Here is a 230,686-nt window from a genome sequence, read left to right on the forward strand (position 1 = left end):
TGATGTGACGCCGGATGCGACCCTCGCAGTTGCCGATCGCCAGATGCCTGGTTTTGGCGAACAGATGCGGCAGATTAGCCTGCACTTTGTACCGACGGCGATCCTGTCGCGCCAGGTCGGGGTGATTCGCAAGCAGGCGTTAATCCTCAATTTACCGGGCCAGCCGAAATCCATTAAAGAGACTCTGGAAGGCGTGAAGGATGCCGAAGGGAATGTCGTTGTGGCGGGTATCTTCGCAAGTGTACCGTATTGTATACAGCTTCTCGAAGGGCCGTATGTGGAAACCGCGCCGGAAATCGTAGCATCTTTTCGCCCGAAAAGCGCAAGACGTGAAATAAACGCCTGAAATTAGTCTTTTCGTAAGATAAGCGGCGGTGAAAGTGGCGTGTTGATTTGTTTACGATATAGTAAGTTTTACTTTACATGTGTCGTTCATAACAATGCTCCACTGACTTATGGTTCGCTATGTCACAACATACACGCCCCCTGAATCGCCAGGATTACAAAACGCTGACGCTGGCCGCCCTTGGCGGCGCGCTTGAGTTTTATGATTTTATTATCTTTGTCTTTTTCGCTGCAGTGGTAGGGGAGTTGTTTTTCCCCGCTGATATTCCCGAATGGCTACGTCAGGTTCAAACCTTTGGCATCTTCGCTGCCGGATATCTGGCGCGTCCGTTAGGCGGCATCATCATGGCGCACTTTGGCGATCTGGTCGGGCGCAAAAAGATGTTCACCCTGAGCATTTTGTTGATGGCGGTTCCCACGCTGGCGATTGGTCTGCTGCCAACGTACGCCTCTATGGGAATTATTGCGCCGCTATTGTTGCTGCTGATGCGTATTTTGCAGGGGGCGGCGATTGGCGGTGAAGTTCCGGGTGCATGGGTGTTTGTGGCCGAGCACGTTCCCGAACGTCGTATCGGCATTGCCTGCGGAACGCTAACGGCGGGTCTGACGGTGGGGATCCTGCTGGGTTCCGTAGTAGCCACTCAGGTGAATACCCTTTTAACGCAACAGGCCGTGCATGACTATGGCTGGCGAATTCCGTTCTTGTTGGGTGGGATTTTTGGGCTGGTGGCGATGTATTTACGCCGTTGGTTACAGGAAACGCCGATCTTTCTGGAGATGCAGCAGCGTAAGACGCTGGCGCAGGAACTGCCGGTGAAGTCGGTCATCGTGAAACATCAGAAGGCAGTGGTGATCTCCATGCTTCTGACCTGGCTGCTCTCCGCAGGGATCGTGGTGGTGATTTTAATGTCGCCAGTCTGGCTGCAAAAGCAGTACGGACTAGCCCCAGCCCTGACGTTGCAGGCAAACAGCGTGGCGACCATTATGCTTTGCATGGGTTGCCTGTTGGCGGGCTTTATTGTCGACCGCGTTGGCGCCAGCAAAACCTTTATTGTTGGCAGCCTGTTATTGGCTTGTTCGAGCGGGTTGTTCTACCACCTGGCGGGCACACATCCGCAATATCTGTTCCTGCTTTATGGGCTGGTGGGTCTGTGTGTGGGAGTGGTGGGCGCAGTGCCATACGTGATGGTGCGCGCGTTTCCTGCGGAAGTCCGCTTTACCGGCATTTCATTTTCCTACAATGTTTCTTATGCCATTTTCGGTGGGCTGACGCCGATTGTCGTCACATTGCTGATGAGCGTCTCGCCGATGGCTCCAGGCTGGTATGTGCTGGCGTTGTCGCTGGTGGGATTGGGACTGGGAATTTGGTTGCGACAGGACATGTATTATCGCGATACGGAAATGCAGGCTGAGCTACAACAGCCGTAATAATGATCCCCCCTTAGCGGGGGGATACTGATGAATCAGTGTTTTTCACCAATCGGCAGAATGGTACGGCCAAACTGTTCGTTCAGCACTTCGCCCATCGCCAGGTAAATGGCGCTGGCGCCACACACTAAGCCAACCCAGCCGGCAAAGTGGATCACGGCTTCGTTACCCGCGATGTTACCCACAGCCAACAGAGCGAACAGAACCGTCAGGCTCAGGAACACGAACTGCAGCATGCGTGCGCCCGTCAGCGTACCGAAGAACATAAACAGTGTGAATACGCCCCACAGGCCCAGGTAGGCGCCAAGGAACTGGGCATTCGGCGCTTCTGTCAGACCCATTTTCGGCATCAGCAGGATCGCGACCAGCGTCAGCCAGAACGAGCCGTAAGAGGTGAAAGCGGTCAAACCGAAGGTATTCCCTTTTTTGTATTCCAGCAGGCCGGCAAAAATTTGCGCGATACCGCCGTAGAAAATTCCCATCGCGAGAATAATACCGTCAAGAGCGAAGAAACCCGCGTTATGCAGGTTAAGCAGAATGGTGGTCATGCCGAAGCCCATCAGGCCCAGCGGTGCCGGGTTAGCCAACTTAGTGTTGCCCATAAATCCTCAAGATCATCATTAATTGAATGGTGAAATAGTTATCCCCGCTAAAACATGACGCCGTTCGGGGCGCGGCATAATAATCAGGAGAGAAGGGGCTGTCTATGATCTCATCGGGGGAAAAGAGTGAATTTCTGCCGTGATCGCCATCACACATCATCCAGGCGATTTATTTCAACAAAAGCAAAAATTTTTTTCATTCCCCCCTTGATGAAGTGGGTTACGACCCCACTTAGTAGTCAACCGCAGTGGTGAGTCTGAAAAAAAACGAATCAGGGTAGTTGAAACCGCACGTTTCGCCCTTATTACAGACTCACAACCACATGTTGACCGAATTTTTAGTGGAGACGTTTAGATGGGTAAAATTATTGGTATCGACCTGGGTACTACCAACTCTTGTGTAGCGATTATGGACGGCACTACTGCACGTGTGCTGGAGAACGCCGAGGGCGATCGCACCACGCCTTCTATCATTGCTTATACCCAGGATGGTGAAACTCTGGTTGGTCAGCCGGCTAAACGTCAGGCAGTGACAAACCCGCAAAACACCCTGTTTGCGATTAAACGCCTGATTGGCCGCCGCTTCCAGGACGAAGAAGTTCAACGTGATGTTTCCATCATGCCGTACAAAATCATTGGCGCCGACAACGGCGACGCATGGCTGGATGTGAAAGGTCAGAAAATGGCACCGCCGCAGATCTCGGCTGAAGTGCTGAAGAAAATGAAGAAAACGGCTGAAGATTACCTGGGTGAACCGGTAACGGAAGCGGTTATCACTGTACCTGCTTACTTTAACGATGCTCAGCGTCAGGCAACCAAAGACGCCGGTCGTATCGCAGGTCTGGAAGTGAAACGTATCATCAACGAACCGACTGCCGCTGCGCTGGCATACGGTCTGGATAAAGAAGTCGGTAACCGTACTATCGCGGTTTACGACCTCGGTGGTGGTACTTTCGATATCTCTATTATCGAAATCGACGAAGTTGATGGCGAAAAAACCTTCGAAGTTCTGGCAACCAACGGTGATACCCACCTGGGTGGTGAAGACTTCGACAGCCGTATGATCAACTATCTGGTTGAAGAATTTAAGAAAGATCAGGGCATTGACCTGCGTAACGATCCGCTGGCTATGCAGCGCCTGAAAGAAGCGGCAGAAAAAGCGAAAATCGAGCTTTCTTCTGCGCAGCAGACCGACGTGAACCTGCCGTACATCACTGCAGATGCCACCGGTCCGAAACACATGAATATCAAAGTGACTCGCGCGAAACTGGAAAGCCTGGTCGAAGATCTGGTGAACCGTTCCATCGAGCCGCTGAAAGTCGCTCTGCAGGACGCTGGCCTGTCCGTATCTGATATCAACGACGTTATCCTCGTGGGTGGTCAGACGCGTATGCCAATGGTGCAGAAGAAAGTAGCTGAGTTCTTTGGTAAAGAACCGCGTAAAGACGTGAACCCGGACGAAGCCGTGGCGATCGGTGCTGCCGTTCAGGGTGGTGTATTGACCGGTGATGTGAAAGACGTACTGCTGCTGGACGTTACCCCGCTGTCTCTGGGTATCGAAACCATGGGTGGTGTGATGACGGCGCTGATCTCCAAAAACACCACTATCCCGACCAAGCACAGCCAGGTGTTCTCTACTGCGGAAGACAACCAGTCTGCGGTAACCATCCATGTGCTGCAGGGTGAACGTAAACGTGCGTCTGATAACAAATCTCTGGGTCAGTTCAACCTGGATGGAATCAACCCGGCACCGCGCGGCATGCCGCAGATCGAAGTGACCTTCGATATCGATGCTGACGGTATCCTGCACGTTTCCGCGAAAGACAAAAACAGCGGTAAAGAGCAGAAGATCACCATCAAGGCGTCTTCTGGTCTGAATGAAGAAGAAATTCAGAAAATGGTTCGCGAAGCGGAAGCGAACGCCGAGTCTGACCGTAAGTTCGAAGAGCTGGTTCAGACCCGCAACCAGGGTGACCATCTGTTGCACAGCACTCGCAAGCAGGTTGAGGAAGCCGGCGAACAACTGCCAGCTGACGACAAAACCGCTATCGAGTCTGCACTGAGCGCACTGGAAACGGCGCTGAAAGGTGAAGACAAAGCGGCTATCGAAGCGAAGATGCAGGAGCTGGCGCAGGTTTCCCAGAAACTGATGGAAATCGCTCAGCAGCAGCACGCGCAGCAGCAGGCAGGTTCCGCTGACGCTTCCACAAACAACGCGAAAGATGATGATGTTGTCGACGCTGAGTTTGAAGAAGTGAAAGACAAAAAATAATCGCCCTTTGAACGGGTAATTACTGGCACGGGCGAAGAGGTTTCCTCTCCGCCCGTGCATGCATGTTAAGGGCAGATAAAAAGAGATGGCTAAGCAAGACTATTACGAGATTTTAGGCGTTTCCAAATCAGCGGAAGAGCGTGAAATCAAAAAGGCCTACAAGCGCCTGGCCATGAAATTTCACCCAGACCGTAATCAGGGTGATAAAGAGGCCGAAGCCAAGTTTAAAGAGATCAAAGAAGCGTATGAAGTCCTGACCGACTCGCAAAAACGCGCCGCTTACGACCAGTACGGACATGCTGCGTTTGAGCAAGGCGGTATGGGTGGCGGCGGCGGTTTTGGCGGCGGCGCTGACTTCAGCGATATCTTTGGTGACGTTTTTGGCGATATCTTTGGCGGTGGTCGGGGTCGTCAACGTGCTGCGCGTGGGGCCGATTTACGTTACAACATGGATCTCACCCTGGAAGAAGCCGTACGTGGCGTGACCAAAGAGATCCGCATTCCGACGCTGGAAGAGTGTGATGTTTGCCACGGCAGTGGCGCGAAAGCGGGGACTCAGCCGCAGACCTGTCCGACCTGTCATGGTTCCGGTCAGGTGCAGATGCGCCAGGGGTTCTTCGCGGTTCAGCAAACCTGTCCGCACTGTCAGGGACGCGGTACGCTGATCAAAGATCCGTGCAACAAGTGCCACGGCCATGGTCGCGTCGAGAAGAGCAAAACGCTGTCGGTTAAAATCCCGGCTGGCGTGGATACCGGCGACCGCATTCGTCTTTCAGGCGAAGGTGAAGCTGGCGAGCACGGCGCACCGGCAGGGGACCTGTACGTTCAGGTTCAGGTGAAACAGCACCCGATCTTCGAACGTGAAGGTAACAACCTGTACTGTGAAGTGCCGATTAACTTTGCGATGGCTGCACTTGGCGGTGAGATTGAAGTTCCGACGCTGGATGGCCGCGTGAAGTTGAAAGTGCCCAGCGAAACGCAGACCGGAAAACTGTTCCGCATGCGTGGCAAAGGCGTGAAGTCAGTCCGTGGTGGCGCGCAGGGCGATTTGTTGTGCCGCGTCGTGGTCGAAACACCGGTCGGTCTGAACGAGAAGCAGAAACAACTGCTGAAAGACCTGCAGGAAAGCTTTGGCGGCCCAACCGGCGAAAATAACAGCCCGCGCTCCAAGAGTTTCTTTGACGGTGTGAAAAAGTTCTTTGACGATTTGACCCGCTAATCACTGGCTAACGACGTTCTCATTGAGTAAAAACCGGTATTCCCTGTGAGGGGATACCGGTTTTTTATTATCTGGACCCCACTGTTTGTTTATAAAAATGAATGTGATTTTTATAACAAGCTGAATAAACAGGTATACGGCACCAGAATAAAATAATAAATGAGTCTTTATTAAAAGTGATGGACTTAGCATCTCTAAAACAACATTTTTTGACACCTTGTTTTTGGCAGGCTTTAACTCTTCTGATGTGAGATTTACATCACTCTTCTTCGATTCTGTTCAGTTAGTATTTGTCGCCGTGGTAAAGGGGTTTTACTGCGGAATAAAATATAGCTATGAGGAATAGATTAAATGCCTCGGATAAAAAACGTATTATTAACCAGTCTGGTGCTGGCTGCGCCTTCTCTTTTTAGCCACTCCGCACAGGCGCTGGAATATAAAAATGCGTTCGGTTCAATTAATGCGGGTTATGCTGACTGGAATAGCGGGTTTGTCAATGTTCATCGTGGCGAAGTCTGGAAAGCGACAGCAGATTTCGGTATCAATTTTAAAGAGGCTGAGTTTTATTCATTTTATGAAAGCAATGTCTTAAATCACTCTGTTGCCGGGCGTAACCATACGGTATCAGCCATGACCCATGTCCGCCTGTTTGATTCCAACTATACCTTCTTCGGCAAACTTTATGGTCAGTGGGAAAACACCTGGGGCGATGACCTTGATATGTTTTATGGCCTGGGCTATCTCGGCTGGACAGGTAATTGGGGGTTCTTTAAACCGTATATTGGATTACATAATCAATCTGGCGATTATGTTTCGCAGAAATACGGGCAAACCAGTGGCTGGAACGGTTATGTGCTGGGATGGACTGCGGCCTATAATTTTACGCTTCTTGAGGAGAAATTCGTTCTCTCAAACTGGAATGAAATTGAATTCGATCGCAATAACGCTTACGCGGAACAGCAATATGGTAACTATGGCATTAATGGCGGTCTGACGCTGGCATGGAAATTCTATCCCTGCTGGAAGGCGACGGTCACCTGGCGTTATTTCGAAAATAAATTAGGTTACGACGGTTTCGGTGACCAGATGATTTATATGGTCGGATATGAATTTTAATAAAAGGCAAAGGAGTTGAAATGAAAAGAACAATCGTTGCCAGTATGATTGGTCTGGCGTTATGTGCCGGAAGCACATTGCAAACCGTGCAGGCGGCGTTGGATAAACGGCCTAATCTGGTCATTATTATGGCTGATGATCTGGGCTATGGTGATTTGGCCACTTATGGACATCAAATCGTAAAAACTCCTAATATCGACAAACTGGCGCAGGACGGGGTGAAATTCACCGACTACTATGCGCCCGCTCCGTTGTGTTCTCCTTCTCGGGCCGGGTTATTAACCGGACGAATGCCATTTCGCACCGGGATCCGCTCCTGGATCCCGGAAGGAAAAAATGTCGCACTGGGCCGTAACGAACTGACGATTGCCAACCTGTTAAAGCAGCAGGGTTATGACACGGCGATGATGGGGAAATTACACCTCAATGCGGGAGGTGAGCGTACCGATCAGCCGCAGGCAAAAGATATGGGCTTTGACTACAGTCTGGTGAATGCGGTGGGGTTCGTGACAGATTCCACGTTAGATAATGCAAAAGAACGACCGCGTAACGGCATGGTGTATCCGACCGGATTTTTGCGTAATGGCAAACCCATTGGTCGAGCGGAAACTTACAGCGGTGAACTGGTCAGTTCAGAAGCGGTTAACTGGCTGGATAACAAAAAAGATGATAATCCGTTTTTCTTGTATGTCGCCTTTACGGAGGTACACAGCCCGTTGGCTTCTCCGAAAAAATACCTCGATATGTATTCGCAGTATATGAGCGCTTATCAGAAACAGCATCCGGAGGAGTTCTACGGTGACTGGGCGGATAAACCCTGGCGCGGCACGGGAGAATATTACGCGAACATCAGTTACCTGGATGCCCAGGTCGGTAAAGTGCTGGATAAGATAAAAGCAATGGGTGAAGAAGAGAACACCATTGTGATTTTTACCAGCGATAACGGCCCGGTGACGCGTGAGGCGCGTAAAATATATGAACTGAATCTCGCGGGTGAGACGGATGGGTTACGTGGCCGTAAAGATAACCTGTGGGAAGGTGGGATTCGTGTTCCGGCAATCATTAAGTATGGCAATCATCTTCCACAGGGAATGGTCACGGATACACCGGCTTACGGTCTTGACTGGCTGCCGACGCTGGCAAGCATGATGAATTTTAAACTGCCAACCGATCGTACTTATGACGGGCAATCCCTGGCTCCCGTACTGGCGCATAAAACCTTAAAACGCGAAAAACCGATGATCTTTGGTATTGATATGCCTTTACAGGATGATCCGACCGATGAATGGGCGATTCGGGATGGCGACTGGAAAATGATCATCGATCGTGAAAATAAACCCAAGTATCTTTATAACCTGAAAAAGTATCGTTCCGAGACGCTTAATCAGTTGGGTAAACAGCCTGAAATCGAAAAAAGAATGTATGGCGAATTCCTGAAATATAAACAGAACATTGATAACGATTCTTTAATGAAGGCTCGCGGTGATAAACCGACACCGGTTACCTGGAGTTAATGGACGAATAATAAGAACAGTAAGTATGCCACTTAGGGCGCTGCCCGCCTGATTCAGTACATCGTGCTGAATCAGGTCATTTTATTAATGGGTCTGGTGATGCAAAGAAAAAGCTGTCAGGTCATGGTGAAACCAACAGGATCGGTCTGCAATCTGGACTGTAAATACTGTTTTTATCTGGAGAAAGAGAAGCTCTATCCCGATAGAAAAAGTCATTACAGAATGTCAGATGAGATACTTGAATTATTCGTCAAACAGCATATCGCCGCACAGGATGTGGATGACGTTATTTTTGCGTGGCAGGGAGGAGAGCCTACGCTGATGGGGATTGCGTTTTATCGACGGGCCGTTGAACTCCAGCAGCGTTATGCGGCCGGAAAAACAATCATTAATACCTTTCAGACGAACGGCATTTTGATCGACGATGCATGGGCGCGTTTTTTCAGGCAACAGGATTTTCTGGTCGGCATCTCTATTGATGGTGATGCTGCATTGCATGATGAATGGCGGGTGACGCGTGCCGGCAAATCGACGCATGCTAACGTTGTCCGGGCGCTTCAATGTCTGGTGCGCCATGATGTTGAATTTAATACGCTCACGGTGGTGAACGGCACGAATATGCACCATCCACTCCTGGTCTATCAGTTTCTGAAAAGTATCGGGAGTCGCTATATGCAGTTTATTCCACTGGTCGAACGAAGGTCTGCCAGTAATAATTCGATGCTGGCGACGCCTGCGGATAAGCAAGCCGCAGTGATGCCATGGTTTGTTGAATCCCTGGCATTTGGCCAGTTTCTTAATGCCATTTTTGATGTCTGGCTCCGTCAGGATATTGGCGATATCGGTATACAGTTATTTGAGCAGACGCTGGCGGCCTGGTGTGGGTTGCCGCCGCAGGTATGCGTATTTTCTCCAACGTGTGGCAGTGCTTTTGCAATGGAAATGAACGGTGATGTCTATAACTGCGATCACTTTGTTTATCCGCAGTACGCGTTGGGAAATATTAAGAACACGACACTGCGTGCGATGAATAACAGTGAGCAAAATATGCGGTTTGGCGATGAGAAGCGTCGAACCATGGCGCAGGAGTGCCATTCCTGTCCGTGGCAGTTTGCCTGTCACGGCGGCTGTCCTAAGCACCGCTTTTTGCCGACCGACTTCGGCTCTTTTGCACAAAACTACCTGTGCGCGGGCTACCAGGCCTTTTTTGCCCACACCGCACCCGCAATGAAATCAATGAAAGCGCTCTATGAAAAAGGTATTTCACCTTCAGAGATAAAATCGTTATTCGCTTGAAGGCGATATTCGCAGGGAGTGAATATGTTTTCACGTATTAATGTCGATGCATGCAAAACGTCAGGCTGTAAAAACCTCGGCGTGTTGAATAGCCCTGACTATTCGGTGCAGGGGAAATATGTCCTGTGTCGTGCGTGTGGATTTTTGTTCCCTCTGATTTCTGAACGTTCACTGAACCTTTTTCGCCAATCGGCTAATCAGCTATGGTCAGGTCTGATTAAAGTTTGCCCGGGCTGTGGAGGGGCCACATTAAAGAAATATGGCTTTTCCACACAGGGAGCGCCGCGGCTCTATTGTCTCCAGTGCCATAAAACTTTTATTTCTCCCGTTGGGGATAAAACCGATCCTCGCCAGGAAGCGCTCGCCAGGCTTATTCAAGAAGGACACTCGCTGGCAGATATTCGTACCTCGTTAACGCTCGATAGCACGGGCCTGAACCGGCTATTACAAAAATTATCCCGCCAGTCGAATCAGGTGGAACGTGCGTATATTTTCCAAAAATTGGATTTAATCATGAGTACCCGTGCTTTTCGGGTAAAGTTTAACGGCGGCGACGGCTGTTTGTATGTTCTGGTCACGGCAGAGGAGAACAGTGGCAGGGTGATTGCCGTCACCACGAATTATTCAACGCTGCCTGTAGAAGACGAATACCGGTACACATCTTATTATGAAGAGCGCCTCGCACCCGGCACATTAACGCATCTCGTCCAGCGTAAAGAGCTGATCATCATGCGCCGCAATATCTTATTCGATGTGGACTATGGCCCCGCGTCGCTGCATAAAAACGATCCAGGGATGTTGGTCAAACCGGTTCTGCCTGCTTACCGACATTTTGAGTTAGTGAAAGCGTTGACGGATGAACGTTCCCTCAACGTTCAACATTACATAGAACAGGAATGTTTTATCTTTGGTGGATGCCTGATGGCGAATTTGCAGCATGTTCAGCAAGGCCGTTGCCATATTTCCTTTGTGAGAGAAAGAGGGTGTTCAGCGCGGCAAAACGACATTCCGTACCGAATGTTTCAGAGTGGCGGTATTCGTAACAATGTCTGGCGCACCTTTTCTACCCGGGATTATGCACTGGCGATATGTAATCTCACCGGTACTAAAAAAACGAGCATGTTGCGCTATGCCACGCTTGCTGGCGCAACGGCGTTCATTCAATACATCAATAATCATCCGTTTCTACCGCAGCTTAATCGTATGTCCCCAGCCAATGTCACCGCCACGCTGGACTACCTCCGCTACACCTTCAATCGTCTGTGCAACGAACAGTACGATCGCTGATTCCGTCATACTTCATGACACAATTCACTCGAAAAAACCGATCGTTTAACCATATATAATCTAATTTTAACGATGAGTTGTGAGGAGTATGATAGTAATTACGAAGTATTCACCTTATAGAGAGAATAAAAAGTGAAACATCTGCATCGTTTCTTCAGCAGTGATGCCTCTGGGGGCATCATTCTTATCATCGCCGCCGCACTGGCCATGCTGATGGCCAACATGGGTGTAACCAGTGGATGGTACCACGCCTTTCTCGAGACGCCTGTCCAACTGCGCGTTGGTGCGCTTGAGATCAATAAAAACATGCTGTTATGGATCAATGACGCCCTGATGGCAGTGTTTTTCCTGTTGATTGGCCTTGAGGTTAAGCGTGAGCTGATGCAGGGCTCACTGGCGAGTCTGCGTCAGGCGGCTTTCCCGGTGATTGCTGCCATCGGCGGAATGATTGTCCCGGCGCTGCTGTACCTGGCCTTCAACTATGCCGATCCGATCACTCGCGAAGGCTGGGCGATCCCGGCCGCCACGGATATTGCGTTTGCACTGGGCGTTCTGGCGCTGCTCGGCAGTCGGGTGCCGTTGGCGTTGAAAATTTTCCTGATGGCGCTGGCGATAATCGACGATCTCGGCGCGATAGTCATTATTGCTCTGTTTTATACCAACGATCTGTCGATGGTTTCGCTGGGCGTTGCGGCGTTCGCCATAGCATTGCTGGCGATTCTGAATCTGTGCGGCGTCCGGCGCACGGGGGTGTACATCCTCATTGGCGCAATACTGTGGACCGCGGTGCTGAAATCCGGCGTCCATGCGACGCTGGCAGGGGTGATCGTCGGCTTTTTCATTCCATTGAAAGAGAAACACGGGCGTTCCCCGGCAAAGCGTCTGGAACATGTTCTGCATCCGTGGGTGGCGTATCTGATCCTGCCGCTGTTTGCTTTTGCCAATGCGGGCGTTTCATTGCAGGGCGTGACGATGGACGGACTGACGTCCATTCTGCCGCTCGGCATTATTGCGGGCCTGCTGGTAGGTAAGCCGCTGGGGATCAGCCTGTTCTGTTGGTTGGCGCTGCGTCTGAAGCTGGCGCAACTGCCGGAAGGAACCTCATTCCCGCAAATCATGGCGGTCGGCATCCTGTGCGGCATTGGTTTTACGATGTCGATCTTTATCGCCAGCCTGGCCTTTGGCAGCGTGGATCCGGAGCTGATTAACTGGGCGAAGCTGGGGATCCTGATTGGCTCCTTGCTGTCAGCGGTGATTGGCTACAGCTTGCTGCGCGCACGTTTACGCCCGTCAGTCTGATTGGGTGAGTTAGCAGGGGAGCCTCGTTCGGCTCCCCCTTTGTGATATTTATCAGAGAGAGTGTATGTCCCACATTAATTACAACCATCTCTATTACTTTTGGCACGTCTATAAGGAGGGGTCCGTGGTCGGTGCGGCGGAAGCGCTTTATTTAACGCCGCAAACTATCACCGGACAGATTAAAGCGCTTGAGGAACGCCTGCAGGGCAAACTCTTCAAGCGTAAGGGGCGAGGTCTGGAGCCCAGCGAGCTCGGTGAGCTGGTTTTTCGCTATGCGGATAAAATGTTTACTCTCAGCCAGGAGATGCTGGATATCGTGAACTACCGCAAAGAGTCCAATCTGTTATTTGATGTGGGGGTGGCGGATGCGCTGTCGAAGCGACTGGTCAGCAACGTACTGGATGCCGCCGTCGTTGAAGGGGAACAGATCCACCTGCGCTGTTTTGAATCAACCCACGAAATGCTGCTGGAACAGCTCAGCCAGCATAAGCTGGATATGATTATCTCGGATTGCCCGATTGACTCGACGCAACAGGAAGGGCTGTTTTCGGTGAAGATTGGCGAGTGTAGCGTGAGCTTCTGGTGTACCCAGCCGTTACCGGAAAAATCCTTCCCGGCCTGTCTGGAAGAGCGACGTTTGCTGATCCCCGGCCGGCGTTCGATGTTAGGACGCAAGTTGCTGAACTGGATTAATTCCCAGGGGCTGAAGGTCGAGATTCTGGGAGAGTTCGATGACGCCGCATTGATGAAAGCCTTTGGCGCAACGCACAACGCGATTTTCGTGGCCCCGACGCTCTATGCGCATGACTTTTACGCAGACGATTCGGTGGTCGAAATTGGTCGCGTGGAGAATGTGATGGAGGAATACCATGCCATCTTTGCTGAGAGGATGATTCAGCATCCGGCGGTACAGCGTATCTGTAATACGAACTATTCGGCGTTATTTACGCCCCAGAACAAATAGTCCAGACATAAAAAAACCCGCTTGCGCGGGTTTTTTCACAAAGCAACAATCAACAGGCGATTAAGCCAGTTTGTTGATCTGTGCAGTCAGGTTAGCTTTATGACGTGCAGCTTTGTTTTTGTGGATCAGACCTTTAGCAGCCTGACGGTCCACGATTGGTTGCATTTCGTTAAATGCTTTCAGTGCAGTAGCTTTGTCGCCAGCTTCGATAGCTGCGTATACTTTCTTGATGAAAGTACGCATCATAGAGCGACGGCTTGCGTTGTGCTTACGAGCCTTTTCAGACTGAACGGCGCGCTTCTTAGCTGATTTGATATTAGCCAAGGTCCAACTCCCAAATGTGTTCTATATGGACAATTCAAAGGCCGAGGAATATGCCCTTTTAGCCTTCTTTTGTCAATGGATTTGTGCAAATAAGCGCCGTTAATCTAGCGGCACTCGTTACGTAGTGATGGCGCAGGATTCTACCAGCTTGCGGTCTGTGAATACAGCTTTTCAGCGATAAAAATTGAATTGCTTTGTCAGTTTGTGGTCGGTATTTGCCTCAGGGTAATGAAATCCATCTGCTTTCTGTTTCGCCACATCAATCGCCGGTTAACCTTGACCGCCGTACAAGGTATACTTTGGCGATTTTCACTGTTTTGAGCCAGACATGAAGCTGATACGCGGCATACATAATCTCAGTCAGGCCCCACACGGGTGTGTGCTGACTATTGGTAATTTCGACGGCGTGCATCGTGGTCATCGTGCGCTGCTGCAAGGTTTGCAGGAAGAAGGGCGCAGGCGTGGCTTACCGGTGATGGTGATGATTTTTGAGCCGCAGCCGCTCGAACTGTTTGCGACAGACAAAGCCCCTGCGCGGCTGACCCGCCTGCGTGAAAAATTGCGTTATCTCGCGCAATGCGGCGTCGATTACGTGCTGTGCGTGCGCTTTGACCGCCGTTTCGCCGCCCTGACGGCACAGACCTTTATCAGCGAACTGCTGGTGAATCGTCTTGGGGTGCAATTTCTCGCGGTGGGGGATGATTTCCGCTTTGGCGCTGGTCGCGAAGGCGATTTCTTGTTATTACAGAAGGCGGGTGTGGAATATGGTTTCGATATTACCAGCACCCAAACCTTCTGCGACGGCGGCGTGCGTATCAGCAGTACCGCCGTGCGTCAGGCGCTGGCACAGGACAACCTGGCCCTCGCCGAAAGCCTGTTGGGCCATCCGTTTACCATTTCAGGCCGTGTTGTACACGGTGATGAACTCGGGCGCACCATTGGTTTCCCGACGGCAAACTTACCGCTGCGTCGTCAGGTTTCCCCGGTAAAAGGGGTCTATGCGGTAGAAGTGATGGGGCTTGGCGAGAAGCCATTGCCCGGCGTGGCGAACATCGGGACCCGTCCGACGGTTTCGGGCGTGCGCCAGCAACTGGAAGTGCATCTGCTGGATGTTGCAATGGACCTCTATGGTCGCCATATAGATGTAGTGCTGCGTAAAAAAATACGCAATGAACAGCGATTTGCTTCGCTGGATGAACTCAAAGCGCAGATTGCGCGAGATGAATTAACTGCCCGTGATTTTTTTGGGCTATCAAAACCGGCTTAAAGGCCTGGGTAATCAATACGGAACCGAGAATCTGATGAGTGACTATAAATCAACCCTGAATTTGCCGGAAACAGGGTTCCCGATGCGCGGCGATCTCGCCAAGCGTGAACCGGGAATGCTGGCGCGTTGGACTGATGATGACCTGTACGGCATCATTCGTGCGACCAAAAAAGGCAAAAAAACCTTCATTCTGCATGATGGCCCTCCTTATGCGAATGGCAGCATTCATATTGGTCACTCGGTTAACAAGATTCTGAAAGACATTATCGTGAAGTCCAAAGGACTCGCGGGATATGACTCGCCTTACGTTCCGGGTTGGGACTGTCACGGTCTGCCGATCGAACTGAAAGTGGAGCAGGAATTCGGCAAGCCGGGCGAAAAATTCACCGCGGCGGAGTTCCGTGCGAAGTGCCGTGAGTACGCTGCAACTCAGGTTGACGGGCAACGTAAAGACTTTATCCGTCTGGGCGTGCTCGGCGACTGGTCGCATCCGTATCTGACGATGGACTTCAAAACGGAAGCCAACATCATCCGCGCGCTGGGCAAAATCATCGGCAATGGTCATCTGCATAAAGGCGCGAAACCGGTGCACTGGTGCGTAGACTGCCGTTCTGCGCTGGCAGAAGCGGAAGTGGAATACTACGACAAAACCTCTCCGTCGATCGACGTGGCCTTTGTTGCAGCGGATCAGGACGCGGTGAAGGCAAAATTTGGCGTGGCGAATGTCAACGGGCCAATCTCGTTGGTCATCTGGACCACCACACCGTGGACGCTGCCGGCAAACCGCGCGATTTCCGTGGCGCCGGACTTTGACTACGCGCTGGTACAAATCGACGGTCAGGCGGTGATCCTGGCAAAAGATCTGGTTGAAAGCGTGATGCAGCGCATTGGCGCGACAGACTATACCGTTCTCGCCACCGTAAAAGGGGCGGAGCTTGAACTGCTGCGCTTTACCCATCCGTTTATGGGCTTCGACGTTCCGGCGATTCTCGGCGATCACGTGACGCTGGATGCCGGTACTGGCGCGGTACATACCGCGCCAGGCCATGGTCCGGATGACTATGTCATCGGCCAGAAATACGGTCTGGAAGTTGCTAACCCGGTAGGTCCGGACGGCGCTTATCTGCCGGGTACTTATCCGACACTGGACGGTGTGAACGTCTTTAAAGCGAACGATATTGTGGTTGCGCTGCTGACCGAAAAAGGTGCGCTGCTGCACGTTGAGAAAATGCAGCACAGCTATCCGTGCTGCTGGCGTCACAAATCACCTATCATCTTCCGTGCAACCCCGCAGTGGTTCATCAGCATGGATCAGAAAGGTCTGCGCGAGCAGTCTCTGAAAGAGATCAAAGGCGTGCAGTGGATCCCGGACTGGGGTCAGGCGCGTATCGAATCGATGGTAGCGAACCGTCCTGACTGGTGTATTTCTCGTCAGCGTACCTGGGGCGTGCCGATGTCTCTGTTCGTTCACAAGGACACTGAAGAGCTGCACCCGCGCGCCATCGAACTGATGGAAGAAGTGGCAAAACGCGTTGAAGTTGACGGTATTCAGGCCTGGTGGGATCTCGACCCGAAAGACATTCTGGGTGACGAAGCCGATCAGTACGTGAAAGTGCCGGATACCCTGGACGTCTGGTTTGACTCTGGTTCAACGCACTCCTCCGTCGTGGATGTCCGCCCGGAGTTCGCCGGTCATGCTGCGGATATGTATCTGGAAGGCTCCGACCAGCATCGTGGCTGGTTCATGTCGTCTCTGATGATCTCTACCGCGATGAAAGGCAAAGCGCCGTATCGCCAGGTACTGACGCACGGTTTTACCGTCGATGGTCAGGGCCGCAAGATGTCCAAGTCTATCGGTAACACCGTTTCGCCGCAGGATGTGATGAACAAACTGGGCGCTGACATTCTGCGTCTGTGGGTGGCATCAACCGACTACACTGGTGAAATGGCGGTATCGGATGAGATCCTCAAACGTGCTGCCGACAGCTATCGTCGTATCCGTAACACCGCGCGCTTCCTGCTGGCGAACCTGAACGGGTTTGATCCGGCGAAAGACATGGTGAAACCGGAAGAGATGGTGGTACTGGACAGATGGGCGGTGGGCTGCGCGAAAGCGGCGCAGGAAGACATTCTGAAAGCGTACGAAGCCTACGATTTCCACGAAGTGGTACAGCGCCTGATGCGTTTCTGCTCCGTCGAAATGGGGTCGTTCTATCTCGACATCATCAAAGACCGTCAGTACACCGCGAAAGCGGAAAGCCGGGCGCGTCGCAGCTGTCAGACCGCGCTGTACCATATCGCGGAAGCGCTGGTACGCTGGATGGCGCCGATCATGTCCTTCACCGCAGATGAAATCTGGGGCTACCTGCCGGGTTCTCGTGAGCAGTATGTCTTCACCGGTGAGTGGTACGAAGGCTTGTTTGGTCTGGCGGACAGCGAAGCGATGAACGATAGCTTCTGGGACGAGCTGCTGAAAGTGCGTGGCGAAGTGAACAAAGTGATCGAACAGGCGCGTGCGGATAAGAAAGTGGGCGGTTCTCTGGAAGCGGCAGTCACCCTGTACGCCGAACCTGAACTGGCTGCGAAGCTGACCGCACTGGGCGATGAATTACGATTTGTCCTGTTGACCTCCGGGGCGAAAGTCGCTGACTATGCCGGGGCTCCTGCAGATGCGCAGCAGAGCGAACTGCTCAAAGGGCTGAAAATCGCCCTGAGTAAAGCCGAAGGTGATAAGTGCCCGCGTTGCTGGCATTACACGACGGATGTCGGCAAGGTAGCGGAACACGCAGAAATTTGCGGACGCTGTGTCAGCAACATCGCCGGTGATGGCGAAAAACGTAAGTTTGCCTGATGAGTAAGCCTCTTTGTTCAACAGGGCTACGCTGGCTGTGGCTGGTGGTAGTCGTGCTGATTATCGATTTGGGCAGCAAGTACCTGATCCTCCAGAATTTTGCTCTGGGGGATACGGTGCCGCTGTTCCCGTCGCTTAATCTGCATTATGCGCGTAACTATGGTGCGGCATTTAGCTTCCTCGCCGATAGCGGCGGCTGGCAGCGCTGGTTCTTTGCCGGTATCGCGATCGGTATCTGTGTCATTCTGGCGGTGATGATGTATCGCTCCAGCGCGACGCAAAAGCTGAATAATATCGCGTATGCGCTAATCATTGGCGGCGCGCTGGGGAACCTGTTCGACCGCCTGTGGCATGGTTTCGTGGTCGATATGATCGATTTCTACGTCGGGGACTGGCATTTTGCTACGTTTAACCTCGCCGATAGTGCGATCTGTATCGGCGCTGCAATGATTGTCCTGGAAGGATTCCTGCCGAAAAAGCAGGCGTAATACAGTGCCGGATGGTGGCGTAATCGCCTTATCCGGCCTATAAAATAGCGCGATCCTTGTAGGCCCGATAAGTGCAAGTGCCATCGGGCTAACTGGTGAGTCACAACAAGTGAGCAACCTGCATGTCTAAATCAGTACAGAGTAACAGTGCGGTGCTGGTGCACTTCACCTTAAAACTCGACGATGGCTCCACCGCAGAGTCAACCCGTAATAACGGCAAGCCCGCGCTTTTTCGCCTGGGGGATGGTTCTCTGTCTGAAGGACTGGAGCAACATCTTCTCGGACTGAAAGACGGCGATAAAACCACTTTTTCCCTGGAGCCGGATGCCGCGTTTGGCATCACGACGCCTGACCTGATTCAGTATTTCTCGCGCCGCGAATTTATGGACGCCGGCGAACCTGAAATCGGGGCTATTATGCTCTTTACCGCAATGGACGGCAGTGAGATGCCTGGTGTGATCCGTGAAATCAACGGTGACTCGATCACCGTCGATTTTAACCATCCGCTGGCCGGGCATACCGTTCATTTTGATATTGAAGTGCTGGAAGTCGATCCGGCACTGGAGGCGTAAAATGCAGATCCTGTTGGCCAACCCGCGCGGTTTTTGCGCTGGTGTAGACCGCGCTATCAGCATTGTTGAAAACGCGCTGGCCATCTACGGCGCGCCGATTTACGTTCGTCATGAAGTGGTACATAACCGCTACGTGGTCGACAGCCTGCGCGAACGCGGGGCGATTTTCATCGAGCAGATCAGCGAAGTGCCAGACGGCGCGATCCTGATCTTTTCCGCGCACGGCGTCTCTCAGGCGGTGCGCAACGAAGCGAAAGGCCGTGACCTTACCGTCTTTGATGCGACCTGTCCGCTAGTAACCAAAGTGCATATGGAAGTGGCGCGCGCCAGTCGTCGTGGCGAAGAGTCGATCCTGATTGGTCACGCCGGACACCCTGAAGTGGAAGGCACAATGGGGCAGTACAGCAACCCGGCAGGGGGCATGTACCTGGTTGAATCGCCGGAAGATGTTTTTTCGCTCAAGGTGAAAAACGAAGGCAAGCTCTCCTTTATGACCCAGACCACGCTCTCCGTGGACGATACCTCAGACGTGATTGACGCACTGCGTCAGCGCTTCCCGAAAATCGTCGGACCGCGTAAAGATGACATTTGCTACGCCACTACCAACCGTCAGGAAGCGGTGCGCGCGCTGGCGGAGCAGGCGGATGTTGTGCTGGTGGTGGGCTCAAAAAACTCATCGAACTCCAACCGTCTGGCTGAACTGGCGCAGCGGATGGGGAAAGCGGCATTTCTGATTGACGATGCGACCGATATCCAGGAAGCCTGGGTGAAAGAGGCGAAATGCGTGGGCGTGACTGCAGGCGCGTCAGCGCCGGATATTCTGGTGCAAAACGTCATCGCTCGCCTACAGGAACTCGGCGGCGGCGAAGCGGTTCCGCTGGAAGGCCGCGAAGAGAATATTGTCTTCGAAGTGCCAAAAGAGCTGCGACTCGACATTCAGCAGGTTGATTAAAATGCGGGGAGCCTGGCTCCCCGTTTTGCTATTCGTCGTCTTCATCCTGCATGATGGCGCTACGTCCCCCGTCCATCACGATAGTAGTGCCCGCAATAAATCCGGCTTTTTCGCTGCTTAAAAACAGACACAGTTCACCCACTTCTTCCGGCCTGCCGATGCGTCCAACCGGATGCTTCTTCACCGTTTTTTCCCGGGCAATTCGGGCATCTGGGTGCCCGTCAAACCACGCCTGATTGCCAGCGGTATCAATAAAGCCCGGCGCGATACCGACGGTGCGGATCGCCGGTCCCCATTCGATAGTCAGACTTTGCACTAACGATAGCAGTGCACGCTTGGTAATGTTGTACGGCGCACAGCCGGGCATGGTGGAAAATGCGTGATTGGAGGTGATCACCAGAATCACACCGCGGCTTTTTTGCAGCGCCGGGCGGGCGCATTTCGCCAGATACCAGTGCGAACGCAGATTCAAATCCAGATTATGCGACCAGTCGCTCTCTTCACAGTCGATACCTTTGAACACGTTTTTCCCGGCATTGGAAACCACGATATCAATGCGTCCAAACAGCTTCTCCGCATCGATGACGAACTGTTTGATTGCCGCCGTTTGCGTCACATCGACGGAAAAGTAGTGATAGCGGCCAGCAAATTCCTCCAGCATCTGACGGGCGGCGGGGGCTTTCTCCAAAGAGGAAAATGCGCAGCCAATCACGATATCACCGTGTTGCAAAAAGGTACGAGCGATGGCTTCGCCGATGCCCTGGCTGGTGCCGGTTACCAGCACGACGCGGGGCGTATGTTGCGTGGTCATGTTTATCCCTTACGCTAAGTTAAAATCATGGATCAGTTGGGTAATCGCCTGTCGATCGACTGTGTTAAGCACCCAGCCAGGACGGCGACAGTAGTCGCTGGCGATAATACCGCGCTGCATCAGCAGCGTTTTTTCCGCCTGAATGATGTATTCGCAATGGCTCATCCAGCGCTGAATAAACGGCAACAGTTGCTGGTGCAAAGCCTGCGCCTGCTCAACTTCGCCTGCTTGCCAGTGGCGATAAATCTGCACATACACCTCGGTAAACGAACAGCCGGGCATCACACCTTTGCCGCCCGCGTCCAGCATTTGCAACATATACAAACCAGCATAGCCGTTCAGAACGCAGGCTTGTGGCGCATGACGCAGGAATTCGCGGGTGTATTCCACAGGTGGGTTGCACTCGATTTTAAATACCGCATGTGGATAACGTTCCGCCACGGCGGCGAGCTGTTCCGGCGTAATCGGCAACCCGGTTTCGCCTGGCGCATATTGCACTATCACCGGAATATCAACGGCTTCCAGTACCGTGTAGATATGTGCCTGAATCGCCTGAGGGCTGGGCGAGAGAAAAAACGGTGGCAGCAGCATCAGTGCATCGGCACCCAGCGCCTGATAGCGCTTTGCCCGCTTGATAGCAATTTCTGTACTGTGATCCGTCACGGAAAAGGCGCGATACAGCGAACTACCCGCCAGGGTGCCGACCATCAGTTGCGCCAGACGATCACGCTCGCTGTCATCCAGCTTGGGAAATTCACTGGCGATGCCAAACAGCGTTGCCCCATTCGCGCCGCTGGTGGCGAGATGTTCCAGCAGGCGAACAAAGCTGCGTTCGTCGATCTCGCCCTGCGGTGTAAACGGCATGGCGACAATAGGATTCACGCCGATGATGTCTGCGGCGGTGTATTGCGTACTCATTCCATCTCCTCCCTGTCGGCCAGTACCGCGCCCTGTGCAGCGGGCAGCGCCCAGCGGCGATAAAGGCGTAGAAAACCGCGTGGCACTTCTTTATAGACCGGCTTCCAGTTTTCACGGCGTTGGGTGAGAGTCTTTTCATCAACATGCAGAGTGAGCAAACGTGTTGGGATGTCGATGGAGATTTCATCGCCATCCGCTACCAACCCCAGTGCACCGCCTTCCGTGGCTTCCGGGGAAATATGGCCGACGAACAGACCACGGTTAGAACCCGAGAAACGTCCATCGGTGATCAGCGCGCACGTATCTGAGAGTCCCATTCCTTCGAGGCACTTCATCGGTTTATACATTTCCGGCATGCCAGGCCCGCCTTTGGGGCCTTCGTAGCGGAGCACCAGCACGCTGCCCGGCTGAATATTTCCTGACATGATGGCGTCGACCGATTCCTGTTCGCTGTTGAATACTACCGCCGGGCCACGGAAGGTCATCAAATTTTCAGGGACGGCGGCGGGTTTCACTACGCAGCCCAGTGGTGACAGATTGCCATGCAGAACGGCTACGCCTGCTTCACTGCGTACCGGGATTGCCAGCGAACGAATGACTTCCGGACGCGTGGTTTTGTGTCCTTCCGCCAACAGTTCTGCTTTGGTTTTTCCGACCACGGTCAGCGCATCGCGGTTCATCAGCGCAGCAATTTCATGCTCAACGGCGCGAACGCCATCCGCTTCCCAGAAATCGATCATGTCATGTTCCGAAGCCGGATAGAGCGACGCGACCAGCGGCACCTGATGGCTAAGTTTGTCAAAAGCGGAGAGAGGCAAGTGCCCCAACTCTGCTTCGTAATGAATAGCCTGAAGATGGAGAATTGCGTTGGTGGAGCCGCCGGTCGCCAGCAGATAGACCATGGCGTTATGAATGGATTCTGGCGTGATTATCTGGCGCGCGTTAATTCCTTCGCGCACCAGTGTCACGGCCTGCTTTCCGGTTTCTACTGCACAGTCGCGTCGTTCCTGCGAAATGGCGGGCAACGTGCTGCTGCCCGGCAGGCTCATACCCAGCACTTCCGCGATACAGCACATGGTGTTCGCTGTGCCGTACATGGTGCAGGAACCCGGGCCAGGCTCGGCGATATTTTCGATGTGGGCAAACTCTTCTTCGGTGATTTCGCCGCGTTTTTTCCAGCCGATGGCTTCCGTGACGATATTGCCGTCCCAGTGCTTGCCCTTGTATTCTGCAGGGTACATTGGGCCACCGTTAACCATAATGGCCGGAATATCCAGACGCGCGGCGGCCATCAGCATGGCAGGCACGATTTTGTCACACGAACCAAGTAACACCATGCCATCAAAGCGGTGAGCGCGCATCATGCTCTCAATCGACATAGCGATCACTTCACGGGCAGCGAGAATATAGCGCATCCCCAGATGCCCTTCGGCAATACCGTCGCAGGGGGCAATAGTGCCGAAGACCATCCCTACGCCACCTGCTTCGTCGATGCCTTTCAGCACGTTTGCCGTCAGTTCATTGAGATTGGCATGTCCGGCGGTGGCATTGGTGTAGCTGTTCACCACGGCAATCACCGGACGACGCAGTTGTTCGTCCGTATGGCCCATGGATTTGTAGAGTGCGCGCTTTAACGCGCCGTCATCACCCTCGAGGATGGAGCTGAAATGCGTGCCGCAACTGGCACATCCTCCACATTCACTCTTCATAGCACTCTCTTTCATCATGATTAATTGGTGTGTTGGGAAACGTCGCACCGCCCATTGAATTGTTCAGGGCGCGGCTGACGTTTTGGGTTGGCAAGCCGGGCGGGTAACAGCAGGATCAGCGGCACGACGAGTAGCAGGAAACCGGCAAGAATGTACAGCCCGCCATCGGTGCTGCCGGTAGTGTCTTTCAGCCAGCCCAGCACTGTAGGACCAAAGAATCCGGCGAGGTTACCGACAGAGTTCACCAGTGCAATCCCTGCGGCGGCGGCCGTTCCGGAAAGCATCGCGCCCGGCAGGCTGATATAGGTTGGGATAAGCGCAAGCGTCCCGGACATGGCAAGACAGATCCACGCCATCATCCAGAAGGTGGAACCGCTGCAATAGGCGCTGAGCGCCAGACCCACGCAGCCGATCAATGCTGGAATGGCGATGTGCCAGCGGCGTTCCTGTTTAAGATCGGAGTGGCGGCTGTTCCACACCATAAATGCCGCGCCAAATACGTAGGGCAGCGCCGCCAACAGCCCAATGTGCAGGTCATCGCTGATGCCGGAACTTTTGATGATCGACGGCAGCCAGAAGTTGATGCCGTAATAGCCAATGTTGAAGCTGAAGAAAATCAGCGCCAGCAGCCAGACATAGCCGTTGCGGAACATGGCGCTTAACGTACTGTTGGCTTTACCCGCGCTGGCCTGCTCCCGATTGTTGGCATCGCGCGCCAGGTCGGTGAGAATGACCTGCTTTTCAGCATGGCTCAGCCATTTGGCGGACTTCACATCGTTGTCGAGATAGCGCAGCACCACGAAGGCCAGCACAAATGAAGGGATGGCTTCGACCAGGAACAGCCACTGCCAGTTATGCAGGCCGTCCACACCTTCAAACAGTTTCAGGATAAGGCCGGAAAGCGGACTGCCAATAATCGTCGACAGCGGTGTAACCAGAATAAACAGCCCCAGCGTGCGTGCCGAGCGCCATGACGGGAACCACAGCGTCAAATAGAACACGATCCCCGGGAAGAAGCCCGCTTCCGCCACACCGAGCAGGAAACGCAGCACGTAAAACTGTGTTGGCGTGGTGACGAAGATCATCCCGGCGGAAAGGATAGCCCACGTGGCCATAATACGGGCTATCCAGAAGCGCGGGCCAAAGCGCTGCATCAGGAGGTTGCTGGGTAACTCAAACAGAAAGTAGCCGATAAAGAAGATACCCGCGCCAAGTCCATACACCGTATCGCTGAAATTCAGCGCATCCTGCATGTGCAGTTTGGCGAACCCAACGTTGACGCGGTCGAGATAGGCAAAGAAATAGCAGAGGATCAAAAACGGGATCAGTCTGCGCGTAACTTTGCGGTAAACGCTGTCTTCAGTAGTCGTTGTCATTTTTGTGCTCTCGCTTAGTTAACCGCCGGGCGGTTTTCAGGCTGAGGGATGTCACGCTGTCCGATATCGCGAAGTGCAGCGCCGCTCATCAGATTGCGTTCGATATGTTCCAGAGAGATATTTTTGGTTTCAGGGACAAACAGAATGGTCAGGCCGATACAGATAACGTTGAGCACGCCATACAGCCAGAAGGTATTTGGGCTGCCGATAGTGTCGATAAGCGTCAGGAACGTTGCGCCGATGATCATGTTGGCGATCCAGTTCGCCATGGTGGAACAGGTGACGCCGAAATCACGTCCGGCAAGCGGTTGGATCTCCGAGCACAACACCCAGATCAGCGGGCCTGCGCTCATCGCAAAACCGGTGATAAAGATCAGCAGTACGGCAACGGCGACATATTGTTCAGTCAGGCCAGCGATCCCGCTGTAGAACATATAACCGAGGATCCCCATGCATATCGCCATCACGGCATAACCCAGTTTCAGTATTGGCTTGCGACCCCAGCGATCCACCAGACCAATGGCGATAAACGTGGCTAAAACGTTGGTCAATCCGGCGATCACCGTGCCCCACATTTGCTCATGAACGGTAGCGAAACCGGCAATCTCAAAAATCTTTGGCGCGTAGTACATGATGACGGTCATGCCGGTGAACTGCTGCATAAACTGCAGCAGAATTCCCAGGCCGGTTGAGCGACGGAAATGGCGGTTATTGCGAAATAACTGCCAGCCGCGCTGTTTCATCTTCACGCTTTCCCGAATCTGATCCAGTTCATCTCTGGCCTCGCGTTGGCTGTTACGCAGCAGACATAGCACTTTTTCCGCCAGCGCGTGCTTGTCTTTCATCGCCAGCCAGCGAGGACTTTCCGGTAACGTCAGCACGCCAATAAACAAAATGATCGCCGGGAAGGTGATCACGCCAAGCATCCAGCGCCAGTGACCGCCTCCACTTAACAGAGTGTCGGAAATAAAGGCGGCCAGAATGCCGATGGTGATCATCAGTTGATAAAGAGAAATCATGCTGCCGCGGATGTTTTCCGCTGCGATTTCAGACAGGTACAGCGGCGCGGTGAAAGAGGCAACGCCCACCGCCAGCCCAAGAATAAAGCGAGAAATGGCAAGCACTTCCATGCTGGCTGAAAACGCGCAGCCGACGGAGCCGATAATAAACAGCAATGCGCCGAGCAGCAGGCTTTTACGACGACCGAGCGCAGAGGACATCGGGCCGCTGCCCAGCGCGCCGAGTGCCGCACCGAACATCATGATGCTGACCACGATTTCCTGTTGGTGGCTGCTGAGCTGAAATTCCTGGGCGAGAAACGGCAGCGCGCCCGCGATAACGCCCATATCCAGACCAAACAGCAGTCCTGCCAGGGCCGCCAGGAAGCAGACGATAAGTGCCTGCCGGTTGAGAGAAGAAGATGTCGTCATAACATTACCTTTCTTATTACCCGGTCAGAGCCTGAAGCGGCGCTCAGGCATGCCTGTGTAGGGGGTTTTTATACGGATAACTGCACCGTCGAAACGACCAGGATTGGGCATTCCGTCGCGTGCGGATGTAATAAAAAGATCGGAAAGTTCAGGACCGCCAAACGTACAACTGCTGGGTTGGCAAACGGGTAGCGGCAGGTCATAGAGCGGCGTCATGGTGGTTTGCTTCAACGCAGCAACGGCCAGCAAAGACGATCCCCAGCGAGCGTTTATCAACAGGCCATCGGTGGTTAACGCCGAACCGTCCGGAATGCCGGGAACGCAGTAGGTCTGCTGGATGGTCAGTGCATTGGCCGTTTCTTTTGCACAATGAATTTGATGACGAAGAGAATCAGCAAACCAGACATAGTCGTCATACCATCGAAGCGTGTTGGGCACCTGCTGTGCGCCCAGCATCTTTTTCGCTTCACCACCCGCGGCATCCAGCCGATACCACGTGCCAGAGGTCTCTATCGCCTTTGGATCCATCGTGCTGAACCACAGCGATCCGTCTGGCGCTATCGTCGCTTCATTGGGACGCTTCCCTTTTTCCGTTTCTGGCCATGGGGAAAGTAATGTTTTAGCGAGGTTTACGTAGTCATAACACCAGATCCCGCTTTGACTTACCGCAATGAACACGTCCTGAAGCGTGGTTAACAGCACGGCGCTGGTAAACACGGGCATCTCGTGTATTTCAGTACGTTGAGCCTGCGGCCAGTAGCGCAGCAGTTTTCCCGCCAGAATGTCGACCCACAACAGAGAAGCGCTGCGATCGCACCAGATCGGCGTTTCGCCAAGCTGTGCCCGGTAGTCGCTAACACAACGCAGGTTGTCTGCCAGCAAGCGGTTCATCGTTATTGCACCTGCTCCCATGCCTGGCGGTATGCGCCGGCGCGTTTCGTCAGCTCATCCATCGGCATTCCAGCCTGATAAAGTGCACCACCCAGCCCGAAACCGTTGGCTCCGGCCTGCACGTAGCGCTGCATTTGCTCCGTATCCGGACGGATCCCGCCCACGGGCAGGCAGGCCAGGTTACGGGGCAGAACGGCGCGAAAGGCTTTCAGTAATTCAGGCGAAAACTGCTCTGCGGGGAAAAACTTCAGCGCGCTGGCACCTGCATGCAGTGCGGCAAAGGCCTCTGTCGGCGTTATGACACCTGGCAAACTCACCATGTTGTGATGACGAGTACGCTGGATGACGGCGGCATCGGCATTCGGAGAGACGATAAGCTCGCCGCCTGCCGCCGCCACCTCATCCACTTGTTGCACGGTCAGTACGGTGCCTGCGCCCACTCTGGCGCGGTCACCCGCAACCTGGCGCATCAATTGGATGGACTCCAGTGCCGATGGGCTGTTCAGCGGGACTTCCAGCCAGCGGAATCCCGCTTCAATCAGAATTTCTGCGGCGCTTACCGCATCCTTTGGCGTGATGCCGCGAAGAATCGCGATCAGCGGCAGCGGTTCTTCTCGCCAGTGTTCAAAAAAAATCTCAGGGGTCATGCGTGTGTCTCCGGAAGCTGTGCATAAAAGGCGGCCATTCCCCGCAGGAAGCAGGTATCGCCATCGGCAGTGCGTAAAGGGATGTCCAGGGCCTGTGCGGCGAGCAGATAGCGCTCGCAAAGGGAAGGTGAGCCAACAACCCAGCTCTCTTTTTCTGCTGACATCGTGGAAAGCTCATAGCCAATCAACAACCCTGAGAGATAGCTGTGAACCGCACTGAGTGCGATTTCGCCATTCAGACGACGGGTACGGGCAGAAAAAATGAGATGGTTGAAGGGGATGCCCGCGTTGGCGGTCAACACGCCTTCCACAAATGCGGTGCTGTTATCCTGCTGTTCAGGTAACGCGCGACCCAGCAATGAATGCTGGCTGAGCAGTGAAAAGAGTTCGCCCGTCATCAGCGTGGAGAAGTGAGTAATTTCACCTTTCCGCAACAGCGCGTGCTTGCTGTGAGTCCCCGGCAAAATAGCGTGATGCTCATGAGCCGGGTGAAGGGCATTGAGCCCCAGCAGCTGGACTTCTTCACCGCGCATAACATCGGGAAGGCCATAGGCACTGGCCGAGCTAACGCCGGGCACAATCCACGCTGGGCTTCCCCATGGCGTAGAAAGGGGAAGCGCGTTTTTCCGCAGCTTAACGGCATTCGCCGGAGCGGCGACATACGGTACTTCCTGCCACCCTTGCTGTGAACCGACCATGCCCGCCATAACGATGGGTAACGCACCCAGCTCAGTCAGCCAGGGAGCCAGATGCTGGTGAAGCGTAGCGGCAAACGCGTCTTTAGACAGGGTAAGCAGACCGCAAGGCTGTGCCACAGATGCGATAACCTGCTGTTCATTGAGCAAAAATGCACGAAAGTTGGTCGTGCCCCAGTCGACGGCGATCCAGTGTTTTTTCATTTCATGTAATACAAATATGTTAATCTTGTAATACAAGAATGCTAGAGCAAAAAAACACCACGTTCTGTGAGAGAGATCGAAATTATGTCAGTGAAGGATCAAAGAAGGTGATCAACGCAGGCTGGACGATCCTGCCAGATACTTTTTCCGGCGGCATGCAGCAGAATACTGCGCATAAATGCCCTTGCGTCATCTGCCTGGCGCAGGCGAATGGCTTCAAACAATTGAAAATGCTCATCCACCGCCGTTTTAGTTTCATGCAGGTCTTCTTCCAGCGTCTGACGGAATGAGAGTACCATCGCGGCGCTAAGCGCATTGCCCAGCGCCAGCAGGAAAGGATTGTGTGTGGCCCGGAGTAGCGCCTGGTGAAAGGCCACATCGCCGGCTTCAAATTTGGCTTTTTCAGCTTCTAACTGACCGCTTCGCATCAGTGTGAGCGCATCTTCCATCGCGGCCAGATCGTGACCATTGGCATTCAGCGCCGCAAGCGTGGCGACATTGGGTTCAAACATCAGACGCGTGACCATCAGTTGTTCCACCAGTTCGGCATCGACTTTACCTGTCGCCAGCCAGTTCAGGACATCGATATCCAGTAAACTCCACTGATCGCGGGCATTGACGGTACTGCGCTTTTTCGCCTGAATGGAGATAAGCCCTTTGGCGGCGAGTGTCGCCAGGGCATTGCGCAGCGAGGTACGCGAGACGTTGTACTCTGTCGCCAGTTCATTTTCGCCAGGTAGCGCGCTGCCTGCTGCCAGTTCGCCGCGCAGAATGCGCCCGGCAAGATGCTGAGTAACAGATTCGGAGAGACTGGTCTGCACGACTTTCATTGCATTTCCTGGCTAAATACCTTCACAGTGATGGGCTATATAGTAAGCTAAATAACAGCAAAATGGCTAATAAACGCATAAGGGAGAATCACTTATGGAACGTCTGCCCATTATTCTCGACACCGATCCGGGCATTGATGATGCTGCGGCGATTGCTGCTGCGCTGTTTGCCCCTCATCTCGATCTGCAACTGATGACCACGGTCGCCGGTAATGTTTCCGTGGAAAAGACCACCCGCAACGCCCTGCAACTGCTGCATTTCTGGAATGCCGACATTCCCCTCGCCCAGGGGGCCGCCACGCCGCTGTTACGTCCGCTACGCGATGCCGCCTATGTTCACGGCGAATCCGGCATGGAAGGCTATGATTTTGTCGAGCATGACCGACAACCGCTGGCGAAACCGGCGTTTATCGCCCTTCGTGACGCGCTGATCAGCGCCCCGGAGCCGATCACGCTGGTGGCGATTGGTCCGCTGACGAATATTGCGCTGCTGCTGATGCACTATCCGGAGTGCACCTTCAACATCCGCCGTCTGGTGATCATGGGCGGTTCTGCCGGACGGGGAAATTTCACCCCTAACGCTGAATTCAATATCGCCGTCGATCCGGAAGCCGCAGCGCGCGTATTCGAAAGTGGCATTGAGATTGTGATGTGTGGGCTGGATGTCACAAACCAGGCGATGTTGACGCCGGATTATCTGGCCTCGCTGCCCACCCTCAATCGCACTGGAAAGATGTTACATGCCTTGTTCAGCCACTATCGCAGCGGGACAATGCGCACCGGCGTGCGAATGCACGATCTCTGCGCGATTGCCTGGCTGGTGCGTCCGGATCTGTTTACCGTCAAGCCGTGCTTTGTCGCGGTTGAAGCCCGGGGGGACTATACCGCCGGGATGACCGTGGTGGATATTGAAGGGCGGATGAACAGACCAGCAAACGTGCAGGTCGCTCTGGAAATTAATGTTGCAGGGTTCCAGAAATGGGTGGCAGAAGTTCTGGCACTGGCACCGTAAGAAGTGTGATGCGCACCGCACTCTGTGGACGGAACTGGTAGGTTAATCGATTAATCTGCTAATCTGATTCTGTTGTTCTCCTCGGGCCGGAGACACATATGAATCTTACTTTTATCCAGCCACCGCAGGTGGAATGGGCGAGTGGCGCGTTGTCAAAAGGACCGCTGTTACGTAAATCAACCCGCATTCAGGATCTCATTGAGGTTTTTGCCGATGAGCCTGCCCGGCAACAGTTGGCGGGCGAACACGTGGTGTATGACGTTGAGATGCTGGCGACCTCTTCGGCGGAAGGCGAACTCTATACGGGCGTGACGCATCTTTATCCCGGACATGTCGGCGGTGAATACTTTATGACCCGCGGGCATTTCCATGCGCGCCGTGAACAGGGCGAAGTCTATTTTGGCCTGCGCGGAAAGGGACTTTTGCTGCTGCAAAATGAGCACGGGCAGGCGCGACTGGAAAACGTTTTCGCCGGATCCATTCATATCATCCCAGGTTTTACCGCACACCGCTTAATCAACACCGGAAATGAGGTGCTCTCCGCGCTTGCAGTCTGGCCTGCTATCGCCGGACATGATTATGCGGCGCTGGCGAAGGGGTTCACCCTCAGGGTCTTTGAGGAAAATCAGCAGATTCAAGTAAGGGAGGTGCAGAATGGTTGACTCTGCCTCTCTTTATGGTCTGGATATGACCGTGCATCGTCATCCGCTTGGGTTCAGTTATGGGGATGACGTGACCGGGCCTATGCCGGAAATTCGCCGACTCGATCAGATTCGTGCTTCGCTGCGTGATCCGCAGTGTGAGGGACCGGAAGAGGTATACGCTATCGCGATGGACGTGGCGCGTCTGCAGGATCGCGAGGAGCTAAAAAAACGCATGCTGTTGTTCGGTGTGGTGACCTATGCCGCGGGTCGGTTGGGTGAAGAACCGATTCGTAGTCAGGGACATGTGCATCGTGTGAGTCAGCACAGCGGGTGGTCTCCGCCAGAGTTGTATGAGATCTGGCAGGGGAAAGCGATCATCTACATGCAGGAATATGTTGGGGACGATCCTGGTCGCTGCTTTGCGGTGATCGCAGGACCCGGTGAAAAAGTGCTGGTGCCGCCCGGTTGGGGACATGCGACGATATCCGCCGATCCGAATGAGCCGTTAACCTTTGGCGCGTGGTGCGATCGGGAATATGGTTTTGAATATGAGGCTGTGCGGGCGCATAAAGGGCTGGCGTGGTATCCGTTATTACAGGGTGACCACGTCATCTGGCAGCACAACCCGCGCTATATTGCCGGGCGATTGCAGGCCGTCACGCCTCGTCAGTATACGGAGTTTTCACTGACTTCAGCGCCAATCTATCAGCAATTTATATCCGACCCGGGGCGCTTTCAGTTTATCTCTCGCCCGGATAAATGCGCAGGGCTGTGGCAGAACTTCCATCCATGAAAAACCGGGGCATTGCCCCGGTAGTTCCGTCTTTTCGCGATTAACCTGCAAACAGACCTGTTGCGACGCCAAGCGCGGCCAGTATCAGCAGTAAAACCATCGCTTTTACCGGTGAGACACCGCGTTTTGCCATCAGATACCAGGTACCGAGAACGACGACCAGCGGCAGCAATTGCGGGAAAATGCCATCCAGCATCTGCTGAACATGGATATTCACACCATCTTTGGTAATAAACTCCATCCCGGTTCCAAGCTTCACGTAGCTGGCTGCGACGCCCCCCATAACGAAAACACCTAACAGCGATAAGGCTTCGCGCAGACGAGTGGACTTGCTGCTCACCAGTATTTCTACCGAGCCGGAGCCCATTTTGTAGCCTTTCAGAAACAAGAACCATGAGCCGGGAATGATGATCGCAAGCCAGGCGACGGTATAAAACAAGGGACCGAGGATATTGCCGCCTGCCGCCAGCGCCATGCCGATACTGAGCAGGATGGGGATCAACATCCCAGGGATCATGGAATCACCGATCCCGGCAATGGGACCCATTAAACCCACCTTAAGGGTGTTGATCGTCTCTCCGTCGATCGGCTCCCCGTTCGCTTTTTTCTCTTCCAGCCCCAGCGCCATTCCATTCACAATGGCGCCAATCTGGGGTTCGGTATTGTAGAACGAGGCGTGTCGACGCAACATTTCGGTTCGTTGTGCGGCATCGGGATAGAGCTTTTTCGCCACCGGCAACATGCTCAGACAAAATCCAAAAGATTCCAGACGTTCAAAACTCATCGACGATAAGTTATGCATCATCCAGGCCCGCCAGCAGCGGCGAAGATCTTTACGGGTCAGCGTACGTTCTTCCATCAGAATTCATCCTCATCATCGCGGGTAACCGACGTCGCGTTTGCAGCCTGCGGCGGTTCCGGCTTGTAGTTATAGTGGATCAGCGCCAACAGTGAACCGACGATCACCAGCGCGACCATGTTGAGTTTTAAAAAGACGATGCAGACGAAACCGACGAGGAAGTAGATCAACATGGTGTAATTTTTGATGATCTGCTTGAGCAGAATTGCAATCCCGACGGCGGGCAGAATGCCGCCCAGTACGTTCATTGTCGACAACACCATCTTCGGCAGGCTGTCCATAAAACCGCTGATGTACTGTGCGCCAAAGTAAACCGCAATAAAGGTGGGCACAAAACGCAGGACAAAGTTTGTCACCTGAGGCCAGATGGCGCTGTTCAGGTAAATTCCCCGCTCATCGCCCCGATCCAGTGCCGCATCGGCACGATGGTTCCAGAAAGAGTTCAGTACCATCATCGCATTAAATAAGATGGTCCCGGCAATCCCGATGGTAGCGGCTAAGGCGACCGCGACCTCCGGGCCTTTGCCTGAGAGGATCCCCAATGCAATGGCCGGGTAAGCCACAAAGTTGAGATCGGCAGGCATTGAGCCGCCGGGCGTGACCATCGCGATATATACTGCCTGAACCGCAACGCCAATCATGATCCCGGTTTTCATGTCACCGAGAATAATCCCGACCAACGTGCCGGAAATCAGCGGTCGAGTGATTAAATACCAGCCGCCCGTCAGTCCCAACAGCCAGGGGCTGCTGAGGGCGCCGAGATAACACAGAATGCCAATCAACATCGCTTCGATAATCATCGTCCGCTCCTTATTTCAGCTTCTGGCGCGCATCCTGCCAGCTGTAACAACTGGCATCCGGCACCAGCCGGAATTCAACCTGATGCCCGCGCTGCGTCAGCCAGTCAAAGGCGGCGATCTCCTGTGCATTGACTGATTGATTAGGGCCAATTGTCGTGGTGTCGGCGCGCGCACTCATTGGACCGACGTTAATTTTGCCGTTGGCGTTGTGCAGACTGATACCCGCTTCTTCGATGCGCATCAGCGTGACCGGCGATTTGCCAATCACGAAATAACGTTTCTCACTGGCGATGACTTTGGGCAGTTTCTCAATCGCGGTGGCGGTATCAAACAACCAGACTTTGGTGTCCTGCACGGCGCCTTTCATCACCGAGGAGAGCAGGGGATCGGCCGCGACGGCATCGTCAATGGCGACAATGCCATCGCAGGGCAGCTCTTTGGCCCAACGTGTGACGAGCTGCCCATGAATAACGCGGTCATCGATACGGACAAAAGAAATACTCATAGCGGTTTCCTTTAAAAATCATCTGACTGCACGGAAAAAACCGGGGCAGCCTTCGTCAACGTGGGGGCAGTTAACGCCAGCAGGGTATCGGCTGCGGCATGGACATCCATGAATGGAAGCACTTCCTCGCTTAACAGCAGCATCGGCAGATTCACTCCTGCCACAACGGCGATGGGAGGCAACGTTTGTGGTGAAAAAGCATGCTGGCAGGCGACGTTCCACGGCGTGCCACTTTGCATATCGCAGAGCACCAGTACTCCGTCAGCGTGTTGTCCCGCCTGTGCCAGTACTTCGCTAAAGCGCGTTTTAAACCCTTCGATACCGGCCTGTTCGCTTAGTGTCACGGCGTAAACATGCGGTAATTCGCCGTAAACCATGCGTCCGCTGGTAAGAAGCGCTTCCGCCAGAGGACCGTGACTGGCAACAATAATGTGGATCATCGGCTTATCCTCTTACCCAGGCTTTGATCGTCGCCAGAGGCTGGTCAACGCTGTCGCCTGAAGGTGAAATTCGGTATTCCCCAACGGCTGCCGGGATGATAAAGGTCTCTGCATAGTGAACGATGAAGGGAGCAAATGCGCCGCTCGGACTATCGACCACGGCTTGCGCACCTTCGACCAGGTTCAGAACGTTCACACCACCCTGAGTATGGTGTGTCACTGGGGCAGTAAACCAGTGACGGCGGGTTTCGATAAACTCACGTTCGTGCATCCCGGTTCTTTCTTCCCGCCAGCCGTCCCCTTCAGCAATGGGCTCAATACGGTTGATCAGATTGTCTTGAACCCATTGTGTATCGCGCTGCCAGTCAATGACTTGTTGACCGTGGTCAAGATGGACAGGACGCGGCAATCCGTCCAGACCCAGACGCCCCCAGTCCCACAGTTTGAAGGTGAAAATATACGGCGTGGCACTGATCTCCAGGACCATTGTCCCGGCGCCTGAGCAATGGACGGTTCCGGCAGGGATGAGAAAATGATCGTGCTTACGGGCAGGGAATTGATTGACAAACCGCTCGTCATCAAATGCTTTCTCGCCTCGTCCCGCCGCGCGTAAATCGTCCAGCATCTCGCCTGGTACGATCCCGGTTTTTGTGCCCAGGTAGACCACCGCATCTGGCTCTGCTTCAAGGATGTAGTAACTCTCATCCTGGGTATAGTGCATACCAAATTGCTGTTGGATGTATTCAGTAACCGGATGAACCTGGAAGCTCAGGTTCTGACCGCCAATGGTATCGAGAAAGTCAAAACGAATCGGAAATTCCGCGCCAAAACGAGCATGAACTTTCTCGCCAAGCAGGGCGCGGGGATACGTCAGCACCAGGTCCTGAGAGGGGATCTCGATCCGCACATGACCAAAACGCAGTAACAGGCTGTTTTCCTCGGGCACGCAATCAAAACACCACGCGTAGTTGGGCGCTGAGGGATCGAGATCGAATTGTTGTTTCATCCACTGCCCGCCCCAGACGCCAGGGTCAAAGAAGGGGGCGACGCGAAACGGTTGCGTGGTGGTTTGTTGCAACCCGGCGCGTAGCGCTTCGCCGCTGACCATTGCGGGCGCGCCTGCGACCGTCGTATCCAGCAAATAATCAGCGCGTTTGAGCAGCGGCGTTTTGTGCCGGTCAAAGACTCGCCATTCAATAAAAAAGGCGCGTTTATAGCGACGAAGAATATCTTCATTCTGGTTTTTTGCGCCCCAGTTACCGAGACCGTCATGACGCATACGCTGTTGAATTTCCCAGCGCGGCAGATCGGCATACACCAACACATCGCCGGGATGCGCCAGCGCCGCGCCTGGCCCATATACCACCACGAGACCTTCGGGGATGGCTTCAATCTGTTGACGCATCCGGTTGAGCTTGTCGGGATCAAAAAACTCATCAAGATGGTGACAGGAGAGAACGCCAAAGACGCGGTCATCGGTCAGATTACGCGCCAACAACTCATGCAGCGCCTGCTCATCCCGTCGCGCGGATTCAACATTAATCACTACGGTGGCGTTTAGCGCGGCGAAGAGGTGTTGCTCCAGCTCATCCAGTCGCACGCCCGGATAACAATCGATAATCAGTACGGTTTTAGGCGATTCAGAAACCCGGCTGCGAAGTACCGAATGGACCGACGCCCAGCCTTGCCAGGCCTCGTCGTCATAGCCCTGAACATAAACCTCAGGGAATTTATTATAGGTTGTACGCATTTTCTCTCTCCGTGTTGGCTAATTAAAGATTAATCGATTAACCTTATTTTCATAGGGTGGTTAACGCGATTAACCCGCCATAATCAGAAACCAGGGCGGTAAAAAGCTCATCAGCGTGATGAGAATCACACGTACTGGCACATTAGTGAGGTTATTCGATTAACCTTTGCGAGAAACAGGAGAAGTCATGACAACCATTACCCTGGCGCAGGTTGCGGAACGCGCTGGCGTCTCCACGGCGACCGTGTCGATGGTACTGCGTAATCGGGGGCGTATTTCACAGGCAACGCGTGAACGCGTACTTAAAGCGCTGGATGATTCTGGCTATGTCTATAACCAGACCGCAGCGAATTTGCGTAATCGCAGCAGCAATCAGGTCGGGCTCTTGTTGCATGATATTACTAACCCATTTTATGGCGAGATGACGGCGGGGCTCAGTCATGAAATGGAGCGGCACGATCTGCTGTTGTTTCTGGCGAACAGCGAAGAGTCCGGCGAGCGCCAGCAAAAGTTTGTTGATTCCCTGATGCGCAATAACGCCTGCGGTATGGTGCTCTGCGCGGCGCGGGAAACACCGACCTCGTTCTTTGAAGCGCTTAAACGGCGTAATATTCCCGCTATCATGGTGGTTCGCCCGCTTAGCGATCCGGACTTTGATTTTGTCGGCACCGATAATTTTCTCGGGACGCAAATGGCAACGACCCATTTAGTTAAACTGGGGCACAAAAATATCGCCTTCATCGGCGGCAGCCCGAATTCAGGGAGCCGGGCGCAGCGCATTGGCGGATTTACCAGCACACTACTGGAATATGGCATTTCACCGAATCCGCAGTGGATCGTTGCCACTCAGGCCAGCCAGATTGATGGCGCGAAAGTGGCGGAGTCTCTGCTGATGCAACATCCACAAATTACTGCCGCGGTGTGTTATCAGGATATTGTGGCATTGGGGGTAATGCAGGCGCTACGTAAAATGGGGCGTGAACCCGGGCGCGACTTTGCATTAGTCGGGTTCGATGATATTACCGAAGCGGCGTTGGTTCAGCCTGCGCTGACCACCGTGTCGGTCGCGGCAAAAGAGATTGGTCGTAAGGCGGGAGAGTTACTTTACAGTCGTATTCAGGGGAACGATGAGCCGGCGAAACGCATTATTCTGCCTCCGGCACTGGTGGTCAGAGAATCATGTGGTTTTCGCTGATCGTCATGTCTTTTACTGATATCTCTCGCTGTTTATCATTAAATTCTAATTATCGACGTTTTTGGCTAGCGGCATGACGACGTGCTGGTTAATCTGAAAACGATTTACATCATTTTAACGTAAGAGAATAACTATGCATGATGCACAGGTCCGTGTCGCGATAGCGGGCGCGGGTGGCCGTATGGGCCGCCAGTTAATTCAGGCAGCGCTGCAGATGGATGGCGTTGCGCTTGGTGCGGCGCTTGAGCGCGAGGGATCGTCACTGCTGGGCAGCGATGCCGGAGAACTGGCGGGTGTCGGGAAAACCGGCGTTACCGTGCAAAGTCGCCTTGAGGCAGTAAAAGATGATTTCGATGTGTTCATCGATTTTACCCGTCCGGAAGGCACGCTGAATCATCTGGCGTTTTGTCGTCAGCATGGCAAAGGGATGGTCATTGGCACCACCGGTTTTGACGATGCGGGAAAACAGGCGATTCGCGATGCCGCGCAGGACATTGGCATTGTCTTCGCGGCGAACTTTAGCGTCGGTGTCAACGTGATGCTTAAGCTGCTGGAAAAGGCGGCGAAGGTGATGGGCGACTATACCGACATTGAAATCATTGAAGCTCACCACCGCCATAAAGTTGACGCGCCGTCAGGCACCGCGCTGGCGATGGGGGAGGCGATTGCCCATGCGCTGGATAAAGATCTAAAAGAATGCGCCGTCTACAGTCGCGAAGGCTACACCGGCGAACGCGTGCCGGGAACAATTGGCTTTGCCACCGTCCGCGCCGGGGACATTGTGGGCGAACATACCGCCATGTTTGCCGATATCGGCGAACGTGTCGAAATCACCCACAAAGCGTCCAGCCGTATGACTTTTGCCAATGGTGCGGTGAGATCGGCACTTTGGGTTAGTGCAAAGAAAAATGGTCTTTTTGATATGCGAGATGTCCTTGAACTCAACAATTTATAGTTAATTATTACCTTTCGTGATGTGGTTATTGTAATCTCAATGCATTGATTACATGGGGCAATATTTTTATTGCCCTTTTATTTTACCTGTTACAGATTGCTTTCATTACAAATGGCGTAAAAATCTATCTTTTCTCTCTTTTTTACGTTGCCTGAATGTAAATTTTGACCAAGTGGTCCACTTTTTCGAAGCATGAGACTATTTTCTACGCATAATTGTTCACGCAAGCGTTTTCCTGCCAGGGTTAGCTGATCTTTTTGCCTGTTAAATCCGTTGATTTCATCCTGGGTCGCAAAAGAATATAAAAAATACCGCCTTTAAGTTGACTTTTGCCTGCCTTATCTCCAGAATGCCGCCGTTTGCCAGAAATCCACGGGTAAGCAAATTTGCATTGATTCATGCTATGCGAATGCATTAATATGCAAATAAAGTGAGTGAATATTCTCTGGAGGGTGTTTTGATTAAGTCAGCGCTATTGGTTCTGGAAGACGGAACCCAGTTTCACGGTCGGGCCATAGGGGCAACAGGTTCGGCGGTAGGGGAAGTCGTTTTCAATACTTCAATGACCGGTTATCAAGAAATCCTCACTGATCCTTCCTATTCCCGCCAAATCGTTACTCTTACTTATCCCCATATCGGTAATGTCGGCACCAATGCCGCCGATGAAGAATCCTCCCAGGTCCATGCGCAAGGCCTTGTCATTCGTGACCTGCCGCTGATTGCGAGCAACTTCCGCAATACCGAAGACCTCTCTTCTTACCTGAAACGCCATAACATTGTGGCGATTGCCGATATCGATACCCGTAAGCTGACACGTCTGCTGCGCGAGAAAGGGGCGCAAAACGGTTGCATTATCGCGGGCGATAACCCGGATGCGGCGCTGGCGCTGGAAAAAGCGAAAGCCTTCCCGGGCCTGAACGGCATGGATCTTGCCAAAGAAGTGACCACCACGGAATCTTACAGCTGGACCCAGGGGAGCTGGACGCTGGCGGGCGACCTGCCGGAAGCAAAGAAAGAAGACGAACTGCCGTTCCATGTTGTCGCCTATGACTTTGGCGCCAAGCGCAACATTCTGCGCATGCTGGTGGACAGAGGCTGTCGCCTGACGGTTGTCCCGGCAAAAACGTCGGCAGAAGATGTGCTGAAGATGAATCCGGACGGGATCTTCCTGTCGAACGGCCCTGGTGACCCGGCGCCATGCGATTACGCTATCGACGCAATTCAGAAATTCCTCGAGACCGATATTCCGGTGTTTGGCATCTGCTTAGGCCATCAGCTTCTGGCGCTGGCGAGTGGGGCAAAAACCGTGAAGATGAAATTCGGTCACCACGGTGGTAACCATCCGGTCAAAGATATCGACAACAATACGGTGATGATTACGGCCCAGAACCACGGCTTTGCGGTGGATGAAGCGTCCATGCCGGCCAATCTGCGCGTGACCCACAAATCGCTGTTCGATGGCACCCTGCAAGGGATTCATCGCACCGACAAACCGGCATTCAGCTTCCAGGGCCACCCGGAAGCGAGCCCGGGTCCTCACGATGCCGCGCCATTGTTCGACCACTTTATCGAGTTAATTGAGCTTTACCGTCAGTCCGCGAAATAATCAGGAGTTAAGAGAGCCATGCCAAAACGTACAGACATAAAAAGTATCCTGATTCTGGGCGCGGGTCCGATTGTTATTGGTCAGGCGTGTGAGTTTGACTACTCCGGCGCGCAGGCGTGTAAAGCGCTGCGTGAAGAGGGGTACCGCGTCATTCTGGTGAACTCCAACCCCGCGACCATCATGACCGACCCGGAAATGGCCGATGCGACCTACATCGAGCCGATTCACTGGGAAGTCGTGCGCAAGATTATTGAGAAAGAGCGCCCGGACGCGGTGCTGCCGACTATGGGCGGTCAGACGGCGCTGAACTGTGCGCTGGAACTGGAGCGCCAGGGCGTGCTGGCCGAATTCGGTGTGACCATGATTGGTGCGACCGCCGATGCGATTGATAAAGCCGAAGACCGTCGTCGCTTCGATATCGCGATGAAGAAAATCGGTCTCGACACCGCGCGTTCGGGCATTGCCCATACGATGGAAGAGGCGCTGGCGGTAGCGGCTGACGTCGGCTATCCGTGCATCATCCGCCCGTCCTTTACCATGGGCGGCACCGGCGGCGGTATCGCCTACAACCGCGAAGAGTTTGAAGAAATTTGTACTCGCGGTCTGGATCTCTCCCCAACCAACGAGCTGCTGATTGATGAATCGCTGATTGGCTGGAAAGAGTACGAGATGGAAGTGGTGCGTGATAAAAACGACAACTGCATCATCGTCTGCTCTATTGAGAACTTCGACGCCATGGGCATTCACACCGGTGACTCCATCACTGTGGCTCCGGCCCAGACGCTGACCGACAAAGAATATCAAATCATGCGTAACGCCTCGATGGCGGTACTGCGTGAAATCGGCGTAGAAACCGGCGGTTCAAACGTGCAGTTCGCGGTGAACCCGAAAAACGGTCGCCTGATTGTGATCGAAATGAACCCGCGCGTATCCCGTTCCTCCGCGCTGGCGTCAAAAGCCACCGGCTTCCCGATTGCGAAAGTGGCGGCGAAACTGGCGGTGGGTTACACCCTTGATGAGCTGATGAATGACATCACTGGCGGTCGTACCCCGGCATCGTTCGAACCGTCCATCGACTACGTGGTCACTAAAATCCCACGCTTCAACTTCGAAAAATTCGTTGGTGCTAACGACCGTCTGACAACCCAGATGAAATCGGTCGGCGAAGTGATGGCGATTGGCCGCAGCCAGCAGGAATCTCTGCAAAAAGCGCTGCGCGGTCTGGAAGTGGGTGCCACCGGCTTCGATCCGAAAGTGAGCCTGGATGACCCGGAAGCGCTGACGAAAATCCGCCGCGAACTGAAAGACGCGGGCGCTGAGCGTATCTGGTATATCGCCGATGCCTTCCGTGCGGGCCTCTCCGTTGACGGCGTGTTTAACCTGACCAACATTGACCGCTGGTTCCTGGTTCAAATTGAAGAGCTGGTGCGTCTGGAAGAGAAAGTGGCAGAGCTGGGCATTAACGGCCTGACCCCTGACTTCCTGCGCCAGCTGAAACGCAAAGGCTTCGCCGATGCGCGTCTGGCTAAACTGGCCGGTGTCCGTGAAGCGGAAGTTCGCAAACTGCGCGACCAGTACAATCTGCACCCGGTCTACAAGCGTGTGGACACCTGCGCGGCAGAATTCGCCACCGATACCGCCTACATGTACTCCACGTATGAAGATGAGTGCGAGGCGAACCCGTCCGTTGACCGCGACAAAATCATGGTGCTTGGCGGCGGTCCAAACCGTATCGGCCAGGGGATCGAATTTGACTACTGCTGCGTACATGCCTCTCTGGCGCTGCGTGAAGACGGTTACGAAACCATCATGGTCAACTGTAACCCGGAAACGGTCTCTACTGACTATGACACTTCCGACCGCCTCTACTTTGAGCCGGTCACGCTGGAAGATGTGCTGGAAATCGTGCGCATTGAGAAGCCGAAGGGCGTGATCGTGCAGTACGGCGGCCAGACTCCGCTGAAACTGGCGCGTGCGCTGGAAGCAGCAGGCGTACCGGTTATTGGTACCAGCCCGGACGCAATTGACCGCGCAGAAGACCGTGAGCGTTTCCAGCATGCGGTGGACCGTCTGAAGCTGAAACAACCGGCCAACGCCACCGTGACGGCTATCGAACAGGCTGTCGAAAAAGCGAAAGAGATTGGTTACCCGCTGGTGGTGCGTCCGTCCTACGTGCTGGGCGGCCGGGCGATGGAAATTGTCTACGACGAAGCTGATCTGCGCCGCTACTTCCAGACCGCCGTTAGCGTTTCCAACGACGCACCGGTTCTGCTCGACCGCTTCCTGGATGACGCGGTTGAAGTGGACGTTGACGCCATCTGCGACGGTGAAATGGTGCTGATTGGCGGCATCATGGAACACATCGAACAAGCGGGCGTCCATTCGGGTGACTCTGCCTGTTCTCTGCCGGCCTACACGCTGAGCCAGGAAATTCAGGATGTGATGCGCCAGCAGGTACAGAAACTGGCCTTCGAACTGCAGGTTCGCGGTCTGATGAACGTCCAGTTTGCAGTGAAAGATAACGAAGTCTACCTGATTGAAGTGAATCCACGTGCGGCGCGTACCGTACCGTTCGTCTCTAAAGCGACCGGCGTACCGCTGGCGAAAGTGGCGGCGCGTGTGATGGCCGGTAAATCGCTGACCGAACAGGGCGTGACCAAAGAAATTATCCCGCCGTACTACTCGGTGAAAGAAGTGGTGCTGCCGTTCAACAAATTCCCGGGCGTCGACCCGCTGTTAGGGCCAGAAATGCGCTCCACCGGGGAAGTGATGGGCGTGGGGCGTACCTTTGCGGAAGCGTTCGCCAAGGCGCAACTGGGCAGCAGTTCTACCATGAAAAAACAGGGCCGAGCGCTGCTCTCCGTACGTGAAGGCGACAAAGAGCGCGTGGTTGACCTGGCGGCGAAACTGCTGAAGCAGGGCTTTGAACTGGACGCCACCCACGGTACCGCGATTGTGCTGGGTGAAGCAGGTATCAACCCACGTCTGGTGAACAAGGTGCATGAAGGTCGTCCGCACATTCAGGACCGTATCAAGAATGGCGAATACACCTACATCATCAACACCACCGCAGGGCGTCGCGCCATTGAAGACTCCAGGGTGATTCGCCGTAGCGCACTACAGTACAAAGTGCACTACGACACCACGCTGAACGGCGGCTTTGCCACCGCGATGGCGCTGAATGCCGATGCAACAGAGAAAGTCATCTCCGTTCAGGAAATGCACGCGCAAATTAAAAAATAAGCGGCGGCATCATTTGCCCCGGTTTTAAAAACGGCTCCGGAAACGGAGCCGTTTTTTTATGCACTCAGTTCATTCCTGGAGATATATTGCGCAACAGGACAATTTTCATTGTAACAAGCAAGATTTGGCTCACACTAATGCGCCGCTAAGTTGCTTACTATCATTGAATCCCACAATTTAAATAGGGTCTTGTTTTGTATTTTTACGGACAGGGCATAACAAGATTTTTAATTTGTGAAATGGTGTGCTTATGTGTGAAAAATATGTTGAAAAGCCGCTTTATCTGTTAATTGCCGATTGGGTGATGGCAGAAAAGCGTTGGGTAAGTGCGAAAGAGATCGCGAAGCACTTTAATATGGATCACTGCAAAGCGATCAATACCGTCTCTTATATTCTCGCTGAGGTCGGGGAGATTAATTGCGAGACTAAGACTATCCCTAATCAACTGGAAGGTCGTGGATGTCAGTGTCAGCGCCTGGTCAGAGTGACGCATATTGATCCACAGCTGTATGCCCGCCTTGGGCATAGCGCGCAGGTGAAGATGGTCAGCAAATCGCCGCGGATGTCGGCGGTGCCGCCATCAGAACTAAACCGCGAGCAAAAATGGCAGATGATGTTGTCAAAAAGTATGCGTCGATAAGTTCGGTTTTGCCGGATGGTGCCTTGCGCCGCCATCCGGCATGATTACATGGCCGATTTAGGCTTCACCTCCGTTGTGCCCTTCAGGCGCGGCCGGTTTGCTTCAACCGCCGTTAATGGCAACGTTTCCCGTAGCGATGCCCGACAGCGTACGGCGAGATCCTGATATTCCTGAGTATTCAGCCGCTTCCAATGCAGTTCCTGTTCGCTGACCTCACGCATGACGCGGGCTGGCGTGCCGACCAGCAACTGTCGTGTGGCGCCAGTAAATCCGGCTTTGACGAAACTCATGGCGGCGACAATGCTTTCGTCGCCGATCACCGCACCGTCCATGATCACGCAGTTCATGCCGACCAGTGCGTCCCGGCCTATCACGCAACCGTGCAGGATAGCACCGTGTCCGATGTGTCCATTCTCGCGTACCACCGTGTCTGTATCGCAGTAGCCATGCATAATGCAGCCATCCTGAAGGTTGGATCCCGCTTCAAGGATTAAGCGGCCATAGTCCCCGCGCAGTGAGGCGAGCGGGCCGACGTATACGCCAGCCCCTACGATGACATCGCCAATCAGTACTGCGCTGGGATGCACATACGCCTCGGGATGAACCACGGGAATTAAGCCTTCAAAGGCGTAAAAACTCATCGGCATTCCTCAATTGTTTTTTGCCGGATAAGCGCAGCACCATAAGGCATTAGCGTCTTTTCCAGACCGGATCGCGTTTTTCAGCAAACGCCTGCGGCCCTTCGAGCGCATCTTCGGAGTGCAGTACGGACGGATAGTGTTTCAGCACGCCGCTACGGATGAAACGATAAGCCTCTTCCACCGGCATTTCACTGGTTGTGCGGTAAATCTCTTTCAGCGCGGCGATGGCCAGTGGTGCGCTGTTCACCAGCTGTTGTGCCAGTTCACGCGCGCTGTCCATCAGTTCCTGCTGGCTGACCACGCGATTGACGATCCCCCAGCGCTGCGCTTCATCTGCATCCATGCGTCTGCCGGTCATGATCATTTCATTGACGATGGCCGGGGGCAGTATTTTCGGCAGACGCAGGACGCCGCCGCTGTCCGGTACGATGCCGAGTTTGGCTTCAGGGAGGGCAAAGCTGGCGTTATCGGCACAGACAATAAAGTCTGCGGCCAGCGCCAGTTCAAAGCCACCGCCGAATGCATAGCCATTGACGGCAGCGATCACCGGTTTGTCGAGATTGAAGATTTCAGTCAGGCCAGCGAATCCGCCAGGGCCAAAATCGGCGTCTGGTGCTTCACCTTCCGCCGCGGCTTTTAAATCCCAACCGGCGGAAAAAAACTTCTCGCCTGCGCCGGTGACAATCGCCACGCGCAGTTCGGGATCGTCACGAAAATTAAGAAAAACCTCACCCATCTGGAAACTGGTTTTGGCATCGATCGCATTTGCTTTTGGTCGATCCAATATAATTTCCAGAATCGATCCGTTGCGGGTTAAATGTAAAGATTCACTCATGGTTCATCTCCAAAAATAGGATGTCTGGCAGGGGTTATTCCTGCCTGTAGGGTTATTTCAGGTTTTTTTTGATTATTTTTCCTGAACAATTTCGCGGCAGGTCGGTTCTAATCTCCATAATTGAAGGGACTTTAAATTTCGCCATATTTTTTTCGCAGAAGCTGAAAAACTCTTCTTCACTGAGCGTTTCACCCTCGTTGAGAACTACAAAGGCTTTTATCGCTTCGTCACGAATTGAATCGTTAATTCCAATAACGACGATGTCCTGAATTTTGGGGTGTGCCGAAATAATATTTTCCAGCTCCACGCAGGAGACGTTTTCTCCCCCTCGTTTAATCATGTTGCAGCGGCGATCGACAAAATAGAAAAAACCGTCTTCGTCGCGATAGCCGGAATCACCGGTATGCAGCCAGCCGTTCGGCTCGAGCGCTTTGGCGGTGGCATCCGGCCTGCCGTAGTACTCTTTGAAAATCGTTTTACCCGGCACGCCCTTAATACAGATTTCCCCAATTTCACCGGCGGGCAGCGCACGGTTTTGCTCATCGCGAATTTCTGCTTCGTAACAAAAACCGGGGCGTCCAATAGAGGGCCAGCGTCGCTTATCACCGGGGCGATCGCCGATGATGCCGACAATGGTTTCCGTCATGCCGTAAGAGGTCAGCAGACGCACACCGAAGCGTTCAACAAATGCATCTTTTTCCTGCACTGACAGGTTGAGGTAATACATCACTTCCCGTAAACAGTGCTCTCTGTCCAGCGGTGATACGGGTTGAACCATCAGCGTTCTGATCATCATCGGGATGCATTCCGTGACGGTCGCGCGGTATTTACGCACTTGTCCCCAGAAAGCGCGGGCGCTGTATTTCTCTATCAGCACAAAGGTTGCGCCCACCGAGAAGGCGGCCATGGCGGCAGTGCACTGACAGTCGATATGAAACGCAGGCATGACCGTCAGGTAAACATCGTCATCACGCAGGGCGCATTGCCACGACGAGTAGTAGCCGGCAAAACGCAGGTTGTAATGGGTGATCACCACGCCTTTAGGGCGGGAAGTGGTGCCGGAGGTAAACAGGATCTCGGCCATGTCGTCCGTGGACAACGGTGGGGTATAGCGCAATGTCGTCGGCTGCTGATCCTTCAGCGTCGTGAAATGGCTTACGCCATCAGCGATCGGCAACGCCTCACCAATCAGGCAGATATGGCTAAGCGGCGTCGTCTTTGCCTGTTGGATCTGCCGATACATCGGATAAAAAGCGGCGCTGGTTACCAGCAACTGAACGTCACTGTTTTGCAGGATCCACGCGCTTTCTTCACGCAGCAGACGGGCATTGATCGGCACCATGACCGCGCCAATTTTCGCCAGCCCGAACCAGCAAAAGAAAAACTCCGGGCAGTTATCCAGATGCAGGGCGACCTTATCACCTTTGCGAATGCCCAACGAGTGGAAAAGGTTTGCCGTCCGATTGATCTCCTCGTTAAGCGAGGCGTAGCTGTACTGGCGCACGTCCCCTTCGCTGGATTCGCAAATCAGCGCTGTTTTACTGCCATAAACTTCGGCCAGATCGTCCCACATCTGGCGTAAGTGTTGTCCGCCAACGATATCCATTGCACTCCTGTCCATTTTCACAGGCGTTGTGCTAACCGGGCGAGCCGGTCAGCATTTCGCATTTAGTTCTCAACTTTGGCCAGACCCTTACTGACCAGTTCCTTAATGTCTGCGTCGTTGTAACCGATATTTTTCAGAATGGCGGCAGTGTCCATGCCGTGCGACGGCATGCCGCGCCAGATTTTCCCGGGATTGTTTTTGAATTTCGGCATGACGTTTGGCCCTTTGCAGGTGCGGCCATCCATCGTTTGCCACTGGGTAATGGATTCGCGGGCAACGTACTGCGGATTGCCTTCCAGCTCCGGAATGGTCAGCACTTTGGCGCAGGCGATATTCAGCTCGGCGAAACGCGCCTGCACTTCCTCGATGGTGTGTGCGGCCAGCCACGCATCCAGTTTTTCTTCGACCAGCGGTCCGTACGGGCACTCGACGCGGTGAATCAGTTGTGTTCCTTCCGGCACTTCCGGCGTACCGAGAATGTGCGCCAGACCGATGTCTTTAAAGCATTCGGTGACCTGGGTAATCCCGACCAGCTCCATCACGATGTAACCGTCGGCGCATTTATACAGCCCACAACCGGCGTAATAGGGGTCTTTACCTTTGGTCATGCGCGGGCAAATTTCACCGCCGTTGAAGTAATCCATCATGAAATACTGACCCATGCGCAGCATCACTTCGTACATCGCCACATCGATACTTTCGCCTTTGCCGGTTTCCCGCACCTTATGCAGTGCCGCCAGCGCGGCTGTGGTGGCCGTCATGCCGGAGAAGTAGTCGGCGGTGTACGGGAAGGCTGGCATCGGCTGATCAACGTCGCCGTTTTGGATCAGGTAACCGCTGAAGGCCTGAGCGATGGTGTTATAGGCCGGAAGGTTGGTGTACTCCTCGGTACCGTACTGGCCGAAGCCGGACAGGTGAGCGATAACCAGTTTCGGGTTATGTTGCCACAGGACCTCATCGGTAATTCCACGACGGGCAAACGCCGGACCTTTACTGGCTTCAATGAAGATATCGGTGGTTTCCATCAGTTTCAGAAACGCTTCCCGACCTTCATCTTTAAAAATATTCAGCGAGAGCGCGTGCAAATTACGCCGCGACAGCTGCGGATAGTTTGGCTGAACACGGATGGTATCGGCCCAGGCGACGTTCTCAATCCAGATAACTTCAGCGCCCCACTCGGCAAACATCTGACCGGCGAACGGCCCGGCGATTTCGATCCCGGAGAAGACAACCCGCAGCCCGGCAAGCGGCCCAAAAGCAGGCATTGGTAGACGATCCATAAAATGCTCCTGATAAATTTGTAGGCCTGATAAGACGCAAAGCATTGGCCCGGTAAGCACAGCGCCACCGGGCATGTCGCTGTCTTAACGGTATTGTTTCAGCACGGCACGACCGAGCGTCAGGATCTGCATTTCGTCAGAGCCGCCGGATACGCGGTCAACGCGCAGGTCACGCCAGAAGCGGGTGATGCGGTGGTTACCCGCAATCCCAACACCACCGAGAACCTGCATGGAGGTGTCCACGACTTCAAACGCCGCGTTGGCGCAGAAGTATTTACACATCGCCGCATCACCCGAGGTGATGGTACCGTTGTCGGCTTTCCATGCCGCTTCTAACAGCATGTTTTTCATGGAGTTTAATTTGATCGCCATATGGGCGAACTTCTCCTGGATCAACTGGAAACGACCGATCGTTTCGCCAAACTGCACGCGCTGGTTGGCGTAGCGCGCCGCATCTTCAAAGGCGCACATTGCTGTACCGTAGTTGGTGAGGGCTACCAGGAAACGTTCGTGGTCGAACTCTTCTTTTACGCGGTTAAAGCCGTTACCTTCCCGACCGAACATGTCTTTTTCGTCCAGCTCGACATCGTCAAAGTTGATTTCACAGCAGCTGTCCATGCGCAGACCCAACTTCTCAAGTTTGTTGACCTTGATGCCGGGTTTACTCATGTCGACAAACCATTCGGTATAGACAGGTTTATCCGGGGAAGCGCCGTCTCTTGCCATCACCACGATATAAGGGGTGTAGGCGCTACTGGTGATAAAACACTTACTACCATTAAGATAAACCTTACCATTTTTGCGGGTATAAGTGGTTTTCAGACTACCAACATCCGATCCCGCTCCCGGTTCGGTGATGGCGGAGTTCCACATTTGTTTCCCGGTTCCCTGGAACGCCATGATTTTATCGATCTGCTCCTGGGTGCCTTCGCGCAGGAAGGTATTAAACCCGCCCGGCAGCTGATACAGCACGTACGTAGGCGCACCGAGGCGTCCCAGTTCCATCCAGACGGCAGCCACGGTGACGAATCCGGCTTCCAGGCCGCCATGTTCTTCCGGGATCAGCAGGCTATCGATGCCCATGTCCGCCAGCGCTTTCACGAAACGCTCCGGATACACGCTGTCGCGATCGCATTCGGCAAAATAGGCTTCCCAGTTCTCACTGGCCATCAGTTCACGAATACCGGCGACAAACAGTTCCTGCTCATCATTGAAATTGAAATCCATCTTCTAACCTCTATGTCATGGGGTAATTAGGTTTATTTATCTTTCCAGTGCACTTTGGCGTCTTTGATAAAGGAGAGCGTCACCATAATGTTGACGAAGAACAGCGGGCAGCCCCCGGCGATAATCGCGGTTTGTATTGGCTTCAGGCCGCCGAGTGCCAGCAGCACGATGCCAATCACGCCGACCAATATCGACCAGCCGATACGCACCAGTAACGGCGGCTCTTCGCCATCGCGCACTTCACGACAGGTCGACATTGCCAGGGTGTAAGAGCAGGCGTTGATCAGCGTAACGGTGGCAATAAAGCAGAGAATAAAGAATCCCCACATCGTGGCGGTGCTGAGCGGCAGGGCGGCCCAGGTTTCGATAATCGCGCGCGGCACGCCGTGATCGGCAATCAGTTGCGGGATGTTGATGATGTTTTTATCCATCAACAGCAGAGTGTTACTGCCCAGTACCGTCCACAGGATCCAGGTGGAGGCCGTCAGGCCCAGCACCATGCCAAAGCACAGTTCACGCACGGTACGACCGCGAGAGATACGCGCCAGGAAGATGCTCATCTGAATGGCGTAAATCACCCACCACGCCCAGTAGAAGACCGTCCAGCCCTGTGGGAAACCGCCTTTGGCGATCGGGTCGGTGTAGAACAGCATGCGCGGCAGATACATCAGCAGCGTCCCGACGGAGTCGGTGAAGTAGTTCATAATGAAGCTGGCGCCGCTGACGATGAACACCCAGCCGAGCATCAGGAAGCTCAGATAGCTGCGCACGTCACTGGCGATCCTGACCCCTTTTTGCAGGCCGCAGGCCACGCAAATGGCGTTAAGAATGATCCAGCAGGTAATGATGATCGCATCCAGTTGCAGCGTGTGCGGGATACCAAACAGGTACTGCATACATTCGGTGACCAGCGGCGTCGCCAGCCCAAGGCTGGTGCCCATCGCGAAGATCAGTGCGACCAGATAGAAGTTATCAATGATGGTACCTAACAGACCTTTGGCGTGTTTTTCGCCGACCAGCGGCACCAGCGTTGAGCTGGGACGAATGACGTCCATCTTGCGCACAAAGAAGAAGTAGGCGAAGGCCACGGAGAGGAAGCTATAAGTCGCCCACGGCAGCGGTCCCCAGTGAAACAGGCTGTAAGCGAGGCCAATCTCTTTCGCTCCGGTGGAGTTAGGTTCCAGGCCAAACGGCGGCGTGGAGATGTAGTAGTAAATCTCTATCGATCCCCAGAACAGCACGGCGGCAGAGGTACAGGAGGCGAACATCATGAAGATCCAGCTGGCGGTGCTGAACTCCGGTTTCTCGTCACCTAATTTCTTTTTCGCGTAGGGACCAAACACCAGCCAGAACCAGCCGATGAGCATAATGACCATATACCACTCAAATGCCCATCCCCAGACATTGGTGACATAACTAAAGACGGCATTAATAACGACATTTGCGGCATCGAGATCGCGTACCGTTAGCCAGCAAAGTATTCCGACGATTATTAGCGGCGGGAAAAAAACCTTTGGCTCAATTCCAGACTTTCTCTTTTCATTTTTCATGAGTGAATTCCAGGTTGAAAACGAAATTTATTTAGCGTTCCCGTTTGTTTTATTTTTGTTTATTTTTATTAAATATTTGTTGATACCCGTTTAACCTCAGGACGCGTTGGCGAGTAACTCATAATGGGTATTCGTTTTGCGGCATTCTGTAATCTTCGTCACACTTTTTGTTTGGGGTGTTTTGGTGCGGACAGCTCTTAAAAATGTATATTTATCATTTGGTTAAATTCTAATTTGTTGGGTTTTTCACCGTTTGGCGTTCAATATTGGTGATCTGCCAGACAATATTGAAAATATTTCTTTTGGACGTCGGGTTTCAATATTGGTGAGGTGCTTAACAATATTGAAAGTTGCGAATATCAGTGTGTGACATTTTCAATATTGGTGATTATGGTTTTATTTCCGAATTAAAGAGCGTGATATCTGTATTTAACACCGCCGATATATATACGTTTCCTTCATGATTTCTGGAGATGCAATGAAGATAATTACTTGCTACAAGTGCGTACCTGATGAACAGGATATTGTCGTCAATCACGCAGATGGTTCATTAGATTTCAGCAAAGCAGATGGCAAAATCAGCCAGTACGACCTGAATGCGATTGAAGCGGCCTGCCAACTGAAACAGCAGACCAGCGACGCGCAGGTGATCGCCCTGAGCGTGGGCGGCAAGGCGTTAACCAACGCGAAAGGGCGTAAGGATGTCCTCTCCCGCGGCCCGGACGAACTGGTGGTCGTCATTGACGATCGGTTCGAGCAGGCATTGCCACAGCAAACCGCCGCAGCGCTGGCTGCTGCCGCGCAAAAGTCGGGTTTTGATCTGATTCTCTGCGGCGATGGTTCCTCCGATCTCTACGCCCAGCAGGTCAGCCTGCTGGTAGGCGAAACGCTGAACATTCCCGCCATCAACGGCGTGAGCAAGATCCTCTCACTGACGGAAAGTACGCTGACCGTTGAACGTGAACTGGAAGATGAAATTGAAACGCTGAGCATTCCGCTGCCGGCGGTCGTGGCCGTTTCCACCGATATTAACTCTCCACAAATACCATCGATGAAAGCCATTCTGGGGGCGGCGAAAAAACCGGTTCAGGTCTGGTCAGCGGCGGACATTGGCTTTAGCGCCGGGGATGCCTGGTCCACGCAAACGGTGGCCGCACCGAAACAACGTGAGCGCCAGCGCATTGTGATTGAAGGCGATGGTGAAGAACAGATCGCTGCGTTTGCCGATAGTCTGCGCAAAATCATTAATTAAGAAGGGGATGTTATGAGCAAGTTTTCCAGCGTCTGGGTATTCAGCGATACCGTGTCTCGCCTGCCGGAACTGATGAGCGGCGCGCAGATTTTAGGTGAACAGATTAACGCATTTGTGCAAAGCGCCGATGAGGCGACCACGGCCATTCAGTTGGGCGCACATCACGTCTGGCAACTGAGCGGCAAGCCGGACGATCGTATGGTGGAAGATTATGCGGACGTGATGGCACAGACCGTTCGTCATCAGGGTGATTCTGGCCTGTTGCTGCTGCCCAACACCCGTCGCGGCAAACTGCTGGCGGCAAAACTGGGCTATCGCCTTGCCGCAGCGGTTTCTAATGATGCCAGCACCGTGACGCAGCAGGATGGCCGGGCGACGGTCAAACACATGGTGTATGGCGGCCTGGCGATGGGCGAAGAGACGCTCTCCACGCCGTTTGCGGTACTGACGCTCAGCAGCGGCACTTTTGAGGCGCAACAGCCTGATGCGACCCGCAGCGGCGAGACGCACAGCGTAGCCTGGCAGGCGCCGGAAATTACCGTCACGCGCACTGCCACGCAGCCACGTCAGAGTAACAGCGTTGATCTCGATAAAGCCCGGCTGGTGGTCAGCGTGGGACGCGGTATCGGCAGCAAAGAGAATATCTCACTGGCGCAAGCGCTGTGTCAGGCCATTGGCGCGGAGCTGGCCTGCTCGCGTCCGGTCGCCGAAAACGAGAAGTGGATGGAGCATGAGCGCTATGTCGGGATCTCGAATCTGATGCTCAAGCCGGAATTGTACCTGGCGGTGGGGATCTCCGGGCAGATCCAGCACATGGTGGGGGCAAACGGCGCGCAGACTATTTTTGCCATCAACAAAGACAAAAATGCGCCGATATTTCAGTACGCGGATTACGGCATTGTCGGCGATGCGCTGAAAATCCTGCCCGCGCTGACGACCGCACTGGCACGCTAAACCATTCAGGCAGGGAGTACGTATGTCCGAAGATATCTTTGATGCCATCATCGTGGGCGCGGGGCTTGCCGGTTCCGTCGCCGCCCTGGTGCTCGCCCGCGAAGGGGCCCAGGTGTTGGTTATCGAGCGCGGAAATTCCGCTGGCGCGAAGAATGTCACCGGTGGGCGCATCTATGCTCACAGTCTGGAGCGCATTCTTCCAGGCTTTGCTCAGCAGGCCCCTGTTGAACGGGTCATTACCCATGAAAAACTCGCCTTTATGACCGATAACGGGGCGATGACCGTGGACTATCTCAACGGTGAAAAGGCTGGCCCGTCGCAGGTCTCTTATTCGGTGTTGCGCAGTAAATTTGACGCCTGGCTGATGGAGCAGGCGGAAGAGGCGGGCGCGCAGTTGATCACCGGGATCCGCGTGGATAACGTCGTGCAGCGCGATGGCAAAGTCGTTGGTGTAGAAGCGGACGGCGACATCATCGAATCGAAAGTGGTGATCCTCGCCGATGGCGTTAACTCCCTGCTGGCGGAAAAACTGGGAATGGCAAAACGCGTTGAGGCCTCGCACGTGGCGGTCGGCGTGAAAGAGCTGATCGAACTGCCGAAATCGGTGATTGAAGATCGCTTCCAGTTGCAGGGTAACGAAGGGGCGGCCTGTCTGTTCGCGGGATCGCCCACGGATGGCCTGATGGGCGGTGGCTTCCTGTATACCAACGAAAACACCCTGTCACTGGGGCTGGTATGCGGGCTTCATCATCTGAAAGAGGCGAAAAAATCGGTCCCGCAAATGCTGGAAGATTTTAAACAGCATCCGGCCGTTGCCCCGCTGATCGCGGGTGGCAAGCTGGTGGAGTACGCGGCACACGTGGTGCCGGAAGCAGGGATGAACATGCAGCCTGAGCTGGTGGGCGACGGCGTGCTGATTGCGGGCGACGCGGCGGGTATGTGTATGAATCTCGGCTTCACGATTCGCGGGATGGATCTCGCGGTGGCAGCAGGTGAAGCGGCGGCGAAAACGGTGCTTTCCGCCATGCAAAGCAACGACTTTAGCCGTCAGGGGCTGGCGGAATATCGCCAGCATCTCGACAACGGTCCGATGCGCGATATGCGTATGTACCAGCGGTTGCCGGCGTTCCTCGATAACCCGCGCATGTTCACCCGCTACCCGGAAATGGTTGTTGGTATCGCCCGTGACCTCTTTACCGTCGATGGTAGTGCGCCGGTGCCGATGCGTAAGACGATCCTGCGCCATGCGAAGAAAGTGGGCTTCATCAACCTGATGAAGGATGGCATTAAAGGAGTGACCGTATTATGACTTCTCCCGTCAACGTAGACGTCAAGCTGGGCGTCAACAAATTCAATGTCGATGAAGAGCATCCGCACATCATCATGAAAACCGCGCCGGATAAGCAGGTGCTGGAAGTGTTGATCAAAGCCTGTCCGGCCGGGTTATACAAAAAGCAGGATGACGGCAGCGTGCGCTTTGATTATGCCGGATGCCTGGAGTGCGGAACGTGTCGAATTCTCGGACTTGATACGGCGCTGGAAAAATGGGAGTACCCACGCGGTACCTTTGGCGTGGAGTTTCGTTACGGTTAATGAGTACAGGTATACGCTCCACTGCCGGATGGCGGCGAAAACGCCTTATCCGGCCTACGGGGATAAGTAGGCCTGATAAGCGCAGCGCCATCAGGCAGTTAAGCACTAATGCCGAATGTCGGCAAACAGGACATTGCCATGCAACAGCCCAGGAACTTTGATGACATCCAGTTCTCCTCTATTCACCGCAGAATCATGCTGTGGGGAAGCGGTGGACCGTTTCTGGACGGTTATGTGCTGGTGATGATTGGCGTCGCGCTGGAACAGCTCACGCCTGCGCTGAAGCTGGATGCTGAGTGGATTGGCCTGTTGGGCGCGGGGACGCTGGCCGGGCTGTTTGTCGGCACCTCTTTGTTTGGTTATATCTCGGACAAAGTGGGGCGGCGCAAAATGTTTCTTATCGATATCATCGCTATTGGGGTGATATCGGTGGCCACTATGTTTGTCTCATCTCCGGTTGAACTGTTGGTGATGCGGGTGCTGATTGGCGTGGTGATTGGTGCGGATTATCCCATTGCCACCTCGATGATCACCGAATTTTCCAGTACCCGCCAACGTGCCTTCTCTATAAGCTTTATTGCGGCGATGTGGTACGTCGGCGCGACCTGCGCCGATCTGGTTGGTTACTGGCTCTATGACGTCGAGGGCGGCTGGCGCTGGATGCTGGGCAGCGCGGCGATCCCTTGCCTGTTGATCCTGATTGGTCGCTTCGATCTGCCCGAGTCTCCGCGCTGGCTGTTGCGTAAAGGCCGGGTCAAAGAGTGTGAAGCGATGATGATCAAGCTGTTCGGCGAGCCGGTTGCGTTCGATGAAGACACAGCGCAGGAGACGCGCTTTTTACAATTGTTTAATCGTCGCCACTTCCCGTTTGTGCTGTTTGTCGCCGCGATCTGGACCTGTCAGGTGATCCCGATGTTTGCCATTTACACCTTTGGTCCGCAGATCGTCGGCCTGTTGGGACTGGGGGCCGGGAAGAGCGCAGCGCTGGGGAATGTGGTGATCAGCCTGTTCTTTATGCTGGGCTGTATTCCGCCAATGTTCTGGCTGAACAGCGCGGGGCGGAGGCCGCTGCTGATTGGCAGCTTCGTGATGATGACGCTGGCGTTGGCGGTGCTGGGGCTGATCCCGGAAATGGGGATCTGGCTGGTGGTGACGGCATTCGCGGTGTACGCCTTTTTCTCTGGCGGACCGGGGAATTTGCAATGGCTCTATCCCAATGAACTGTTCCCGACCGACATCCGCGCCTCCGCAGTGGGGGTTATCATGTCGTTGAGTCGTATCGGTACCATCCTCTCGACCTGGGCGCTGCCTATTTTCATTACTAAATATGGTATTAGTCAGGTGATGCTGATGGGGGCGGGGATCTCGTTGGTCGGGTTGCTGGTCTCCATTGCCTTCGCGCCAGAAACGCGCGGTCTGACGCTTGCCCAGACCAGTACGATGACGATTCGCAGGAAACCGTTGTGTTAAGGTGAGTCTTCAGAGTGTTCTGTATTTCCCCTCAACCTCAGTCAGTGCGTCTACAGTTAATGGGTATATCACTGAAAATGACTGAAAAGCAGGGAGAACACCATGCAAAAGAAACTATTAATCGCTTCCCTTTTCGCCGCAGCAACCGTCTTTACTCTCGCAGGCTGCTCCTCGAACCAGGCTGTGCGTACGACCGATGGCCGAACCATTGTCACCGACGGTAAACCGCAGGTAGACGATGACACGGGCCTGGTCTCCTACAAAAATGCCGAAACGGGTCAGACGGAGCAAATTAACCGCGATCAGGTGAAAAATATGAGCGAGCTGGATAACTAGTTCAATTTTCCCCATTCATCTGCTCAATAATATTCACTATTAGCCTGTTGGTTTACTGACTACACTCTCTTATAAAACAGAGTGGTAAAATAACAGGCTAATCATGATTCTTATCATTTATGCGCATCCTTATCCGCAGCATTCGCATGCGAATAAACGGATGCTTGAGCAGGCAAGGACGCTGGAAGGCGTCGAAGTTCGTTCTCTCTATGAACTCTACCCTGATTTCAATATTGATATCGCTGCGGAACAAGAGGCGCTTTCTCGCGCTGACCTGATCGTCTGGCAGCATCCCATGCAATGGTACAGCGTTCCCCCCCTACTCAAACTGTGGATGGATAAAGTGCTTTCCCACGGCTGGGCCTATGGTCACGGCGGGACCGCGCTGCGCGGTAAGCAGGTCATGTGGGCGGTGACTACTGGCGGCGGCGATAATCACTTCGATATCGGCTCGCATCCGGGGTTTGACGTACTCTCACAGCCGCTCCAGGCGACAGCCATCTACTGCGGGCTCAACTGGCTTGCGCCGTTTGCAATGCACTGTACGTTTATTTGCGACGACGAAACGCTGCAGGCGCAGGCGCGTCATTACAAGCAACGACTGATGGCATGGCAGGAGGCGCACAATGGATAGCCATACGCTCATACAGGCGCTGATTTATCTTGGGTCGGCGGCGCTCATCGTGCCGATTGCCGTCCGGTTGGGCTTAGGCTCGGTGCTGGGTTATCTCATTGCGGGGTGCATCATCGGCCCCTGGGGGTTACGTCTGGTGACCGATGCCGAATCTATTCTGCACTTTGCTGAAATCGGCGTGGTGCTGATGCTGTTTGTCATTGGCCTGGAGCTTGATCCCCAGCGGCTATGGAAACTGCGCGCTTCAGTGTTTGGCGGCGGCGCGCTACAGATGGTGGTCTGCGGCGGCCTGATTGGTCTGTTTTGTATGTTCCTCGGTCTGCGCTGGCAGGTGGCGGAACTGATTGGTATGACGCTGGCGCTCTCCTCCACGGCGATAGCTATGCAGGCGATGAATGAGCGCAACCTGACCGTTTCGCAGATGGGACGCAGCACCTTTGCTGTGCTGCTGTTCCAGGACATCGCGGCGATTCCGCTGGTGGCAATGATTCCGCTACTGGCGACCAGCGGGGCGTCAACCACGCTTGGCGCATTCGCGCTGTCGGCACTGAAAGTGGCTGGTGCGTTAGTCCTGGTGGTACTGCTGGGGCGCTATGTGACCCGCCCGGCGCTGCGTTTCGTTGCGCGTTCTGGCCTGCGCGAAGTCTTCAGCGCCGTGGCGCTGTTTCTGGTCTTTGGCTTCGGGCTGTTGCTTGAAGAAGTTGGGCTGTCGATGGCGATGGGGGCGTTCCTGGCTGGCGTATTGCTGGCAAGCTCTGAGTATCGCCACGCGCTGGAAAGCGACATAGAGCCGTTTAAGGGGCTGCTGCTGGGGCTGTTTTTCATCGGTGTCGGCATGTCTATCGACTTCGGGACGCTTATCGATAATCCGCTCCGTATCATCATTCTGCTGGTCGGTTTCCTGGTGATTAAAACCGGGATGCTATGGCTGATTGCCCGTCCTTTACAGGTGCCGAATAAGCAGCGCCGCTGGTTTGCGGTACTCCTCGGACAGGGCAGTGAGTTCGCGTTTGTGGTCTTTGGCGCGGCGCAGATGGCGAACGTGCTCGATCCACAATGGGCGAAGGCGCTGACGCTGGCGGTGGCACTGTCGATGGCCGCGACGCCGATTTTCCTGGTCATCCTTACGCGAATGGAGAAATCCGCTTCCGGTGAAGAGCGGGAAGCCGATGAAATTGATGAAGAACAGCCGCGGGTGATTATTGCCGGATTTGGCCGCTTCGGGCAGATCACCGGTCGTTTACTGCTCTCCAGCGGTGTGAAGATGGTCGTTCTCGATCACGATCCGGACCACATCGAGACGCTGCGTAAATTTGGCATGAAGGTGTTCTACGGTGATGCGACGCGGATGGACCTGCTGGAGTCCGCCGGGGCGGCGAAAGCGGAAGTGCTGATCAATGCCATTGACGATCCGCAAACCAACCTGGAGCTGACGGAGATGGTAAAAGACCATTTCCCGAACCTGCAAATTATTGCCCGGGCACGCGATGTCGATCATTACATTCGGTTGCGCCAGGCGGGCGTCGAGCAACCAGAACGTGAAACGTTTGAAGGCGCGCTTAAAACCGGGCGTCTGGCGCTGGAAAGTCTTGGGCTTGGCCGCTATGAAGCGCGTGAACGTGCGGACCTGTTCCGTCGCTTTAATACGCAAATGGTAGAAGAGATGGCGAAAGGTGAAGATGATGCCACCTCCCGTGCGGCAGTCTATAAACGGACCAGCGCGATGCTGAGCGAAATCATCACCGAGGATCGCGAACATCTGTCGTTGATTCAGCGTCATGGCTGGCAGGGGACTGAGGAAGGCAAACACACGGGAGACGTTGCCGATGAGCCAGAAGTTAAACCGTCAACCTAAGTCAAAAATGTGATGTACTGCAAACTTTACTGTTAACCAATTGTTTTTGAACTACTGTAATGCCGGGAGTCCACTGACAAGTCGTGGACTCGCCAGCAGATCGGAAAATTTTCGTGCTCTTCTTCTGTTCGTTAGTCGACGAAAGATTGCTCTTTCCGTATAGTGGCGACAATTTTTTTTGCTCCGGGAAATATTCAATGATCAGTCTGATTGCTGCGTTAGCGGTAGATCGCGTTATTGGCATGGAAAACGCCATGCCGTGGAATCTGCCTGCGGATCTCGCCTGGTTTAAACGTAATACGTTAAATAAACCTGTCGTTATGGGACGCCATACCTGGGAATCCATCGGCCGACCGTTGCCGGGACGTAAGAACATCGTCATCAGCAGCCAGCCGGGTACTGACGATCGCGTGCAGTGGGTGAAATCGGTTGATGAAGCGATTACCGCCTGTGGTGATGCACCAGAAATTATGGTGATTGGCGGTGGTCGTGTGTACGAGCAGTTCCTGCCTAAAGCGCAGAAACTGTATCTGACGCACATTGATGCGGAAGTGGAAGGGGATACGCATTTCCCGGACTACGAGCCGGACGACTGGGAATCGGTGTTCAGCGAGTTTCACGACGCTGACGGGCAGAATTCACACAGCTATTGCTTCGAAATTCTGGAACGTCGCTAAGCGATGAGTGCCGGATGGCGACGCTTAGCGTCTTATCCGACCTACGAGATGGTTTGTAGGCCGGATAAGCGTAGCGCCATCAGGCAAACAGATCAGGCGTTAACGGCTTCGCCTTCATTCAGATCCATCTGCCGGTTTGACGGCTGCACAAAGTACTGCTTATCTTCCCAGCGCAGGCAGGTTAAATTTCCTCCCCAGCAGCACCCGGTATCCAGCGCATAGATTCCCTCCGGCGTTCCTTTTCCTTCCAGAGACGCCCAGTGACCAAACGCAATGCTGTAGGCTTCGCTGACCGGTCCGGGAATGGCAAACCACGGTTTCAACGGTGCCGGGGCATCCTCCGGGGACTCTTTGCTGTACATATCCAGTTGCCCGTTCGGGAAGCAGTAACGCATCCGGGTAAAGGCGTTGGTGATAAAGCGCAGGCGTGCCAGTCCGGTCAGTTCCGGCGTCCAGTTATTTGGCATGTCGCCATACATGGCGTCGAGGAAGAAGGGGTAAGAGTCACTCGACAGCACCGCTTCAACATCGCGCGCGCAGTCTTTGGCAGTCTGCAAATCCCACTGCGGTGTGATACCCGCATGCGCCATCACCAGTTTTTTCTCTTCATCTATCTGCAACAGCGGTTGGCGACGCAGCCAGTTGAGCAGTTCGTCTGCGTCCGGCGCTTCCAGCAGCGGACTCAGGCGGTCTTTCGGTTTGTTACGACTGATACCGGCGAAGACCGCCAGCAGATGCAGGTCGTGATTACCCAGCACCAGGCGCACGCAGTCACCGAGTGATTTCACATAACGCAGCACGTCCAGTGAACCTGGGCCACGAGCAACCAGATCCCCCGTCAGCCACAGGGTATCGCTTTCAGGGGTAAAATTGACTTGTTGTAGCAATGCGATCAGTTCGTCGTAGCAACCGTGAACGTCGCCAATAAGGTATGTTGCCATAGCTATTGTTTTAGTGAATGAGAGTGGAAACGGCGAGTCGGAAAACCGGAATATCGATGGTAAAGGCGACGCCGTTCTCATCAATCATTTCGTAATGACCCTGCATCGTGCCCAGCGGCGTTTCGATAACAGCGCCGCTGGTGTACTGGTACTCTTCGCCAGGCTCAATGTGCGGCTGAACGCCAACCACACCTTCTCCCTGGACTTCAGTTTCTCGGCCATGACCGTTGGTGATCAACCAATAGCGTCCCAGTAGCTGCACGGGCGCTCGCCCCAGATTGCGGATGGTTACGGTGTAGGCAAAAACGTAACGGTCATCTTCAGGTGAGGATTGCGCCTCGATATAGACGCTTTGGACCTGAATACACACTCGGGGCGAATTGATCATGCTTAACTCTCCTTCGATGGCGCGTGTTCTGACAGATAGTTCGCCATCTGGCAGTACTGCGCGACAGAGATATTTTCCGCTCGCATTGCCGGGTCAATACCCAGTTCCGTCAAGACCTCAACGCTGAACAGATTGCCGAGGCTGTTACGAATCGTTTTACGGCGCTGGTTGAACGCTTCTGTGGTGATGCGGCTCAACAGGCGAATATCGTTGACCGGATAGGGCATCGTAGTGTGCGGCACCAGGCGCACCACGGCGGAATCGACTTTTGGCGGCGGCGTGAAGGCGGACGGCGGCACTTCAAGCACCGGGATCACGTTGCAATAATATTGCGCCATGACGCTTAAGCGACCATACGCCTTACTGTTTGGTCCTGCAACCAGACGATTCACCACCTCTTTTTGCAACATAAAGTGCATATCGGCAATGGCATCAGTATAGCTAAACAGGTGGAACATCAGCGGCGTAGAGATGTTATAAGGCAGGTTACCGAACACGCGTAGCGGTTGACCCATCTTTTCAGACAATTCGCCGAAATTCATGGTCATGGCGTCCTGCTGATAGATAGTCAGCTTGGGGCCCAGGAAGGGATGCGTTTGCAGACGCGCGGCCAGATCGCGGTCCAGTTCAATGACCGTCAGCGCATCCAGACGTTCGCCAACCGGCTCCGTCAACGCAGCCAGACCGGGGCCGATTTCGACCATCGCCTGACCCTTCTGCGGGTTAATGGCGGAGACAATGCTGTCGATCACAAACTGATCGTTGAGGAAGTTTTGCCCGAAGCGTTTACGGGCTAAGTGGCCCTGATGGACTCGATTATTCATTGGGTATTAACAATCATTTTGATGGCGAGATTAAGCGCCGTAATAAAACTGCCGACATCAGCTTCACCCCGGCCCGCCAGTTCAAGCGCGGTACCGTGATCCACCGAGGTACGAATAAAAGGCAGGCCCAGCGTGATATTCACGCCGCGACCAAATCCCTGGTATTTTAGCACGGGGAGACCCTGATCGTGGTACATCGCCAGTACCGCATCAGCATGTTGCAGATATTTGGCCTGAAACAACGTGTCGGCGGGTAATGGACCTGTCAATTTCATCCCCTGCGCGCGGAGCGTATCGAGCACCGGAACGATCGTGTCGATCTCCTCGCTGCCCATATGCCCCCCTTCACCGGCATGCGGATTCAGACCACAGACCAGCACGTGCGGATCGTCCACGCCAAATTTGGTGCGCAGATCGTGATGCAGAATGCCAATCACTTCGTGCAGCAGTGCTGGTGTAATGGCATCGGCGACATCACGCAGCGGCAGATGGGTCGTTGCCAGTGCGACGCGTAACTCCTCCGTCGCCAGCATCATCACCACTTTTTTCGCCTGTGAGCGCTCTTCAAAAAACTCGGTGTGACCGGTGAAAGGCACGCCCGCGTCGTTGATAACGCCCTTATGCACAGGGCCCGTAATCAGCGCCGCAAATTCACCCTCTACACAACCGTCACAGGCACGGGCCAGCGTCTGCACCACATACTCGCCATTCTCCACGGCCAACTGCCCAGGAACGACGGGCGCACGAAGCGAGACCGGTAACAGCGTAAGCGTGCCGGCAGTCTGCGGTTTAGCAGGCCTTTGCGGGGAGTAAGGGCGTAACGTGAGGGGAAGACCGAGCATTGCTGCCCGGTCAGTCAATACCGTGGCATCGGCACAGACCACCAGTTCAACCGGCCAGTCGCGCTGGGCAAGTTGAACGACGAGATCCGGACCAATCCCGGCGGGTTCGCCGGGAGTGATCACTACGCGTTGAGCAACCGTCATTAATTGCTCAGGATTTTAACGTAAGCGCTGGCGCGTTGTTCCTGCATCCAGGTTGCTGCTTCTTCTGAGAACTTCCGGTTCATCAGCATACGGTAAGCGCGATCTTTCTGCGCGGCGTCGGTTTTATCGACGTTACGCGTATCCAGCAGTTCGATCAGGTGCCAACCGAAAGAGGAGTGCACCGGTGCGCTCATCTGGCCTTTGTTCATGCGGGTTAACGCATCACGGAATGCCGGATCGAAAATGTCCGCAGCCGCCCAGCCCAGATCGCCGCCCTGGTTAGCCGAGCCGGGATCCTGAGAAAACTCTTTCGCTGCGGCAGCAAAGGTGGTTTTACCGCTCTTAATATCAGCGGCGATTTGCTCAAGCTTCAGACGCGCCTGCTGATCGGTCATGATCGGCGACGGCTTCAACAGAATATGGCGGGCATGAACTTCGGTCACGGAGATGCTCTGGCTCTGGCCGCGCATATCATTCACTTTCAGGATATGGAAGCCGACACCTGAACGAATCGGGCCAACGATGTCGCCTTTCTTCGCGGTACTCAGCGCCTGAGCAAAAATGCCTGGCAGTTCCTGAATACGACCCCAACCCATCTGGCCGCCTTTCAGCGCCTGCTGGTCAGCAGAGTAGGTGATCGCCAGTTTGCCGAAGTCGCTGCCGTTACGGGCTTGATCGACAATGGAACGCGCCTGAGATTCTGCTTCGTTCACCTGGTCAGACGTTGGGTTTTCCGGCAGTGGGATCAGGATGTGACTCAGGTTCAGCTCCGTACTGGCATCATTTTGATTGCCAACCTGCTGCGCCAGCGCATCCACTTCCTGCGGCAGGATCGTCACGCGGCGGCGCACTTCGTTGTTACGCACTTCAGAGATGGTCATCTCTTTACGGATCTGATTACGGTAGGTTGAGTAGCTCAGACCATCGTAAGCCAGACGGCTTCGCATCTGGTCCAGCGTCATGTTGTTCTGTTTAGCGATATTGGCAATCGCCTGATCAAGCTGTTCGTCAGAGATTTTTACGCCCATCTTCTGACCCATCTGCAGGACAATCTGATCCATGATCAGACGTTCCAGGATCTGATGACGCAGCGTAGCGTCGTCCGGAAGCTGTTGACCTGCCTGGTTGGCGTTCAATTTGACAGACTGCATCAGGCCATCAACGTCGCTTTCCAGTACCACACCGTTATTTACGACGGCTGCGACTTTATCGACTACCTGCGGGGCAGCGAAACTGGTATTCGCGATCATGGCGATACCGAGAAGCAGCGTTTTCCAGTTCTTCATACTTTTTCCATTTCAATTAACCGCACTGCGGATTACGTGGTAAATCAATCAGATCACAAAGAGTTTTGATACGGCAAAATGTTGGAACGTAACATCTCGCTCGTGCCGAGACCATAGTTGGAACTCAGACCACGAAGTTCAATGTTAAAGCCAATCACGTTGTCATACACCGCGTGTTCTTTATCGCTATCCCAACCGTTCAGCTTACGCTCGTAACCGACGCGGATCGCATAACAGCAGGAGTTGTACTGCACACCTAACATCTGGTCGGCGGGTTTATTCACGTTAGTGTCGAAGTAGTAGGCACCCACAATCGACCAGCGATCGGCAATCGGCCAACTGGCGACGGTACCGATCTGGCTAATCCCGTTTTTGTACTGCTCTGCCGTGGAATATCTTGCTGGCAATGTCGCCTGAATATACTCCGGGCTGGCGTAACGGTAGTTCAACTGAACCAGACGGTCTTCATCACGACGATATTCGATACTGGAACTGCTGGTGGCGACGCTATCCAGACGGGTGTCGTACTGAATACCGCCACGTAGCCCCCAACGATCCGAAATACGCCAGTAGGTGTCACCCGCCCATACTAATGAACCTGTCTGGTCATCGTTCTCCCATTGGATGTTGTCATCGCCAGTGCGAGACTCCGTGAAATAGTAGATTTGACCAACAGAAACGTTAAAACGTTCAACCGCTGTCTCATCATATATGCGAGATGTGACGCCCGTCGTGACCTGGTTGGCGGAGGCAATGCGGTCCAGACCGCCATAGCTGCGGTCACGGAACAGGCCGGTATAGTCAGATTGCAGCAGGGAAGAGTCGTAGTTGTAGATGTTGCTCTGGTCGCGATACGGCACGTACAGATACTGCGCGCGCGGCTCCAGCGTCTGGGTATAACCCGGCGCGAGCATGTTCATATCCCGTTCAAACACCATCTTGCCGTCGACTTTGAACTGCGGCATCACACGGTTGGCGGTATCATCCAACTGAGTGGTATTACGGTTGTTATACCAGTCCAGATTGGTTTGCTGATAATGGGTTGCCAGCAGTTTCGCTTCGGTATTGATGCTGCCCCACTGGTTTGACAACGGCAGGCTGACAGTCGGCTCCAGGTGCAGGCGCGTCGCTTCCGGCATGTTGTCTTTGGTATTCACAAAATGCACGGCCTGGCCATAAATACGGGTATCAAACGGACCCAGGTCGTTCTGATAGAAGTTGACGTCTAACTGTGGTTCAGCGGAATAACTGCTGGTGTTTTGATCGCTGAACACCTGGAACTGTTTGGTTGAGACAGTGGCGTCAAAGTTCTGCACCGCATAGCCGACGCTGAATTTCTGCGTCGCGTAACCGTCGGTACTTGAACCGTACTTGTTATCGAAATCATTAAAGTAGCTGGAGTCGCTCACTTTGGTGTAGTCGACGTTGAAACGCCACACCTGATCCATCACTCCCGCATGTCGCCAGTAAAACAGCCAGCGGCGCGAGTTGTCATCGTTCGGATGCTCATCGTCGTAGACGCGATCGGAGTTCAGATAGTCGAATTCCATAATACCGGCGCCGGCCTGGCTCAGGTAGCGGAATTCGTTCTCCCACATTACGCCGCCGCGACGGTGCATATAGTGCGGCGTCAGGGTCGCATCCATGTTTGGCGCAATGTTCCAGTAATACGGCAGATAGAACTCAAAATAGTTCTTCGACGAGTACTTGGCGTTGGGGATCAGGAAACCGGAGCGGCGTTTATCCCCGACCGGCAATTGCAAATACGGACTGTAAAAGACAGGAACCGGGCCCAGCTTAAAGCGGGCGTTCCAGATTTCTGCGACCTGTTCTTCACGGTCATGGATCACTTCGCTACCGACGACGCTCCAGGTATCAGAACCTGGCAGACAGGAGGTGAAACTCCCGTTCTCAAGAATGGTATAGCGGTTTTCGCCGCGCTGTTTCATTAGATCCGCTTTACCGCGGCCCTGACGGCCCACCATCTGGTAGTCGCCTTCCCAGACGTTGGTGTCTTTGGTGTTCAGGTTCGCCCAGCCCTTCGGTCCTTTCAGGATAACCTGGTTGTCATCGTAATGGACGTTGCCGAGCGCATCGACGGTACGTACAGGCTCAGGCTGACCCTGAGCCTCTTTCTGATGAAGCTGCACCTCGTCGGCCTGCAGACGGCTGTTGCCCTGCATGATATCCACATTGCCGGTAAACACCGCGTCGTCAGGATAATTTCCTTTCGCATGATCGGCATTAATCGTGACGGGGAGTTCATTTGTCTCGCCCTGCACCAGAGGACGGTCATAGCTTGGCACGCCTAACATACATTGTGAGGCGAGACTGGCTGCCAGACCCTGTTGACTGTAAAGGGCAGTGGCAATCATGGTGGCCAGGAGGGTGGGAATACGTTTTTTCATACGTTGTATTTTATTGTTCCATCATCAGTAGCGTCGCGCGTGACAAACCGCCACAGCCTAACTTACTCATGTTCGTAGCGCTAGTGTTAATCCTGCCGCTATAGCGTCTGTGGTGTTAGTCACGGCTGTGAATGACAGGTATGATAATGCAAATTATAGGCGATGTCCCACAATTGACCGTAGCCGAAAGATCGTTAAAAGCCGCTTATTTTGTGGGACCTGGCCTCACCGAGAGTGAGACAAATTGGGGAGTCTATGCAGTACTGGGGAAAAATAATTGGTGTGGCCGTGGCTCTGCTCATGGGCGGCGGCTTTTGGGGCGTGGTGCTGGGGCTGTTGGTTGGCCACATGTTCGACAAAGCCCGCAGCCGCAAAATGGCGTGGTTTGCCAACCAGCGTGAGCGTCAGGCGCTGTTTTTTGCCACCACCTTTGAGGTGATGGGGCACTTAACCAAATCGAAAGGACGGGTTACCGAAGCCGATATCCATGTCGCCAATGTGCTGATGGACAGGATGAATTTGCACGGTGAATCGCGATCGGCTGCGCAAAATGCGTTTCGTATCGGAAAATCAGATAATTACCCGTTACGTGAAAAAATGCGCCAGTTTCGTAGCGTCTGTTTTGGTCGCTTCGATCTTATTCGTATGTTTCTTGAAATTCAGATTCAGGCGGCGTTTGCCGATGGTTCACTGCATCCCAACGAGCGTGAAGTGCTGTATGTGATTGCCGAAGAGTTGGGCATTTCCCGCACTCAGTTCGATCAGTTCCTGCGCATGATGCAAGGGGGAGCCCAGTTTGGCGGTGGTTATCAGCAGCAGTCCGGCGGCGGTGGCTGGCAGCAGGCGCAACGCGGCCCGACGCTGGAGGACGCCTGCAACGTCCTCGGGGTTAAATCTACTGACGATGCGACTACCATTAAACGTGCTTACCGTAAGCAGATGAGCGAGCACCATCCGGATAAGCTGGTGGCGAAAGGTCTGCCGCCGGAAATGATGGAAATGGCGAAGCAAAAAGCGCAGGAAATTCAGAAGGCTTACGAGCTGATCAAAGAGCAGAAAGGCTTTAAATAAATATACACGGCATCCTTCAAGCTGCCTCTTTGTTGGCCGCGCTGTGAAACCCCAGTCACATAGTTATCTATGCTCCTGGGGATTTCTTCGCTTGCCGCCTCGATGCGTCTCGAATGATTTGTGTCTATTCGCGAGCGTAATTCAAAGGGGCTACGTTATAAGATTAAAAATCCGCTGGCGCTTTAAACGTCATGCTATTGCCGTATGCGGGATGGGTGATGGTCAGCATCTCGGCATGCAGTTGCAGTCGGGGGGCCATCGCCAGCGCCTCAGGCGGGGCATAAAAACGGTCGCCGAGAATGGGGTGGCCTAACGCCAGCATATGTACGCGCAGTTGGTGTGAACGTCCGGTGATGGGCTTCAACACTACTCGCGCGGTGTTATCTTCCGCAAACTCCACCACTTCATATTCGGTCTGCGCTGCTTTGCCGGTTTCATAACACACTTTCTGTTTCGGACGATTCGGCCAGTCGCAGATGAGCGGTAAATCCACCAGTCCCTCTGCGGGCGCAGGATGTCCCCATACCCGCGCCACATACTGTTTTTTCGGCTCGCGCTCGCGAAACTGACGCTTCAGCTCTCGCTCTGCCGCCTTGGTGAGGGCCACTACAATTACGCCGCTGGTTGCCATATCCAGACGATGCACAGATTCAGCCTGTGGATAGTCGCGTTGGATACGCGTCATCACGCTGTCTTTGTGTTCCTCAAGACGCCCCGGCACGGATAACAGGCCGCTTGGCTTGTTGACCACCATAATGTGCTCATCCTGATACAGGATCACCAGCCAGGGATCCTGCGGCGGATTGTAGTTTTCCATCGCCATATTTGACTCCGTTACTGATGCGTGACGACGATAAGACGAAGCGCATCCAGACGCCATCCTGCCTGATTCAGGCTTTCCAGCACCTGTTGACGGTTGCTTTCAATGGCCGCGAGTTCATCATCACGAATGTTCGGGTTGACGGCGCGCAGCGCTTCCAGGCGCGACAGTTCTGCAGACAGTTTTTCATCCGCTTCATTACGCGCCGCGTCAATCAGGGCGCGGGCGGACTTCTCAACCTGCGCTTCACCCAGTTGCAGAATCGCATGAACATCCTGCTGCACCGCATTAACCAGTTTGCTGCCGGTGTGGCGGTTTACGGCACTCAACTGGCGGTTGAAGGTTTCAAACTCCACCTGCGCCGCGAGGTTGTTGCCGTTTTTATCCAGCAGCATGCGCACCGGCGTCGGCGGCAGGAAGCGGTTAAGCTGCAACTGCTTCGGTGCCTGGGCTTCCACAACGTATACCAGCTCCAGAAGCAGCGTACCGACCGGCAGCGCCTTATTCTTCAACAAGGAAATGGTACTGCTACCGGTATCACCAGAGAGGATCAGATCCAGCCCGTTACGGATCAGCGGATGTTCCCAGGTAATAAACTGCGCGTCTTCACGCGACAGCGCCACGTCACGTTCAAAGGTAATGGTACAACCGTCTTCTGGCAGCCCCGGGAAGTCCGGCACCAGCATGTGATCGGATGGGGTCAGTACAATCAGGTTTTCACCACGATCGTCCTGGTTAATCCCCACGATATCAAACAGGTTCATGGCAAAGGCGATAAGGCTGGTGTCGTCGTCCTGCTCTTCAATACTTTCGGCCAGTTGCTGCGCTTTTTCGCCGCCGTTGGAGTGGATCTCCAGCAGACGGTCGCGACCCTGTTCCAGCTGCGCTTTCAGCGCTTCGTGTTGTTCGCGACAGCTTTTGATCAGATCCTCAAAGCCATCGGTCTCTTCGGGCGCCGCCAGGTAGTTAATCAGGTTGCTGTAAACCGTATCATAAATAGCACGACCGGTCGGGCAGGTATGTTCGAACGCATCCAGACCTTCGTGATACCAGCGAACCAGCACCGACTGGGCGGTTTTCTCTAAATACGGGACATGGATTTGGATATCGTGCGCCTGGCCGATGCGGTCGAGACGACCAATACGTTGTTCCAGCAGGTCCGGGTTAAATGGCAGGTCGAACATCACCAGGTTGCTGGCAAACTGGAAGTTACGACCTTCCGAGCCAATTTCTGAACACAGCAGCACCTGTGCACCGCTGTCCTCTTCGCCGAACCAGGCGGCGGCGCGGTCACGTTCGATAATCGACATCCCTTCGTGGAAGACCGCCGCGCGGATACCTTCGCGCTCGCGCAGCACTTGCTCCAGCTGCAGAGCGGTTGCCGCCTTCGCACAGATCACCAGCACTTTCTGTGAGCGATGGCTGGTCAGGTAGCCCATCAGCCACTCAACGCGTGGGTCGAAGTTCCACCAGGTGCCGGTATCCCCTTCAAATTCCTGATAAATCTGTTCCGGATAGAGCATATCGCGCGCTCTGTCTTCGGCGTTTTTGCGGGCACCCATGATGCCGGACACTTTAATGGCAGTCTGATACTGCGTCGGCAGCGGCAGCTTAATGGTGTGCAGTTCGCGTTTCGGGAAGCCTTTTACGCCGTTACGGGTGTTACGGAACAGCACGCGGCTGGTGCCGTGGCGGTCCATCAGCATGGAAACCAGCTCCTGACGTGCGTTCTGCGCACCGTCGCGGTCGCTGTTTGCCGTTTGCAGCAGCGGTTCAATATCCTGCTCGCCAATCAGTTCGCCCAGCATGTTGAGCTCTTCATTGCTGAGCTTGTTACCGGCCAGCAGCATAGCGACGGCGTCGGCAACCGGGCGATAATTTTTCTGCTCTTCAACAAACTGTGCGAAATCGTGGAAACGGTTGGGATCCAGCAGGCGCAGACGCGCAAAGTGGCTTTCCATACCCAGTTGTTCCGGGGTGGCGGTCAGCAACAGTACGCCTGGCACGCGTTCCGCCAGTTGTTCTATCGCCACATATTCACGGCTCGGCGCCTCTTCGCTCCAGACGAGGTGGTGGGCTTCATCGACAACCAGCAGATCCCACTCGGCATCGCACAGGTGTTCCAGACGCTGCTTGTTACGGCGGGCGAAGTCCAGAGAACAGATCACCAGTTGTTCGGTTTCGAACGGGTTAAACGCATCGTGCTGCGCTTCGGCGTAGCGTTCGTCGTCAAACAGGGCGAAACGCAGATTGAAACGGCGCAGCATTTCGACCAGCCACTGATGCTGCAAGGTTTCTGGCACAATAATCAGCACGCGTTCTGCCGCGCCAGAAAGCAGTTGTTGATGCAGGATCATCCCGGCTTCAATGGTTTTGCCCAGACCCACTTCATCTGCCAGCAGTACGCGCGGCGCATGACGGCGACCCACATCGTGGGCGATGTTGAGCTGATGAGGGATCAGGCTGGTGCGCTGGCCGCGCAGACCGCTCCATGGCATGCGGTACTGTTCACTTTGAAATTTACGTGCGCGGTAGCGCAGCGCAAACCGATCCATGCGGTCAATCTGACCAGCAAACAGGCGATCCTGCGGTTTGCTGAACGCCAGTTTGCTGTCGAGCAGGACTTCACGCAGCGTGACGCCGGCTTCTTCGGTATCAAGACGGGTACCAATGTAGGCAAGCAAACCATTTTCTTCTTTTACTTCATCGATTTGCAGCTGCCAGCCTTCATGGCTGGTAATGGTATCGCCAGGGTTGAACATCACGCGGGTCACGGGGGAGTCACTGCGCGCATACAGACGGTTTTCACCGGTGGAGGGGAAAAGCAAAGTGACGGTGCGCGCATCCATGGCGACAACGGTTCCAAGTCCCAGTTCGCTTTCTGTATCGCTGATCCAGCGTTGACCAAGTGTAAAAGGCATATTTGTTCGGCTCTATATCTTTAATTGCAGGCAATAACCACCCTCTGCCAGGGAGATGCTATGGCAGAACGGTAAATGGGGTCCAGGAATGGAAGGGCGCTATGGTAATGGATGGCGATGGATTCGTCACGCGTCAAAATAACCCTAATTGGCCTGTCAGTAGTGTAGCAAAGTTATCATCAATGAAGGGAAGAATTCCTTCCGCGACGGGCTGGAGCTGTCGCGTCAGGTAATGCTCGTAATCCAGCGGCGAGTGTTGATAATCCTTTGGCTCTGGGCCGTTCAGGGTCCAGACATAGTGAATGGTGCCGCGGTTCTGGTACTGCGCCGGGCGTCCCCGCTTCAGGTTTTCTTCATCAGCCAGTCTGGCGGCGCGCACGTGTGGCGGAACGTTGCGCTGGTACTCGCTTAACGGTCGACGCAGCCGCTTACGATAGACCAGACGCTCGTCCAGCTCGCCCGCCATCAGCCGATCAATGGTTTCACGTACGTAATCCTGATACGGTTCGTGACGAAATATGCGCAGATACAATTCTTGCTGGAACTGCTGCGCCAGCGGTGTCCAGTCGGTACGCACGGTTTCCAGCCCTTTAAACACCATCCGCTGGTTTTCTCCTTCCTGAATCAAACCCGCGTAGCGTTTTTTGCTGCCGGTATCCGCGCCACGAATGGTGGGCATCAGAAAGCGGCAGAAATGCGTTTCATACTCCAGTTCCAGCGCGCTGGTAAGGTTCTTCTCCTGAAGCGATTGCGTCCACCAGGCGTTGACGTGTGCCACTAACGCGCGACCAATTTTCGCCGCTTCCTCTTCTGTGTGGGCGCGCTTCAGCCAGACGAAGGTGGAGTCGGTGTCGCCATAAATCACGTCATAGCCCTGGGCTTCAATGAGCGCTTTGGTCTGACGCATGATCGCGTGACCGCGCATGGTGATCGACGACGCCAGGCGCGGATCGAAAAAGCGGCAGGCCGTTGTGCCGAGTACACCGTAAAAGGCATTCATGATGATCTTCAGCGCCTGAGAAAGCGGTTTATTACCGTGCCGTTTGGCGTCGTCACGCCCCTGCCAGATCGACGTCACGATCTCTGGCAGGCAGTGTTTGTCCCGCGAGAACCAGGCGTCGAGAAATCCTTCGGTGCTGTGTTCGGGATCCGGGTGCGCCATCCCTTCCACCAGTCCGACTGGGTCGATCAAAAAGGTGCGAATGATCGAGGGGTACAGGCTTTTGTAATCCAGCACCAGCACCGAATCATACAAGCCGGGACGCGAATCCATCACGTAACCGCCGGGGCTGGCGTGGGGCGGTACTTCACCAAGGTTCGGCGCAACGTAACCGGCGCGATGCATACGTGGAAAATAGAGATGGCCAAACGCGGCGACCGAACCGCCGTGACGATCGACTGGTAATCCGTTAACCGTGGATCGTTCTAACAGGAACGGCACGATCTCGGTTTTATGAAAGACTCGTGTCACCAGCTCGCAATCTTTCAGATTGTAGGTGGCGAGCGCGGGTTTATCTTCGGCAAAACGTCTGTCGATCTCATCCATGCGATCCCAGGGATTATCGATCGATTTACCTTCCCCCAGCAGTTCTTGCGAAACGGTCTCCAGCGAAAACGACGAGAAATTCCAGAAGGCAGACTTCAGCGCCTCAATGCCGTCAACGATCAGCCGACCTTTCGCCTGGGCGAAAAAAACGCCATTTTTAAAACCGTGCTCACGCCACTCGAGTTCGCTGTTATCGCGGCCAAAACGCAGCGGGATACGGTAGCGCTCAGCATGTTTTTGCAACACGCGCAGGTCGAACTGCACCAGATTCCAGCCGATGATGAGGTCGGGATCGTAGCGGGCAACCCACTCGTTAAGCTTTTCCAACAGTTGTGGGCGGCTGTTGACGTACTCAAGCTGGAAATCGAGCGCTGATGAATCGCCATTTTCGGGGCCGAGCATATAGACAATGCGCTGCCCGCAGCCTTCAAGCCCAATGCAGTACAACTCGCCGTGGCGGGTGGTTTCAATGTCCAGAGACAACCATTTGAGCGGTGGACGATAGTCGGGATGGGGCTTTAATCGCGCATTGACGATCGCACCGTTGCGCGTCTCACCTTCGACCCACACTGGCGAGGTGATAAAGCGTTCCATCAGATAGCGTTCAGGCGGGCGGACATCGCCTTCATAAACCGTCACGCCATTCTCACGCAACAGCTTTTCCAGTCGCATCAACTGGCGATGCGAACGGCAGTAAAGACCCGAAACCGGCTGACGATGAAAATCTTTGAGGTTGAGCGGCGTCAGACGATAACCATTTTCACTGCTTAATAACGACGTGACGCGGGCGGTTAGCGCGGTAGGGATAAACGCAACGGACTCCTGCGGCGCAAGCGTGACCTGCAAAGGCCCGCTGTCTGTTGCCAGCCAGAAGGAGACTTCAGTTCCCTGCGACGAATCCCGCCAGTGCCGGGTTAAGATAAAACCTGCCTGCGCCACGCTGTTTATCCATCAAAAAACCAGGCATGATTATAGCCTGGTTCAACGTGTTGTGCTGGGGTTTTATACAGTTATCGGCGCTGCTACTGCCCGTAATAGGCTTTCGCTCCGTGCTTGCGCAGGTAATGCTTATCCAGCAACGTTTGCTGCATCTCGGGTAACTGTGGCGCGAGCTGGCGGCAGAAAATGCCCATGTAGGCAACCTCTTCTAAGACGATGGCGTTATGCACCGCGTCTTCGGCATTTTTCCCCCACGCAAAGGGACCGTGTGAATGCACCAGTACGCCTGGCATTTGCGCGGCGTCTATTCCATGCATCTTAAAGGTTTCGACGATCACCTTGCCGGTTTCCCATTCATACTCGCCGTTGATCTCGTGGCTGGTCATTTTGCGGGTGCAAGGGATGGGGCCGTAGAAATAGTCGGCATGCGTGGTGCCCGTTGCCGGAATGGACTGTCCGGCCTGCGCCCAGATGGTCGCGTGGCGCGAATGGGTATGCACAATACCACCAATGGTGGGAAAAGCCTGGTACAGCAGACGATGCGTCGGCGTATCGGACGAGGGCTTTTTCTGACCTTCAATCACTTCACCCGTCGCGATGCTGACAACCACCATATCGTCAGCGGTCATCACGCTGTAATCAACGCCGGAAGGTTTAATGATAAAGACGCCGTGGTCGCGATCGACGGCACTGACGTTCCCCCAGGTGAGCGTGACCAGGTTGTGCTTTGGCAGCGCCAGATTCGCTGCCAGTACCTGGCGTTTGAGATCTTCTAGCATGTTTTTCTCCCTGCCTGATGACGATGTAACCGCGTTATCAGGCCTACACAGAGATGTAGGCCTGATTCAGCAAAGCGCCATCAGGCAACCATTTGCTTAACGTTTAAAGCCGTAATACATGTCGTTCCAGCGCAGCGCGTCCTTGAAGGCGGGCAGGCGGGTATCGTTATCAATCACGGTGATTTCGATATCGTGCATTTCGGCGAACTGACGCATGTCGTTGAGATCCAGCGCATGGCTGAAGACGGTATGGTGCGCGCCGCCGGCCAGGATCCACGCTTCAGACGCGGTCGGCAGGTCCGGTTGAGCTTTCCACAGCGCGTTGGCGACCGGCAGTTTCGGCAGCGCATGCGGGGTTTTCACGGTGTCGATGCAGTTGACCAGCAGACGATAGCGATCGCCTAGGTCGATCAGGCTGGCCACGATCGCCGGACCGGTCTGCGTATTGAAGATCAGACGGGCAGGATCGTCTTTACCGCCAATGCCGAGATGCTGAACATCAAGGATCGGTTTTTCGTCCACCGCGATCGACGGACACACTTCCAGCATGTGGGAGCCGAGCACCAGATCGTTGCCTTTCTCGAAGTGATAGGTGTAATCCTCCATAAAGGAGGTGCCGCCCTGCAGACCGGTTGACATCACTTTCATGATGCGAAGCAGAGCGGCAGTTTTCCAGTCGCCTTCGCCAGCAAAGCCATAGCCCTGCTGCATCAGGCGTTGTACGGCCAGACCCGGAAGCTGTTTCAGACCGTGCAAATCTTCAAAGGTGGTCGTGAAGGCGTGGAAGCCGCCCTGCTCCAGAAAGCGCTTCATACCCAGTTCAATACGCGCCGCTTCCAGCACGTTCTGGCGTTTTTCACCGTGAACCTGAGTGGCGGCGGTCAGGGTGTAGCTATTTTCGTATTCGTCAATCAGGGCATTGATGTCGCCGTCGCTGATGGAATTCACCACCTGCACCAGATCGCCCACAGCCCAGGTGTTGACCGAGAAGCCGAACTTGATCTGCGCGGCGACTTTATCGCCATCGGTAACCGCCACTTCACGCATGTTGTCGCCAAAGCGGCACACTTTCAGATGACGGGTATCCTGTTTCGACACCGCATGACGCATCCAGGAACCGATACGGGCATGAGCCTGTTGATCCTGCCAGTGACCGGTGACTACCGCATGTTGCTGGCGCATGCGTGCGCCGATAAAACCGAACTCACGACCGCCGTGCGCAGTCTGGTTGAGGTTCATAAAGTCCATGTCGATGCTGTCCCACGGAAGGGCTGCATTGAACTGGGTGTGGAATTGCAGCAACGGTTTATTGAGGATGGTCAGGCCGTTGATCCACATTTTGGCTGGAGAGAAGGTATGCAGCCAGACCACCAGACCCGCACAACGATCGTCATAGTTCGCGTCACGGCAAATGGCGGTGATTTCATCCGGTGTGGTCCCCAGTGGTTTTAACACCAGCTTGCAGGGTAGTTTCGCTTCGGTATTCAGCGCCTTGACGACGTGCTCCGCGTGCTGAGTAACCTGACGCAGCGTCTCAGGGCCGTACAAATGCTGGCTGCCAATTACAAACCACACTTCATAGTTATCAAAAATAGTCATTGTCGTGTCCTTAGTGAGTCAGGGTTGCCTGGTCAGCCGGCGCAGTATTAACCGGGGTGGCAGTCGGAAGATAATGTTGCTCAGCGCTTACCGCCCACTGCTGGTAGCGGCGATAAAGCTGTTCGAAACGTTGTGCCTGGTCGGGGCGAGGTTGCAGCGTGTTTTCCACCGCGCTGGCCATTTTCTGCTGCGCCGCAGGAATATCGGCATGCACCCCGGCAGCCACGGCGGCGAAGATGGCTGCGCCCAGCGCACAGCACTGATCGGAGGCGACGATTTGTAGCGGACGGTTCAGGACATCGCAGCAGGCCTGCATAATGACCTTGTTTTTCCTGGCGATGCCGCCCAGCGCCATGACGTTGTTAACCGCAATACCTTGTTCGGTAAAGCATTCCATAATGGCTCTTGCGCCAAAGGCGGTTGCGGCTATCAGACCGCCGAACAGCGCCGGGGCATCCGTGGCCAGATTCAGATCGGTCACCACCCCTTTCAGACGCTGGTTTGCGTTCGGCGTGCGGCGGCCGTTAAACCAGTCAAGCACCACCGGCAGGTGATCCAGCGATGGGTTTTTCGCCCAGGCGTCGGTCAGCGCGGGCAGCAGTTGTTTTTGGCTGGCACTGATCTGCGCTTTCAGTTCCGGATGCTGCGCGGCGAGTTGCTCCAGCGGCCAGCCGAGAATGCGACCAAACCACGCGTAGATATCGCCAAAGGCAGACTGTCCGGCCTCCAGACCGATAAAACCGGGGACCACACTGCCATCGACTTGCCCACAAATGCCTTTCACGGCGCGCTCGCCGACGCTCTGTTTGTCCGCAATCAGGATGTCGCAGGTGGAGGTTCCAATGACTTTCACCAGCGCATTGGGCTGTGCGCCCGCGCCGACGGCACCCATGTGGCAGTCGAACGCGCCGCCAGAGATGACGACGTTCTCCGGCAGACCAAGGCGCTGCGCCCACTCGGCGCACAGCGTACCAACTGGCAGATCGGCAGTGAACGTGTCGGTGAACAGGGGGTATTGCAAATGCTGGTTAATCAGCGGATCGAGCTCGTCGAAGAAACTGGCAGGCGGCAGACCGCCCCAGCTTTCATGCCATAATGATTTGTGCCCGGCGCTGCAACGACCCCGGCGGATATCCTGCGGGCGCGTAGTACCAGAAAGGAGGGCTGGCACCCAGTCGCACAGCTCAACCCACGAGACGGCAGCCTGGGCAACTGCGCGGTCTTCGCGGGTGACATGAAGGATCTTGGCCCAGAACCATTCGCTGGAGTAAATGCCGCCGATGTAACGGGAGTAATCGACGTTGCCCGGCGTATGGCACAGACGGGTAATGGCTTCGGCTTCTTCCACTGACGTGTGGTCTTTCCACAGGACGAACATCGCGTTTGGGTTTTCCGCGAACTCTTCCCGGAGTGCCAGCACGTTGCCATCGGCGTCAATCGGCGCTGGCGTTGAGCCCGTACTGTCGACGCCAATCCCAACGACCTCGGCACGTTGCGCCGCGCTGAGTTCCGCCAATACGCTTTTCAGTGCGGCTTCCATCGACTCCATGTAGTCGCGGGGATGATGGCGGAACCGGTTGTTCGGGGCGTCACAAAAACGTCCTTCCTGCCAGCGCGGGTACCACTCAACGCTGGTGGCGATCTCTTCGCCGGTGGCGCATTCCACAGCCAGCGCGCGCACAGAATCACTGCCAAAATCGAGGCCAATTGCAATTGCCATCCTCTTGCTCCATCCAGAAATACGGGTATGGAGAAACAGTAGTGAGTGGGGATAAAAACCGTCAGGTAGGATCCGCTAATCTTATGGATTAAAATGCTATGGCATCGCAAAGTGTGACGCCGTGCAAATAATCAATGTGGACATTTCTGCTCTGGTTATAGACACTTTTGTTACCCGTTTTTGTGGCAGTCATCGCACTGAGTCGTGACATAATGCTTTTCACAAGCGGGGTTGATGGGACCGCCCGTGATGGTGCGGCAACAAGGCAGGACGCAAACCATACTGTCCTGCGTAATATGGACAATTTGTTTCCTCACTGAACCTCGGGAGTCGTGAAATTATGGCTGAACCGCAAAATGACCCTCTCCTGCCAGGGTACTCGTTTAACGCGCATCTGGTCGCCGGTTTAACGCCGATAGACGCCAACGGATATCTGGATTTTTTTATCGACAGGCCGTTGGGGATGAAAGGCTATATCCTTAACCTCACGATTCGGGGGGAAGGGGTGATTAAAAATCAGGGACGGGAGTTTGTCTGCCGACCCGGTGACATTTTGTTGTTCCCGCCGGGTGAAATTCATCACTACGGACGCCATCCGGATGCCAGCGAGTGGTATCACCAGTGGGTTTACTTTCGTCCCCGCGCCTACTGGCAGGAGTGGCTCACCTGGCCGTCCATTTTTGCGCAGACCGGTTTTTTCCGTCCGGACGAAGCGCATCAGCCGCACTTTAATGAGCTGTTCGGCCAGATTATCCACGCCGGACAGGGGGAAGGGCGCTACTCTGAACTGCTGGCGATCAACCTGCTGGAGCAGTTACTGCTGAGGCGCATGGAGGCGATCAACGCTTCGCTGCATCCGCCGATGGATAACCGCGTGCGCGATGCCTGTCAGTACATCAGCGATCATCTGGCGGACAGCCACTTCGATATTGCCAGCGTTGCTCAGCATGTCTGCCTGTCGCCATCGCGCCTGTCGCACCTGTTCCGTCAACAGTTGGGTATCAGCGTGTTGAGCTGGCGTGAGGATCAGCGGATCAGCCAGGCGAAGCTGCTGCTCAGTACAACACGCATGCCGATTGCTACCGTTGGACGCAATGTCGGGTTCGACGACCAGCTCTATTTCTCCCGCGTCTTTAAAAAATGTACTGGCGCCAGTCCGAGCGAGTTCCGTGCCGGTTGTGAAGAAAAAGTGAATGATGTGCCCGTGAAGATGTCATAACCTGTAACTATTCAGATGATTGGTCGCTTGACGTCGCAGGGATGGGTTTGCAGAATCCCTGTTTCGTAAAACTGACGGACGCATTATGCAAGCATTGCTGGAACACTTTATTCTCCAGTCCGCCATGTACGCTTTGATTGCTGTGGCGCTGGTGGCCTTCCTGGAATCGCTGGCGCTGGTGGGGTTGATTTTACCGGGAACGGTATTGATGGCCGGGCTGGGCGCCCTGATAGGCAGCGGGGAACTCAACTTCTGGCATGCATGGCTGGCGGGAATTATCGGCTGTCTGCTTGGCGACTGGATCTCGTTCTGGCTGGGCTGGCGTTTCAAAAAACCGCTGCACCGCTGGTCGTTCATGAAAAAGAACAAAGCGCTGCTCGATAAAACCGAGCACGCACTGCATCAGCACAGTATGTTCACGATTCTGGTGGGACGCTTTGTTGGTCCAACGCGCCCGCTGGTGCCGATGGTCGCCGGAATGCTCGATCTGCCGGTGGCGAAATTCATCACGCCCAACATTATTGGCTGCCTGCTCTGGCCGCCATTTTATTTTCTGCCGGGGATTCTGGCTGGTGCGGCAATTGATATTCCGGCGGGTATGCAAAGTGGCGAGTTTAAGTGGCTGCTGCTGGCGACAGCCATCCTGCTGTGGTTCGGTGGCTGGCTGTGCTGGCGCCTGTGGCGTAGTGGAAAAGCCGCGACGGACCGCTTAACGCATTACCTGCCAAAAAGACGCCTGCTCTGGCTGGCGCCGGTGGTGCTGGGGATGGGGATTGTTGCGCTGGTGACGTTGCTGCGCCACCCGCTGATGCCGATGTATCTCGATATTCTGCAAAAGGTGGTGGGCTACTGATATTCCTGCCGGATAAGCGTAAGCGCCATCCGGCAATCCATTATTTTTTAATCCCCAACAGCGCTGAGGCGCTGGCTTTACCGCTCAGCAACTCATCCGTTTCGCCCTGCCACGCGATGCGACCGTCGGCCACGACGACAGAGCGCGGGGCAATGCGCGCCGCATCTTCGACACTGTGCGACACCATCAGTAGCGTCAGTTGCCGGGCATGGCAGATATCGCTTACCAGGGTCAGCATCTCCTGGCGTAGCGCGGGATCGAGGGCTGAAAAGGGCTCGTCAAGCAGCAGGATCGGCTGTTCGCGCACCAGACAGCGCGCCAGCGCTACACGCTGGCGTTGACCGCCGGAAAGCTCTCCGGGCAGGCGGGCCATCAGCGTCTCGATCCCCATTTGTTGCGCGATATGCAGGCGCTTCTCTTTCTGTTCGGCGCTTAATTTCAGTCCTGGATCCAACCCCAGACCGATGTTTTGCTCAACGTTTAGATGGCTGAACAGATTGTTCTCCTGAAACAACATCGAAACCGGACGACGTGATGGCGGCGTGGTGGTGTGGTCTTCCCCTTCGATCAACAGGGTGCCGCGGGCAGGCGCGAGAAAACCGGCAATCAGACTCAGTAACGTACTTTTCCCTGCGCCGCTTGGCCCCAGAATCGCCACCTGTTCACCGCGCGCCACGGACAGCGTAAAGCGCATGGGCAAATGGTGGTAGAGCCAGGTGATATCAGTCAGTCTTAACATTTCGCCCCGGTAACGTCTCAATAACGGTAAATAAAATAAAGCACAGGATCAGCAATAAGAGCGCAGTGACGGCACCGTCCTGACTGCGGTAAGAGCCGATTTGCTGATACAGATAAAACGGCAGGGTGCGGAAATCATCGTTGCCGAACAGCGCCACCACGCCAAAATCGCCGATAGACAGCACACAGGCAAAGGCCAGCGCCTGCGCCAGCGGACGCTTCAATGCCCGCAGTTCTACCACTTTTAGCCGCTGCCAGCCTTCAATCCCCAGCGACTGACACAGCATGGTGTAGCGGGCGGTAATATCGCGCATCGGGTTTTCCAGCACTTTCAGCGCGTAGGGAATGGCCATCAGCGCATTGGTGAAAATCACGATGCCGTCAGCGGACTCCGGCAGGCCGATGCTGTTATTGAGCAACAGGAAGAAGCCGGTGGCCAGCACGATGCCTGGCATCGCCAGAATAAGCATCCCGCTTAGCTCAAGCGCTTGTCCTGCCATCAACTGCTGACGGGCGCGCAGTTCGCGGCTGCTCCACAGCAGCATCATCGTCAGGATCACGCACAGCAGACCCGCTGCCAGCGCAATACGCAGCGAAGTCCACACCGCCTGCCACAAAATGGGCTGCGCGAGCACGTCCAGCAGATGGCGATTCACCCCGTCGACCATCACCGCCAACAACGGTGGAAGCAACAGCAGCAGCGCGAGGACGATCAGCAGGGCATCGGTTAAACGGCTGTGCAGCCGATCGTCCGGATCGCGCCATCCCTGAACCAGGGTTGTGCCGGGAGCAATAGCTTTACTCAATCGTTGACTGAGGAGCACCAGCGCCAGACAGCACACCATCTGGATCAGCGCCAGCATGGCGGCACGGGCAGGATCGTAGTCGAAATTCAGCGCCTGATAAATCGCCAGCTCAATGGTGGTCGCCTGCGGCCCGCCGCCCAGCGACAGCACGGTGGCGAAACTGGCAAAACAGAGCATAAAAATCAGCGCAGCGACCGGTGGGATTTGGCGACGCAGCCATGGCCACTCGACAAAGCGGAAGAACTGCCAGCCGCGGATACCCAGTTGGGAGGCAAGCTGACGCTGCTCGCCAGGGATATTCTCCAGTGACTGCAACAACAGACGGCTTGCCATCGGCAGATTAAAAAAGATGTGAGCCAGCAGGATGCCCTGCAACCCGTAAGGCGAGAAGGTCCACTCCAGTCCAAGCACGTGCCAGAGCGAAGCCAGCCACCCCTGGCGTCCATAGACGCTGAGAATACCAAACACCGCAACCAGCACGGGGAGGATCAACGTCATGGCGCACAGGCGCAGCAGGGCCAGACGCCCCGGAAAACGGCGTCGGTACAGTGCACGGGCAAGGAAGATGGCTGGAACAACAGAAAGCACCGCCGACAGGAAGGCCTGCCAGAAGGAAAAACGCACCACGTGCCACAGGTAGCTGTCCTGCCACAGCGAGGAGCACGCCGCCTGCGGCGCGTTGAACCACAATGCCAGAAATGCGGCCAGCGCCACCGTCACCATCAACGTGGCGGCACAAAGGCCTGGGATCAGCCAGCCGGCAATTAACGGCTGACGGCGCGTTGCCATTCGCTAATCCATGCCTGGCGTTGTGCTGCCACTTCCGCTGACGTGAATTCCAGGGTCGTTGCGGGTTGAGTCAGTTGTTCAAATCCGGCAGGCAGGGTGACATTTGCCACCGGATACATCCAGTTGCCGGTCGGGATAGCATTCTGGAACGCGGGTGACACCATGAATTTGAGGAACTTTTCTGCCAGCTCAGGCTGCTTACTGGCTGCAGTACGCGCGGCGACCTCCACCTGCAGGTAATGGCCTTCGCTAAAGTTGGCCGCCACGTAGTTCTCTTTTTTCTCTTCGATGATGTGATACGCCGGAGAGGTGGTGTAGCTCAGCACCAGATCGCTTTCACCTTTCAGGAACAGGCCATAAGCTTCGCTCCAGCCTTTGGTGACAGTGACGGTTTTGGCCGCCAGCTTCTGCCACGCTTGCGGCGTTTTATCGCCATACACTTTCTGCATCCACAGCATCAGCCCAAGTCCTGGCGTACTGGTGCGCGGATCCTGATAAATCACCCGCCATTTCTGATCGCTCTCGACCAGCTCCTTCAGGCTTTTCGGTGGGTTTTTCAGTTTGTTTTTGTCATATACGAAAGCGAAGTAGCCGTAATCAAACGGGACGAAGGTGTCATTCTTCCAGCCGCCTGGAACATTGACCGCCTCGCTGGCGACACCGCTTTTCGCGAACAATTGGGTTTGCGTCGCCGCTTCCAGCAGGTTGTTATCCAGTCCCAGCACCACGTCGGCCTTGCTGTTTTTCCCTTCCATTCGCAGGCGATTAAGTAACGACACGCCATCTTCCAGCGCCACCAGCTTCAGTTCGCAGTTGCAGTCGGCTTCAAAGGCTTTTTTCACCGCCGGGCCAGGGCCCCAGTCTGCGGCGAACGAGTCGTAGGTGTAGACGGTGAGAACCGGTTTTGCGAAGGCAGGCGCTGCGCACAGGAGTAAAAGGGGAAGACATTTTTTCAACACTTTGCACCTCAAAAGATGGGTGGCAAAGGATTTTGAGCAGTAGCCTCAAATCCCTTCGCCGGCGTTATCCGGATCAGGTTCGACGGGTATTATCTCAGCCCATACGCTTCATCATTCAAGCAGCCTCTGTGTTGGCTGCGTCCGCTCACCCCAGTCACATAGTGTTCTATGCTCCTTGGGATTCACTCGCTTGCCGCCTTGCTGCAGCTTGAATGATTTTGTGTATGTTTATTAGCACCCCGTTGAGAACGGCGTTAGTGTAGTGATTTTGCCGCGTTGCGGCAATCATGGATCCGGCGGCGCAAACCACGCGGATTTAAAGTCGAACCAGCCGAGGGTGTTCATGCGCAGGCCGCGCATACTGCGCTGGCCCTGAATAATCAGCCAGTGGTGGATCAGCGGGACAATGGCTTTGCTGGCAAGCAATTGCTGACACCACATGGCCAGATTCATTTCGCCGGTGCGCCAGCGCGCGGCGTCGGCTTCCCAGTCCAGCGGAATGCAGTGCTGTAACAGCGGGACTTCACACAGATGCGCGAACAAAGAGAAGTCGAGCGGCAGGGTGAAGTTGGCGCTGTTAAGCCAGATGTCGCTTTCAATTTCCCCGGCATGCCATTGATCGTAGTCGATCTCCTGAATCTCTAGCTTCACCTGATGTTCAGCCAGAAGCTGACTCATGATCTGTGCAATCACCTGGTGTTCGATGTGTTCGTGATAATAGGTCAGCGTGAGCGTCTCCAGCCCGGCAGGTTTCTCGCCGTGACCCGGTCGCGCGTGATGCCAGCGGGGCAGTAAGCCATAGGCCGGGAACCAGTGACGTTGATACTGTTCATCGGCATAGTAAAGCAGGTTACTTGGTGACAGTACGCGACTGACCCACTCCCGAACCTCCTGATTGGCGCCGCGATGGGTGCGGGCGTCGAACAACAGATAATAGCATCCCTCTTCCAGGCGGCTTTCGATAGCCTTCTCATCTTCCGTGGGACCTTTCAGCGTCAGGCCGCCGTTTGGCTCGTCGCCTATATCCGGCAGAACCCAGACGTTCACTTCATCAATCAGGGCCCGATAACCGAAGAAATCATCAAATGCATGAATTTTCAGCTGATTACGAGTATTCCGTATCACCGCGTATGGGCCGGTGCCAATCGGATGGCTGGAAAAATTGCTCAGGGTTTCCCATTCGCGCGGCAGGATCATCGCCGGGACCTGGCCCAGCAGCCACGGGAGCCAGCGATCGGGTTGCGAAAGATGAATGTCCAGCGTCCAGGGCGTGGGTGAAACGATCTCGCTGATGTGCGAATAGAGCGGTAAGACGTTAATGCGTGTCAGTGACGACACCACATCGTCCATTTCCAGTTCACGACCGTGGTGAAAATGGATCCCCGGACGCAGGAAAAAGCGCCAGTGCAGGGGGGAGATTTGCTGCCAGTGGTGGGCTATGTCGGCTTCCAGTTCCCCATTTTCCTCATTTACGCGGGTCAGGGCGCTGAAGATTTGGCGGGCAATGTGGGTTTCTGAGCGACGCAGTGCGCTGCCGGGCAGCAGATTTTGCATTGGACGATAGTAAAGTACGCGCAGGATGTGACGGCCCTGACGGAAGCTGCGGCCCAGATGGGAAACCAGCATCTGCCGCACGGCCGTTTTGTCGCCGACCAGTTGCACCAGTTGATCGATGCGATCCTGCTCCAGCAGATCTTCCGCGCGCTGTTGCTGGAGCGCCAGTCCGGTATACAGGAAGGTTAAGCGTGAACGTTTTCCGCGTCCCACTTCCGCCTCCCACGTCAGCCAGCCGCGCTCCTGCATGGTATTGAGCAGCGTGCGCATATGACGGCGCGAGCAGCTCAGCAGATCCGCCAGTTCGTTGAGCGTGGTGTCCTGTGTTTTGCCGTCGCAGCATTGCCACAAGCGGATGAACTGTTGTTGCAGACGGCCAGAAGACATAAAAGGGGAACTCCTGCGGAAAACTCAGCAATTTTATTATCCCTATATTAGGCCAATAATACATTCCGATGAAGCACTATGACGGGGTCATCTATATGCGCCAGTTTTATCAGAAGTACTTTGCCGCGACAGAAGGGTTGTCCTGGTTGGCTTGCCTGAGCGCGCCGCAGCGCTTAAAGATGCTGGAAGAACTGATGCAGTGGGAGGTGACAGCCTGACCCTGGAGTAGCAGACATCATGTGTGACTGAGTATTGGTGTTAATCACCGCGCCAGCAGGTATTATCTGCTGGCTTTTTTCGTTTCGGCTGCGCTGACTAAGGAAAGATATGCTCTGGTTAATGACGATGGGACGACGTCTCAACGGTGTTTACGCGGCGTTCATGCTCGTCGCATTTATGATGGGCGTGGCGGGGGCGCTACAGGCGCCGACGCTGAGCCTGTTTCTCAGTCGCGAGGTCGGGGCGCAGCCGTTCTGGGTGGGGCTGTTTTACACCGTTAACGCCATCGCCGGGATTGGCGTAAGTCTTGCGCTGGCAAAACGCTCGGACAGCCAGGGAGACCGGCGCAAGCTGATTCTGTTTTGTTGCCTGATGGCCATCGGTAATGCGCTGCTGTTTGCCTTTAATCGCCACTACCTGACGCTGATCACCTGCGGCGTACTGCTGGCGTCGCTGGCAAATACCGCGATGCCGCAATTGTTCGCGCTGGCGCGAGAATATGCCGACAGCTCGGCGCGAGAAGTGGTGATGTTCAGCTCTGTGATGCGTGCGCAGCTTTCGCTGGCGTGGGTGATTGGCCCGCCGATGGCCTTTATGCTGGCGCTGAATTACGGTTTTACCGTGATGTTTTCGATTGCCGCCGCGATTTTTGCGCTCAGTTTCATCCTGATTGCCTTTATGCTGCCGTCTGTCGCCCGCGTTGAACAACCGGCGGATGCGCCGGTGATCCAGACTGGTGGCTGGCAGGATAAAAACGTACGCATGTTGTTTATCGCTTCCACGCTGATGTGGACCTGCAACACCATGTATATCATCGATATGCCGCTATGGATTAGCGCGGAGCTTGGACTGCCGGATAAGCTTGCCGGGATCCTGATGGGCACCGCCGCAGGACTGGAAATTCCGATCATGATCCTTGCCGGCTTTTACGTAAAACGCTTCGGTAAGCGCCGGATGATGCTTATTGCCGTCACCGCGGGCGTGCTGTTTTATCTCGGGCTGATTTTCTTTCACAGCCATCAGGCGCTGCTGATATTGCAACTGTTTAATGCGGCGTTTATCGGGATCATTGCCGGTATTGGCATGCTCTGGTTTCAGGATCTGATGCCGGGCAGGGCCGGATCGGCGACGACGCTATTTACCAACAGTATTTCGACCGGCGTAATTCTGGCGGGGGTGATCCAGGGCGCGGTTGCCCAAAGCTATGGTCACTTCGCGGTATACTGGGTGATTGCGGCGATTTCGCTTGTTACGCTGGTGATGACCGGGCGGGTGAAAGACGTTTGAATTATGATTGCCGGATGGCGGCTAACGCCTTATCCGACCTACAGAAATCCGTAGGCCGGATAAGTGCAGTGCTTCCGGCATGGCGGGCTTAGCGCATAAACGCCGGTTGTTTCTCTTCGTAGGCGGCGATCGCGTCTTCGTGTTGCAGCGTCAACCCGATGCTGTCCAGACCGTTCAGCATGCAGTGGCGGCGGAAGGCGTCGATGTTAAAGTGATACGTTTTCTCGCCTGCTTTCACGACCTGCGCTTCCAGATCCACTTCGAAGTGAATACCCGGATTCGCCTGTACCAGCGTAAACAACTCGTCGACTTCTTCATCACTTAACTTCACGGGCAGCAGTTGGTTGTTAAAGCTGTTGCCGTAGAAGATGTCCGCGAAGCTCGGCGCAATCACCACTTTGAAGCCGTAATCCGTCAACGCCCACGGCGCGTGCTCACGAGAAGAGCCGCAGCCGAAGTTTTCACGCGCCAGCAGAATCGAGGCGCCCTGGTATTCAGGGAAGTTCAGGACGAACTCCGGATTCGGCTGCTGACCTTTTTCATCCAGAAAACGCCAGTCATTGAACAGGTGCGCGCCAAAACCGGTGCGGGTAACCTTCTGCAAAAACTGCTTAGGAATGATGGCGTCAGTATCGACGTTGGCGGCATCCAGCGGGACAACCAGGCCGTTATGTTGGGTAAATTTCTCTGCCATGGGAGTCTCCTTATTTGATGCTGCGAATGTCGGCAAAATGACCGGTAACGGCGGCAGCCGCGGCCATCGCCGGGCTGACCAGATGGGTACGCCCACCGCGGCCCTGACGCCCTTCAAAGTTACGGTTGCTGGTTGACGCGCAGCGTTCGCCCGGATTCAGGCGATCGTTATTCATCGCCAGACACATGGAGCACCCCGGCAGACGCCATTCGAATCCGGCTTCGATAAAGATCTTATCTAACCCTTCCGCTTCTGCCTGCGCTTTGACCGGACCGGATCCTGGAACCACCAGCGCCTGGACGCCCGGCGCGACTTTACGACCTTTGGCGACCTCTGCGGCGGCGCGCAAATCTTCAATACGCGAGTTAGTGCACGAGCCGATGAACACTTTATCGATCGCCACTTCCGTTAACGGTACACCCGGTTTCAGGCCCATATAGGCCAGCGCTTTTTCAGCACTGGCGCGCTCAACCGGATCGGTAAACGACGCCGGATCGGGAATGTTGTCCGTCACGGAGATCACCTGGCCCGGATTGGTTCCCCAGGTCACCTGAGGAGCAATCTCTTCAGCTTGTAAGGTGACAACCGTATCAAAGCGTGCGTCGGCGTCGGTTTGCAACGTTTTCCAGTACGCGACTGCGTCATCAAAATCTTTACCTTTCGGCGCGTGCAGACGACCTTTGACGTAGTTAAAGGTGGTTTCATCCGGGGCGACTAATCCGGCTTTGGCACCCATTTCAATCGCCATGTTGCACAGGGTCATGCGGCCTTCCATGCTCAGGGCTCGGATGGCATCGCCACAAAACTCAACGACATGACCGGTACCGCCGGCGCTACCGGTTTTACCGATAATCGCCAGTACGATGTCTTTGGCGGTGATTCCCGGCGCTGCGGTGCCTTTGACATCAATCTTCATGGTTTTGGCGCGGCCCTGCTTCAGGGTCTGGGTAGCCAGCACGTGCTCGACTTCGGAGGTGCCGATACCGAACGCCAGCGCGCCAAAGGCGCCGTGGGTCGCGGTATGCGAGTCGCCGCAGACGATGGTCATTCCCGGCAGGGTGACGCCTTGTTCGGGCCCCATCACGTGAACGATGCCCTGATACGGGTGGTTCAGATCGTACAGCTCAACGCCAAATTCGTTACAGTTCTTAATCAGTTCCTGCATCTGGATACGCGCCATCTCGCCGGACGCATTGATATCTTTGGTCTGCGTGGAGACGTTGTGATCCATCGTGGCAAAGGTTTTACCCGGCTGGCGAACCGGGCGACCATGCGCACGCAGGCCGTCGAACGCCTGCGGAGAGGTCACTTCATGCACCAGATGTCGGTCGATATACAGCAGCGGGGTTTCGTTTTGCGCTTCATAGACGACGTGCGCATCAAACAATTTTTCGTATAACGTTTTAGCCATGATTACACCCCTTGTGCGACATAACGAGCAATGATGTCGCCCATCTCATCGGTACCGACGGCAGCCGCGCCACGGGCTAAATCACCGGTGCGGATACCTTCTTCTAATGCGCGGTTAACCGCACGTTCAATGGCGGATGCCGCGTCATCGGCATCCAGGCTGTAGCGCAGCAGCAGCGCCAGCGATAAAATTTGCGCAATCGGGTTAGCAATATTCTTGCCGGCAATATCCGGTGCGGAGCCGCCCGCCGGTTCATACAAACCAAAACCCTGCTCGTTCAGACTGGCGGAGGGCAACATCCCCATCGAGCCGGTGATCATCGCGCATTCATCAGACAGAATGTCGCCAAACAGGTTGGAGCACAGCAGCACGTCAAACTGGGACGGGTCTTTAATCAACTGCATGGTGGCGTTGTCGATGTACATGTGCGCCAGCTCAACGTCCGGATATTCTTTGGCAATTTCATTGACGATTTCGCGCCACAAAATAGACGTTTGCAGAACGTTAGCTTTGTCGATGGAGGTCACTTTACGGCGGCGTTTACGCGCAGACTCAAACGCAATGCGCGCGATACGTTCAATTTCAAAGCGGTGATAGACCTCGGTATCGAACGCTTTTTCATGCTGGCCGCTGCCTTCGCGACCTTTTGGCTGACCGAAGTAGATCCCGCCGGTCAGTTCACGGACGCACAAAATGTCGAAGCCATTCGCGGCGATGTCGGCGCGCAGAGGGCAGAATGCTTCCAGTCCCTGATACAGTTTTGCCGGACGCAGGTTGCTGAACAGTTTGAAGTGCTTGCGCAGCGGCAGCAGCGCGCCGCGTTCCGGCTGGCTGTCCGGCGGCAGATGTTCCCATTTCGGGCCGCCGACGGAGCCAAACAGAACGGCATCGGCCTGTTCGCAGCCTTCCACCGTCGCCTTCGGCAGCGGTTGACCGTGGTTGTCGATCGCCGCGCCGCCGACATCATAATGGCTGGTGGTAATGCGCATCTCAAAACGATGGCGAATAGCGTCCAGGACTTTCAGGGCTTGCGTCATCACTTCCGGACCAATACCGTCGCCCGGCAAAACAGCAATATGGTAATTCTTCGACATCACACGGTTTCCTTGTTGTTCTCGTTGTTCTGAGCTTTACGTTGCAACTCTTTTTCGACTTCTGCCGCACGCCAGATGTTGTTCAGCACGTGCACCATCGCTTTCGCGGAAGATTCAACAATGTCTGTCGCCAGACCGACGCCGTGGAAACGACGTCCGTTATAGTTGGCGACGATATCGACCTGACCCAGTGCGTCTTTGCCATGTCCTTTGGCGGACAGGCTATATTTCACCAGTTCAATGTCGTAATCGGTAATGCGGTTGATCGCCTGGTAAATGGCATCGACCGGGCCGTTACCGTTAGCCGCTTCGGCTTTTACGTCACTGCCGCAGGCCAGCTTGACGGAGGCAGTGGCGATATCGTTAGAGCCAGACTGGACGCTGAAATAATCCAGGCGGAAGTGCTCAGGCTCTTCCTGTTGCTTACCAATAAACGCCAGCGCTTCCAGATCGTAATCAAACACCTGACCTTTCTTGTCGGCCAGCTTCAGGAAGGCGTCGTACAGATTGTCCAGGCTGTATTCACTCTCTTTATAACCCATCTCATCCATACGGTGTTTTACCGCTGCGCGCCCGGAACGGGAGGTCAGATTCAACTGCACCTGATTCAGACCGATGGATTCCGGCGTCATGATTTCGTAGTTTTCACGGTTCTTCAGCACGCCGTCCTGGTGGATCCCTGAGGAGTGGGCAAACGCACCGCTGCCGACAATCGCTTTGTTCGCCGGGATCGGCATGTTGCAGATCTGGCTGACCAACTGACTGGTACGCCAGATCTCCTGATGGTTAATGCGAGTGTTGACGTTCAGGATGTCCTGGCGAACTTTAATCGCCATGATTACCTCTTCCAGCGAACAGTTACCGGCACGCTCGCCAATGCCGTTCATCGCGCCTTCAACCTGACGGGCGCCAGCGTGAACCGCAGCCAGCGCGTTGCCGACGCCCAGACCTAAGTCGTCATGGGTATGGACGGAAATGATCGCTTTATCGATGTTTGGTACGCGCTCATACAGACCGGAGATAATGCCCGCAAACTCGAAGGGCATGGTGTAGCCGACGGTGTCCGGAATGTTGATGGTTTTAGCACCAGCATTAATGGCGGCTTCCACAACGCGGGCCAGATCGGCGATCGGCGTACGGCCAGCATCTTCACAAGAGAATTCTACATCGTCGGTGTAATTACGTGCGCGTTTCACCATATAGACCGCGCGCTCAATCACCTCGTCCAGCGTGCTGCGCAGTTTAGTAGCGATATGCATCGGTGAGGTGGCGATAAAGGTATGAATACGGAAGGCTTCAGCAACCTTCAGCGACTCAGCCGCGACGTCGATATCTTTTTCCACACAGCGGGCTAATGCGCAAACCCGGCTGTTCTTGACCTGACGAGCGATAGTTTGTACGGATTCGAAGTCGCCGGGAGAGGAGACCGGAAAGCCGACTTCCATCACGTCAACACCCATACGCTCAAGGGCCAGCGCAATCTGCAGCTTCTCTTTCACACTCAGGCTTGCCTGTAACGCCTGTTCACCGTCGCGTAAAGTGGTATCGAAAATAATGACTTGCTGGCTCATGTTTTAGGTCCTTAGTCTTTAGGGCGCCTTGCTTCGAGCATAAAAAAACCCGCGCAACGGCGCGGGTTTTTTATCTTACTGGATACGACTTAATGCTGAATGCCGCTCACCAGTCTACCGCGCAACGAAGATGCGTTTAGTAGTAGTAGACCGTTAAAGCGAGCGATACGAATCATTAAATCAACTCCAGGCGAATGCGATATGCTTTTAGTGGTACTGGATACGATGACTGATGTCAACCCCACCGCTGAAAACACCGCCACAGTCAGAAGAAAAGCGAGGGGCTGATTTAGCTAATTGTGCTGAACTTTTTCTGTTATTGCCGATGAAAAAACGGCGGAGGGCTTACACTTTTCATCGTTTGACATATTTAAGCACGCTTTTTTTCAAATGCTGTCACGGCAGTCTGATAAGTCACGAACGCAATAAATTAGTTATCCATATGATTTTGAAGATTTTATGGTAGTTAATAATAAATTAATAATGGGGGTGAATATGGCAATTGATAAGCTAATGTTAAGAATTAACGCGTGAGTAATATAAAAATTTAATTGAATGCCAGCATTTTATTCATAAAGCTCATGATTGTTTATTGGCGTCGCTTATGTTTATATTGCTCCCGTCATTGAAATTTATGATTTATCGTGCGGGGAAGGATTCCACATCGTGCTGATGCGGGGTTTTTACGGCGATCTTCCCGCACCTTTATGTTTTCCGAAATTTTATCTCTGCCCTTTTTCTTATTTTATATGCATGGTAAATCATATTTTCTGAGATTATTTCTCTGCATTCCGGCAAGCAAAAAGGGAGTTAAGCGTGACAGTGGAGTTAAGTATGCCAGAAGTAACCGTTGATAAACCTAATCCCCATCATTTAGAGATGGATAAACCGCAACTTCGTATGGTTGATCTTAATCTATTGACTGTATTTGATGCGGTAATGCAGGAGCAGAATATTACCCGTGCCGCGCATGCTCTCGGCATGTCGCAACCAGCCGTAAGTAACGCCGTGGCGCGTCTTAAAGTGATGTTTAATGACGAACTTTTTGTGCGCTACGGTCGCGGTATTCAACCCACCGCGCGGGCCTTCCAGCTTTTCGGTTCCGTCCGCCAGGCGCTGCAATTAGTGCAGAATGAATTGCCCGGTTCAGGATTTGAACCTGGCAGCAGTGAGCGCGTGTTTCATCTTTGCGTTTGCAGTCCGCTGGATAATATTCTGACCTCTTTAATTTATAATCGTATTGAAAAGATCGCCCCTAATATTCATGTTGTATTTAAGTCCTCTTTAAATAAGGATACTGAACACCAATTACGTTATCAGGAAACTGAGTTCGTTATTAGTTATGAAGAATTCCGTCGTCCTGAATTTACAAGTATTCCATTGTTTAATGACGAAATGGTGCTGGTCGCCAGTCGTAAGCATCCACGCATTAACGGACCATTGGTGGAAAGCGATGTTTATAATGAACAGCATGCGGTCGTTTCACTTGACCGTTTTGACTCGTTTAGTCGGCCCTGGTATGACTCGGTTGATTCGCAATCGTGTGTAGCCTATCAGGGGATGGCATTAATCAGTGTGCTTAATGTTGTTTCGCAAACGCATCTGGTGGCTATTGCCCCTCGCTGGTTAGCTGAAGAGTTTGCACCCTCTCTGGATCTACAAATATTACCGTTACCTTTAAAATTGAATAGCAGAACTTGTTATCTGTCATGGCATGAAGCTGCGGGTCGGGACAAAGGGCACCAATGGATGGAAGAACTGTTAGCTTCCGTCTGCAAGCGTTAGGCATGAATGAGATAAACCGGGTGCAGACATCCGGTTTATCCTGTCTGTTTTTTATTTATTGGCATTTTATTCTGAATTGAGTCTGGCTATCTTTCTTTCATTCGCGTAAAAATTGATGATTCGCTGTATGCGCGCATTTTCAACCGATTAATTATCATTACCTGAGAAAAATTTAGTTTAATTCACCGTTTCTTCGTCGCTTACCTTTCTTTTATGCTTATTTTCCGGCGTCTTTCCCCCTTTCTCTGAATTGCCTGCGTCCTGGGGAGCGGTTAAGGTGTTTTACACATCATTAATCGTCATTCAGTGAGGCAAGCCATGGAGATGTTGTCTGGAGCCGAAATGGTCGTCCGATCGCTTATCGATCAGGGCGTTAAGCAGGTATTCGGTTATCCCGGGGGCGCCGTCCTCGATATTTATGATGCGTTGCATACGGTCGGTGGGATCGATCATGTGCTCGTCCGCCATGAACAGGCGGCCGTGCATATGGCCGATGGCCTGGCGCGGGCAACGGGGGAAGTGGGCGTGGTGCTGGTAACTTCCGGCCCAGGCGCCACCAATGCGATTACTGGAATCGCAACGGCGTATATGGATTCTATTCCGTTAGTGATTCTTTCCGGTCAGGTCGCGACCTCGTTGATTGGCTACGACGCCTTTCAGGAGTGCGACATGGTGGGGATCTCCCGCCCGGTCGTGAAACACAGTTTTCTGGTGAAGCAGACGGAAGATATTCCACAGGTGCTGAAAAAGGCCTTCTGGCTGGCGGCGAGCGGTCGTCCGGGTCCGGTGGTGGTGGATTTGCCGAAGGATATTCTTAATCCCGGCAAAAAACTGCCTTATTCCTGGCCAGAATCAGTCAGCATGCGGTCGTATAACCCGACCACGGCGGGCCATAAAGGGCAGATTAAGCGCGCTCTGCAAACGCTGGTTGCGGCAAAAAAACCGGTTGTCTATGTCGGCGGCGGGGCGGTGACGGCGGGGTGCCACGAGCAGCTGCGTCAGACCATCGAAACGCTTAACCTGCCGGTGGTCTCTTCGCTGATGGGGCTTGGGGCATTTCCCGCAACGCACCGTCAGTCGCTCGGGATGCTGGGCATGCATGGTACTTATGAAGCCAACATGACGATGCATAACGCCGATGTGATTTTTGCCGTTGGGGTACGTTTTGACGATCGCACAACGAATAATCTGGCCAAGTATTGCCCGAATGCAACGGTGTTGCATATTGATATCGACCCGACATCCATTTCCAAGACGGTGACGGCGGATATCCCGATTGTCGGGGATGCACGTCAGGTGCTGGAGCAGTTACTGGAATTATTGCCGCAGGAATCCGCTCAGCAGCCGCTGGATGATATTCGTGACTGGTGGCAACAGATTGAACGCTGGCGCGCGCGTCAGTGCCTGAAATATGACACGCACAGCGAAAGTATCAAACCGCAGGCGGTCATTGAGGCTATCTGGCGTCTGACCAATGGCGGTGCGTATGTGACGTCGGATGTGGGTCAGCATCAGATGTTTGCCGCCCTTTATTACCCCTTCGATAAACCGCGCCGTTGGATCAACTCTGGTGGTCTCGGTACGATGGGTTTCGGCCTGCCTGCGGCACTGGGGGTAAAAATGGCGCTGCCGGAGGAAACGGTGGTCTGTGTGACCGGTGACGGCAGTATTCAGATGAACATTCAGGAGTTGTCGACCGCGCTGCAGTATAAACTGCCGGTTCTGGTGCTAAACCTGAACAACCGTTATCTGGGCATGGTGAAGCAGTGGCAGGACATGATCTACTCGGGTCGTCATTCTCAATCGTATATGCAGTCGCTGCCTGATTTTGTTCGCCTGGCGGAAGCCTACGGACATGTCGGCATTCAGATTTCTCGTCCTGATCAACTGGAAAGTCAATTGAGTGAAGCGCTGGCGCAAGTGAAAAACGGTCGTCTGGTGTTTGTTGATGTTACCGTCGATGGCAGCGAACACGTCTACCCGATGCAGATTCGCGGCGGCGGGATGGATGAAATGTGGTTAAGTAAAACGGAGAGGACCTGATTATGCGCCGGATATTATCAGTACTGCTGGAGAACGAATCCGGTGCGCTGTCGCGCGTGATCGGCCTTTTTGCTCAGCGGGGTTACAACATTGAGAGCCTGACCGTCGCGCCGACGGACGATCCGACGCTCTCTCGTATGACCATCCAGACGGTAGGCGATGAGAAAGTACTGGAGCAAATTGAAAAGCAACTGCACAAGCTGGTGGATGTGTTGCGGGTCAGCGAACTTGGGCACGGCGCGCACGTCGAGCGCGAAATCATGCTCGTGAAGATTCAGGCCAGCGGCTATGGTCGGGAAGAGGTGAAACGCAACACGGAGATTTTTCGTGGACAGATTATTGATGTCACGCCAAACCTCTATACCGTTCAGTTGGCGGGGACCAGCGATAAGCTGGACGCTTTTCTGGCAACGCTGCGCGAAGTGGCGAAAATCGTTGAGGTTGCGCGTTCCGGTGTGGTGGGACTATCGCGCGGCGACAAAATAATGCGCTAATCATTCTCTTTTCGTTAATTCATATGCCCAACGTCCTCCGTTGGGCATTTTTTTGCGAAATCCGTGGTAACCCGGAATAAAAGCGGTTGCCGCAGTAACTATTCTGCGCTTAGATGTTACCGATTTTAACCCATGCCGTTACAATGGTTATGGTTTGTACATTTTACGCAAGGGGCAATTGTGAAACTGGATGAAATCGCTCGGCTGGCTGGTGTATCGCGAACGACTGCAAGCTACGTAATTAACGGAAAAGCAAAGCAATACCGCGTGAGCGACAAGACTGTCGAAAAAGTCATGGCGGTGGTGCGTGAGCATAATTACCACCCGAATGCTGTGGCTGCCGGGCTGCGTGCTGGACGCACACGTTCTATCGGTCTGGTGATCCCGGATCTGGAGAACACGAGCTATACCCGTATTGCGAATTATCTTGAACGCCAGGCGCGCCAGCGTGGTTATCAACTGCTGATTGCCTGTTCGGAAGATCAGCCTGATAACGAAATGCGTTGCATTGAACATCTTTTACAGCGTCAGGTTGATGCGATCATTGTCTCCACATCGTTGCCGCCGGAACACCCGTTCTATCAACGCTGGGCCAATGATACCTTCCCAATTGTGGCGCTGGATCGTGCATTAGATCGTGAACATTTTACCAGTGTCGTGGGTGCCGATCAGGACGATGCCGAAATGCTGGCCGCAGAGTTGCGTAAGTTCCCGGCTGACACCGTGCTCTATCTGGGCGCGCTGCCGGAGTTGTCTGTGAGCTTCCTGCGCGAGCAGGGTTTCCGTGCTGCCTGGAAAGACGATCCGCGTGAAGTGAATTTTCTGTATGCCAACAGCTATGAGCGTGACGCGGCGGCACAGCTATTTGAAAAATGGCTGGAGACGCATCCGATGCCGCAGGCGCTGTTTACCACCTCATTTGCCCTGTTGCAGGGGGTGATGGATGTGACGTTGCGTCGTGATGGTAAGCTGCCTTCCGACCTGGCGATTGCGACCTTTGGCGACAACGAACTGCTGGATTTCTTACAGTGCCCGGTTCTGGCCGTGGCGCAGCGCCATCGTGATGTTGCAGAGCGCGTGCTGGAAATTGTCCTGGCGAGTCTGGATGAGCCGCGTAAACCAAAACCTGGTTTAACGCGCATTAAACGTAATCTCTATCGTCGTGGCGTATTAAGCCGCAGCTAGTCAATTTTTGAATTCTGCGCCAGAAGACAATTTTTCTGGCGCAACTTAACGCTCCCCTCTCCACAATACCCTCACCATAATTAAGATTATTCCTTATAATTTTCTCAACTTTACCGAAATAATCCGTATTTAAACGAAACAGAGGCGGTTTCAGGTTATTGAGACGTAACGGCAGGTTAGATATGTATTATTTTGTTACATGCTTGTCGTGAATTGCCGAATTAACAAACACTTTTTGTCGCCGCAGCGCGAATGTCTCGGCGGGCTTGTTGGTGCGCGGTGTTTGCAGCCATAAACAGGGACTGTATTCATGATGCAATATGTCCTAAAATGCCGCTCGCGTCGCAAACTGACACTTTATATTCCCTCCTGAGAATAATTGTTCGTTTTAAAGCGGTGATGAGTTTTGGGATTTTTTCTTACAAATATTCATGACGTTAATTTGCTTCGTTCGTTGGACAGAATTTAATCAACGCTGATATTAGCCGTAAACATTGGGTTTTTTACTCAGGTAAGCGTTGTGACTCGCTTGACAAGCTTTTCCTCCGCTCCGTAAACTCCTTTGAGTGGGAATTTGTGGGGCAAAGTGGTAATGAGGGGGGAGACTGGCATGTTCCGGGGAGCAACGTTAGTCAATCTCGACAGTAAAGGGCGCTTATCTGTGCCTACCCGTTACCGGGATCAACTGATCGAGAGTGCTACCGGTCAAATGGTTTGTACCATTGACATCCATCACCCGTGCCTGCTGCTTTACCCCCTGCCTGAATGGGAAATTATCGAGCAAAAATTATCGCGTCTGTCGAGCATGAACCCGGTAGAACGCCGTGTGCAGCGTTTACTGTTGGGGCATGCCAGTGAATGTCAGATGGACAGTGCCGGGCGATTGTTGGTGGCGCCTGTCCTGCGGCAACATGCCGGGCTGACAAAAGAAGTGATGCTGGTTGGACAGTTCAATAAGTTTGAACTGTGGGATGAAACGACCTGGTATCAACAGGTCAAGGAAGATATCGACGCTGAGCAGAGTGCGACCGGGACGTTGTCGGAGCGCCTGCAGGACTTGTCTCTATAAGATGATGGAAAATTTTAAACACACCACGGTGCTGCTGGACGAGGCCGTAAACGGTCTCAATATTCGTCCTGATGGCATCTACATTGATGGAACATTTGGTCGCGGTGGTCACTCGCGTCTCATTCTCTCGCAGCTTGGCGAAGAGGGACGTCTGCTGGCAATCGATCGCGATCCGCAGGCGATCGCCGTCGCCCAGACCATCAATGATCCTCGCTTCTCCATCATCCATGGACCTTTCTCCGCGCTGGCTGACTATGTTGGCGAGCGCGAACTGACCGGCAAGATCGACGGGATTCTTCTCGATCTTGGCGTCTCTTCACCGCAGCTTGACGACGCTGAGCGCGGTTTTTCTTTCATGCGTGACGGCCCGCTGGATATGCGCATGGATCCCACTCGCGGCCAGTCGGCTGCTGAATGGCTGCAAACCGCAGAAGAAGCCGATATCGCCTGGGTGCTGAAAACCTTTGGCGAAGAGCGTTTTGCCAAACGTATTGCCCGCGCCATCGTTGAGCGCAACCGCGAACAGCCCATGACCCGCACGAAAGAACTGGCGGAAGTGGTCGCGGCGGCAACGCCGGTGAAAGACAAATTCAAACATCCCGCGACCCGTACCTTCCAGGCGGTGCGCATCTGGGTGAACAGTGAACTGGAGGAGATAGAGCAGGCGCTAAAAAGCTCGCTCAGCGTGCTGGCCCCGGGGGGGCGGCTTTCTGTCATCAGTTTCCACTCGCTGGAAGACCGCATTGTGAAACGCTTTATGCGTGAGCAAAGCCGTGGTCCGCAGGTTCCGGCAGGATTACCGATGACGGAAGAGCAGCTCAAAAAACTGGGCGGTCGTGAGCTAAGAGCATTAGGCAAGTTGATGCCGGGTGAAGAAGAGGTTGCAGAGAATCCTCGTGCCCGTAGTTCAGTTCTGCGTATTGCAGAGAGGACGAACGCATGATCAGCAGAGTGACAGAGGCCCTCAGCAAAGTTAAGGGATCGATTGGAAGCAACGAGCGCCATGCTTTGCCTGGCGTGATCGGTGACGATCTTTTGCGATTTGGGAAGCTGCCACTCTGCCTGTTCATTTGCATCATTGTGACGGCGGTGACGGTGGTAACAACCGCGCACCACACACGATTACTGACTGCGCAACGCGAACAACTGGTTCTGGAGCGCGATGCGCTGGATATCGAGTGGCGCAACCTGATTCTTGAGGAGAATGCCCTCGGCGATCATAGCCGGGTTGAACGGATCGCAACGGAGAAGCTGCAAATGCAGCATGTTGATCCCTCACAAGAAAATATCGTAGTGCAAAAATAAGGAAAAACGCGACGCATGAAAGCAGCGGCAAAAACGCTAAAACCAAAACGTCAGGAAGAACAGGCCAACTTTATCAGTTGGCGTTTTGCGTTGCTGTGCGGCTGCATTTTACTGGCGCTGGGTTTCTTGCTGGGCCGCGTCGCCTGGCTGCAGATTATCGCGCCTGACATGCTGGTCCGTCAGGGCGACATGCGTTCGCTTCGCGTACAGGAAGTGGCAACGTCGCGCGGTATGATAACCGACCGTTCGGGCCGTCCGCTGGCCGTCAGCGTACCGGTGAAAGCTATCTGGGCCGATCCAAAAGAGGTTCATGAAGCCGGGGGCATTACCGTTGGCGACCGCTGGAGAGCGCTCTCCACCGCCCTGAATATTCCCCTCGATCAACTGTCTGCCCGGATCAACGCCAACCCGAAAGGGCGTTTTATCTATCTGGCGCGTCAGTTAAACCCGGATATGGCGGATTACATCAAAAAGCTAAAGCTGCCGGGTATTTATCTGCGCGAAGAGTCCCGTCGTTACTATCCTTCCGGCGAAGTGACCGCTCACCTCATTGGTTTTACCAACGTGGATAGCCAGGGGATTGAAGGCGTTGAGAAGAGTTTTGACAAATGGCTCACCGGTCAACCGGGCGAGCGTATTGTGCGTAAAGACCGCTACGGTCGCGTCATTGAAGATATCTCTTCTACCGACAGCCAGGCGGCGCATAACCTCGCGCTGAGCATTGATGAACGCCTACAGGCGCTGGTGTATCGCGAACTGAACAATGCGGTGGCGTTTAACAAGGCAGAATCCGGGAGCGCGGTGCTGGTTGATGTGAGTACCGGCGAAGTGCTGGCAATGGCGAACAGCCCGTCCTACAACCCGAACAACCTGAGCGGCACGCCAAAAGACGCGATGCGTAACCGTACCATTACCGACGTTTTCGAGCCGGGTTCTACCGTCAAACCGATGGTGGTGATGACCGCGCTCCAGCGCGGCGTGGTGCGGGAAAACAGCGTGCTCAATACCGTTCCCTACCGAATTAACGGCCACGAAATCAAAGACGTGGCGCGCTACAGCGAATTGACCCTGACCGGGGTTTTACAGAAGTCGAGTAACGTCGGTGTTTCTAAGCTGGCGTTAGCGATGCCGTCCTCAGCGTTAGTAGATACTTACTCACGTTTTGGGCTAGGAAAGGCGACCAATTTGGGGTTGGTCGGAGAACGCAGTGGCTTATATCCTCAAAAACAACGGTGGTCTGACATAGAGAGGGCCACCTTCTCTTTCGGCTACGGGCTAATGGTAACCCCGTTACAGTTAGCGCGAGTCTACGCAACGATTGGCAGCTATGGCGTTTATCGTCCGCTGTCGATTACCAAAGTGGATCCCCCGGTTCCCGGCGAGCGCATTTTCCCGGAATCGACTGTACGTACCGTTGTGCACATGATGGAAAGCGTGGCGTTGCCGGGCGGCGGTGGGGTGAAGGCGGCGATTAAAGGTTATCGCATCGCCATTAAAACCGGTACCGCGAAGAAAGTTGGTCCGGATGGCCGCTATATCAACAAATACATTGCTTATACCGCAGGCGTTGCGCCTGCGAGTCAGCCGCGCTTCGCGCTGGTTGTTGTTATCAACGATCCGCAGGCGGGTAAATACTACGGCGGCGCCGTTTCCGCGCCGGTATTCGGTGCCATCATGGGCGGCGTTCTGCGCACCATGAACATCGAACCGGATGCGCTGGCAACGGGCGAAAAAAGTGAATTCGTAATTAATCAAGGCGAGGGAACAGGTGGCAGATCGTAATTTGCGCGACCTTCTTGCTCCGTGGGTATCAGGTTTACCTGCGCGAGAACTGCGAGAGATGACACTCGACAGCCGTGTGGCTGCGGCGGGCGATCTCTTTGTGGCAGTGAAAGGTCATCAGGCGGACGGGCGTCGATATATCCCGCAGGCGATAGCGCAAGGTGTGGCTGCCATTATTGCAGAGGCAAAAGACGAGGCAACCGACGGTGAAGTGCGTGAAATGCACGGCGTACCGGTTATCTATCTCAGCCAGCTTAACGAGCGTTTATCTGCGCTGGCGGGCCGCTTTTATCACGAGCCATCTGAAAACATGCGTCTGGTCGGCGTCACCGGCACGAACGGTAAAACCACCACGACCCAACTGCTGGCGCAGTGGAGCCAACTGCTCGGCGAAACCAGCGCAGTAATGGGCACGGTTGGAAACGGTCTGCTCGGTAAAGTGATCCCAACGGAAAATACCACCGGCTCGGCCGTAGACGTTCAGCAGGTGCTGTCGGGGCTGGTTGATCAGGGTGCGACTCTGTGCGCGATGGAAGTCTCTTCCCACGGTCTGGTGCAGCATCGCGTCGCGGCGCTGAAATTTGCCGCCTCGGTGTTTACCAATTTAAGCCGTGACCATCTGGATTATCATGGCGATATGGAGCATTACGAAGCCGCGAAATGGCTACTTTTCTCCACGCACCGTTGTGGGCAGGCAATTATCAACGCGGATGATGAAGTCGGTCGCCGTTGGCTGGCGAAACTGCCGGATGCCGTGGCCGTCTCAATGGAAGATCATATCAACCCTAACTGTCATGGCCGGTGGCTGAAGGCCGTCGAGGTGAATTATCACGACAGCGGCGCGACCATCCGCTTCTCCTCAAGCTGGGGCGAGGGTGAAATTGAAAGCCGTCTGATGGGCGCGTTTAACGTCAGTAATCTGTTGCTGGCGCTGGCCACGCTGCTGGCGCTGGGCTATCCACTGGCTGACTTGTTGAAAACTGCTGCGCGTCTGCAACCCGTTTGCGGGCGTATGGAAGTCTTTAGCGCGCCGGGTAAAACCACCGTGGTTGTCGATTATGCCCATACCCCTGATGCGCTGGAAAAAGCGCTACAGGCGGCGCGTCTGCACTGCACCGGGCAACTCTGGTGCGTCTTTGGCTGCGGCGGCGATCGTGACAAAGGGAAGCGCCCACTGATGGGGGCGATTGCCGAAGAGTTCGCTGATGTTGTGGTCGTAACGGACGACAACCCGCGTACTGAAGAGCCGCGCGCCATTATCGACGACATTCTGGCAGGTATGCTGGATGCTGGTCGTGCAAAAGTGATGGAAGGCCGTGCCGAAGCGGTGACCAACGCCATTATGCAGGCGAAAGATAACGATGTCGTGCTGGTGGCAGGTAAAGGGCACGAGGATTACCAGATTGTCGGTACGCAGCGTCTCGACTATTCCGACCGCGTAACTGCGGCGCGCCTGCTGGGGGTGATCGCATGATTCGCGTAACGCTCAGCCAACTCGCCGGTATTCTCGGCGGCGAACTGAAAGGGGGCGATCTGTCCCTTGATGCCGTCACCACCGATACGCGTAAGCTGACGCCGGGCTGCCTGTTTGTGGCGCTCAAAGGCGAACGTTTTGATGCTCACGATTTTGCCGAACAGGCAAAAGAGGGGGGGGCGGGCGCACTCTTGGTTAGCCGTCCGCTGGCGGTTGATTTGCCACAGGTGATTGTGCAAGACACCCGTCTGGCCTTCGGCGAACTGGCTGCGTGGGTTCGCGCTCAGGTTCCGGCACGCGTGGTGGCGTTAACCGGCTCGTCCGGTAAAACCTCTGTGAAAGAGATGACGGCGGCGATTCTCAGCCAGTGTGGCAATACGCTCTATACCGCAGGCAACCTGAATAACGACATTGGCGTACCGATGACGCTGCTGCGCTTAACCCAGGAATATGACTATGCGGTCATTGAGTTAGGTGCCAACCACCAGGGCGAAATCGCCTGGACCGTCAGCCTGACGCGTCCGGAAGCGGCACTGGTCAACAACCTGGCGGCGGCGCATCTGGAAGGCTTCGGTTCGCTGGCGGGAGTGGCGAAGGCGAAGGGCGAAATTTTTACCGGTCTGCCTGAAAACGGCATTGCCATTATGAATGCCGATAACAATGACTGGTTGAACTGGCAGAACATTATCGGCGATCGAAAAGTCTGGCGTTTTTCACCGAATGCTACCAACAGCGATTTCACTGCCACCAATGTCCATGTGACGTCACATGGCACCGAATTTTTACTGCAAACGCCTGGCGGAAGCATTGATGTACTGCTGCCATTGCCCGGACGTCACAATATCGCCAATGCCCTGGCGGCGGCAGCGTTGTCGATGGCTGTTGGTGCGACGCTGGAGGCGATCAAAACCGGTCTGGCAAATTTAAAAGCGGTACCGGGCCGTCTGTTCCCTGTCCAGTTAGCGGAAAACCAACTGCTGCTTGATGATTCGTATAACGCCAACGTCGGGTCAATGACCGCCGCGGTACAGGTGCTGTCCGAAATGCCGGGTTACCGTGTGCTGATTGTCGGCGATATGGCCGAACTGGGCGCAGAAAGCGAAGCCTGCCACGTGCAGGTCGGTGAGGCAGCGAAAGCGGCAGGCATCGACTGCGTATTGAGTTCAGGGAAACTGAGCAAGGCTATCAGCGATGCGAGTGGCGTCGGCGAACATTTTGCGGATAAAGCCGCGCTGATCGCGCGTCTGCAGACGCTGATTGCAGAGCAACAGATAATTACCATTTTGGTGAAAGGTTCACGTAGTGCCGCCATGGAAGAGGTCGTACGCGCATTACAGGAGAAAGGATCATGCTAGTTTGGCTGGCCGAACATTTGGTCAAATATTATTCCGGCTTTAACGTCTTTTCCTATCTGACGTTTCGCGCCATTGTCAGCCTGCTGACCGCACTGTTCATCTCATTGTGGATGGGCCCGCGCATGATCGCCCGTCTGCAAAAACTCTCCTTCGGTCAGGTTGTACGTAACGATGGTCCGGAGTCCCACTTCAGCAAGCGCGGCACGCCGACGATGGGTGGGATCATGATCCTGACGGCGATCGTTATTTCCGTTCTGCTGTGGGCCTATCCGTCAAACCCGTACGTCTGGTGCGTATTGGTGGTGTTGATTGGTTACGGCATTATCGGCTTCGTCGATGACTACCGCAAAGTGGTCCGCAAAGACACCAAAGGCCTGATTGCGCGCTGGAAATACTTCTGGATGTCGGTCATTGCGCTGGGTGTTGCTTTCGCACTGTACCTCGCCGGGAAAGACACGCCAGCGACAGAGCTGGTGGTGCCGTTCTTCAAAGACGTCATGCCGCAGTTGGGGCTGTTCTACGTTCTGCTGGCGTATTTCGTGATTGTCGGCACCGGTAATGCGGTGAACCTGACTGACGGTCTGGATGGTCTGGCGATTATGCCAACCGTCTTCGTCGCGGGGGGATTCGCGCTGGTGGCGTGGGCGACCGGTAACATGAATTTTGCCAACTATCTGCATATTCCGTACTTACGTCATGCCGGCGAACTGGTAATCGTCTGTACGGCGATTGTCGGCGCGGGCTTAGGATTTCTGTGGTTTAACACCTATCCGGCGCAGGTCTTCATGGGCGACGTCGGATCGCTGGCGCTGGGCGGCGCGCTTGGCATTATCGCCGTGCTGCTACGTCAGGAGTTCCTGCTGGTGATCATGGGTGGGGTATTTGTCGTGGAGACCTTGTCGGTGATATTGCAGGTCGGTTCCTTCAAGTTGCGCGGGCAGCGTATCTTCCGCATGGCACCGATTCATCACCACTATGAACTGAAAGGCTGGCCGGAACCGCGCGTGATTGTGCGCTTCTGGATTATTTCGCTGATGCTGGTCCTGATTGGTCTGGCAACGCTGAAGGTACGTTAATCATGGCTGATTACCAGGGTAAAAACGTCGTCATTATCGGTCTGGGATTAACCGGACTCTCTTGCGTGGACTTTTTCCTCGCTCGTGGCGTAACCCCTCGCGTGATGGATACCCGTGCGACACCGCCGGGACTGGATAAGTTACCGGAGGCAGTAGAGCGTCATGTCGGCAGTCTGAACGACGACTGGCTGCTGGCGGCGGATCTGATTGTGGCAAGCCCTGGTATCGCCCTCGCGCATCCGTCACTGAGCGCAGCGGCTGATGCGGGTGTTGAGATTGTTGGCGATATCGAGTTGTTTTGCCGTGAAGCGCAGGCACCGATTGTGGCGATCACCGGTTCGAACGGGAAAAGCACCGTCACGACGCTGATAGGTGAAATGGCGAAAGCGGCAGGTGTGAACGTCGGCGTTGGCGGCAACATTGGCCTGCCCGCCTTGATGCTGCTGGATGCAGAACGCGAACTGTATGTCCTTGAACTCTCCAGCTTCCAGCTGGAAACCACGTTCAGCCTGCAGGCGGCCGCGGCCACTATTCTGAACGTTACTGAAGATCACATGGACCGGTATCCGTTTGGTTTACAACAGTATCGCGCGGCAAAACTGCGCGTTTACGAGAATGCGAAAGTCTGTGTGGTCAATGCCGATGATGCGTTGACGATGCCGATTCGTGGAGCCGATGCGCGTTGTGTGAGCTTTGGCGTCAACATGGGCGATTATCACCTTAACCGTCAGCAGGGCGAGACCTGGCTGCGGGTGAAGGGTGAGAAAGTGCTAAACGTGAAAGAGATGAAGCTTTCCGGCCAGCATAACTACACCAACGCGCTGGCGGCGCTGGCGCTGGCGGATGCGGCAGGTTTACCGCGCGCCAGCAGCCTGAAAGCGCTGACGACGTTCACTGGTCTGGCGCATCGGTTCCAGTTAGCGCTGGATCATAACGGTGTGCGCTGGATTAACGACTCGAAAGCGACCAACGTCGGCAGCACCGAAGCGGCGCTGAACGGCCTGCATGTTGATGGCACGCTGCATCTGTTGCTGGGCGGCGATGGTAAATCGGCGGACTTCTCTTCGCTGAGTCGTTATCTGGAAGGCGATCGCGTGCGGTTGTACTGTTTTGGTCGGGATGGCGCGCAACTGGCGGCGCTGCGCCCGGAAATTGCGGAACAAACCGAGACGATGGAAGAGGCGATGCGCCTGCTGGCGCCGCGCGTGAAGTCAGGCGATATGGTGCTGTTGTCTCCGGCCTGCGCCAGCCTCGATCAGTTTAAGAATTTTGAGCAACGGGGTGATGTCTTTACCCGTCTGGCGAAGGAGCTGGGTTGATGCGTTTATCTCTCCCTCGCCTGAGACTGCCGCGCCTGCCGGGATTTGGCATCCTGGGATGGATCTTTGCGGCGCTTAAAGGCTGGGTGATGGCCTCACGGGACAAAGATTCTGACAGTCTGATCATGTACGATCGCGTGCTGCTATGGCTGACGTTAGGCCTTGCGGCGATCGGTTTCATCATGGTGACGTCGGCATCCATGCCCGTTGGGCAGCGTCTGGCGGGCGATCCGTTTCTGTTTGCCAAGCGTGATGCGCTCTATATTTTTCTGGCATTTTGTCTGGCGATGATCACGCTGCGTCTGCCGATGGAGTTCTGGCAGAAATACAGTACCACGATGCTGATCGCCTCGATCATCATGCTGTTGATCGTGCTGGTAGTAGGGAGTTCGGTGAACGGCGCATCGCGTTGGATTGCATTGGGTCCTCTGCGTATTCAGCCTGCGGAATTTACCAAGCTGTCGCTGTTCTGCTATCTGGCGAACTACCTGGTGCGCAAGGTTGACGAAGTTCGTAATAACCTGCGCGGCTTTTTAAAGCCGATGGGCGTGATTCTGGTACTGGCGATCTTGCTGCTGGCGCAACCTGACCTCGGTACGGTGGTCGTGCTGTTCGTGACCACGCTGGCGATGCTGTTTCTGGCTGGGGCAAAGTTGTGGCAGTTCATTGCCATTATCGGCATGGGGATTTCTGCGGTCGTACTGCTGATTCTCGCCGAACCGTATCGTATTCGCCGCGTAACCTCGTTCTGGAACCCGTGGGAAGATCCGTTTGGTAGCGGATACCAGCTTACCCAGTCACTGATGGCATTCGGTCGCGGTGAAATGTGGGGGCAGGGGCTGGGCAACTCGGTACAGAAACTGGAGTATCTGCCGGAAGCGCATACGGACTTTATCTTCGCCATCATTGGGGAAGAACTGGGTTATATCGGTGTGGTATTGGCGCTTTTAATGGTATTCTTCGTCGCTTTTCGCGCGATGTCGATTGGCCGCAAAGCGCTGGAGATCGACCACCGCTTTTCCGGATTTTTGGCCTGTTCCATCGGTATCTGGTTTAGTTTTCAGGCTCTGGTGAACGTCGGCGCGGCGGCAGGCATGCTGCCAACTAAAGGTCTGACGCTGCCGCTTATCAGTTATGGTGGCTCGAGTTTGCTGATTATGTCGACGGCCATCATGTTTTTGTTGCGAATTGATTATGAAACGCGCCTGGAAAAAGCACAGGCGTTTACACGAGGTTCACGATGAGTGGTCAAGCGAAGCGGTTAATGGTGATGGCGGGCGGTACCGGCGGGCACGTGTTCCCGGGACTGGCGGTCGCGCACCATTTAATGTCCCAGGGCTGGGAAGTTCGCTGGCTGGGTACCGCAGATCGTATGGAAGCGGATTTAGTCCCTAAGCATGGCATCGATATTGACTTCATCCGTATCTCCGGATTGCGCGGAAAAGGCGTGAAAGCGCTGTTGGCCGCCCCTTTGCGTATTTTCAACGCATGGCGTCAGGCGCGCGCAATCATGAAAAGTTTTAACCCCGATGTGGTGCTGGGGATGGGCGGGTATGTTTCCGGTCCCGGCGGTCTGGCCGCGTGGTCACTGGGCATTCCAGTCGTGTTGCACGAGCAAAATGGTATCGCCGGGTTAACGAATAAATGGCTGGCGAGAATTGCTACCAAGGTCATGCAGGCGTTTCCTGGCGCGTTTCCGAATGCGGAAGTGGTCGGGAACCCGGTACGTACAGACGTGCTGGCGCTGCCGTTGCCGCAGGATCGTCTTGCCGGACGCGAAGGTCCGATTCGTGTGCTGGTGGTCGGCGGATCGCAGGGCGCTCGCGTGCTGAACCAGACCCTGCCGCAGGTTGCCGCCAGACTGGGTGATGCGGTGACTATCTGGCATCAGAGCGGGAAAGGCGCGCAGCAGACCGTAGAACAGGCCTATGCCGACGTGGGGCAACCCCAGCATAAGGTAACGGAATTTATTGATGACATGGCGGCCGCCTACGCGTGGGCCGATGTGGTGGTCTGTCGTTCTGGCGCATTGACGGTAAGTGAGATTGCCGCCGCCGGTTTACCGGCGCTGTTTGTGCCGTTTCAACATAAAGACCGACAGCAGTACTGGAATGCGCTGCCGCTGGAAAAAGCGGGCGCAGCCAAAATTCTCGAGCAGCCGCAGTTTACTGTGGATGCCGTCGCCAGCACCCTGTCCGGGTGGTCGCGAGAAAGTTTGTTAACCATGGCAGAACGTGCCCGCGCTGCATCCATTCCGGATGCCACCGAGCGTGTCGCAAATGAAGTGATCCGGGCTGCCCGGGCGTAATTGTAGCGGTGCCTTTTGCATCGCCTGAATTGAGAAGTGAATGGCGTAAAGAATGAATACACAACAACTGGCAAAACTGCGTTCTATCGTGCCCGAAATGCGTCGCGTTCGGCACATCCACTTTGTCGGCATCGGTGGTGCCGGGATGGGCGGTATTGCCGAAGTTCTGGCCAATGAAGGGTATCAGATCAGTGGTTCAGATTTAGCGCCTAACCCGGTGACGCAGCAGTTGACGAACCTGGGAGCAACGATTTATTTCAACCATCGCCCGGAAAACGTGCGTGATGCGAGTGTGGTTGTGGTCTCCAGCGCCATCTCGGCTGATAACCCGGAGATTGTGGCGGCGCATGAAGCGCGCATCCCAGTGATCCGCCGCGCGGAGATGCTGGCGGAGCTGATGCGTTTTCGTCATGGCATCGCGATTGCCGGGACGCACGGTAAAACGACCACCACCGCGATGGTCTCCAGTATTTACGCGGAAGCGGGACTGGATCCCACTTTCGTTAACGGCGGTCTGGTGAAAGCGGCAGGTGTGCATGCGCGTCTGGGCCATAGCCGTTACTTAATTGCGGAAGCGGATGAGAGCGACGCGTCATTCCTTCATCTGCAGCCGATGGTGGCGATTGTCACCAACATCGAAGCCGACCACATGGATACCTACCATGGCGATTTCGAAAATTTAAAGCAGACGTTTATTAATTTCCTGCACAACCTGCCGTTTTATGGTCGTGCGGTGATGTGTGTTGACGATCCGGTGATCCGCGAGCTCTTGCCGCGCGTGGGCCGTCAGACCACTACTTATGGCTTTAGCGATGACGCAGACGTTCGCGTCGAAGATTATCAGCAGGTGGGTCCGCAAGGGCACTTCACCCTGCTGCGCCAGGGGATGCAAGACCTGCGCGTCACGTTGAATGCGCCAGGTCGCCATAACGCCCTGAACGCGGCGGCGGCCGTGGCAGTTGCGACGGAAGAAGGTATTGCAGACGATGCGATCCTGCGTGCGTTGGAAAGCTTCCAGGGGACCGGGCGGCGCTTCGACTTCCTCGGTGAGTACCCGCTCGAGCCGGTGAACGGTAAAGCCGGTACGGCAATGCTGGTGGATGATTACGGGCATCACCCGACGGAAGTGGATGCGACCATTAAAGCGGCGCGGGCGGGATGGCCGGACAAAAATCTGGTGATGCTGTTTCAGCCACACCGTTTCACGCGTACGCGTGATCTGTATGACGACTTTGCCAACGTGCTGACCCAGGTTGATGCGTTGCTGATGCTGGATGTCTACGCAGCGGGTGAAGCGCCGATTCCAGGAGCGGACAGCCGTTCACTGTGCCGCACTATTCGTGGTCGCGGTAAAATCGACCCGATTCTGGTTTCCGATCCGGCGCAGGTCGCAGAAATGCTGGCACCGGTATTAACCGGCAACGATTTGATTCTGGTACAGGGCGCGGGAAATATCGGCAAAATCGCGCGTTCCTTAGCCGAAATCAAACTGAAGCCGCAAATTCAGGAGGACGAACAACATGGCTGATAAAATCGCGGTCCTGCTGGGCGGTACCTCTGCTGAACGTGATGTGTCGCTGAATTCCGGCGCGGCAGTGTTGGCCGGATTACGGGAAGGCGGCGTGGATGCACATCCGGTCGACCCGAAAGAGGTCGACGTGACGCTGCTGAAATCAATGGGCTTTCAGAAAGTCTTTATCGCCCTGCATGGCCGTGGTGGGGAAGACGGAACCTTACAGGGACTGCTGGAGCTGGTTGGTTTGCCTTATACCGGCAGCGGCGTGATGGCATCGGCGATCTCCATGGATAAACTGCGCAGCAAGCTGCTGTGGCAGGGGGCGGGATTACCTGTCGCGCCATGGGTCGCGCTGACGCGATCTCAGTTTGAAAAAGGTCTTGATGAAGAACTGGTTAAGCAAATTTCTGCGCTGGGTTTACCGCTGATTGTGAAGCCCAGCCGTGAAGGATCCAGTGTGGGAATGTCGAAAGTGTCAGAATATGACGCTTTACAGGATGCATTAACGCTGGCATTTCAGCATGATGAAGAAGTTCTGATCGAGAAATGGCTCAGCGGTCCGGAATTTACGGTCGCGATACTGGGTGAAGAAATTTTACCCGCAATTCGTATCCAACCTGCCGGAACCTTCTATGATTATGAGGCGAAGTATCTGTCTGATGAGACACAGTATTTCTGCCCTGCAGGTCTGGAAAGCGAGCAAGAAGATATTTTACAGGCAGTCGTGCTGAAAGCATGGACAACCCTGGGCTGTAAAGGCTGGGGTCGCATTGACGTCATGCTGGATAACGATGGCCAGTTTTATCTGCTGGAAGCGAATACCTCTCCGGGTATGACCAGCCACAGCCTGGTGCCGATGGCGGCGCGTCAGGCGGGGATGAGTTTCTCGCAGTTGGTGGTACGAATTCTAGAGTTGGCGGACTGATATGTCGCAGGCTGCGCTGAACACGCGAAACAGTGATGAAGAGGTTTCTTCCTCACGTCGCAATAATGGAACGCGTCTTGCAGGTATTTTCTTCCTGCTGACGGTGCTGTGTACCGTGCTGGTCAGCGGCTGGGTGGTGTTGGGGTGGATGGAAGATGCACAGCGTTTGCCGCTGTCAAAGCTGGTGTTAACCGGTGAGCGCCATTACACGAAGAATGATGATATTCGCCAGTCGATTCTGGCGCTGGGTGCGCCCGGCACCTTTATGACCCAGGACGTGAATATCATCCAGAGTCAGATCGAACGCTTGCCGTGGATCAAGCAGGCCAGCGTCAGAAAGCAATGGCCCGATGAATTGAAGATTCATCTGGTTGAATATGTGCCGATTGCGCGTTGGAATGATCAGCATATGGTGGACGCCGAAGGAAATGCCTTCAGCGTGCCGGCCGATCGCACCAGCAAGCAGGTTTTACCCATGTTATCTGGCCCCGAAGGCAGCGCGAGTGAAGTGTTGCAGGGGTATCGTGACATGTCGCAGGTGTTGGCGAAGGACCGGTTTACCCTGAAGGAGGCGGCAATGACCGCTCGTCGTTCCTGGCAGTTGACGCTTAATAACGATATTAAGCTCAATCTTGGCAGGGGTGACACGATGAAACGTTTGGCTCGCTTTGTAGAACTGTATCCGGTTTTACAGCAGCAGGCGCAAACCGATGGCAAACGGATTAGCTACGTTGATTTGCGTTATGACTCAGGAGCGGCAGTAGGGTGGGTTCCCTTGCCCCCTGAGGAATCTAATCAGCAACAGAATCAGGTACAGGCAGAACAACAATGATCAAGGCGACGGACAGAAAACTGGTAGTTGGACTGGAGATTGGCACCGCGAAGGTCGCCGCTTTAGTAGGGGAAGTTCTGCCCGACGGTATGGTCAATATCATTGGCGTGGGCAGTTGCCCATCACGGGGGATGGATAAAGGCGGGGTGAACGACCTCGAATCCGTGGTGAAATGCGTACAGCGCGCCATTGACCAGGCAGAACTGATGGCAGATTGCCAAATCTCCTCGGTCTATCTGGCGCTTTCGGGCAAACACATTAGCTGTCAGAATGAAATCGGCATGGTGCCGATTTCAGAAGAAGAAGTGACGCAGGAAGACGTGGAAAACGTTGTGCATACCGCGAAATCAGTGCGCGTTCGCGATGAGCACCGTGTGTTGCACGTCATCCCGCAGGAATATGCGATTGACTATCAGGAAGGGATTAAAAACCCGGTCGGTCTTTCCGGTGTTCGTATGCAGGCAAAAGTGCATTTGATCACCTGCCACAACGATATGGCGAAGAACATTGTTAAAGCTGTGGAACGTTGTGGCCTGAAAGTTGACCAACTGATATTCGCCGGACTGGCGGCCAGTTATTCCGTCTTGACGGAAGATGAACGTGAACTGGGCGTCTGCGTCGTCGATATTGGTGGTGGTACAATGGACATCGCCGTTTATACTGGCGGGGCGTTGCGCCACACCAAAGTGATCCCTTATGCAGGGAATGTGGTCACCAGCGACATCGCGTATGCCTTCGGTACGCCGCCGAGCGACGCCGAAGCGATTAAAGTTCGCCACGGCTGCGCGCTGGGATCCATCGTCGGGAAAGACGAAAGCGTTGAAGTGCCAAGCGTGGGCGGGCGTCCGCCGCGCAGTCTGCAACGACAGACGCTGGCAGAGGTGATTGAGCCGCGTTATACCGAACTGCTCAACCTGGTCAACGAAGAGATATTGCAATTACAGGAACAGCTTCGCCAGCAGGGTGTGAAACATCATCTGGCGGCGGGGATTGTACTGACCGGTGGCGCGGCGCAAATTGAAGGTCTTGCCGCCTGTGCCCAGCGCGTGTTCCATACGCAAGTGCGTATCGGCGCGCCGCTGAATATTACCGGTCTGACGGATTACGCTCAGGAGCCGTATTACTCAACGGCGGTGGGGCTGCTTCACTACGGGAAAGAGTCCCACTTAAGTGGTGAAGCTGAAGTAGAAAAGCGTGTTACGGCTTCAGTTGGCTCTTGGATTAAACGTCTTAATAGCTGGCTGCGAAAAGAGTTTTAATTTTTTATGAGGCCGGCGAAAATTACGGCCTCAGGCGACAGGCACAACGGAGAGAGAAACTATGTTTGAACCTATGGAACTGACCAACGACGCGGTGATTAAAGTCATCGGCGTCGGTGGCGGCGGCGGTAACGCCGTTGAACACATGGTGCGCGAGCGCATTGAGGGTGTTGAATTCTTCGCGGTAAATACCGACGCTCAGGCGTTGCGCAAGACGGCGGTTGGCCAGACTATTCAGATCGGTAGCGGTATTACCAAAGGTCTGGGAGCGGGTGCGAACCCGGAAGTCGGTCGCAATGCAGCAGACGAAGATCGTGAAGCTCTGCGTGCAGCGCTTGACGGTGCAGACATGGTGTTTATCGCAGCAGGCATGGGCGGCGGTACCGGTACCGGTGCAGCGCCAGTGGTTGCTGAAGTAGCTAAAGATTTAGGGATCCTGACCGTTGCGGTCGTGACCAAGCCTTTCAATTTTGAAGGCAAAAAGCGTATGGCTTTCGCGGAGCAGGGGATCACTGAGCTGTCCAAGCATGTGGACTCGCTGATCACCATCCCGAACGACAAACTGCTGAAAGTGCTGGGTCGTGGTATCTCCCTGCTCGACGCGTTTGGCGCGGCGAACGACGTGCTGAAAGGCGCTGTTCAGGGCATCGCGGAACTGATTACCCGTCCGGGCCTGATGAACGTCGACTTTGCTGACGTGCGCACCGTGATGTCCGAAATGGGCTACGCAATGATGGGCTCTGGTGTGGCGAGCGGTGAAGACCGTGCAGAAGAAGCTGCTGAAATGGCGATCTCTTCTCCGCTGCTGGAAGATATCGATCTGTCTGGCGCGCGTGGCGTACTGGTCAACATCACGGCGGGCTTCGACCTGCGTCTGGATGAGTTCGAAACCGTGGGTAACACCATCCGTGCCTTTGCATCGGATAACGCGACCGTGGTGATTGGTACCTCTCTGGACCCGGATATGAACGACGAGTTGCGCGTGACCGTTGTTGCTACCGGTATCGGTATGGACAAGCGTCCTGAAATCACCCTGGTCACCAACAAACAGGTGCAGCAGCCGGTGATGGATCGTTACCAGCAGCATGGCATGGCGCCGTTGACGCAAGAGCAGAAACCGGTCGCGAAAGTGGTGAACGATAATACGCCGCAAACCGCGAAAGAGCCGGATTATCTGGATATCCCTGCGTTCCTGCGCAAGCAAGCCGATTAAGAATTGGCTGGAATTTGGGATTCGAGGCTCTTTGTGCTAAACTGGCCCACCGAATGTATAGTACACTTCGGTTGGATAGGTAATTTGGCGAGATTATACGATGATCAAACAAAGGACACTTAAACGTATCGTTCAGGCGACTGGTGTCGGTTTACATACCGGCAAGAAAGTCACCCTGACATTACGCCCTGCGCCGGCCAACACCGGGGTCATCTATCGTCGCACCGACTTGAATCCACCGGTAGATTTCCCGGCCGATGCCAAATCTGTGCGTGATACCATGCTCTGTACATGTCTGGTTAATGAGCATGATGTACGGATTTCAACCGTTGAGCACCTTAATGCTGCTCTGGCGGGTTTGGGTATCGATAACATTGTTATCGAAGTCGATGCTCCGGAAATCCCGATCATGGATGGCAGTGCTGCTCCGTTCGTCTACCTGCTGCTTGATGCCGGTATTGAAGAACTGAACAGTGCCAAGAAATTTGTTCGCATCAAAGAGACCGTTCGGGTCGAAGATGGCGACAAGTGGGCTGAGTTCAGACCGTACAATGGTTTTACGTTGGATTTCACCATCGACTTTAACCATCCGGCGATCGACTCCAGCACTCAGCGCTATGCGATGAATTTCTCTGCTGATGCGTTCATGCGCCAGATCAGCCGCGCGCGTACTTTCGGTTTCATGCGTGATATCGAATATCTGCAGTCCCGTGGCTTGTGCCTGGGCGGCAGCTTCGATTGTGCCATCGTTGTTGACGATTATCGCGTACTGAACGAAGACGGCCTGCGTTTTGAAGATGAATTCGTTCGTCACAAAATGCTCGACGCCATTGGCGACCTGTTCATGTGTGGTCACAACATTATCGGTGCATTTACCGCGTACAAATCCGGACATGCGCTGAATAACAAACTGCTACAGGCTGTTCTGGCAAAACAGGAAGCCTGGGAATATGTGACCTTCCAGGACGACGCAGAACTGCCGTTGGCTTTCAAAGCGCCTTCTACCGTACTGGCATAACGACACAGGTTGTCGCATAAATTCGACTGGTTAATCTGGCACTCTCTCCGGCCAGGTAAGCCAGTCGTTTTTTTTGACATTTTCTTCCCTGCCTGTTGGCAAAAGTGCCTTTCGGTTGTGTTCTTTCGCGTACTGAATCGCGATGCCGTGCGAACGCTGCTTTCTTAAGCACTTTTGCCTGTAACTTCTCATCAATACTGCTGTAGTGCCTGCGCATTAATGATAAGATTTGTGCGCAAAAAACGTTTTGAATAACACGATTGGGATGGCAATAACGTGAGTGGAATACTGACGCGCTGGCGACAGTTAGGTAGACGCTACTTCTGGCCGCATCTCTTATTTGGGATGGTCGCGGCGAGTTTTGGCTTGCCCGCGCTCGGAAATACCGTTGAGCCAACAACGCCGGCAAAGGCGACAGCCAGTAGCCATGAACAGCGCGTTAGAGTTAATTTCAGCCAACTGGCGCTGCTGGAAGCGAGCAATCGTCGCCCCAATTTCACCGTCGATTACTGGCATCAGCATGCTATTCGTACGGTCATCCGTCATCTTTCCTTCGCAATGGCACCGCAGGCGCTGCCCGTTGCTGAAGAACCGTTACCGCTTCAGGCACACCATTTAGCCTTACTGAACACGCTCAGCGCGATGCTGACGCAGGAAGGTACGCCTCCGGCAAGTGTGTCGCGCGTAACGTATGCCCATTTTACGCCTCAGGCCGTATTCACCGTTCCCGCCTGGATCAGCCAGGCGCAGGGGATCCGTGCCGGCCCTCAACGCCTCAGCTAAAAAACCCAATAAACTTCAATACATTATTATGACCCCACATTGCGGGGCGTTTGAGATTTCAATATGCTAATCAAATTATTAACGAAAGTATTCGGTAGCCGTAACGATCGTACGTTACGTCGTATGCGTAAAGCGGTTGCAGTGATCAATGCCATGGAACCGGAGATGGAAAAACTCTCCGATGACGAACTGAAAGCGAAAACCGGTGAATTCCGTGCGCGTCTGGAAAAAGGCGAAAGCGTGGAGAGTCTGATCCCGGAAGCGTTTGCTGTCGTACGTGAAGCCAGTAAGCGCGTTTTCGGCATGCGTCACTTCGACGTTCAGTTGCTCGGTGGGATGGTCCTTAACGATCGCTGCATCGCGGAAATGCGTACCGGTGAAGGTAAAACCCTGACTGCAACGCTGCCAGCTTACCTGAACGCACTAAGCGGCAAAGGTGTTCACGTGGTTACCGTGAACGACTATCTGGCGCAGCGTGACGCCGAAAACAACCGTCCGCTGTTCGAATTCCTCGGTATGACCGTCGGGATCAACCTGCCGGGTATGCCTGCGCCAGCCAAGCGCGAAGCCTACGCCGCCGACATTACTTATGGCACCAATAACGAATATGGCTTTGACTACCTGCGTGACAACATGGCGTTCAGCCCTGAAGAACGCGTACAGCGTAAACTGCACTATGCGCTGGTGGATGAGGTCGACTCCATCCTCATCGATGAGGCGCGTACGCCGCTGATCATTTCCGGCCCGGCTGAAGACAGCTCGGAAATGTACAAGAAAGTGAACAAAATCATCCCGCACCTGATTCGTCAGGAAAAAGAAGATTCTGACAGCTTCCAGGGTGAAGGTCACTTCTCTGTGGATGAAAAAGCGCGCCAGGTTAACCTGACTGAACGTGGTCTGGTACTGATTGAAGAACTGCTGGTGAAAGAAGGCATCATGGATGAAGGCGAGTCTCTGTACTCTCCGGGCAACATTATGCTGATGCACCACGTGACCGCAGCGCTGCGCGCGCACGCGCTGTTCACCCGCGACGTTGACTACATCGTAAAAGACGGCGAAGTCATCATCGTTGACGAACATACCGGTCGTACTATGCAGGGCCGTCGCTGGTCTGATGGTCTGCACCAGGCTGTTGAAGCGAAAGAGGGCGTGGATATCCAGAACGAGAACCAGACGCTGGCCTCGATCACCTTCCAGAACTACTTCCGTCTGTATGAAAAACTGGCCGGTATGACCGGTACGGCAGATACCGAAGCGTTCGAATTTAGCTCAATCTATAAACTGGATACCGTAGTGGTGCCGACCAACCGTCCGATGATCCGTAAAGATATGCCGGATCTGGTCTACATGACCGAAGCGGAAAAAATTCAGGCCATTATTGAAGATATTAAAGAGCGTACCGCCAATGGTCAGCCGGTACTGGTGGGGACTATCTCCATTGAGAAATCCGAAGTGGTTTCTAACGAACTGACCAAAGCGGGCATCAAGCACAACGTTCTGAACGCAAAATTCCACGCCAACGAAGCGGCCATCGTCGCGCAGGCGGGCTATCCGGCGGCGGTAACCATCGCCACCAACATGGCTGGTCGTGGTACCGATATTGTGCTGGGCGGTAGCTGGCAGGCTGAAGTGGCCGCGCTGGAAAACCCAACGCCAGAACAGATTGCACAGATTAAAGCCGACTGGCAGGTTCGCCACGAAGCGGTGCTGGCGTCCGGTGGTCTGCACATCATCGGTACTGAGCGTCATGAATCTCGCCGTATCGATAACCAGTTGCGTGGTCGTTCCGGTCGTCAGGGTGATGCGGGTTCTTCGCGTTTCTACCTGTCAATGGAAGATGCGTTGATGCGTATTTTTGCCTCTGACCGCGTGTCCGGCATGATGCGTAAACTGGGGATGAAACCGGGCGAGGCCATTGAGCACCCGTGGGTCACCAAAGCGATTGCTAACGCGCAGCGTAAAGTGGAAAGCCGCAACTTCGATATTCGTAAGCAACTGCTGGAATACGATGATGTTGCCAACGATCAGCGTCGTGCGATCTATACCCAGCGTAACGAACTGTTGGATGTAAGCGACGTTAGTGAAACTATCAACAGCATTCGTGAAGACGTGTTCAAAGCCACGATTGATGCTTACATTCCGCCGCAGTCTCTGGAAGAAATGTGGGATATCCCGGGTCTGCAGGAACGCCTGAAAAATGACTTCGATCTGGAGATGCCGATCGCAGAATGGCTGGATAAAGAACCAGAACTGCATGAAGAGACACTGCGTGAGCGTATTCTGGCGCAGGCCATCGACGTGTATCAGCGCAAAGAAGAAGTGGTTGGCGCAGAGATGATGCGTCACTTCGAAAAAGGCGTCATGCTGCAAACGCTTGATTCCCTGTGGAAAGAGCACCTGGCGGCGATGGATTACCTGCGTCAGGGCATACATCTGCGTGGCTATGCGCAGAAAGATCCGAAGCAGGAATATAAGCGCGAATCCTTCTCGATGTTTGCCTCTATGCTGGAATCACTGAAATACGAAGTGATCAGTACGCTGAGCAAAGTTCAGGTTCGCATGCCGGAAGAAGTTGAAGCCATGGAGCAGCAGCGTCGTGAAGAGGCGGAGCGTTTAGCGCAGATGCAACAGCTCAGCCATCAGGACGACGACAGCGCTGCGGCGGCCGATCTGGCGGCACAAACGGGCGAGCGTAAAGTAGGTCGTAACGATCCGTGCCCGTGTGGTTCTGGTAAAAAATACAAACAGTGCCACGGCCGTCTGAGCTAAGATCTGCATAATAACGATGTCTGAAGGCGCAGGAAACTGCGCCTTTTTTATGGGTACGACAATATGAAAAAACTGAACATCGCGGTCGGGATTATTCGTAATCCGTATAACGAAATCTTTATCACCCAGCGTGCGGCCGACGCGCATATGGCGAATAAACTGGAATTTCCAGGCGGAAAGATTGAGGCGGGAGAGACGCCGGAGCAGGCGCTGAGCCGCGAGCTACAGGAAGAGGTGGGCATTACGCCGGTAGGTGCCACGCTTTTCGAGAAGCTGGAGTATCAGTTTCCGGACAGGCATATCACGCTGTGGTTCTGGCTGGTGGAAAGCTGGAAAGGTGAACCGTGGGGAAAAGAGGGGCAGCCTGGAAAATGGATTGCCGCCGGGATGTTGCAGGCGGAGGATTTCCCTCCGGCGAATGCGCCCGTGATTGCGAAGTTAAAACAAAACCTGTAGGCCGGATGAGGCGACGCCGACATCCGGTAACGCGCGGTGGGGGCGTATGATCCCCCAGACCGACTCTGTTTACTCTTTCGTTTCGCTCCAGTCGTCGCTGTCGGAAAGATCGCTGCTGCTGGCAATGCGTTTCTCTTCAGCGGCCCATTCACCTAAATCGATCAACTGACAACGTTTGGAACAAAACGGACGGAATGGACTGACTTCACCCCATACAACCGTTTTGCCACAGGTGGGGCAATTTACGGTGATCGTCTCAGACATCTTAACTCCTTAACAGCAGGCCAGTTCGAAATCGAGGCGCTCAGGCACCACGCCATTGTCGCTATCGAGCGGCATAAAACGGATCGCAAAACGGCTCTTGTGGCCGGAAATTTGCGGATAAAGCTGTAAACCCAACGGCAACTGCAGGCGCAGTAAGTCTGCGTCTTCCCCGTTGTCCTGATAAAAGCCGTTCAGGCTGGTTTGTTTACGAAACGGTGCCGAGTTACGAATTAAATCAAGGATCAGAGTCAGCGCCTGAGTCAGCGGGTGCAGGCTGGCAAGCCAGCTATCGACCTGCGCATCGCGCTGTGCCTGTGGCATATGCAGCCAGATATGCAGCGTCGGTAAATCAAAGCTGCAACAACCGCCGGGAATACTCAGACGCTGGCGGACCAGGGCAATCAGCCGATCCTCACGTAAAAATTGTCCCATGCGCGGCGCGGAAATCAAAATACTGCCGGCCGTTTTTAACTGCTGGCGCAGAGCATCAATACGGCTCTGGTCGACGCCCGGGACTTCTGTCCATGCCTGAAGTTTACGCTGCTGGCGCTCAAGCTCTTTCAGTAATTCTGTACGCACTTCACCACGTTCGAATACGTCCAACAAATCTCCGGCATTGCGAAAGAAATGCAGAGCATCTGAACTCTCTGCAATCGGTAAGCGTGCAGAGAGTTGTTGAACCAAAAACTCAATGCGCAACCACGTGCGCATCTTCTCATTGAGAGGGTGTTCAAAAAGGACCTGGGTGTGCATTACGGTTTTTCCTGTGAGACAAACTGCGACGCAAGCTGGAGATAACGTGCGTGCAGGCGGGCGACATCCGACATGATGGAATCTGGTGCGCCATTATTATCAATAACATCGTCTGCCACGGCAAGGCGTGCTTCACGCGTCGCCTGAGCAGCGAGAATCTGTTCAACGTGTGCGCGCGTAACGTCATCGCGCTGCATGGTCCGGGCAAGCTGCGTCTCGGGGGTGACATCCACCACGAGCACGCGATTGGCCTGGCGATAAAGGCCGTTTTCAACCAGTAATGGCACCACCCACAGCACATATGCAGACGTCGCCTGTTGCAACTGACGTTGGGTCTCCTGCTGGATGAGCGGATGAAGCAAGGCACCGAGCCAGGCCTTCTCCTGCGGATCAGCAAAAATCCGTTCGCGAAGCAGTCGACGATGCAGCGTGCCGTCTGCGGCAATCAGTTCAGGGCCAAAATGCGCCGCAATCGCATCCAGCGCAGGCTTGCCCGGTTCGACCACCTGGCGGGCAATAATATCGGCGTCAATTATCTGAATTCCGAGGTCAGCAAAGGCATTCGCAACGGTGCTTTTACCACTGCCAATGCCGCCAGTTAAGGCTACTGTATACCTCATAAGCTCGGTTCCCGGGAATTCATTATGATAATCAATTGGTTGAAAGTTGAACGTACACTGGCGATGATGACTCTGGGCGTGCCCGCTATTCGCCAGGTAAATTTATGGGATTGTAGCGTAAAAAAAGAGAATTTCGCAGTCTTGCGCGGCATTGATTAGTGCGTATGATAGCGTCACTGGAGTTGCGCTCTCATACTAATAGCCCTTAACCCCAGGAATCCGCACATGCGTATTGAAGAAGATCTGAAGTTAGGTTTTAAAGACGTTCTTATCCGCCCTAAGCGTTCTACCCTTAAAAGTCGTTCCGATGTTGAGCTGGAACGTCAATTCACCTTTAAACATTCAGGTCAGACCTGGTCCGGCGTACCTATTATTGCTGCCAACATGGATACCGTCGGGACATTTGCGATGGCAACGGCTCTTGCCTCTTTCGATGTGCTGACCGCCGTTCATAAGCATTACACCGTTGAAGACTGGACGGCTTTTGTGAGCTCGGCATCAGCCGATGTACTCAAGCACGTCATGGTCTCTACCGGTACGTCCGATGCGGATTTCGAGAAGACCAAACAGATTCTGGCGTTGGATCCGGCACTGAACTTTGTCTGCATCGATGTTGCCAATGGCTACTCCGAACACTTTGTTCAGTTCGTGTCGAAAGCGCGTGAAGCCTGGCCGACCAAAACCATCTGCGCCGGTAATGTGGTCACGGGCGAAATGTGTGAGGAACTGGTTCTGTCTGGCGCGGATATCGTTAAAGTCGGTATTGGTCCGGGCTCTGTCTGCACTACGCGTGTGAAAACCGGTGTTGGTTATCCGCAACTGTCTGCGGTGATCGAGTGTGCTGATGCGGCGCACGGTCTGGGTGGGATGATTGTCAGCGATGGTGGTTGTACCATGCCTGGTGATGTGGCGAAAGCATTCGGTGGCGGCGCTGATTTCGTGATGCTTGGCGGTATGCTGGCCGGTCACGAAGAGAGTGGCGGTAAAATCGTTGAAGAAAACGGCGAAAAATTCATGCTGTTCTACGGCATGAGCTCTGAATCCGCCATGACCCGTCATGTCGGCGGCGTTGCGCAGTATCGCGCTGCGGAAGGGAAAACCGTCAAGCTGCCGCTGCGTGGCCCGGTGGAGAACACCGCGCGTGATATTCTCGGCGGCCTGCGTTCAGCCTGTACCTACGTCGGTGCCTCTCGTTTGAAAGAGCTGACCAAACGTACGACGTTTATCCGGGTTCAGGAACAAGAAAACCGCGTTTTCAATAGCCTGTAACCCTCCTCAGGAACTGGCGCTGCATTGAGCGCCAGTTCTGCTGTCGACTTCCTTCGTTATCCCACGCCACTCATCGCATCGCCCAGATGGAAAATCGGTAAATACATCGCCACGACCAGTGTGCCGATGATAAGCCCTGTAATCACCAGCAGCGCGGGTTCCAGTAGTGCCGCCAGGTTGTCAGCCATCGCCTGAGTATGTTCATCATGATGACGGGCAAGGCTGCGCAACATGATATCCAGCGAGCCAGAGGCTTCTCCGGTCCTGACCAGTTGCAGACATAATGGGCTAAATTCTTCCGCATTTTTGAGTGCCTGCCAGACGGGCACGCCGGTACTGATATCGTGCTGTACCTGGGCCAGGCGCAGTGCCCAGTAAGGGCACTGAATCGTCTCTTTCACGCTCTCAAGCGCGGGTAAAAATGCGATCCCCGCCGTCTGCGTTAGCGCGAGGATGGTAAAAATTTGTGTGAGCTTCTGACCCCTTATCAACTGGCCCATCACGGGCATGCGGAGTAATCCTCTCTGGCGCAGCATTTGCCAGCCGGGCTTTCGGCTCAGCAGGCTGTTGGTTGCAATTAGCATGACGAGCATCAGGACAATCAGCCCACTCCAGCGATGACTCCAGTCGGCAAACGCGATGATCCCCTGAGTGAGAGCAGGTAGCGGCGTGTTAAAGGTCCGGTAAATGGCGGCAAATTCAGGCAGGACAAAGTGGAGCATCGCCACCACCACCATGACCGCCATCGTTAAAATAATGATGGGGTAGCGCAGTGCTTTTTTGACCTTATCGGTTAACTGTTTTTGCGCCTTCTGCTGCCGGGCGAGTTCAAAGCAGCATTCATCCAGTTTCCCGGTTAACTCTCCGGTGCGTATCATCGCCTGATACAGCGGTGGAAACACGTCAGGCCACTGCTCCAGCGCGCTGGAGAGCGGTGTACCGTGTTCCAGTTCGTTTGCAAGGCTCCCTAACAGGGCTTGCCACTGCTTGCTTGGTTGCTGTCCGGCAAGCAATTCCAGCCCTTCAGACAACGTTAGCCCCGCTTTTAGCAGCGTAGCGAGCTGGTGAATCACTTCCGTGGATTTGTCATGGCGCCAGAGCGCACGCTTTACGCGTAAGGATTTCACGCGCAAAGGTATTATCTGATGCTGTTCAAGTTCCTGCATCAACACGAGTCGGTTTTCCGCCCAACGGGTTCCCTCTCCGGGCAGGCCATCGTGATTCATTCCCTGCCAGTACCACAGCTTTTTAGTGATCATCTGGCATACCCAGAATGCGCACCAGTTCCTCAAACGTCGTCAGCCCTTGATCGACGGCGCGGCATCCGCTTTCAAAGAGCGTGCTCATTCCTGCCTGTTTTGCATGGGCTTCCAGCGTTGCGGCTGAGGCGTCGTTGGCAATCTGATGACGCAGTTCAGCGGTGATCGCAAGTAATTCAAACAACGCCGCACGACCATAGAAGCCGTGATAGCAGTGTTCGCAGCCAACCGCCTGCCAGCGGGGTAGCGGCGTTGGGTACCATGCGGGCGGTAAGCGAAGGGGATCGTCACTCAGCCGTCGACAGTGCGGACACAGTTTTCTGACCAGCCGTTGCGCGACCACTAAGGTTAACGCGGAAGAGAGCATCCAGCGCGCCACCCCCATCTGCTGTAAGCGTACCAGCGCTTCGCAGGTTGAGTTGGTATGCAGCGTGGAAAGCACCAGATGCCCGGTCTGTGCGGCCTTAATAGCAATTTCTGCGGTTTCGCCGTCGCGGATCTCACCTACCATGATGACATCCGGATCCTGGCGTAGCAGTGCCCGCAATACGCCCTGAAAGGTCAGCCCGGCACGGGGATGGATCTGCGTCTGATTGATACCGTCGAGGGGAATCTCCACCGGATCCTCAACACTGCACAGATTCACCTCCGGTGCGTTTCGCGTTTGCAGCGCGCTATAAAGCGTTACCGTTTTACCGCTACCCGTGGGGCCAGTGACGAGGATCAGCCCCTGAGGTTGTTGCAGGGCGTGGAGGAAGGCAGAGAGTTGCGTGTCGTGCATACCCAGCGTGCAGGCATCCAGTGCCTGATTTACCTGATGCAGCAACCGTAGCACTACCTTTTCGCCATAACGACAGGGAAGGGTGGCGATACGAAACGAGACGGCAGCGCCGTTCAACTCAATGGTAAATTGCCCGTCCTGCGGCAAGCGGTGTTCCGCGATATCCAGATGGCTTAACACTTTCAAACGTGCTGTCAGGGCGATACCGGTCTCTTTGGCGATATTGGGTAAGCTATGTAGCACGCCGTCCACGCGTAAGCGGAGACGGACGTGATGCTCTGCAGGTTCTATGTGGATATCTGAGGCCCGTTTCGCCAGCGCGCTTTGTAATGTGTTATCCAGTAAAACCGCCGCGCTGACGCTGCTCTCAGGCACCACGGACGGCAGCGCGGGTGAGGCGTGATGCTGGTGTTGCTCCATTTGCTGGCGCGTCCAGCAGGCAATCTCAATGCGGCGAGTCGTGGCAAAATGTAGGGCGTCCAGCAGTTCTTGAGAAGGGGCATCTTCGACGGCAATGTGTACCACATCGTTATTGGCATCAAGTAATATCCCCTGGTAGCGCTGGCACAGCGCGCTGAGTTGCGTCGTGTTCATGGCGCTTCCTTAATGGCTATCGAAGCGAAAGACGTCTTCGCAGGCCTGTTTTAACGCGCTGTCATTCTGGATGTTGCAGTTACGCGTCCAGCCCGTAATGCCTTCTGCTTTGTCCCACCCAGGGGTCATGATGACGCTAAGCCCGTTCAGACTTTCCTGGCCAGTAAGCGAAACCACCCCATTTTCGACGCTCATTCCTGAGACATAGCGCGTTGTTGTGGGAGAGGGAATCCCGTTGACGCTTGCGTCGCAGGTGTCTGTACCACCATGCTCCAGGGCGCAGAGTTCGACGGCAGTGCGGTAGGGGACAAAGGTTTGCAGCATATCCGTTAGCGCCGCTTTGCGCAGATAGTTCTGATAGGCCGGAATGCCGATGGCGCTGAGGATGGCAATAATGCCGATCACCACCATCAGTTCAATAAGGGTAAATCCGCGTTGTTTATCCATTGTTCGCTCCTTGAGTGAGTGGACGTCACTTTGGCAAACGCCGGCACGCCAGGCGAGCAGCAAAAAATGAATCAGGAAGGCGGGTTCAGAGGAATGTTATCGGTTTGCAGTCGCAAGCAATGAGATTGCGAGGCTCGACGAGGATTTTAGTGATTGAAAGGAATAAACAGGCCCGATAAGCAGCGCTATCAGGCCCTATAATGATTACGCGTTAGCGAAGCGCATGGACAGGTCCAGCGCCCGGAGATGCTTGGTTAGCGCACCCACGGAGATAAAATCGACGCCAGTTTCGGCAAATTCCCGCAGCGTTTCGTTGGTCACGTTGCCGGAAACTTCCAGGCGCGCCTGGCCGTTGGTCCGTTTTACCGCCTCACGCATCTGTTCCGTTTCAAAGTTATCCAGCATGATGATGTCGGCACCGGCTTTCAGCGCGTCGTCCAGTTCATCGAGGTTTTCAACTTCGACTTCTACAGGCACATCCGGATGCAGCCAGAAGGCTTTCTCCACCGCCTGACGCACGGAACCAGACGCAATAATGTGGTTCTCTTTGATTAGGAAGGCATCCGAAAGCCCCAGGCGATGATTCGCGCCGCCACCGCAGAGTACGGCATATTTCAGCGCGGTACGCAGCCCAGGCAGGGTTTTACGCGTATCCAGCAGTTGGGTCTTTGTGCCCTCCAGGATATCAACGTACTTACGCACTTCGCTGGCGACACCTGACAGGGTCTGCACGAAGTTCAGCGCGGTACGCTCGCCGGTCAGTAACACGCGCGAGGGACCGTCCAGCTCAAACAGCGGTTGGTTCGCCTTGATGCTGTCGCCGTCTTCGACGTGCCAGGTGATGCTGACATCGTCGCCAGCCAGTTGAATAAAGACCTCTTCAACCCAGCGTTTGCCACAAAAAACGCCGTCTTCACGGGTGATGACCGTGGCATGAGAACGGCTGTTCTCCGGTAAAAGTTGAGCCGTAATATCGTTGCTGGCATCCACTTCACCGCCTAAATCTTCGCGCAGCGCCTGGGCGACAACGTTTGGGATATCCAGGTTAATGCGTTCCAACAGCGCGTCACGTCGGTAGTCAGGGTTATAGCGGCGAGGCGGCATGATAAAACTCCAAATTGCTAACGAATCATAAGGTAGAAACATGCTACTCTGAAGCGGCTATAAGCACCACTCAAAAGGAGATTCAGCATGTTGTTAGACAAGGGCTGGCTGGCGGAAGCGCGACGCGTTCCTTCTCCGCACCACGATTGCCGCCCGGATGATGAAGTCCCTTCGTTACTGGTGGTGCACAATATCAGCCTGCCGCCCGGCGAGTTTGGCGGTCCGTGGATTGACGCACTATTCACTGGAACAATTGATCCCAATGCCCATCCCTTTTTTGCCGAAATCGCGCATCTTCGCGTTTCCGCTCATTGTCTGATTCGCCGTGATGGCGAAATCGTTCAGTATGTTCCTTTTGATAAGCGTGCATGGCATGCCGGCGTGTCGAATTATTATGGACGTGAACGCTGCAATGATTTTTCGATTGGTATTGAGCTGGAAGGGACCGATACGCTGGCCTACACCGATGTCCAGTACCAACAACTGGCTGCCATCACGCGTGCATTAATAAAGATTTACCCGGCCGTTGCCGAAAACATAACCGGACACTGTGATATTGCGCCTGAGCGTAAGACCGATCCCGGTCCGGCTTTTGACTGGGCAAAGTTTCGCGCCCTGGTCACCGCCTCGTCAGATAAGGAGATGACATGACGCTATTTACGACATTACTGGTGCTGCTTGTCGAGCGCCTGTTTAAGCTGGGCGAACACTGGCAGTTCGATCACCGTTTAGAAACTTTTTTTCGCCGGGTCAAACGCTTCTCAATGGCGCGTACGCTCGGGATGATGATCATCGCAATGGTGGTCACATTCCTGTTGCTGCGAGCGCTCGATGGACTGCTGTTTAATGTGCCAACGATTGTGGCGTGGATCCTGATTGGGTTGCTGTGCATTGGCGCGGGCAAAGTGCGGATGCACTATCACGCTTACCTTAACGCGGCGTCGCGCGATGATGCGCATGCCCGAACGGCGATGGCCAGCGAACTGACGTTGATTCATGGCGTTCCACCGGATTGCAATGAGCGTGAGTTTTTGCGTGAACTGCAAAATGCGCTGCTGTGGATTAACTTCCGTTTCTATATCGCACCGCTGTTCTGGCTGATCGTCGGTGGTCCATGTGGACCGGTACTGCTGGTGGGCTATGCCTTCCTGCGTTCGTGGCAGTCCTGGCTGGCGCGTTACCAGACGCCGCATGAGCGCTTACAGTCCGGCATCGATGCCATTCTTCATGTTCTCGACTGGATCCCGGTGCGTCTGGCGGGCGTGGTGTATGCCCTGATCGGTCATGGAGAAAAAGCGTTGCCCGCGTGGTTTGCCTCTCTGGCGGATCTGCGTACTTCGCAATATCAGGTGTTAACACGCCTGGCGCAGTTCTCGCTGGCGCGTGAGTCGCATACCGATAAGGTTGAAACGCCAAAAGCGGCCGTTTCCATGGCGAAGAAAACGTCGTTTGCCTTAGTGGTGGTGATTGCCGTGCTCACCATTTATGGCACGTTGATTTAACGTCCTGGCAGGACGCCCGGTAAGTTGCGTGTTACCGGGCAATGATGTTAAAGCGTATCTGCGGGCGGGATGCCGAAGTCTGGCATTCCGTGGTCATCCCAGTGAATCAGCTTCAGACGGGTATGCCGATTGGGATCGTAGAGCGGATCGCCTTCAATTTCGGTGTAGTTACGCGCGTGATACACCAGCACGTCATCGCCTTCCGGCGTTTGGGTAAAGCTGTTGTGCCCGGGTCCATACTGGCGATTTTCATTGCTGGTGGTAAACACCGGCCGCGGGGATTTATGCCAGTTTGCCGGATTCAGCGGATCGGCGTGAATATCAATCCATAACAGTCCCATGCAGTAATTTTCATCCGTGGCGCTGGCGGAGTAGCTGATAAACAGCCTGTCACCGTGGGTTAATACTGCCGGACCTTCGTTGACCCAAAAACCCCGACACTCCCAGTCGTACTCCGGTTTGCTGAGCATCACCGGCTGGCCTTTAATCGTCCAGGGATTTTCCAACTCCGCCAGATAAATGTTGGAGTTACCGGCGATATCTGGGGATTTTTGCGCCCACAGATACCACTGTTTTCCCTGATGGTGGAATGTTGTGGCATCGAGTGCAAAGGTATCAAACGGTGTTTTCACCTGACCCTTTTCGACCCAGTTGCCGGTGAGCGGATCGGGATCTGTACACTCCAGCGCGTACATCCGATGCTGAAACATGCCCAGTTTGTCGAGCGCCTGAGTATGCGCGGCGGCAAAGTAGATGACCCATCTACCATCGAGGTGATGAATTTCCGGTGCCCAGATCAGCTCGCTCATCGGGCCGTGTTCGGGTTTGCGCCAGACGACAACGGGTGACGCTGTACGTAATCCTTCCAGCGAATCCGCCCGCCGGATTTCCAGTCGGTCGTACTCTGGCACTGAGGCAATAAAGTAATAGTCGCTGCCGTCGCGCAGGATAAACGGATCGGCGCGTTGTTCAATAAACGGGTTAGGCCAGTTTTGCATCAGGCTTTCCTTACGGTTTCAGTGGCTTTCAGTTCCTGATAATCATTGAGTTCGCGGTAGTTAGCGCGGCGTTTTTCCAGATCGTCCTGAATCTGTTTCATCAGTTCGCGGTCGACTTTCAACAGACGTACTACGCCGGCGGTAATCAGATAGCCGACTCCCGGAATCACGGTAAAGAGCAGCATGATGCCGTTGATCGCGGAGTCGCTTTGCGCTTTCGCCCCGGCATCGTAGCCGTACCACGAGAGCAGAAAGCCAACCATCGCCCCGGCAATCGCCAGACCGAGTTTCAGGAAGAACAGGTTGCCGGAAAAGCTTATGCCGGTAATGCGCTTGCCGGTTTTCCATTCGCCGTAGTCGTCAACGTCTGCCATCAGCGACCAGTGCAGCGGCGACGGGATTTGGTGCAAAATGTTAAGCAGGAAGTAGAGCACGACAATCATCATCGTGGCTTTGGGATCGAAGAAGTAAAACGCGCAGGAGAAAAGGGCCAGCGCGATGTTGGTCCAGAAGAAAACCTTTAGCTTGCACCAGCGGTCGGTCAGCACTTTCGCCAACACGCTACCGATCATCATGCCGACCACGCCGAGACTGATAAAGATCGTGGCGAAATGGGTGCTTTGTCCCATAACCCAGGTGACGTAGTACATGGTTGCCGCCATACGGATAAAGCCCGGACAGACGTTGCACAGCGTCAGCAGCAGTATGCGTACCCACTGATCGTTCTTCCACACGTCTTTGAAGTCGTTTTTCATGTCATCGTGCGTGGGAACGGCAGGGCGCACACGTTCACGAACGGTGGCAAAGCAGAACAGGAACATACACATGCCGATAATGGCCAGCACGGTCATCGCCAGTTGATAGCCCTTCGCTTTGTTGTCGCCGCCAAACCAGTCGACCATTGGCAGTAGAGTGAGCGACAGCAGCAACGTCGCGATACCGACCAGTACAAAGCGGTAAGACTGGCAGGCCACGCGTTCTTTCGGATCGTTGGTGATCACGCCGCCCAATGAGCAATAAGGAATGTTGATCGCCGTATAAGTAATCGACAGCAGGAAGTATGTGACAAACCATAGATAACCTTGCTGCTATAAGTCCACTCCGGGGTGGTGAACATCAGAATGCTGAACAGCGCGTAAGGGAAGGCAATCCACAATAACCATGGACGAAAACGGCCATATTTGCTTTGGGTTCGGTCAGCAATAGCGCCCATAATGGGGTCAGTAACGGCGTCGATAACGCGTACTGACAGTAATAACACCCCTACCAGAGCCGGGGCGAGACCAAAAACATCCGTATAAAAATAGTTAACAAACAGCATGATAGCGCCAAAGATGATGTTGCATCCGGCATCGCCCATGCCATAACCAATCTTTTCTCTTACCGACAGCTTACCTGTATCCATTGAGATGTCTCCCCATCAAGGTGATGGAAAGAATTATTCGTCTGTAAGCCTTTAATTGCGTTGCAGGATAGCGCCGCTGATATGGACGAAATGGCTGTTGGGGAGAAAGTGTGAGGCAGGTAACAACCCTCACCCACGACGGGTGAGGGTTCAAGGAATTAATGGGCTTTCGCCGTCTTCGCGGATTTCTGTTTGCACAGATAACCGATGCCAAGAACAACCAGCCATACCGGGATCAGGTAAACCGAAATCGCCATACCCGGCGTCATCAGCATAATTACCAGCACCGCCGCCATGAAGGCCAGACAGACCCAGTTACCCAGCGGGTAGAACAGCGCCGGGAAGCGGGTTTTCACTCCCTGTTGCTGCTTCGCGCGGCGGAATTTGATGTGCGCCAGACTGATCATCGCCCAGTTGATCACCAGTGCGGAGACCACCAGCGCCATCAGCAGGCCGAAGGCGGATTCTGGCGCCATGTAGTTGATCAGTACGCACAGCGCCGTCACCAGCGCCGAAACGATGATGGTATTCACCGGCACGCCGCGTTTGTCGATAGTGAGCAGGATTTTCGGGGCGTTACCCTGTTGCGCCAGACCAAACAGCATGCGGCTGTTACAGTAAACGCAACTGTTGTATACCGACAGTGCCGCCGTCAGAACCACGATATTCAGCGCGTTCGCCACGAAGGTATCGCCCAGCTCGTGGAAGATTAGGACAAACGGGCTGGTGTCAGCGGTGACACGCGTCCACGGCAGCAGGGAAAGCAGAACGGCCAGTGAACCCACATAGAAAATCAGAATACGATAGATTACCTGGTTGGTGGCTTTGGGAATGCTCTGCTCCGGGTTATCGGCTTCGGCTGCGGTGATACCGACCAGCTCGAGCCCGCCGAAAGAGAACATGATGATCGCCATCATCATTACCAGCCCGGTCATACCATGAGGCAGGAAGCCGCCCTGTTCCCACAGGTTACGCACGGTTGCCTGCGGGCCGCCATTGCCGCTGAATAGCAGCCAGCCGCCGAACAGGATCATCGCGACCACGGCGATGACTTTGATGATCGCAAACCAGAACTCCATCTCACCGAACACTTTTACGTTGGTCAGGTTGATGGCGTTGATCGCAATAAAGAAAACGGCTGCCGAAACCCAGGTGGGGATCTCCGGCCACCAGAACTGAATGTACTTGCCGACGGCGGTCAATTCCGCCATTGCAACCAGCACATACAGCACCCAATAGTTCCAGCCCGATGCAAATCCCGCAAAACTCCCCCAGTACTTGTAGGCAAAGTGACTGAATGAACCGGCGACCGGCTCCTCAACCACCATTTCACCCAACTGGCGCATAATAAGGAAGGCAATAAAACCGGCTATCGCATAACCCAGAATAATACCGGGGCCAGCGGACTGAATTACGGAGGCGCTTCCCAGGAACAGGCCTGTTCCTATCGCGCCGCCCAGCGCGATAAGCTGGATATGGCGGTTCTTAAGGCCGCGCTTTAGCTGCTCGCCGTGCTGCTGACTGTCCATCATGAAACCTCGTGAGTGGTTTACCCTTCAGTACCCGGCCGCGTGACGGCGACCGGGCAATTTGAGTAATTATTATTTGTCCTACGCAGAGATGCGTGTAAGTTTGCAATTCCGTCTGTTGTATTATTATGTTTACAGCAATGAATTTTAAAATGTCGCCGAAACTCTTTTGTCCGGAACAGAATAATGGTATGTGGCAGGGAATGCACCTGCTTTGTGAATGGATGATGACGAGTTGAATAAAAAGAGAGCAGTTGTCTATCCCGCCTCTTATTCCCTGATAACACTTCTGTAAGATATAAAGTGATTACCTATACATAAAATATGCATAAAAATGCATCTGAATCGGTTCAACCAGGATTTTTCTTCGTTTCAATAAGGTTAAAACTACCTCGCGGGTGGTAAATTTAACATTTGTGCATAGTTACATGTTTGAAACGATATTTCTGTGATGTTGTTAAAATGTGCCTGCTTTACTGATTTCAATCAAAACCTGTATGGACATAAGGTGAATACTTTGTTACTTTAGCGTCACAGATATGAAATTGGTAAGACCAATTGACTTCGGGCAAATGGCTTAAGACAGGACATCATGGCCTACAGCAAAATCCGCCAACCAAAATTATCCGATGTGATTGAGCAACAGCTGGAGTTTTTGATTCTTGAGGGCACACTACGCCCGGGCGAAAAACTCCCACCGGAACGCGAACTGGCGAAACAGTTCGACGTCTCCCGTCCCTCCTTGCGTGAGGCGATTCAACGTCTCGAAGCGAAGGGATTGCTGCTTCGTCGCCAGGGCGGCGGCACTTTTGTTCAGAGTAGCCTGTGGCAGAGCTTTAGCGATCCACTGGTAGAACTGCTCTCCGACCATCCTGAATCCCAGTTTGACCTGCTTGAGACGCGCCATGCGCTGGAAGGCATTGCTGCATACTACGCAGCGTTGCGCAGTACGGATGAAGACAAAACACGTATTCGTGAATTGCATCATGCCATTGAACTGGCGCAAGAGTCGGGTGACCGCGATGCCGAGTCCGATGCGGTCCTCCAGTATCAAATTGCTGTCACCGAAGCTGCGCACAATGTGGTGTTACTTCATCTGCTAAGGTGTATGGAGCCCATGCTGGCCCAGAACGTACGTCAGAACTTCGAGTTGCTCTATTCGCGTCGCGAGATGCTTCCGCTGGTGAGTGGTCACCGCACCCGTATTTTCGAAGCGATTATTGCCGGTAAGCCAGAAGAGGCGCGTGAAGCATCACATCGCCATCTGGCGTTTATCGAAGAGATTCTGCTCGACCGCAGCCGTGAGGAGAGCCGTCGTGAACGCGCCTTACGTCGTCTGGAGCAGCGAAAGAATTAGTGATTTTTCTGGTAGCTCGTTAGCCAGAAGATGTTGTAAATCAAGCGCTAATGAATGAAAGGCGCGGCAACTAAACGCAGAACCTGTCTTATTGCACTTTTAGTTGTTCAAAATAATTCGGCTTGTATCGCGGCGGCAAGCGCGCGAGTCGCCAGGAGCATAGTGAACTATGTGACTGGCGCAAGGAAGCGCAGCCAACAAAGAGACAACCTGAAGAATGAAGAACAAAGAGCGCAATGGGACAGGTTCCAGATAACTCAACGTATTAGATAGATAAGGAATACCCCCATGTCAGAACGTTTCCCAAATGACGTGGATCCGATCGAAACTCGCGACTGGCTACAGGCGATCGAATCGGTCATCCGTGAAGAAGGTGTTGAGCGCGCTCAGTATCTGATTGACCAGCTTCTTTCTGAAGCCCGCAAAGGCGGCGTGAAAGTAGCGGCAGGTACAGGGGCAAGCAATTACATCAACACTATTGCCGTTGAAGATGAGCCGGAATATCCGGGCAATCTGGAGCTGGAGCGTCGTATTCGATCTGCTATCCGTTGGAACGCCATCATGACCGTGCTGCGTGCGTCTAAAAAAGACCTCGAGCTGGGCGGCCACATGGCATCCTTCCAGTCTTCTGCGACCGTGTACGATGTGTGCTTCAACCACTTCTTCCGTGCCCGCAATGAGCAGGATGGCGGCGACCTGGTGTACTTCCAGGGCCACATCTCCCCGGGCATTTACGCACGTGCATTCCTGGAAGGCCGTCTGACTGAAGAGCAGATGGACAATTTCCGTCAGGAAGTTCATGGCAATGGCCTGTCTTCCTACCCGCACCCGAAACTGATGCCAGAATTCTGGCAGTTCCCGACCGTTTCTATGGGTCTGGGCCCAATCGGTGCGATCTATCAGGCTAAGTTCCTGAAATATCTGGAACACCGTGGCCTGAAAGACACCTCTAAACAAACCGTTTACGCTTTCCTTGGCGACGGTGAGATGGACGAGCCGGAATCCAAGGGTGCTATCACCATTGCGACCCGTGAAAAACTGGATAACCTGGTCTTCGTCATCAACTGTAACCTGCAGCGTCTGGACGGCCCGGTCACCGGTAACGGCAAAATCGTTAACGAGCTGGAAGGTATCTTCGAAGGTGCTGGCTGGAACGTAATCAAAGTGATGTGGGGCGGTCGTTGGGATGAGCTGCTGCGTAAAGACACCAGCGGTAAACTGATCCAACTGATGAACGAAACCGTTGACGGCGACTACCAGACCTTCAAATCCAAAGATGGCGCATACGTTCGTGAGCACTTCTTCGGTAAATATCCGGAAACCGCAGCACTGGTTGCCGACTGGACTGATGAGCAGATCTGGGCGCTGAACCGTGGTGGTCACGATCCGAAGAAAGTCTACGCTGCACTGAAAAAAGCGCAGGAAACCAAAGGCAAAGCCACCGTCATCCTGGCCCATACCATCAAAGGTTATGGCATGGGTGACACCGCCGAAGGTAAAAACATCGCTCACCAGGTGAAGAAAATGAACATGGATGGCGTGCGCTACATTCGCGACCGTTTCAATGTTCCGGTTACTGACGAGCAGGTTGAAAAACTGTCTTACATTACCTTCCCGGAAGGTTCTGAAGAGCACAAATATCTGCACGAACGCCGCCAGGCGCTGCACGGCTACCTGCCGAGCCGTCAGCCGAACTTCACTGAGAAGCTGGAACTGCCGACCCTGGAAGACTTCGGCGCGCTGCTGGAAGAGCAGAACAAAGAAATCTCTACGACCATCGCTTTCGTTCGTGCCCTGAACGTGATGCTGAAGAACAAATCGATCAAAGATCGTCTGGTTCCGATCATCGCCGACGAAGCGCGTACTTTCGGTATGGAAGGTCTGTTCCGTCAGATTGGTATTTACAGCCCGAACGGCCAGCAGTACACCCCGCAGGACCGTGAGCAGGTTGCGTACTACAAAGAAGACGAGAAAGGTCAGATTCTGCAGGAAGGGATCAACGAGCTGGGCGCAGGGTCTTCCTGGCTGGCCGCGGCGACTTCCTATAGCACCAACGATCTGCCGATGATTCCGTTCTACATCTACTACTCCATGTTCGGTTTCCAGCGTATCGGCGACCTGTGCTGGGCAGCAGGTGACCAACAGGCGCGTGGCTTCCTGATTGGCGGGACGTCTGGTCGTACAACGCTGAACGGTGAAGGTCTGCAGCACGAAGATGGTCACAGCCATATTCAGTCTCTGACTATCCCGAACTGTATCTCTTACGATCCGTCTTACGCCTACGAAGTTGCAGTCATCATGCACGATGGTCTGGAGCGTATGTACGGTGAAAAACAAGAGAACGTTTACTACTACATCACCACGCTGAACGAAAACTACCACATGCCAGCCATGCCGGAAGGTGCTGAGGAAGGTATCCGTAAAGGTATCTACAAACTCGAAACCCTGGAAGGTAGCAAAGGTAAAGTTCAGCTGCTGGGCTCCGGTTCTATCCTGCGTCACGTTCGTGAAGCGGCAGAGATCCTGGCGAAAGACTACGGCGTGGGTTCTGACGTGTACAGCGTCACCTCCTTCACCGAACTGGCACGTGATGGTCAGGACTGTGAACGCTGGAACATGCTGCACCCACTGGAAACCCCGCGCGTTCCGTACATCGCTCAGGTGATGAACGACGCGCCGGCTGTAGCATCAACTGACTATATGAAACTGTTTGCCGAACAGGTTCGTACTTATGTACCGGCTGATGATTATCGCGTACTGGGTACCGACGGTTTCGGTCGCTCTGACAGCCGTGAAAACCTGCGTCACCACTTCGAAGTGGATGCTTCCTACGTGGTAGTCGCGGCACTGGGCGAACTGGCTAAACGTGGCGAAATCGATAAGAAAGTGGTTGCGGATGCAATTACCAAATTCAACATCGATGCAGAAAAAGTTAACCCGCGTCTGGCGTAAGAGGTAAAAGAATAATGGCTATCGAAATCAAAGTACCGGACATCGGGGCAGATGAAGTTGAAATCACCGAGATCCTGGTCAAAGTAGGCGACAAGGTAGAAGCCGAACAGTCGCTGATCACCGTAGAAGGCGATAAAGCCTCTATGGAAGTTCCGTCTCCACAGGCTGGCGTTGTCAAAGAGATCAAAGTCTCTGTTGGCGACAAAACAGAGACTGGCAAATTGATCATGATTTTCGATTCCGCTGACGGTGCAGCAGCCGCTGCACCTGCTCCGGCAGAAGAGAAGAAAGAAGCCGCTCCGGCAGCAGCACCTGCAGCTGCAGCAGCGAAAGACGTCCATGTACCCGACATCGGCGGTGACGAAGTTGAAGTGACTGAGATCATGGTCAAAGTGGGCGATACCGTTGCCGCTGAACAGTCCCTGATCACCGTAGAAGGCGACAAAGCTTCTATGGAAGTGCCGGCGCCGTTTGCGGGTACCGTGAAAGAGATCAAAATCAACACCGGCGACAAAGTGTCTACCGGCTCCCTGATCATGGTCTTCGAAGTGGCGGGTGCTGCACCTGCTGCCGCGCCTGCACAGGCCGCTGCTCCGGCCCCGGCTGCTGCACCAGCAGCCACTGGCGCGAAAGACGTTAACGTACCGGATATCGGCGGTGACGAAGTTGAAGTGACCGAAGTGATGGTGAAAGTGGGCGATAAAGTGGCCGCTGAGCAATCACTGATCACCGTTGAAGGCGACAAAGCTTCTATGGAAGTGCCGGCGCCGTTCGCGGGTACCGTTAAAGAAATCAAGATCAGCACCGGCGATAAAGTGAAAACCGGCTCTCTGATTATGGTCTTCGAAGTGGAAGGCGCAGCACCTGCTGCTGCCGCGCCACAGCAGGCTGCCGCACCGGCTCCAGCTGCTGCATCTGCACCTGCGCCAGCTGCCGCTGCTCCGGCCGCAAAAGCCGAAGGCAAATCTGAGTTTGCTGAGAACGATGCTTACGTTCATGCGACCCCACTGATTCGCCGTCTGGCGCGCGAGTTCGGCGTGAACCTGGCGAAAGTGAAGGGCACAGGCCGTAAAGGTCGTATCCTGCGCGAAGACGTTCAGACTTACGTGAAAGACGCTATCAAGCGTGCGGAAGCCGCTCCGGCAGCCGCAGCAGGTGGTGGTATCCCGGGCATGCTGCCATGGCCGAAAGTCGACTTCAGCAAGTTTGGTGAAATCGAAGAAGTGGAACTGGGCCGCATCCAGAAAATTTCTGGTGCTAACCTGAGCCGTAACTGGGTGATGATCCCGCACGTTACCCACTTCGACAAAACCGATATCACCGACCTGGAAGCGTTCCGTAAACAGCAGAACGCTGAGGCTGAGAAGCGCAAACTGGACGTGAAATTCACCCCAGTGGTCTTCATCATGAAAGCGGTTGCTGCGGCTCTGGAACAGATGCCACGCTTCAACAGCTCCTTGTCCGAAGACGGCCAGCGCCTGACGCTGAAGAAATACATCAACATCGGTGTGGCGGTAGATACCCCGAATGGTCTGGTGGTTCCGGTCTTTAAAGACGTGAACAAGAAGAGCGTGACCGAGCTGTCTCGTGAACTGACGGCTATCTCTAAGAAAGCGCGTGACGGTAAGCTGACGGCTGGCGAAATGCAGGGCGGTTGCTTCACCATCTCCAGCATCGGCGGCCTGGGTACGACCCACTTTGCACCGATTGTGAACGCGCCTGAAGTCGCGATCCTTGGTGTCTCCAAGTCCGCGATGGAGCCAGTGTGGAATGGTAAAGAGTTCGTACCGCGTCTGATGATGCCGATCTCTCTGTCCTTCGACCACCGCGTGATTGACGGTGCTGATGGTGCGCGTTTCATTACCATCATTAACAATATGCTGTCTGACATTCGCCGCCTGGTGATGTAAGCAAAAAAGCCGGCCCGACGGCCGGCTTTTTTCTGGTAATCTCATGATGGTTTTGGGGTTATTAGTGCTAAAGATAAATCGTTGCCGTTTTGTTGTTTCAAAATTGTTAACAATTTTGTAAAATACGGACGGATAGAACGACCCGGTGGACGATGGGCGACAAGACCAGGGATCGCCGGAAATAAATTAAGAGGTCATGATGAGTACTGAAATCAAAACTCAGGTCGTGGTACTTGGGGCAGGCCCCGCAGGTTACTCTGCAGCCTTCCGTTGCGCTGATTTAGGTCTGGAAACCGTAATCGTTGAACGTTACAGCACCCTCGGTGGTGTTTGTCTGAACGTCGGCTGTATCCCTTCTAAAGCACTGCTGCACGTAGCCAAAGTTATCGAAGAGGCCAAAGCGCTGGCAGAACACGGTATCGTCTTCGGCGAGCCGAAAACCGATATCGACAAGATTCGTACCTGGAAAGAAAAAGTAATCACTCAGCTGACCGGCGGTCTGGCTGGCATGGCGAAAGGCCGTAAAGTGAAAGTGGTTACCGGTCTGGGTAAATTCACCGGGGCGAACACCCTGGAAGTGGAAGGTGAGAACGGTAAAACCGTGATCAACTTCGACAACGCGATCATCGCGGCGGGTTCCCGTCCGATCCAGTTGCCGTTCATTCCTCATGAAGATCCGCGCGTGTGGGATTCCACCGACGCCCTGGAACTGAAATCCGTACCGAAGCGTCTGCTGGTCATGGGTGGCGGTATCATCGGTCTGGAAATGGGTACTGTGTACCACGCGCTGGGTTCAGAGATTGACGTGGTTGAAATGTTCGACCAGGTTATCCCGGCGGCGGACAAAGATATCGTTAAAGTCTTCACCAAACGCATCAGCAAGAAATTCAACCTGATGCTGGAAACCAAAGTGACTGCCGTTGAAGCAAAAGAAGACGGTATTTACGTTTCCATGGAAGGCAAAAAAGCCCCTGCTGAAGCGCAGCGTTATGACGCCGTGCTGGTGGCAATCGGTCGTGTGCCGAACGGTAAAAACCTCGACGCTGGCAAAGCAGGCGTGGAAGTGGACGATCGTGGCTTCATCCGCGTTGACAAACAGCTGCGCACCAACGTGCCGCACATCTTTGCTATCGGCGATATCGTCGGTCAGCCGATGCTGGCGCACAAAGGGGTTCACGAAGGTCACGTTGCCGCTGAAGTTATCGCCGGCATGAAGCATTACTTCGATCCGAAAGTGATCCCATCCATTGCCTACACTGAACCAGAAGTGGCATGGGTAGGTCTGACCGAGAAAGAAGCGAAAGAGAAAGGCATCAGCTACGAAACCGCCACCTTCCCGTGGGCTGCTTCTGGCCGTGCTATCGCTTCCGACTGCGCAGACGGTATGACTAAACTGATTTTCGACAAAGAAACTCACCGCGTCATCGGTGGTGCGATTGTCGGTACCAACGGCGGCGAGCTGCTGGGTGAGATCGGTCTGGCAATCGAAATGGGCTGTGACGCGGAAGACATCGCGCTGACCATCCACGCGCACCCGACTCTGCACGAGTCCGTGGGCCTGGCGGCAGAAGTGTTCGAAGGTAGCATCACTGACCTGCCGAACGCAAAAGCGAAGAAGAAGAAATAATCTTCAGCCTTCCGGTAACGAAAAAGCGGCGTAAATGCCGCTTTTTTTATGCCTGCTACTCCACCGGCTTCCACGGCTCGTGTGGCGTAAATTTCTCTATGGCGATGGCTTTTAGCCCGCTATCTTCCCCTAAATTCGTCTGATACACCCGGTCGTCCTGACTTACCATGAAGCTCATCACACCCGTTTCGCCCCAGGTCACCGGCCAGGCAAGCAGCGCAAATCCTTTCGCGTTATCGCTGGCAATAATGCGGAAATAATAGCCGTGATACCCTTCGCCAGGTGACTCAGGACTGAAAGCCGGCCCTAAGGGACTGGGCGTTTCACCTGGTTTTACCGGCCAGTAGAGACCGTCCTGTTGACCTGCATGGCTGATAATTCGGCTGGCAAATGCTTGTTTGCGCTGCCAGTAGTCATACTGGGCGTCGACATAGGCACGCATGGCCTGTATCGCCGAGAGTTCATTGCGGCCAATCGTGCGCGTGAGGATCTCATCCTGCGCGGCAGACATATCAAAATGCCAGCCTTTACTCGCCTTCACGATGGGGATGGGCAACTGCCAGTTCTCCTGGCCGACGTTCAGGTGAGCGACATTACCTTGTTGCACAATCTGGTGGCTGACTTTCCAGTCGCGGTTAAAGCGCGCAATGGCTTCGGGGTCCGCGCCTTCAGGGGGCAAAAACTGTCGCCAGTTATCGCCTAACAGGGTAGTCATTTGCGCATCGTTATTGTCGGCAATTGCACGGGCAAAAGAGCTGGCGGCCTCGTCTGGCGTGGCGAACATCTGCTGGGCGTAGCTCATTAACGGAAGCGAGAGCAGCAGGGTGCTTAACAGTACTTTTTTCATTATCGGCTCCCGTTAACGACGGCGAAATTCATGGTGTTCAGATGCGCGTTCGCGCATGTGGGCTCGTTGCTCATTACTGATGTTACTCAGACGGCGGCTTTCCTGACCGCGCTGCTGCTGCGATTGCCAGTTCGGCGAACGGCTGTCGTTACCGCTAAATACATTCGCATGGTTTTGCTGAAACGCCTGACGCTGCTGTGGCGAGGAGGATTCGACGCGCTGACGTACCGTCTCCCGCTGCGGTTGTGAAATCGGGCGTTGCTGCGCTTTGGCCCTGAGATCGTCACGATGCAGTTGTTGCGCTGTCGTAGTCGATTGTTTCAAGGTCTGTTGCGCATTCTGACGACGCGCGCTGTTGCTGTTGTCGTCATAGCCGCGATAGTTATTGCGTTGGGCAACCTGATTCAACTGTTGAGCGGCCGCTTTGCGCTGGGCATCACGCGTTGTGGCTGTCGGTTGCTGAGCCAGCGCTTTAGACGCATCCGGATGACGCTGTTGCAGTTGTGCCATCGCTGCCTGACGCTGGCTGTCGCGGGATGCCGTCGCAGCAGGCTGCTGTGTAGCGCTGAGACCGCCGCTGACGTCGGTCGGGTGGAAACGCGGGGCGGTCGTGCCATTCTGATACGGTACGCCGCCGCGCCAGGCCGGGTTGTGCTGCCAGGTTATGTTCTGTGTTTTCAGATTCTGTCCGGAGATGCGGTTGAAGTTATCGACGTTGATATTGATGTTATCGCCATTGTGTTGATAACCGTGACCGTCGCGATGATCGTCATCATGATGGTGATCGTCATCGTGGTGATGATCGTCGTCATCCCAGTCGATATTGCTGAACAGCGCATAGGTGGTGGCGACGCCCAGGCTGTAGCCGAACCCTTTAACAAAACTGCCAGCGAACTGCTCGCCTGGCGTAGGCGGGAGATACACCGGCGGGTATGCGGTGTTGGGCCAGGTGCCATAAACCGTAGCGGGATTATAGCTGGGGACGTACACCACCTGCGGATCTGCAGGTTCAATTTTAATTACCGTGGAGGCTGGGGCGGCGGAAACGGCGCTGGATTTTGTTGCGGAGGAGATGGTTGAGGGGGCTGCCGCGACGCTCTTTTTCGGCGTGCTGGTCACCGTCTGCTGCGGCGTAGATTTCAGCGAGCCGGTCTGCTGGGCCAGTAAGCGCAGGCGTTGCACGGAGTCCATCACATCCTGCGGTTGCGCCAGAAATGCATCACCGAGGTTTTGCACCCACTCCGTGTTTTCCCCCATCAGCGTCATAAGTTGCGGAAAGGCGACCAGCGACTTCACGCTGGGATCCCACGGCTGGTTTGCGACAGCCTGAATGGCGGCATCGCCTTGCCGTGTCGGATTATCGCGCGACCATTGTGCTGCCTGGACGACGTTAGCCGGATAGGTCGAGGCCATCAGAACCTGCGAAAGCAGCGGGTCCGGATAGAGGGCGATCGGCGCGACCCATTGATCGATTTGCGCCGTGGTAAAGCTCACTTTCGCAACGGGAGTCGCTTCGGCTGGCGCGAGCGGTTGCGCAGCAATGGGGGGCGTGGGCAGCGTAGGGGCTTCCGGTGTGCGGCTTTTGACATACAGCACGCTTGAAGCAGCAAGTAGTCCGGCGCTACAGATCAACGCAAGCACGTGGGGTTTAAAGGGCAACGTCATATTCTTACTCCCGATTTCCTGGAAATCGCAATGGTCGAAGTGCTGCCACCCGCAGGTGCAGTGTTGCGTGAGTATAAAGAGACGATAGTTTAATTTTTGACTAATCTTGGGATCGGTACAGTAGAGTGATTATAAGAATGCGAAATAGTGTGACGATTCGTAACAGCGATAAATTTCCCGCTTCTGAAATCGAAAAGGGCATTAGACCATCCTTAACGATTCAGCCACTTTTTTATGTTGCTTTTTTGTAAACAGATTAACACCTCACTAAAATCCTGTTATTCTGCCCATTGCGGTACCGGGCATTTACCCTACAAACTGCTGTCTCACAGGAGCGTGAAGAGAATCGCCCATCGATAAAGCGCCGCACTATGACAATGAGAGCGAGGAGAACCGTCGTGCTAGAAGAATACCGTAAGCACGTAGCAGAACGTGCCGCCGAGGGGATTGTGCCCAAACCCTTAGATGCAACCCAAATGGCCGCGCTCGTCGAGCTGCTGAAAGCACCGCCTGCGGGCGAAGAAGAATTCCTGTTAGACCTGTTGATCAACCGTGTTCCCCCGGGCGTCGATGAAGCCGCCTATGTCAAAGCCAGTTTCCTCGCTGCCGTCGCGAAAGGCGAAACGACTTCCCCACTGATTACGCCTGAAAAAGCGATTGAACTGCTCGGCACCATGCAGGGTGGTTACAACATTCATCCGCTGATTGACGCTCTGGACGATGCAAAACTGGCGCCGATTGCCGCCAAAGCGCTCTCCCATACGCTGCTGATGTTCGATAACTTCTATGACGTAGAAGAAAAAGCCAAAGCAGGGAACGAATATGCGAAGCAGGTGATGCAGTCCTGGGCGGAGGCCGAATGGTTCCTGAGCCGTCCGCCGCTGGCTGAAAAAATGACCGTCACCGTTTTCAAAGTCACCGGTGAAACCAATACCGATGACCTGTCTCCTGCACCTGATGCGTGGTCTCGTCCGGATATCCCGCTGCACGCGTTAGCGATGCTGAAAAACGCCCGTGAAGGCATTGAGCCGGATCAGCCGGGTGTCGTTGGCCCAATCAAACAGATCGAAGCCCTGGCGAGTAAAGGTTACCCGCTGGCTTACGTCGGTGACGTCGTCGGGACCGGTTCTTCACGTAAATCCGCCACCAACTCCGTGCTGTGGTTCATGGGTGACGACATTCCGCACGTGCCGAACAAGCGCGGCGGCGGTCTGTGCCTCGGCGGTAAAATCGCCCCTATCTTCTTCAACACCATGGAAGATGCAGGCGCACTGCCGATCGAAGTGGATGTGTCAAACCTGAACATGGGTGATGTGATTGACGTTTACCCGTTCAAAGGGGAAGTACGTAACCATGAAACCGGCGAACTGCTGGCAAGCTTTGAACTGAAAACTGACGTGCTGATTGATGAAGTGCGTGCCGGTGGCCGTATCCCACTGATCATCGGTCGCGGTCTGACCACCAAAGCGCGTGAAGCGCTGGGTCTGCCGCACTCAGACGTTTTCCGTCAGGCGAAAGATGTGGCGGAAAGCAGCCGTGGTTACTCGCTGGCGCAGAAAATGGTGGGTCGTGCGTGCGGCGTAGCCGGTATCCGTCCGGGAGCGTACTGCGAGCCGAAGATGACCTCCGTAGGTTCTCAGGATACCACTGGCCCAATGACCCGTGACGAACTGAAGGACCTGGCGTGCCTGGGCTTCTCTGCGGACCTGGTGATGCAGTCTTTCTGTCACACCGCCGCCTATCCGAAGCCGGTTGACGTCACCACGCACCACACGCTGCCTGACTTTATTATGAACCGCGGCGGTGTTTCGCTGCGTCCGGGTGATGGCGTGATCCACTCCTGGCTGAACCGTATGCTGTTGCCGGATACCGTCGGTACGGGTGGTGACTCCCATACCCGTTTCCCGATTGGTATCTCCTTCCCGGCGGGCTCGGGCCTGGTGGCGTTTGCTGCGGCGACCGGCGTGATGCCGCTGGATATGCCGGAATCGGTGCTGGTGCGCTTCAAAGGCAAAATGCAGCCGGGTATTACCCTGCGCGATCTGGTACACGCCATTCCGCTGTATGCGATCAAACAGGGTCTGCTGACCGTTGAGAAAAAAGGCAAGAAGAACATCTTCTCTGGTCGTATTCTCGAAATCGAAGGTCTGCCGGATCTGAAAGTCGAGCAGGCGTTTGAGCTGACCGATGCATCCGCCGAGCGTTCTGCGGCAGGTTGCACCATCAAGCTGAACAAAGAGCCGATCGTGGAATACCTGACCTCCAACATCGTTCTGCTGAAGTGGATGATCGCAGAAGGCTACGGCGACCGTCGTACGCTGGAACGTCGTATTCAGGGGATGGAAAAATGGCTGGCCGATCCGCAACTGCTGGAAGCCGATGCTGACGCAGAGTACGCGGCGGTGATCGACATCGATCTGGCGGATATCAAAGAGCCTATCCTTTGTGCACCGAACGATCCGGACGATGCGCGTCTGCTCTCTGATGTTCAGGGCGATAAAATCGACGAAGTGTTCATTGGTTCCTGCATGACCAACATTGGTCACTTCCGTGCGGCCGGCAAGCTGCTGGATGCGCACAAAGGCCAGTTGCCGACGCGTCTGTGGGTGGCGCCGCCAACCCGTATGGATGCGGCACAGCTGACCGAAGAGGGCTACTACAGCGTCTTTGGTAAGAGCGGTGCGCGTATTGAAATCCCGGGCTGTTCACTGTGCATGGGTAACCAGGCGCGTGTCGCAGACGGCGCGACGGTGGTATCGACTTCTACGCGTAACTTCCCGAACCGTTTAGGTACCGGTGCGAACGTCTACCTGGCGTCTGCGGAGCTGGCGGCGGTTGCGGCACTGATCGGTAAATTGCCGACGCCGGAAGAGTACCAGACCTATGTGGCGCAGGTGGATAAAACGGCAGTCGACACCTATCGTTATCTGAACTTTGACCAGCTCTCTCAATACACTGAGAAAGCGGACGGTGTGATTTTCCAGACCGCCGTGTAATGCGCTAACGCTTTTCGCGTAAAAACGCATCAATGCCCGGTGAAGCGTGTGGACTGACCCCATAAATCTGGACAGTTTATATTAAGCGGCCTTCAGAGCCTGGGCCCGGTACTCTACCGGACTCAGGCCTTTTAGTTTCAGGCTTATCCGCTCGTTGTTGTAGTAACGGATATAATCCTCTATCGCCTTCCTCAGTTCGCTGATATTGCTGAACTGACTCAGGTAAAAACACTCCGATTTCAGCGTCCCGAAGAAGTTTTCCATCACGGCATTATCCAGACAGTTTCCTTTTCGGGACATACTTTGCGTCATGCCCTGCGCCTTTAACTTTGCCTGATAGCCTGCCATCCGATATTGCCAGCCCTGATCTGTGTGCAGCAAGGGGGCGTCGTCTGGTCCGAGCTTTAAGAACGCATCCCGCAGCATGGTATTAACCATCTCCATCACCGGCCTTTCCGACAGGCTGTAGGAGATTATTTCCCGGTTAAAAAGATCGAGTACCGGCGACAGGTACAGCTTTTTACCCTGCAGCGAGAACTCTGTAACATCCGTAACCCATTTTTCATTGGCTTTTGATGCACTGAAGTTCCTGCTCAGGATATTGGGGGCTGCCTTGCCTGTTTCCCCCTTCCATGAGCGGTATTTCTTCGCCCTTATCAGAGACCGGAGCGACAGCTCTGTCATCAGCCGCTGCACGGTTTTATGGTTCACCAGCAGACCCTGCTTTCTCAGCGAAAGCGTGATCCTGCGGTAGCCATAACGGCCTTTGTGCCAGGCGTATATCTCACGGATTTTATCTTTCAGCCCGGCATGCCTGTCCACCTGCTTCAGGGCATTCATATTGTAATACCATGTACTGCGGGACATGCCTGCCGCGCGCAGGAGGTCTCGCAGAGCGTGCTTATGCCTCAGTTCACTGATTATCAGGGCTTGCTGCCGTTTTTTTCGCTCTGAACCAAGGCCTTCAACTTTTTTAGATAGGCATTCTCTGCCCGCAGGTAACGGAGTTCAGCCCGGAGTTCTTCGGGGGAGAGTTTTTCCAGTTCTTTATCTGTAGGGGATGGGGGGATTTTTTGTTTTGTCATTTTTCCAGGCCGCCCGCGTTGAATGTTTAGCAGTCCTTCCGCTCCGGCATCGTTGTACACGCAGACCCAGTGTCGGACAAGCGTTTCTGCAGAGAGATTAAACCGGGCAGCTGCTTCACGCATCGTCAGGTGGTCACGGATAACCGCCCGGACGACGACGAGTTTAAATTCAGCTGAATGATGTTTATTTTTCCCTGACAGCCCTTCCATACCGTGGAGTTGCCACGCCCTGACCCAGCGACGGACGGAAGTTCTTTCAACACCAAAACGGTCGGCTGTACGCTCTTCTCCGTCTTTTCCGGACAAATAATGATTAACCACAGCCAGTTTTGTTTCAGGGGAATATTTTGGCTTTGCCATAAAAAACTGCACCTTACTCAGTTGAGTGTCCAACTTTTGGGGTGCAGTCCACGTGCTTCTCCGGGCATTTTTATTTCCATTCCTTATACGCGATCCGCTTTTTTTCTGCGTCCAGGCTGCGATAATTAAGACAAGGCGCAATGCGGTAATGGCGCATTGCCGGGAGCAGAGGACTACATTATGGATTACGAATTTCTGCGCGATGTTACCGGTCGGGTTTTGGTGCGCATGTCCATGGGTCACGAAGTGGTCGGGCACTGGTTTAATGAAGAAGTGAAAGAAAACCTGGCCCTGCTGGACGAAGTGGAACAGGCGGCTCACGCGGCGAAAGGCAGCGAACGTTCCTGGCAACGGGCGGGGCATGAATATACGCTCTGGATGGACGGCGAAGAGGTGATGATCCGCGCCAACCAGCTGGAGTTTACCGGCGACGAAATGGAAGAAGGGATGAATTACTACGATGAAGAAAGCCTGTCGCTGTGCGGCGTCGAGGATTTCCTGCAGGTGGTAAACGCCTATCGGGAATTTCTGCGTCAATCCTGAATAATTTCAATCATCAGTGGAGCCGGGCTTCTGCGTCCGGCTTTTTTTTACCGAAAAATGATTGTTTGATTTTTATTAATCATTTTAAAACTGTGATCTGGCCCATTTGTGATCTAGAATTGATTAAATATAATCGTTGTGATTTTATTTAATCACAACACAACAACAGGCGGGAAGACCATGAACATCAAGAAGGCAATAGAACGCGTACCCGGCGGCATGATGGTCGTGCCATTGGTTATCGGTGCCATTATCAATACCTTTGCCCCGCAGGCGCTGGAGATCGGCGGATTTACTACCGCGCTGTTTAAAAACGGCGCCGCGCCGCTAATCGGTGCATTCCTGTTGTGCATGGGCGCAGGGATCAGCGTGAAGGCGGCACCTCAGGCTTTATTGCAGGGCGGTACGATTACCCTGACCAAACTGCTGATCGCCATTGCGCTCGGTCTTGGCGTTGAGCACCTGTTCGGGACTGAAGGGATCTTTGGCTTAAGCGGACTGGCGATTATTGCTGCCATGAGTAACTCGAATGGGGGGCTGTACGCGGCATTAGTCGGCGAGTTCGGTAACGAGCGTGACGTCGGCGCAATCTCTATTCTGTCTCTTAATGACGGTCCATTCTTTACCATGATCGCGCTGGGTGCTGCGGGAATGGCCAACATTCCGATCATGGCACTGGTGGCGGTCCTGGTCCCGCTGGTGGTTGGCATGATCCTCGGTAACCTCGATCACAACATGCGTGACTTCCTGACCAAAGGCGGACCGCTGTTGATCCCGTTCTTCGCCTTTGCGCTGGGGGCTGGCATCAACCTCGAAATGCTATTGCAGGGCGGTCTGGCGGGCATCCTGCTGGGGGTGTTAACCACGTTCGTCGGCGGCTTCTTTAACATCCGCGCAGACCGTCTGGTGGGCGGTACCGGGATTGCCGGAGCGGCGGCCTCCAGTACTGCCGGTAATGCCGTTGCAACGCCGCTGGCGATAGCCCAGGCTGACCCTTCGCTGGCGGAAGTCGCTGCTGCTGCCGCGCCATTGATTGCCGCCTCCGTGATCACCACCGCGATCCTGACGCCGATCCTGACCTCGTGGGTTGCCAAAAAACAGGCTCGTCAGGTTACTCAGGAGAATAAAGCATGAAAATGATCGTCATTGCCGATGATTTTACGGGCTCTAACGATACCGGCGTGCAACTGGCGAAAAAAGGCGCACGCACAGAGGTAATGCTCACCCCGACGCAGAAGCCTTCCCGTCGTGCTGATGTGCTGGTGATCAACACAGAGAGCCGGGCAATCCCGTCGGCGCAAGCCGCGCAGGCGGTACAACAAGCGTTAGCCCCCTGGTGTGAAGGGGAAACCGCGCCGCTGGTGTATAAAAAAATTGATTCTACGTTTCGTGGCAACGTCGGCGCCGAGGTGACGGCGGCGATGCGCGCCGCTAACCGGACGCTGGCCGTGATTGCGGCGGCGATCCCCGCCGCAGGGCGCACAACACGCGATGGACTGTGCCTGGTCAACGGAACGCCATTACTGGAGACCGAATTTGCCAGCGATCCCAAAACGCCGATTATCTCTTCGCGCATTGCGGAACTGGTCTCGTTGCAAAGTGACATTCCGGTGCATGAAGTGTCGCTCGACGATGTCCGTCGCGGACGACTGAGCGCGCTGTTAGCCGCTTTCGCTGCTGAAGGTGAGTGCATGGTGGTGGTGGATGCCGTTGAGGACCGTGATTTGTCGCTGATTGCGCATGCAATCTGTGAGCAGGAGACGCTGCCGTTACTGGTCGGCGCGGCTGGTCTCGCCAATGCCCTGCCGGTCCGCCTGTTTATGCAGGAAAAGCAAGCGTTGCCGGTGCTGGTCGTCGCGGGTTCGATGAGTGAAGCCACGCGACGTCAGGTAGACAAGGCGCTGTGTCAGGACCGGGCAAAGGTTGTCGATATCGATGCCTCACGACTGGCCTCTGCCGCTTTTGAACAGGAAATCGCGTCGGTGGTGGAGCAGGCCTGCGCGTTACTGAGCCGTCACCACCATACGATTTTACGTACCAGTCGTAGTGCGGACGACCGACAGATGATCGACACGCTGTGTGCCGGCGTCGGGATGAGCCGTCAGGCGCTTGGCGAACGGTTAAGCCAGCGTCTTGGAAACATCACGTTACGCATTATTGAGCAGGCGCGTATTGGCGGCCTGTTCCTGACCGGAGGGGATATTGCGACCGCCGTTGCCAGTGCGCTGGGGGCGGAAGGCTATCGCATTCAGAGCGAGGTTGCGCCGTGCATTCCGTGCGGAACGTTCGTGAACAGCGAGATTGACGATCTGCCGGTGATCACCAAAGCAGGAGGATTCGGCTCCGACAGTACCCTTTGTGATGCGCTTTATTTTATTGAGGAGATGTACAGTGGTAACTAAAACCGTCGCGATTACGATGGGCGATCCTGCGGGGATCGGCCCGGAAATTATTGTTAAAGCGCTCAGTGAAGATGAACTTAACGGCGCGCCGCTGGTGGTAGTGGGATGCCTGCAAACCCTGAAGCGGTTACAGGCCAACGGTCTGGCGGAGGGCGTGACGTTTCGCGCCATTACGCAGGTGGCGGACGCCCGCTTCGCGCCAGGCGTGATTCATGTGATCGATGAACCGCTGGCAGACCCGGAAGCGCTGGAGCCGGGTAAAGTGCAGGCTCAGGCAGGCGATCTGGCTTATCGCTGCGTAAAACGGGCAACGGAACTGGCGATGAAAGGTGATGTTCATGCTATCGCCACTGCGCCGTTGAACAAAGAAGCCCTGCATCTTGGCGGGCACCATTTCCCCGGACACACCGAGCTGCTGGCGACGCTGACGGAAAGCCGCGACTACGCGATGGTGCTTTACACCGATAAGCTGAAAGTCATTCACGTTTCCACCCATATCGCCCTGCGTAAGTTCCTCGATACCCTGAACGGTCAGCGCGTGGAGACTGTTATTAGTATCGCCGATACCTTCCTGAAGCGTGTGGGTTATGCGCAGCCGCGTATAGCCGTGGCGGGGGTGAATCCACATGCTGGTGAGAACGGGCTGTTTGGCGATGAGGAGATTCGCATCGTCGGTCCGGCGATTGAGAACATGAAGGCAAAGGGGATGGATGTTTACGGCCCATGCCCGCCGGACACTGTATTTTTGCAGGCGTATGAAGGTCACTATGACATGGTGGTGGCGATGTACCACGATCAGGGCCATATCCCGCTGAAGCTGCTGGGGTTCTATGACGGCGTCAACATCACTGCCGGTTTGCCGTTTATTCGCACCTCTGCCGATCACGGGACGGCATTTGATATCGCCTGGACGGGAAAAGCAAAATCTGAGAGCATGGCCGTATCGATTAAACTGGCAATGCAACTGGCATAATTTCCTGTTATGAAAGGACAACACCGTCTGGATCAGATTGTGGCGTATTTGAAAAATCATACGCTGGTGACCGTGGAACAACTGGTGGATGCCGTTGAGGCCTCTCCGGCAACGATCCGCCGCGATCTGATCAAACTGGATGAACAGGGGGTGATCAGTCGCAGCCACGGCGGTGTGGCGTTACGGCGTTTTGAAGCAGTGCAACCGACCACCAACGAGAAGCAACTGCGATCGCCCGCCGAAAAACGGGCGATTGCGCGTTATGCGGCCTCGATGGTGCATGCGGGCGATGCCGTGGTGCTTGATGCCGGAACCACGATGCTGGAGCTGGCAAAATGTTTAACCCATCTTCCCCTCAGAGTCATTACCGTTGATCTGCACATCGCCCTGTTTTTATCCGAGTTTCGCCAGATAGAGGTGACTATTGTCGGTGGGCGAATTGATGACAGCAGCCAGTCATGCATCGGCGAGTTTGGCCGCAAAATGCTGCGCAGCGTCTATCCTGATATCGCGTTTATGAGCTGTAATACCTGGAGTATGGAAAAGGGCGTGACCACGCCGACTGAGGACAAAGCGGGACTGAAGCAGGAAATTATCGCCAATGCGCAACGAAAAGTGCTACTGGCCGACAGCAGCAAATACGGCGCGCATTCGCTATTTAATGTGGCTTCTCTCAGTCGCTTTACCGACGTCATTACCGATGTTAATTTACCGCAAGCCGTACAGGCCGAACTGAAAGCGCAATCCGTCGCCCTGACGCTGGTACAGCCTGAGTAATTAACGTTGGGATAACCCCAGGAGATGAGTGATGGGTAATGAAATACCACTGAAATATTATGACATTGTGGATGAGTATTCGACGGAATCCGCAGAACCGGTTAACGCGTCGGAGCGTGATCCTCTTGCTCGCTATTTCCAGCTACTGATTGCTCGCTTAACAAATAACGAAGAGATCAGCGAAGAAGCGCAGCAGGAGATGGCGGTCGACGCTGGCGTTGACGCACAACGCATCGATGATATCGCAGAATTCCTGAATCGATGGGGAAATGAATAGTCTCGGATTCGGCTCAGGCACTCCGCAGAGTGCCTGAGCATTTTCTTACACGCTCGGGATATTGCGCCCGTAGTAAATCTCTCGCATCTCTTTCCACAGCGCAGCGGTAATCTCTTTACGCTCTGCGTCGGTCAAGTCTTCTGGTCGGGTATGGAACATGTAGTGCTTAAGGTCGAACTCTTTAAGCAACATTTTGGTATGGAAGATATTTTCCTGATACACGTTCACATCCACCATGTCATACAACGACTTCATATCCTCGGACATAAAGTTCTGAATGGAGTTAATCTCATGATCGATAAAGTGCTTCATCCCGTTGATATCACGGGTAAAGCCACGCACGCGATAATCGATGGTCACGATGTCGGATTCAAGCTGGTGGATCAAGTAATTCAGCGCCTTCAAGGGAGAAATCACACCGCAGGTTGAAACCTCAATATCGGCGCGGAAGGTGCATAATCCGCCTTCCGGGTGGCTTTCCGGATAGGTATGCACGCAAATATGGCTCTTATCAAGATGGGCGACCACCGTTTCCGGCAGCGGGCCGGGATGCTCGGTTTTATCAATCAACTGCGGATCGACAGGTTCTTCGCTCACCAGAATGGTGACGCTGGCACCCTGAGGTTCGTAATCCTGACGGGCAATATTCAGGATATTGGCGCCGATGATAGAGCAGGTTTCTGACAGAATTTCGGTCAGACGGTTGGCGTTGTAGAGTTCGTCGATATAGGCGATGTATCCGTCGCGCTCTTCGGCGGTTTTGGCATAGCAGATATCGTAAATACAAAAACTCAGACTTTTAGTCAGGTTGTTAAAGCCATGCAGTTTCAGTTTTTTCAATTTCTTATCTTCTCCTTAGGACGATGCTGTCGCCAGCGCGTCTTGCAGATACTGGGGTAAGGCAAACGCTGCCGTGTGGATTGCCGGGTTGTAATAGCGACACTTAAGGCCAGAGGTGTGAAAACGTGCCTGGATGATTTCAGTCGACAGGTGGCGCAACGCTTCATTATCGGTCGCCCACGCGAAAGTCATTATGCCGCCGTAGTAGGTGGGGATCGCCGCCTGGTAGAAGCCAACGTCGGCGAAGTAATGGCTGAGCTTACGGTGGCTGTCGAGGGCTTCATCCTGTTGCAGGAAGCAGACGCCGTTCTGCGCGACAAAGATCCCGCCCGGATTCAGGCAGCGTTTACAGCCTTCGTAGAATGCCGAGGTGAACAGACTCTCACCGGGACCGATCGGATCGGTGCAGTCGGAGATGATCACATCAAACGTGTTCTGTGTCTGGTTGACGTAATTCACACCGTCGTCGATCACCAGCGTAAAGCGCGGATCGTCATAGCTACCGGCGTTGTGGTTGGGCAGATACTGGCGGCAGAACGAGACAACGCCAGCATCGATTTCCACCATCGTGATGGTTTCAACGTTTTTGTGCCGGGTGACTTCGCGCAGCATCGCACCGTCGCCACCGCCGATAATCAGTACGTGTTTCGCGTGACCGTGAGCCATCAACGGAACGTGCGTCATCATCTCATGATAGATAAATTCATCGCGCTCGGTGGTCTGCACCACGCCGTCCAGCGCCATTACGCGACCAAAGGCGGCGTTTTCGAAGATGATGAGATCCTGATGCGCGGTCTTCTCGTGATAAAGAACGTTATCGACGGCAAAGTACTGCCCAAACTGGTCGTGTAGCGTTTCATGCCACTGTGGTTTTTCGGCCATAGGGTGATGCCTCCTTTGTTAACACCCGTAAAAAAAGGGCGCAACATCATAGCTAACAATGACCGTTGATGCACGGTCATTATTTCAGCAACAGGGACGGGAGGTTATTTAACGTAAGCCAGCAGGCTCAGGGAGTCGCGCGCCAGCGCTTTGCATTTTTTGGCGACAGGGATACCGATACCGCTGAGATCGCGATAGCTGTCTTCGCCGAGGGATTTCATATCGAAGGTGTCGTAATTGCTTAGGTCCCACTGGTTTTGCTGAGCAAAGAAGACCAGTGCGCGACGAATCTGCCCGTTGGGTAAATTCTGGTAGCCGCAGTCATTTTTCAGAAAGACAAAAACGGCCGTCAAATCGGCCATATCTTCGGCTTCAGATTCACTGAGCGCATAGCTGTTTGCGCATACGGCCATCAGGCTGCCGAACAACACGGTTCTGAAAAACGTCTTCATTGCTTCTACCACTGCATTACGGAAAGTCAACGTTAGCATACTGGAGGCGAAGCGACGACTTTTATTATCTATTAAGTGATATCCCTGGCTTGACCTTGCCGTAAGGGGAGGGTCTATGCTCAGAGATTAGCGTTATTTCGCCTGCAGCAAAATAAGGAAATAATTATGCAACGTCGTGATTTCTTAAAATATTCTGTGGCTCTGGGGCTGTCGTCAGCCTTACCGCTCTGGAGCCGCACCGTTTTTGCCGCCCAACGTCCCACGTTGCCCATTCCCGAGCTTCTCACCGCCGACGCACGTAACCAGATCTCGCTGATGGTGAAAGCGGGTCAGTCGACCTTTGCCGGAAAAACGGCAACCACCTGGGGCTATAACGGCAATCTGCTCGGGCCTGCGCTGAAGTTGCAAAAAGGCAAAGCGGTGACGGTGGATATCCGCAACCAGCTTCAGGAAGAGACCACACTGCACTGGCATGGGCTGGAGGTGCCGGGCGAGGTGGATGGCGGGCCGCAGGGGATTATCCCGGCGGGCGGAAAACGTACCGTTACGTTTACGCCGGATCAGCGAGCGGCGACCTGCTGGTTTCATCCCCATCAGCATGGGAAAACCGGGCATCAGGTGGCGATGGGCTTAGCGGGGCTGGTTCTGATTGAGGATGAAGAAATTCATAAGCTGCTGCTCCCGAAGCAGTGGGGAATCGACGATATCCCGGTCATCGTGCAGGACAAACGGTTTAACGCGGCCGGGCAGATTGATTATCAGCTTGATGTGATGACGGCTGCTGTAGGCTGGTTTGGCGATACGCTACTGACCAATGGCGCCATTTATCCTCAACATGCTGCGCCGCGCGGCTGGTTACGTCTGCGGTTGCTTAACGGTTGTAACGCCCGTTCACTCAATTTTGCCGCCAGCGATAAGCGTCCACTGTACGTCATTGCCAGCGACGGCGGGCTGCTGGCGGAACCGGTAAAAGTAAACGAACTGCCCATGCTGATGGGCGAGCGTTTTGAAGTACTGGTGGACATCAGTGACGGTAAACCGTTTGATTTGGTTACCCTGCCAGTCAGCCAGATGGGGATGGCGATTGCGCCGTTTGATAAGCCGCATCCGGTCATGCGTATTCAGCCGGTTGCCGTGAATGCCTCCGGTACGCTGCCGGACACCCTAAGTACCATGCCTGCGCTACCTGCGGTTGACGGTCTGACGGTGCGTAATCTGCAACTGTCGATGGATCCGATGCTCGACATGATGGGAATGCAGATGCTGATGAAAAAGTATGGCGATCAGGCGATGGCGGGCATGCATCACGGGCAGATGCAGGGGCATATGGGCAACATGCAGCATGGCGACATGGGCCATATGAACCACGGCGGTCAGTTTGATTTCCATAACGCGAATAAGATAAACGGCGTGGCGTTCGATATGAACAAGCCGATGTTCGCCGCCAGCAAAGGTCAATATGAACGCTGGGTCATCTCCGGGGTGGGCGATATGATGCTGCATCCGTTCCATATCCACGGTACGCAGTTCCGCATCCTGTCGGAGAACGGCCAGACGCCTGCGGCCCATCGTGCGGGCTGGAAAGATACCGTTCGGGTGGAAGGCAGCGTCAGCGAGGTGTTAGTGAAATTTGATCACATCGCGCCCAAAGAGCATGCCTATATGGCGCACTGTCATCTGCTGGAACATGAAGATACCGGCATGATGTTAGGCTTTACGGTATAAGCGACGGATAGCGATGTCGGTTTTCCCGGAATCGCCATCCATCAGTAATAAGAATAATACCACTCTCATCCTTAATTTCTGAAAATAGATTAAGGCCGTATTTTTATTCCTCTTTCGGGATATACTCGCGGAATCTGACCATCAAACCTGAGGTGAAAAATGGATATTTTCCGTAAAATTGTGGCGGCTTCTTTTGCTATGTTAGTGGCGATTTCTGCTCATGCCGAAATGGACATGGAGCGTAAACACTTTCCTGAACTGAAGTTAAGCATCGAAATTCCGCAAACGCTGACGCCTATGTCGGCGGAAATGGCGAAAATTAAATACCCGTCTGAGAATCGTCCACAGATCATTTATGGCGACGAGAGAGGTAAAGCCTCACTGGGCGTGACGGCGGGTCGCAACGCACTGCCTGCGGCGCAGCTGGATATGATGAAAGATGCGATGTTGAAAATGTTAGCTAACTACAAACCAGAGGCAGAAGCCGTTACGGTTGATGGGCATAAGGCATGGCTAGTGACTTTCCGCTCTCAGGCTGCGGATAGCGAAATTCTGAATCTGATGCTGATTACCAGTCTGGATAATAAAGCTGTGCAGGTTGCCTTTAATATGACGAAGGATTTAGTTGACCAGTATCAGGATGTCGCAAAAGCGTCATTAATGTCGCTTAAGTTTGACTAATTATTATCGCTAAATATCGATAAGCGCCCGCAAGTATTGCGGGCATTTTGCGTTAAAAAAAGACAGCGTGGGATTTCCACGCTGTTTCTGCTCAGAACAAAATGGTTTTATTTCGCGTCGTCAGGCAAGGCGTAAGCGACAATATAATCGCCCATCTTCGTACCAAACGAGCCGTGGCCTCCGGCTGAAATCACGACATACTGTTTACCGTTCACCTCATAGGTCATCGGTGTGGCTTGTCCACCGGCTGGCAGACGCCCCTGCCACAGTTTCTCACCGTTGCTCATGTTATAGGCGCGCAGGTAGTTATCCGCCGTGGCGGCAATAAACAACACGTTGCCCGCCGTTGAGATAGGACCGCCCAGCATTGGCATCCCCATATTGAACGGTACTGGAACCGGCATCGGGAACGGCATGCTGTCCTGCGGCGTGCCAATGCGTTTTTTCCAGACTACCTCATTGGTCTTCAGATCCAGCGCGGAGATATAACCCCAGGCCGGTTGCTTACATGGCAGACCAAACGGCGACAGGAATGGGTTCAGCGTGACGCCAAACGGCACGCCATATTGCGGCTGGATACCGGATTCGGTGCCTGTGCCTTTTGCATCTTTCGGCTGTTCCATCGGATTACCCGGACCGCGTGGGATCAGCTTCGAGACGAACGGCAGCGCCATCGGGTTGGCAATCGCCACCTGACGGTTCGGATCGACCGAGATACCACCCCATTCGAACATCCCGAGGTTACCCGGGAACACCAGCGTGCCCTGCTCAGACGGCGGAGTAAAGATGCCCTCATAGCGCATCTGGTGGAACATCACGCGGCACACCAGTTGATCGAACATGGTGGCGCCCCACATATCCGCTCCGGTCAGATCTTTTTTCGGGCGGAAACTCAGTTCAGAGAACGGCTGCGTTTTGCTGACGTAATCGCCTTTCGCGGCACCCTGCGGAACCGGTTTTTCCGGTGCCGGAACGACCAGTTCACCGTTACGGCGGTCGAGGACAAAGATGTTACCGGTTTTCGCTGGCGCGTAGATAACAGGGACTTTCTCACCGTTGACGGTGATATCCGCCAGCGTCGGCTGGGACGGCATGTCCATATCCCACAGATCGTGGTGAACGGTCTGATAGCTCCAGGCAAGTTTACCGGTGGTCGCGTTCAGCGCCACAATCGAGCTGGCGTAGCGTTCCTGCTCTGGCGTACGGTTACCCCCCCAGATATCCGGCGTAGTCACCCCCATCGGCAGATAGACCAGATCCAGTTTCGCGTCGTAGGCCGCCGGAGCCCAGGAGTTCGGCGAGTTAAAGGTAAAAGAGTGCTCATCGGAAGGGATTGCATTCGGGTCTTTCGCACCCGGATCGAACGCCCACAGCAGTTTACCGTTATTGACGTCAAAACCACGGATCACGCCCGAGGTTTCGCGCGTGGAGAAGTTATCCGTTACTGAACCAGCAATCACAATCGTTTTATCGGTGATGATTGGCGGCGATGTTGGCTCATACAGACCCGGCGTGGTGTCCGGCATGTTGGTCTGCAGATTCAGAATGCCTTTGTTGGCAAAGGTTTCGCACAGCTTGCCGGTTTCGGCGTTCACCGCAAACAGACGACCGTCGTTGACGGGCAGGATGATACGGCGCGGACAGTCGGCAACCACTTCCGGGGAAGCGTTATCGGCTTTCGCTTCATGGTACGACACGCCACGGCAGGTCACGTGCTGGAAGCTGGTGTTGGTATTGAGTTGCGGATCGAAATGCCACTTCTCTTTACCGGTAGCGGCATCCAGCGCGAACAGACGCTGATGGGCGGTACAAAGATACAGCGTATCGCCAACCTTAATCGGCGTCACTTCATTGGTGATTTCACCCGGATCGTTCGGCTGCTTCAGGTCACCGGTGCGAAACACCCACGCTTCTTTCAGGTTGTGGACGTTATCGGCGTTGATCTGTTTGAGCGGCGAGAAACGCTGGCCTTCCTGATTACGACCATACGCGGGCCAGTCGTTGTCCGAAATGGCGGAGATAGGTTCGGCTGGTGTGGCGTCGGCGCTCAGCGTGCCGTTGATCTCCTGCGGATCATGAAAGCCCGCCCAGGTGAGGAGCCCGCCGCTGATCAGCAGGGCCACCACCAGAGCGGCTACGGCACCGCGGGAAGGGACGATCAGGCGATGCCAGACGAACGGTAAAATCAGCCAGATGCCGAAGAAGACCAGAATATCGCTGCGCGGCGTCAGCGCCCAAAAGTCGAACCCGACCTCCCACACGCCCCAAATCAGGGTGGCGAGGAGCAGGGCGGCGTACAGCCAGAGTGCGGAACGTTTGCTGCGCCAGAGCAATACGGCAACGCCCAGCATCACCAGTCCCGCAATCGGGTAGTACCAGGAGCCGCCAATGGCGACCAGCCAGCCTCCGCCGATCAAAAGATAAAGCCCGCATAGCGCTGCAAAGAGGGCCGTTAGCGTCACGAGTAACCGTGGCGAACGTGCGTTGTTATCTGCCATAAAAATACACCATCTCAATTTGTTAATTTTTTAGTAGCAATTAATTATAGGATTTAACATGTGTGATCGTCATCACAAAATGAGCTTTATTAAGAGATGCCGCGAATAAATACTTTTACTGATATACTGCGTGCCTTGCGCTTAGATGCTGACTTATCAAGAGCAGGCATTAAGTGATTTGTTTTTAAATCATATGGTTAGAGATATGAAACATACTGTAGAAGTCATGATCCCCGAAGCGGAGATCAAAGCGCGTATCGCTGAACTGGGCCGTCAGATTACTGAGCGTTATAAAGACAGCGGCAGTGATATGGTGCTGGTGGGTCTGCTACGTGGCTCATTCATGTTTATGGCGGACCTGTGCCGTGAAGTGCAGGTATCTCATGAAGTCGATTTTATGACCGCCTCCAGCTACGGTAGCGGCATGTCCACCACCCGTGACGTCAAGATCCTCAAAGATCTCGATGAAGACATTCGCGGCAAGGACGTGCTGATTGTGGAAGACATTATCGACTCCGGTAACACGCTGTCGAAAGTGCGTGAAATCCTGAGCCTGCGTGAACCGAAATCTCTGGCGATTTGCACCCTGCTGGATAAACCCTCCCGCCGTGAAGTGAACGTTCCGGTCGAGTTCATCGGGTTCTCCATTCCGGATGAGTTCGTGGTGGGCTACGGTATTGATTATGCGCAGCGCTATCGTCATCTGCCGTATGTCGGCAAAGTGGTGTTGCTGGACGAATAAGCGTAAAAAAGCCGGGAAAATCCCGGCTTTGACTGGATACATCCCTGGTGTATGACCGGGGATTTTTATTTGTGATTGACGTGCTTCTGGCTGAGGTTAGACACGCCCTGACGATAACGCTGCTCCAGGGTGGCGCGACTGGTCGCGGTCACTTCCAGATCGCGCAGCAGGCCGTCGTGAATACCGTATGCCCAGCCGTGGATGGTCACTTTCTGACCCCGTTTCCAGGCTGACTGCATGATGGTGGAGTGGCCCAGGTTATACACCTGTTCCATCACGTTCAGCTCGCACAGCGTGTCCATACGGCGCTCTTGCGGCATTTCACCCAGCAATGAGCTATGTTTGAACCAGATATCACGGATATGCAGCAGCCAGTTGTCGATGAGGCCCAGTTCCGGGTTATCGACCGCAGCCTGTACGCCGCCACACCCGTAGTGACCACAGATAATAATGTGTTCAACTTCGAGGACATCAACGGCATACTGAACAACAGAGAGGCAGTTGAGGTCGGTGTGGATGACCAGGTTGGCCACATTACGGTGGACAAATAATTCGCCCGGTTCAAGACCGGTTAAACGTTCTGCGGGAACGCGACTGTCGGAACATCCAATCCATAGAAAGCGCGGTTTTTGCGCTTGCGCCAGTTTCTCAAAAAATCCGGAATCCTCTTCCACCAGCATTTTTGACCATAGTGCATTGTTGCTGATGAGTGTATCTATGTCTTTCATGGAGGTTAACGACCTGTAACCAAATAAGTGCGTTGGGCTAATATAGGGCAACTCCGGGATTATTTAAACCACATATAAAGTGTAAGTACGTAAGGTAAGTAAAAATTTATGACCATTGCACTGGAACTTCAACAACTTAAAAAAACCTATCCTGGCGGTGTTCAGGCATTGCGCGGGATAGATTTACAGGTCGAAGCGGGGGATTTTTACGCGCTTCTGGGGCCGAACGGGGCAGGCAAGTCGACCACTATCGGTATCATCAGCTCGCTGGTGAATAAATCGTCCGGGCGCGTCAGCGTCTTTGGTTACGATCTCGAAAAAGATGTCGTCAACGCCAAACGTCAACTCGGGCTGGTGCCACAGGAATTTAACTTCAACCCGTTTGAGACCGTACAGCAGATTGTGGTCAATCAGGCGGGCTACTACGGCGTGGAGCGAAAAGAGGCGGTTGAGCGCAGCGAAAAGTATTTAAAACAGCTCGATCTGTGGGAAAAACGCAACGAACGTGCGCGGATGTTATCCGGCGGGATGAAGCGCCGTCTGATGATCGCCCGCGCGCTGATGCACGAGCCGAAGCTACTGATTCTCGATGAACCGACAGCGGGTGTCGATATTGAACTTCGCCGCTCAATGTGGGGGTTTTTGAAGGATTTAAACGACAAAGGCACCACTATCATTCTGACCACTCACTATCTGGAAGAGGCAGAAATGCTCTGCCGCAACATCGGAATTATTCAGCACGGCGAGCTGGTCGAAAACACCTCGATGAAGAACCTGCTCTCTAAGCTCAAGTCCGAAACCTTCATTCTCGATCTGGCAGCGAAAAGTCCGTTGCCGCAGCTGGAGGGCTATCACTATCGGCTGGTGGATACCTCAACGCTGGAAGTGGAAGTGTTGCGTGAGCAGGGAATTAACAGCGTGTTCAGCCAGCTCAGCGCGCAGGGCATTCAGGTATTGAGTATGCGTAACAAAGCGAACCGCCTTGAAGAGCTGTTTGTGTCACTGGTTCATGAAAAACAAGGAGATCGCGCATGATGCAGCTTTACTGGGTCGCGCTGAAAAGCATCTGGGCGAAAGAAATTAACCGCTTTATGCGGATCTGGATCCAGACGCTCGTGCCGCCCGTCATCACCATGACGCTCTATTTTATTATCTTCGGTAACCTGATTGGTTCCCGCATTGGCGAGATGCACGGTTTCAGCTATATGCAGTTTATCGTGCCGGGTCTAATCATGATGGCGGTCATCACCAACGCGTATGCGAACGTGGCGTCGTCATTCTTTAGCGCCAAATTCCAGCGCAACATTGAAGAGCTGCTGGTTGCCCCGGTACCGACACACGTGATTATCGCCGGTTTTGTCGGCGGCGGAGTGGCGCGCGGACTGTGCGTTGGGGTGCTGGTGACGGCGATTTCCCTGTTCTTTGTTCCGTTCCAGGTGCATTCGTGGCTGTTTGTGGCGCTGACGCTGGTTCTGACGGCGATTCTGTTTTCGCTGGCGGGGCTGTTGAACGCCGTATTTGCGAAAACCTTTGATGACATCAGCCTGATCCCGACGTTTGTCCTGACGCCGCTGACCTATCTCGGTGGGGTGTTTTACTCCCTGACGCTGCTGCCGCCGTTCTGGCAGGGGTTATCGCAACTGAACCCGATCGTCTATATGATTAGCGGCTTCCGCTACGGCTTCCTCGGCATTCACGATGTGCCGTTAGTGACTACGTTTGGCGTGCTGGTGGTCTTTATTGTGGTGTTTTATCTGCTGTGCTGGTCTTTAATCCAGCGCGGTCGCGGGTTGCGTAGCTGACCGTTTTCATCCTCTCCTCCCGGTGAGGAGAGGATGATTGTTGACCATTGTCATCATTCTCCATTTGTCACTCTGATAAACTACTTGCCTGCTAATGAGGTGAGAAATGCTAGGCTGGGTCATAACCTGTCATGACGATAAGGCTGAGGAACTGCTGAGCCTTCTGGAAAAAAAACACGGCCCACTGGCGCAATGCCGGGCGGTGAATTTTTGGCGTGGATTGAGCGCGAACATGCTGAGTCGGATGATGTGCGACGCATTGCATGCTACGGATTCCGGTGATGGCGTCATCTTTCTGACCGACCAGCCCGGTGCGGCGCCGTATCGCGTGGCTTCACTGCTGAGCCATAAACATCCGCAGTGTGAAGTCATTTCCGGCATTTCTGTAACGTTGCTGGAGCAAATGCTCCCAACACGAGAATCCATGAGTAGTCAGGCGTTTCGCGACCAGATAGTTGCTCTTGGTGGGCCAGAGGTGACCAGTCTTTGGCATCAGCAACAGAAAAATCCTCCCTTTGTTCTACTGCACGATTTGTATGAGTATTGATCATTCTTATTAATGAGGTGAATTGATACAATCGCTGCGTTGTTTCTTGCCCCGGTTATGGTTAATGATGAAATATCTGTTTCTGCTGCTGCTGTCCCTCTCTACAGTCGTCAGTGCGGCGTTGCCTGCTCGCTATATGCAAACCACTGAAGATGCGGCTATTTGGGCGCAAATAGGCGATGACATGGTGACCGTGGGAAATATTCGCGCCGGACAGATTATTTCTGTCATTCCGGTCGCGGCGGATTATTACGAATTCAAATTCGGCTTCGGTACCGGGTTTATTGACAAAGGCCATCTGGAACCGGTGCAGGGTAAACAACGCGTTGAGGACAGCCTCGGCGATCTTAATAAACCGCTCAGCAATCAGAATCTGATCACCTGGCAAGCCACTCCCGTTTATAACGCACCGAATATTGGTAGTGCGCCGTTTGGCGTACTGGCGGATAACCTGCGTTATCCCATCATCAGTAAACTGAAAGACCGGCTGAATCAAACCTGGTATCAGATTCGCATTGGCGATCGGCTGGCCTGGATAAGTGCCCTCGATGCCCAGGAAGACCGTGGATTGCCGGTGCTGACCTATCACCATATTCTGCGCGATGAAGAGAACACCCGTTTTCGTCATACCTCTACCACCACGTCAGTTCGCGCCTTCAGCAACCAGATGACCTGGCTGCGCGATCGCGGATACCGTACGCTGACGATGACGCAACTGGAAGGCTATGTGCGTAACAATATGAATCTGCCCGCGCGAGCGGTGGTGATTACCTTTGATGACGGCCTGAAGTCAGTGAGTCGTTATGCTTATCCGGTGCTGAAGCAGTATGGGATGAAGGCCACGGCGTTTATTATCTCGTCGCGAATTAAAGTTCGCCCACAAAAATGGGACCCCAAATCGCTGCAGTTCATGAGCATTTCAGAGCTTAATGGTATCCGCGACGTGTTTGACTTTCAGTCCCATACGCACTTTTTACATCGGGTCGACGGCTATCACCGGCCAATCCTGCTCAGCCGCAGCCATCACAATATTCTGTTTGATTTTGCACGCTCCCGGCGTGCGCTGGCTCCGTTTAATCCCCATGTCCTTTATCTTTCGTATCCGTTTGGCGGTTATAACGCGACGGCCGTAAAAGCCGCGGAAGAGGCTGGATTTCACCTGGCGGTGACTACGATGAAAGGGAAGGTGAAGCCGGGGGATAATCCGTTTTTACTGAAACGCCTGTATATCTTAAGAACGGATTCGCTGGAGACGATGTCGCGGCTGATCAGCAATCAGCCGCAGGGGTAGTTCGCTTACGCAACCTGAACCGGAATGGCTTTCGCGGTGCGTTTCATTTCATTGTCGCCTTCGAAGTAAGCGACCTTTGGCTGCCAGCGGCGCGCTTCTTCGTCAGACATGGTCACGAAGCTGGCGATGATCACAATGTCGCCCACGCTGGCACAGTGTGCCGCTGCGCCGTTGACGGAGATGATTCTGGAACCGCGCTCGGCGGCAATCGCATAGGTGGAAAAGCGTTTACCGTTGCTCACGTTCCAGATATCGATGGCTTCATTTTCAAGGATCCCGGCGGCATCCAGAAAATCCTGATCGATGGCGCAGGAACCTTCATAGTGCAGGTCCGCCTGAGTTACTTTCACGCGGTGGAGTTTGCCCTGCAGCATAGTGCGAATCATAACGTCTACCTTAAACTCGTATCGATAACGAAGCAGGTCGAAACCTGCTTTGAGAAATTTCTCAGGCAGTATTGCCCGATTTTTAACCCCTGTCTACTGGGTTAATGCAACCGTCTGATTGTCAATTAACCGTGCCTGGCCAAGCCATGCGGCAACCAGAATCACCGCACGCTGGCTGCTTTCGGTTAGCTCAAGCAGCGTGTCAGCATCGCGGATCTGAATGTCATCGGGGCGGAAGCCTTTTTCCGTCAGCTCCTGTTCAGCGATGGCAATAATCTCTTCCAGTTCACGCTCGCCGGCCTGCAGTTTCTCCGCGATGCGGCCCATCACTTTGTACAAACCTGGGGCGATTTTGCGTTGTTCGGCCATCAGATAACCGTTACGCGAACTCAGGGCTAAACCGTCTTTGGCGCGAATAATCGGCACGCCGACGATCTCGATGTCGTAGCCCATGTCGGCAACCATTTTGCGGATCAGCGCCAGTTGCTGGAAGTCTTTCTCGCCAAAGCAGGCGACGTCCGGTTGTACCAGATTGAACAACTTGCTGACGATGGTTGAAACCCCACGGAAATGGCCCGGGCGGCTGGCGCCTTCCAGCATCGTCGAAAGGCCGGGGACATCCACGTAGGTCTGCCCGTCGGTGCCCTGAGGATAGATTTGGTCCGGTGCGGGAGCAAAGACGAAATCCACCTTACGCTTGTTCAGTTTTTCGCAGTCTTCCTGCAGCGTGCGGGGGTAGCGCACCAGATCGTCCGGACGGTCAAACTGCATTGGGTTGACGAAAATACTCACCACCACGATGTCCGCACGGGCTTTGGCTTCATCCACCAGCTTCATGTGACCATCATGCAGGTTGCCCATCGTCGGCACCAGCGCAATGCGCTTCCCTTCCTGACGGGCTCTGCGGATATGCTGGCGCAGCAGCGGCAGGGTTTCAATAATCAGCACAACAAGACTCCTTAATGGAAACTGTGTTCTTCGCCCGGATAGACGCCGGACTCAACCTCGGCAATATACTGCCGTACCGCGGCGCGCATGTCGCCTGCTTGCGTAAGGAAATTTTTGGCAAATTTCGGAATATGGCCGCCGGTGATGCCAAAGGCGTCGTGCATGACTAAAATTTGTCCGTCGGTCACGTTGCCGGCACCGATACCGATAACCGGAATGGAGAGCGCCTCCGTCACGCGTTTGGCCAGTTCAACCGGGACGCATTCCAGCACGATGAGCTGCGCGCCTGCGGCTTCCAGCGCCAGGGCATCGTCCAGCAAAACCTGTCCGGCATCGCCACGGCCCTGAATTTTATAGCCGCCGAAAATATTGACCGACTGTGGCGTCAGGCCCAGGTGTCCGCAGACGGGGACCGCGCGCTCGGTGAGCATTTTCACGGTCTCCACCAGCCATGCACCACCTTCAATCTTGACCATGTTCGCGCCCGCGCGCATGACGGTGGCCGAATTTTCAAAGGCCTGTTCCGGCGTCGCGTAAGCCATAAACGGCAGATCGGCGAGCAGCAGGCAATTCGGCGCGCCGCGACGCACCGCCTGCGTGTGGTAAGCGATATCCTCAACCGTCACCGGCAGGGTGGAGTCATGCCCCTGTACTGTCATCCCCAGGGAATCCCCGACCAGCATCACATTGATCCCTTCGTCGGCAAACAGTCTGGCGAAACTGTAGTCATAAGCAGTAATGGTGGCGAAGCGTTTTTTCTCTTGTTTGCACTTCTGCAACAGCGAGAGGGTGGTCGGTTTCATAACATTTCCTGATGGTGAACGTCATATTTACCGGCATTCTAACAGTCACATTCAGGGGGGCAATTGTTTTAAGCAACTGTTTGCGCGAAAGCAATAAACAGGAAATGAGGTGAGGGCCATTACCAGTGTGCGGGTTTTTCTGCACCAAGATGAGTGAGTCTCTGTTGCAGTGAGGTACCGTCAGGGAAGTGCAGGTCAGGGGCGATTTCGAACAGCGGCCAGAGCATAAAACCGCGATTTTTCATATCGTAATGCGGCACGGTCAGGCGTTCGCTGTTGATGACGCGATCGCCAAACAGCATGATATCCAGGTCTAACGTGCGCGGTCCCCAGCGTTCGGCCTTGCGTACCCGGCCCTGCTGGAGTTCGATGCGCTGGGTGTGGTCGAGCAGGGCTTCTGGTTCGAGCGTTGTTTCCAGCGCCACGGCGGCGTTCAGGTAATCGGGCTGATCCTGCGGGCCCAGCGGCGGGGTTCGATAAAAAGAAGAGATGGCGACAATCTGGCTTTCGGGGATCTCGCCTATCGCGTTGACGGCAGCATTGACCTGCTCCAGAGGAGAGGCCAGATTACTGCCCAGTGCGATATAAACGAGGGTCATGCCGTTCCTTCACGACGCGGCGCACGCTTGCGCGGACGACGGTGACGACGGCGCGGCGATGGATCTTCATCCAGCTCGTTCAGCATGCCTTTCTGCTCGGGTGGCGCAGAAACCTGGAATTCTCCCCACCACTGCGCCAGACGCTGCAGTTCGGCATTGTTTTCCACTTCAGCACGCAGAGCGAGTAAATCATATGCGGCGCGGAATTTCGGATGCTCCATCAGCTTCCACGCGCGTTTACCCTGACGACGGGACATGCGCAGCTGTAGCTGCCAGATATCGCGAGTCAGCGACGTGAGGCGTTTCGGGATTGCCAGCGAACGGCAGGCTTCATCGAGCACTTCATTCATTGCCAGCGCAAACGCGTCATAGTAGGCCAGACCGCTTTCCTGGGCGATTTTCTGCGCCATTTCCAGCAGCGGATACCAGAACATCGCGGCAAACAGGAAGGCCGGGTTAACGCGCATATCGTTATGAATGCGGTTATCGGTATTTTTCAGTACCTGCGCGATGATACGTTCCATTGCGCTGTCGCCATTCTCGGTGAAATAGCGCGTAATGGTCGGGAACAATGGTTGGAACAGGCTGTATTCGCGCAGCTTTTTATAAGTTTCATAGCCGTAGCCCGCCTGTAGCAGCTTCAGCGCCTCTTCAAACAGACGCGCAGGCGGGATATCGTTGAGCAGCGTGGCCAGGCGCGGGATCGGCTCTGCCGTTTCCGGGCTGATCTTCATATCGAGCTTGGCTGCGAAACGCACGGCGCGCAGCATCCGCACCGGATCTTCGCGATAGCGGGTTTCCGGATTGCCGATCAGGCGAATCACGCCATCTTCCAGATCCTGCATGCCGCCGACATAGTCGCGAACGGTGAAATCGGCGACGCTGTAATAAAGGCTGTTAATGGTGAAGTCACGGCGCTGGGCGTCTTCTTCGATGGAACCGAAAATGTTGTCGCGCAGCAGCATGCCGTTTTGTCCGCGCTGGGACGTGGTGCGGTCGCTTTCGCTGCCTTCGTGGTGACCTCGAAAGGTGGCGACTTCAATAATTTCAGGGCCAAACATGACGTGCGCCAGACGGAAACGGCGGCCAACAAGACGGCAATTGCGGAACAGCTTGCGCACCTGGTCCGGCGTCGCATTGGTTGTGACGTCAAAATCTTTCGGTTTTTTGCCGAGCAGAAGGTCGCGGACGCCACCGCCAACCAGCCAGGCTTCATATCCCGCTTTATTCAGCCTGTACATTACCTTCAGGGCATTTTCACTGATATCTTTGCGTGAAATAGCGTGCTGCTCGCGCGGGATGACCGTCATACGCGGACGGGCGACGGCAATTTCGGCCTCGCTCTCCTCGCGGCTTAGCACCTTGCGGCAAAAATTAGCGACTCGGGTAAAAATAGTGCACCTCGGTAGTGTCAAACAATATTCAGAATTCAGTTCAAATCGTTGGCTGTGTAAAAATAGCGGCTAATCATAGCTCAGCACGACGTATTTGAGAATGCCGGATTTACAATCGCCGATTCAGGTATCGTCGAAAGCGTCCAGTTTGCCACGGCGGATGCCAGGATCTCATCGACGCGCATCTCCTGCCACGGCAAATCGCTCTGTTGCCCGAGAAAGTGTAGCGCGTCGATAAGAACAGGGCGTGGATCGCCGTGCGGCAAGGCAGGGGCATGATTCTGTTTGGAAAGTTTAGCGCCTTGTTCATTGAGCGCCAGCGGTAGATGAATATAGTCGGGAGGCGTCCAGCTGAATTGCTGGTACAGTGAAATTTGTCGCACCGTCGGTTCGATCAAATCGGCGCCGCGCACGATTTCGCTGACCCCCTGAAAATGGTCATCCACCACCACCGCCAGGTTATAGGCGAACAGTCCATCACGGCGATGGATAATAAAATCCTCTCTCGCCAGTCGTTCGTCAGCCTGAATGTCTCCGCGCAGCCGATCGTGAAAACGGGTGACAGGATGCCGCTGTTTAATCCGCACCGCCGCCTGTTCCGGCCCGTGGTGTAACTCACGGCAATGACCATCATATATTCCGCCAATGCTCTGGATCCGCGCACGGGTACAGGTGCAGTAGTAGCTCAGCCCCCGGTCGTATAACCAGGCGAGCGCTTCGCGGTAGGCGTCATGGCGTTGTGACTGCCATAAAATGTCGCCATCCCAGTGCAGGCCGTAATGTTCCAGTTGACGCAGAATAGTGTCAGCGGCACCGGGAACTTCACGAGGGGGATCAATATCTTCTATACGTACTCGCCATACTCCCTGACGGGCGCGAGCCTGTAAGTAGCTGCCCAGCGCAGCAATGAGGGAGCCAAAATGCAGTTCACCGGAAGGCGAAGGAGCGAATCGGCCAATGTAGTGTGAGTCAGTCATCTTTATGTAAAAATGAACAGGCGGGGAAAGCCCCGCCTGTTGTAAACGTTTCAAACGCCAGGCCTTAGCCCGCCATTTGTTTTTCGCGAATTTCAGCCAGCGTTTTGCAGTCGATGCACAGATCGGCTGTTGGACGCGCTTCCAGGCGACGAATACCAATTTCCACACCGCAGGATTCGCAGTAGCCGAAATCTTCGTCTTCAACCTTTTTCAGCGTTTTCTCGATCTTTTTGATCAGTTTGCGCTCACGGTCACGGTTACGCAGTTCGAGGCTGAACTCTTCTTCCTGTGCGGCACGGTCTACCGGGTCCGGGAAGTTGGCAGCTTCATCCTGCATATGAGTAACGGTGCGATCGACTTCATCCCTAAGTTGATTACGCCATGCTTCAAGAATACGCCTGAAGTGCGACAGCTGGGCTTCGTTCATATACTCTTCGCCCGGTTTCTCCTGGTACGGCTCCACCCCAGCGATGGCGAGAATACTCAGGGACGATGTTTTACGGTTTTGCCCTTCTTGCATGTTGCTTCTCCTTAACACGCACTATCGATCCCCATGTTCGGGGGAAAAATCAGGTCGCTATAAATAGCAGATGCTTTTCCGGATAGCAATTAACTAAACGTAACACTTGACAACCCTGTGAGGAAAAGCGTATTTGCGCACGCGACCAGAATACTAAATAACCAATTGTTTACAACACTATAAAGTGACAGTTAATGGCTCTATCAGAGTCATACTATCGGCAGAAAGTTCCGCTTTATAAACCAGAATTTCTACCCCCTTACGCTGTGCTTCGAACAATAGTTGCGCATATTTCGCGTCAATATGGCGCGCGGGTGAAAACCGTGTAATGGCGGAGTGCAGGACGGCAAAGAAAATCACTGCGCGTTTGCCCTCAGCCGCTACGCTCATCAGTTCCCGAAGATGTTTCTGACCTCGTTCAGTGATGGCATCGGGAAAATAACCAAAATCCTTTTCCGCTAACGTTACCGATTTCACTTCAATATAGCAGTCAGGCCGCGAATCTGCCTGTAACATAAAATCAATGCGGCTCCGTTCGGCGCCGTATTTTACTTCGCTTCTCAGCGTGGAATAACCTGAAAGTTCTGAAACTCGCCCCTGTTCAATGGCCTCTTTCGTCAGCCTGTTAGCCCATAACGTATTCACACAAATTAACGCGCCCGTCTGGGTTTGCGTTAATTCCCAGGTGTGCGGATATTTGCGTTTACTATTCTCCGACGTTGAATACCAGACCGTATCACCGGGCGTTGCACACCCGGTCATCGCCCCGGTGTTAGGGCAGTGTAGCGTGAGTTCAGTCCCGTCAGGTGTGATCACATCGGCTAAAAAGCGTTTATACCGCTGAACCAGCGTCGCGCGCTGGAGAGAAGGAGTAAATTGCATCGCGCATTTCCTTAATTAGTCGCTGAGCGTCCAGCGCTGAAGTTCCGTATAACGCGTGCGACCGCGTGCAAAGGTCGAGGCATAGAGGGCAAATTCCGTGACCGGAAAGGACCAGCAAAAGCCCGGCGGCGGAATCGCCACCGCATGGCTTGCATCGCGCAGCAGCGTGACGTGAGGGTGAAACGGCTGCGGACTCTGATAACAACCGCTGCGCGCCGCCTGGGCTCGCAGCATATTGGCCAGTTGCAGCAGCCCACGTGGGGACTGACGCGTCCCCAGCCAGACCACACGAGAGCGTAACCACTGCCCGGCATCATCGAGATTGAGCGTAAAACCGGGCTGGCGAATGCGCCCGGCAAGGGCGATCAGCGCCTGTTGTTTGTCTGCGCTCACATCGCCTAAAAACGCCAGCGTTAAATGCAGATTTTCGGCCGCGACCGGTCGCCCCGCTTCAGGGGGGAAATGCGCCGCTCGCCACTGTATTATCTCTTCGCGCACGGTGGTGGGGAGTTCGAGGGCAAAAAACAGCCGTTTCGGCTCAGACATCTTAGGTACTCGGTTATGAATTAACGCGATGCTACAATGCGGCGCGAAGAATGTTAACCCTCTGGAGCCATTTGTGACGTCGTTACCTGTTGCTGCTGTACTGCCTGAATTGCTTACCGCCCTGGATTCTGCGCCGCAGGTTCTGCTGAGCGCGCCGACGGGTGCCGGTAAGTCAACCTGGTTGCCGCTACAGTTTCTGGCACATAAAGGGTTCGAAGGGCGGATTATCCTGCTGGAACCGCGTCGTCTGGCGGCACGAAACGTGGCGCAAAGGCTTGCGGAACTGCTCAATGAAAAGCCCGGTGAGACGGTCGGTTACCGGATGCGATCGCAATCCTGCGTCGGGCCAGCAACACGGCTTGAGGTGGTTACCGAAGGGGTTCTGACGCGTATGATCCAGCGTGACCCGGAACTCAGTGGCGTTGGGCTGGTGATCCTCGATGAATTTCACGAACGCAGTTTGCAGGCGGATCTCGCACTGGCGCTGCTGCTGGATGTGCAGCAAGGGCTGCGCGACGATCTCAAACTGTTGATTATGTCCGCCACGCTGGATAACGATCGCCTGCAACAGTGCCTGCCGGATGCGCCGGTGATCGTTTCCGAAGGGCGCGCCTTTCCCGTTGAGCGGCGTTATCAACCGCTGGCGTCGCAATTGCGTTTCGACGAAGCCGTGGCGGTCGCCTGCGCCGAGCTGCTGCGCAGAGAGCCAGGCTCGCTGCTGCTGTTTCTACCCGGTGTCGGGGAGATCCTGCGCGTACAGGAGCAATTAAGTACGCGAGTCGGCAGCGATGTGCTGCTGTGTCCGCTGTATGGCGCGCTGTCGCTCAACGATCAGCGCAAAGCGATTTTGCCGGCCCCGGACGGGATGCGCAAAGTTGTGTTGGCAACCAATATTGCGGAAACCAGTCTGACCATTGAGGGGATTCGACTGGTGGTGGATTGCGCGCAGGAGCGGGTGGCGCGGTTTGATGCGCGAACCGGGTTGACCCGGCTTATCACTCAGCGCATTAGCCAGGCCTCAATGACCCAGCGCGCCGGGCGTGCCGGGCGTCTGGCGCCGGGGATTTGTCTGCATCTGCTGGCGAAAGAGCAGGCGGAACGCGCGGCAGCACAGGGGGATCCTGAGATGTTGCACAGCGATCTCTCCGGTTTGCTGATGGAGTTGTTGCAGTGGGGATGTCGCGATCCCGCGCAACTCACCTGGCTGGATTTGCCACCCGCCGTCAACGTACAGGCGGCGAAACGATTACTGCACATGCTGGGCGCGCTGGATGGCGAGCAGCTCAGTGCGATAGGGCAAAAAATGGCGGCGTTGGGTAACGATCCGCGCCTGGCCGCGATGCTAGTCAGTGCTGCCACGCCCGACGATGCAGCTACGGCAGCAAAGCTGGCAGCCATTCTTGAGGAGCCGCCGCGGATGGGCAATACCGATCTGGGCGTGGCGTTTTCCCGCCATCAGCCTGCCTGGCAGCAGCGCAGTCAGCAACTTCTCAAACGTCTGAATGTTCGTAACGGCGAAGCGGATGCGTCGCGCATCGCCCCACTGCTGGCCCAGGCCTTTGCCGATCGCATCGCGCGTCGACGCAGCCAGGACGGGCGTTATCAACTGGCGAACGGTATGGGCGCGGCGCTGGATGTCGATGATGCGCTGGGGCGGCACGAATGGTTGATTGCGCCTCTGTTGCTGCAGGGGAGCGCGTCGCCGGATGCGCGGATCCTGCTGGCGCTGCCGCTCGATATCGACGCGCTTATCTCGCGTTGTCCTGAACTGCTACAGCAGTCTGATACCATTGAGTGGGATGAGGCGCAGGGGACGCTGAAAGCCTGGCGTAGAATGCGGATAGGCGAACTGACGGTTAAAGTCCAGCCGCTGGCAAAACTGTCTGAAGACGAGTTGCATCTGGCGATGCTTAACGGTATCCGCGATAAAGGCCTGAGCGTGCTCAACTGGACGCCTGCGGCAGAACAACTGCGGTTACGTTTGCATTGTGCGGCGAAATGGCTGCCGGAGTATGACTGGCCTGCGGTGGACGACAGGACATTGCTGGCCACGCTGGAGAACTGGCTGCTGCCGCATATGAGCGGCGTGCATTCGCTGCGCGGCCTGAAATCGTTGGATGTTCACCAGGCATTGAGCGGATTACTGGATTATTCCCTGCAGCAACGTCTGGTGAGTTCGTTACCCACACATTACACTGTGCCGACGGGAAGTCGGATAGCCATTCGTTATCACGAAGATAACCCGCCGGCGCTGGCGGTCAGAATGCAGGAGATGTTTGGCGAGGCCAAAACGCCGACTATTGCGGAGGGCCGCGTGCCACTGGTGCTGGAGCTCTTATCCCCCGCGCAGCGACCGTTGCAGATTACTCAGGATTTGGCCGCGTTCTGGCAAGGGTCGTATCGCGACGTGCAAAAAGAGATGAAAGGGCGCTACCCCAAACATGTCTGGCCGGACGATCCGGCGAACACGGCGCCGACGCGGCGAACCAAATAGTATTCGTAGGCCGGATAAGGCGTTTATGCCGCATCCGGCAAAAGAGCAGTAAAATTGAGAGATTTCTTCTTCTGTCTTCTGACGGAAGAACAGAGAATCAGGCCTTTGCGCCTGAATGTTGCGGAGAAAAAGCATGGCCGGGAATGACCGCGAGCCAATTGGACGCAAAGGGAAACCCACGCGTCCGGTGAAACAAAAGGTGAGCCGTCGCCAACTCAGAGATGATGAGTACGACGACGAATATGATGATGACTATGAGGATGAAGAACCGATGCCGCGTAAAGGTAAAGGCAAAGGGCGTAAGCCTCGTGGTAAGCGCGGCTGGTTGTGGCTGCTGCTGAAAATTGCGATTGTTTTTGCGGTACTGCTTGCCATTTACGGCGTCTATCTGGATCAAAAAATCCGTAGCCGTATCGATGGCAAAGTCTGGCAGTTGCCGGCGGCGGTATATGGCCGGATGGTCAACCTTGAGCCGGAGATGTCGGTCAGCAAAAACGAAATGGTTAAGCTGCTGGAAGCCACCCAGTACCGTCAGGTCAGCAAAATGACGCGTCCTGGCGAGTTTACCGTGCAGGCGAACAGTATTGAGATGATCCGCCGTCCGTTTGATTTCCCGGACAGCAAGGAGGGTCAGGTGCGCGCGCGTCTGACGTTCGATGGTGGCCGCCTGGATACCATTGTCAACATGGACAACAACCGCCAGTTCGGTTTCTTCCGTCTCGATCCGCGTTTGATTACCATGCTGTCGTCGCCAAACGGTGAACAGCGTCTGTTTGTCCCGCGTAGTGGCTTCCCGGATCTGCTGGTGGATACGCTGCTGGCGACGGAAGACCGTCATTTCTATGAACATGACGGGGTGAGTCTGTACTCCATCGGTCGCGCGGTGCTGGCGAACCTGACCGCCGGACGCACGGTACAGGGGGCAAGTACCCTGACCCAACAGCTGGTGAAAAACCTGTTCCTCTCCAGCGAACGTTCGTACTGGCGTAAGGCTAACGAAGCCTATATGGCGCTGCTGATGGATGCGCGCTACAGCAAAGATCGTATTCTTGAGCTGTATATGAACGAGGTGTATCTCGGTCAGAGCGGTGATAATGAGATCCGTGGATTCCCGCTGGCGAGCTTGTACTACTTTGGCCGTCCGGTAGAGGAACTGAGCCTTGATCAGCAGGCGCTGCTGGTAGGGATGGTGAAAGGGGCCTCAATCTACAACCCCTGGCGCAACCCGAAACTGGCGCTTGAACGTCGTAACCTGGTGCTGCGCCTGCTGCAACAACAACAGGTGATCGATCAGGAACTCTACGACATGCTGAGCGCGCGTCCGTTAGGCGTGCAGCCGCGCGGTGGGGTGATCTCACCACAGCCCGCGTTTATGCAGATGGTGCGTCAGGAGTTGCAGGCGAAGCTGGGTGATAAAGTAAAAGATCTCTCCGGCGTGAAGATCTTCACCACCTTTGACTCTGTCGCCCAGGATGCCGCTGAGAAAGCCGCCGTTGATGGCATTCCGGAACTGAAGAAACAGCGCAAACTGAGCGATCTGGAAACGGCGATTGTAGTGGTAGACCGCTTCAGTGGCGAAGTCCGCGCTATGGTCGGCGGCGCTGAGCCGCAGTTTGCAGGCTATAACCGCGCGATGCAGGCACGTCGCTCGATTGGTTCACTGGCCAAACCGGCAACCTATCTGACCGCGCTGAGCCAGCCGAAAATCTATCGCCTGAACACCTGGATTGCCGATGCGCCGATTGCGCTGCGTCAACCAAACGGCCAGGTGTGGTCGCCGCAGAACGATGACCGTCGCTACAGCGAAAGCGGAAAAGTGATGCTGGTGGATGCGTTGACGCGTTCTATGAACGTGCCGACGGTCAATCTGGGGATGGCGCTTGGCTTGCCGGCTGTCACCGACACCTGGCTGAAGCTGGGCGTGCCGAAAGAGCAGTTGCATCCGGTTCCGGCTATGCTGCTGGGGGCACTGAACCTGACGCCGATCGAAGTGGCACAGGCGTTCCAGACGATTGCCAGCGGCGGTAATCGTGCGCCGCTTTCCGCGCTGCGTTCGGTCATCGCTGAAGACGGCACTGTGCTGTATCAGAGCTTCCCGCAGGCGGAGCGTGCCGTTCCGGCGCAGGCCGCCTATATGACGCTGTGGACGATGCAGCAGGTGGTGCAGCGTGGTACTGGTCGTCAGCTGGGCGCGAAGTACCCGAATCTGCATCTGGCGGGTAAAACCGGGACCACCAACAACAACGTCGACACCTGGTTTGCCGGTATTGACGGCAGTCAGGTGACCATCACCTGGGTGGGTCGCGATAACAACCAGCCGACGAAGCTGTACGGGGCGAGCGGGGCGATGTCGATTTATCAGCGCTATCTGGCTAACCAGACGCCAACGCCGCTCACGCTGACGCCACCGGAAGATATTGCGGAGATGGGCGTCGACTATGACGGCAACTTTGTCTGCAGTGGCGGTATGCGCACGTTGCCAGTCTGGACCTCCGATCCCGACTCGCTCTGCCAGCAGGGCGAAATGATGCAGCAGCCGACCGGGAACCCGTTCGATCAATCTTCTCAGCCACAGCAACCGCAGCAACAGCCGCCGAAGGAAGAGAAGAAAGACAGCGATGGCGTGGCGGGATGGATAAAGGATATGTTTGGCGGTAACTAACCGCCGTGCCGGATGGCACTTCGCTTATCCGGCCTACCGGCTCATGCAGGTTTTGGGTTGGTAGGCCGGATAAGGCGTTTTCGCCGCCATCCGGCAATGCCTTCACAGAAACATTTCCGGCTTCTTTTTAACCCTTTCTTTTCATCTGGATATTTCTTAACCCCTCAGTTTTGGTAGGGACGCGTATCGCTTGCTATCGCGGCCGCGTTTCGAATATTATTCTGCCGTCATAATAATAATTCTCGTTTACGTTATCATTCACTTTCCATCAGAGATATACCAATGGCGCGTCAAAAAACTGCTCAGCCAAAACACTCGCTGCGTAAAATTGCAGTCGTAGTAGCCACAGCGGTTAGCGGCATGTCTGTCTATGCACAGGCGGCGGTTGAACCGAAAAAAGAAGACACTATCACCGTCACCGCGGCTCCTGCTCCGCAGGAAAGTGCATGGGGACCGGCGGCAACCATCGCGGCACGCCAGTCAGCCACCGCGACCAAAACGGATACCCCGATTCAGAAAGTTCCCCAGTCTATTTCTGTGGTGACTGCCGAAGAGATGGCGCTACACCAGCCGAAGTCCGTGAAAGAGGCGCTCAGCTATACCCCAGGCGTTGCCGTGGGCACGCGTGGCGCATCTAACACCTATGACTACCTGATCATTCGCGGTTTCGCTGCCGACGGCCAAAGTCAGAATAACTATCTGAATGGCCTGAAGATGCAGGGGAACTTTTACAACGATGCGGTGATTGATCCTTATATGCTGGAACGCGCGGAAGTGATGCGTGGGCCGGTTTCTGTTCTGTACGGTAAGAGCAACCCAGGCGGTTTGTTGAACATGGTCAGCAAGCGTCCAACCACCGAGCCGCTGAAAGAAGTTCAGTTTAAAATGGGCACTAACAGCCTGTTCCAGACCGGTTTTGACTTCAGCGATGCGCTGGATGACGACGGCGTTTACTCTTATCGCTTAACAGGTCTGGCTCGCTCGGCGAATGCGCAGCAGCAGGGGGCGGAAGAACAGCGTTATGCTATTGCGCCGTCCTTTAGCTGGCGTCCGGATGACAAAACCAACTTTACGTTCCTGTCCTACTTCCAGAACGAACCTGAGACCGGTTACTACGGTTGGCTGCCGAAAGAGGGGACTGTCAGCACGCTGCCGAACGGTAAGCGTCTGTCGACAGACTTCAACGAAGGCGCGAAAAACAATACCTACTCTCGTAATGAGAAGATGGTCGGTTATAGCTTCGACCATGAATTCAACGATACGTTTACCGTGCGTCAGAACTTGCGTTACGCGGAAAACAAAGTGTCGCAGAACAGTGTATATGGTTACGGCATGTGTTCCGATCCGCTCTATTCGAGCAACCCGAGAACCAGCCCTTGCGCCAGCGTACCGCAGTCACAGTGGGGGCATACGCTGACCCGTCAGTATGTGGATGATAACGAAAAACTGCAGAACTTCTCTGTGGATACCCAACTGCAGAGCAAGTTTGCGACCGGTTCTCTGGATCATACCCTGCTGACCGGCGTTGATTTTATGCGTATGCGTAACGACATCGACTCCTGGTTTGGCTGGGCTGGTTCAGTTGCGCCATCTGACATCTACAACCTTGATCGCAGCGATTTCGACTTCGGATCCCATCCAGGGCCTGGCGCCGCCTATCGCGTGCTGAACAAGCAGAAGCAGACCGGCGTGTACGCCCAGGATCAGATGCAGTGGGATAAAGTGCTGGTGACGTTGGGCGGACGTTATGACTGGGCGCAGCAGGATACTCTGGATCGTGAAGCGAATACTCAGCACTCGCGTAATGATAACGAGTTTACCTGGCGCGGCGGCGTAAACTACCTGTTCGACAACGGCGTGACTCCGTACTTCAGCTACAGCGAGTCGTTCGAACCGGCTTCTACCGTGGGCGCGAACGGCAGCATCTTTGCGCCGTCTAAAGGCAAGCAGTACGAAGCGGGCGTGAAATATGTCCCGAACGATCGTCCGATCGTGATCACCGGTGCGGTCTATCAGTTGACCAAAACCAACAACCTGATGGCCGATCCTAACGGTTCGTTCTTCTCGGTTGAAGGCGGTGAGATTCGTTCACGCGGCGTTGAAGTGGAAGCAAAAGCGGCGCTGTCTGCCAGCGTTAACGTGGTCGGTTCCTACACTTATACGGATGCGGAATACACTACCGACACCAACTACAAAGGCAACACCCCGGCGCAGGTGCCAAAACATATGGCGTCGCTATGGGGCGATTACACGATGTTTGACGGCCCGCTTTCCGGTCTGACTCTGGGCACCGGCGTTCGCTATACCAGCTCCAGCTATGGCGATCCGGCTAACTCCTTTAAAGTCGGCAGCTACACCCTGGTGGATGCGCTGGTTCGGTACGATCTGGCACGCCTTGGCATGGCAGGTTCCAACGTCGCGCTGCATGTCAACAACCTGTTTGACCGCGAATACGTCGCCAGCTGCTTTAACACCTATGGCTGCTTCTGGGGCGCGGAACGTCAGGTCGTTGCTACCGCAACATTCCGTTTCTAATTTTTCTTTGGGCACGCATTGCGTGCCCGCTTTACAAGTTGGCCGCTATGCAGGAACAGACTCATCATCCCGATACCACGTTTGCACTGCGTGATGTCTCCTTTCGCGTGCCAGGTCGCACGCTTCTGCACCCTCTGTCGTTAACTTTTCCCGTCGGTAAAGTGACTGGCCTGATTGGTCACAATGGTTCAGGTAAATCCACGTTGTTAAAAATGTTGGGTCGCCATCAGCCGCCGTCAGAAGGGGATATCCTGCTCGATGCGCAACCGCTGAACAGTTGGAACAGCAAAGCGTTTGCCCGTAAGGTGGCGTATTTACCGCAGCAGTTGCCGCAGGCGGAAGGGATGACCGTACGTGAACTGGTGGCGATTGGTCGCTATCCGTGGCACGGGGCGCTGGGCCGTTTTGGCGTCGCGGACAGAGAAAAAGTGGAAGAGGCGATCGCGCTGGTAGGGTTAAAACCCCTGGCGCATCGTCTGGTCGACAGTCTTTCCGGCGGTGAACGTCAGCGCGCGTGGATTGCGATGCTGGTGGCGCAGGACAGTCGCTGTCTGCTGCTCGATGAACCCACCTCGGCGCTGGATATTGCCCACCAGGTGGATGTGCTGGCGCTGGTTCATCGACTCAGCCAGGAGCGTGGCCTGACGGTGATCGCTGTGCTGCATGATATCAACATGGCTGCCCGCTACTGTGACTACTTAGTTGCCTTGCGTGGGGGCGAAATGATTGCCCAGGGAACGCCAGCCGACCTGATGCGTAGCGAAACCCTGGAACGTATTTATGGCATCCCGATGGGGATCCTGCCGCATCCGGCAGGCGCTGCACCTGTGAGTTTTGTGTATTGATGAGCGGCTTACACCACATAACACGTCGTCGTTTATTAACGGCGATGGCACTTTCCCCGCTGCTCTGGCAGATGAAACCGGCGCGCGCAGCCGCTGTCGATCCACATCGTATCGTGGCGCTGGAGTGGCTGCCGGTCGAGCTGTTGCTGGCGCTTGGCGTGACGCCCTATGGCGTGGCAGACATTCCTAACTACCGCCTGTGGGTGAATGAACCGCCGCTGCCAGCATCGGTGATTGATGTCGGATTACGCACCGAGCCGAACCTTGAGCTGCTGACCGAAATGAAACCCTCCTATATGTTCTGGTCGACAGGGTACGGCCCTTCTCCCGAAACGCTGGCGCGAATTGCGCCCGGACGTGGCTTCAACTTCAGCGATGGCAAACAGCCCTTAGCCGTGGCGCGTCGATCTCTGATCGACATGGCGCAGATGCTGAATCTGGAATCTGCGGCTGAGCGACATCTGGCGGAATACGACCAGTTTATTGCCAGCCGGAAATCGCGCTTTGTGCAGCGCGGAGAGCGCCCGCTGCTGTTGATCACTCTCCTCGATCCTCGCCATATGCTGGTTTTCGGCCCGAACTGCCTGTTCCAGGACGTGCTGGATGAATACGGGATTCGCAACGCCTGGCAGGGAGAAACCAATTTCTGGGGCAGTACGGTGGTCGGAATCGATCGCCTTGCAGCCTACAAAGATGCCGATGTGCTTTGCTTTGATCATGGGAATAACAAAGAGATGGCCACGCTGATGGCAACGCCGCTCTGGCAGGCGATGCCGTTCGTGCGTGAAGGGCGTTTCCAGCGCGTACCGCCCGTGTGGTTTTATGGCGCCACACTGTCGACCATGAATTTTGTCCGTATTCTGGATAATGCGCTGGGGGGCAAGGCGTGAGTCAACGTATTGCACGTTTCCCGGCGTTATTGCTGGCGCTGTTGTTTATCGTCGCCGTAGGGTTAACCTGGACGAATTTCACCGTTGCGCTGCCGCGTACCCAGTGGCAGCAGGCGCTGTGGTCACCGGATATCGACGTCATCGAGCAGATGATTTTCCATTACAGCCTTCTCCCTCGTCTGGTGATCTCCCTGCTGGTTGGGGCCGGGCTGGGTCTGGTTGGCGTGCTCTTTCAACAGGTGCTGCGTAACCCGCTGGCCGAACCGACCACGCTGGGCGTGGCGACCGGCGCACAGTTAGGGATGACGGTCACGACATTGTGGGCGATACCGGGCGTGATGGCCGGGCAGTTTGCCGCTCTGGCGGGCGCCTGTATTGTCGGGGCGCTGGTGTTTGGCGTCGCCTGGGGAAAACGACTTTCTCCCGTCACGCTGATCCTCGCCGGTCTGGTGGTCAGTCTGTACTGCGGGGCCATCAACCAACTGTTAGTCATCTTTCACCACGATCAGTTGCAGAGCATGTTCCTGTGGAGTACCGGAACGTTGACGCAAACTGACTGGGGCGGTGTGCAGCGTCTGTGGCCGCAACTGCTGGGCGGCGTCATGCTCACTCTGTTGTTGTTGCGCCCGCTAACCCTGATGGGGCTGGATGATGGCGTTGCGCGCAACTTAGGGCTGGCGCTGTCGCTGGCGCGTCTGGCGGCGCTGACGCTGGCGATTGTACTTAGCGCGCTGCTGGTCAATGCGGTAGGGATTATCGGTTTTATCGGTCTGTTTGCGCCGCTGCTGGCGAAAATGCTGGGCGCGCGTCGTCTGCTGGCGCGCCTGATGCTGGCTCCGCTGATTGGGGCGCTGATTCTGTGGCTGTCCGATCAGGTTATTCTCTGGCTGACCCGCGTATGGATGGAAGTGTCCACCGGTTCTGTGACGGCACTGATCGGCGCACCGCTGCTGCTGTGGCTGCTACCGCGCCTGCGTAGTATGAGCGCGCCGGACATGAACGTCAGCGACCGGGTGACGACGGAACGTCAGCATGTGCTGGGTTATGCGCTGATCGGCGGCGTGCTGCTGTTGATCGGGGCATATGTCGCGCTGTCGCTGGGGCGTGACGCGCAGAGCTGGAGCTGGGCCAGCGGCGTGCAACTGGAAGAACTGATGCCCTGGCGCTGGCCGCGCATTCTGGCGGCGATGATCGCCGGGGTGATGCTGGCAGTGGCGGGGTGTATCATCCAGCGGCTGACCGGGAACCCGATGGCGAGTCCTGAGGTGCTGGGGATCAGCTCCGGCGCGGCGTTCGGCGTTGTGCTGATGCTGTTTCTGGTGCCGGGCGATGCGTTTGGCTGGCTGTTGCCCGCCGGGAGTCTCGGTGCTGCCGCCACGCTGTTGATCATTATGATTGCCGCCGGACGGGGAGGGTTCTCCCCCCACCGTATGCTGCTGGCCGGGATGGCGCTCAGCACGGCCTTCACCATGCTGCTGATGATGCTACAGGCAAGCGGCGATCCGCGCATGGCCGGGGTACTGACCTGGATCTCCGGTTCGACCTATAATGCGACGGGTCAGCAGGTGCTGCATACCGGGGTGGTGATGGCGATCCTGCTGGCGATCACGCCACTGTGCCGTCGCTGGTTGACGATTTTGCCGCTGGGCGGTGATACCGCCCGTGCAGTCGGTATCGCGCTGACACCGTCGCGGGTTGGCCTGCTGCTGCTGGCAGCCAGTCTGACGGCTGCCGCCACAATGACAATCGGCCCACTGAGTTTTGTCGGGCTGATGGCGCCGCATATCGCGCGGATGTTAGGTTTTCGTCGAACGATGCCGCATATTGTGATGTCGGCGCTGGCGGGAGGATTATTGCTCATCTTTGCCGACTGGTGCGGGCGGATGGTGCTGTTTCCGTATCAGATCCCGGCGGGGATACTCTCGACGTTTATCGGTGCGCCGTACTTTATTTATCTGTTACGTAAGCAGAGTCGTTGATTCGGATGTTTTTCGTGTAGGCCAGATAAGACGCTTCGCGTCGCCATCCGGCAATAAAAAAGCCGGGTGGCGGCTTCGCCTTACCCGGCCTACGGTTTAAAACGTACTCTGCTACAGCTTTGCAAACACCCGACGCGCGGCGTCGATAGTGTTGTTGATGTCTTCCATGCTGTGCGCCACGGACATAAAGCCCGCTTCAAATGCGGATGGCGCAAGGTAAATCCCCTCGTCCAGCATCATGTGGAAGAAGCGCTTGAAGCGTTCCACATCACAGGCCATCACGTCCTGATAGCAGGTGACAGTTTCCGCGTCGGTGAAGAAAATCCCGAACATGCCGCCAACGTGGTTAACGACCAGCGGGATCGCGGTTTCCTCTGCCGCTTCCAGCAGACCTTCCGCCAGGCGCGTTGTGAGTTCATCCAGCGTTTCGTGAATGCCCGGCTGCGCCACTTCGGTCAGACAGGCAAAACCGGCCGCCATGGCAATGGGATTGCCGGAGAGGGTGCCAGCCTGATAAACCGGGCCGGTCGGGGCCAGCGCGTCCATCACGTCGCGACGACCGCCGAACGCTCCTACAGGCATACCGCCGCCAATGATTTTGCCCAGACAGGTCAGATCCGGCACCACGCTGTAGTAATCCTGTGCGCCAGCCAGCGCCACGCGGAAGCCGGTCATCACTTCGTCGATAATCAGCAGCGCGCCGAACTCATCGCACAGTGCGCGCAGACCCGGCAGGAATTCCGGCAGCGGCGGGATGCAGTTCATATTGCCTGCCACTGGCTCAACGATGATACAGGCGATCTCCTGCGGGAACTGCTCGAACGCGGCACGCACGGAATTGAGATCGTTATAAGTACAGGTCAGGGTATGCTTTGCAAAATCTGCCGGCACGCCGGGAGAGTTCGGCTGGCCCAGCGTCAGTGCGCCGGAGCCGGCTTTTACCAGCAGACAGTCCGCGTGGCCGTGGTAGCAGCCTTCAAATTTGATGATCTTATCGCGGCCAGTGAAACCACGCGCCAGACGAATGGCGCTCATGGTCGCTTCGGTACCGGAGTTGACCATTCGTACCATGTCCATCGTCGGTACCAGTTCGGTCACAAGCTCCGCCATTTTGACTTCCATCTCGGTCGGCGCGCCAAAGCTCAGGCCGCGCTCAGCCGCTTCGATCACCGCGTTGCGGATCGCCGGATGGTTGTGTCCCAGCACCATCGGTCCCCAGGAGCCGACGTAATCGATATAGGCTTTGCCATCGACATCGTACAGATATGCGCCGTCCGCTTTTTCGATAAACAGCGGAGTACCACCCACGCCAGTAAAGGCGCGAACAGGGGAGTTAACGCCGCCGGGGATTAGCTCGCGTGCTGCGCTGTAGAGGTTTTCAGACTTACTCATGGATGGGTTCCTGGTTCGTAGAAAAAGTGAATGCCCGCTATTCTAGTTATTCAGAGAAGGTTATGAAAGTTTTGCGCATTTGAAACATTACGATTTGCAGGGGATTTTCGGGTAAGAGGCGAGTACAATGCCGCCTCTGCATTTGTATTACCAATTAATGATCATCTGATGAAGACAGAAACTCCCTCTTTTGAAGCACAGCAAATTGTGCGCTTACGGCGCAGGGACCAAATCCGTCGACTGCTGGAACGAGATAAAACGCCGCTGGCGATCTTAATGATGGCGGCAGTGGTGGGGACGCTTACCGGTCTGGCAGGCGTGGCGTTCGAAAAAGCGGTGAGCTGGGTGCAAAACCTGCGTATCGGTGCGCTAGTGAATGTGGCTGACCATCCGATGCTGCTCTGGCCGCTGGCGTTTATTCTCTCTGCATTACTGGCGATGGTCGGCTATTTTCTGGTGCGTAAATTTGCGCCGGAAGCTGGCGGGTCAGGGATCCCGGAGATCGAAGGGGCGCTGGAAGAGCTTCGCCCCGTCCGCTGGTGGCGTGTGCTGCCGGTGAAGTTTATCGGTGGGATGGGCACGCTGGGTGCAGGGATGGTGCTGGGACGCGAAGGGCCGACGGTACAAATCGGCGGAAATATTGGCCGCATGGTGCTGGATATCTTCCGCATGCGTAGCGCCGAAGCGCGCCATACGCTGTTGGCAACCGGGGCAGCGGCAGGGCTTTCTGCCGCCTTCAACGCACCGCTGGCGGGTATTCTGTTTATCATCGAGGAGATGCGCCCGCAGTTTCGCTATAACCTTATCTCGATCAAAGCCGTCTTTACCGGCGTGATCATGTCGAGCATTGTTTTCCGCATTTTCAACGGTGAATCGCCGATTATCGAAGTGGGGAAACTGTCCAACGCACCGGTCAATACGCTGTGGCTGTATCTGATCCTCGGGATGATTTTTGGCTGTGTAGGACCGGTTTTCAATAAGCTGGTGCTGCGTACTCAGGATATGTTCCAGCGCTTTCACCATGGAAACACCACTAAATGGGTGCTGATGGGCGGGGCGATTGGCGGTCTGTGTGGCATTTTGGGGTTGATTGAACCAGCGGCGGCTGGCGGCGGTTTTAACCTTATCCCTATTGCGGCGGCGGGCAATTTTAGCGTCGGACTGTTGCTGTTTATCTTTATCGCGCGAGTGATCACCACGTTGCTCTGTTTTTCTTCCGGTGCGCCCGGCGGGATCTTTGCGCCGATGCTGGCGCTGGGTACGTTGTTGGGCACCGCATTTGGTATGGCAGCAGCGGCAGGCTTTCCGCATTATCAGCTTGAGGCCGGAACGTTCGCCATTGCCGGAATGGGCGCGTTGCTGGCGGCATCGGTGCGCGCGCCGTTGACCGGGATTGTGCTGGTGTTGGAGATGACCGATAACTATCAGCTCATTTTGCCAATGATTATTACCTGTCTTGGCGCAACACTATTAGCACAATTCCTGGGCGGAAAACCGCTATACTCCACTATCCTTGCCCGCACGCTGGCGAAGCAGGAAGCGGAGCAGGCGGCAAAAAGTCAGACGACCACCGCTGGCGAGAATACTTGAATGAAATACCAGGGTATTAGATAATGGCGTTAATATTGGGTCAGAATTTGCCCAATTGCCGATGTCGTTTGGAGCAAAATATGAGTGATGACGTAGCGCTGCCACTGCAATTTACTGAAGCAGCAGCCAATAAAGTAAAAAGCCTGATCGCGGACGAAGAAAACCCAAACCTGAAACTGCGTGTCTATATCACCGGTGGCGGTTGCAGCGGTTTCCAGTATGGTTTTACCTTTGATGACCAGGTCAACGAAGGCGATATGACCATCGAGAAACAGGGCGTTGGCCTGGTGGTTGACCCTATGAGCCTGCAGTATCTGGTCGGCGGTTCCGTTGACTACACCGAAGGTCTGGAAGGTTCTCGTTTTGTAGTTACCAACCCGAATGCGAAAAGCACCTGCGGGTGTGGCTCTTCCTTCAGCATCTGAGTGCTGTCTGTAATGCGCCCGGTAAGCGCAGGCGCTACCGGGCAAAGCGTATAATCCGGCCTGAATTTAACGGCTATTCTCATCTAACGCAAATGTTGGCAGCTTCAGATGCCAGCGGATCGCCGCGAGGCGAATGACCAGCGTCACAACCATCCCCATCATACTGGCGGCTTCCAGCGGCATCGCGAAGGTGTAATACGCGGTTGCGTGGACAATCCCGCCGATAATACAGGCCGTTGCGTAGATTTCCGTACGCAGGATCATCGGGATTTCTCGTGCCAGCACATCGCGAATAATACCGCCGCCCACGCCGGTGATGACACCCATACAGATAGCCACCAGCGGCCCCGTCCCTGCTATAAATGCTTTGTTGACGCCGATCCCGACAAACACCGCCAGGCCGACGGCGTCCAGCACCGGCAGCATCCATTTAGGCAAGCGTCTGGGCTGACGCACCAGCAGGATCGTCAACATGCTGGTGACCATCGCCACCACCAGATCGGTTGGGTCTTTAACCCAGAAAACGGGACCGTTATCTAATGCCATATCACGGATCGTCCCGCCGCCCACGGCGGTAACGACGCCCAATACCAGCACGCCAAACGGGTCCATACGCAGTTTCCCGGCCAGTAACACGCCAGAGATAGCAAATACTGCTGTGCCTACAATATCCAGCCAATAGACGAGCATGATTAAATCCTCACAACACACCTGTTGGGGCAGGCGCTAATTCACCAGGGAAAGCGCATTACAGAGTTGTTTTGCGGCGAGGATAATACGCGGGCTTGCGCGTTCAAACCAGTCACTGTTGAGAGGAATTACCGGAATTTGTAGTTGATCACCCCAGTATTGCTTAATTTTGAGAATTTCACCTGCATCGCCGGCGACAACGATCGCTTGCGGCGCGCGCGCCAGCACCTGTTCACGACTGACCTGCGGCCAGGGAACCCGACTGCCGGCAAAGATGTTTTCTCCCCCGCAGAGCTCAATAACCTCGTTTTGAATCGATCCTTTTCCGCTGGTAAAGGGCGGATTGATACCAAACTGCAAAAACACGCGTTTTTTCGTTTTGCCTGCATATTGAGATTTTAGCTGCGAATAGTCGTCCAGCAAGGTTTGCGCGGCGTGCTTTGCCATTTCGGGATGCGGGCTAAAGTCGGCCAGCGTCTGCAACGTGTCGGCAATCTGTTCGATGGTGACGGCATCGATCCACATGACCTTGATGCCTAGCGAGGAGAGTTGATTCACCTGCCGTTCGGCATTACCGCCGCGCCAGGCGAGGACCAGATCCGGCTTCAGCGCCACAATCCTTTCCAGATTCATGCCTTGCCAGGTCGAGATCTGCTCGATACGTTGCGCCTGTGGCGGATAGTCTGAATAGCTGCTGACGCCAACGGGGGGGATCCCGGCGGCAAAGGCGAGTTCCGTGTTGGCGGGAGAGAGTGAAATCACGCGCGGTGCGGCATGCAGCCACACCGGGAGGGCTAACAGCAGGGCGACAAGCGCCCTGGAGAAGGATTTAGCCATGCGCCAGTTTCTGTACCAGCGATTCAACCATCAGCGTGGATTGCTTCGCGGCAACGGCCAGGAACTCATCAAAGCTGAGATGGGACTGCTGATCGGCAACGTCCGAGATCGCGCGGACCACCACAAACGGTACCTTGAAGTTATGGCAAACGTGCGCAATCGCGGTGGCTTCCATCTCAACGGCAATGGCCAGCGGGAAGTTGTGACGGATTTTCGCCAGCCCCACGGAGCCGTTAATGAAGGCATCGCCGCTGACAATCAAGCCGCGTACCGCGTTCAGGTTCAGCTCAGCGATGCAGGATTCCGCTGCGGCAATCAGTTTTTCATCGGCTTTAAAACCGGCCGGGCAGCCCGGAAGTTGGCCGAACTCATAACCAAATGCGGTGACGTCAGCGTCGTGATAGCGCGCTTCATCAGAGACCACAATGTCGCCCACTTTCAGGGTTGGAGCGAGGCCGCCTGCGGAACCGGTGTTAATAATGACGTCCGGCTTGCAGCGTTCAAGCAGCAGCGTAGCGCCCAGCGCCGCCGCCACTTTACCAATACCGGATTTCAGCAGCGCAACGTCGATTCCGTTAAGCTGACCGGTGTAAATTTCACAACCGCCCAGGGTGAGAGTTTGACGGTTTTCGATTTTGTCACGCAGCAGCGTAACCTCTTCTTCCATTGCACCAATGATGCCGATTTTCATAGATTTACTCGCGCCAGGTGAGATTTAAAGGCATAGTCTATCATGCGCTTAAGGCGAAGTGCATTCTCACGCGGGAGAGGACATGTCACAGATTGATTTCCGGAAAAAAATAAACTGGCACCGTCGTTTTCGTTCACCGCAAGGGGTCAAAACCGAGCATGAGATCCTGCGCATTTTTGAAAGCGACCGTGGACGCATTATTAACTCTCCGGCGATCCGTCGCCTGCAGCAGAAAACCCAGGTGTTTCCCCTTGAGCGTAATGCCGCCGTGCGTACGCGCCTTACCCATTCGATGGAAGTTCAGCAGGTGGGGCGTTATATCGCCAAAGAGATTTTAAGCCGCCTCAAAGAACAAAAACTGCTGGAACCATACGGCCTGGATGAGTTAACGGGACCGTTTGAGAGCATCGTCGAAATGTCCTGCCTGATGCATGACATTGGCAACCCGCCGTTTGGGCATTTTGGCGAGGCGGCGATCAACGACTGGTTTCGCCAGCGCTTACATCCGGCGGATGCGGAAAGCCAACCCTTAACCGAAGATCGTTGCATTGTGGCGACGTTGCGTCTGCGCGAAGGCGAGGAGTCGTTGAACGATATCCGCCGTAAAGTACGCCAGGACCTGTGTCATTTCGAAGGGAATGCTCAGGGGATTCGGCTGGTACATACCTTGATGCGAATGAACCTGACATGGGCCCAGGTCGGCGGGATCTTAAAATATACCCGTCCGGCATGGTGGCGGGGAGAAACGCCCGCGACGCACAACTATTTAATGAAAAAACCCGGCTATTACCTTTCTGAAGAACCGTATATTGCGAGGTTACGTAAAGAACTCGATCTCGCGGTTTACAGTCGCTTTCCGTTAACGTGGATAATGGAAGCCGCCGACGATATCTCTTATTGCGTCGCCGATCTGGAAGATGCGGTAGAGAAAAGAATCTTCAGCGTTGAGCAACTCTATCATCATTTATATGAGGCCTGGGGGGAGCATGAGAAAGGTTCGCTCTTTGCGCAGGTTGTCGAAAATGCCTGGGACAAATCACGGGCGAATTATCTGAGCCGCAGTACTGAAGATCAATTTTTCATGTATTTGCGGGTGAATACACTTAATAAACTGGTGCCCTACGCCGCGCAGCGTTTTATTGATAACCTGGAACAAATCTTTGACGGAAGGTTTAATCAGGCATTGCTGGAAGACGGCAGCAGCTTTAGTCGCCTGCTGAAAATCTATAAAAATGTTGCGATGAAACATGTGTTTAGCCATCCTGATGTGGAGCAACTCGAATTACAGGGCTATCGGGTGATCAGTGGCTTACTCGATATCTACCGTCCTTTATTAAGCCTGCCGCTTGCGGATTTCAGTGAGCTGGTGGAAAAAGAACGCCTGCAGCGCTTTCCTATCGAATCCCGCTTATTTCAGAAATTGTCAACGCGTCACCGACTGGCCTATGTGGAGGCCGTGGGTAAATTAACACCAGATTCGCCTGAGTATCCCGTGCTGGAATATTATTATCGTTGCCGGCTGATCCAGGATTATATCAGCGGCATGACAGACCTCTATGCATGGGATGAATACCGCCGCCTGATGGCGGTCGAACAATAGACTAAGTTTTGTAAAGACGGACAATAAATTTTTACCTTTTCCATAAACTTCTGTCCGGAACTTAGCGCTATAAAATGAATCTGACGTACACAGCAATTTTGCGTTATCTGTTAATTGAGATTGAGACACATGAAAAAAACCACATTAGCAATGAGTGCACTGGCTCTGAGTTTAGGTTTGGCGTTATCCCCGCTTTCTGCAACGGCGGCTGAAACTGCATCAGCGACGACCGCACAGCAGATGCCAAGTCTGGCACCGATGCTCGAAAAAGTGATGCCATCGGTGGTCAGCATTAACGTGGAAGGTAGCACAACCGTCAATACGCCGCGGATGCCGCGTAATTTCCAGCAGTTCTTTGGTGATGATTCCCCGTTCTGCCAGGACGGTTCCCCGTTCCAGAGTTCGCCTTTCTGCCAGGGCGGCCCGCAGGGCGGTAATGGCGGCGGCCAGCAGCAGAAGTTTATGGCACTGGGTTCCGGTGTCATCATTGATGCCGCGAAAGGCTATGTCGTCACCAACAACCACGTGGTGGATAACGCCACGGTGATTAAGGTTCAACTGAGCGATGGCCGTAAATTCGACGCTAAGATCGTCGGCAAAGACCCGCGCTCTGATATTGCGCTGATCCAGATTCAGGATCCGAAAAACCTGACGGCGATTAAGCTGGCTGACTCCGACACCCTGCGAGTGGGGGATTACACTGTCGCCATCGGTAACCCGTTTGGTCTCGGCGAGACGGTCACTTCCGGTATCGTCTCTGCGCTGGGCCGTAGCGGCCTGAATGCGCAGAACTATGAAAACTTCATTCAGACCGATGCGGCGATCAACCGCGGTAACTCCGGCGGCGCGTTGGTTAACCTGAACGGCGAGTTGATCGGTATTAACACGGCGATCCTCGCGCCGGACGGCGGCAACATCGGTATCGGATTTGCGATCCCGAGCAATATGGTGAAAAACCTGACCTCTCAGATGGTGGAATTCGGCCAGGTGAAACGCGGCGAACTGGGTATCATGGGTACCGAACTGAGCTCCGAACTGGCGAAAGCGATGAAAGTCGATGCACAGCGCGGTGCCTTTGTCAGCCAGGTCATGCCGAACTCGTCCGCTTCGAAGGCCGGTATTAAAGCCGGTGATGTGATCACCTCCCTGAACGGTAAGCCGATCAGCAGCTTTGCCGCACTGCGTGCGCAGGTTGGCACCATGCCGGTGGGCAGCAAAATTACCCTCGGCCTGCTGCGCGACGGTAAGCCGGTTACCGTGAATCTGGAACTGCAGCAGAGCAGCCAGACTCAGGTTGATTCCAGCTCCATCTTCAGCGGTATTGAAGGGGCTGAAATGAGTAATAAAGGTCAGGATAAAGGCGTCGTGGTGAACAACGTGAAAGCGAACACCCCGGCGGCGCAGATTGGCCTCAAGAAAGGGGATGTGATTGTCGGCGCTAACCAGCAGCCGGTGAAAAACATCGCCGAACTGCGTAAAATCCTCGACAGCAAACCGTCTGTCCTGGCGTTGAACATTCAGCGTGGCGACAGCAATATCTACCTGTTGATGCAGTAATCTCCCCAAAACCCCTTCCTGCCACAGGAAGGGGTTTCTTTTTGTGATATTTCCCACAACTCCATACTTCTTCCCTTTGCTTTGTGCATCTGCACAATGTCAGCGTTTGTTATCTTCTTTATGCTGGAGCTCTGCTCACAGGAGGGCTTTATGGCTGGCTGGCATCTTGATACCAAAATGGCGCAGGATATCGTGGCACGCACGATGCGCATTATTGATACCAATATCAACGTGATGGATGCCCGTGGACGGATCATCGGCAGCGGCGATCGCGAGCGAATTGGGGAATTGCACGAAGGCGCGCTGTTAGTCCTCTCTCAGGGCCGCGTGGTGGACATCGATGATGCCGTTGCGCGTCATCTGCATGGCGTTCGTCAGGGGATCAACCTGCCGCTGCGCCTGGAAGGCGAAATTGTGGGCGTGATCGGCCTGACCGGCGAACCGGAACATCTGCGCAAATATGGCGAACTGGTGTGCATGACGGCGGAGATGATGCTGGAGCAGTCGCGCCTGATGCATCTGCTGGCCCAGGACAGTCGCCTGCGTGAAGAGTTGGTGATGAACCTGATTCAGGCGGAAGAGAACACGCCAGCGTTGACCGAGTGGGCGCAACGTTTAGGGATCGACCTCAACCAGCCGCGCGTGGTGGCGGTGGTGGAAGTGGACAGCGGACAACTCGGCGTGGACAGCGCTATGGCGGAGTTGCAGCAGTTACAGAACGCACTGACCACCCCGGAGCGTAATAACCTGATTGCGATCGTTTCGCTGACCGAGATGGTGGTGTTAAAACCGGCGTTGAATTCGTTTGGCCGTTGGGATGCCGAAGATCACCGCAAGCGCGTTGAGCAGCTGATTGCGCGCATGAAAGAGAACGGACAGTTGCGCTTTCGCGTTTCGCTGGGCAACTATTTTACCGGGCCTGGCAGTATCGCGCGTTCGTACCGTACTGCGCGCACGACGATGATGGTCGGCAAACAACGAATGCCGGAAAGCCGCAGCTACTTTTATCAGGACTTAATGCTGCCGGTACTGCTCGACAGTCTGCGCGGCGGCTGGCAGGCCAATGAGCTGGCGCGTCCGTTGGTGCGGCTGAAGGCGATGGACAATAACGGCCTGTTGCGCCGCACTCTGGCGGCGTGGTTTCGCCACAACGTGCAGCCACTGGCAACCTCTAAGGCGCTGTTTATTCACCGGAATACGCTGGAGTATCGACTGAATCGCATCTCGGAATTAACCGGGCTGGATTTGGGGAATTTCGACGATCGGCTGCTGCTGTATGTGGCGTTACAGCTGGATGAGCAGCATTGATTCATTGCCTGATGGGGCTACGCTTATCAGGCCTACCCGGATGTGCCTGTAGGCCTGATAAGGCGTATGACGCCGCCATCCGGCAACAAACTGCTTATTTTCGCGTCAGTTTTTCCAGATCGGCTTCGATTTCGGTGATCTTATTCGCCACCACGCTTTCCAGATGGCGTAAATCATCAAGGATCTTACGTTTCAGATCCACTTCCGTGCGATCGCGCTGGCAGATCTGATCGAGTTCGTCGATCACATAGCGCAGGTTGGGACTGATCTCCTGTACCTCTTTGTATCCCTGACCCACTCCATCGGCAACCACGGTTTTGCGCTGGCGGGGGTATTTAAACTTCACGCTTTTGGCAAAGAACTCACCTTTATCCTTCTGGAAATAGATTTTCAGGATATCGTTATTGGCTTCTTGCCGCAGGCTGTAACGATCGATTTCTTCAGGATTAGTAATGCCCAGACTTTTCAGATTGTCATACATAGCGGTACCCTTAAGCTCACTATAACTATTGAATAATTAACGAAAAGCCCTGTTTCTGCCACTCGCAGATGTAAAAAAAGCGGGCTAAGCCCGCTTTTTCAAATCGCCGTTAGTCGATGGTACGCAATAACTCGTTGATGCCGACCTTGCCACGGGTTTTGGCGTCGACTTTTTTCACAATTACCGCACAGTACAAGCTGTACTTGCCATCTTTCGACGGCAGGTTGCCGGAAACGACAACGGAGCCTGCCGGAACGCGACCATAATGGACTTCACCGGTTTCACGGTCGTAAATGCGGGTGCTCTGACCAATATAAACGCCCATCGAAATCACCGAGCCTTCTTCGACAATCACGCCTTCTACGACTTCAGAACGCGCGCCGATAAAGCAGTTATCTTCGATGATGGTCGGGTTCGCCTGCAGCGGCTCCAGTACGCCACCGATGCCGACACCGCCGGACAGGTGAACGTTCTTACCGATCTGCGCGCAGGAACCGACGGTTGCCCAGGTATCGACCATCGTGCCTTCATCAACGTAAGCGCCGATGTTGACATAGGACGGCATCAGCACGGTGTTACGGGCGATAAACGCACCCTGACGAACTGCCGCAGGCGGAACCACACGGAAGCCTTCTTTCTGGAAGCGTGCTTCGTCGTAGTCGGCGAATTTCATCGGCACTTTATCGAAGTAGCGGCTTTCCGCGCCATCGATCACCTGGTTATCATTGATACGGAAAGAGAGCAGCACCGCTTTCTTCAACCACTGGTGAGTCACCCACTGACCGTCTACCTTTTCTGCCACGCGCAGCGCGCCGGAGTCCAGCAGGGAAATCACCTGATTCACCGCTTCACGGGTCACGGTATCCACATTGGCCGGAGTAATGTCGGCACGGCGCTCAAAAGCGGTCTCAATAACGTTCTGTAACTGCTGCATTGTTAAACTCTTTCCCTATAAATAAACACACTACCCTTTATCGTTTGGATTGAGGGCCTCTGTCAACCGTTGATGCACTTCCTGCTGCAGCGCATTATTAAGTGCACGCCGGTCTGCTGTAGCGATTATGAATAAATCTTCTACTCGCTCACCAATGGTTGTAATTCGGGCGCCATGAAGCGAAATTCCCAGATCGGCAAAAATTTGCCCGACCCGCGCCAGCAGACCTGGCTGATCGAGCGCGATAAGCTCGAGGAACGATTTGCGGTCGGTGTGCGTGGGCAGGAATGTGACCTCGGTATCGACGGTAAAGTGGCGTAATTTTGCCGGCTGTCGGCGCGGCTGCGGCGGCTGCCAGCTGCGCTGGGTGATTGCCTGTTCCAGCCCAAAGCGGATGGCTTCATGCCTGTCTGACGACAGCGGGCTGCCGTCCGGTTCCAGTACAATAAAGGTATCCATCGCCATGCCATCGCGGGTGGTGAAAATCTGCGCATCGTGGACGCTGAGGTTACGTCGGTCCAGCTCGGCGCAAACGGCGGCAAACAGATACGGGCGATCCGGACTCCAGATGAAGATTTCCGTCCCGCCGCGTGTTGCCTGCGGGCTGAGCAGAATTAGCGGCTCGCTGAGATCGTGCTGCAACAGATGACGCGCATGCCAGGCCAGCTGGTTCGGGCTGTGGCGCACGAAGTAGTTGGCGCGACAGCGCGACCAGATATGGTGCAATGCTTCTTCATCAATGTTATCCATCCGCAGCAGCGCCAGCGCCTGCAACTGGTGATGGCGCACGCGTTCACGCATATCCGGCGTGTTTTGCATTCCCCGACGCAGCTGTTTTTCCGTGGCGAAGTACAGCTCGCGCAGCAAACTTTGCTTCCAGCTGTTCCATAGCGTTTCGTTAGTGGCGCATATATCCGCCACCGTCAGGCAAACCAGGAAGCGCAGGCGATGTTCCGTCTGTACTTCTTCGGCGAACTGCTTAATCACTTCGGGATCCTGAATATCCCGGCGCTGAGCGGTCACCGACATCAGCAGGTGCTGGCGAACCAGCCAGGCAATCAGCTGCGTTTCGCGCGAGTTCAGGCCGTGCAGTTCCGCAAACTTGAGCACGTCCTGTGCGCCCAGCACCGAGTGGTCGCCTCCGCGTCCTTTGGCAATATCATGGAACAGCGCGGCGATAAAAATGAGCTCAGGCTGGCGCAGACGCGGCCAGAGATCCACGCACAATGGGTGGCGTTGACGGGTCTCTTCTTTGGCAAAACTTTCCAGCTTCAGCATCACGCGAATCGTGTGTTCGTCCACCGTGTAAGCATGGAACAAGTCAAATTGCATCTGCCCGACAATCCGTGACCACTGCGGCATGTAGGCCCACAGCACGCTATGGCGGTGCATCGGCAGCAGGCCACGGCTGACTGCGCCAGGATGGCGCAGCATACTGAGAAACAGCGATCGCGCCTCCGGGATATAACACAGCGGCTGATTCAGATGGCGGCGCGCATGGCGCAGATGGCGCAGGGTGGTGGAGTAGATCCCGGTGATCGCACTGTTGCGTACCATGGTGTAGAACATCCGCAGGATCGCTTCCGGTTCGCGGATGAACAGATCGTCCTGACGCAGATCGATCAGCGTGCCGCGCAGTTGAAAATCGTCATCAATAGGACGCGGCTTTTCGTCGGCGGACAGCGCGAGGATCGCTTCGTCAAACAGCTGCAGCAGCATCTGGTTGAGTTCCGTGACGCGGCGGGTGACGCGGAAGTAATCCTTCATCATCTGCTCAACCGGCTCGTTGCCTTCGCCACTGTAGTTCAGGCGCTGAGCGACGCTCAACTGGCGATCGAACAGCAGGCGGTTATCGTAACGACTGACCACTAAATGCAGGGCAAAACGAATGCGCCACAGAATGTGCAGGCACTCGTTGAGCTCAGCGCGCTCTGCCTGAGTCAAAAAGCCGAAGCCGACCATTTCGTCGAGCGAGGTAGCGCCGAAATGGCGACGGGCGACCCACTGCAGCGTGTGGATATCGCGCAGACCGCCGGGGCTACTTTTGATATCCGGCTCGAGGTTATAGCTGGTGCCGTGATAGCGCTGGTGGCGCTGATGCTGCTCTTCCACTTTGGCGGCGTAGAACTTGTCGGAGGGCCAGAAACCTTCGCTGAAGATATGTTTTTGCAGCGCCAGAAAAAGGGCCACGTCGCCAATCAACAGACGGGTTTCAATCAGGTTGGTGGCGACGGTCAGGTCCGACAAGCCTTCCAGCAGGCATTCTTCCAGCGTACGTACGCTGTGCCCGACCTCCAGTTTGACGTCCCACAGCAATGTCAGCAGCTCGCCGACCTTTTGCGCCTGATCGTCCGGTAATTTTTTACGACTCAGGATGAGCAGGTCGATATCGGAAAGCGGGTGAAGCTCACCGCGTCCGTAGCCACCGACGGCGACCAGCGCCAGATCGGCAATCTGTCCAAAACCGGCGTCGATCCACAGACGTTGCAGCAACTGGTCGATAAACTCGGTCCGGGCTTCAATCAGCTGTTCGGCGGAAATCCCGCTGTCGAAGGCATCGCCCAGCCATTGCTGGAACGCGTCGATATGCGTTTTGATTCCGGCGACGGTGAGTTCGTCGCGAGACCAGGTCCCCGGGTTCTGCGGCTGACCGGGGAGGGTGGGGAGTGCGGTATTCGCGTGTTGTTCAGGAAGTGTATTCATTATGCGCCACCCATTAAAAAAGCCGGATATGGCGAAAGTGCCTTATCCGGCCTACGGAATAGTGCCATTTGTAGGCCTGATAAGCGAGAGCGCCATCAGGCAAAAAAGTTATGCGTCGTGCGTAATGACCGCCGGGATGGTGTCATCCTTACGTAACGTCAGAATTTCACAGCCGTTATCGGTCACCACAATAGTATGCTCGTATTGTGCAGACAAGCTCCGGTCTTTGGTTTTGACCGTCCAGCCGTCTTTCATTGTGCGGATACGGTAATCACCGGCGTTGAGCATCGGTTCGATGGTAAAGGTCATGCCCGGTTTCAGCACCACGCCGCCGTCATCCGCATCATAGTGCAGCACCTGCGGCTCTTCGTGGAAGCCACGACCAATGCCGTGTCCGCAGTATTCACGCACCACGGAGAAACCTTCTCCTTCCGCATATTTCTGGATCGCCGCACCGAGCGTACGCAGACGGATACCTGGTTTCACCATTCGCAACGCCAGATACAGGCTTTCCTGGGTGACGCGGCACAGACGCTCGCCCAGTATGGTCGGTTTGCCAACGATAAACATTTTGGAGGTATCGCCGTGGTACTCGTCTTTAATGACGGTCACGTCGATGTTGACGATATCGCCATCTTTCAGATGTTTGGCATCATCCGGAATCCCGTGACATACCACTTCATTAATAGAGATGCAGACGGATTTCGGATAACCGTGATAGCCGAGACAGGCCGAGATCGCATGTTGCTCGTTAACGATGTAGTCGTTACAGATACGATCCAGTTCACCCGTGCTAACGCCCGGTTTGATATACGGTTCGATCATCTCCAGCACTTCCGCGGCCAGACGGCCCGCGACGCGCATTTTTTCGATTTCTTCAGGGGTCTTGATTGAGATAGCCATGAATTCTGTCCATCAGTGTCGATTATTTCGACAATAATTGTGTAAGTGCTGTCAATGGTATCAGTCCAGCATACATGCTGCCAAATTGAGAATCATTAACAGCACAGCAAGCCAACAATTATTGGTGTCCACGGCGTATTTGTGGTATAAAGCGCGCCGGACTTCCGATCTCATTTCGTATACACAGAATGGACGGAAGCGACAAATCTCACTTTGTGTAACAACACACACGTATCGGCACATATTCCGGGGTGCCCTTTGGGGTCGGTAATATGGGATACGTGGAGGCATAACCCCAACTTTATCTATAGAGGTTTTAATCATGGCAACTGTTTCCATGCGCGACATGCTCAAGGCTGGTGTTCACTTCGGTCACCAGACCCGTTACTGGAACCCGAAAATGAAGCCGTTCATCTTCGGTGCGCGTAACAAAGTTCACATCATCAACCTTGAGAAAACTGTACCGATGTTCAACGAAGCGCTGGCTGAACTGAACAAGATTGCTTCTCGTAAAGGTAAAATCCTTTTCGTTGGTACTAAACGCGCTGCAAGCGAAGCGGTGAAAGACGCTGCTAACAGCTGCGACCAGTTCTTCGTGAACCATCGCTGGCTGGGCGGTATGCTGACTAACTGGAAAACCGTTCGTCAGTCCATCAAACGTCTGAAAGACCTGGAAACTCAGTCTCAGGACGGTACTTTCGAAAAGCTGACCAAGAAAGAAGCGCTGATGCGTACTCGTGAGCTTGAGAAACTGGAAAACAGCCTGGGCGGTATCAAAGACATGGGCGGTCTGCCGGACGCTCTGTTCGTCATCGATGCTGACCACGAGCACATTGCTATCAAAGAAGCAAACAACCTGGGTATTCCGGTATTTGCTATCGTTGATACCAACTCTGATCCGGATGGTGTTGACTTCGTTATCCCGGGTAACGACGACGCAATCCGTGCTGTTAGCCTGTACCTGGGCGCTGTTGCTGCAACCGTTCGTGAAGGCCGTTCTCAGGATCTGGCTTCCCAGGCGGAAGAAAGCTTCGTAGAAGCTGAATAATAAGGCTTGATAACTTCCCTGAAATAGTGCGAGTTGCAGGAAGGCGGCAAGCTCGAGAATTCCCGGGAGCTTACATCAGTAAGTGACTGGGATGAGCGAGCGAAGAAAACGCTCCTGCGGTTCGGAATATGAAGGGGAAGAGCCCTTATAAACCAGGTAGTATCATGTTTGGTTAGGGGGCCTGTATATGGCCCCCTTTTTCACTTTTAAATCTGTGCGGTTTGACGCCGGGCAGATCAAATCTTCCGAGGATTTTAGAATGGCTGAAATTACCGCATCCCTGGTAAAAGAGCTGCGTGAGCGTACTGGCGCAGGCATGATGGATTGCAAAAAAGCACTGACTGAAGCTAATGGCGACATCGAGCTGGCAATCGAAAACATGCGTAAGTCCGGCGCTATCAAAGCGGCGAAAAAAGCAGGCAACGTTGCTGCTGACGGCGTGATCAAAACCAAAATCGACGGCAACATCGCTTTCATTCTGGAAGTTAACTGCCAGACTGACTTCGTTGCTAAAGATGGTGGTTTCCAGGCATTTGCTGACAAAGTGCTGGATGCCGCTGTTGCTGGCAAAATCACTGACGTTGAAGTGCTGAAAGCGCAGTTCGAAGAAGAGCGCGTTGCCCTGGTAGCGAAAATCGGTGAGAACATCAACATCCGCCGTATCGCTTCCCTGGAAGGTGACGTTCTGGGTAGCTACCAGCACGGTGCGCGCATCGGTGTTCTGGTTGCCGCTAAAGGCGCAGACGAAGAACTGGTTAAGCAGCTGGCAATGCACGTTGCTGCAAGCAAGCCTGAATTTGTTAAGCCGGAAGACGTGTCTGCTGAAGTGGTAGAAAAAGAATACCAGGTTCAGCTGGACATCGCGATGCAGTCTGGTAAGCCGAAAGAAATCGCAGAGAAAATGGTTGAAGGCCGCATGAAGAAATTCACCGGCGAAGTTTCTCTGACGGGTCAGCCTTTCGTTATGGAGCCAAGCAAGTCTGTTGGTCAGCTGCTGAAAGAGCACAACGCTGACGTTACTGGCTTCATCCGCTTCGAAGTGGGCGAAGGCATCGAGAAAGTTGAGACTGACTTTGCAGCAGAAGTTGCTGCGATGTCCAAGCAGTCTTAATTGTCGAAAAGGAGCCGCCTGAGGGCGGCTTCTTTTTGTCACCCGTCTCGCAAAATCAGTATGGCTCTTATTTCGTTGTACTGAGTAGCGACATATCATTGTCGCCAGAATTTACCCCCATTTTTAATCGTTGACAGTCTCAGGAAAGAAACATGGCTACCAATGCAAAACCCGTCTATAAACGCATTCTGCTTAAGTTAAGTGGCGAAGCTCTGCAGGGTTCGGAAGGCTTCGGTATTGACGCAAGCATACTGGATCGTATGGCTCAGGAAATCAAAGAACTGGTTGAACTGGGGATTCAGGTTGGTGTGGTGATTGGTGGCGGTAACTTGTTCCGTGGTGCTGGTCTGGCGAAAGCGGGTATGAACCGCGTTGTGGGCGACCACATGGGCATGCTGGCCACCGTGATGAACGGCCTGGCAATGCGCGATGCGCTTCACCGCGCCTATGTGAACGCCCGCCTGATGTCCGCTATCCCACTGAATGGCGTATGCGACAACTACAGCTGGGCAGAGGCTATCAGCCTGCTGCGTAATAACCGCGTGGTTATCCTCTCTGCGGGTACCGGTAATCCTTTCTTCACCACTGACTCTGCGGCGTGCCTGCGTGGCATTGAAATCGAAGCCGACGTGGTGCTGAAAGCGACGAAAGTCGATGGCGTCTTTACTGCCGATCCGGCGAAAGATCCTGCTGCTACGATGTACGAGCAGTTGACCTACAATGAAGTTCTGGATAAAGAACTGAAAGTGATGGATCTGGCGGCGTTTACGCTGGCGCGTGACCACAAATTGCCGATTCGTGTCTTTAACATGAACAAACCTGGCGCACTGCGTCGTGTCGTCATGGGTGAAAAAGAAGGCACATTAATTACGGAATAATTCCCGTATTGGCCAATTACGGGTAAGATTTGCCTTTACCCGGCGGGACTTTTATATCCTGTGTCATAAATTAAACGAGACTATACTGAGCACATTCTGAATACACAAAGTCATTCATGCTGCGTCAAGGCGACAAGAGCGTGAATCTCCAGGAGCGTACCTGAGTACGTGACTGGAGTGAACGCTTGCAGTCAACGCAGAGGCAGCTTGAAGGATGAAGTGTATTGTGTGCTGTCTGGTCTGACTGAGACTAGTATCCAAGGATTCGTAACGTGATTAGCGATATCAGAAAAGATGCTGAAGTACGCATGGAAAAATGCGTAGAAGCGTTCAAAAACCAAATCAGCAAAATACGCACGGGTCGTGCTTCTCCCAGCCTGCTGGATGGCATTGTCGTGGAATATTACGGCACGCCAACGCCGCTGCGTCAGCTGGCAAGCGTAACGGTAGAAGATTCCCGTACCCTGAAAATCAACGTGTTTGATCGCTCCATGAGCCCAGCCGTTGAGAAAGCGATTATGGCTTCTGACCTCGGTCTGAACCCGAGCTCCGCAGGCAGCGATATTCGCGTTCCGCTGCCTCCGCTGACGGAAGAGCGTCGTAAAGATCTGACGAAAATCGTTCGTGGTGAAGCTGAACAGGCGCGTGTTGCCGTACGTAACGTCCGCCGTGACGCGAACGACAAAGTGAAAGCACTGCTGAAAGACAAAGAGATCAGCGAAGATGACGATCGCCGTTCTCAGGACGACGTACAGAAAATGACGGATGCCGCCATCAAGAAAGTGGATGCGGCGCTGGCAGATAAAGAAGCAGAACTGATGCAGTTCTGATTCCACTGTACGCTCAAAACGCCGCTCAGAAGATCATACGATCGGCTGGCGGCGTTTTGCTTTTTATCCTGTCTCTTTTTTCGGATGTTTGATGAAGCAATTAACCATTCTGGGTTCGACCGGCTCTATCGGTTGCAGCACGCTGGACGTGGTGCGTCAAAACCCTGAGCACTTCCGCGTTATCGCGCTGGTGGCAGGTAAAAATGTCAGCCGTATGGTGGAGCAGTGCCTGGAATTCTCCCCGCGTTATGCCGTGATGGACGATGACGCCAGCGCGCGCCTTCTCAATGACGCGCTAAAGCAGCATGGTAGCCATACGGACGTTCTCAGCGGGCAACAGGCGGCTTGTGATATGGCGGCGCTTGATGAGGTCGATCAGGTCATGGCGGCCATCGTTGGCGCGGCGGGCCTGCTGCCAACGCTTGCCGCCATTCGCGCGGGGAAAACCATTCTGCTGGCAAACAAAGAATCTTTGGTGACCTGTGGACGCCTGTTCATGGACGCCGTGAAGCACAGTAAAGCCCGACTTTTACCGGTAGACAGCGAACATAACGCTATTTTTCAGAGTATGCCCCAACCCATTCAACACAATCTGGGATACGCTGACCTGGAGCAGAATGGCGTGATGTCCGTTTTGCTTACCGGGTCTGGTGGCCCGTTCCGGGAAACGCCGCTGCATGAACTGGTGTCGATGACGCCCGATCAGGCATGCCGTCATCCGAACTGGTCGATGGGACGTAAGATCTCCGTCGACTCAGCCACTATGATGAATAAAGGTCTGGAATACATTGAAGCGCGTTGGTTGTTTAACACCAGTGCCCGTCAGATGGAAGTGCTGATTCACCCGCAGTCGGTGATTCACTCGATGGTGCGTTATCAGGACGGCAGCGTTCTGGCGCAACTGGGTGAGCCAGACATGCGCACGCCTATCGCACATACGATGGCCTGGCCGAATCGCGTAACCTCTGGTGTTGCACCGCTCGATTTCTGCAAACTCAGTGCGTTGACGTTTAGCGCGCCGGATTACCAACGTTACCCGTGCCTGAAACTGGCGATGGAGGCGTTTGAGCAGGGGCAGGCCGCTACAACCGCGCTGAATGCAGCCAATGAAATTGTCGTTGCTGCATTTCTTGCTGAAGAAATACGCTTTACCGATATCGCCGATCTCAATTTAGCCGTGCTGGAGCAGATGGATCTACAAGAACCGCAGAGCGTCGATGACGTACTTAAGGTCGATGCGATTGCGCGAGAAGTCGCCAGAAAACAAGTGATGCGACTCGCAAGCTGAGGATTATCCTCCCGGAGGAGATCGTGCTATTTGTTAGCGTTGTGCTTCAGTGATATAGTCTGCGCCACCTGATCGCAGGTATTTGGCTTTTTTCGGTCAGGTAAGCCGTGGTTTGACACGGCTTTTTTGTGGATGCACAAAATCATTCAGGTTGCATCAAGGTGGCAAGTGAATGAGTTTCCAGGCGCATACAAAGAGTATGTGACTGAGGCGAATGATCACAGCCAACGAAGAGGCAGCCTGAAGGATGAAGAGCAAAAGGCTTCAGTATTCCTGAGTACCGCTAAATCCTTTCAGGGACTATAAACGCGTTATGTTGTCTGCAACTCAACCAGTAAGCGAAAATTTGCCTGCACATGGCTGTCGCCATGTCGCGATCATTATGGATGGCAATGGTCGCTGGGCGAAAAAGCAAGGGAAGATTCGCGCATTTGGGCATAAGGCCGGAGCGAAATCCGTCCGCCGTGCCGTCTCTTTTGCTGCCAACAATGGTATTGATGCGTTAACGCTGTATGCCTTTAGTAGTGAAAACTGGAACCGACCGGCGCAGGAAGTGAGTGCGTTAATGGAGCTATTTGTGTGGGCGCTTGATAGTGAAGTGAAAAGCCTGCATCGCCATAACGTCCGCCTGCGCATTATTGGCGACACCAGTCGATTTAACTCGCGTTTGCAAGAACGTATTCGTAAGTCCGAAGCGCTTACCGCCCAGAATACCGGGCTGACGCTGAATATTGCGGCGAATTACGGCGGACGTTGGGACATTGTCCAGGGAGTCAGACAACTGGCAGAACAGGTGCAGGAAGGTTTACTGCGTCCTGATCAGATTGATGAAGACATGCTCAACCAACAAATCTGTATGCATGAACTGGCTCCGGTGGATTTAGTAATTAGGACTGGGGGAGAGCATCGAATAAGTAACTTTTTGCTTTGGCAAATTGCCTATGCCGAACTTTACTTTACAGATGTTCTTTGGCCCGATTTCGATGAACAAGACTTTGAAGGTGCACTGCATGCCTTTGCTAATCGAGAGCGTCGTTTCGGCGGCACCGAGCCCGGTGATGACAAAGCCTGATGGGGGTCGCTTTTGCTGAAGTATCGCCTAATTTCTGCTTTCGTTTTAATACCCGTGGTCATCGCGGCGCTGTTTCTGCTGCCGCCGGTGGGGTTCGCCATTGTGACGTTGGTTGTTTGTATGCTGGCCGCGTGGGAATGGGGACAGTTAAGCGGTTTTGCCACGCGCACGCAACGCGTCTGGCTGGCGGTGCTGTGTGGGCTATTGCTCGCACTGATGCTGTTTCTGTTGCCGGAATATCATCATAATATTCATCAGCCGATGGTCGAAGCCTCGTTGTGGGCATCGCTGGGCTGGTGGGTTGTTGCGTTAGTGCTGGTGTTTTTTTACCCCGACTCGGCGACGATCTGGCGTAATTCGAAGACATTACGCATAATTTTTGGCGTGCTCACGATCGTTCCCTTCTTCTGGGGAATGCTGGCGCTGCGTGCATGGCACTATGACGAGAATCATTACAGTGGCGCAATATGGCTGCTCTATGTCATGATCCTGGTCTGGGGGGCGGACTCCGGGGCGTATATGTTTGGCAAACTGTTTGGCAAACATAAACTGGCGCCGAAAGTGTCGCCGGGGAAAACCTGGCAGGGCTTTTTTGGTGGCCTTGCCACAGCGGCTGTGATCTCCTGGGGTTACGGCATGTGGGCGAATCTGGATGTTGCGCCTGTCACCTTATTAATCTGTTCTATTGTCGCTGCGCTGGCCTCCGTGCTGGGCGATCTGACTGAGAGCATGTTTAAGCGTGAAGCAGGAATTAAAGACAGCGGTCATTTGATTCCAGGACACGGTGGTATTCTGGACCGTATTGACAGCCTGACGGCGGCAGTACCGGTCTTTGCTTGCCTGTTGTTACTGGTATTCAAGACGCTTTAACGGAAGGTTTTATGCTGAGTATTCTCTGGAATCTGGCTGCATTCATTGTCGCACTGGGTGTGCTGATCACCGTGCATGAATTTGGTCATTTCTGGGTTGCCCGGCGCTGCGGTGTCCGTGTCGAGCGCTTTTCCATTGGATTTGGTAAAGCGCTCTGGCGCCGTACCGATCGGTCTGGGACCGAATATGTCATCGCCCTGATCCCGCTGGGCGGCTATGTCAAAATGCTGGATGAGCGCGCGGAACCGGTGATCCCGGAGCTGCGCCACCACGCTTTCAACAATAAAACCGTCGGCCAGCGCGCCGCGATCATTGCCGCCGGTCCGGTTGCCAATTTCCTCTTTGCCATCTTCGCTTACTGGCTGGTGTTTATCATCGGCGTCCCCGGTGTTCGTCCGGTTGTTGGTGAAATTACGCCCAACTCGATTGCCGCTCAGGCGCAAATTATTCCTGGCACGGAACTTAAAGCCGTTGATGGTATCGAAACCCCTGATTGGGACGCAGTGCGTTTACAGTTGGTCGCAAAAATTGGCGACGAACAGACGACAATCAGCGTGGCGCCTTTCGGCAGCAACCAGCGACAGGAAAAAACGCTGGATTTGCGGCAGTGGGCATTTGAGCCTGATAAGGAAGATCCTGTATCTTCTTTAGGGATTCGACCGCGCGGACCACAGATTGAACCGGTGCTGTCAGAAGTCCAGGCTCAGTCCGCCGCAAGTAAGGCGGGTTTGCAAGCTGGCGACAGGATCGTTAAAGTCGATGGTCAACCGCTAACGCAGTGGATGACGTTCGTGAACCTGGTGCGCGATAATCCGGGTCAGCCATTAGCGCTGGAAATTGAAAGGCAGGGCAGTGCCTTGTCTTTAACATTAATTCCGGATTCGAAACCGGGTAATGGGAAGGCAGAAGGGTTTGCCGGTGTTGTGCCGAAAATCATTCCTCTGCCGGATGAGTACAAGACAGTACGCCAGTATGGACCATTCAGCGCCATTGCACAGGCCACGGATAAAACGTGGCAGTTGATGAAGCTGACGGTCAGTATGCTGGGAAAATTGATAACCGGTGATGTGAAACTGAACAACCTCAGTGGGCCGATTTCTATCGCTCAGGGGGCTGGGATGTCAGCGGAGTTCGGGGTGATTTATTATCTGATGTTCCTTGCGCTGATTAGCGTGAACTTAGGGATAATCAACCTGTTTCCGTTGCCCGTTCTTGACGGGGGGCATCTGCTGTTCCTGGCGATTGAAAAGCTTAAGGGCGGACCGGTATCCGAGCGGGTTCAAGACTTTAGTTATCGCATTGGCTCGATATTGCTGGTGCTGTTAATGGGGCTTGCACTTTTCAATGATTTCTCTCGGTTGTAAGAGAGTTAGTTAGGAAGAACGCATAATAACGATGGCGATGAAAAAGTTGCTCATAGCGTCGCTGCTGTTTAGCAGCGCGACCGTATACGGTGCTGAAGGGTTCGTAGTGAAGGACATTCATTTCGAAGGCCTGCAGCGTGTCGCCGTTGGTGCGGCCCTCCTCAGTATGCCGGTGCGCACAGGCGACACGGTTAATGATGAAGATATCAGTAATACCATTCGCGCACTGTTTGCCACTGGCAACTTTGAGGATGTTCGTGTCCTTCGCGATGGCGATACGCTTCTGGTTCAGGTAAAAGAACGTCCGACTATTGCCAGCATCACCTTCTCCGGTAACAAATCGGTGAAAGATGACATGCTGAAGCAAAACCTCGAGGCTTCTGGCGTGCGTGTTGGCGAATCTTTGGATCGCACCACCATTGCCGATATCGAGAAAGGTCTGGAAGACTTCTACTACAGCGTCGGTAAATACAGTGCCAGCGTGAAAGCCGTTGTCACGCCACTGCCGCGTAACCGTGTTGACCTTAAACTGGTGTTCCAGGAAGGGGTATCGGCGAAGATCCAGCAGATCAATATCGTCGGTAATCATGCCTTCAGCACGGATGAACTGATCTCTCACTTCCAGTTGCGTGATGAAGTTCCGTGGTGGAACGTTGTTGGCGATCGCAAATACCAGAAGCAGAAACTGGCGGGTGACCTTGAAACCCTGCGCAGTTACTACCTGGATCGCGGTTACGCGCGTTTCAACATCGACTCAACGCAGGTCAGCCTGACCCCGGATAAGAAAGGGATCTACATTACCGTGAACATCACGGAAGGCGAGCAGTATAAGCTTTCTGGCGTTCAGGTAACGGGGAACCTGGCGGGGCACTCTGCGGAGATCGAAAGCCTGACCAAAATTGAGCCGGGTGAACTCTATAACGGCACCAAAGTGACCAAAATGGAAGATGATATTAAGAAGCTTCTGGGTCGCTATGGTTACGCCTATCCGCGTGTTCAGTCACAGCCGGAAATCAACGATACTGACAAAACCGTTATGCTGCGCGTAAACGTTGATGCGGGTAACCGTTTCTACGTGCGTAAGATCCGTTTTGAAGGTAACGACACGTCCAAAGATGCCGTCCTGCGTCGCGAAATGCGCCAGATGGAAGGGGCATGGCTGGGCAGTGATATGGTTGATCAGGGTAAAGAGCGTCTGAACCGTCTGGGTTACTTTGAAACGGTCGACACCGACACGCAGCGTGTTCCGGGCAGCCCGGACCAGGTTGACGTGGTCTATAAGGTGAAAGAGCGTAACACCGGTAGCTTTAACTTTGGTGTCGGTTACGGTACGGAAAGCGGGGTAAGCTTCCAGGCCGGTGTTCAGCAGGATAACTGGCTGGGCACGGGTTACGCGGTAGGGATTAACGGTACCAAGAACGATTACCAGACCTACAGCGAACTGTCCGTCACCAACCCGTACTTCACTGTTGATGGCGTGAGTCTGGGTGGGCGCATCTTCTATAACGACTTTGATGCGAACGATGCGGATCTGTCTGACTATACCAACAAAAGTTATGGTACAGACGTCACGCTGGGCTTCCCGGTCAACGAATACAACACCCTGCGTGCGGGTTTAGGGTATGTGCATAACTCCCTGTCTAATATGCAGCCGCAGGTCGCGATGTGGCGTTATTTGAACTCCGTGGGTGAATACCCGAGTGAATCGAATGACCGCAACTCCTTTAGCGCCAACGACTTCACCTTCAACTATGGCTGGACTTATAACAAGCTTGACCGTGGCTTCTTCCCGACGGAAGGGACGCGTATCAACCTGAACGGTAAGGTGACGATCCCTGGCTCTGATAACGAGTTCTACAAAGCGACACTGGATACCGCAACCTACGTACCGATCGACGACGATCATAAGTGGGTGGTCCTCGGTCGTACCCGTTGGGGTTATGGGGATGGAATCGGCGGTAAAGAGATGCCGTTCTATGAGAACTTCTATGCCGGTGGCTCCAGCACCGTGCGTGGCTTCCAGTCCAATACCATTGGTCCGAAAGCCGTTTATTATCCATCCAGCAGTCGTCATGATGGCGATAGCGACTACGATAACGAATGTGAAAGCACGCAATCGGCGCCGTGTAAATCGGATGATGCAGTGGGCGGTAACGCCATGGCTGTCGCCAGCTTGGAGTTCATTACCCCAACGCCGTTCATCAGTGATAAATACGCCAACTCGGTACGTACTTCGTTCTTCTGGGATATGGGTACCGTCTGGGATACTAACTGGGATTCAAGTGCATATTCCGGTTATCCAGACTACAGTGATCCAAGCAATATCCGTATGTCTGCTGGTATCGCATTACAATGGATGTCCCCATTGGGGCCGTTGGTCTTCTCCTACGCCCAGCCGTTTAAGGATTACGATGGAGACAAAAAAGAGCAGTTCCAGTTTAACATTGGTAAAACCTGGTAATTGTTCTTCGCAAAGGAATGTAATGGTAGTGTAGCGATGACTTAAGGCGATCATCTTGCATGGGATCGCCTGGCCACGCAAAGAACTGCACCTTCGGGTGCAAATGGGATGGTAAGGAGTTTATTGTGAAAAAGTGGTTATTAGCGGCAGGTCTCGGTTTAGCAATGGTTACGTCTGCACAGGCTGCTGACAAAATTGCTATCGTCAACATGGGTAGCCTGTTCCAGCAGGTTGCACAGAAGACCGGTGTTTCCAACACGTTGGAAAATGAGTTTAAAGGCCGCGCGAGCGAACTGCAGCGTATGGAATCCGATCTGCAATCTAAAATGCAGCGTCTGCAGTCCATGAAAGCGGGCAGCGATCGTACTAAGCTGGAAAAAGACGTGATGGCTCAGCGCCAGACCTTCTCTCAGAAAGCGCAGGCTTTTGAGCAGGATCGTGCACGTCGTTCCAACGAAGAACGTGGCAAACTGGTTACCCGTATCCAGACTGCAGTGAAATCTGTTGCGAGCAGCCAGAGCATCGATCTGGTCGTTGACGCAAACACCGTTGCTTATAACAGCAGCGATGTAAAAGACATCACCGCTGACGTACTGAAACAGGTTAAATAAGTAATGCCTTCAATTCGACTGGCTGATTTAGCAGAACAGTTGGATGCAGAATTACACGGTGATGGCGATATCGTCATCACCGGCGTTGCGTCCATGCAATCTGCGCAAACGGGTCACATCACCTTCATGGTGAATCCAAAATACCGTGAGCACCTGGCCTTATGCCAGGCGTCTGCCGTTGTCATGACGCAGGACGATCTTCCTTTTGCTAAGAGTGCTGCGCTGGTAGTGAAAAATCCTTACCTGACGTATGCGCGAATGGCGCAAATTTTAGATACCACGCCGCAGCCGGCACAGAACATTGCACCGAGTGCAGTGGTTGATGCGACGGCAACGCTGGGTAGCAATGTTTCAATTGGCGCAAATGCGGTGATTGAGTCTGGCGTGGAGCTTGGCGATAACGTGGTTATCGGCCCGGGCTGCTTCGTCGGGAAAAATACGAAAATTGGGGCCGGTTCGCGTCTGTGGGCGAATGTATCGGTTTACCACGACATTCAGATCGGTGAGAATTGCCTGATCCAGTCCAGTACGGTCATCGGTGCTGACGGTTTTGGCTATGCCAACGATCGCGGCAACTGGGTGAAGATCCCGCAGTTAGGTCGCGTTATTATTGGCGATCGTGTGGAGATCGGCGCCTGTACCACCATCGACCGTGGCGCGCTGGATGATACTGTGATCGGCAATGGGGTTATCATTGATAACCAGTGTCAGATTGCACATAACGTTGTGATTGGCGACAATACGGCAGTTGCCGGTGGCGTCATCATGGCGGGTAGCCTGAAGATTGGCCGTTATTGCATGATCGGCGGTGCCAGCGTAATCAACGGGCATATGGAAATATGCGACAAGGTTACCGTGACGGGCATGGGAATGGTGATGCGTCCCATCACTGAACCTGGCGTCTATTCCTCAGGCATTCCGCTGCAACCTAATAAAGTATGGCGTAAGACAGCCGCACTGGTGATGAACATTGATGATATGAGCAAGCGCCTCAAAGCCATTGAGCGCAAGGTTAATCAACAAGACTAAACTCTCACCCGGTCACACATACTTTACGGCCTGTCGGCATTCATACGATTGCGGCAGGCCGTGTTATTATTGGCTTTTAGCATATTTGGACAGGAAGAGTATTTTGACTACTAACACTCATACTCTGCATATTGAAGAGATTTTAGAACTTCTGCCGCACCGTTTTCCGTTTTTACTGGTTGATCGCGTGCTGGACTTTGAAGAAGGTCGTTTTCTGCGCGCAGTGAAAAATGTCTCCGTTAACGAGCCGTTTTTCCAGGGGCATTTCCCGGGTAAACCGATTTTCCCTGGCGTGCTGATTCTGGAAGCCATGGCACAGGCTACCGGTATTCTGGCGTTTAAAAGCGTTGGTAAACTGGAGCCGGGAGAACTCTATTATTTCGCCGGTATCGATGAAGCGCGCTTTAAGCGTCCTGTCGTGCCAGGCGATCAGATGATCATGGAAGTCACTTTCGAGAAAACGCGCCGTGGCCTGACCCGCTTCAAAGGGGTTGCTCTGGTCGACGGTAAAGTAGTTTGCGAAGCAACGATGATGTGCGCTCGTAGCCGGGAGGCCTGATACGTGATTGATAATTCCGCCTTTGTTCATCCGACCGCCATTGTGGAAGAGGGCGCTTCACTTGGCGCTAACGTTCACATTGGTCCTTTTTGCCTTGTTGGACCCCATGTTGAAATTGGTGAGGGTACCGTACTGAAGTCTCACGTTGTCGTGAATGGTCATACCAAAATTGGCCGCGATAACGAGATATATCAGTTCGCCTCCATTGGCGAAGTGAACCAGGATCTGAAATATGCTGGTGAACCGACCCGTGTGGAAATTGGCGATCGTAACCGCATTCGCGAAAGCGTTACCATTCATCGTGGCACAGTGCAGGGCGGTGGATTGACGAAGGTGGGCAGCGATAACTTACTGATGATCAATGCCCATGTGGCACACGATTGCACAATAGGAGATCGCTGTATTCTGGCGAATAACGCTACGCTAGCGGGTCACGTCTCGCTGGATGATTATGTCATCATCGGTGGCATGACCGCTGTGCACCAGTTCTGCATTATTGGTGCACACGTGATGGTTGGCGGCTGTTCTGGCGTTGCTCAGGACGTTCCGCCGTACGTTATTGCGCAGGGCAACCACGCGACGCCGTTTGGCGTCAACATCGAAGGGCTGAAGCGTCGCGGATTTACTCGCGAAGCGATCACCGCCATCCGCAATGCTTACAAAGCGTTGTACCGTAGTGGCAAAACGCTGGAAGATGTAAAACCGGAAATCGCCGAACTGGCGAAGCAGTATCCGGAAGTACAGGCGTTCAGCGATTTCTTTGCCCGCTCAACGCGCGGTCTGATTCGTTAATGGCTGAGCAGCGCCCCTTAACGATTGCCCTGGTCGCCGGAGAAACCTCCGGCGATATTCTTGGTGCTGGCTTAATCCGGGCGCTGAAGGCGCGTGTTCCCGACGCGCGTTTTGTCGGCGTCGCAGGCCCACGTATGCAGGCCGAAGGCTGTGAAGCCTGGTATGAAATGGAAGAACTGGCGGTGATGGGCATTGTGGAAGTGCTTGGACGCCTGCGTCGTCTGCTGCATATCCGCGCCGATCTGACTCGTCGATTCACTGAGCTGCAGCCCGATGTTTTCGTTGGTATAGATGCACCCGATTTCAATATCACCCTCGAAGGGAATCTGAAAAAACAGGGTATCAAAACGATTCATTACGTCAGTCCGTCCGTCTGGGCGTGGCGACAGAAACGCGTTTTCAAAATAGGCAGATCCACCAATATGGTTCTGGCTTTTCTGCCTTTCGAAAAAGCGTTTTACGACAAGTACAACGTGCCGTGCCGTTTTATCGGTCACACCATGGCGGACGCGATGCCTCTGGACCCGGATAAAAACGCGGCGCGAGATGTGCTGGGGATCCCCCGTGACGCGCACTGTCTGGCGTTATTACCCGGCAGTCGCGGTGCGGAAGTCGAAATGCTCAGTGCCGACTTCCTGAAAACGGCCCAATTGTTGCGCCAGACCTATCCTGATCTTGAGGTGGTGGTGCCATTGGTGAACGCCAAACGGCGCGAGCAGTTTGAGCAGATCAAAGCAGAAGTCGCCCCGACGCTTTCCGTCCATATGTTGGATGGGATGGCGCGAGAAGCGATGATTGCCAGCGATGCCGCGTTGCTGGCATCCGGTACCGCTGCGCTCGAGTGCATGCTGGCCAAATGCCCGATGGTGGTGGGATATCGCATGAAGCCCTTTACGTTCTGGCTGGCGAAGCGACTGGTGAAGACAGATTATGTCTCGCTGCCAAACCTGCTGGCGGGAAGGGAACTGGTGAAAGAGCTGTTGCAGGAAGAGTGCGAGCCGCAAAAGCTGGCTGAGGCGCTTCTTCCCTTACTGGCGAACGGTAAAACCAGTCATGCGATGCACGATACTTTCCGCGAACTGCATCAGCAGATCCGCTGTAATGCTGATGAGCAGGCGGCGGATGCGGTCCTGGAGTTAGCACGATGATCGAATTTGTTTATCCACACACGCACTTAGTGGCGGGTGTGGATGAAGTCGGACGTGGTCCGTTGGTTGGCGCGGTCGTTACCGCAGCCGTGATCCTCGACCCGGCTCGCCCGATTGTGGGTCTTAACGATTCCAAAAAATTATCTGAAAAGCGCCGTCTGGCGCTGTATGACGAAATCAAAGAAAAAGCGTTGAGCTGGAGCCTCGGTCGTGCGGAACCGCACGAGATCGATGAGCTGAATATACTCCACGCCACGATGTTGGCCATGCAGCGAGCGGTGGCGGGGTTACATATTGCGCCGGAATATGTGCTGATCGATGGTAATCGCTGTCCGGCATTACCTGTGCCGTCTCTGGCGGTAGTGAAGGGCGACAGTCGGGTGGCGGAGATCAGCGCCGCGTCTATTCTTGCAAAAGTCACGCGTGACGCCGAAATGGCCGCGTTGGATAGCGTTTTCCCGCAATATGGTTTTGCCCAGCACAAAGGGTATCCAACCGCTTTCCATCTGGAAAAACTGGCTGAACATGGTGCAACGGAGCATCACCGACGTAGTTTTGCTCCCGTTAAACGCGCACTGGGACTCGCGTCCTGATTCTTGTGTCGAAGGAATCTGAAGATGTCTGAACCTCGTTTCGTCCACCTGCGGGTGCACAGCGACTACTCCATGATCGATGGGCTGGCAAAAACCGGGCCGCTGGTGAAAAAGGCGGCCGCGTTGGGCATGCCTGCGCTGGCGATCACCGATTTTACTAACCTCTGTGGTCTGGTGAAGTTCTACGGAGCGGGTCATGGCGCAGGGATTAAACCCATTGTTGGCGCTGATTTCCATGTTCAGAGCGAGCTGATGGGGGATGAACTGACGCATCTGACAGTGCTTGCCGCCAATAACACCGGGTACCAAAATCTTACCCTGCTGATATCCAAAGCTTATCAGCGCGGCTATGGCGCGGCGGGACCGATCATCGACCGTGACTGGCTGATCGAACTGAAAGAAGGGTTGATCCTGCTTTCCGGCGGGCGCATGGGTGACGTCGGGCGCAGTCTGCTGCGCGGCAACGGCGCGCTGGTTGATGAGTGTGTCGCGTTCTATGAAGAACACTTCCCGGATCGTTACTTCCTTGAGCTTATCCGCACTGGTCGTCCCGATGAAGAGAACTATCTTCATGCTGCCGTTGCGCTGGCGGAAGCGCGCGGTTTGCCGGTGGTCGCCACCAACGACGTGCGCTTTATCAACAGTGATGACTTTGACGCGCATGAAATTCGCGTTGCTATTCACGATGGTTTCACCCTCGACGATCCCAAACGTCCGCGTAATTACTCGCCGCAGCAATATATGCGCTCGGAAGAGGAGATGTGCGAACTCTTCTCTGATATTCCGGAAGCGTTGGAAAACACCGTTGAAATTGCCAAACGCTGTAACGTAACGGTACGTCTGGGCGAGTATTTCCTGCCGCAGTTCCCGACCGGCGATATGACCACGGAAGATTTCCTGGTCCAGAAATCGAAAGAAGGGCTGGAAGAGCGTCTGGCCTTCTTATTCCCGGATGAAGCCGTGCGAAAAGAAAAGCGGCCGCCTTACGATGAACGTCTGGATATTGAACTGCAGGTGATCAACCAGATGGGGTTCCCGGGTTACTTCCTCATCGTGATGGAATTTATCCAGTGGTCGAAAGATAACGGCGTGCCGGTAGGGCCAGGCCGTGGTTCCGGTGCGGGCTCGCTGGTGGCTTACGCGCTGAAAATTACCGACCTCGACCCGCTGGAATTTGACCTGCTGTTCGAACGTTTCCTTAACCCGGAACGTGTCTCGATGCCTGACTTCGACGTTGACTTCTGTATGGAGAAACGCGACCAGGTGATTGAACACGTGGCCGACATGTACGGCCGTGATGCGGTATCGCAGATTATTACCTTCGGTACGATGGCGGCGAAAGCGGTGATCCGCGACGTGGGTCGCGTTCTGGGCCACCCGTACGGCTTTGTCGATCGTATTTCAAAACTGGTGCCCCCCGATCCGGGGATGACGCTGGCGAAAGCCTTCGAGGCTGAACCGCAACTGCCAGAAATCTACGAGGCAGATGAAGAGGTTAAAGCGCTGATCGACATGGCGCGTAAGCTGGAAGGCGTGACCCGAAACGCCGGTAAACACGCTGGTGGTGTGGTTATCGCCCCGACGAAAATCACCGATTTTGCGCCGCTGTACTGTGATGAACAGGGGCTGCATCCGGTTACCCAGTTTGATAAAAACGACGTGGAATATGCCGGCCTCGTGAAGTTCGACTTCCTTGGCTTGCGTACCCTCACTATCATTAACTGGGCGCTGGAGATGATTAACGCCCGCCGTGAAAAGAACGGTGAGCCGCCGCTGGATATTGCCGCTATCCCGCTGGACGATAAGAAAAGCTTCGATATGCTGCAACGCTCGGAAACCACGGCGGTCTTCCAGCTTGAATCCCGCGGCATGAAAGACCTGATTAAGCGTCTACAGCCTGACTGCTTCGAAGATATGATAGCCCTGGTGGCCCTGTTCCGTCCGGGGCCGTTGCAGTCCGGGATGGTAGATAACTTCATCGATCGTAAGCACGGGCGCGAAGAGATCTCCTATCCGGATGTGCAGTGGCAACACGAAAGCCTGAAACCAGTACTGGAGCCAACCTACGGCATCATCCTGTATCAGGAACAGGTCATGCAGATTGCCCAGGTGCTTTCTGGCTATACTCTTGGCGGTGCGGATATGCTGCGTCGTGCGATGGGTAAGAAAAAGCCGGAAGAGATGGCCAAACAGCGCTCCATCTTTGAAGACGGCGCGAAGAAAAACGGTATTGACGGCGAACTGGCGATGAAAATCTTCGACCTGGTGGAGAAATTCGCCGGGTACGGGTTTAACAAATCGCACTCTGCTGCATACGCGCTGGTCTCTTACCAGACGCTGTGGCTGAAAGCGCACTATCCTGCTGAGTTTATGGCGGCGGTAATGACTGCCGATATGGATAACACCGAGAAGGTGGTAGGGCTGGTGGATGAATGCTGGCGTATGGGGCTGAAAATCCTGCCGCCGGATATCAACTCCGGGCTGTACCACTTCCACGTCAACGACGATGGCGAGATTGTCTACGGTATCGGCGCGATCAAAGGCGTGGGTGAAGGCCCGATCGAGGCGATCATTGAGGCGCGTAACAACGGCGGCTATTTCCGTGAGCTGTTTGATCTTTGCGCGCGCACCGATACCAAAAAGCTCAACCGGCGGGTGCTGGAAAAATTGATCATGTCCGGGGCCTTTGACAGGCTGGGGCCGCATCGTGCTGCGCTGATGAATTCGCTGGGCGATGCGCTGAAAGCCGCCGATCAGCACGCGAAAGCAGAAGCGATTGGTCAGGCAGATATGTTCGGCGTGCTGGCGGAAGAGCCGGAGCAAATTGAACAATCCTACGCCAGCTGCCAGCCGTGGCCAGAGCAGGTGGTGTTAGATGGGGAACGCGAAACGTTGGGGTTGTACCTGACGGGTCACCCGATCAACCAGTATTTGAAAGAAATTGAGCGCTATGTCGGAGGCTACCGGCTGAAAGACATGCATCCGACAGAACGTGGTAAAGTGACCACGGCTGCGGGGCTCGTCATTGCCGCAAGGGTTATGGTCACCAAGCGCGGCAATCGTATCGGCATCTGTACGCTGGATGACCGTTCCGGACGTCTGGAGGTGATGTTATTTACCGACGCCCTGGATAAATACCAGCAATTGCTGGAAAAAGACCGCATACTTATCGTCAGCGGACAGGTCAGCTTTGATGACTTCAGCGGGGGGCTTAAAATGACCGCCCGCGAAGTCATGGATATTGACGAAGCCCGGGAAAAATATGCTCGCGGGCTTGCTATCTCGCTGACGGACAGGCAAATTGATGACCAGCTTTTAAACCGACTCCGTCAGTCTCTGGAACCCCACCGCTCGGGGACAATTCCAGTACATCTCTACTATCAGAGGGCGGATGCACGCGCGCGGTTGCGTTTTGGCGCGACGTGGCGTGTCTCTCCGAGCGATCGTTTGCTTAACGATCTCCGTGGCCTCATTGGTTCGGAGCAGGTGGAACTGGAGTTTGACTAATACAGGAATACTATGAGTCTGAATTTCCTTGATTTTGAACAGCCGATTGCAGAGCTGGAAGCAAAAATCGATTCTCTGACTGCGGTGAGCCGTCAGGACGAGAAACTGGATATTAACATCGATGAAGAAGTGCATCGTCTGCGTGAAAAAAGCGTAGAACTGACGCGTAAAATCTTCGCCGATCTTGGCGCATGGCAGGTTGCCCAACTGGCACGCCATCCGCAGCGTCCTTACACCCTGGATTATGTTCGCCTGGCGTTTGATGAATTTGACGAACTGGCGGGCGATCGCGCTTATGCGGACGATAAAGCTATCGTCGGCGGCATTGCGCGTCTGGACGGTCGTCCGGTGATGATCATTGGTCATCAGAAAGGCCGCGAGACCAAAGAGAAAATCCGTCGTAACTTCGGGATGCCGGCGCCGGAAGGCTATCGTAAAGCGCTGCGTCTGATGGAAATGGCCGAGCGTTTCAACATGCCGATCATTACCTTTATCGACACTCCGGGGGCTTACCCAGGCGTGGGTGCCGAAGAGCGCGGTCAGTCCGAAGCTATCGCCCGTAACCTGCGTGAAATGTCACGTCTGAGCGTGCCGGTTATCTGCACCGTGATCGGCGAGGGCGGTTCCGGTGGCGCGCTGGCGATCGGCGTGGGCGATAAAGTGAATATGCTGCAATACAGCACCTATTCCGTTATCTCTCCGGAAGGCTGTGCTTCCATTCTGTGGAAAAGTGCGGACAAAGCGCCGCTGGCCGCAGAAGCGATGGGGATCATTGCGGCACGTCAGAAAGAGCTGAAGCTGATTGATTCCATCATCCCGGAACCGCTGGGCGGCGCGCATCGTAATCCGGAAGCGATGGCGGCTTCGCTGAAAGCGCAGCTGCTGGCGGACCTCGCGGATCTCGATGTATTGAGCACAGAAGATTTGAAAAACCGTCGCTATCAGCGTCTGATGAGCTACGGCTACGCGTAAGCGTTGACCATTCCGAAAAGGGCCACAATTTGTGGCCCTTTTTTTTACCTGCGGTTTGAACAGGCTATGATTAGCTAAGGTTTTTCCAGGAGGAACGCATGAATATCATCGCCATTATGGGGCCGCACGGGGTTTTTTATAAAGACGAGCCCATTAACGAGCTTGAGCGTGCGCTGCAATCACAGGGATTTCAGATTATCTGGCCGCAAAACAGCGTCGACCTGCTGAAATTTATCGAACACAACCCGCGCATTTGTGGGGTGATTTTTGACTGGGATGAGTACAGTCTCGATTTGTGCAGTGAGATTAACCAGCTCAATGAGTATTTACCGCTGTATGCGTTTATCAACACGCATTCGACGATGGATGTCAGCGTTCACGACATGCGCATGGCGCTATGGTTTTTCGAGTATGCGCTCGGGCAGGCGGAAGATATCGCGACGCGCATTCGCCAGTACACCAACGAGTACCTTGACAATATCACGCCGCCTTTTACCAGAGCGCTGTTCACCTATGTGAAAGAGGGGAAATACACCTTCTGCACGCCGGGTCACATGGCCGGAACGGCCTATCAAAAAAGTCCGGTTGGCTGCCTGTTCTATGACTTTTTCGGTGGCAATACCCTGAAAGCGGATGTGTCGATATCAGTCACTGAACTGGGTTCGTTACTCGATCACACCGGGCCACATCTGGAGGCTGAAGAGTATATCGCCCGAACGTTCGGCGCAGAGCAGAGTTATATGGTGACTAACGGCACCTCCACCTCAAACAAAATTGTGGGGATGTATGCCGCGCCAACCGGCAGTACGCTGTTGATTGACCGTAACTGCCATAAGTCGCTCGCGCATTTGTTGATGATGAGCGACGTCGTGCCGATCTGGCTGAAACCAACGCGTAATGCGCTCGGTATTCTGGGCGGCATTCCGAAGCGTGAGTTCACGCGCGAGAGTATTGCGAACAAAGTTGCCACCACGGCGCAGGCGCAGTGGCCAGTTCATGCCGTGATCACTAACTCAACCTATGACGGCCTGCTGTATAACACTAACTGGATCAAACAGACGCTGGATGTCCCCTCTATCCACTTCGATTCTGCCTGGGTGCCCTATACCCACTTTCATCCCATTTATCAGGGGAAAAGCGGGATGAGCGGTGAACGGGTGCCTGGCAAGGTGATTTTCGAAACGCAATCCACCCACAAAATGTTGGCGGCGCTATCGCAGGCGTCGCTGATTCATATTAAAGGGGATTATGACGAAGAGACCTTCAACGAAGCGTTTATGATGCACACCTCGACCTCGCCGAGTTATCCGATTGTCGCCTCCATCGAGACGGCGGCAGCGATGCTGCGGGGAAATTCCGGTAAGCGATTAATCAATCGCTCTGTGGAGCGCGCGTTACATTTTCGCAAAGAAGTGCAGCGGCTACGTGAAGAGTCTGACGGTTGGTTCTTTGATATCTGGCAGCCGGAAGAGGTTGATGAAGCCGCGTGCTGGCCGGTGGCACCCGGTGAAGACTGGCACGGATTTACCGATGCCGACGATGACCATATGTTCCTCGATCCGGTAAAAGTCACGATCCTGACGCCCGGTATGAACGAGCAAGGGGAGATGAGTAACGAGGGGATCCCCGCCGCGCTGGTGGCGAAATTCCTTGATGAGCGCGGCGTGGTGGTGGAGAAAACCGGGCCGTACAATCTGCTGTTTCTCTTCAGTATTGGTATCGATAAAACCCGGGCAATGGGGCTGTTGCGTGGACTGACCGAATTTAAACGCTCTTACGATCTCAATTTGCGCGTGAAGAATATGCTGCCGGATCTGTATGCAGAAGATCCTGATTTTTATCGCAACATGCGTATTCAGGATCTGGCGCAAGGGATCCACCAGCTCATCCGCCAACACGATCTTTCCGGTCTGATGCTGCGTGCGTTTGATACATTGCCGGAAATGATCATGACGCCGCATCAGGCCTGGCAGCGACAGATCAAAGGCGAAGTCGAAACGGTCCCCCTCGATCAACTGGTGGGACGTGTGTCGGCGAATATGATCCTGCCATACCCTCCCGGCGTGCCGCTGCTGATGCCGGGAGAAATGCTCACCGAGCAGAGTCGCGCCGTACTCGATTTTCTGCTGATGCTCTGTTCTGTTGGTCAGCGTTATCCGGGCTTTGAAACGGATATTCACGGGGCGAAACAGGATGACGACGGCGTATACCTCGTACGAGTCTTAAAAACGGCATGACGACTTGCCTTCAGCGCTCCCGGGCGGGTAACGTGCTGATGATAAATAACGGAGATGAAGACACTATGCTGGGATTAAAACAGGTTCACCATATTGCGATTATTGCGACAGACTATGCCGCGAGTAAGTCCTTCTATTGCGATATTTTGGGGTTTACGCTGCTGAGCGAAGCCTATCGCGCAGAACGAGACTCGTGGAAGGGCGATCTGGCGCTGAATGGACAATATGTGATTGAGCTTTTTTCATTTCCTTTCCCGCCGGCGCGTCCAGGGCATCCGGAAGCCTGTGGCTTGCGCCATCTGGCGTTCAGCGTGGATAACCTGGATAATGCGGTAGCGCATCTGGAAGCGAATCACGTAAATTGTGAAGCCATCCGCATTGATCCCTTCACCAACAAGCGCTTCACCTTTTTTAAAGACCCGGATGGCCTGCCGCTCGAATTGTATGAGCAGTAAGGCTTGTTATTGTGACGATTGCCCGGTAACGTGCCGGGCAACGTCACTGTAAATAACCGCTATGACAACACTCACGCTGAACACCTCGCTTATCACTTCCCGACAGATACTGGTCGCCTTTAGCGGCGGTCTGGACTCTACCGTGCTTTTACACCAACTGGTGCAATGGCGGATGCAACAACCGACCCTCTCGCTTCGCGCCATGCACATCCATCATGGACTTAGCGCTCACGCCGATGAGTGGGTGGCACACTGTGAAGCCGTCTGCGCGCAATGGCAGGTTCCGCTGGTGGTGGAGCGGGTCACGCTGGTGGACGCCGGGCTGGGAATCGAAGCGCAGGCCCGGCAGGCGCGGTATCAGGCATTTGCCGATGCGCTATTGCCCGGTGAGGTGTTGGTGACTGCCCAGCATCTTGACGATCAGTGTGAAACCTTTTTGCTGGCGCTCAAACGCGGCAGCGGACCGGCTGGGCTGTCTGCAATGGCGGAGAGTGCTGAGTTTGCGGGCACGTTACTCATTCGTCCGTTATTGACGCAACCCCGTGCGGCACTGGAGCAATGGGCAAGGCAACATCAGCTTCGCTGGATTGAAGATGAAAGCAATCAGGATGACGCCTACGATCGCAACTTCCTGCGTTTGCAGGTTCTGCCGCTTCTGCAACAGCGCTGGCCGCATTTCGCTGACGCCACGGCACGCAGCGCAGCGCTGTGTGCTGAACAAGAGAGTCTGCTGGATGAACTGCTTGCCGATGAACTGTCTTCTTGCACCACAGATAACGGCACGCTGGAGTTAACGCCGCTCATGGCGATGAGCCGTGTCCGGCGCGCTGCGCTACTTCGCCGCTGGCTGGCGGCGAAAAATGCGCCGATGCCTTCACGCGATGGACTGGAACGTCTCTGGCAGGAGGTGGCGCTGGCGCGTGAAGATGCGTCACCGTGCCTGCGTTTCGGCGAGTACGAGGTGCGGCGCTTTCAGGGACAGCTGTGGTGGATTAAATCTGTTGTCGGACAAAGTGAGACAATACTGCCCTGGCCTCGCTGGCAGTTACCGCTCACGTTGCCTGCCGGGCTGGGCCATCTGCGGTTACTGGTGGGGGACGAATTACGCGCGCCTCATGAGGATGAGCGTGTCAGTATCCGTTTTAAAGCGCCGGGAATGCTGCATATCGTTGGCCGTAGCGGTGGCCGCAAGCTCAAGAAAATCTGGCAGGAGTTGAATGTACCTTCCTGGCGACGAGATACCACGCCATTGCTGTTTTACGGCGAAACGCTGATTGCGGCTGCAGGCGTATTTGTCACGCGTGACGGCGCGGCGGGTGAGGAGTCGGGGGTGAGACTGGTGTGGGATCAAATCGGTGGAAATGCCTGATGGCGCAGCGCCACCAGGCAATATGGGTTCAGGATTCGCTAACCACCACGGTACCGATTTCCGGATGGCTGAAGCTGACAATTTTATCGAGACGAAGCTCGCGCGTTTCACCCGCAACCTCGGTGATTAGGTATTCCACGTTTTTCCGTGAAACCAAATCGTTGGCTTTCGCTTGCAAAACTTCACCATCTTTCAGTTCCAGCGTCAGTAATAAATGATGCTGGCAGGCGAGCTCAAGGTTGTCGTAGTCATCACAGTTGATGGGTTGGTATGTATCATTCATTGACATAATCGCTCACCAGTAAGTTCGCCGCAGCATACGCCGCCTTTTCCCTGACCGACTCTGAAAGGGCACTGTCTGCCGCTATTTCATTAAGCACCTTCAATACGCAACCCAGCGCATCCGGGATATACCCTAAGTCTCCGCTGGCGATTTCCGCATACCGCTTGCGTATTAACTCACAATATTTTTCCACATGCCCTCCTGTCAGCATTCTGACTTAACCGTGGATGCAAGTCTAAGCCTACGAAGATAAACTCTGTTTAGCAAGGTGACTATACCACAGCCATTCACGCAATATCAGCGCCTGATTGATGATCCCCGGACAGCCTTTTGGCTCCTTTTTCGCTACAATGGCTGCCTGATTCGAAAGGAGTTTTTCCATGGCGCTTAAAGCGACAATTTATAAAGCCGTCGTCAACGTGGCTGACCTTGACCGCAACCAGTTTCTTGATGCGGCGTTGACGCTGGCGCGTCACCCCTCTGAAACCCAGGAACGAATGATGTTGCGTCTGCTGGCGTGGATTAAGTATGCGGATGAGCGTCTCCAGTTTACGCGTGGCTTAAGCGCAGAGGATGAACCGGAAGCGTGGTTGCGTAACGATCATCTGGGTATCGACTTGTGGGTTGAACTGGGGCTACCGGATGAGCGCCGTATTAAGAAAGCGTGTTCGCAGGCTGCTGATGTGGCGCTGTTTGCCTACAATAGCCGGGCGGCGCAGATCTGGTGGCAGCAGAATCAAAGCAAATGCGCGCAGTTTTCGAATCTCACTGTCTGGTATCTGGATGATGAACAACTGGCCCAGCTTAGCGCCTTTGCGAGCCGTACCATGACGCTACAGGCGACAATTCAGGACGGGGCGATCTGGCTGTCTGATTCTCAGAATAATCTGGAAATTCATCTGACGCCTTGGCAACAACCGGTATGATCGTCATTTCGCGGACTGTCTCGATCCCCGACGATGAGCTGGAGATCACCGCCATTCGCGCCCAGGGCGCAGGAGGACAGCACGTCAATAAGACCTCAACGGCGATACATTTGCGTTTTGACATTCGGGCCTCCAGCCTGCCAGAGTATTATAAGGAACGTCTGCTGGCTGCCAGCCATCATCTGATTACCGCTGATGGCGTGATGATTATTAAGGCGCAGGAGTACCGCAACCAGGAACTCAACCGGGAAGCGGCGCTTGCCAGACTGGTAGCGGTTATAAAAGAGCTCACCGCAGTACAAAAAAGCCGACGCGCAACCCGACCGACGCGGGCATCGAAAGAGCGAAGATTAAACTCGAAGGCGCAGAAATCCTCAGTAAAAGCCCTTCGCGGTAAAGTCCGTCGTGATGACTGACGGGCAGGAATAAAATGTGATAGGGAGTCAGGGTGAAAAAAACACTACTTTCAGCGATGGCGGCATTTACGCTCTTCGCATTGATTGGCTGTAACAACCGTTCAGAGGTTGATGTTATCCAGCCGACTCAGGTTGCAGAATTAAAACCGATGCAGCAAAGCTGGCGGGGCATTCTGCCTTGTGCCGACTGCGAGGGTATTGAGACCTCACTGTTTCTGGAGAAAGATGGCACATGGGTAATGAACGAACGCTATCAGGGCGTGCGTGAAGAGCCGTCTTCTTTTGCTTCCTACGGCACCTGGGCGCGCACGGCCGATAAACTGGTGCTGACCGACAGTCAGGGTGAGAAGTCTTATTATCGCGCGAAAGGCGAAGCGCTGGAGATGCTGGATCGGGAAGGCAATCCGGTTGAATCACAGTTTAACTATACGCTTGAACCGGTGAAATCCAGTTTGCCGGTAACGCCAATGGCGATGCGTGGTATGTATTTCTATATGGCGGATGCTGCGACCTTTACCGACTGCGCAACCGGAAAGCAGGTTTCTGTTGCCAGTAACGCAGAACTGGAACGCGGTTATCTTGCGGCGCGTGGCACCAGTGAGAAACCGGTGCTGTTGTCCGTCGAAGGGCACTTCACGCTGGAGGCGAATCCGGATACCCATGAGCCGGTGAAAACGCTGATGGCCGATAAAGAGATTAAATTTATTCCGGGTAAGAGCTGCACCGACTGAGTGATGGACTCAATGATAGCTGTCCGGGTGACTGGACAGTTATCGTCTTACCCGCAGTTTTGCTATTGTGTATCGCGCTTAACGCGTCAGTCCTACAAAACGTCCCGTCTTGATATAAATCCCTAACTTCAAATGACCGACATAGCGTAGCTGCGTTTCTGGCTTAAATGCGGCAACGTCGCCTTCCCGCATGTGCATCAGGTCAGCAGGGCTGATCCAGCCCGATTGCGCCAGGGTTAGCGGATGTCCCGCTTTGGTAAACGCATCAGTGACGAATTCGGAGCAAAACCACGCCGTTTTTTCTCCCTCGCGGGCATCGCTCAACTGCGCTTTCGCCAGCCCGCTGACGCACTGTTGCCGGAAATCCGCAGAGAAGGGGTTTAGCGAACACATCTGGCGAGTCACCATAAACGGAATGAATTCCATGATACCGCGATAGTTATAGCCGCTGTCTTTGATTTTATAGGCGAAGGTTTTGATCTCAGCGGCCTGTTGCGGAGTCAGCTCCGGGACTCTCAGGGCAAAAAGTTTATCACTGTGTTTCATCGCCTGTTTGAGTGACACGATTTGTACGCCAGCACCGGTGGCTTCTGCGACTTCATTATCGCCCAGATAGACGGCAACGTGGCTTACGGAAGCATTGCTGAACGCGCGGATGCCTAATGAGGTCACCCCGAGGCTGGAGGAGAACAACAGATCGCCTGGCTTAAGGTCGGTATCGGTAATTTCGACGAGTGCTTTATTCGTAAATGAGCTCTGGCGCTGGAATGTAACCGCCCATTTTTTGGATTGTGCATCAATGGCGGCGGCGGATTTATTCGGTGGGCTGACGTCAACGGTGCAGGCCGAAAGCAAAAGAAGGCAAGGGAGGAACAGGCGGTAATACGCCGTGAGTTTAGCCATTTTATACAATCCATGTAAAAAAGAGGCCCTGAAAATCAGAGCCTCTTATGACATCAGCCTTTAATCTGTTTAACCAGATAGTTGACGATGTCGCCGGTTTTTATCAACTGTTTCTCGCCATTGCGACGGTATTTGTATTCAATATCGTCGTTGTCGAGGTTACGGTCGCCCAGCACGATAGTGTGCGGAATACCGATCAGTTCCATATCGGCGAACATCACGCCTGGGCGCTCTTTACGGTCGTCCATCAGCACTTCGATGCCCTGCGCACGCAGTTCGGCATACAGTTTTTCCGCCAGTTCCTGCACACGATAGGACTTGTGCATGTTCATCGGCAAAATCGCCACTTGGAACGGCGCGATAGCGTCAGGCCATACGATCCCGCGCTCGTCGTAGTTCTGCTCAATAGCCGCTGCTACCACGCGTGTGACCCCGATACCGTAACAACCCATAGTCAGAATCTGGTTGCGGCCATCTTCACCCTGGACGGCGGCTTTCATTGCTTCCGAGTACTTGGTGCCCAACTGGAAGATATGACCGACTTCGATACCGCGTTTGATCAGCAACGTGCCTTTTCCATCCGGGCTTGGATCGCCGGCGACGACGTTACGGATATCAGCGACTTCCGGGGTTGCGACATCGCGATCCCAGTTAATGCCGAAGTAATGCTTACCATCCACGTTAGCGCCTGCCGCGAAATCACTCATTGCGGCAACGGTACGGTCAATAATCACCGGCACTGGCATGTTTACCGGGCCCAAAGAACCCGGACCGGCATTCACCAGCGCGCGGATCTCTTCTTCGGTTGCAAACGTCAGCGGGCTGGCAACCTGCGGCAGTTTTTCCGCTTTGACTTCGTTCAATTCGTGATCGCCGCGAACCAGCAGTGCGACCAGCGGAGACTTGCTGTCTTCCACGGCTTTCACCAGCAGGGTTTTCACGGTTTTCTCGATTGGCAGACTAAACTGCTCAACCAGCTCGGCGATGGTTTTTGCGTTCGGCGTATCAACCAGCGTCATTTCTTGCGTTGCAGCGGCGCGCGGCGCTTTTGGCGCAACGGCTTCCGCAAATTCAATGTTGGCCGCGTAGTCAGAGGAATCAGAGAAGATCACATCGTCTTCGCCGCTCTGTGCCAGTACCTGGAATTCGTGCGAGGCGCTACCGCCGATAGAACCGGTGTCAGCCTGTACCGCGCGGAAATCCAGCCCCATGCGGCTGAAGATCTTGCTATAAGCCGCGTACATCGCGTCGTAAGTTTCCTGCAGAGATTCCTGAGAAGTATGGAAAGAGTACGCATCTTTCATCAGGAATTCACGGGAGCGCATCACGCCGAAACGCGGACGCACTTCGTCACGGAATTTAGTCTGAATCTGGTAGAAGTTCAGCGGCAGCTGTTTGTAAGAGCTGAGCTCGTTACGAATCAGATCGGTGATCACTTCTTCATGCGTTGGGCCAAGTACGAACGGACGATCGCCACGGTCAGCAATACGCAGCAGTTCCGGACCGTACTGTTCCCAACGACCACTCTCTTGCCACAGTTCAGAAGGCTGAACCACCGGCATTAACACCTCGATCGCACCGGCGTTGTTCATCTCTTCACGCACGATGTTCTCAACTTTTTTCAGGACGCGCACGCCGGTCGGCAGCCAGGTGTATAACCCGGAGGCCAGCTTGCGGATCATCCCGGCGCGTAGCATCAGCTGGTGGCTGATCACCTCGGCGTCGGCAGGTGTCTCCTTCAGAGTGGAGAGCAGATATTGGCTAGTACGCATGTTGTTACGGTTCCAGTTGAACGATCGAACAGGCTCAATGTGAGCCTGACACAAAAAAAAAGTAACTCAGTTTACCAGCGAGAAAGGGATGTCAAAAGAGAAGGGCGTGAAATTAGCGGGGTTCAAGCGCAAAGACTTCAAAACCCGTCTCGGTTACGCGCCAGCGCACGTTGAAATCATGCAGCCAGACAGCATAATTTTTACCGGTCTCTTCCCCTTTTCGATAGGCAGGACGCGGATCCTGCGCCAGCACATCACGAATAAACGTCTTCAGCAGGGGATAACGTTTTTCCAGCGCGGGAAACTGTTGCTCAATCTCGTCGGTAAAACTCACCGACATTTCGGCTTGCGGTGCCTGTTGCGCGTAGCTGGCGGTCGCATTCGGTAGCGATTCCGCGAACGGCAGGTAAGGCTTGATATCGATGACCGGCGTACCGTCAACCAGATCCAGACTGCCCAGTTGCAGAATGACCTGATCTTTCTGACAGACAACGCCTTTCAGTTCAACCAGCGACATGCCGACGGGATTGGGGCGAAATGTTGAGCGCGTAGCAAATACGCCCATCCGCGCATTGCCGCCAAGACGAGGCGGGCGCACGGTGGGGCGCCATCCCCCTTCCATCGTCTGATGGAAAACAAAGATCACCCATAAGTGGCTGAATGCTTCAAGACCGCGTACCGCATCGGCCTGATTGTAAGGAGACAGCAGGTGCAGTTCGCCGTTGACGCTTTTTACCAGCCCTGGCTGGCGGGGAACGGCGAACTTCTCTTTGTAAGGCGAGCGAATGACACCGATTTGCTCAAACTGAAAATGACTCATTTAGCCGAGATGTTGAGCGCAGAACCAATGCAGACAGCCTGACGATAACAACCCGGCGTCCCGCTGGTGACTTCACAGCTATGCAGTAACACGGCATTGGCTTTCATTTTTGACGCATTAATCTGCATGCGTTTACGTGCTGTCGGGATGTTCGGCGGAGAGTCCTGGTTAGAGGCCTGACAGGATTCACCGGTCACTTCACCGAGATCGCGGAACGGCTTGCCGACCAGATCTTCAGCATTGGTGTAAATTCTGACGGGAACAGCGCGCGGCGCTTTCGGTTTTTCCGGCTCCGCTTTTGGCGGGGTTGCGGTGCTTTGAACGGGTTCAACAGGGGATCTGCTTAGCATGGAACAGCCGCTCAGCATGAGTGCCAATAAACAGATCGGTAAAGCACGCATAATATTTCCTCAATGAATGATCTAACTGTCACATATTGAATCAGGAGCTTGCATAAATGACAAGACGGGCAAACGCCCGTCCTGAATGATATTACAGATTGTGAAAAGCGCCTAAAAATTACCAGCCCTTAACAGCACCACCGTTGAAGACTTTATTGGCGGCTTCGTAAACTTCGTCAGACTGATAGGCCTGAACGAATTTCTTCACGTTCTCCGCGTCTTTGTTATCTTCACGGGTCACGATCAGGTTGACGTACGGGGAATCTTTATCTTCAACGAAGATACCGTCTTTCGCCGGCGTCAGGTTGATCTGGCTGGCATAAGTGGTGTTGATTACCGCCAGAGCAATTTGCGCATCGTCAAGAGAACGCGGCAACTGAGGGGCTTCCAGTTCAACAATTTTCAGATTTTTCGGGTTCCCGACGATATCCAGTGAGGTCGGCAGCAGACCCACGCCATCTTTCAGTTTGATCAGACCGACTTTTTGCAGCAGCAGCAGAGAACGGCCCAGGTTGGTTGGATCGTTCGGAACCGCTACCTGCGCGCCATCCTGAAGCTCATCCAGAGATTTGATTTTTTTAGAGTAGCCCGCAATCGGATAAACGAAGGTATTGCCTGCGGCAACCAGCTTGTATCCGCGATCTTTGATCTGCTGATCCAGATACGGTTTGTGCTGGAAGGCGTTGGCATCGATATCGCCTTTGCTCAGCGCTTCGTTCGGCAGAACGTAGTCATTGAAGGTCACCAGTTCGACGTCCAGACCGTATTTTTCTTTCGCAACTTTTTGTGCGACTTCAGCTACCTGCTGTTCCGCACCGACAATCACGCCGACTTTGATGTGGTTTGGATCTTTTTCATCCTGACCGCAACCCACGAGTGCCAGAGAACCAATCAGGGCGCCGACTGCCGCAATGGTTTTGAATTTGAACGCCATGCTTATTTCCTTAATGTGATAATTGTGTTTTGTAGAACGTTACTTGTGCGTCACAGTCCGGACGATGCGATCGCCCGCGAACTGAATTAAATAAACCAGAACAACGAGTAATACCAGTACCGTATTCATAACAGTAGCATTGTATCCAATATAGCCGTACTGATAGCCGATCTGTCCAAGACCGCCGGCACCCACGGCACCGCCCATGGCGGAATAACCAACCAGGGTAATCAGCGTAATTGTCGCAGCGTTTACCAGCCCTGGCAGGGCTTCTGGCAGCAGCACCTTACGTACAATTTGCAGCGGTGTTGCGCCCATTGCGCGGGATGCTTCAATCAGGCCGGTCGGGATTTCCAGCAGGGCGTTTTCCACCATACGGGCGATAAACGGTGCCGCGCCGACGGTGAGCGGGACAATGGCAGCCTGCAAACCGATTGATGTCCCGACAATCACACGAGTGAACGGAATCATCCATACCAGCAGAATAATGAACGGAATCGAACGGAAGATGTTCACAACCGCAGACAGTGTGCGGTAGAGCTTCGCGTTCTCAATGATTTGCCCGGGACGCGTGACGTACAGCAGCACGCCAACGGGAAGACCAATCACAAAACCAAAGAACCCGGATACGAAGGTCATCGCCAGCGTTTCCCAGACGCCACGAACCAGCAGCCACATCATCGGCTCAGACATAACCCAGTACCTCTACTTTTACATGGTGTTCCTGCAGCCAGGCGATCGCGGCTTGCGTTTCTTCTTGTGTGCCGTGCATTTCAGTCAGCATGATGCCGAACTTCACGCCGCCGGCGTAATCCATCTGCGCGCTAATAATGTTGTTATTCACGTTAAAGCGGCGCGCTGTTTCGGAAAGCAGCGGCGCATCCACCGACTGACCGGTGAATTCCATGCGCAACATCGGGACGCTGTCGGTCGTCGATTCCGCTTTGAGGCGTGCCAGATAATCTTCCGGAATATCCAGATGCAGTGTGGACTGAATAAATTTCTGCGCCAGGGGCGTTTTCGGGTGGGAAAACACTTCGCTGACGGTATCTTGCTCAATCAGCTCACCGTTGCTGATGACGGCTACGCAGTCGCAGATGCGTTTCACCACGTCCATTTCGTGCGTGATCAGTAGAATGGTCAGGCCAAGGCGACGGTTAATGTCTTTCAGTAGTTCAAGAATGGAGCGAGTAGTGGCTGGGTCCAGCGCACTGGTCGCTTCATCACACAGCAACACTTTTGGCTGACTTGCCAGTGCACGGGCGATAGCGACACGCTGTTTCTGACCACCAGACAGATTCGCAGGGTAGCTGTCGTGCTTATCACCCAGGCCAACGAGATCGAGCAGTTCCGTCACGCGGCGCTTAATTTCTTCTTTTGGGGTGTTATCGAGTTCCAGCGGCAGCGCGACGTTACCAAAAACGGTTCGGGAGGCCAGCAGGTTGAAGTGCTGGAAAATCATGCCAATCTGACGACGCGCCTTAGTCAGTTCAGATTCTGATAGCGTCGTCAGTTCCTGTCCGCCAACCTGAACGCTTCCTTCTGTCGGGCGCTCCAGCAGGTTTACACAGCGGATCAGCGTACTTTTACCTGCGCCTGAGGCACCGATAACGCCATAAATTTGTCCGGCAGGAACATGCAGGCTAACGTTATTCAACGCCTGAATGGTGCGGGTCCCCTGATGGAACACTTTGGTGATATTCGAAAGTTTAATCATTGATTATTTATTATCGTAATGAAGTTACCGTGGCATTTTCGTCTGTCTGATGCGGTCAAAAGCCGTCAACAAAATGGATGTTAAGGCATCCAGACGTCTA

The 230,686-nt window shown here is 54.4% G+C and carries 201 protein-coding genes and 3 pseudogenes (1 of these 204 cut by a window edge); 116 read left to right on the forward strand and 88 right to left on the reverse strand.

Annotated elements, in window-relative coordinates:
- Both mog and KI228_RS04225 read left to right on the forward strand, forming a co-directional pair.
- Window positions 1-346, forward strand: the 3' portion of a protein-coding gene (gene mog / locus KI228_RS04220) for a molybdopterin adenylyltransferase (protein WP_042998013.1). 242 nt of this gene lie to the left of the window's left edge; only the last 346 of its 588 coding nucleotides appear in the window; its start codon lies beyond the left edge, outside the window; the stop codon is at window positions 344-346.
- Window positions 347-465: 119 nt separating this feature from the next.
- Window positions 466-1,773: an MFS transporter gene (locus KI228_RS04225; protein WP_061070552.1), complete on the forward strand. Its 1,308-nt coding sequence runs from the start codon at window positions 466-468 to the stop codon at window positions 1,771-1,773.
- A 35-nt stretch (window positions 1,774-1,808) separates the two neighbouring features.
- Here KI228_RS04225 and satP read toward each other — a convergent pair whose 3' ends face one another.
- The gene (gene satP, locus KI228_RS04230; RefSeq protein WP_042998011.1) at window positions 1,809-2,375 is read right to left on the reverse strand and encodes an acetate uptake transporter; all 567 of its coding nucleotides are present in this window, start codon (window positions 2,373-2,375) and stop codon (window positions 1,809-1,811) included.
- Window positions 2,376-2,730: 355 nt separating this feature from the next.
- Between satP and dnaK the strand changes: the two genes are divergently transcribed.
- The 8 genes from dnaK (at window position 2,731) to nhaR (ending at window position 13,342) form a co-directional block, all read left to right on the forward strand.
- Complete coding sequence (dnaK, locus tag KI228_RS04235; protein WP_042998010.1) at window positions 2,731-4,647, forward strand: molecular chaperone DnaK; 1,917 nt, start codon at window positions 2,731-2,733, stop codon at window positions 4,645-4,647.
- A gap of 85 nt (window positions 4,648-4,732) precedes the next feature.
- Window positions 4,733-5,866, forward strand: coding sequence for a molecular chaperone DnaJ (dnaJ, locus tag KI228_RS04240; protein WP_042998009.1), 1,134 nt, complete (start codon window positions 4,733-4,735; stop codon window positions 5,864-5,866).
- A gap of 351 nt (window positions 5,867-6,217) precedes the next feature.
- Window positions 6,218-6,982 (forward strand): outer membrane protein OmpK, encoded by a 765-nt coding sequence (locus tag KI228_RS04245; RefSeq protein ID WP_099433612.1) that lies wholly within the window; start codon window positions 6,218-6,220, stop codon window positions 6,980-6,982.
- A 20-nt stretch (window positions 6,983-7,002) separates the two neighbouring features.
- On the forward strand, window positions 7,003-8,496 hold the full coding sequence (locus KI228_RS04250) for a sulfatase family protein (RefSeq protein ID WP_061070550.1): 1,494 nt from the start codon (window positions 7,003-7,005) through the stop codon (window positions 8,494-8,496).
- A 96-nt stretch (window positions 8,497-8,592) separates the two neighbouring features.
- Window positions 8,593-9,792, forward strand: a complete 1,200-nt coding sequence (locus KI228_RS04255) for an anaerobic sulfatase maturase (RefSeq protein WP_081097280.1) — start codon at window positions 8,593-8,595, stop codon at window positions 9,790-9,792.
- Between the two features lie 24 nt (window positions 9,793-9,816).
- On the forward strand, window positions 9,817-11,079 hold the full coding sequence (locus KI228_RS04260) for a transposase-like zinc-binding domain-containing protein (RefSeq protein WP_061070549.1): 1,263 nt from the start codon (window positions 9,817-9,819) through the stop codon (window positions 11,077-11,079).
- A 132-nt stretch (window positions 11,080-11,211) separates the two neighbouring features.
- Entirely contained in the window at window positions 11,212-12,378 is a 1,167-nt protein-coding gene (gene nhaA / locus KI228_RS04265) for a Na+/H+ antiporter NhaA (RefSeq protein WP_042998005.1), read from the forward strand.
- Window positions 12,379-12,442: 64 nt separating this feature from the next.
- Window positions 12,443-13,342, forward strand: coding sequence for a transcriptional activator NhaR (nhaR, locus tag KI228_RS04270; protein WP_042998004.1), 900 nt, complete (start codon window positions 12,443-12,445; stop codon window positions 13,340-13,342).
- 60 nt (window positions 13,343-13,402) lie between these two features.
- Here nhaR and rpsT read toward each other — a convergent pair whose 3' ends face one another.
- A complete protein-coding gene (rpsT, locus tag KI228_RS04275) occupies window positions 13,403-13,666 on the reverse strand; it encodes a 30S ribosomal protein S20 (protein WP_003018940.1) in 264 nt (87 codons plus the stop codon).
- A gap of 108 nt (window positions 13,667-13,774) precedes the next feature.
- Here rpsT and KI228_RS24270 point away from each other — a divergent pair.
- The 6 genes and pseudogenes from KI228_RS24270 to ispH all read left to right on the forward strand — a co-directional run.
- A pseudogene (locus tag KI228_RS24270) lies at window positions 13,775-13,987 on the forward strand (DUF2575 domain-containing protein); the annotation flags it as partial.
- 7 nt (window positions 13,988-13,994) lie between these two features.
- Entirely contained in the window at window positions 13,995-14,933 is a 939-nt protein-coding gene (gene ribF / locus KI228_RS04280; RefSeq protein WP_061070548.1) for a bifunctional riboflavin kinase/FAD synthetase, read from the forward strand.
- Between the two features lie 34 nt (window positions 14,934-14,967).
- Window positions 14,968-17,784, forward strand: a complete 2,817-nt coding sequence (ileS, locus tag KI228_RS04285; protein WP_061070712.1) for an isoleucine--tRNA ligase — start codon at window positions 14,968-14,970, stop codon at window positions 17,782-17,784.
- Complete coding sequence (gene lspA, locus KI228_RS04290; RefSeq protein ID WP_042998002.1) at window positions 17,784-18,272, forward strand: signal peptidase II; 489 nt, start codon at window positions 17,784-17,786, stop codon at window positions 18,270-18,272. The genes ileS and lspA overlap by 1 nt, the downstream gene beginning before the upstream one ends.
- 122 nt (window positions 18,273-18,394) lie before the next feature.
- Window positions 18,395-18,844, forward strand: a complete 450-nt coding sequence (gene fkpB, locus KI228_RS04295) for an FKBP-type peptidyl-prolyl cis-trans isomerase (RefSeq protein ID WP_042998001.1) — start codon at window positions 18,395-18,397, stop codon at window positions 18,842-18,844.
- A 1-nt stretch (window position 18,845) separates the two neighbouring features.
- Entirely contained in the window at window positions 18,846-19,796 is a 951-nt protein-coding gene (ispH, locus tag KI228_RS04300; RefSeq protein ID WP_044327544.1) for a 4-hydroxy-3-methylbut-2-enyl diphosphate reductase, read from the forward strand.
- 28 nt (window positions 19,797-19,824) lie between these two features.
- Here the strand turns inward: ispH and KI228_RS04305 are convergent, their stop codons facing one another.
- The 9 genes from KI228_RS04305 to KI228_RS04345 form a co-directional block, all read right to left on the reverse strand.
- Window positions 19,825-20,607, reverse strand: coding sequence for an SDR family NAD(P)-dependent oxidoreductase (locus tag KI228_RS04305; RefSeq protein ID WP_044327545.1), 783 nt, complete (start codon window positions 20,605-20,607; stop codon window positions 19,825-19,827).
- 9 nt (window positions 20,608-20,616) lie between these two features.
- A complete protein-coding gene (locus KI228_RS04310) occupies window positions 20,617-21,525 on the reverse strand; it encodes a dihydrodipicolinate synthase family protein (RefSeq protein ID WP_061070547.1) in 909 nt (302 codons plus the stop codon).
- The gene (gene ilvD / locus KI228_RS04315; protein ID WP_061070546.1) at window positions 21,522-23,234 is read right to left on the reverse strand and encodes a dihydroxy-acid dehydratase; all 1,713 of its coding nucleotides are present in this window, start codon (window positions 23,232-23,234) and stop codon (window positions 21,522-21,524) included. Before ilvD ends, KI228_RS04310 begins: the two co-directional genes overlap by 4 nt.
- 20 nt (window positions 23,235-23,254) lie before the next feature.
- Complete coding sequence (locus KI228_RS04320) at window positions 23,255-24,610, reverse strand: MFS transporter (protein ID WP_061070545.1); 1,356 nt, start codon at window positions 24,608-24,610, stop codon at window positions 23,255-23,257.
- A 14-nt stretch (window positions 24,611-24,624) separates the two neighbouring features.
- Window positions 24,625-26,040, reverse strand: coding sequence for a sugar porter family MFS transporter (locus KI228_RS04325; protein WP_061070544.1), 1,416 nt, complete (start codon window positions 26,038-26,040; stop codon window positions 24,625-24,627).
- Between the two features lie 24 nt (window positions 26,041-26,064).
- Complete coding sequence (locus KI228_RS04330; RefSeq protein ID WP_061070543.1) at window positions 26,065-26,931, reverse strand: SMP-30/gluconolactonase/LRE family protein; 867 nt, start codon at window positions 26,929-26,931, stop codon at window positions 26,065-26,067.
- 2 nt (window positions 26,932-26,933) lie between these two features.
- A complete protein-coding gene (locus tag KI228_RS04335; protein WP_058587612.1) occupies window positions 26,934-27,578 on the reverse strand; it encodes a 2-dehydro-3-deoxy-6-phosphogalactonate aldolase in 645 nt (214 codons plus the stop codon).
- Window positions 27,575-28,477, reverse strand: coding sequence for a 2-dehydro-3-deoxygalactonokinase (locus tag KI228_RS04340; protein ID WP_061070541.1), 903 nt, complete (start codon window positions 28,475-28,477; stop codon window positions 27,575-27,577). The genes KI228_RS04335 and KI228_RS04340 overlap by 4 nt, the downstream gene beginning before the upstream one ends.
- Before the next feature lie 98 nt (window positions 28,478-28,575).
- The gene (locus tag KI228_RS04345) at window positions 28,576-29,307 is read right to left on the reverse strand and encodes a FadR/GntR family transcriptional regulator (protein ID WP_058587614.1); all 732 of its coding nucleotides are present in this window, start codon (window positions 29,305-29,307) and stop codon (window positions 28,576-28,578) included.
- Between the two features lie 94 nt (window positions 29,308-29,401).
- Between KI228_RS04345 and rihC the strand changes: the two genes are divergently transcribed.
- The 3 genes from rihC to KI228_RS04360 all read left to right on the forward strand — a co-directional run bounded on the left by rihC (window position 29,402) and on the right by KI228_RS04360 (window position 31,756).
- A complete protein-coding gene (gene rihC / locus KI228_RS04350; protein WP_061070540.1) occupies window positions 29,402-30,319 on the forward strand; it encodes a ribonucleoside hydrolase RihC in 918 nt (305 codons plus the stop codon).
- 98 nt (window positions 30,320-30,417) lie between these two features.
- Entirely contained in the window at window positions 30,418-30,981 is a 564-nt protein-coding gene (locus KI228_RS04355) for a glucose-6-phosphate isomerase family protein (protein WP_061070539.1), read from the forward strand.
- Window positions 30,974-31,756, forward strand: a complete 783-nt coding sequence (locus KI228_RS04360; RefSeq protein ID WP_042997997.1) for a glucose-6-phosphate isomerase family protein — start codon at window positions 30,974-30,976, stop codon at window positions 31,754-31,756. The genes KI228_RS04355 and KI228_RS04360 overlap by 8 nt, the downstream gene beginning before the upstream one ends.
- Before the next feature lie 40 nt (window positions 31,757-31,796).
- On the opposite strand, the gene KI228_RS04365 is transcribed toward KI228_RS04360, so the two are convergent.
- Genes KI228_RS04365 through KI228_RS04385 form a run of 5 tightly spaced genes read right to left on the reverse strand, consistent with a single transcriptional unit; the run spans window position 31,797 to window position 36,110 of the window.
- Window positions 31,797-32,615: a PTS system mannose/fructose/sorbose family transporter subunit IID gene (locus KI228_RS04365; RefSeq protein WP_042997996.1), complete on the reverse strand. Its 819-nt coding sequence runs from the start codon at window positions 32,613-32,615 to the stop codon at window positions 31,797-31,799.
- Window positions 32,615-33,415, reverse strand: coding sequence for a PTS mannose/fructose/sorbose/N-acetylgalactosamine transporter subunit IIC (locus KI228_RS04370; protein ID WP_042997995.1), 801 nt, complete (start codon window positions 33,413-33,415; stop codon window positions 32,615-32,617). The genes KI228_RS04365 and KI228_RS04370 overlap by 1 nt, the downstream gene beginning before the upstream one ends.
- Window positions 33,416-33,425: 10 nt before the next feature.
- Complete coding sequence (locus tag KI228_RS04375; protein ID WP_042997994.1) at window positions 33,426-33,920, reverse strand: PTS sugar transporter subunit IIB; 495 nt, start codon at window positions 33,918-33,920, stop codon at window positions 33,426-33,428.
- Between the two features lie 11 nt (window positions 33,921-33,931).
- Window positions 33,932-34,360, reverse strand: a complete 429-nt coding sequence (locus tag KI228_RS04380) for a PTS sugar transporter subunit IIA (RefSeq protein WP_042997993.1) — start codon at window positions 34,358-34,360, stop codon at window positions 33,932-33,934.
- 4 nt (window positions 34,361-34,364) lie between these two features.
- The gene (locus tag KI228_RS04385; protein WP_044255596.1) at window positions 34,365-36,110 is read right to left on the reverse strand and encodes a class I mannose-6-phosphate isomerase; all 1,746 of its coding nucleotides are present in this window, start codon (window positions 36,108-36,110) and stop codon (window positions 34,365-34,367) included.
- 187 nt (window positions 36,111-36,297) lie between these two features.
- Between KI228_RS04385 and KI228_RS04390 the strand changes: the two genes are divergently transcribed.
- The 5 genes from KI228_RS04390 (at window position 36,298) to caiF (ending at window position 43,749) form a co-directional block, all read left to right on the forward strand.
- Entirely contained in the window at window positions 36,298-37,305 is a 1,008-nt protein-coding gene (locus KI228_RS04390; protein WP_044267378.1) for a LacI family DNA-binding transcriptional regulator, read from the forward strand.
- 133 nt (window positions 37,306-37,438) lie between these two features.
- Complete coding sequence (dapB, locus tag KI228_RS04395) at window positions 37,439-38,260, forward strand: 4-hydroxy-tetrahydrodipicolinate reductase (RefSeq protein ID WP_061070538.1); 822 nt, start codon at window positions 37,439-37,441, stop codon at window positions 38,258-38,260.
- Between the two features lie 457 nt (window positions 38,261-38,717).
- Window positions 38,718-39,866 carry a glutamine-hydrolyzing carbamoyl-phosphate synthase small subunit gene (gene carA, locus KI228_RS04400; RefSeq protein ID WP_044255590.1) on the forward strand — a complete coding sequence of 383 codons (1,149 nt, stop codon included), beginning with the start codon at window positions 38,718-38,720 and terminating at the stop codon, window positions 39,864-39,866.
- Window positions 39,867-39,884: 18 nt separating this feature from the next.
- Complete coding sequence (gene carB / locus KI228_RS04405; RefSeq protein WP_044255587.1) at window positions 39,885-43,109, forward strand: carbamoyl-phosphate synthase large subunit; 3,225 nt, start codon at window positions 39,885-39,887, stop codon at window positions 43,107-43,109.
- A gap of 250 nt (window positions 43,110-43,359) precedes the next feature.
- Window positions 43,360-43,749, forward strand: coding sequence for a carnitine metabolism transcriptional regulator CaiF (gene caiF, locus KI228_RS04410; protein WP_042997987.1), 390 nt, complete (start codon window positions 43,360-43,362; stop codon window positions 43,747-43,749).
- A 44-nt stretch (window positions 43,750-43,793) separates the two neighbouring features.
- Here caiF and caiE read toward each other — a convergent pair whose 3' ends face one another.
- From caiE to caiT, 6 genes are all read right to left on the reverse strand, one after another.
- Window positions 43,794-44,390, reverse strand: coding sequence for a carnitine operon protein CaiE (caiE, locus tag KI228_RS04415; RefSeq protein ID WP_044328224.1), 597 nt, complete (start codon window positions 44,388-44,390; stop codon window positions 43,794-43,796).
- A gap of 49 nt (window positions 44,391-44,439) precedes the next feature.
- Window positions 44,440-45,225 carry a crotonobetainyl-CoA hydratase gene (gene caiD, locus KI228_RS04420; protein WP_061070537.1) on the reverse strand — a complete coding sequence of 262 codons (786 nt, stop codon included), beginning with the start codon at window positions 45,223-45,225 and terminating at the stop codon, window positions 44,440-44,442.
- A 52-nt stretch (window positions 45,226-45,277) separates the two neighbouring features.
- Window positions 45,278-46,831, reverse strand: coding sequence for a crotonobetaine/carnitine-CoA ligase (gene caiC, locus KI228_RS04425; protein WP_061070536.1), 1,554 nt, complete (start codon window positions 46,829-46,831; stop codon window positions 45,278-45,280).
- A gap of 62 nt (window positions 46,832-46,893) precedes the next feature.
- A complete protein-coding gene (gene caiB, locus KI228_RS04430; RefSeq protein WP_044255581.1) occupies window positions 46,894-48,111 on the reverse strand; it encodes an L-carnitine CoA-transferase in 1,218 nt (405 codons plus the stop codon).
- An 84-nt stretch (window positions 48,112-48,195) separates the two neighbouring features.
- On the reverse strand, window positions 48,196-49,338 hold the full coding sequence (caiA, locus tag KI228_RS04435) for a crotonobetainyl-CoA dehydrogenase (protein ID WP_042997982.1): 1,143 nt from the start codon (window positions 49,336-49,338) through the stop codon (window positions 48,196-48,198).
- A 32-nt stretch (window positions 49,339-49,370) separates the two neighbouring features.
- A complete protein-coding gene (gene caiT / locus KI228_RS04440) occupies window positions 49,371-50,888 on the reverse strand; it encodes an L-carnitine/gamma-butyrobetaine antiporter (RefSeq protein WP_044255575.1) in 1,518 nt (505 codons plus the stop codon).
- Window positions 50,889-51,366: 478 nt separating this feature from the next.
- On the opposite strand from caiT, the gene KI228_RS04445 reads away from it, so the two are divergent.
- The 4 genes from KI228_RS04445 to fixX are packed head-to-tail and all read left to right on the forward strand — an operon-like array spanning window position 51,367 to window position 54,687.
- A complete protein-coding gene (locus KI228_RS04445; RefSeq protein ID WP_061070535.1) occupies window positions 51,367-52,140 on the forward strand; it encodes an electron transfer flavoprotein FixA in 774 nt (257 codons plus the stop codon).
- Between the two features lie 12 nt (window positions 52,141-52,152).
- Window positions 52,153-53,094, forward strand: coding sequence for an electron transfer flavoprotein subunit alpha/FixB family protein (locus tag KI228_RS04450; protein WP_042997979.1), 942 nt, complete (start codon window positions 52,153-52,155; stop codon window positions 53,092-53,094).
- Window positions 53,095-53,116: 22 nt separating this feature from the next.
- Window positions 53,117-54,403 (forward strand): FAD-dependent oxidoreductase, encoded by a 1,287-nt coding sequence (locus KI228_RS04455; RefSeq protein ID WP_044267384.1) that lies wholly within the window; start codon window positions 53,117-53,119, stop codon window positions 54,401-54,403.
- The gene (gene fixX, locus KI228_RS04460) at window positions 54,400-54,687 is read left to right on the forward strand and encodes a ferredoxin-like protein FixX (protein ID WP_042997977.1); all 288 of its coding nucleotides are present in this window, start codon (window positions 54,400-54,402) and stop codon (window positions 54,685-54,687) included. The genes KI228_RS04455 and fixX overlap by 4 nt, the downstream gene beginning before the upstream one ends.
- Here fixX and KI228_RS24570 read toward each other — a convergent pair.
- A pseudogene (locus KI228_RS24570) lies at window positions 54,684-54,785 on the reverse strand (hypothetical protein); the annotation flags it as partial. The gene fixX and the pseudogene KI228_RS24570 sit on opposite strands and share 4 nt — an antisense overlap.
- Window positions 54,786-54,825: 40 nt before the next feature.
- Here KI228_RS24570 and KI228_RS04465 point away from each other — a divergent pair.
- The 5 genes from KI228_RS04465 (at window position 54,826) to folA (ending at window position 59,659) form a co-directional block, all read left to right on the forward strand.
- Window positions 54,826-56,157 (forward strand): MFS transporter, encoded by a 1,332-nt coding sequence (locus KI228_RS04465; protein WP_044256030.1) that lies wholly within the window; start codon window positions 54,826-54,828, stop codon window positions 56,155-56,157.
- A gap of 102 nt (window positions 56,158-56,259) precedes the next feature.
- On the forward strand, window positions 56,260-56,493 hold the full coding sequence (locus KI228_RS04470; protein WP_044255562.1) for a YgdI/YgdR family lipoprotein: 234 nt from the start codon (window positions 56,260-56,262) through the stop codon (window positions 56,491-56,493).
- A gap of 103 nt (window positions 56,494-56,596) precedes the next feature.
- Window positions 56,597-57,127, forward strand: coding sequence for a glutathione-regulated potassium-efflux system oxidoreductase KefF (gene kefF, locus KI228_RS04475; RefSeq protein WP_044255558.1), 531 nt, complete (start codon window positions 56,597-56,599; stop codon window positions 57,125-57,127).
- On the forward strand, window positions 57,120-58,982 hold the full coding sequence (kefC, locus tag KI228_RS04480) for a glutathione-regulated potassium-efflux system protein KefC (RefSeq protein ID WP_212807545.1): 1,863 nt from the start codon (window positions 57,120-57,122) through the stop codon (window positions 58,980-58,982). The genes kefF and kefC overlap by 8 nt, the downstream gene beginning before the upstream one ends.
- A gap of 197 nt (window positions 58,983-59,179) precedes the next feature.
- Window positions 59,180-59,659: a type 3 dihydrofolate reductase gene (gene folA / locus KI228_RS04485; protein ID WP_042997972.1), complete on the forward strand. Its 480-nt coding sequence runs from the start codon at window positions 59,180-59,182 to the stop codon at window positions 59,657-59,659.
- 92 nt (window positions 59,660-59,751) lie between these two features.
- Here the strand turns inward: folA and apaH are convergent, their stop codons facing one another.
- From apaH to lptD, 6 genes are read right to left on the reverse strand one after another with little or no spacing between them, the layout of a single operon-like run.
- Window positions 59,752-60,600: a bis(5'-nucleosyl)-tetraphosphatase (symmetrical) ApaH gene (apaH, locus tag KI228_RS04490; protein WP_042997971.1), complete on the reverse strand. Its 849-nt coding sequence runs from the start codon at window positions 60,598-60,600 to the stop codon at window positions 59,752-59,754.
- A 10-nt stretch (window positions 60,601-60,610) separates the two neighbouring features.
- Window positions 60,611-60,988: a Co2+/Mg2+ efflux protein ApaG gene (apaG, locus tag KI228_RS04495; RefSeq protein ID WP_042997970.1), complete on the reverse strand. Its 378-nt coding sequence runs from the start codon at window positions 60,986-60,988 to the stop codon at window positions 60,611-60,613.
- Window positions 60,989-60,990: 2 nt separating this feature from the next.
- Window positions 60,991-61,812: a 16S rRNA (adenine(1518)-N(6)/adenine(1519)-N(6))-dimethyltransferase RsmA gene (gene rsmA, locus KI228_RS04500; RefSeq protein WP_042997969.1), complete on the reverse strand. Its 822-nt coding sequence runs from the start codon at window positions 61,810-61,812 to the stop codon at window positions 60,991-60,993.
- Window positions 61,809-62,798 (reverse strand): 4-hydroxythreonine-4-phosphate dehydrogenase PdxA, encoded by a 990-nt coding sequence (gene pdxA / locus KI228_RS04505; RefSeq protein WP_061070533.1) that lies wholly within the window; start codon window positions 62,796-62,798, stop codon window positions 61,809-61,811. Before pdxA ends, rsmA begins: the two co-directional genes overlap by 4 nt.
- The gene (gene surA, locus KI228_RS04510; protein WP_042997967.1) at window positions 62,798-64,084 is read right to left on the reverse strand and encodes a peptidylprolyl isomerase SurA; all 1,287 of its coding nucleotides are present in this window, start codon (window positions 64,082-64,084) and stop codon (window positions 62,798-62,800) included. Before surA ends, pdxA begins: the two co-directional genes overlap by 1 nt.
- Before the next feature lie 53 nt (window positions 64,085-64,137).
- On the reverse strand, window positions 64,138-66,492 hold the full coding sequence (gene lptD, locus KI228_RS04515; RefSeq protein WP_061070532.1) for an LPS assembly protein LptD: 2,355 nt from the start codon (window positions 66,490-66,492) through the stop codon (window positions 64,138-64,140).
- 255 nt (window positions 66,493-66,747) lie between these two features.
- Here lptD and djlA point away from each other — a divergent pair, with 255 nt between their 5' ends.
- Entirely contained in the window at window positions 66,748-67,563 is an 816-nt protein-coding gene (gene djlA / locus KI228_RS04520; RefSeq protein ID WP_054176442.1) for a co-chaperone DjlA, read from the forward strand.
- A gap of 163 nt (window positions 67,564-67,726) precedes the next feature.
- On the opposite strand, the gene rluA is transcribed toward djlA, so the two are convergent.
- The 6 genes from rluA to araB all read right to left on the reverse strand — a co-directional run bounded on the left by rluA (window position 67,727) and on the right by araB (window position 77,887).
- On the reverse strand, window positions 67,727-68,386 hold the full coding sequence (gene rluA, locus KI228_RS04525) for a bifunctional tRNA pseudouridine(32) synthase/23S rRNA pseudouridine(746) synthase RluA (protein WP_044327793.1): 660 nt from the start codon (window positions 68,384-68,386) through the stop codon (window positions 67,727-67,729).
- A gap of 11 nt (window positions 68,387-68,397) precedes the next feature.
- The gene (rapA, locus tag KI228_RS04530) at window positions 68,398-71,304 is read right to left on the reverse strand and encodes an RNA polymerase-associated protein RapA (RefSeq protein WP_044267394.1); all 2,907 of its coding nucleotides are present in this window, start codon (window positions 71,302-71,304) and stop codon (window positions 68,398-68,400) included.
- A gap of 133 nt (window positions 71,305-71,437) precedes the next feature.
- Entirely contained in the window at window positions 71,438-73,789 is a 2,352-nt protein-coding gene (gene polB, locus KI228_RS04535; protein ID WP_061070531.1) for a DNA polymerase II, read from the reverse strand.
- Between the two features lie 83 nt (window positions 73,790-73,872).
- Complete coding sequence (gene araD / locus KI228_RS04540; protein ID WP_044327795.1) at window positions 73,873-74,568, reverse strand: L-ribulose-5-phosphate 4-epimerase; 696 nt, start codon at window positions 74,566-74,568, stop codon at window positions 73,873-73,875.
- 96 nt (window positions 74,569-74,664) lie between these two features.
- Complete coding sequence (gene araA, locus KI228_RS04545) at window positions 74,665-76,167, reverse strand: L-arabinose isomerase (RefSeq protein WP_042997960.1); 1,503 nt, start codon at window positions 76,165-76,167, stop codon at window positions 74,665-74,667.
- Between the two features lie 10 nt (window positions 76,168-76,177).
- The gene (gene araB / locus KI228_RS04550) at window positions 76,178-77,887 is read right to left on the reverse strand and encodes a ribulokinase (RefSeq protein WP_042997959.1); all 1,710 of its coding nucleotides are present in this window, start codon (window positions 77,885-77,887) and stop codon (window positions 76,178-76,180) included.
- A 340-nt stretch (window positions 77,888-78,227) separates the two neighbouring features.
- Between araB and araC the strand changes: the two genes are divergently transcribed.
- Both araC and KI228_RS04560 read left to right on the forward strand, forming a co-directional pair.
- Complete coding sequence (gene araC, locus KI228_RS04555) at window positions 78,228-79,106, forward strand: arabinose operon transcriptional regulator AraC (RefSeq protein WP_042997958.1); 879 nt, start codon at window positions 78,228-78,230, stop codon at window positions 79,104-79,106.
- 85 nt (window positions 79,107-79,191) lie between these two features.
- Window positions 79,192-79,959 carry a DedA family protein gene (locus KI228_RS04560; protein ID WP_061070530.1) on the forward strand — a complete coding sequence of 256 codons (768 nt, stop codon included), beginning with the start codon at window positions 79,192-79,194 and terminating at the stop codon, window positions 79,957-79,959.
- 40 nt (window positions 79,960-79,999) lie between these two features.
- Here the strand turns inward: KI228_RS04560 and thiQ are convergent, their stop codons facing one another.
- The 4 genes from thiQ to sgrR form a co-directional block, all read right to left on the reverse strand.
- Entirely contained in the window at window positions 80,000-80,698 is a 699-nt protein-coding gene (thiQ, locus tag KI228_RS04565; protein WP_104010336.1) for a thiamine ABC transporter ATP-binding protein ThiQ, read from the reverse strand.
- The gene (gene thiP, locus KI228_RS04570; RefSeq protein WP_061070529.1) at window positions 80,682-82,292 is read right to left on the reverse strand and encodes a thiamine/thiamine pyrophosphate ABC transporter permease ThiP; all 1,611 of its coding nucleotides are present in this window, start codon (window positions 82,290-82,292) and stop codon (window positions 80,682-80,684) included. Before thiP ends, thiQ begins: the two co-directional genes overlap by 17 nt.
- A complete protein-coding gene (gene thiB / locus KI228_RS04575) occupies window positions 82,268-83,251 on the reverse strand; it encodes a thiamine ABC transporter substrate binding subunit (protein WP_061070528.1) in 984 nt (327 codons plus the stop codon). The genes thiP and thiB overlap by 25 nt, the downstream gene beginning before the upstream one ends.
- A 285-nt stretch (window positions 83,252-83,536) precedes the next feature.
- Window positions 83,537-85,192, reverse strand: coding sequence for an HTH-type transcriptional regulator SgrR (sgrR, locus tag KI228_RS04580; RefSeq protein WP_044255516.1), 1,656 nt, complete (start codon window positions 85,190-85,192; stop codon window positions 83,537-83,539).
- Window positions 85,193-85,287: 95 nt separating this feature from the next.
- Here sgrR and sgrT point away from each other — a divergent pair, with 95 nt between their 5' ends.
- Complete coding sequence (gene sgrT, locus KI228_RS04585; RefSeq protein ID WP_042323887.1) at window positions 85,288-85,410, forward strand: glucose uptake inhibitor SgrT; 123 nt, start codon at window positions 85,288-85,290, stop codon at window positions 85,408-85,410.
- Between the two features lie 109 nt (window positions 85,411-85,519).
- Window positions 85,520-86,698, forward strand: a complete 1,179-nt coding sequence (locus tag KI228_RS04590; protein ID WP_042997952.1) for a sugar efflux transporter — start codon at window positions 85,520-85,522, stop codon at window positions 86,696-86,698.
- A gap of 88 nt (window positions 86,699-86,786) precedes the next feature.
- Here KI228_RS04590 and leuD read toward each other — a convergent pair whose 3' ends face one another.
- The 5 genes from leuD to leuL all read right to left on the reverse strand — a co-directional run bounded on the left by leuD (window position 86,787) and on the right by leuL (window position 91,644).
- Entirely contained in the window at window positions 86,787-87,392 is a 606-nt protein-coding gene (gene leuD, locus KI228_RS04595; RefSeq protein ID WP_044255511.1) for a 3-isopropylmalate dehydratase small subunit, read from the reverse strand.
- 10 nt (window positions 87,393-87,402) lie between these two features.
- Window positions 87,403-88,803 (reverse strand): 3-isopropylmalate dehydratase large subunit, encoded by a 1,401-nt coding sequence (gene leuC, locus KI228_RS04600; protein WP_044267397.1) that lies wholly within the window; start codon window positions 88,801-88,803, stop codon window positions 87,403-87,405.
- Between the two features lie 2 nt (window positions 88,804-88,805).
- Complete coding sequence (gene leuB / locus KI228_RS04605) at window positions 88,806-89,897, reverse strand: 3-isopropylmalate dehydrogenase (protein ID WP_042997949.1); 1,092 nt, start codon at window positions 89,895-89,897, stop codon at window positions 88,806-88,808.
- Window positions 89,897-91,468: a 2-isopropylmalate synthase gene (leuA, locus tag KI228_RS04610; protein WP_044255506.1), complete on the reverse strand. Its 1,572-nt coding sequence runs from the start codon at window positions 91,466-91,468 to the stop codon at window positions 89,897-89,899. Before leuA ends, leuB begins: the two co-directional genes overlap by 1 nt.
- Before the next feature lie 89 nt (window positions 91,469-91,557).
- On the reverse strand, window positions 91,558-91,644 hold the full coding sequence (gene leuL / locus KI228_RS04615; RefSeq protein WP_042323878.1) for a leu operon leader peptide: 87 nt from the start codon (window positions 91,642-91,644) through the stop codon (window positions 91,558-91,560).
- 658 nt (window positions 91,645-92,302) lie between these two features.
- On the opposite strand from leuL, the gene leuO reads away from it, so the two are divergent.
- The 23 genes from leuO (at window position 92,303) to mutT (ending at window position 119,434) form a co-directional block, all read left to right on the forward strand.
- On the forward strand, window positions 92,303-93,253 hold the full coding sequence (gene leuO, locus KI228_RS04620; protein ID WP_042997947.1) for a transcriptional regulator LeuO: 951 nt from the start codon (window positions 92,303-92,305) through the stop codon (window positions 93,251-93,253).
- Between the two features lie 318 nt (window positions 93,254-93,571).
- The gene (gene ilvI / locus KI228_RS04625) at window positions 93,572-95,296 is read left to right on the forward strand and encodes an acetolactate synthase 3 large subunit (protein ID WP_061070525.1); all 1,725 of its coding nucleotides are present in this window, start codon (window positions 93,572-93,574) and stop codon (window positions 95,294-95,296) included.
- Between the two features lie 2 nt (window positions 95,297-95,298).
- Window positions 95,299-95,790, forward strand: coding sequence for an acetolactate synthase small subunit (ilvN, locus tag KI228_RS04630; RefSeq protein WP_042997945.1), 492 nt, complete (start codon window positions 95,299-95,301; stop codon window positions 95,788-95,790).
- A 180-nt stretch (window positions 95,791-95,970) separates the two neighbouring features.
- Window positions 95,971-96,975 (forward strand): catabolite repressor/activator, encoded by a 1,005-nt coding sequence (gene cra, locus KI228_RS04635; protein ID WP_042997944.1) that lies wholly within the window; start codon window positions 95,971-95,973, stop codon window positions 96,973-96,975.
- A gap of 610 nt (window positions 96,976-97,585) precedes the next feature.
- Window positions 97,586-98,044, forward strand: a complete 459-nt coding sequence (gene mraZ / locus KI228_RS04640) for a division/cell wall cluster transcriptional repressor MraZ (protein ID WP_044255498.1) — start codon at window positions 97,586-97,588, stop codon at window positions 98,042-98,044.
- Window position 98,045: 1 nt separating this feature from the next.
- Entirely contained in the window at window positions 98,046-98,987 is a 942-nt protein-coding gene (rsmH, locus tag KI228_RS04645) for a 16S rRNA (cytosine(1402)-N(4))-methyltransferase RsmH (protein WP_044255494.1), read from the forward strand.
- Window positions 98,984-99,349, forward strand: a complete 366-nt coding sequence (gene ftsL / locus KI228_RS04650; RefSeq protein ID WP_012904474.1) for a cell division protein FtsL — start codon at window positions 98,984-98,986, stop codon at window positions 99,347-99,349. The genes rsmH and ftsL overlap by 4 nt, the downstream gene beginning before the upstream one ends.
- Before the next feature lie 15 nt (window positions 99,350-99,364).
- Window positions 99,365-101,131, forward strand: coding sequence for a peptidoglycan glycosyltransferase FtsI (gene ftsI, locus KI228_RS04655; RefSeq protein ID WP_042997941.1), 1,767 nt, complete (start codon window positions 99,365-99,367; stop codon window positions 101,129-101,131).
- Window positions 101,118-102,605, forward strand: a complete 1,488-nt coding sequence (murE, locus tag KI228_RS04660) for a UDP-N-acetylmuramoyl-L-alanyl-D-glutamate--2,6-diaminopimelate ligase (RefSeq protein ID WP_061070524.1) — start codon at window positions 101,118-101,120, stop codon at window positions 102,603-102,605. Before ftsI ends, murE begins: the two co-directional genes overlap by 14 nt.
- Entirely contained in the window at window positions 102,602-103,960 is a 1,359-nt protein-coding gene (gene murF / locus KI228_RS04665) for a UDP-N-acetylmuramoyl-tripeptide--D-alanyl-D-alanine ligase (protein ID WP_044255486.1), read from the forward strand. Before murE ends, murF begins: the two co-directional genes overlap by 4 nt.
- The gene (mraY, locus tag KI228_RS04670) at window positions 103,954-105,036 is read left to right on the forward strand and encodes a phospho-N-acetylmuramoyl-pentapeptide-transferase (RefSeq protein ID WP_042997938.1); all 1,083 of its coding nucleotides are present in this window, start codon (window positions 103,954-103,956) and stop codon (window positions 105,034-105,036) included. The genes murF and mraY overlap by 7 nt, the downstream gene beginning before the upstream one ends.
- 2 nt (window positions 105,037-105,038) lie before the next feature.
- Window positions 105,039-106,355, forward strand: a complete 1,317-nt coding sequence (gene murD, locus KI228_RS04675) for a UDP-N-acetylmuramoyl-L-alanine--D-glutamate ligase (protein WP_061070523.1) — start codon at window positions 105,039-105,041, stop codon at window positions 106,353-106,355.
- Entirely contained in the window at window positions 106,355-107,599 is a 1,245-nt protein-coding gene (gene ftsW, locus KI228_RS04680) for a cell division protein FtsW (RefSeq protein ID WP_042997936.1), read from the forward strand. The genes murD and ftsW overlap by 1 nt, the downstream gene beginning before the upstream one ends.
- Complete coding sequence (gene murG, locus KI228_RS04685; protein ID WP_042997935.1) at window positions 107,596-108,663, forward strand: undecaprenyldiphospho-muramoylpentapeptide beta-N-acetylglucosaminyltransferase; 1,068 nt, start codon at window positions 107,596-107,598, stop codon at window positions 108,661-108,663. Before ftsW ends, murG begins: the two co-directional genes overlap by 4 nt.
- Before the next feature lie 52 nt (window positions 108,664-108,715).
- On the forward strand, window positions 108,716-110,191 hold the full coding sequence (murC, locus tag KI228_RS04690) for a UDP-N-acetylmuramate--L-alanine ligase (protein WP_042997934.1): 1,476 nt from the start codon (window positions 108,716-108,718) through the stop codon (window positions 110,189-110,191).
- The gene (locus KI228_RS04695) at window positions 110,184-111,104 is read left to right on the forward strand and encodes a D-alanine--D-alanine ligase (protein WP_042997933.1); all 921 of its coding nucleotides are present in this window, start codon (window positions 110,184-110,186) and stop codon (window positions 111,102-111,104) included. The genes murC and KI228_RS04695 overlap by 8 nt, the downstream gene beginning before the upstream one ends.
- A 1-nt stretch (window position 111,105) precedes the next feature.
- A complete protein-coding gene (gene ftsQ / locus KI228_RS04700; RefSeq protein WP_042997932.1) occupies window positions 111,106-111,936 on the forward strand; it encodes a cell division protein FtsQ in 831 nt (276 codons plus the stop codon).
- Window positions 111,933-113,195 carry a cell division protein FtsA gene (gene ftsA / locus KI228_RS04705; RefSeq protein WP_003018755.1) on the forward strand — a complete coding sequence of 421 codons (1,263 nt, stop codon included), beginning with the start codon at window positions 111,933-111,935 and terminating at the stop codon, window positions 113,193-113,195. Before ftsQ ends, ftsA begins: the two co-directional genes overlap by 4 nt.
- 61 nt (window positions 113,196-113,256) lie before the next feature.
- On the forward strand, window positions 113,257-114,408 hold the full coding sequence (gene ftsZ, locus KI228_RS04710; protein WP_004857884.1) for a cell division protein FtsZ: 1,152 nt from the start codon (window positions 113,257-113,259) through the stop codon (window positions 114,406-114,408).
- A 100-nt stretch (window positions 114,409-114,508) separates the two neighbouring features.
- Window positions 114,509-115,426 (forward strand): UDP-3-O-acyl-N-acetylglucosamine deacetylase, encoded by a 918-nt coding sequence (gene lpxC / locus KI228_RS04715; RefSeq protein ID WP_000595473.1) that lies wholly within the window; start codon window positions 114,509-114,511, stop codon window positions 115,424-115,426.
- A gap of 276 nt (window positions 115,427-115,702) precedes the next feature.
- Window positions 115,703-116,209, forward strand: coding sequence for a secA translation cis-regulator SecM (secM, locus tag KI228_RS04720; protein ID WP_042997930.1), 507 nt, complete (start codon window positions 115,703-115,705; stop codon window positions 116,207-116,209).
- 63 nt (window positions 116,210-116,272) lie between these two features.
- On the forward strand, window positions 116,273-118,978 hold the full coding sequence (gene secA, locus KI228_RS04725) for a preprotein translocase subunit SecA (RefSeq protein ID WP_042997929.1): 2,706 nt from the start codon (window positions 116,273-116,275) through the stop codon (window positions 118,976-118,978).
- Window positions 118,979-119,041: 63 nt separating this feature from the next.
- Window positions 119,042-119,434: an 8-oxo-dGTP diphosphatase MutT gene (gene mutT, locus KI228_RS04730; protein ID WP_044255459.1), complete on the forward strand. Its 393-nt coding sequence runs from the start codon at window positions 119,042-119,044 to the stop codon at window positions 119,432-119,434.
- Window positions 119,435-119,503: 69 nt separating this feature from the next.
- Here the strand turns inward: mutT and yacG are convergent, their stop codons facing one another.
- From yacG to coaE, 3 genes are read right to left on the reverse strand one after another with little or no spacing between them, the layout of a single operon-like run.
- Window positions 119,504-119,698 carry a DNA gyrase inhibitor YacG gene (yacG, locus tag KI228_RS04735; protein ID WP_042997927.1) on the reverse strand — a complete coding sequence of 65 codons (195 nt, stop codon included), beginning with the start codon at window positions 119,696-119,698 and terminating at the stop codon, window positions 119,504-119,506.
- A gap of 9 nt (window positions 119,699-119,707) precedes the next feature.
- Window positions 119,708-120,451: a cell division protein ZapD gene (zapD, locus tag KI228_RS04740; protein ID WP_042997926.1), complete on the reverse strand. Its 744-nt coding sequence runs from the start codon at window positions 120,449-120,451 to the stop codon at window positions 119,708-119,710.
- Complete coding sequence (coaE, locus tag KI228_RS04745) at window positions 120,451-121,071, reverse strand: dephospho-CoA kinase (RefSeq protein WP_044255456.1); 621 nt, start codon at window positions 121,069-121,071, stop codon at window positions 120,451-120,453. Before coaE ends, zapD begins: the two co-directional genes overlap by 1 nt.
- Before the next feature lie 225 nt (window positions 121,072-121,296).
- Between coaE and KI228_RS04750 the strand changes: the two genes are divergently transcribed.
- The gene (locus KI228_RS04750) at window positions 121,297-122,340 is read left to right on the forward strand and encodes a GMP reductase (RefSeq protein WP_042997924.1); all 1,044 of its coding nucleotides are present in this window, start codon (window positions 121,297-121,299) and stop codon (window positions 122,338-122,340) included.
- A 56-nt stretch (window positions 122,341-122,396) separates the two neighbouring features.
- On the opposite strand, the gene hofC is transcribed toward KI228_RS04750, so the two are convergent.
- From hofC to nadC, 4 genes are all read right to left on the reverse strand, one after another.
- The gene (hofC, locus tag KI228_RS04755; RefSeq protein ID WP_061070522.1) at window positions 122,397-123,599 is read right to left on the reverse strand and encodes a protein transport protein HofC; all 1,203 of its coding nucleotides are present in this window, start codon (window positions 123,597-123,599) and stop codon (window positions 122,397-122,399) included.
- Window positions 123,589-124,974 (reverse strand): type II secretion system protein GspE, encoded by a 1,386-nt coding sequence (gspE, locus tag KI228_RS04760; RefSeq protein ID WP_061070521.1) that lies wholly within the window; start codon window positions 124,972-124,974, stop codon window positions 123,589-123,591. Before gspE ends, hofC begins: the two co-directional genes overlap by 11 nt.
- 9 nt (window positions 124,975-124,983) lie before the next feature.
- Window positions 124,984-125,421, reverse strand: a complete 438-nt coding sequence (gene ppdD, locus KI228_RS04765) for a prepilin peptidase-dependent pilin (protein WP_042997921.1) — start codon at window positions 125,419-125,421, stop codon at window positions 124,984-124,986.
- A 204-nt stretch (window positions 125,422-125,625) separates the two neighbouring features.
- Window positions 125,626-126,525, reverse strand: a complete 900-nt coding sequence (gene nadC, locus KI228_RS04770) for a carboxylating nicotinate-nucleotide diphosphorylase (RefSeq protein WP_044326651.1) — start codon at window positions 126,523-126,525, stop codon at window positions 125,626-125,628.
- Between the two features lie 87 nt (window positions 126,526-126,612).
- On the opposite strand from nadC, the gene ampD reads away from it, so the two are divergent.
- Window positions 126,613-127,176 (forward strand): 1,6-anhydro-N-acetylmuramyl-L-alanine amidase AmpD, encoded by a 564-nt coding sequence (ampD, locus tag KI228_RS04775; protein ID WP_044267415.1) that lies wholly within the window; start codon window positions 126,613-126,615, stop codon window positions 127,174-127,176.
- Window positions 127,173-128,027, forward strand: coding sequence for a beta-lactamase regulator AmpE (gene ampE / locus KI228_RS04780; protein ID WP_044255451.1), 855 nt, complete (start codon window positions 127,173-127,175; stop codon window positions 128,025-128,027). The genes ampD and ampE overlap by 4 nt, the downstream gene beginning before the upstream one ends.
- 47 nt (window positions 128,028-128,074) lie before the next feature.
- Here ampE and KI228_RS04785 read toward each other — a convergent pair whose 3' ends face one another.
- From KI228_RS04785 to aroP, 3 genes and pseudogenes are all read right to left on the reverse strand, one after another.
- A complete protein-coding gene (locus tag KI228_RS04785; protein ID WP_042997917.1) occupies window positions 128,075-129,025 on the reverse strand; it encodes a glycoside hydrolase family 43 protein in 951 nt (316 codons plus the stop codon).
- Window positions 129,025-130,430 (reverse strand): annotated as a pseudogene (locus tag KI228_RS04790) (glycoside-pentoside-hexuronide (GPH):cation symporter). The gene KI228_RS04785 and the pseudogene KI228_RS04790 overlap by 1 nt, the downstream one beginning before the upstream one ends.
- Before the next feature lie 158 nt (window positions 130,431-130,588).
- Window positions 130,589-131,962, reverse strand: coding sequence for an aromatic amino acid transporter AroP (aroP, locus tag KI228_RS04795; protein ID WP_086512694.1), 1,374 nt, complete (start codon window positions 131,960-131,962; stop codon window positions 130,589-130,591).
- A 589-nt stretch (window positions 131,963-132,551) separates the two neighbouring features.
- Here aroP and pdhR point away from each other — a divergent pair.
- The 4 genes from pdhR to lpdA all read left to right on the forward strand — a co-directional run bounded on the left by pdhR (window position 132,552) and on the right by lpdA (window position 139,805).
- Window positions 132,552-133,316, forward strand: coding sequence for a pyruvate dehydrogenase complex transcriptional repressor PdhR (pdhR, locus tag KI228_RS04800; protein ID WP_042997914.1), 765 nt, complete (start codon window positions 132,552-132,554; stop codon window positions 133,314-133,316).
- A gap of 288 nt (window positions 133,317-133,604) precedes the next feature.
- A complete protein-coding gene (aceE, locus tag KI228_RS04805) occupies window positions 133,605-136,268 on the forward strand; it encodes a pyruvate dehydrogenase (acetyl-transferring), homodimeric type (protein ID WP_042997913.1) in 2,664 nt (887 codons plus the stop codon).
- Between the two features lie 14 nt (window positions 136,269-136,282).
- Window positions 136,283-138,178, forward strand: coding sequence for a pyruvate dehydrogenase complex dihydrolipoyllysine-residue acetyltransferase (gene aceF / locus KI228_RS04810; RefSeq protein ID WP_061070520.1), 1,896 nt, complete (start codon window positions 136,283-136,285; stop codon window positions 138,176-138,178).
- Window positions 138,179-138,377: 199 nt separating this feature from the next.
- Window positions 138,378-139,805 carry a dihydrolipoyl dehydrogenase gene (gene lpdA / locus KI228_RS04815; RefSeq protein ID WP_042997911.1) on the forward strand — a complete coding sequence of 476 codons (1,428 nt, stop codon included), beginning with the start codon at window positions 138,378-138,380 and terminating at the stop codon, window positions 139,803-139,805.
- A 55-nt stretch (window positions 139,806-139,860) separates the two neighbouring features.
- Here lpdA and KI228_RS04820 read toward each other — a convergent pair whose 3' ends face one another.
- Both KI228_RS04820 and KI228_RS04825 read right to left on the reverse strand, forming a co-directional pair.
- The gene (locus KI228_RS04820) at window positions 139,861-140,652 is read right to left on the reverse strand and encodes a DUF2950 family protein (RefSeq protein WP_044267424.1); all 792 of its coding nucleotides are present in this window, start codon (window positions 140,650-140,652) and stop codon (window positions 139,861-139,863) included.
- Between the two features lie 12 nt (window positions 140,653-140,664).
- A complete protein-coding gene (locus tag KI228_RS04825; RefSeq protein ID WP_061070519.1) occupies window positions 140,665-142,317 on the reverse strand; it encodes a DUF3300 domain-containing protein in 1,653 nt (550 codons plus the stop codon).
- A 398-nt stretch (window positions 142,318-142,715) separates the two neighbouring features.
- On the opposite strand from KI228_RS04825, the gene acnB reads away from it, so the two are divergent.
- Window positions 142,716-145,313 carry a bifunctional aconitate hydratase 2/2-methylisocitrate dehydratase gene (gene acnB / locus KI228_RS04830; protein ID WP_042997908.1) on the forward strand — a complete coding sequence of 866 codons (2,598 nt, stop codon included), beginning with the start codon at window positions 142,716-142,718 and terminating at the stop codon, window positions 145,311-145,313.
- A gap of 81 nt (window positions 145,314-145,394) precedes the next feature.
- Here acnB and KI228_RS04835 read toward each other — a convergent pair.
- Window positions 145,395-146,758 (reverse strand): IS3 family transposase gene (locus KI228_RS04835; RefSeq protein WP_099433379.1). Its coding sequence is split into 2 segments (ribosomal slippage): window positions 145,395-146,290 and window positions 146,290-146,758, totalling 1,365 coding nucleotides; the frame shifts between segments, so codons are not numbered across the junction.
- A 180-nt stretch (window positions 146,759-146,938) separates the two neighbouring features.
- Between KI228_RS04835 and yacL the strand changes: the two genes are divergently transcribed.
- The 6 genes from yacL (at window position 146,939) to KI228_RS04865 (ending at window position 151,730) form a co-directional block, all read left to right on the forward strand.
- The gene (yacL, locus tag KI228_RS04840) at window positions 146,939-147,301 is read left to right on the forward strand and encodes a protein YacL (protein WP_061070518.1); all 363 of its coding nucleotides are present in this window, start codon (window positions 146,939-146,941) and stop codon (window positions 147,299-147,301) included.
- Between the two features lie 180 nt (window positions 147,302-147,481).
- Window positions 147,482-148,435 carry a 2-keto-3-deoxygluconate permease 1 gene (locus KI228_RS04845; RefSeq protein WP_042997906.1) on the forward strand — a complete coding sequence of 318 codons (954 nt, stop codon included), beginning with the start codon at window positions 147,482-147,484 and terminating at the stop codon, window positions 148,433-148,435.
- Window positions 148,432-149,703, forward strand: coding sequence for a D-threonate kinase (gene dtnK / locus KI228_RS04850; RefSeq protein WP_061070517.1), 1,272 nt, complete (start codon window positions 148,432-148,434; stop codon window positions 149,701-149,703). Before KI228_RS04845 ends, dtnK begins: the two co-directional genes overlap by 4 nt.
- Window positions 149,693-150,676, forward strand: coding sequence for a D-threonate 4-phosphate dehydrogenase (locus tag KI228_RS04855; protein WP_081097255.1), 984 nt, complete (start codon window positions 149,693-149,695; stop codon window positions 150,674-150,676). Before dtnK ends, KI228_RS04855 begins: the two co-directional genes overlap by 11 nt.
- A 9-nt stretch (window positions 150,677-150,685) precedes the next feature.
- Window positions 150,686-151,453, forward strand: coding sequence for a DeoR/GlpR family DNA-binding transcription regulator (locus tag KI228_RS04860; RefSeq protein ID WP_042997903.1), 768 nt, complete (start codon window positions 150,686-150,688; stop codon window positions 151,451-151,453).
- Window positions 151,454-151,484: 31 nt separating this feature from the next.
- Window positions 151,485-151,730, forward strand: coding sequence for a YmjA family protein (locus KI228_RS04865; RefSeq protein WP_061070515.1), 246 nt, complete (start codon window positions 151,485-151,487; stop codon window positions 151,728-151,730).
- 45 nt (window positions 151,731-151,775) lie between these two features.
- On the opposite strand, the gene speD is transcribed toward KI228_RS04865, so the two are convergent.
- The 3 genes from speD to KI228_RS04880 form a co-directional block, all read right to left on the reverse strand.
- Window positions 151,776-152,570 carry an adenosylmethionine decarboxylase gene (gene speD / locus KI228_RS04870; RefSeq protein ID WP_044255425.1) on the reverse strand — a complete coding sequence of 265 codons (795 nt, stop codon included), beginning with the start codon at window positions 152,568-152,570 and terminating at the stop codon, window positions 151,776-151,778.
- 15 nt (window positions 152,571-152,585) lie between these two features.
- Window positions 152,586-153,452, reverse strand: coding sequence for a polyamine aminopropyltransferase (gene speE / locus KI228_RS04875; protein WP_044267433.1), 867 nt, complete (start codon window positions 153,450-153,452; stop codon window positions 152,586-152,588).
- Window positions 153,453-153,556: 104 nt separating this feature from the next.
- Complete coding sequence (locus KI228_RS04880; RefSeq protein ID WP_000846617.1) at window positions 153,557-153,904, reverse strand: YacC family pilotin-like protein; 348 nt, start codon at window positions 153,902-153,904, stop codon at window positions 153,557-153,559.
- A 165-nt stretch (window positions 153,905-154,069) separates the two neighbouring features.
- Here KI228_RS04880 and cueO point away from each other — a divergent pair, with 165 nt between their 5' ends.
- The gene (cueO, locus tag KI228_RS04885; protein WP_061070514.1) at window positions 154,070-155,629 is read left to right on the forward strand and encodes a multicopper oxidase CueO; all 1,560 of its coding nucleotides are present in this window, start codon (window positions 154,070-154,072) and stop codon (window positions 155,627-155,629) included.
- Between the two features lie 159 nt (window positions 155,630-155,788).
- Window positions 155,789-156,310 carry a hypothetical protein gene (locus tag KI228_RS04890; protein ID WP_061070513.1) on the forward strand — a complete coding sequence of 174 codons (522 nt, stop codon included), beginning with the start codon at window positions 155,789-155,791 and terminating at the stop codon, window positions 156,308-156,310.
- A 107-nt stretch (window positions 156,311-156,417) separates the two neighbouring features.
- Here the strand turns inward: KI228_RS04890 and KI228_RS04895 are convergent, their stop codons facing one another.
- The gene (locus KI228_RS04895) at window positions 156,418-158,808 is read right to left on the reverse strand and encodes a glucose/quinate/shikimate family membrane-bound PQQ-dependent dehydrogenase (protein WP_061070512.1); all 2,391 of its coding nucleotides are present in this window, start codon (window positions 158,806-158,808) and stop codon (window positions 156,418-156,420) included.
- Window positions 158,809-159,013: 205 nt separating this feature from the next.
- On the opposite strand from KI228_RS04895, the gene hpt reads away from it, so the two are divergent.
- Window positions 159,014-159,550: a hypoxanthine phosphoribosyltransferase gene (gene hpt / locus KI228_RS04900; protein WP_042997896.1), complete on the forward strand. Its 537-nt coding sequence runs from the start codon at window positions 159,014-159,016 to the stop codon at window positions 159,548-159,550.
- A gap of 65 nt (window positions 159,551-159,615) precedes the next feature.
- Here hpt and can read toward each other — a convergent pair whose 3' ends face one another.
- Window positions 159,616-160,278: a carbonate dehydratase gene (gene can / locus KI228_RS04905; protein ID WP_042997895.1), complete on the reverse strand. Its 663-nt coding sequence runs from the start codon at window positions 160,276-160,278 to the stop codon at window positions 159,616-159,618.
- A 108-nt stretch (window positions 160,279-160,386) separates the two neighbouring features.
- Between can and KI228_RS04910 the strand changes: the two genes are divergently transcribed.
- From KI228_RS04910 to KI228_RS04925, 4 genes are all read left to right on the forward strand, one after another.
- The gene (locus tag KI228_RS04910) at window positions 160,387-161,313 is read left to right on the forward strand and encodes an ABC transporter ATP-binding protein (RefSeq protein WP_042997894.1); all 927 of its coding nucleotides are present in this window, start codon (window positions 160,387-160,389) and stop codon (window positions 161,311-161,313) included.
- Window positions 161,310-162,080: an ABC transporter permease gene (locus KI228_RS04915; protein WP_042997893.1), complete on the forward strand. Its 771-nt coding sequence runs from the start codon at window positions 161,310-161,312 to the stop codon at window positions 162,078-162,080. The genes KI228_RS04910 and KI228_RS04915 overlap by 4 nt, the downstream gene beginning before the upstream one ends.
- 106 nt (window positions 162,081-162,186) lie before the next feature.
- Window positions 162,187-162,627, forward strand: coding sequence for a PTS sugar transporter subunit IIA (locus tag KI228_RS04920; RefSeq protein ID WP_044255413.1), 441 nt, complete (start codon window positions 162,187-162,189; stop codon window positions 162,625-162,627).
- A gap of 64 nt (window positions 162,628-162,691) precedes the next feature.
- Window positions 162,692-163,918 carry a polysaccharide deacetylase family protein gene (locus tag KI228_RS04925; protein WP_061070511.1) on the forward strand — a complete coding sequence of 409 codons (1,227 nt, stop codon included), beginning with the start codon at window positions 162,692-162,694 and terminating at the stop codon, window positions 163,916-163,918.
- Between the two features lie 5 nt (window positions 163,919-163,923).
- Here the strand turns inward: KI228_RS04925 and panD are convergent, their stop codons facing one another.
- From panD to thpR, 9 genes are all read right to left on the reverse strand, one after another.
- Window positions 163,924-164,304: an aspartate 1-decarboxylase gene (gene panD / locus KI228_RS04930; protein ID WP_042323756.1), complete on the reverse strand. Its 381-nt coding sequence runs from the start codon at window positions 164,302-164,304 to the stop codon at window positions 163,924-163,926.
- A gap of 93 nt (window positions 164,305-164,397) precedes the next feature.
- Window positions 164,398-165,252, reverse strand: coding sequence for a pantoate--beta-alanine ligase (gene panC, locus KI228_RS04935; protein ID WP_061070510.1), 855 nt, complete (start codon window positions 165,250-165,252; stop codon window positions 164,398-164,400).
- A gap of 11 nt (window positions 165,253-165,263) precedes the next feature.
- Entirely contained in the window at window positions 165,264-166,055 is a 792-nt protein-coding gene (gene panB / locus KI228_RS04940; protein ID WP_042997890.1) for a 3-methyl-2-oxobutanoate hydroxymethyltransferase, read from the reverse strand.
- Between the two features lie 119 nt (window positions 166,056-166,174).
- The gene (folK, locus tag KI228_RS04945) at window positions 166,175-166,654 is read right to left on the reverse strand and encodes a 2-amino-4-hydroxy-6-hydroxymethyldihydropteridine diphosphokinase (RefSeq protein WP_042997889.1); all 480 of its coding nucleotides are present in this window, start codon (window positions 166,652-166,654) and stop codon (window positions 166,175-166,177) included.
- Window positions 166,651-168,048: a polynucleotide adenylyltransferase PcnB gene (gene pcnB / locus KI228_RS04950; RefSeq protein WP_205685287.1), complete on the reverse strand. Its 1,398-nt coding sequence runs from the start codon at window positions 168,046-168,048 to the stop codon at window positions 166,651-166,653. Before pcnB ends, folK begins: the two co-directional genes overlap by 4 nt.
- A gap of 80 nt (window positions 168,049-168,128) precedes the next feature.
- Window positions 168,129-169,025, reverse strand: coding sequence for a tRNA glutamyl-Q(34) synthetase GluQRS (gluQRS, locus tag KI228_RS04955; RefSeq protein WP_054177174.1), 897 nt, complete (start codon window positions 169,023-169,025; stop codon window positions 168,129-168,131).
- A 64-nt stretch (window positions 169,026-169,089) separates the two neighbouring features.
- A complete protein-coding gene (dksA, locus tag KI228_RS04960; protein ID WP_003829221.1) occupies window positions 169,090-169,545 on the reverse strand; it encodes an RNA polymerase-binding protein DksA in 456 nt (151 codons plus the stop codon).
- Between the two features lie 177 nt (window positions 169,546-169,722).
- A complete protein-coding gene (sfsA, locus tag KI228_RS04965; protein WP_042997887.1) occupies window positions 169,723-170,427 on the reverse strand; it encodes a DNA/RNA nuclease SfsA in 705 nt (234 codons plus the stop codon).
- A 15-nt stretch (window positions 170,428-170,442) separates the two neighbouring features.
- On the reverse strand, window positions 170,443-170,973 hold the full coding sequence (thpR, locus tag KI228_RS04970) for an RNA 2',3'-cyclic phosphodiesterase (RefSeq protein WP_044326911.1): 531 nt from the start codon (window positions 170,971-170,973) through the stop codon (window positions 170,443-170,445).
- A gap of 73 nt (window positions 170,974-171,046) precedes the next feature.
- On the opposite strand from thpR, the gene hrpB reads away from it, so the two are divergent.
- The 6 genes from hrpB (at window position 171,047) to fhuB (ending at window position 182,378) form a co-directional block, all read left to right on the forward strand.
- A complete protein-coding gene (hrpB, locus tag KI228_RS04975) occupies window positions 171,047-173,467 on the forward strand; it encodes an ATP-dependent helicase HrpB (protein ID WP_212807547.1) in 2,421 nt (806 codons plus the stop codon).
- 133 nt (window positions 173,468-173,600) lie between these two features.
- The gene (gene mrcB / locus KI228_RS04980; protein WP_044255398.1) at window positions 173,601-176,129 is read left to right on the forward strand and encodes a bifunctional glycosyl transferase/transpeptidase; all 2,529 of its coding nucleotides are present in this window, start codon (window positions 173,601-173,603) and stop codon (window positions 176,127-176,129) included.
- A 282-nt stretch (window positions 176,130-176,411) separates the two neighbouring features.
- Window positions 176,412-178,664, forward strand: coding sequence for a ferrichrome porin FhuA (gene fhuA / locus KI228_RS04985; protein WP_061070507.1), 2,253 nt, complete (start codon window positions 176,412-176,414; stop codon window positions 178,662-178,664).
- 47 nt (window positions 178,665-178,711) lie between these two features.
- Entirely contained in the window at window positions 178,712-179,509 is a 798-nt protein-coding gene (gene fhuC / locus KI228_RS04990) for a Fe3+-hydroxamate ABC transporter ATP-binding protein FhuC (protein WP_044255394.1), read from the forward strand.
- On the forward strand, window positions 179,509-180,399 hold the full coding sequence (fhuD, locus tag KI228_RS04995) for a Fe(3+)-hydroxamate ABC transporter substrate-binding protein FhuD (protein ID WP_042997881.1): 891 nt from the start codon (window positions 179,509-179,511) through the stop codon (window positions 180,397-180,399). The genes fhuC and fhuD overlap by 1 nt, the downstream gene beginning before the upstream one ends.
- The gene (gene fhuB, locus KI228_RS05000) at window positions 180,396-182,378 is read left to right on the forward strand and encodes a Fe(3+)-hydroxamate ABC transporter permease FhuB (protein ID WP_061070506.1); all 1,983 of its coding nucleotides are present in this window, start codon (window positions 180,396-180,398) and stop codon (window positions 182,376-182,378) included. Before fhuD ends, fhuB begins: the two co-directional genes overlap by 4 nt.
- Window positions 182,379-182,489: 111 nt before the next feature.
- Here fhuB and hemL read toward each other — a convergent pair whose 3' ends face one another.
- The gene (gene hemL, locus KI228_RS05005) at window positions 182,490-183,770 is read right to left on the reverse strand and encodes a glutamate-1-semialdehyde 2,1-aminomutase (RefSeq protein ID WP_044328510.1); all 1,281 of its coding nucleotides are present in this window, start codon (window positions 183,768-183,770) and stop codon (window positions 182,490-182,492) included.
- A 168-nt stretch (window positions 183,771-183,938) separates the two neighbouring features.
- Between hemL and clcA the strand changes: the two genes are divergently transcribed.
- Both clcA and erpA read left to right on the forward strand, forming a co-directional pair.
- Complete coding sequence (gene clcA / locus KI228_RS05010) at window positions 183,939-185,360, forward strand: H(+)/Cl(-) exchange transporter ClcA (protein ID WP_042997878.1); 1,422 nt, start codon at window positions 183,939-183,941, stop codon at window positions 185,358-185,360.
- 80 nt (window positions 185,361-185,440) lie between these two features.
- Window positions 185,441-185,785, forward strand: a complete 345-nt coding sequence (erpA, locus tag KI228_RS05020; RefSeq protein WP_042997877.1) for an iron-sulfur cluster insertion protein ErpA — start codon at window positions 185,441-185,443, stop codon at window positions 185,783-185,785.
- 66 nt (window positions 185,786-185,851) lie between these two features.
- Here the strand turns inward: erpA and KI228_RS05025 are convergent, their stop codons facing one another.
- The 3 genes from KI228_RS05025 to mtnN are packed head-to-tail and all read right to left on the reverse strand — an operon-like array spanning window position 185,852 to window position 188,003.
- Complete coding sequence (locus KI228_RS05025; RefSeq protein ID WP_042997876.1) at window positions 185,852-186,475, reverse strand: TRIC cation channel family protein; 624 nt, start codon at window positions 186,473-186,475, stop codon at window positions 185,852-185,854.
- A gap of 36 nt (window positions 186,476-186,511) precedes the next feature.
- Entirely contained in the window at window positions 186,512-187,312 is an 801-nt protein-coding gene (btuF, locus tag KI228_RS05030) for a vitamin B12 ABC transporter substrate-binding protein BtuF (protein ID WP_141227397.1), read from the reverse strand.
- On the reverse strand, window positions 187,305-188,003 hold the full coding sequence (gene mtnN, locus KI228_RS05035) for a 5'-methylthioadenosine/S-adenosylhomocysteine nucleosidase (protein ID WP_141227398.1): 699 nt from the start codon (window positions 188,001-188,003) through the stop codon (window positions 187,305-187,307). The genes btuF and mtnN overlap by 8 nt, the downstream gene beginning before the upstream one ends.
- An 82-nt stretch (window positions 188,004-188,085) precedes the next feature.
- Here mtnN and dgt point away from each other — a divergent pair, with 82 nt between their 5' ends.
- The 3 genes from dgt to cdaR all read left to right on the forward strand — a co-directional run bounded on the left by dgt (window position 188,086) and on the right by cdaR (window position 192,468).
- On the forward strand, window positions 188,086-189,603 hold the full coding sequence (gene dgt, locus KI228_RS05040; protein WP_042997873.1) for a dGTPase: 1,518 nt from the start codon (window positions 188,086-188,088) through the stop codon (window positions 189,601-189,603).
- Window positions 189,604-189,732: 129 nt separating this feature from the next.
- Entirely contained in the window at window positions 189,733-191,160 is a 1,428-nt protein-coding gene (degP, locus tag KI228_RS05045) for a serine endoprotease DegP (RefSeq protein WP_044255385.1), read from the forward strand.
- 150 nt (window positions 191,161-191,310) lie between these two features.
- On the forward strand, window positions 191,311-192,468 hold the full coding sequence (cdaR, locus tag KI228_RS05050) for a DNA-binding transcriptional regulator CdaR (RefSeq protein WP_044255383.1): 1,158 nt from the start codon (window positions 191,311-191,313) through the stop codon (window positions 192,466-192,468).
- Between the two features lie 94 nt (window positions 192,469-192,562).
- On the opposite strand, the gene KI228_RS05055 is transcribed toward cdaR, so the two are convergent.
- The 4 genes from KI228_RS05055 to map all read right to left on the reverse strand — a co-directional run bounded on the left by KI228_RS05055 (window position 192,563) and on the right by map (window position 197,489).
- Window positions 192,563-192,949: a DUF3461 family protein gene (locus KI228_RS05055; RefSeq protein WP_042997870.1), complete on the reverse strand. Its 387-nt coding sequence runs from the start codon at window positions 192,947-192,949 to the stop codon at window positions 192,563-192,565.
- A gap of 109 nt (window positions 192,950-193,058) precedes the next feature.
- Window positions 193,059-193,883 carry a 2,3,4,5-tetrahydropyridine-2,6-dicarboxylate N-succinyltransferase gene (dapD, locus tag KI228_RS05060; protein WP_042997869.1) on the reverse strand — a complete coding sequence of 275 codons (825 nt, stop codon included), beginning with the start codon at window positions 193,881-193,883 and terminating at the stop codon, window positions 193,059-193,061.
- A gap of 30 nt (window positions 193,884-193,913) precedes the next feature.
- Window positions 193,914-196,586, reverse strand: coding sequence for a bifunctional uridylyltransferase/uridylyl-removing protein GlnD (gene glnD, locus KI228_RS05065; RefSeq protein ID WP_042997868.1), 2,673 nt, complete (start codon window positions 196,584-196,586; stop codon window positions 193,914-193,916).
- A 108-nt stretch (window positions 196,587-196,694) separates the two neighbouring features.
- Window positions 196,695-197,489 (reverse strand): type I methionyl aminopeptidase, encoded by a 795-nt coding sequence (gene map / locus KI228_RS05070; protein ID WP_044255381.1) that lies wholly within the window; start codon window positions 197,487-197,489, stop codon window positions 196,695-196,697.
- 322 nt (window positions 197,490-197,811) lie between these two features.
- Here map and rpsB point away from each other — a divergent pair, with 322 nt between their 5' ends.
- The 20 genes from rpsB to tilS all read left to right on the forward strand — a co-directional run bounded on the left by rpsB (window position 197,812) and on the right by tilS (window position 221,683).
- On the forward strand, window positions 197,812-198,537 hold the full coding sequence (rpsB, locus tag KI228_RS05075) for a 30S ribosomal protein S2 (RefSeq protein WP_012133990.1): 726 nt from the start codon (window positions 197,812-197,814) through the stop codon (window positions 198,535-198,537).
- Window positions 198,538-198,796: 259 nt separating this feature from the next.
- The gene (gene tsf / locus KI228_RS05080) at window positions 198,797-199,648 is read left to right on the forward strand and encodes a translation elongation factor Ts (protein WP_042323696.1); all 852 of its coding nucleotides are present in this window, start codon (window positions 198,797-198,799) and stop codon (window positions 199,646-199,648) included.
- A 152-nt stretch (window positions 199,649-199,800) separates the two neighbouring features.
- A complete protein-coding gene (pyrH, locus tag KI228_RS05085) occupies window positions 199,801-200,526 on the forward strand; it encodes a UMP kinase (protein ID WP_042997866.1) in 726 nt (241 codons plus the stop codon).
- 272 nt (window positions 200,527-200,798) lie between these two features.
- A complete protein-coding gene (gene frr, locus KI228_RS05090) occupies window positions 200,799-201,356 on the forward strand; it encodes a ribosome recycling factor (RefSeq protein ID WP_042323692.1) in 558 nt (185 codons plus the stop codon).
- A gap of 91 nt (window positions 201,357-201,447) precedes the next feature.
- Window positions 201,448-202,644 (forward strand): 1-deoxy-D-xylulose-5-phosphate reductoisomerase, encoded by a 1,197-nt coding sequence (ispC, locus tag KI228_RS05095; protein ID WP_061070505.1) that lies wholly within the window; start codon window positions 201,448-201,450, stop codon window positions 202,642-202,644.
- Window positions 202,645-202,957: 313 nt separating this feature from the next.
- Window positions 202,958-203,716 carry a (2E,6E)-farnesyl-diphosphate-specific ditrans,polycis-undecaprenyl-diphosphate synthase gene (gene ispU / locus KI228_RS05100; RefSeq protein WP_042997864.1) on the forward strand — a complete coding sequence of 253 codons (759 nt, stop codon included), beginning with the start codon at window positions 202,958-202,960 and terminating at the stop codon, window positions 203,714-203,716.
- Window positions 203,717-203,728: 12 nt separating this feature from the next.
- Window positions 203,729-204,586, forward strand: coding sequence for a phosphatidate cytidylyltransferase (gene cdsA / locus KI228_RS05105; protein WP_042997863.1), 858 nt, complete (start codon window positions 203,729-203,731; stop codon window positions 204,584-204,586).
- 11 nt (window positions 204,587-204,597) lie between these two features.
- Complete coding sequence (gene rseP, locus KI228_RS05110) at window positions 204,598-205,950, forward strand: sigma E protease regulator RseP (protein WP_044255374.1); 1,353 nt, start codon at window positions 204,598-204,600, stop codon at window positions 205,948-205,950.
- A gap of 31 nt (window positions 205,951-205,981) precedes the next feature.
- Window positions 205,982-208,411 (forward strand): outer membrane protein assembly factor BamA, encoded by a 2,430-nt coding sequence (gene bamA / locus KI228_RS05115; RefSeq protein ID WP_044255371.1) that lies wholly within the window; start codon window positions 205,982-205,984, stop codon window positions 208,409-208,411.
- 125 nt (window positions 208,412-208,536) lie between these two features.
- Window positions 208,537-209,022 (forward strand): molecular chaperone Skp, encoded by a 486-nt coding sequence (gene skp, locus KI228_RS05120; RefSeq protein WP_042323679.1) that lies wholly within the window; start codon window positions 208,537-208,539, stop codon window positions 209,020-209,022.
- 3 nt (window positions 209,023-209,025) lie between these two features.
- Window positions 209,026-210,051, forward strand: a complete 1,026-nt coding sequence (gene lpxD / locus KI228_RS05125; RefSeq protein WP_042997860.1) for a UDP-3-O-(3-hydroxymyristoyl)glucosamine N-acyltransferase — start codon at window positions 209,026-209,028, stop codon at window positions 210,049-210,051.
- A 103-nt stretch (window positions 210,052-210,154) separates the two neighbouring features.
- The gene (fabZ, locus tag KI228_RS05130) at window positions 210,155-210,610 is read left to right on the forward strand and encodes a 3-hydroxyacyl-ACP dehydratase FabZ (protein WP_003018528.1); all 456 of its coding nucleotides are present in this window, start codon (window positions 210,155-210,157) and stop codon (window positions 210,608-210,610) included.
- A gap of 3 nt (window positions 210,611-210,613) precedes the next feature.
- Window positions 210,614-211,402 carry an acyl-ACP--UDP-N-acetylglucosamine O-acyltransferase gene (gene lpxA, locus KI228_RS05135; RefSeq protein WP_042997859.1) on the forward strand — a complete coding sequence of 263 codons (789 nt, stop codon included), beginning with the start codon at window positions 210,614-210,616 and terminating at the stop codon, window positions 211,400-211,402.
- Window positions 211,402-212,550 carry a lipid-A-disaccharide synthase gene (gene lpxB / locus KI228_RS05140; protein ID WP_042997858.1) on the forward strand — a complete coding sequence of 383 codons (1,149 nt, stop codon included), beginning with the start codon at window positions 211,402-211,404 and terminating at the stop codon, window positions 212,548-212,550. Before lpxA ends, lpxB begins: the two co-directional genes overlap by 1 nt.
- Window positions 212,547-213,143, forward strand: a complete 597-nt coding sequence (gene rnhB, locus KI228_RS05145) for a ribonuclease HII (protein ID WP_042997857.1) — start codon at window positions 212,547-212,549, stop codon at window positions 213,141-213,143. Before lpxB ends, rnhB begins: the two co-directional genes overlap by 4 nt.
- A gap of 24 nt (window positions 213,144-213,167) precedes the next feature.
- Window positions 213,168-216,650 carry a DNA polymerase III subunit alpha gene (gene dnaE / locus KI228_RS05150; protein ID WP_061070504.1) on the forward strand — a complete coding sequence of 1,161 codons (3,483 nt, stop codon included), beginning with the start codon at window positions 213,168-213,170 and terminating at the stop codon, window positions 216,648-216,650.
- Between the two features lie 12 nt (window positions 216,651-216,662).
- Complete coding sequence (gene accA, locus KI228_RS05155; RefSeq protein WP_141227399.1) at window positions 216,663-217,622, forward strand: acetyl-CoA carboxylase carboxyl transferase subunit alpha; 960 nt, start codon at window positions 216,663-216,665, stop codon at window positions 217,620-217,622.
- 98 nt (window positions 217,623-217,720) lie between these two features.
- Complete coding sequence (ldcC, locus tag KI228_RS05160; RefSeq protein ID WP_044255363.1) at window positions 217,721-219,859, forward strand: lysine decarboxylase LdcC; 2,139 nt, start codon at window positions 217,721-217,723, stop codon at window positions 219,857-219,859.
- A gap of 65 nt (window positions 219,860-219,924) precedes the next feature.
- Window positions 219,925-220,314, forward strand: a complete 390-nt coding sequence (locus KI228_RS05165; protein WP_042997853.1) for a VOC family protein — start codon at window positions 219,925-219,927, stop codon at window positions 220,312-220,314.
- Between the two features lie 61 nt (window positions 220,315-220,375).
- Entirely contained in the window at window positions 220,376-221,683 is a 1,308-nt protein-coding gene (tilS, locus tag KI228_RS05170; RefSeq protein ID WP_042997852.1) for a tRNA lysidine(34) synthetase TilS, read from the forward strand.
- Window positions 221,684-221,711: 28 nt separating this feature from the next.
- Here the strand turns inward: tilS and rof are convergent, their stop codons facing one another.
- Together rof and KI228_RS05180 are read right to left on the reverse strand one after the other, a co-directional pair.
- On the reverse strand, window positions 221,712-221,972 hold the full coding sequence (gene rof / locus KI228_RS05175) for a Rho-binding antiterminator (protein ID WP_042323659.1): 261 nt from the start codon (window positions 221,970-221,972) through the stop codon (window positions 221,712-221,714).
- A complete protein-coding gene (locus KI228_RS05180; protein ID WP_042323658.1) occupies window positions 221,959-222,159 on the reverse strand; it encodes a YaeP family protein in 201 nt (66 codons plus the stop codon). Before KI228_RS05180 ends, rof begins: the two co-directional genes overlap by 14 nt.
- 187 nt (window positions 222,160-222,346) lie before the next feature.
- On the opposite strand from KI228_RS05180, the gene KI228_RS05185 reads away from it, so the two are divergent.
- From KI228_RS05185 to nlpE, 3 genes are read left to right on the forward strand one after another with little or no spacing between them, the layout of a single operon-like run.
- Window positions 222,347-222,892 carry a YaeQ family protein gene (locus tag KI228_RS05185; protein ID WP_044327028.1) on the forward strand — a complete coding sequence of 182 codons (546 nt, stop codon included), beginning with the start codon at window positions 222,347-222,349 and terminating at the stop codon, window positions 222,890-222,892.
- On the forward strand, window positions 222,889-223,308 hold the full coding sequence (arfB, locus tag KI228_RS05190) for an alternative ribosome rescue aminoacyl-tRNA hydrolase ArfB (protein ID WP_044327027.1): 420 nt from the start codon (window positions 222,889-222,891) through the stop codon (window positions 223,306-223,308). Before KI228_RS05185 ends, arfB begins: the two co-directional genes overlap by 4 nt.
- Window positions 223,309-223,340: 32 nt before the next feature.
- A complete protein-coding gene (gene nlpE, locus KI228_RS05195) occupies window positions 223,341-224,039 on the forward strand; it encodes an envelope stress response activation lipoprotein NlpE (RefSeq protein WP_042997849.1) in 699 nt (232 codons plus the stop codon).
- Window positions 224,040-224,117: 78 nt separating this feature from the next.
- On the opposite strand, the gene KI228_RS05200 is transcribed toward nlpE, so the two are convergent.
- The 7 genes from KI228_RS05200 to metN all read right to left on the reverse strand — a co-directional run bounded on the left by KI228_RS05200 (window position 224,118) and on the right by metN (window position 230,586).
- The gene (locus KI228_RS05200) at window positions 224,118-224,942 is read right to left on the reverse strand and encodes a YaeF family permuted papain-like enzyme (protein WP_061070502.1); all 825 of its coding nucleotides are present in this window, start codon (window positions 224,940-224,942) and stop codon (window positions 224,118-224,120) included.
- Between the two features lie 53 nt (window positions 224,943-224,995).
- Window positions 224,996-226,714 (reverse strand): proline--tRNA ligase, encoded by a 1,719-nt coding sequence (gene proS / locus KI228_RS05205; RefSeq protein WP_042997847.1) that lies wholly within the window; start codon window positions 226,712-226,714, stop codon window positions 224,996-224,998.
- 112 nt (window positions 226,715-226,826) lie between these two features.
- Entirely contained in the window at window positions 226,827-227,534 is a 708-nt protein-coding gene (tsaA, locus tag KI228_RS05210; protein WP_042997846.1) for a tRNA (N6-threonylcarbamoyladenosine(37)-N6)-methyltransferase TrmO, read from the reverse strand.
- Window positions 227,531-227,935 (reverse strand): Rcs stress response system protein RcsF, encoded by a 405-nt coding sequence (gene rcsF / locus KI228_RS05215; protein WP_042323642.1) that lies wholly within the window; start codon window positions 227,933-227,935, stop codon window positions 227,531-227,533. Before rcsF ends, tsaA begins: the two co-directional genes overlap by 4 nt.
- A gap of 118 nt (window positions 227,936-228,053) precedes the next feature.
- Window positions 228,054-228,869: a methionine ABC transporter substrate-binding lipoprotein MetQ gene (metQ, locus tag KI228_RS05220; RefSeq protein ID WP_042997845.1), complete on the reverse strand. Its 816-nt coding sequence runs from the start codon at window positions 228,867-228,869 to the stop codon at window positions 228,054-228,056.
- 39 nt (window positions 228,870-228,908) lie between these two features.
- Window positions 228,909-229,562: a methionine ABC transporter permease MetI gene (locus KI228_RS05225; RefSeq protein ID WP_042323638.1), complete on the reverse strand. Its 654-nt coding sequence runs from the start codon at window positions 229,560-229,562 to the stop codon at window positions 228,909-228,911.
- Complete coding sequence (gene metN / locus KI228_RS05230) at window positions 229,555-230,586, reverse strand: methionine ABC transporter ATP-binding protein MetN (RefSeq protein WP_042997844.1); 1,032 nt, start codon at window positions 230,584-230,586, stop codon at window positions 229,555-229,557. Before metN ends, KI228_RS05225 begins: the two co-directional genes overlap by 8 nt.
- Between the last annotated feature and the right edge of the window lie 100 nt (window positions 230,587-230,686).

Source organism: Citrobacter amalonaticus, from assembly GCF_018323885.1.
GTDB classification, from domain to species: domain Bacteria; phylum Pseudomonadota; class Gammaproteobacteria; order Enterobacterales; family Enterobacteriaceae; genus Citrobacter_A; species Citrobacter_A amalonaticus.

Bases quoted from the DNA above. Each gene is read 5' to 3' on its own strand.
- KI228_RS04225 (WP_061070552.1), top strand. From the start codon at position 466: ATGTCACAACATACACGCCCCCTGAATCGCCAGGATTACAAAACGCTG.
- satP (WP_042998011.1), bottom strand. From the start codon at position 2,375: ATGGGCAACACTAAGTTGGCTAACCCGGCACCGCTGGGCCTGATGGGC.
- dnaK (WP_042998010.1), top strand. From the start codon at position 2,731: ATGGGTAAAATTATTGGTATCGACCTGGGTACTACCAACTCTTGTGTA.
- dnaJ (WP_042998009.1), top strand. From the start codon at position 4,733: ATGGCTAAGCAAGACTATTACGAGATTTTAGGCGTTTCCAAATCAGCG.
- KI228_RS04245 (WP_099433612.1), top strand. From the start codon at position 6,218: ATGCCTCGGATAAAAAACGTATTATTAACCAGTCTGGTGCTGGCTGCG.
- KI228_RS04250 (WP_061070550.1), top strand. From the start codon at position 7,003: ATGAAAAGAACAATCGTTGCCAGTATGATTGGTCTGGCGTTATGTGCC.
- KI228_RS04260 (WP_061070549.1), top strand. From the start codon at position 9,817: ATGTTTTCACGTATTAATGTCGATGCATGCAAAACGTCAGGCTGTAAA.
- nhaR (WP_042998004.1), top strand. From the start codon at position 12,443: ATGTCCCACATTAATTACAACCATCTCTATTACTTTTGGCACGTCTAT.
- ribF (WP_061070548.1), top strand. From the start codon at position 13,995: ATGAAGCTGATACGCGGCATACATAATCTCAGTCAGGCCCCACACGGG.
- ileS (WP_061070712.1), top strand. From the start codon at position 14,968: ATGAGTGACTATAAATCAACCCTGAATTTGCCGGAAACAGGGTTCCCG.
- lspA (WP_042998002.1), top strand. From the start codon at position 17,784: ATGAGTAAGCCTCTTTGTTCAACAGGGCTACGCTGGCTGTGGCTGGTG.
- fkpB (WP_042998001.1), top strand. From the start codon at position 18,395: ATGTCTAAATCAGTACAGAGTAACAGTGCGGTGCTGGTGCACTTCACC.
- ispH (WP_044327544.1), top strand. From the start codon at position 18,846: ATGCAGATCCTGTTGGCCAACCCGCGCGGTTTTTGCGCTGGTGTAGAC.
- KI228_RS04305 (WP_044327545.1), bottom strand. From the start codon at position 20,607: ATGACCACGCAACATACGCCCCGCGTCGTGCTGGTAACCGGCACCAGC.
- KI228_RS04310 (WP_061070547.1), bottom strand. From the start codon at position 21,525: ATGAGTACGCAATACACCGCCGCAGACATCATCGGCGTGAATCCTATT.
- ilvD (WP_061070546.1), bottom strand. From the start codon at position 23,234: ATGAAGAGTGAATGTGGAGGATGTGCCAGTTGCGGCACGCATTTCAGC.
- KI228_RS04320 (WP_061070545.1), bottom strand. From the start codon at position 24,610: ATGACAACGACTACTGAAGACAGCGTTTACCGCAAAGTTACGCGCAGA.
- KI228_RS04325 (WP_061070544.1), bottom strand. From the start codon at position 26,040: ATGACGACATCTTCTTCTCTCAACCGGCAGGCACTTATCGTCTGCTTC.
- KI228_RS04330 (WP_061070543.1), bottom strand. From the start codon at position 26,931: ATGAACCGCTTGCTGGCAGACAACCTGCGTTGTGTTAGCGACTACCGG.
- KI228_RS04335 (WP_058587612.1), bottom strand. From the start codon at position 27,578: ATGACCCCTGAGATTTTTTTTGAACACTGGCGAGAAGAACCGCTGCCG.
- KI228_RS04340 (WP_061070541.1), bottom strand. From the start codon at position 28,477: ATGAAAAAACACTGGATCGCCGTCGACTGGGGCACGACCAACTTTCGT.
- KI228_RS04345 (WP_058587614.1), bottom strand. From the start codon at position 29,307: ATGAAAGTCGTGCAGACCAGTCTCTCCGAATCTGTTACTCAGCATCTT.
- rihC (WP_061070540.1), top strand. From the start codon at position 29,402: ATGGAACGTCTGCCCATTATTCTCGACACCGATCCGGGCATTGATGAT.
- KI228_RS04355 (WP_061070539.1), top strand. From the start codon at position 30,418: ATGAATCTTACTTTTATCCAGCCACCGCAGGTGGAATGGGCGAGTGGC.
- KI228_RS04360 (WP_042997997.1), top strand. From the start codon at position 30,974: ATGGTTGACTCTGCCTCTCTTTATGGTCTGGATATGACCGTGCATCGT.
- KI228_RS04365 (WP_042997996.1), bottom strand. From the start codon at position 32,615: ATGGAAGAACGTACGCTGACCCGTAAAGATCTTCGCCGCTGCTGGCGG.
- KI228_RS04370 (WP_042997995.1), bottom strand. From the start codon at position 33,415: ATGATTATCGAAGCGATGTTGATTGGCATTCTGTGTTATCTCGGCGCC.
- KI228_RS04375 (WP_042997994.1), bottom strand. From the start codon at position 33,920: ATGAGTATTTCTTTTGTCCGTATCGATGACCGCGTTATTCATGGGCAG.
- KI228_RS04380 (WP_042997993.1), bottom strand. From the start codon at position 34,360: ATGATCCACATTATTGTTGCCAGTCACGGTCCTCTGGCGGAAGCGCTT.
- KI228_RS04385 (WP_044255596.1), bottom strand. From the start codon at position 36,110: ATGCGTACAACCTATAATAAATTCCCTGAGGTTTATGTTCAGGGCTAT.
- KI228_RS04390 (WP_044267378.1), top strand. From the start codon at position 36,298: ATGACAACCATTACCCTGGCGCAGGTTGCGGAACGCGCTGGCGTCTCC.
- dapB (WP_061070538.1), top strand. From the start codon at position 37,439: ATGCATGATGCACAGGTCCGTGTCGCGATAGCGGGCGCGGGTGGCCGT.
- carB (WP_044255587.1), top strand. From the start codon at position 39,885: ATGCCAAAACGTACAGACATAAAAAGTATCCTGATTCTGGGCGCGGGT.
- caiF (WP_042997987.1), top strand. From the start codon at position 43,360: ATGTGTGAAAAATATGTTGAAAAGCCGCTTTATCTGTTAATTGCCGAT.
- caiE (WP_044328224.1), bottom strand. From the start codon at position 44,390: ATGAGTTTTTACGCCTTTGAAGGCTTAATTCCCGTGGTTCATCCCGAG.
- caiD (WP_061070537.1), bottom strand. From the start codon at position 45,225: ATGAGTGAATCTTTACATTTAACCCGCAACGGATCGATTCTGGAAATT.
- caiC (WP_061070536.1), bottom strand. From the start codon at position 46,831: ATGGATATCGTTGGCGGACAACACTTACGCCAGATGTGGGACGATCTG.
- caiB (WP_044255581.1), bottom strand. From the start codon at position 48,111: ATGGATCGTCTACCAATGCCTGCTTTTGGGCCGCTTGCCGGGCTGCGG.
- caiA (WP_042997982.1), bottom strand. From the start codon at position 49,338: ATGGATTTCAATTTCAATGATGAGCAGGAACTGTTTGTCGCCGGTATT.
- caiT (WP_044255575.1), bottom strand. From the start codon at position 50,888: ATGAAAAATGAAAAGAGAAAGTCTGGAATTGAGCCAAAGGTTTTTTTC.
- KI228_RS04445 (WP_061070535.1), top strand. From the start codon at position 51,367: ATGAAGATAATTACTTGCTACAAGTGCGTACCTGATGAACAGGATATT.
- KI228_RS04450 (WP_042997979.1), top strand. From the start codon at position 52,153: ATGAGCAAGTTTTCCAGCGTCTGGGTATTCAGCGATACCGTGTCTCGC.
- KI228_RS04455 (WP_044267384.1), top strand. From the start codon at position 53,117: ATGTCCGAAGATATCTTTGATGCCATCATCGTGGGCGCGGGGCTTGCC.
- fixX (WP_042997977.1), top strand. From the start codon at position 54,400: ATGACTTCTCCCGTCAACGTAGACGTCAAGCTGGGCGTCAACAAATTC.
- KI228_RS04465 (WP_044256030.1), top strand. From the start codon at position 54,826: ATGCAACAGCCCAGGAACTTTGATGACATCCAGTTCTCCTCTATTCAC.
- KI228_RS04470 (WP_044255562.1), top strand. From the start codon at position 56,260: ATGCAAAAGAAACTATTAATCGCTTCCCTTTTCGCCGCAGCAACCGTC.
- kefF (WP_044255558.1), top strand. From the start codon at position 56,597: ATGATTCTTATCATTTATGCGCATCCTTATCCGCAGCATTCGCATGCG.
- kefC (WP_212807545.1), top strand. From the start codon at position 57,120: ATGGATAGCCATACGCTCATACAGGCGCTGATTTATCTTGGGTCGGCG.
- folA (WP_042997972.1), top strand. From the start codon at position 59,180: ATGATCAGTCTGATTGCTGCGTTAGCGGTAGATCGCGTTATTGGCATG.
- apaH (WP_042997971.1), bottom strand. From the start codon at position 60,600: ATGGCAACATACCTTATTGGCGACGTTCACGGTTGCTACGACGAACTG.
- apaG (WP_042997970.1), bottom strand. From the start codon at position 60,988: ATGATCAATTCGCCCCGAGTGTGTATTCAGGTCCAAAGCGTCTATATC.
- rsmA (WP_042997969.1), bottom strand. From the start codon at position 61,812: ATGAATAATCGAGTCCATCAGGGCCACTTAGCCCGTAAACGCTTCGGG.
- pdxA (WP_061070533.1), bottom strand. From the start codon at position 62,798: ATGACGGTTGCTCAACGCGTAGTGATCACTCCCGGCGAACCCGCCGGG.
- surA (WP_042997967.1), bottom strand. From the start codon at position 64,084: ATGAAGAACTGGAAAACGCTGCTTCTCGGTATCGCCATGATCGCGAAT.
- lptD (WP_061070532.1), bottom strand. From the start codon at position 66,492: ATGAAAAAACGTATTCCCACCCTCCTGGCCACCATGATTGCCACTGCC.
- djlA (WP_054176442.1), top strand. From the start codon at position 66,748: ATGCAGTACTGGGGAAAAATAATTGGTGTGGCCGTGGCTCTGCTCATG.
- rluA (WP_044327793.1), bottom strand. From the start codon at position 68,386: ATGGCGATGGAAAACTACAATCCGCCGCAGGATCCCTGGCTGGTGATC.
- rapA (WP_044267394.1), bottom strand. From the start codon at position 71,304: ATGCCTTTTACACTTGGTCAACGCTGGATCAGCGATACAGAAAGCGAA.
- araD (WP_044327795.1), bottom strand. From the start codon at position 74,568: ATGCTAGAAGATCTCAAACGCCAGGTACTGGCAGCGAATCTGGCGCTG.
- araA (WP_042997960.1), bottom strand. From the start codon at position 76,167: ATGACTATTTTTGATAACTATGAAGTGTGGTTTGTAATTGGCAGCCAG.
- araB (WP_042997959.1), bottom strand. From the start codon at position 77,887: ATGGCAATTGCAATTGGCCTCGATTTTGGCAGTGATTCTGTGCGCGCG.
- araC (WP_042997958.1), top strand. From the start codon at position 78,228: ATGGCTGAACCGCAAAATGACCCTCTCCTGCCAGGGTACTCGTTTAAC.
- KI228_RS04560 (WP_061070530.1), top strand. From the start codon at position 79,192: ATGCAAGCATTGCTGGAACACTTTATTCTCCAGTCCGCCATGTACGCT.
- thiQ (WP_104010336.1), bottom strand. From the start codon at position 80,698: ATGTTAAGACTGACTGATATCACCTGGCTCTACCACCATTTGCCCATG.
- thiP (WP_061070529.1), bottom strand. From the start codon at position 82,292: ATGGCAACGCGCCGTCAGCCGTTAATTGCCGGCTGGCTGATCCCAGGC.
- sgrR (WP_044255516.1), bottom strand. From the start codon at position 85,192: ATGTCTTCTGGCCGTCTGCAACAACAGTTCATCCGCTTGTGGCAATGC.
- sgrT (WP_042323887.1), top strand. From the start codon at position 85,288: ATGCGCCAGTTTTATCAGAAGTACTTTGCCGCGACAGAAGGGTTGTCC.
- KI228_RS04590 (WP_042997952.1), top strand. From the start codon at position 85,520: ATGCTCTGGTTAATGACGATGGGACGACGTCTCAACGGTGTTTACGCG.
- leuD (WP_044255511.1), bottom strand. From the start codon at position 87,392: ATGGCAGAGAAATTTACCCAACATAACGGCCTGGTTGTCCCGCTGGAT.
- leuC (WP_044267397.1), bottom strand. From the start codon at position 88,803: ATGGCTAAAACGTTATACGAAAAATTGTTTGATGCGCACGTCGTCTAT.
- leuB (WP_042997949.1), bottom strand. From the start codon at position 89,897: ATGTCGAAGAATTACCATATTGCTGTTTTGCCGGGCGACGGTATTGGT.
- leuA (WP_044255506.1), bottom strand. From the start codon at position 91,468: ATGAGCCAGCAAGTCATTATTTTCGATACCACTTTACGCGACGGTGAA.
- leuL (WP_042323878.1), bottom strand. From the start codon at position 91,644: ATGATTCGTATCGCTCGCTTTAACGGTCTACTACTACTAAACGCATCT.
- leuO (WP_042997947.1), top strand. From the start codon at position 92,303: ATGCCAGAAGTAACCGTTGATAAACCTAATCCCCATCATTTAGAGATG.
- ilvI (WP_061070525.1), top strand. From the start codon at position 93,572: ATGGAGATGTTGTCTGGAGCCGAAATGGTCGTCCGATCGCTTATCGAT.
- ilvN (WP_042997945.1), top strand. From the start codon at position 95,299: ATGCGCCGGATATTATCAGTACTGCTGGAGAACGAATCCGGTGCGCTG.
- mraZ (WP_044255498.1), top strand. From the start codon at position 97,586: ATGTTCCGGGGAGCAACGTTAGTCAATCTCGACAGTAAAGGGCGCTTA.
- rsmH (WP_044255494.1), top strand. From the start codon at position 98,046: ATGATGGAAAATTTTAAACACACCACGGTGCTGCTGGACGAGGCCGTA.
- ftsL (WP_012904474.1), top strand. From the start codon at position 98,984: ATGATCAGCAGAGTGACAGAGGCCCTCAGCAAAGTTAAGGGATCGATT.
- ftsI (WP_042997941.1), top strand. From the start codon at position 99,365: ATGAAAGCAGCGGCAAAAACGCTAAAACCAAAACGTCAGGAAGAACAG.
- murF (WP_044255486.1), top strand. From the start codon at position 102,602: ATGATTCGCGTAACGCTCAGCCAACTCGCCGGTATTCTCGGCGGCGAA.
- mraY (WP_042997938.1), top strand. From the start codon at position 103,954: ATGCTAGTTTGGCTGGCCGAACATTTGGTCAAATATTATTCCGGCTTT.
- murD (WP_061070523.1), top strand. From the start codon at position 105,039: ATGGCTGATTACCAGGGTAAAAACGTCGTCATTATCGGTCTGGGATTA.
- ftsW (WP_042997936.1), top strand. From the start codon at position 106,355: ATGCGTTTATCTCTCCCTCGCCTGAGACTGCCGCGCCTGCCGGGATTT.
- murG (WP_042997935.1), top strand. From the start codon at position 107,596: ATGAGTGGTCAAGCGAAGCGGTTAATGGTGATGGCGGGCGGTACCGGC.
- murC (WP_042997934.1), top strand. From the start codon at position 108,716: ATGAATACACAACAACTGGCAAAACTGCGTTCTATCGTGCCCGAAATG.
- KI228_RS04695 (WP_042997933.1), top strand. From the start codon at position 110,184: ATGGCTGATAAAATCGCGGTCCTGCTGGGCGGTACCTCTGCTGAACGT.
- ftsQ (WP_042997932.1), top strand. From the start codon at position 111,106: ATGTCGCAGGCTGCGCTGAACACGCGAAACAGTGATGAAGAGGTTTCT.
- ftsA (WP_003018755.1), top strand. From the start codon at position 111,933: ATGATCAAGGCGACGGACAGAAAACTGGTAGTTGGACTGGAGATTGGC.
- ftsZ (WP_004857884.1), top strand. From the start codon at position 113,257: ATGTTTGAACCTATGGAACTGACCAACGACGCGGTGATTAAAGTCATC.
- lpxC (WP_000595473.1), top strand. From the start codon at position 114,509: ATGATCAAACAAAGGACACTTAAACGTATCGTTCAGGCGACTGGTGTC.
- secA (WP_042997929.1), top strand. From the start codon at position 116,273: ATGCTAATCAAATTATTAACGAAAGTATTCGGTAGCCGTAACGATCGT.
- mutT (WP_044255459.1), top strand. From the start codon at position 119,042: ATGAAAAAACTGAACATCGCGGTCGGGATTATTCGTAATCCGTATAAC.
- yacG (WP_042997927.1), bottom strand. From the start codon at position 119,698: ATGTCTGAGACGATCACCGTAAATTGCCCCACCTGTGGCAAAACGGTT.
- zapD (WP_042997926.1), bottom strand. From the start codon at position 120,451: ATGCACACCCAGGTCCTTTTTGAACACCCTCTCAATGAGAAGATGCGC.
- coaE (WP_044255456.1), bottom strand. From the start codon at position 121,071: ATGAGGTATACAGTAGCCTTAACTGGCGGCATTGGCAGTGGTAAAAGC.
- KI228_RS04750 (WP_042997924.1), top strand. From the start codon at position 121,297: ATGCGTATTGAAGAAGATCTGAAGTTAGGTTTTAAAGACGTTCTTATC.
- hofC (WP_061070522.1), bottom strand. From the start codon at position 123,599: ATGATCACTAAAAAGCTGTGGTACTGGCAGGGAATGAATCACGATGGC.
- gspE (WP_061070521.1), bottom strand. From the start codon at position 124,974: ATGAACACGACGCAACTCAGCGCGCTGTGCCAGCGCTACCAGGGGATA.
- ppdD (WP_042997921.1), bottom strand. From the start codon at position 125,421: ATGGATAAACAACGCGGATTTACCCTTATTGAACTGATGGTGGTGATC.
- nadC (WP_044326651.1), bottom strand. From the start codon at position 126,525: ATGCCGCCTCGCCGCTATAACCCTGACTACCGACGTGACGCGCTGTTG.
- ampD (WP_044267415.1), top strand. From the start codon at position 126,613: ATGTTGTTAGACAAGGGCTGGCTGGCGGAAGCGCGACGCGTTCCTTCT.
- ampE (WP_044255451.1), top strand. From the start codon at position 127,173: ATGACGCTATTTACGACATTACTGGTGCTGCTTGTCGAGCGCCTGTTT.
- KI228_RS04785 (WP_042997917.1), bottom strand. From the start codon at position 129,025: ATGCAAAACTGGCCTAACCCGTTTATTGAACAACGCGCCGATCCGTTT.
- aroP (WP_086512694.1), bottom strand. From the start codon at position 131,962: ATGATGGACAGTCAGCAGCACGGCGAGCAGCTAAAGCGCGGCCTTAAG.
- pdhR (WP_042997914.1), top strand. From the start codon at position 132,552: ATGGCCTACAGCAAAATCCGCCAACCAAAATTATCCGATGTGATTGAG.
- aceE (WP_042997913.1), top strand. From the start codon at position 133,605: ATGTCAGAACGTTTCCCAAATGACGTGGATCCGATCGAAACTCGCGAC.
- aceF (WP_061070520.1), top strand. From the start codon at position 136,283: ATGGCTATCGAAATCAAAGTACCGGACATCGGGGCAGATGAAGTTGAA.
- lpdA (WP_042997911.1), top strand. From the start codon at position 138,378: ATGAGTACTGAAATCAAAACTCAGGTCGTGGTACTTGGGGCAGGCCCC.
- KI228_RS04820 (WP_044267424.1), bottom strand. From the start codon at position 140,652: ATGAAAAAAGTACTGTTAAGCACCCTGCTGCTCTCGCTTCCGTTAATG.
- KI228_RS04825 (WP_061070519.1), bottom strand. From the start codon at position 142,317: ATGACGTTGCCCTTTAAACCCCACGTGCTTGCGTTGATCTGTAGCGCC.
- yacL (WP_061070518.1), top strand. From the start codon at position 146,939: ATGGATTACGAATTTCTGCGCGATGTTACCGGTCGGGTTTTGGTGCGC.
- KI228_RS04845 (WP_042997906.1), top strand. From the start codon at position 147,482: ATGAACATCAAGAAGGCAATAGAACGCGTACCCGGCGGCATGATGGTC.
- dtnK (WP_061070517.1), top strand. From the start codon at position 148,432: ATGAAAATGATCGTCATTGCCGATGATTTTACGGGCTCTAACGATACC.
- KI228_RS04860 (WP_042997903.1), top strand. From the start codon at position 150,686: ATGAAAGGACAACACCGTCTGGATCAGATTGTGGCGTATTTGAAAAAT.
- KI228_RS04865 (WP_061070515.1), top strand. From the start codon at position 151,485: ATGGGTAATGAAATACCACTGAAATATTATGACATTGTGGATGAGTAT.
- speE (WP_044267433.1), bottom strand. From the start codon at position 153,452: ATGGCCGAAAAACCACAGTGGCATGAAACGCTACACGACCAGTTTGGG.
- KI228_RS04880 (WP_000846617.1), bottom strand. From the start codon at position 153,904: ATGAAGACGTTTTTCAGAACCGTGTTGTTCGGCAGCCTGATGGCCGTA.
- cueO (WP_061070514.1), top strand. From the start codon at position 154,070: ATGCAACGTCGTGATTTCTTAAAATATTCTGTGGCTCTGGGGCTGTCG.
- KI228_RS04890 (WP_061070513.1), top strand. From the start codon at position 155,789: ATGGATATTTTCCGTAAAATTGTGGCGGCTTCTTTTGCTATGTTAGTG.
- KI228_RS04895 (WP_061070512.1), bottom strand. From the start codon at position 158,808: ATGGCAGATAACAACGCACGTTCGCCACGGTTACTCGTGACGCTAACG.
- hpt (WP_042997896.1), top strand. From the start codon at position 159,014: ATGAAACATACTGTAGAAGTCATGATCCCCGAAGCGGAGATCAAAGCG.
- can (WP_042997895.1), bottom strand. From the start codon at position 160,278: ATGAAAGACATAGATACACTCATCAGCAACAATGCACTATGGTCAAAA.
- KI228_RS04910 (WP_042997894.1), top strand. From the start codon at position 160,387: ATGACCATTGCACTGGAACTTCAACAACTTAAAAAAACCTATCCTGGC.
- KI228_RS04915 (WP_042997893.1), top strand. From the start codon at position 161,310: ATGATGCAGCTTTACTGGGTCGCGCTGAAAAGCATCTGGGCGAAAGAA.
- KI228_RS04920 (WP_044255413.1), top strand. From the start codon at position 162,187: ATGCTAGGCTGGGTCATAACCTGTCATGACGATAAGGCTGAGGAACTG.
- KI228_RS04925 (WP_061070511.1), top strand. From the start codon at position 162,692: ATGATGAAATATCTGTTTCTGCTGCTGCTGTCCCTCTCTACAGTCGTC.
- panD (WP_042323756.1), bottom strand. From the start codon at position 164,304: ATGATTCGCACTATGCTGCAGGGCAAACTCCACCGCGTGAAAGTAACT.
- panB (WP_042997890.1), bottom strand. From the start codon at position 166,055: ATGAAACCGACCACCCTCTCGCTGTTGCAGAAGTGCAAACAAGAGAAA.
- folK (WP_042997889.1), bottom strand. From the start codon at position 166,654: ATGACCCTCGTTTATATCGCACTGGGCAGTAATCTGGCCTCTCCTCTG.
- gluQRS (WP_054177174.1), bottom strand. From the start codon at position 169,025: ATGACTGACTCACACTACATTGGCCGATTCGCTCCTTCGCCTTCCGGT.
- dksA (WP_003829221.1), bottom strand. From the start codon at position 169,545: ATGCAAGAAGGGCAAAACCGTAAAACATCGTCCCTGAGTATTCTCGCC.
- sfsA (WP_042997887.1), bottom strand. From the start codon at position 170,427: ATGCAATTTACTCCTTCTCTCCAGCGCGCGACGCTGGTTCAGCGGTAT.
- thpR (WP_044326911.1), bottom strand. From the start codon at position 170,973: ATGTCTGAGCCGAAACGGCTGTTTTTTGCCCTCGAACTCCCCACCACC.
- mrcB (WP_044255398.1), top strand. From the start codon at position 173,601: ATGGCCGGGAATGACCGCGAGCCAATTGGACGCAAAGGGAAACCCACG.
- fhuA (WP_061070507.1), top strand. From the start codon at position 176,412: ATGGCGCGTCAAAAAACTGCTCAGCCAAAACACTCGCTGCGTAAAATT.
- fhuC (WP_044255394.1), top strand. From the start codon at position 178,712: ATGCAGGAACAGACTCATCATCCCGATACCACGTTTGCACTGCGTGAT.
- fhuD (WP_042997881.1), top strand. From the start codon at position 179,509: ATGAGCGGCTTACACCACATAACACGTCGTCGTTTATTAACGGCGATG.
- hemL (WP_044328510.1), bottom strand. From the start codon at position 183,770: ATGAGTAAGTCTGAAAACCTCTACAGCGCAGCACGCGAGCTAATCCCC.
- clcA (WP_042997878.1), top strand. From the start codon at position 183,939: ATGAAGACAGAAACTCCCTCTTTTGAAGCACAGCAAATTGTGCGCTTA.
- erpA (WP_042997877.1), top strand. From the start codon at position 185,441: ATGAGTGATGACGTAGCGCTGCCACTGCAATTTACTGAAGCAGCAGCC.
- KI228_RS05025 (WP_042997876.1), bottom strand. From the start codon at position 186,475: ATGCTCGTCTATTGGCTGGATATTGTAGGCACAGCAGTATTTGCTATC.
- btuF (WP_141227397.1), bottom strand. From the start codon at position 187,312: ATGGCTAAATCCTTCTCCAGGGCGCTTGTCGCCCTGCTGTTAGCCCTC.
- mtnN (WP_141227398.1), bottom strand. From the start codon at position 188,003: ATGAAAATCGGCATCATTGGTGCAATGGAAGAAGAGGTTACGCTGCTG.
- dgt (WP_042997873.1), top strand. From the start codon at position 188,086: ATGTCACAGATTGATTTCCGGAAAAAAATAAACTGGCACCGTCGTTTT.
- degP (WP_044255385.1), top strand. From the start codon at position 189,733: ATGAAAAAAACCACATTAGCAATGAGTGCACTGGCTCTGAGTTTAGGT.
- cdaR (WP_044255383.1), top strand. From the start codon at position 191,311: ATGGCTGGCTGGCATCTTGATACCAAAATGGCGCAGGATATCGTGGCA.
- KI228_RS05055 (WP_042997870.1), bottom strand. From the start codon at position 192,949: ATGTATGACAATCTGAAAAGTCTGGGCATTACTAATCCTGAAGAAATC.
- dapD (WP_042997869.1), bottom strand. From the start codon at position 193,883: ATGCAGCAGTTACAGAACGTTATTGAGACCGCTTTTGAGCGCCGTGCC.
- glnD (WP_042997868.1), bottom strand. From the start codon at position 196,586: ATGAATACACTTCCTGAACAACACGCGAATACCGCACTCCCCACCCTC.
- map (WP_044255381.1), bottom strand. From the start codon at position 197,489: ATGGCTATCTCAATCAAGACCCCTGAAGAAATCGAAAAAATGCGCGTC.
- rpsB (WP_012133990.1), top strand. From the start codon at position 197,812: ATGGCAACTGTTTCCATGCGCGACATGCTCAAGGCTGGTGTTCACTTC.
- tsf (WP_042323696.1), top strand. From the start codon at position 198,797: ATGGCTGAAATTACCGCATCCCTGGTAAAAGAGCTGCGTGAGCGTACT.
- pyrH (WP_042997866.1), top strand. From the start codon at position 199,801: ATGGCTACCAATGCAAAACCCGTCTATAAACGCATTCTGCTTAAGTTA.
- ispC (WP_061070505.1), top strand. From the start codon at position 201,448: ATGAAGCAATTAACCATTCTGGGTTCGACCGGCTCTATCGGTTGCAGC.
- ispU (WP_042997864.1), top strand. From the start codon at position 202,958: ATGTTGTCTGCAACTCAACCAGTAAGCGAAAATTTGCCTGCACATGGC.
- rseP (WP_044255374.1), top strand. From the start codon at position 204,598: ATGCTGAGTATTCTCTGGAATCTGGCTGCATTCATTGTCGCACTGGGT.
- bamA (WP_044255371.1), top strand. From the start codon at position 205,982: ATGGCGATGAAAAAGTTGCTCATAGCGTCGCTGCTGTTTAGCAGCGCG.
- lpxD (WP_042997860.1), top strand. From the start codon at position 209,026: ATGCCTTCAATTCGACTGGCTGATTTAGCAGAACAGTTGGATGCAGAA.
- lpxB (WP_042997858.1), top strand. From the start codon at position 211,402: ATGGCTGAGCAGCGCCCCTTAACGATTGCCCTGGTCGCCGGAGAAACC.
- rnhB (WP_042997857.1), top strand. From the start codon at position 212,547: ATGATCGAATTTGTTTATCCACACACGCACTTAGTGGCGGGTGTGGAT.
- dnaE (WP_061070504.1), top strand. From the start codon at position 213,168: ATGTCTGAACCTCGTTTCGTCCACCTGCGGGTGCACAGCGACTACTCC.
- accA (WP_141227399.1), top strand. From the start codon at position 216,663: ATGAGTCTGAATTTCCTTGATTTTGAACAGCCGATTGCAGAGCTGGAA.
- ldcC (WP_044255363.1), top strand. From the start codon at position 217,721: ATGAATATCATCGCCATTATGGGGCCGCACGGGGTTTTTTATAAAGAC.
- KI228_RS05165 (WP_042997853.1), top strand. From the start codon at position 219,925: ATGCTGGGATTAAAACAGGTTCACCATATTGCGATTATTGCGACAGAC.
- tilS (WP_042997852.1), top strand. From the start codon at position 220,376: ATGACAACACTCACGCTGAACACCTCGCTTATCACTTCCCGACAGATA.
- rof (WP_042323659.1), bottom strand. From the start codon at position 221,972: ATGTCAATGAATGATACATACCAACCCATCAACTGTGATGACTACGAC.
- KI228_RS05185 (WP_044327028.1), top strand. From the start codon at position 222,347: ATGGCGCTTAAAGCGACAATTTATAAAGCCGTCGTCAACGTGGCTGAC.
- arfB (WP_044327027.1), top strand. From the start codon at position 222,889: ATGATCGTCATTTCGCGGACTGTCTCGATCCCCGACGATGAGCTGGAG.
- KI228_RS05200 (WP_061070502.1), bottom strand. From the start codon at position 224,942: ATGGCTAAACTCACGGCGTATTACCGCCTGTTCCTCCCTTGCCTTCTT.
- proS (WP_042997847.1), bottom strand. From the start codon at position 226,714: ATGCGTACTAGCCAATATCTGCTCTCCACTCTGAAGGAGACACCTGCC.
- tsaA (WP_042997846.1), bottom strand. From the start codon at position 227,534: ATGAGTCATTTTCAGTTTGAGCAAATCGGTGTCATTCGCTCGCCTTAC.
- rcsF (WP_042323642.1), bottom strand. From the start codon at position 227,935: ATGCGTGCTTTACCGATCTGTTTATTGGCACTCATGCTGAGCGGCTGT.
- metQ (WP_042997845.1), bottom strand. From the start codon at position 228,869: ATGGCGTTCAAATTCAAAACCATTGCGGCAGTCGGCGCCCTGATTGGT.
- KI228_RS05225 (WP_042323638.1), bottom strand. From the start codon at position 229,562: ATGTCTGAGCCGATGATGTGGCTGCTGGTTCGTGGCGTCTGGGAAACG.
- metN (WP_042997844.1), bottom strand. From the start codon at position 230,586: ATGATTAAACTTTCGAATATCACCAAAGTGTTCCATCAGGGGACCCGC.